This window comes from Kitasatospora sp. NPDC087314 (assembly GCF_044744365.1).
GTDB lineage: Bacteria > Actinomycetota > Actinomycetes > Streptomycetales > Streptomycetaceae > Kitasatospora.
Window position 1 is genome coordinate 1 of record NZ_JBIUYE010000003.1, and the last position, 226,710, is coordinate 226,710.

Annotated in this window: 193 protein-coding genes, 8 tRNA genes, 1 other RNA gene, 4 pseudogenes and 1 riboswitch (1 of these 207 only partly in view); of the genes and pseudogenes, 100 read left to right on the plus strand and 106 right to left on the minus strand. The window is 72.0% G+C overall.

The window, feature by feature from the left end; all coding sequences use genetic code 11:
- Positions 1 to 551: 551 nt before the first annotated feature.
- The 4 genes from nhaA to ACIO5E_RS06520 all read left to right on the plus strand — a co-directional run bounded on the left by nhaA (position 552) and on the right by ACIO5E_RS06520 (position 4,111).
- The gene (gene nhaA, locus ACIO5E_RS06505; protein WP_400664476.1) at positions 552 to 1,928 is read left to right on the plus strand and encodes a Na+/H+ antiporter NhaA; all 1,377 of its coding nucleotides are present in this window, start codon (positions 552 to 554) and stop codon (positions 1,926 to 1,928) included.
- A 187-nt stretch (positions 1,929 to 2,115) separates the two neighbouring features.
- Entirely contained in the window at positions 2,116 to 2,592 is a 477-nt protein-coding gene (locus tag ACIO5E_RS06510) for a phage holin family protein (RefSeq protein ID WP_400664478.1), read from the plus strand.
- 94 nt (positions 2,593 to 2,686) lie between these two features.
- Positions 2,687 to 3,730 (plus strand): alpha/beta fold hydrolase, encoded by a 1,044-nt coding sequence (locus tag ACIO5E_RS06515; protein ID WP_400664480.1) that lies wholly within the window; start codon positions 2,687 to 2,689, stop codon positions 3,728 to 3,730.
- Positions 3,731 to 3,901: 171 nt separating this feature from the next.
- Positions 3,902 to 4,111 carry a hypothetical protein gene (locus ACIO5E_RS06520; protein ID WP_280673402.1) on the plus strand — a complete coding sequence of 70 codons (210 nt, stop codon included), beginning with the start codon at positions 3,902 to 3,904 and terminating at the stop codon, positions 4,109 to 4,111.
- An 87-nt stretch (positions 4,112 to 4,198) separates the two neighbouring features.
- Here the strand turns inward: ACIO5E_RS06520 and ACIO5E_RS06525 are convergent, their stop codons facing one another.
- The 4 genes from ACIO5E_RS06525 to nth form a co-directional block, all read right to left on the minus strand.
- Positions 4,199 to 4,900 carry a metal-dependent hydrolase gene (locus tag ACIO5E_RS06525; protein ID WP_280673403.1) on the minus strand — a complete coding sequence of 234 codons (702 nt, stop codon included), beginning with the start codon at positions 4,898 to 4,900 and terminating at the stop codon, positions 4,199 to 4,201.
- 150 nt (positions 4,901 to 5,050) lie between these two features.
- Positions 5,051 to 6,235, minus strand: a complete 1,185-nt coding sequence (locus ACIO5E_RS06530) for a MarP family serine protease (protein WP_400664483.1) — start codon at positions 6,233 to 6,235, stop codon at positions 5,051 to 5,053.
- 46 nt (positions 6,236 to 6,281) lie between these two features.
- Positions 6,282 to 7,040, minus strand: coding sequence for an NUDIX hydrolase (locus ACIO5E_RS06535; RefSeq protein WP_400664485.1), 759 nt, complete (start codon positions 7,038 to 7,040; stop codon positions 6,282 to 6,284).
- Complete coding sequence (nth, locus tag ACIO5E_RS06540) at positions 7,037 to 7,915, minus strand: endonuclease III (RefSeq protein WP_400664487.1); 879 nt, start codon at positions 7,913 to 7,915, stop codon at positions 7,037 to 7,039. The genes ACIO5E_RS06535 and nth overlap by 4 nt, the downstream gene beginning before the upstream one ends.
- A gap of 243 nt (positions 7,916 to 8,158) precedes the next feature.
- On the opposite strand from nth, the gene ACIO5E_RS06545 reads away from it, so the two are divergent.
- The gene (locus tag ACIO5E_RS06545; RefSeq protein WP_400664489.1) at positions 8,159 to 8,947 is read left to right on the plus strand and encodes an alpha/beta fold hydrolase; all 789 of its coding nucleotides are present in this window, start codon (positions 8,159 to 8,161) and stop codon (positions 8,945 to 8,947) included.
- Between the two features lie 39 nt (positions 8,948 to 8,986).
- On the opposite strand, the gene ACIO5E_RS06550 is transcribed toward ACIO5E_RS06545, so the two are convergent.
- Positions 8,987 to 9,544 carry a TetR/AcrR family transcriptional regulator gene (locus ACIO5E_RS06550; protein ID WP_400664491.1) on the minus strand — a complete coding sequence of 186 codons (558 nt, stop codon included), beginning with the start codon at positions 9,542 to 9,544 and terminating at the stop codon, positions 8,987 to 8,989.
- 32 nt (positions 9,545 to 9,576) lie between these two features.
- Here ACIO5E_RS06550 and ACIO5E_RS06555 point away from each other — a divergent pair, with 32 nt between their 5' ends.
- A complete protein-coding gene (locus ACIO5E_RS06555) occupies positions 9,577 to 10,113 on the plus strand; it encodes a GNAT family N-acetyltransferase (protein ID WP_280673413.1) in 537 nt (178 codons plus the stop codon).
- A gap of 109 nt (positions 10,114 to 10,222) precedes the next feature.
- On the plus strand, positions 10,223 to 10,840 hold the full coding sequence (locus ACIO5E_RS06560; RefSeq protein ID WP_400664494.1) for an RraA family protein: 618 nt from the start codon (positions 10,223 to 10,225) through the stop codon (positions 10,838 to 10,840).
- Positions 10,841 to 10,883: 43 nt separating this feature from the next.
- On the opposite strand, the gene ACIO5E_RS06565 is transcribed toward ACIO5E_RS06560, so the two are convergent.
- The gene (locus ACIO5E_RS06565; RefSeq protein ID WP_400664496.1) at positions 10,884 to 11,720 is read right to left on the minus strand and encodes an isocitrate lyase/phosphoenolpyruvate mutase family protein; all 837 of its coding nucleotides are present in this window, start codon (positions 11,718 to 11,720) and stop codon (positions 10,884 to 10,886) included.
- A gap of 119 nt (positions 11,721 to 11,839) precedes the next feature.
- Between ACIO5E_RS06565 and ACIO5E_RS06570 the strand changes: the two genes are divergently transcribed.
- Positions 11,840 to 12,871: an ArsR/SmtB family transcription factor gene (locus ACIO5E_RS06570; protein ID WP_400664498.1), complete on the plus strand. Its 1,032-nt coding sequence runs from the start codon at positions 11,840 to 11,842 to the stop codon at positions 12,869 to 12,871.
- A gap of 152 nt (positions 12,872 to 13,023) precedes the next feature.
- The gene (locus ACIO5E_RS06575; RefSeq protein ID WP_030240972.1) at positions 13,024 to 13,698 is read left to right on the plus strand and encodes a Crp/Fnr family transcriptional regulator; all 675 of its coding nucleotides are present in this window, start codon (positions 13,024 to 13,026) and stop codon (positions 13,696 to 13,698) included.
- A gap of 85 nt (positions 13,699 to 13,783) precedes the next feature.
- Here the strand turns inward: ACIO5E_RS06575 and ACIO5E_RS06580 are convergent, their stop codons facing one another.
- From ACIO5E_RS06580 to ACIO5E_RS06600, 5 genes are all read right to left on the minus strand, one after another.
- Entirely contained in the window at positions 13,784 to 14,617 is an 834-nt protein-coding gene (locus ACIO5E_RS06580) for an MBL fold metallo-hydrolase (protein WP_280673422.1), read from the minus strand.
- Positions 14,614 to 14,787, minus strand: coding sequence for a hypothetical protein (locus ACIO5E_RS06585; protein ID WP_400664500.1), 174 nt, complete (start codon positions 14,785 to 14,787; stop codon positions 14,614 to 14,616). The genes ACIO5E_RS06580 and ACIO5E_RS06585 overlap by 4 nt, the downstream gene beginning before the upstream one ends.
- Before the next feature lie 34 nt (positions 14,788 to 14,821).
- Positions 14,822 to 15,688: an NUDIX hydrolase gene (locus ACIO5E_RS06590; protein WP_400664502.1), complete on the minus strand. Its 867-nt coding sequence runs from the start codon at positions 15,686 to 15,688 to the stop codon at positions 14,822 to 14,824.
- A 64-nt stretch (positions 15,689 to 15,752) separates the two neighbouring features.
- Positions 15,753 to 16,220 (minus strand): RidA family protein, encoded by a 468-nt coding sequence (locus ACIO5E_RS06595; protein WP_400470132.1) that lies wholly within the window; start codon positions 16,218 to 16,220, stop codon positions 15,753 to 15,755.
- Complete coding sequence (locus ACIO5E_RS06600) at positions 16,217 to 16,375, minus strand: DUF4177 domain-containing protein (protein ID WP_094743074.1); 159 nt, start codon at positions 16,373 to 16,375, stop codon at positions 16,217 to 16,219. Before ACIO5E_RS06600 ends, ACIO5E_RS06595 begins: the two co-directional genes overlap by 4 nt.
- Positions 16,376 to 16,583: 208 nt before the next feature.
- Here ACIO5E_RS06600 and ACIO5E_RS06605 point away from each other — a divergent pair, with 208 nt between their 5' ends.
- Complete coding sequence (locus ACIO5E_RS06605) at positions 16,584 to 17,666, plus strand: ArsA-related P-loop ATPase (RefSeq protein ID WP_400664505.1); 1,083 nt, start codon at positions 16,584 to 16,586, stop codon at positions 17,664 to 17,666.
- A complete protein-coding gene (locus tag ACIO5E_RS06610; protein ID WP_400664507.1) occupies positions 17,663 to 18,883 on the plus strand; it encodes an ArsA family ATPase in 1,221 nt (406 codons plus the stop codon). The genes ACIO5E_RS06605 and ACIO5E_RS06610 overlap by 4 nt, the downstream gene beginning before the upstream one ends.
- Before the next feature lie 149 nt (positions 18,884 to 19,032).
- Here ACIO5E_RS06610 and ACIO5E_RS06615 read toward each other — a convergent pair whose 3' ends face one another.
- Positions 19,033 to 19,356, minus strand: coding sequence for a WhiB family transcriptional regulator (locus tag ACIO5E_RS06615; RefSeq protein ID WP_033333275.1), 324 nt, complete (start codon positions 19,354 to 19,356; stop codon positions 19,033 to 19,035).
- A gap of 423 nt (positions 19,357 to 19,779) precedes the next feature.
- Between ACIO5E_RS06615 and ACIO5E_RS06620 the strand changes: the two genes are divergently transcribed.
- Positions 19,780 to 22,170 carry a transglycosylase domain-containing protein gene (locus tag ACIO5E_RS06620; protein ID WP_400664510.1) on the plus strand — a complete coding sequence of 797 codons (2,391 nt, stop codon included), beginning with the start codon at positions 19,780 to 19,782 and terminating at the stop codon, positions 22,168 to 22,170.
- Positions 22,171 to 22,210: 40 nt separating this feature from the next.
- Positions 22,211 to 22,399, plus strand: a pseudogene (locus tag ACIO5E_RS06625) (pentapeptide repeat-containing protein); the annotation flags it as partial.
- A gap of 42 nt (positions 22,400 to 22,441) precedes the next feature.
- On the opposite strand, the gene ACIO5E_RS06630 reads toward ACIO5E_RS06625, so the two are convergent.
- Entirely contained in the window at positions 22,442 to 22,897 is a 456-nt protein-coding gene (locus tag ACIO5E_RS06630; RefSeq protein ID WP_400664512.1) for a GatB/YqeY domain-containing protein, read from the minus strand.
- A gap of 146 nt (positions 22,898 to 23,043) precedes the next feature.
- Here ACIO5E_RS06630 and ACIO5E_RS06635 point away from each other — a divergent pair, with 146 nt between their 5' ends.
- The 3 genes from ACIO5E_RS06635 to ACIO5E_RS06645 all read left to right on the plus strand — a co-directional run bounded on the left by ACIO5E_RS06635 (position 23,044) and on the right by ACIO5E_RS06645 (position 24,855).
- Positions 23,044 to 23,670: a CGNR zinc finger domain-containing protein gene (locus tag ACIO5E_RS06635; RefSeq protein WP_400664514.1), complete on the plus strand. Its 627-nt coding sequence runs from the start codon at positions 23,044 to 23,046 to the stop codon at positions 23,668 to 23,670.
- A 66-nt stretch (positions 23,671 to 23,736) separates the two neighbouring features.
- On the plus strand, positions 23,737 to 24,681 hold the full coding sequence (locus ACIO5E_RS06640) for a metallophosphoesterase (RefSeq protein WP_400664516.1): 945 nt from the start codon (positions 23,737 to 23,739) through the stop codon (positions 24,679 to 24,681).
- A gap of 100 nt (positions 24,682 to 24,781) precedes the next feature.
- A tRNA-Pro gene (locus tag ACIO5E_RS06645) sits at positions 24,782 to 24,855 on the plus strand.
- A 157-nt stretch (positions 24,856 to 25,012) separates the two neighbouring features.
- On the opposite strand, the gene ACIO5E_RS06650 is transcribed toward ACIO5E_RS06645, so the two are convergent.
- The 5 genes from ACIO5E_RS06650 to ACIO5E_RS06670 all read right to left on the minus strand — a co-directional run bounded on the left by ACIO5E_RS06650 (position 25,013) and on the right by ACIO5E_RS06670 (position 29,307).
- Positions 25,013 to 25,513: a GNAT family N-acetyltransferase gene (locus tag ACIO5E_RS06650; protein WP_400664518.1), complete on the minus strand. Its 501-nt coding sequence runs from the start codon at positions 25,511 to 25,513 to the stop codon at positions 25,013 to 25,015.
- The gene (locus ACIO5E_RS06655) at positions 25,510 to 25,929 is read right to left on the minus strand and encodes an arsenate reductase ArsC (RefSeq protein ID WP_400664520.1); all 420 of its coding nucleotides are present in this window, start codon (positions 25,927 to 25,929) and stop codon (positions 25,510 to 25,512) included. The genes ACIO5E_RS06650 and ACIO5E_RS06655 overlap by 4 nt, the downstream gene beginning before the upstream one ends.
- 35 nt (positions 25,930 to 25,964) lie before the next feature.
- The gene (locus ACIO5E_RS06660; protein WP_400664522.1) at positions 25,965 to 26,711 is read right to left on the minus strand and encodes an aquaporin; all 747 of its coding nucleotides are present in this window, start codon (positions 26,709 to 26,711) and stop codon (positions 25,965 to 25,967) included.
- Positions 26,708 to 27,091 (minus strand): ArsR/SmtB family transcription factor, encoded by a 384-nt coding sequence (locus tag ACIO5E_RS06665; protein WP_400664524.1) that lies wholly within the window; start codon positions 27,089 to 27,091, stop codon positions 26,708 to 26,710. Before ACIO5E_RS06665 ends, ACIO5E_RS06660 begins: the two co-directional genes overlap by 4 nt.
- Before the next feature lie 251 nt (positions 27,092 to 27,342).
- A complete protein-coding gene (locus ACIO5E_RS06670; RefSeq protein WP_400664526.1) occupies positions 27,343 to 29,307 on the minus strand; it encodes a glycoside hydrolase family 9 protein in 1,965 nt (654 codons plus the stop codon).
- Between the two features lie 334 nt (positions 29,308 to 29,641).
- Between ACIO5E_RS06670 and ACIO5E_RS06675 the strand changes: the two genes are divergently transcribed.
- From ACIO5E_RS06675 to ACIO5E_RS06690, 4 genes are all read left to right on the plus strand, one after another.
- Positions 29,642 to 30,316 carry a winged helix-turn-helix domain-containing protein gene (locus ACIO5E_RS06675; protein WP_400664528.1) on the plus strand — a complete coding sequence of 225 codons (675 nt, stop codon included), beginning with the start codon at positions 29,642 to 29,644 and terminating at the stop codon, positions 30,314 to 30,316.
- A 47-nt stretch (positions 30,317 to 30,363) separates the two neighbouring features.
- The gene (locus tag ACIO5E_RS06680) at positions 30,364 to 31,572 is read left to right on the plus strand and encodes a sensor histidine kinase (RefSeq protein ID WP_400665335.1); all 1,209 of its coding nucleotides are present in this window, start codon (positions 30,364 to 30,366) and stop codon (positions 31,570 to 31,572) included.
- 77 nt (positions 31,573 to 31,649) lie between these two features.
- Positions 31,650 to 31,883, plus strand: a complete 234-nt coding sequence (locus ACIO5E_RS06685; protein ID WP_400664530.1) for a hypothetical protein — start codon at positions 31,650 to 31,652, stop codon at positions 31,881 to 31,883.
- Between the two features lie 296 nt (positions 31,884 to 32,179).
- Complete coding sequence (locus ACIO5E_RS06690; RefSeq protein ID WP_400664532.1) at positions 32,180 to 34,123, plus strand: glycoside hydrolase family 9 protein; 1,944 nt, start codon at positions 32,180 to 32,182, stop codon at positions 34,121 to 34,123.
- Between the two features lie 101 nt (positions 34,124 to 34,224).
- On the opposite strand, the gene ACIO5E_RS06695 is transcribed toward ACIO5E_RS06690, so the two are convergent.
- Complete coding sequence (locus tag ACIO5E_RS06695) at positions 34,225 to 36,957, minus strand: AAA family ATPase (protein ID WP_400664534.1); 2,733 nt, start codon at positions 36,955 to 36,957, stop codon at positions 34,225 to 34,227.
- A 186-nt stretch (positions 36,958 to 37,143) separates the two neighbouring features.
- Here ACIO5E_RS06695 and ACIO5E_RS06700 point away from each other — a divergent pair, with 186 nt between their 5' ends.
- The 4 genes from ACIO5E_RS06700 (at position 37,144) to ACIO5E_RS06715 (ending at position 41,647) form a co-directional block, all read left to right on the plus strand.
- Positions 37,144 to 37,521 carry a nuclear transport factor 2 family protein gene (locus tag ACIO5E_RS06700; protein WP_400664536.1) on the plus strand — a complete coding sequence of 126 codons (378 nt, stop codon included), beginning with the start codon at positions 37,144 to 37,146 and terminating at the stop codon, positions 37,519 to 37,521.
- A 76-nt stretch (positions 37,522 to 37,597) separates the two neighbouring features.
- On the plus strand, positions 37,598 to 39,058 hold the full coding sequence (locus tag ACIO5E_RS06705) for an MFS transporter (protein ID WP_400664538.1): 1,461 nt from the start codon (positions 37,598 to 37,600) through the stop codon (positions 39,056 to 39,058).
- A 115-nt stretch (positions 39,059 to 39,173) separates the two neighbouring features.
- The gene (locus tag ACIO5E_RS06710) at positions 39,174 to 41,069 is read left to right on the plus strand and encodes a S9 family peptidase (protein WP_400664540.1); all 1,896 of its coding nucleotides are present in this window, start codon (positions 39,174 to 39,176) and stop codon (positions 41,067 to 41,069) included.
- Positions 41,066 to 41,647: a hypothetical protein gene (locus ACIO5E_RS06715; protein ID WP_400664542.1), complete on the plus strand. Its 582-nt coding sequence runs from the start codon at positions 41,066 to 41,068 to the stop codon at positions 41,645 to 41,647. Before ACIO5E_RS06710 ends, ACIO5E_RS06715 begins: the two co-directional genes overlap by 4 nt.
- A gap of 59 nt (positions 41,648 to 41,706) precedes the next feature.
- On the opposite strand, the gene ACIO5E_RS06720 is transcribed toward ACIO5E_RS06715, so the two are convergent.
- The 10 genes from ACIO5E_RS06720 to ffs all read right to left on the minus strand — a co-directional run bounded on the left by ACIO5E_RS06720 (position 41,707) and on the right by ffs (position 51,728).
- The gene (locus ACIO5E_RS06720) at positions 41,707 to 42,498 is read right to left on the minus strand and encodes an SURF1 family protein (RefSeq protein ID WP_400664544.1); all 792 of its coding nucleotides are present in this window, start codon (positions 42,496 to 42,498) and stop codon (positions 41,707 to 41,709) included.
- Positions 42,499 to 42,614: 116 nt separating this feature from the next.
- Positions 42,615 to 43,802 (minus strand): hypothetical protein, encoded by a 1,188-nt coding sequence (locus tag ACIO5E_RS06725; RefSeq protein ID WP_400664546.1) that lies wholly within the window; start codon positions 43,800 to 43,802, stop codon positions 42,615 to 42,617.
- Entirely contained in the window at positions 43,795 to 44,340 is a 546-nt protein-coding gene (locus tag ACIO5E_RS06730; protein WP_280673478.1) for a SigE family RNA polymerase sigma factor, read from the minus strand. The genes ACIO5E_RS06725 and ACIO5E_RS06730 overlap by 8 nt, the downstream gene beginning before the upstream one ends.
- 260 nt (positions 44,341 to 44,600) lie before the next feature.
- Positions 44,601 to 45,674, minus strand: coding sequence for an aspartate-semialdehyde dehydrogenase (locus ACIO5E_RS06735; RefSeq protein WP_400664548.1), 1,074 nt, complete (start codon positions 45,672 to 45,674; stop codon positions 44,601 to 44,603).
- Positions 45,671 to 46,951, minus strand: coding sequence for an aspartate kinase (locus ACIO5E_RS06740; RefSeq protein WP_400664550.1), 1,281 nt, complete (start codon positions 46,949 to 46,951; stop codon positions 45,671 to 45,673). Before ACIO5E_RS06740 ends, ACIO5E_RS06735 begins: the two co-directional genes overlap by 4 nt.
- A 419-nt stretch (positions 46,952 to 47,370) precedes the next feature.
- On the minus strand, positions 47,371 to 48,120 hold the full coding sequence (locus tag ACIO5E_RS06745) for a DUF5063 domain-containing protein (protein WP_400664552.1): 750 nt from the start codon (positions 48,118 to 48,120) through the stop codon (positions 47,371 to 47,373).
- Positions 48,113 to 48,712 carry a recombination mediator RecR gene (gene recR, locus ACIO5E_RS06750; protein WP_350876365.1) on the minus strand — a complete coding sequence of 200 codons (600 nt, stop codon included), beginning with the start codon at positions 48,710 to 48,712 and terminating at the stop codon, positions 48,113 to 48,115. The genes ACIO5E_RS06745 and recR overlap by 8 nt, the downstream gene beginning before the upstream one ends.
- Positions 48,713 to 48,941: 229 nt before the next feature.
- Positions 48,942 to 49,280 carry a YbaB/EbfC family nucleoid-associated protein gene (locus tag ACIO5E_RS06755; RefSeq protein ID WP_063348649.1) on the minus strand — a complete coding sequence of 113 codons (339 nt, stop codon included), beginning with the start codon at positions 49,278 to 49,280 and terminating at the stop codon, positions 48,942 to 48,944.
- Between the two features lie 105 nt (positions 49,281 to 49,385).
- On the minus strand, positions 49,386 to 51,557 hold the full coding sequence (locus tag ACIO5E_RS06760; RefSeq protein WP_400664553.1) for a DNA polymerase III subunit gamma and tau: 2,172 nt from the start codon (positions 51,555 to 51,557) through the stop codon (positions 49,386 to 49,388).
- 80 nt (positions 51,558 to 51,637) lie between these two features.
- Positions 51,638 to 51,728: signal recognition particle sRNA small type (gene ffs / locus ACIO5E_RS06765), an RNA gene on the minus strand.
- A 111-nt stretch (positions 51,729 to 51,839) separates the two neighbouring features.
- Between ffs and ACIO5E_RS06770 the strand changes: the two genes are divergently transcribed.
- Positions 51,840 to 51,924: transfer RNA gene (locus ACIO5E_RS06770), tRNA-Ser, on the plus strand.
- Between the two features lie 99 nt (positions 51,925 to 52,023).
- Here the strand turns inward: ACIO5E_RS06770 and ACIO5E_RS06775 are convergent.
- Positions 52,024 to 52,341 (minus strand): hypothetical protein, encoded by a 318-nt coding sequence (locus ACIO5E_RS06775; protein WP_400664554.1) that lies wholly within the window; start codon positions 52,339 to 52,341, stop codon positions 52,024 to 52,026.
- A gap of 86 nt (positions 52,342 to 52,427) precedes the next feature.
- Between ACIO5E_RS06775 and ACIO5E_RS06780 the strand changes: the two are divergent.
- Positions 52,428 to 53,393: pseudogene (locus ACIO5E_RS06780) on the plus strand (AAA family ATPase); the annotation flags it as partial.
- Positions 53,394 to 54,023: 630 nt separating this feature from the next.
- Here ACIO5E_RS06780 and ltrA read toward each other — a convergent pair.
- The 3 genes from ltrA to ACIO5E_RS06795 all read right to left on the minus strand — a co-directional run bounded on the left by ltrA (position 54,024) and on the right by ACIO5E_RS06795 (position 58,564).
- Entirely contained in the window at positions 54,024 to 55,820 is a 1,797-nt protein-coding gene (gene ltrA / locus ACIO5E_RS06785) for a group II intron reverse transcriptase/maturase (RefSeq protein WP_400664556.1), read from the minus strand.
- Positions 55,821 to 56,676: 856 nt separating this feature from the next.
- On the minus strand, positions 56,677 to 57,168 hold the full coding sequence (locus tag ACIO5E_RS06790; RefSeq protein WP_400664558.1) for a TrmO family methyltransferase: 492 nt from the start codon (positions 57,166 to 57,168) through the stop codon (positions 56,677 to 56,679).
- Positions 57,169 to 57,181: 13 nt separating this feature from the next.
- A complete protein-coding gene (locus ACIO5E_RS06795) occupies positions 57,182 to 58,564 on the minus strand; it encodes a Tat pathway signal protein (protein WP_400664559.1) in 1,383 nt (460 codons plus the stop codon).
- 218 nt (positions 58,565 to 58,782) lie between these two features.
- On the opposite strand from ACIO5E_RS06795, the gene ACIO5E_RS06800 reads away from it, so the two are divergent.
- From ACIO5E_RS06800 to ACIO5E_RS06815, 4 genes are all read left to right on the plus strand, one after another.
- The gene (locus tag ACIO5E_RS06800; protein ID WP_400664560.1) at positions 58,783 to 59,019 is read left to right on the plus strand and encodes a hypothetical protein; all 237 of its coding nucleotides are present in this window, start codon (positions 58,783 to 58,785) and stop codon (positions 59,017 to 59,019) included.
- Positions 59,016 to 59,165 carry a hypothetical protein gene (locus ACIO5E_RS06805; RefSeq protein WP_400664562.1) on the plus strand — a complete coding sequence of 50 codons (150 nt, stop codon included), beginning with the start codon at positions 59,016 to 59,018 and terminating at the stop codon, positions 59,163 to 59,165. The genes ACIO5E_RS06800 and ACIO5E_RS06805 overlap by 4 nt, the downstream gene beginning before the upstream one ends.
- The gene (locus ACIO5E_RS06810) at positions 59,162 to 59,365 is read left to right on the plus strand and encodes a hypothetical protein (protein WP_400664564.1); all 204 of its coding nucleotides are present in this window, start codon (positions 59,162 to 59,164) and stop codon (positions 59,363 to 59,365) included. The genes ACIO5E_RS06805 and ACIO5E_RS06810 overlap by 4 nt, the downstream gene beginning before the upstream one ends.
- Positions 59,366 to 59,450: 85 nt before the next feature.
- Positions 59,451 to 60,428 carry an NAD-dependent epimerase/dehydratase family protein gene (locus ACIO5E_RS06815; RefSeq protein ID WP_400664566.1) on the plus strand — a complete coding sequence of 326 codons (978 nt, stop codon included), beginning with the start codon at positions 59,451 to 59,453 and terminating at the stop codon, positions 60,426 to 60,428.
- On the opposite strand, the gene ACIO5E_RS06820 is transcribed toward ACIO5E_RS06815, so the two are convergent.
- On the minus strand, positions 60,425 to 61,255 hold the full coding sequence (locus ACIO5E_RS06820; RefSeq protein WP_400665337.1) for a glycosyltransferase family 2 protein: 831 nt from the start codon (positions 61,253 to 61,255) through the stop codon (positions 60,425 to 60,427). The genes ACIO5E_RS06815 and ACIO5E_RS06820 overlap by 4 nt on opposite strands.
- 142 nt (positions 61,256 to 61,397) lie before the next feature.
- Between ACIO5E_RS06820 and ACIO5E_RS06825 the strand changes: the two genes are divergently transcribed.
- The 3 genes from ACIO5E_RS06825 (at position 61,398) to ACIO5E_RS06835 (ending at position 67,934) form a co-directional block, all read left to right on the plus strand.
- Positions 61,398 to 62,078 (plus strand): hypothetical protein, encoded by a 681-nt coding sequence (locus ACIO5E_RS06825; protein ID WP_400664568.1) that lies wholly within the window; start codon positions 61,398 to 61,400, stop codon positions 62,076 to 62,078.
- 10 nt (positions 62,079 to 62,088) lie between these two features.
- On the plus strand, positions 62,089 to 63,426 hold the full coding sequence (locus ACIO5E_RS06830) for a hypothetical protein (protein ID WP_400664570.1): 1,338 nt from the start codon (positions 62,089 to 62,091) through the stop codon (positions 63,424 to 63,426).
- A 149-nt stretch (positions 63,427 to 63,575) separates the two neighbouring features.
- On the plus strand, positions 63,576 to 67,934 hold the full coding sequence (locus tag ACIO5E_RS06835; protein ID WP_400664572.1) for a hypothetical protein: 4,359 nt from the start codon (positions 63,576 to 63,578) through the stop codon (positions 67,932 to 67,934).
- Positions 67,935 to 68,232: 298 nt separating this feature from the next.
- Here the strand turns inward: ACIO5E_RS06835 and ACIO5E_RS06840 are convergent, their stop codons facing one another.
- Entirely contained in the window at positions 68,233 to 70,689 is a 2,457-nt protein-coding gene (locus ACIO5E_RS06840) for a sodium-translocating pyrophosphatase (protein ID WP_400664574.1), read from the minus strand.
- 340 nt (positions 70,690 to 71,029) lie between these two features.
- Here ACIO5E_RS06840 and ACIO5E_RS06845 point away from each other — a divergent pair, with 340 nt between their 5' ends.
- On the plus strand, positions 71,030 to 71,512 hold the full coding sequence (locus tag ACIO5E_RS06845) for an inorganic diphosphatase (RefSeq protein WP_218205006.1): 483 nt from the start codon (positions 71,030 to 71,032) through the stop codon (positions 71,510 to 71,512).
- Positions 71,513 to 71,809: 297 nt separating this feature from the next.
- Here the strand turns inward: ACIO5E_RS06845 and ACIO5E_RS06850 are convergent, their stop codons facing one another.
- Positions 71,810 to 73,894, minus strand: coding sequence for a SpoIIE family protein phosphatase (locus ACIO5E_RS06850; RefSeq protein WP_400664576.1), 2,085 nt, complete (start codon positions 73,892 to 73,894; stop codon positions 71,810 to 71,812).
- A 665-nt stretch (positions 73,895 to 74,559) separates the two neighbouring features.
- Positions 74,560 to 75,084, minus strand: a complete 525-nt coding sequence (locus ACIO5E_RS06855; protein ID WP_400664578.1) for a MarR family winged helix-turn-helix transcriptional regulator — start codon at positions 75,082 to 75,084, stop codon at positions 74,560 to 74,562.
- Positions 75,085 to 75,188: 104 nt separating this feature from the next.
- Between ACIO5E_RS06855 and ACIO5E_RS06860 the strand changes: the two genes are divergently transcribed.
- The 5 genes from ACIO5E_RS06860 to ACIO5E_RS06880 all read left to right on the plus strand — a co-directional run bounded on the left by ACIO5E_RS06860 (position 75,189) and on the right by ACIO5E_RS06880 (position 78,848).
- On the plus strand, positions 75,189 to 76,031 hold the full coding sequence (locus ACIO5E_RS06860; protein WP_400664580.1) for an NAD(P)H-binding protein: 843 nt from the start codon (positions 75,189 to 75,191) through the stop codon (positions 76,029 to 76,031).
- A gap of 49 nt (positions 76,032 to 76,080) precedes the next feature.
- Positions 76,081 to 77,484, plus strand: coding sequence for a DHA2 family efflux MFS transporter permease subunit (locus ACIO5E_RS06865; protein WP_400664582.1), 1,404 nt, complete (start codon positions 76,081 to 76,083; stop codon positions 77,482 to 77,484).
- An 18-nt stretch (positions 77,485 to 77,502) separates the two neighbouring features.
- On the plus strand, positions 77,503 to 77,916 hold the full coding sequence (locus tag ACIO5E_RS06870; protein ID WP_400664584.1) for a MarR family winged helix-turn-helix transcriptional regulator: 414 nt from the start codon (positions 77,503 to 77,505) through the stop codon (positions 77,914 to 77,916).
- 297 nt (positions 77,917 to 78,213) lie between these two features.
- A complete protein-coding gene (locus tag ACIO5E_RS06875) occupies positions 78,214 to 78,429 on the plus strand; it encodes a type II toxin-antitoxin system VapB family antitoxin (RefSeq protein WP_400664586.1) in 216 nt (71 codons plus the stop codon).
- Positions 78,426 to 78,848 carry a PIN domain nuclease gene (locus ACIO5E_RS06880; protein WP_400664588.1) on the plus strand — a complete coding sequence of 141 codons (423 nt, stop codon included), beginning with the start codon at positions 78,426 to 78,428 and terminating at the stop codon, positions 78,846 to 78,848. Before ACIO5E_RS06875 ends, ACIO5E_RS06880 begins: the two co-directional genes overlap by 4 nt.
- A gap of 676 nt (positions 78,849 to 79,524) precedes the next feature.
- Here the strand turns inward: ACIO5E_RS06880 and ACIO5E_RS06885 are convergent.
- Positions 79,525 to 79,983, minus strand: coding sequence for a MarR family winged helix-turn-helix transcriptional regulator (locus ACIO5E_RS06885; protein WP_400664590.1), 459 nt, complete (start codon positions 79,981 to 79,983; stop codon positions 79,525 to 79,527).
- Between the two features lie 126 nt (positions 79,984 to 80,109).
- On the opposite strand from ACIO5E_RS06885, the gene ACIO5E_RS06890 reads away from it, so the two are divergent.
- Entirely contained in the window at positions 80,110 to 81,366 is a 1,257-nt protein-coding gene (locus ACIO5E_RS06890; protein WP_400664592.1) for an alpha/beta hydrolase, read from the plus strand.
- Between the two features lie 101 nt (positions 81,367 to 81,467).
- Positions 81,468 to 82,736: an ATP-binding protein gene (locus ACIO5E_RS06895; protein WP_400664594.1), complete on the plus strand. Its 1,269-nt coding sequence runs from the start codon at positions 81,468 to 81,470 to the stop codon at positions 82,734 to 82,736.
- A 213-nt stretch (positions 82,737 to 82,949) separates the two neighbouring features.
- Here ACIO5E_RS06895 and ACIO5E_RS06900 read toward each other — a convergent pair whose 3' ends face one another.
- The 3 genes from ACIO5E_RS06900 to ACIO5E_RS06910 form a co-directional block, all read right to left on the minus strand.
- A complete protein-coding gene (locus ACIO5E_RS06900) occupies positions 82,950 to 83,201 on the minus strand; it encodes a hypothetical protein (protein WP_400664595.1) in 252 nt (83 codons plus the stop codon).
- A gap of 147 nt (positions 83,202 to 83,348) precedes the next feature.
- The gene (locus ACIO5E_RS06905) at positions 83,349 to 83,594 is read right to left on the minus strand and encodes a hypothetical protein (RefSeq protein ID WP_400664596.1); all 246 of its coding nucleotides are present in this window, start codon (positions 83,592 to 83,594) and stop codon (positions 83,349 to 83,351) included.
- A gap of 270 nt (positions 83,595 to 83,864) precedes the next feature.
- Positions 83,865 to 85,070, minus strand: a complete 1,206-nt coding sequence (locus ACIO5E_RS06910; RefSeq protein WP_400664597.1) for a PP2C family protein-serine/threonine phosphatase — start codon at positions 85,068 to 85,070, stop codon at positions 83,865 to 83,867.
- A gap of 348 nt (positions 85,071 to 85,418) precedes the next feature.
- Between ACIO5E_RS06910 and ACIO5E_RS06915 the strand changes: the two genes are divergently transcribed.
- The gene (locus tag ACIO5E_RS06915; protein ID WP_400664599.1) at positions 85,419 to 86,915 is read left to right on the plus strand and encodes an MFS transporter; all 1,497 of its coding nucleotides are present in this window, start codon (positions 85,419 to 85,421) and stop codon (positions 86,913 to 86,915) included.
- The gene (locus ACIO5E_RS06920; RefSeq protein ID WP_400664601.1) at positions 86,912 to 87,529 is read left to right on the plus strand and encodes a helix-turn-helix domain-containing protein; all 618 of its coding nucleotides are present in this window, start codon (positions 86,912 to 86,914) and stop codon (positions 87,527 to 87,529) included. The genes ACIO5E_RS06915 and ACIO5E_RS06920 overlap by 4 nt, the downstream gene beginning before the upstream one ends.
- A gap of 128 nt (positions 87,530 to 87,657) precedes the next feature.
- Here ACIO5E_RS06920 and ACIO5E_RS06925 read toward each other — a convergent pair whose 3' ends face one another.
- The gene (locus tag ACIO5E_RS06925) at positions 87,658 to 88,593 is read right to left on the minus strand and encodes a LysR family transcriptional regulator (RefSeq protein ID WP_400664603.1); all 936 of its coding nucleotides are present in this window, start codon (positions 88,591 to 88,593) and stop codon (positions 87,658 to 87,660) included.
- 127 nt (positions 88,594 to 88,720) lie between these two features.
- Here ACIO5E_RS06925 and ACIO5E_RS06930 point away from each other — a divergent pair, with 127 nt between their 5' ends.
- Complete coding sequence (locus ACIO5E_RS06930; protein ID WP_400664605.1) at positions 88,721 to 89,965, plus strand: MFS transporter; 1,245 nt, start codon at positions 88,721 to 88,723, stop codon at positions 89,963 to 89,965.
- A gap of 24 nt (positions 89,966 to 89,989) precedes the next feature.
- On the opposite strand, the gene ACIO5E_RS06935 is transcribed toward ACIO5E_RS06930, so the two are convergent.
- On the minus strand, positions 89,990 to 90,958 hold the full coding sequence (locus ACIO5E_RS06935) for a helix-turn-helix transcriptional regulator (protein ID WP_400664607.1): 969 nt from the start codon (positions 90,956 to 90,958) through the stop codon (positions 89,990 to 89,992).
- A gap of 74 nt (positions 90,959 to 91,032) precedes the next feature.
- Here ACIO5E_RS06935 and ACIO5E_RS06940 point away from each other — a divergent pair, with 74 nt between their 5' ends.
- The 3 genes from ACIO5E_RS06940 to ACIO5E_RS06950 all read left to right on the plus strand — a co-directional run bounded on the left by ACIO5E_RS06940 (position 91,033) and on the right by ACIO5E_RS06950 (position 92,598).
- The gene (locus tag ACIO5E_RS06940) at positions 91,033 to 91,500 is read left to right on the plus strand and encodes a hypothetical protein (protein ID WP_400664609.1); all 468 of its coding nucleotides are present in this window, start codon (positions 91,033 to 91,035) and stop codon (positions 91,498 to 91,500) included.
- A complete protein-coding gene (locus tag ACIO5E_RS06945; RefSeq protein ID WP_400664611.1) occupies positions 91,497 to 92,111 on the plus strand; it encodes an NIPSNAP family protein in 615 nt (204 codons plus the stop codon). Before ACIO5E_RS06940 ends, ACIO5E_RS06945 begins: the two co-directional genes overlap by 4 nt.
- A 70-nt stretch (positions 92,112 to 92,181) precedes the next feature.
- On the plus strand, positions 92,182 to 92,598 hold the full coding sequence (locus ACIO5E_RS06950) for a VOC family protein (protein ID WP_400664612.1): 417 nt from the start codon (positions 92,182 to 92,184) through the stop codon (positions 92,596 to 92,598).
- Between the two features lies 1 nt (position 92,599).
- Here ACIO5E_RS06950 and ACIO5E_RS06955 read toward each other — a convergent pair whose 3' ends face one another.
- Together ACIO5E_RS06955 and ACIO5E_RS06960 are read right to left on the minus strand one after the other, a co-directional pair.
- Positions 92,600 to 93,325 carry a helix-turn-helix domain-containing protein gene (locus tag ACIO5E_RS06955; protein WP_400664614.1) on the minus strand — a complete coding sequence of 242 codons (726 nt, stop codon included), beginning with the start codon at positions 93,323 to 93,325 and terminating at the stop codon, positions 92,600 to 92,602.
- Between the two features lie 65 nt (positions 93,326 to 93,390).
- On the minus strand, positions 93,391 to 94,914 hold the full coding sequence (locus ACIO5E_RS06960; RefSeq protein ID WP_400664616.1) for an MFS transporter: 1,524 nt from the start codon (positions 94,912 to 94,914) through the stop codon (positions 93,391 to 93,393).
- Positions 94,915 to 95,130: 216 nt separating this feature from the next.
- Here ACIO5E_RS06960 and ACIO5E_RS06965 point away from each other — a divergent pair, with 216 nt between their 5' ends.
- Complete coding sequence (locus ACIO5E_RS06965; RefSeq protein ID WP_400664618.1) at positions 95,131 to 95,886, plus strand: TetR/AcrR family transcriptional regulator; 756 nt, start codon at positions 95,131 to 95,133, stop codon at positions 95,884 to 95,886.
- A 7-nt stretch (positions 95,887 to 95,893) separates the two neighbouring features.
- Here the strand turns inward: ACIO5E_RS06965 and ACIO5E_RS06970 are convergent, their stop codons facing one another.
- Complete coding sequence (locus ACIO5E_RS06970; RefSeq protein WP_400664620.1) at positions 95,894 to 96,667, minus strand: isocitrate lyase/phosphoenolpyruvate mutase family protein; 774 nt, start codon at positions 96,665 to 96,667, stop codon at positions 95,894 to 95,896.
- Positions 96,668 to 96,871: 204 nt separating this feature from the next.
- On the opposite strand from ACIO5E_RS06970, the gene ACIO5E_RS06975 reads away from it, so the two are divergent.
- Positions 96,872 to 97,558, plus strand: a complete 687-nt coding sequence (locus ACIO5E_RS06975; protein ID WP_400664622.1) for an ArsR/SmtB family transcription factor — start codon at positions 96,872 to 96,874, stop codon at positions 97,556 to 97,558.
- A 103-nt stretch (positions 97,559 to 97,661) separates the two neighbouring features.
- On the opposite strand, the gene ACIO5E_RS06980 is transcribed toward ACIO5E_RS06975, so the two are convergent.
- The 3 genes from ACIO5E_RS06980 to ACIO5E_RS06990 all read right to left on the minus strand — a co-directional run bounded on the left by ACIO5E_RS06980 (position 97,662) and on the right by ACIO5E_RS06990 (position 102,066).
- Positions 97,662 to 98,459, minus strand: coding sequence for a VOC family protein (locus ACIO5E_RS06980; protein WP_400664624.1), 798 nt, complete (start codon positions 98,457 to 98,459; stop codon positions 97,662 to 97,664).
- Positions 98,460 to 98,583: 124 nt separating this feature from the next.
- Complete coding sequence (locus ACIO5E_RS06985; protein WP_400664626.1) at positions 98,584 to 101,097, minus strand: germacradienol/geosmin synthase; 2,514 nt, start codon at positions 101,095 to 101,097, stop codon at positions 98,584 to 98,586.
- A gap of 177 nt (positions 101,098 to 101,274) precedes the next feature.
- The gene (locus ACIO5E_RS06990) at positions 101,275 to 102,066 is read right to left on the minus strand and encodes an SDR family NAD(P)-dependent oxidoreductase (protein ID WP_400664628.1); all 792 of its coding nucleotides are present in this window, start codon (positions 102,064 to 102,066) and stop codon (positions 101,275 to 101,277) included.
- Between the two features lie 148 nt (positions 102,067 to 102,214).
- Here ACIO5E_RS06990 and ACIO5E_RS06995 point away from each other — a divergent pair, with 148 nt between their 5' ends.
- Together ACIO5E_RS06995 and ACIO5E_RS07000 are read left to right on the plus strand one after the other, a co-directional pair.
- The gene (locus tag ACIO5E_RS06995; RefSeq protein WP_400664629.1) at positions 102,215 to 102,778 is read left to right on the plus strand and encodes a TetR/AcrR family transcriptional regulator; all 564 of its coding nucleotides are present in this window, start codon (positions 102,215 to 102,217) and stop codon (positions 102,776 to 102,778) included.
- Positions 102,779 to 103,052: 274 nt separating this feature from the next.
- A complete protein-coding gene (locus tag ACIO5E_RS07000) occupies positions 103,053 to 103,688 on the plus strand; it encodes an HhH-GPD-type base excision DNA repair protein (protein WP_400664631.1) in 636 nt (211 codons plus the stop codon).
- Between the two features lie 162 nt (positions 103,689 to 103,850).
- Here ACIO5E_RS07000 and ACIO5E_RS07005 read toward each other — a convergent pair whose 3' ends face one another.
- Complete coding sequence (locus ACIO5E_RS07005) at positions 103,851 to 105,335, minus strand: MFS transporter (protein WP_400664632.1); 1,485 nt, start codon at positions 105,333 to 105,335, stop codon at positions 103,851 to 103,853.
- A gap of 105 nt (positions 105,336 to 105,440) precedes the next feature.
- Here ACIO5E_RS07005 and ACIO5E_RS07010 point away from each other — a divergent pair, with 105 nt between their 5' ends.
- Positions 105,441 to 106,406: a helix-turn-helix transcriptional regulator gene (locus ACIO5E_RS07010; protein WP_400664634.1), complete on the plus strand. Its 966-nt coding sequence runs from the start codon at positions 105,441 to 105,443 to the stop codon at positions 106,404 to 106,406.
- Between the two features lie 12 nt (positions 106,407 to 106,418).
- On the opposite strand, the gene ACIO5E_RS07015 is transcribed toward ACIO5E_RS07010, so the two are convergent.
- Together ACIO5E_RS07015 and ACIO5E_RS07020 are read right to left on the minus strand one after the other, a co-directional pair.
- A complete protein-coding gene (locus ACIO5E_RS07015) occupies positions 106,419 to 107,300 on the minus strand; it encodes a hypothetical protein (protein WP_400664636.1) in 882 nt (293 codons plus the stop codon).
- A 5-nt stretch (positions 107,301 to 107,305) separates the two neighbouring features.
- On the minus strand, positions 107,306 to 107,824 hold the full coding sequence (locus tag ACIO5E_RS07020; RefSeq protein ID WP_400664638.1) for a YbhB/YbcL family Raf kinase inhibitor-like protein: 519 nt from the start codon (positions 107,822 to 107,824) through the stop codon (positions 107,306 to 107,308).
- 258 nt (positions 107,825 to 108,082) lie between these two features.
- Here ACIO5E_RS07020 and ACIO5E_RS07025 point away from each other — a divergent pair, with 258 nt between their 5' ends.
- On the plus strand, positions 108,083 to 109,249 hold the full coding sequence (locus tag ACIO5E_RS07025; RefSeq protein WP_400664640.1) for a hypothetical protein: 1,167 nt from the start codon (positions 108,083 to 108,085) through the stop codon (positions 109,247 to 109,249).
- Positions 109,250 to 109,270: 21 nt separating this feature from the next.
- Here ACIO5E_RS07025 and ACIO5E_RS07030 read toward each other — a convergent pair whose 3' ends face one another.
- The gene (locus ACIO5E_RS07030; RefSeq protein ID WP_400664642.1) at positions 109,271 to 110,818 is read right to left on the minus strand and encodes a helicase HerA-like domain-containing protein; all 1,548 of its coding nucleotides are present in this window, start codon (positions 110,816 to 110,818) and stop codon (positions 109,271 to 109,273) included.
- Between the two features lie 190 nt (positions 110,819 to 111,008).
- Between ACIO5E_RS07030 and ACIO5E_RS07035 the strand changes: the two genes are divergently transcribed.
- Both ACIO5E_RS07035 and ACIO5E_RS07040 read left to right on the plus strand, forming a co-directional pair.
- Positions 111,009 to 111,305, plus strand: a complete 297-nt coding sequence (locus tag ACIO5E_RS07035; RefSeq protein WP_063348635.1) for a type II toxin-antitoxin system VapB family antitoxin — start codon at positions 111,009 to 111,011, stop codon at positions 111,303 to 111,305.
- Positions 111,306 to 111,558: 253 nt separating this feature from the next.
- A complete protein-coding gene (locus tag ACIO5E_RS07040; protein ID WP_400665339.1) occupies positions 111,559 to 112,230 on the plus strand; it encodes a LytR C-terminal domain-containing protein in 672 nt (223 codons plus the stop codon).
- Positions 112,231 to 112,306: 76 nt separating this feature from the next.
- On the opposite strand, the gene upp is transcribed toward ACIO5E_RS07040, so the two are convergent.
- Positions 112,307 to 112,942 (minus strand): uracil phosphoribosyltransferase, encoded by a 636-nt coding sequence (upp, locus tag ACIO5E_RS07045; RefSeq protein WP_189913140.1) that lies wholly within the window; start codon positions 112,940 to 112,942, stop codon positions 112,307 to 112,309.
- A 188-nt stretch (positions 112,943 to 113,130) separates the two neighbouring features.
- Here upp and ACIO5E_RS07050 point away from each other — a divergent pair, with 188 nt between their 5' ends.
- The 8 genes from ACIO5E_RS07050 (at position 113,131) to ACIO5E_RS07085 (ending at position 118,127) form a co-directional block, all read left to right on the plus strand.
- A complete protein-coding gene (locus ACIO5E_RS07050; protein WP_400664644.1) occupies positions 113,131 to 113,367 on the plus strand; it encodes a hypothetical protein in 237 nt (78 codons plus the stop codon).
- 249 nt (positions 113,368 to 113,616) lie between these two features.
- The gene (locus ACIO5E_RS07055; RefSeq protein ID WP_400664646.1) at positions 113,617 to 114,180 is read left to right on the plus strand and encodes a tRNA adenosine deaminase-associated protein; all 564 of its coding nucleotides are present in this window, start codon (positions 113,617 to 113,619) and stop codon (positions 114,178 to 114,180) included.
- 51 nt (positions 114,181 to 114,231) lie between these two features.
- On the plus strand, positions 114,232 to 114,759 hold the full coding sequence (tadA, locus tag ACIO5E_RS07060) for a tRNA adenosine(34) deaminase TadA (RefSeq protein WP_400664647.1): 528 nt from the start codon (positions 114,232 to 114,234) through the stop codon (positions 114,757 to 114,759).
- A gap of 95 nt (positions 114,760 to 114,854) precedes the next feature.
- A tRNA-Ser gene (locus ACIO5E_RS07065) sits at positions 114,855 to 114,941 on the plus strand.
- A gap of 451 nt (positions 114,942 to 115,392) precedes the next feature.
- Complete coding sequence (locus ACIO5E_RS07070; RefSeq protein ID WP_280673602.1) at positions 115,393 to 115,557, plus strand: hypothetical protein; 165 nt, start codon at positions 115,393 to 115,395, stop codon at positions 115,555 to 115,557.
- A gap of 113 nt (positions 115,558 to 115,670) precedes the next feature.
- On the plus strand, positions 115,671 to 115,964 hold the full coding sequence (locus tag ACIO5E_RS07075) for a Dabb family protein (protein ID WP_280673604.1): 294 nt from the start codon (positions 115,671 to 115,673) through the stop codon (positions 115,962 to 115,964).
- A gap of 343 nt (positions 115,965 to 116,307) precedes the next feature.
- A complete protein-coding gene (locus tag ACIO5E_RS07080) occupies positions 116,308 to 117,090 on the plus strand; it encodes an RNA polymerase sigma factor SigF (RefSeq protein ID WP_280674093.1) in 783 nt (260 codons plus the stop codon).
- Positions 117,091 to 117,233: 143 nt separating this feature from the next.
- A complete protein-coding gene (locus ACIO5E_RS07085; RefSeq protein WP_400664649.1) occupies positions 117,234 to 118,127 on the plus strand; it encodes an RNA polymerase sigma factor SigF in 894 nt (297 codons plus the stop codon).
- Here ACIO5E_RS07085 and ACIO5E_RS07090 read toward each other — a convergent pair.
- On the minus strand, positions 118,114 to 119,112 hold the full coding sequence (locus tag ACIO5E_RS07090; RefSeq protein WP_400664651.1) for a tyrosine-protein phosphatase: 999 nt from the start codon (positions 119,110 to 119,112) through the stop codon (positions 118,114 to 118,116). The genes ACIO5E_RS07085 and ACIO5E_RS07090 overlap by 14 nt on opposite strands.
- A 414-nt stretch (positions 119,113 to 119,526) precedes the next feature.
- Between ACIO5E_RS07090 and ACIO5E_RS07095 the strand changes: the two genes are divergently transcribed.
- The 8 genes and pseudogenes from ACIO5E_RS07095 (at position 119,527) to ACIO5E_RS07130 (ending at position 129,748) form a co-directional block, all read left to right on the plus strand.
- Positions 119,527 to 121,878 carry a hypothetical protein gene (locus tag ACIO5E_RS07095; RefSeq protein WP_400664653.1) on the plus strand — a complete coding sequence of 784 codons (2,352 nt, stop codon included), beginning with the start codon at positions 119,527 to 119,529 and terminating at the stop codon, positions 121,876 to 121,878.
- A 120-nt stretch (positions 121,879 to 121,998) separates the two neighbouring features.
- Positions 121,999 to 123,513, plus strand: coding sequence for a GT4 family glycosyltransferase PelF (pelF, locus tag ACIO5E_RS07100; protein ID WP_400664655.1), 1,515 nt, complete (start codon positions 121,999 to 122,001; stop codon positions 123,511 to 123,513).
- Positions 123,510 to 125,027: a hypothetical protein gene (locus ACIO5E_RS07105; RefSeq protein ID WP_400664657.1), complete on the plus strand. Its 1,518-nt coding sequence runs from the start codon at positions 123,510 to 123,512 to the stop codon at positions 125,025 to 125,027. Before pelF ends, ACIO5E_RS07105 begins: the two co-directional genes overlap by 4 nt.
- Positions 125,028 to 125,200: 173 nt before the next feature.
- Complete coding sequence (locus ACIO5E_RS07110; RefSeq protein WP_400664658.1) at positions 125,201 to 126,193, plus strand: SDR family NAD(P)-dependent oxidoreductase; 993 nt, start codon at positions 125,201 to 125,203, stop codon at positions 126,191 to 126,193.
- 73 nt (positions 126,194 to 126,266) lie between these two features.
- A pseudogene (locus ACIO5E_RS07115) lies at positions 126,267 to 126,968 on the plus strand (NDP-sugar synthase); the annotation flags it as partial.
- Between the two features lie 125 nt (positions 126,969 to 127,093).
- Positions 127,094 to 128,011 carry an NAD-dependent epimerase/dehydratase family protein gene (locus ACIO5E_RS07120; protein WP_400664660.1) on the plus strand — a complete coding sequence of 306 codons (918 nt, stop codon included), beginning with the start codon at positions 127,094 to 127,096 and terminating at the stop codon, positions 128,009 to 128,011.
- Positions 128,008 to 128,703 carry a spherulation-specific family 4 protein gene (locus tag ACIO5E_RS07125; protein ID WP_400664662.1) on the plus strand — a complete coding sequence of 232 codons (696 nt, stop codon included), beginning with the start codon at positions 128,008 to 128,010 and terminating at the stop codon, positions 128,701 to 128,703. Before ACIO5E_RS07120 ends, ACIO5E_RS07125 begins: the two co-directional genes overlap by 4 nt.
- A gap of 22 nt (positions 128,704 to 128,725) precedes the next feature.
- Positions 128,726 to 129,748: an endo alpha-1,4 polygalactosaminidase gene (locus tag ACIO5E_RS07130; protein ID WP_400664664.1), complete on the plus strand. Its 1,023-nt coding sequence runs from the start codon at positions 128,726 to 128,728 to the stop codon at positions 129,746 to 129,748.
- A 60-nt stretch (positions 129,749 to 129,808) separates the two neighbouring features.
- On the opposite strand, the gene ACIO5E_RS07135 is transcribed toward ACIO5E_RS07130, so the two are convergent.
- The gene (locus tag ACIO5E_RS07135; protein WP_400664665.1) at positions 129,809 to 130,012 is read right to left on the minus strand and encodes a hypothetical protein; all 204 of its coding nucleotides are present in this window, start codon (positions 130,010 to 130,012) and stop codon (positions 129,809 to 129,811) included.
- Positions 130,013 to 130,166: 154 nt separating this feature from the next.
- Here ACIO5E_RS07135 and ACIO5E_RS07140 point away from each other — a divergent pair, with 154 nt between their 5' ends.
- Positions 130,167 to 131,132: an aldo/keto reductase gene (locus tag ACIO5E_RS07140; RefSeq protein WP_400664666.1), complete on the plus strand. Its 966-nt coding sequence runs from the start codon at positions 130,167 to 130,169 to the stop codon at positions 131,130 to 131,132.
- A gap of 238 nt (positions 131,133 to 131,370) precedes the next feature.
- Here the strand turns inward: ACIO5E_RS07140 and ACIO5E_RS07145 are convergent, their stop codons facing one another.
- The 6 genes from ACIO5E_RS07145 to ACIO5E_RS07170 form a co-directional block, all read right to left on the minus strand.
- Positions 131,371 to 132,405, minus strand: a complete 1,035-nt coding sequence (locus ACIO5E_RS07145; RefSeq protein WP_400664668.1) for a C40 family peptidase — start codon at positions 132,403 to 132,405, stop codon at positions 131,371 to 131,373.
- Positions 132,402 to 133,673, minus strand: coding sequence for an SPFH domain-containing protein (locus tag ACIO5E_RS07150; protein WP_400664669.1), 1,272 nt, complete (start codon positions 133,671 to 133,673; stop codon positions 132,402 to 132,404). Before ACIO5E_RS07150 ends, ACIO5E_RS07145 begins: the two co-directional genes overlap by 4 nt.
- Positions 133,674 to 133,866: 193 nt before the next feature.
- Positions 133,867 to 136,875: an Ig-like domain-containing protein gene (locus tag ACIO5E_RS07155; protein ID WP_400664671.1), complete on the minus strand. Its 3,009-nt coding sequence runs from the start codon at positions 136,873 to 136,875 to the stop codon at positions 133,867 to 133,869.
- 367 nt (positions 136,876 to 137,242) lie between these two features.
- Positions 137,243 to 137,318: transfer RNA gene (locus ACIO5E_RS07160), tRNA-Arg, on the minus strand.
- Positions 137,319 to 137,351: 33 nt separating this feature from the next.
- A tRNA-Arg gene (locus ACIO5E_RS07165) sits at positions 137,352 to 137,427 on the minus strand.
- Positions 137,428 to 137,636: 209 nt separating this feature from the next.
- A tRNA-Ser gene (locus ACIO5E_RS07170) sits at positions 137,637 to 137,730 on the minus strand.
- A 178-nt stretch (positions 137,731 to 137,908) separates the two neighbouring features.
- Here ACIO5E_RS07170 and ACIO5E_RS07175 point away from each other — a divergent pair.
- Positions 137,909 to 141,391, plus strand: coding sequence for a PAS domain-containing protein (locus ACIO5E_RS07175; RefSeq protein ID WP_400664673.1), 3,483 nt, complete (start codon positions 137,909 to 137,911; stop codon positions 141,389 to 141,391).
- Between the two features lie 65 nt (positions 141,392 to 141,456).
- On the opposite strand, the gene ACIO5E_RS07180 is transcribed toward ACIO5E_RS07175, so the two are convergent.
- Entirely contained in the window at positions 141,457 to 143,118 is a 1,662-nt protein-coding gene (locus ACIO5E_RS07180; protein ID WP_400664675.1) for a long-chain fatty acid--CoA ligase, read from the minus strand.
- Between the two features lie 166 nt (positions 143,119 to 143,284).
- Positions 143,285 to 144,154, minus strand: coding sequence for a glycoside hydrolase domain-containing protein (locus ACIO5E_RS07185; protein WP_400664676.1), 870 nt, complete (start codon positions 144,152 to 144,154; stop codon positions 143,285 to 143,287).
- A 152-nt stretch (positions 144,155 to 144,306) separates the two neighbouring features.
- Between ACIO5E_RS07185 and ACIO5E_RS07190 the strand changes: the two genes are divergently transcribed.
- On the plus strand, positions 144,307 to 145,398 hold the full coding sequence (locus ACIO5E_RS07190) for an EamA family transporter (RefSeq protein ID WP_400664678.1): 1,092 nt from the start codon (positions 144,307 to 144,309) through the stop codon (positions 145,396 to 145,398).
- Between the two features lie 82 nt (positions 145,399 to 145,480).
- Here ACIO5E_RS07190 and ACIO5E_RS07195 read toward each other — a convergent pair whose 3' ends face one another.
- From ACIO5E_RS07195 to ACIO5E_RS07220, 6 genes are all read right to left on the minus strand, one after another.
- Positions 145,481 to 146,263: a pyridoxal 5'-phosphate synthase gene (locus ACIO5E_RS07195; protein WP_400664680.1), complete on the minus strand. Its 783-nt coding sequence runs from the start codon at positions 146,261 to 146,263 to the stop codon at positions 145,481 to 145,483.
- 471 nt (positions 146,264 to 146,734) lie between these two features.
- Positions 146,735 to 147,064, minus strand: coding sequence for a hypothetical protein (locus tag ACIO5E_RS07200; protein ID WP_400664681.1), 330 nt, complete (start codon positions 147,062 to 147,064; stop codon positions 146,735 to 146,737).
- Positions 147,065 to 147,519: 455 nt separating this feature from the next.
- Positions 147,520 to 148,884, minus strand: a complete 1,365-nt coding sequence (locus ACIO5E_RS07205) for an FAD-binding oxidoreductase (protein WP_400664682.1) — start codon at positions 148,882 to 148,884, stop codon at positions 147,520 to 147,522.
- Between the two features lie 191 nt (positions 148,885 to 149,075).
- A complete protein-coding gene (locus ACIO5E_RS07210; RefSeq protein WP_400664684.1) occupies positions 149,076 to 149,903 on the minus strand; it encodes a MerR family transcriptional regulator in 828 nt (275 codons plus the stop codon).
- 117 nt (positions 149,904 to 150,020) lie between these two features.
- A tRNA-Ser gene (locus ACIO5E_RS07215) sits at positions 150,021 to 150,108 on the minus strand.
- Between the two features lie 63 nt (positions 150,109 to 150,171).
- Complete coding sequence (locus ACIO5E_RS07220; protein ID WP_400664686.1) at positions 150,172 to 152,064, minus strand: S1C family serine protease; 1,893 nt, start codon at positions 152,062 to 152,064, stop codon at positions 150,172 to 150,174.
- Between the two features lie 247 nt (positions 152,065 to 152,311).
- Positions 152,312 to 152,459, plus strand: a riboswitch (TPP riboswitch).
- Here ACIO5E_RS07220 and ACIO5E_RS07225 point away from each other — a divergent pair.
- The 4 genes from ACIO5E_RS07225 to ACIO5E_RS07240 all read left to right on the plus strand — a co-directional run bounded on the left by ACIO5E_RS07225 (position 152,452) and on the right by ACIO5E_RS07240 (position 156,713).
- Positions 152,452 to 153,882, plus strand: a complete 1,431-nt coding sequence (locus ACIO5E_RS07225; protein ID WP_400664688.1) for a purine-cytosine permease family protein — start codon at positions 152,452 to 152,454, stop codon at positions 153,880 to 153,882. (Overlaps the previous riboswitch by 8 nt.)
- Before the next feature lie 79 nt (positions 153,883 to 153,961).
- A complete protein-coding gene (locus ACIO5E_RS07230) occupies positions 153,962 to 154,786 on the plus strand; it encodes a glycerophosphodiester phosphodiesterase (protein WP_400664689.1) in 825 nt (274 codons plus the stop codon).
- A gap of 262 nt (positions 154,787 to 155,048) precedes the next feature.
- Complete coding sequence (locus ACIO5E_RS07235; RefSeq protein ID WP_400664691.1) at positions 155,049 to 155,624, plus strand: ATP-binding protein; 576 nt, start codon at positions 155,049 to 155,051, stop codon at positions 155,622 to 155,624.
- A gap of 105 nt (positions 155,625 to 155,729) precedes the next feature.
- Positions 155,730 to 156,713 (plus strand): DUF5926 family protein, encoded by a 984-nt coding sequence (locus ACIO5E_RS07240; protein WP_400664693.1) that lies wholly within the window; start codon positions 155,730 to 155,732, stop codon positions 156,711 to 156,713.
- A 265-nt stretch (positions 156,714 to 156,978) separates the two neighbouring features.
- Here the strand turns inward: ACIO5E_RS07240 and ACIO5E_RS07245 are convergent, their stop codons facing one another.
- Positions 156,979 to 157,656, minus strand: a complete 678-nt coding sequence (locus ACIO5E_RS07245; protein WP_400664695.1) for a bifunctional DNA primase/polymerase — start codon at positions 157,654 to 157,656, stop codon at positions 156,979 to 156,981.
- 616 nt (positions 157,657 to 158,272) lie between these two features.
- Here ACIO5E_RS07245 and ACIO5E_RS07250 point away from each other — a divergent pair.
- Together ACIO5E_RS07250 and ACIO5E_RS07255 are read left to right on the plus strand one after the other, a co-directional pair.
- Positions 158,273 to 159,706 carry a PP2C family protein-serine/threonine phosphatase gene (locus ACIO5E_RS07250; RefSeq protein WP_400664697.1) on the plus strand — a complete coding sequence of 478 codons (1,434 nt, stop codon included), beginning with the start codon at positions 158,273 to 158,275 and terminating at the stop codon, positions 159,704 to 159,706.
- 125 nt (positions 159,707 to 159,831) lie between these two features.
- A complete protein-coding gene (locus tag ACIO5E_RS07255) occupies positions 159,832 to 161,331 on the plus strand; it encodes an aminopeptidase P family protein (protein ID WP_400664699.1) in 1,500 nt (499 codons plus the stop codon).
- A gap of 67 nt (positions 161,332 to 161,398) precedes the next feature.
- Here ACIO5E_RS07255 and ACIO5E_RS07260 read toward each other — a convergent pair whose 3' ends face one another.
- From ACIO5E_RS07260 to ACIO5E_RS07270, 3 genes are all read right to left on the minus strand, one after another.
- Entirely contained in the window at positions 161,399 to 162,649 is a 1,251-nt protein-coding gene (locus tag ACIO5E_RS07260; RefSeq protein WP_400664701.1) for a hypothetical protein, read from the minus strand.
- Between the two features lie 254 nt (positions 162,650 to 162,903).
- Positions 162,904 to 164,370, minus strand: a complete 1,467-nt coding sequence (locus tag ACIO5E_RS07265; RefSeq protein ID WP_400664703.1) for a hypothetical protein — start codon at positions 164,368 to 164,370, stop codon at positions 162,904 to 162,906.
- Positions 164,367 to 165,044, minus strand: coding sequence for an RNA polymerase sigma factor (locus ACIO5E_RS07270; RefSeq protein ID WP_400664705.1), 678 nt, complete (start codon positions 165,042 to 165,044; stop codon positions 164,367 to 164,369). Before ACIO5E_RS07270 ends, ACIO5E_RS07265 begins: the two co-directional genes overlap by 4 nt.
- Positions 165,045 to 165,276: 232 nt before the next feature.
- Between ACIO5E_RS07270 and ACIO5E_RS07275 the strand changes: the two genes are divergently transcribed.
- Entirely contained in the window at positions 165,277 to 166,335 is a 1,059-nt protein-coding gene (locus ACIO5E_RS07275) for a helix-turn-helix domain-containing protein (RefSeq protein WP_400664706.1), read from the plus strand.
- 63 nt (positions 166,336 to 166,398) lie between these two features.
- Here ACIO5E_RS07275 and ACIO5E_RS07280 read toward each other — a convergent pair whose 3' ends face one another.
- From ACIO5E_RS07280 to ACIO5E_RS07315, 8 genes are all read right to left on the minus strand, one after another.
- Entirely contained in the window at positions 166,399 to 167,172 is a 774-nt protein-coding gene (locus tag ACIO5E_RS07280; protein WP_400664708.1) for a MerR family transcriptional regulator, read from the minus strand.
- 111 nt (positions 167,173 to 167,283) lie between these two features.
- The gene (locus ACIO5E_RS07285; RefSeq protein WP_400664709.1) at positions 167,284 to 168,510 is read right to left on the minus strand and encodes a hypothetical protein; all 1,227 of its coding nucleotides are present in this window, start codon (positions 168,508 to 168,510) and stop codon (positions 167,284 to 167,286) included.
- Between the two features lie 215 nt (positions 168,511 to 168,725).
- The gene (locus tag ACIO5E_RS07290) at positions 168,726 to 169,928 is read right to left on the minus strand and encodes an LPXTG cell wall anchor domain-containing protein (RefSeq protein ID WP_400664711.1); all 1,203 of its coding nucleotides are present in this window, start codon (positions 169,926 to 169,928) and stop codon (positions 168,726 to 168,728) included.
- Positions 169,929 to 170,314: 386 nt separating this feature from the next.
- On the minus strand, positions 170,315 to 170,893 hold the full coding sequence (locus ACIO5E_RS07295) for an NAD(P)H-dependent oxidoreductase (protein ID WP_400664713.1): 579 nt from the start codon (positions 170,891 to 170,893) through the stop codon (positions 170,315 to 170,317).
- 116 nt (positions 170,894 to 171,009) lie between these two features.
- Positions 171,010 to 171,894, minus strand: coding sequence for an NAD(P)-dependent oxidoreductase (locus ACIO5E_RS07300; RefSeq protein ID WP_400664714.1), 885 nt, complete (start codon positions 171,892 to 171,894; stop codon positions 171,010 to 171,012).
- Positions 171,895 to 171,959: 65 nt separating this feature from the next.
- Positions 171,960 to 172,373, minus strand: a complete 414-nt coding sequence (locus tag ACIO5E_RS07305; RefSeq protein WP_400664716.1) for a hypothetical protein — start codon at positions 172,371 to 172,373, stop codon at positions 171,960 to 171,962.
- A gap of 43 nt (positions 172,374 to 172,416) precedes the next feature.
- Positions 172,417 to 172,833, minus strand: coding sequence for a PPOX class F420-dependent oxidoreductase (locus tag ACIO5E_RS07310; protein ID WP_400665342.1), 417 nt, complete (start codon positions 172,831 to 172,833; stop codon positions 172,417 to 172,419).
- Positions 172,834 to 172,903: 70 nt separating this feature from the next.
- On the minus strand, positions 172,904 to 173,461 hold the full coding sequence (locus ACIO5E_RS07315) for a heme-binding protein (RefSeq protein ID WP_400664718.1): 558 nt from the start codon (positions 173,459 to 173,461) through the stop codon (positions 172,904 to 172,906).
- A gap of 132 nt (positions 173,462 to 173,593) precedes the next feature.
- On the opposite strand from ACIO5E_RS07315, the gene ACIO5E_RS07320 reads away from it, so the two are divergent.
- Together ACIO5E_RS07320 and ACIO5E_RS07325 are read left to right on the plus strand one after the other, a co-directional pair.
- The gene (locus ACIO5E_RS07320; protein WP_400664719.1) at positions 173,594 to 175,006 is read left to right on the plus strand and encodes a sensor histidine kinase; all 1,413 of its coding nucleotides are present in this window, start codon (positions 173,594 to 173,596) and stop codon (positions 175,004 to 175,006) included.
- A gap of 130 nt (positions 175,007 to 175,136) precedes the next feature.
- Positions 175,137 to 175,775: a response regulator gene (locus ACIO5E_RS07325; RefSeq protein WP_400664720.1), complete on the plus strand. Its 639-nt coding sequence runs from the start codon at positions 175,137 to 175,139 to the stop codon at positions 175,773 to 175,775.
- A gap of 604 nt (positions 175,776 to 176,379) precedes the next feature.
- Here ACIO5E_RS07325 and ACIO5E_RS07330 read toward each other — a convergent pair.
- Positions 176,380 to 176,898 carry a hypothetical protein gene (locus tag ACIO5E_RS07330; protein WP_400664722.1) on the minus strand — a complete coding sequence of 173 codons (519 nt, stop codon included), beginning with the start codon at positions 176,896 to 176,898 and terminating at the stop codon, positions 176,380 to 176,382.
- A gap of 311 nt (positions 176,899 to 177,209) precedes the next feature.
- Between ACIO5E_RS07330 and ACIO5E_RS07335 the strand changes: the two genes are divergently transcribed.
- Entirely contained in the window at positions 177,210 to 177,992 is a 783-nt protein-coding gene (locus ACIO5E_RS07335; RefSeq protein WP_400664724.1) for an alpha/beta fold hydrolase, read from the plus strand.
- 273 nt (positions 177,993 to 178,265) lie between these two features.
- The gene (locus tag ACIO5E_RS07340; protein ID WP_400664726.1) at positions 178,266 to 179,381 is read left to right on the plus strand and encodes a glycosyltransferase; all 1,116 of its coding nucleotides are present in this window, start codon (positions 178,266 to 178,268) and stop codon (positions 179,379 to 179,381) included.
- Between the two features lie 167 nt (positions 179,382 to 179,548).
- Here ACIO5E_RS07340 and ACIO5E_RS07345 read toward each other — a convergent pair whose 3' ends face one another.
- From ACIO5E_RS07345 to ACIO5E_RS07360, 4 genes are all read right to left on the minus strand, one after another.
- Complete coding sequence (locus tag ACIO5E_RS07345) at positions 179,549 to 179,686, minus strand: hypothetical protein (RefSeq protein ID WP_400664728.1); 138 nt, start codon at positions 179,684 to 179,686, stop codon at positions 179,549 to 179,551.
- Between the two features lie 76 nt (positions 179,687 to 179,762).
- Complete coding sequence (locus tag ACIO5E_RS07350; protein ID WP_400664729.1) at positions 179,763 to 180,368, minus strand: ester cyclase; 606 nt, start codon at positions 180,366 to 180,368, stop codon at positions 179,763 to 179,765.
- A 35-nt stretch (positions 180,369 to 180,403) separates the two neighbouring features.
- Entirely contained in the window at positions 180,404 to 180,544 is a 141-nt protein-coding gene (locus tag ACIO5E_RS07355; RefSeq protein ID WP_400664731.1) for a hypothetical protein, read from the minus strand.
- A 14-nt stretch (positions 180,545 to 180,558) separates the two neighbouring features.
- Positions 180,559 to 181,284, minus strand: a complete 726-nt coding sequence (locus ACIO5E_RS07360) for an SDR family oxidoreductase (protein WP_400664733.1) — start codon at positions 181,282 to 181,284, stop codon at positions 180,559 to 180,561.
- Between the two features lie 101 nt (positions 181,285 to 181,385).
- On the opposite strand from ACIO5E_RS07360, the gene ACIO5E_RS07365 reads away from it, so the two are divergent.
- Positions 181,386 to 182,312, plus strand: coding sequence for a LysR substrate-binding domain-containing protein (locus ACIO5E_RS07365; protein ID WP_400664734.1), 927 nt, complete (start codon positions 181,386 to 181,388; stop codon positions 182,310 to 182,312).
- 756 nt (positions 182,313 to 183,068) lie between these two features.
- Here the strand turns inward: ACIO5E_RS07365 and ACIO5E_RS07370 are convergent.
- Complete coding sequence (locus tag ACIO5E_RS07370) at positions 183,069 to 183,587, minus strand: very short patch repair endonuclease (protein ID WP_400664736.1); 519 nt, start codon at positions 183,585 to 183,587, stop codon at positions 183,069 to 183,071.
- A gap of 67 nt (positions 183,588 to 183,654) precedes the next feature.
- A complete protein-coding gene (locus tag ACIO5E_RS07375; protein ID WP_400664738.1) occupies positions 183,655 to 185,127 on the minus strand; it encodes a hypothetical protein in 1,473 nt (490 codons plus the stop codon).
- Between the two features lie 1,126 nt (positions 185,128 to 186,253).
- Between ACIO5E_RS07375 and ACIO5E_RS07380 the strand changes: the two genes are divergently transcribed.
- Both ACIO5E_RS07380 and ACIO5E_RS07385 read left to right on the plus strand, forming a co-directional pair.
- Entirely contained in the window at positions 186,254 to 190,858 is a 4,605-nt protein-coding gene (locus ACIO5E_RS07380; protein ID WP_400664739.1) for a tetratricopeptide repeat protein, read from the plus strand.
- 115 nt (positions 190,859 to 190,973) lie between these two features.
- Positions 190,974 to 192,035, plus strand: a complete 1,062-nt coding sequence (locus ACIO5E_RS07385) for a phosphotransferase (RefSeq protein WP_400664741.1) — start codon at positions 190,974 to 190,976, stop codon at positions 192,033 to 192,035.
- Here ACIO5E_RS07385 and ACIO5E_RS07390 read toward each other — a convergent pair.
- Genes ACIO5E_RS07390 through ACIO5E_RS07425 form a run of 8 tightly spaced genes read right to left on the minus strand, consistent with a single transcriptional unit; the run spans position 192,025 to position 199,469 of the window.
- A complete protein-coding gene (locus ACIO5E_RS07390; protein WP_400664743.1) occupies positions 192,025 to 193,233 on the minus strand; it encodes a DegT/DnrJ/EryC1/StrS family aminotransferase in 1,209 nt (402 codons plus the stop codon). The genes ACIO5E_RS07385 and ACIO5E_RS07390 overlap by 11 nt on opposite strands.
- A gap of 29 nt (positions 193,234 to 193,262) precedes the next feature.
- Complete coding sequence (locus ACIO5E_RS07395) at positions 193,263 to 194,231, minus strand: phosphotransferase family protein (RefSeq protein WP_400664745.1); 969 nt, start codon at positions 194,229 to 194,231, stop codon at positions 193,263 to 193,265.
- Positions 194,218 to 195,186, minus strand: coding sequence for a Gfo/Idh/MocA family protein (locus ACIO5E_RS07400; protein WP_400664747.1), 969 nt, complete (start codon positions 195,184 to 195,186; stop codon positions 194,218 to 194,220). The genes ACIO5E_RS07395 and ACIO5E_RS07400 overlap by 14 nt, the downstream gene beginning before the upstream one ends.
- Positions 195,183 to 195,800: a hypothetical protein gene (locus ACIO5E_RS07405; RefSeq protein WP_400664749.1), complete on the minus strand. Its 618-nt coding sequence runs from the start codon at positions 195,798 to 195,800 to the stop codon at positions 195,183 to 195,185. Before ACIO5E_RS07405 ends, ACIO5E_RS07400 begins: the two co-directional genes overlap by 4 nt.
- Positions 195,797 to 197,308, minus strand: a complete 1,512-nt coding sequence (locus ACIO5E_RS07410) for a glycosyltransferase family 2 protein (RefSeq protein WP_400664751.1) — start codon at positions 197,306 to 197,308, stop codon at positions 195,797 to 195,799. Before ACIO5E_RS07410 ends, ACIO5E_RS07405 begins: the two co-directional genes overlap by 4 nt.
- Positions 197,305 to 198,183, minus strand: coding sequence for a glycosyltransferase family 8 protein (locus ACIO5E_RS07415; RefSeq protein WP_400664753.1), 879 nt, complete (start codon positions 198,181 to 198,183; stop codon positions 197,305 to 197,307). Before ACIO5E_RS07415 ends, ACIO5E_RS07410 begins: the two co-directional genes overlap by 4 nt.
- Positions 198,180 to 199,205, minus strand: coding sequence for a UDP-glucuronic acid decarboxylase family protein (locus tag ACIO5E_RS07420; protein ID WP_400664755.1), 1,026 nt, complete (start codon positions 199,203 to 199,205; stop codon positions 198,180 to 198,182). Before ACIO5E_RS07420 ends, ACIO5E_RS07415 begins: the two co-directional genes overlap by 4 nt.
- A gap of 57 nt (positions 199,206 to 199,262) precedes the next feature.
- Positions 199,263 to 199,469 (minus strand): hypothetical protein, encoded by a 207-nt coding sequence (locus tag ACIO5E_RS07425; RefSeq protein ID WP_400664757.1) that lies wholly within the window; start codon positions 199,467 to 199,469, stop codon positions 199,263 to 199,265.
- A gap of 158 nt (positions 199,470 to 199,627) precedes the next feature.
- Here ACIO5E_RS07425 and ACIO5E_RS07430 point away from each other — a divergent pair, with 158 nt between their 5' ends.
- The gene (locus tag ACIO5E_RS07430; RefSeq protein ID WP_400664759.1) at positions 199,628 to 200,974 is read left to right on the plus strand and encodes a transcriptional regulator; all 1,347 of its coding nucleotides are present in this window, start codon (positions 199,628 to 199,630) and stop codon (positions 200,972 to 200,974) included.
- Between the two features lie 30 nt (positions 200,975 to 201,004).
- Here the strand turns inward: ACIO5E_RS07430 and ACIO5E_RS07435 are convergent, their stop codons facing one another.
- Complete coding sequence (locus ACIO5E_RS07435; RefSeq protein WP_400664761.1) at positions 201,005 to 201,958, minus strand: hypothetical protein; 954 nt, start codon at positions 201,956 to 201,958, stop codon at positions 201,005 to 201,007.
- Positions 201,959 to 202,307: 349 nt separating this feature from the next.
- Here ACIO5E_RS07435 and ACIO5E_RS07440 point away from each other — a divergent pair, with 349 nt between their 5' ends.
- Positions 202,308 to 203,381, plus strand: a complete 1,074-nt coding sequence (locus ACIO5E_RS07440; RefSeq protein WP_400664763.1) for a restriction endonuclease — start codon at positions 202,308 to 202,310, stop codon at positions 203,379 to 203,381.
- 194 nt (positions 203,382 to 203,575) lie between these two features.
- On the opposite strand, the gene ACIO5E_RS07445 is transcribed toward ACIO5E_RS07440, so the two are convergent.
- The 3 genes from ACIO5E_RS07445 to ACIO5E_RS07455 all read right to left on the minus strand — a co-directional run bounded on the left by ACIO5E_RS07445 (position 203,576) and on the right by ACIO5E_RS07455 (position 207,265).
- Positions 203,576 to 205,342 (minus strand): relaxase/mobilization nuclease domain-containing protein, encoded by a 1,767-nt coding sequence (locus ACIO5E_RS07445; protein ID WP_400664764.1) that lies wholly within the window; start codon positions 205,340 to 205,342, stop codon positions 203,576 to 203,578.
- The gene (locus ACIO5E_RS07450) at positions 205,339 to 205,899 is read right to left on the minus strand and encodes a plasmid mobilization protein (protein WP_400664765.1); all 561 of its coding nucleotides are present in this window, start codon (positions 205,897 to 205,899) and stop codon (positions 205,339 to 205,341) included. The genes ACIO5E_RS07445 and ACIO5E_RS07450 overlap by 4 nt, the downstream gene beginning before the upstream one ends.
- A gap of 430 nt (positions 205,900 to 206,329) precedes the next feature.
- Positions 206,330 to 207,265, minus strand: coding sequence for a DUF2637 domain-containing protein (locus ACIO5E_RS07455; RefSeq protein WP_400664766.1), 936 nt, complete (start codon positions 207,263 to 207,265; stop codon positions 206,330 to 206,332).
- A 241-nt stretch (positions 207,266 to 207,506) separates the two neighbouring features.
- Between ACIO5E_RS07455 and ACIO5E_RS07460 the strand changes: the two genes are divergently transcribed.
- The 5 genes from ACIO5E_RS07460 (at position 207,507) to ACIO5E_RS07480 (ending at position 215,298) form a co-directional block, all read left to right on the plus strand.
- A complete protein-coding gene (locus ACIO5E_RS07460) occupies positions 207,507 to 208,064 on the plus strand; it encodes a helix-turn-helix domain-containing protein (RefSeq protein ID WP_400664768.1) in 558 nt (185 codons plus the stop codon).
- A gap of 550 nt (positions 208,065 to 208,614) precedes the next feature.
- On the plus strand, positions 208,615 to 208,836 hold the full coding sequence (locus ACIO5E_RS07465; protein WP_400664770.1) for an excisionase family DNA-binding protein: 222 nt from the start codon (positions 208,615 to 208,617) through the stop codon (positions 208,834 to 208,836).
- Entirely contained in the window at positions 208,836 to 210,008 is a 1,173-nt protein-coding gene (locus tag ACIO5E_RS07470; protein WP_400664772.1) for a tyrosine-type recombinase/integrase, read from the plus strand. Before ACIO5E_RS07465 ends, ACIO5E_RS07470 begins: the two co-directional genes overlap by 1 nt.
- Before the next feature lie 176 nt (positions 210,009 to 210,184).
- Complete coding sequence (locus ACIO5E_RS07475) at positions 210,185 to 214,441, plus strand: hypothetical protein (protein ID WP_400664774.1); 4,257 nt, start codon at positions 210,185 to 210,187, stop codon at positions 214,439 to 214,441.
- The gene (locus ACIO5E_RS07480; protein ID WP_400664776.1) at positions 214,438 to 215,298 is read left to right on the plus strand and encodes a hypothetical protein; all 861 of its coding nucleotides are present in this window, start codon (positions 214,438 to 214,440) and stop codon (positions 215,296 to 215,298) included. Before ACIO5E_RS07475 ends, ACIO5E_RS07480 begins: the two co-directional genes overlap by 4 nt.
- A 210-nt stretch (positions 215,299 to 215,508) precedes the next feature.
- On the opposite strand, the gene ACIO5E_RS07485 is transcribed toward ACIO5E_RS07480, so the two are convergent.
- Positions 215,509 to 215,582: transfer RNA gene (locus tag ACIO5E_RS07485), tRNA-Gly, on the minus strand.
- Between the two features lie 263 nt (positions 215,583 to 215,845).
- Here ACIO5E_RS07485 and ACIO5E_RS07490 point away from each other — a divergent pair.
- A complete protein-coding gene (locus ACIO5E_RS07490; protein ID WP_400664778.1) occupies positions 215,846 to 216,082 on the plus strand; it encodes a hypothetical protein in 237 nt (78 codons plus the stop codon).
- A 72-nt stretch (positions 216,083 to 216,154) separates the two neighbouring features.
- Positions 216,155 to 216,730: a dCTP deaminase gene (gene dcd, locus ACIO5E_RS07495; RefSeq protein WP_280673742.1), complete on the plus strand. Its 576-nt coding sequence runs from the start codon at positions 216,155 to 216,157 to the stop codon at positions 216,728 to 216,730.
- A 73-nt stretch (positions 216,731 to 216,803) separates the two neighbouring features.
- Here the strand turns inward: dcd and ACIO5E_RS07500 are convergent, their stop codons facing one another.
- The 4 genes and pseudogenes from ACIO5E_RS07500 to ACIO5E_RS07515 all read right to left on the minus strand — a co-directional run bounded on the left by ACIO5E_RS07500 (position 216,804) and on the right by ACIO5E_RS07515 (position 222,845).
- Positions 216,804 to 217,694 (minus strand): metal-dependent hydrolase, encoded by an 891-nt coding sequence (locus ACIO5E_RS07500; RefSeq protein ID WP_280673744.1) that lies wholly within the window; start codon positions 217,692 to 217,694, stop codon positions 216,804 to 216,806.
- Between the two features lie 162 nt (positions 217,695 to 217,856).
- A complete protein-coding gene (locus tag ACIO5E_RS07505; protein WP_400664780.1) occupies positions 217,857 to 218,711 on the minus strand; it encodes a Yip1 family protein in 855 nt (284 codons plus the stop codon).
- A 461-nt stretch (positions 218,712 to 219,172) separates the two neighbouring features.
- Positions 219,173 to 220,246 (minus strand): annotated as a pseudogene (locus tag ACIO5E_RS07510) (sugar phosphate nucleotidyltransferase); the annotation flags it as partial.
- 376 nt (positions 220,247 to 220,622) lie between these two features.
- Entirely contained in the window at positions 220,623 to 222,845 is a 2,223-nt protein-coding gene (locus ACIO5E_RS07515; protein WP_400664782.1) for a (Fe-S)-binding protein, read from the minus strand.
- A gap of 368 nt (positions 222,846 to 223,213) precedes the next feature.
- Between ACIO5E_RS07515 and dnaK the strand changes: the two genes are divergently transcribed.
- The 3 genes from dnaK to dnaJ all read left to right on the plus strand — a co-directional run.
- Positions 223,214 to 225,052, plus strand: a complete 1,839-nt coding sequence (gene dnaK, locus ACIO5E_RS07520) for a molecular chaperone DnaK (RefSeq protein WP_280673750.1) — start codon at positions 223,214 to 223,216, stop codon at positions 225,050 to 225,052.
- Positions 225,049 to 225,678, plus strand: coding sequence for a nucleotide exchange factor GrpE (gene grpE / locus ACIO5E_RS07525; RefSeq protein ID WP_400664785.1), 630 nt, complete (start codon positions 225,049 to 225,051; stop codon positions 225,676 to 225,678). Before dnaK ends, grpE begins: the two co-directional genes overlap by 4 nt.
- Before the next feature lie 224 nt (positions 225,679 to 225,902).
- Positions 225,903 to 226,710 carry the 5' portion of a molecular chaperone DnaJ gene (gene dnaJ / locus ACIO5E_RS07530; RefSeq protein WP_400664787.1) on the plus strand. It continues 350 nt past the right edge of the window, so the window shows 808 of its 1,158 coding nt (coding positions 1-808); it begins with the start codon at positions 225,903 to 225,905; its stop codon lies beyond the right edge, outside the window.

A 226,710-nucleotide genomic window follows, 5' to 3' on the forward strand; every position in this document is an offset into this window, starting at 1 on the left:
GCCGCCTGCTGCGCGACATCGCCGAGGGCCGCGAGGTCGGTGACACCACCACCCTCGCCGACAGCACGGTGATGAGCCAGATCCAGGCCCAGCTGCCGCCGTCGGGCAGCAACGGCTGAGCCTGCCGAAGCGATGAACCCGTGCCCCGGGCGGTGACCACCGCCCGGGGCACGGCTGTCGGTCCTCCGCCCTCCCCCGGTCGGCCGCCGGGGTGCGCAGGGTGTCGTACGCGCTCCGGACGAAACCGCGGCTTCGCGGTGAGCGCGCGCCGGCCTGCGACCGACGACAGGGACGCGTTCACCCGTCCGCATGCGGCTGGGGCCGTTCGAGTGCCGTACCGCTGCTCCGCCGGGATGCAGAACCGGCTCGCAGGGCTTAAGTCCTTGAATAGGACAATCCGGATGTCACCCGAACGATCCCGTTAGACTGTTAATGACGCATCAAGATCCTTGAGCAGGAGTCCGGGCGTCACAGGGCGCGCCGGGAAGTCTGGTCGGCAACTGCACCACAGGTGTATCCGTTGCCGCTCCCAGCCCCTCAGGAGGTCCCGCGTGACCGACCAGCCGCCCGTCCACGAGCCGACGACCCGCCGTCGGCAGCTTCTCGGCCGGCTTTCCCTGCCCGAGCGGACCTTCGTCACCGACGCCCTGCGCACCGAGACGGTCGGCGGCGTGCTGCTGCTGATCGCCGCCGTGGTCGCGCTGATCTGGGCCAACGCCTGGCCGCACGCGTACGAGAGCGTCCTCGACTACACCATCGGGCCGTCCGCCCCGCTGCACCTGGACCTCACCCTGGGCACCTGGGCCAAGGACGGCCTGCTGACGATCTTCTTCTTCGTCGCCGGGATCGAGCTCAAGCGCGAGTTCGTCGCGGGCGAGCTGCGCTCCCCGAGCGCCGCGGTGCTGCCGGTGATAGCCGCCGTCTGCGGCGTCGCGCTGCCGGCGATCCTGTTCGCCCTCGTCAACTCGGGCAGCGGCGGCCACCCCGCCGGCTGGGCCATCCCGACCGCCACCGACATCGCCTTCGCACTCGGCGTGCTGGCCGTGGTCGGCAGCCACCTGCCGTCCGCCCTGCGCGCCTTCCTGCTCACTCTCGCCGTGGTGGACGACCTGATCGCGATCCTGATCATCGCGATCTTCTACAGCTCCGGCATCAAGTTCTGGGCGCTCGGCCTGGCCTTCGCCGGCCTGGTGCTGTTCTGGTTCCTGCACCGGCGCGGGGTGCACGGCTGGTACCTCTTCGTGCCGCTGGCCGTCGTGAACTGGGCGCTGATGCACGAGAGCGGCATCCACGCCACGGTCGCGGGCGTCGCGATGGGCCTGATGCTGCGCTGCCACAAGGAGGGCGACGAGCAGCACTCCCCCGGCGAGCACATCGAGCACCTGGTCCGCCCGCTCTCGGCCGGCCTGGCCGTCCCGGTGTTCGCGCTGTTCGCCGCCGGGGTGACGATCTCCGTCCCGGCGCTGCGCGAGGTGTTCACCCAGGCCACGCCGATGGGCATCGTCATCGGGCTGCTGGTCGGCAAGACCGTGGGCATATTCGGCGGCACCTGGCTGGCCGCCCGGTTCACCCGGGCCGAACTGAACCCGCAGCTCAAGTGGGCCGACATGTTCGCGGTCTCGGTGCTCGCGGGCATCGGCTTCACCGTCTCGCTGCTGATCAGCGAGCTGGCCTTCCCCGGCGACCTGGCCCTCGCCGACCGCTCCAAGACGGCCGTCCTGGTCGGCTCGCTGCTCTGCGCGGCGGTCGCCACCGTCCTGCTCAAGCTGCGCAACCGGCACTACCGCGCGCTGTGCGAGGAGGAGGACCGGGACCTGGACGACGACGGCGTTCCGGACGTCTACCAGCAGGACGACCCGGCCTGGCGGGCCCGGGTCGCCGAACCGACCCGGCACCCGACCGGCGAGGGGTCCGGAACGGACCGCTGAGGCCTGCCAGGAGCCGCCCGCAGTCGGGACACATCCCTCCGGCGGGGCCCCGGAGTGGTGTGCGACTGACCGGTAGGGGCATGATTCTGAGCTGTCGACAGTCCACTGACGCCTCCGGGCCCCACCGGCCCCCGGAACCGCACCACACGGCGGCGTCACGCCGCACAGCCGCAGAGGAGAACCGCTGATGCCCGCAGGAGCCGCAGACCCGTCCAGCAACGGCCGGGCGCCCTACGAGGGCGAGCGTTCGGTGGGGCAGCTGTTCGCGGCGGCCACCGCCGACCTGTCCGCGCTGGTCCACGACGAGATCGCGCTCGCCAAGGCCGAGATCCGGGCGGACGTCAAGCGCGGCGTCTCCGGGGGCGTCTCGCTGGCCGTCGCCGGCGTGGTGGCGCTGGCCGCCGTCCCGATGCTGAGCGCCGCGGCGGCGTTCGGCATCCACGCGCTGGGCCTGTCGCTCGGCTGGTCGTTCCTCATCGTGGCCGGCGCCTACCTGCTGCTCGCGGTGCTGCTCGGGCTGATGGCCTGGCGTTCGTTCAAGCGGATCGAGAAGCCGCACCGCACCATCGAGGGCGCCCAGAAGACCGCCGACGTGCTGAAGAACGCCCGGCCGCGCCCGGCCACCAAGGAGGAGATCGACCGGGCCCTGGGCCGCATCCCGTAACGGTCCCTCCGGGGGCGGCGCGCCGCCTGCCCGGACCCCGCCGGGAGTGAGTGCCGGACACCTGTCCGAGCCGCGGATGTGACACGCTCTCGGTATGCCGCTTGACCAGAAGCCCGAACCCGCGCAGCCGTCCGCCGACTCCGGCCCCGATCCGGCCCCCGGACGGGAGCCCGCCGAGGAGGGCCCCGGCACCGCCCCCGACGGCGGGGCCGGCGGCGGCTCCGACGGCGAGGCCGAGGCCTGGAGCGTCCGGCAGGCCGGCCCGTGGACGCACCGGGACCTCGCGGCCAACGGCGCCCGGTTCCACATCGCCGAGCTGGGCACGGGCCCGCTGGTGCTGCTGGTGCACGGCTGGCCCGAGTACTGGTGGGCCTGGCGCCACCAGCTGACCGCGCTCGCCGAGGCCGGCTACCGGGCGGTGGCCCTCGACCTGCGGGGCATCGGTGGCAGCGACCGCACCCCGCGCGGGTACGACCCGGGCAACCTCGCCCTGGACATCACCGGGGTGATCCGCTCGCTCGGCGAACGCCGGGCGCACCTGGTCGGGCACGCCTCCGGCGGCACGCTGGCCTGGGTGGCCGCCGTGATGCGCCCGTCGGTGATCCAGAGCCTCACCGTGGTCTCCGCCGCGCACCCCCGGGACCTGCGCCGGGCCCTGCTGACCGACCGCCGCCAGGCGGCCGCCTTCGAGCACGTGCTGGGCTTCCAGCCGCCGTGGATACCGGAACGCCGCCTGGTCGCCGACGACGCCGCGCAGATCGGCCGCTACCTGGAGGCCTGGACCGGCCCGAACCAGCTGGACGAGGCGACGGTGCACGCGTACCGGCAGGCGATCCGGATCCCCAGCACGGCGCACTGCTCGATCGAGCCGTACCGCTGGCTGCTGCGCTCGATGGCGCGCCCGGACGGCATCCAGTTCGCCCGACGGATGAAGAAGCCGATCACGGCGCCGACCCTGCACGTCCAGGGCGCGGCGGACCCGGTGCTGCTGTCGCACACCGCGCTCGGCGGCGGGGAGTACGTGGCGGCGCCGTACCGCTGGCGGCTGCTGCCGGGGGTCGGGCACTTCCCGCACGAGGAGGCCCCGGAGGAGTTCACCGCGGAGCTGCTGGACTGGGTCGGCCGCCACAAGGAGTGACGGCCGGGGAGCGGCGGGAGGGGCACGCGGGCGGGGTGCGCGGGAAGGGACGCGGGGGAAGGGCCCTTGGCCCCAACTCCCCTATCGTTAAGCTCATATGACAACCGCATAGGCCAACTTCGGCGTACGCCGGGCGGTTACCCCCACCGCCCCAAGGGCATCCATTCCGGTATGACCTGGATGCCCGATCGCGGCGGCGCCCCGCGCGCCCGACGCCACAACAGCTCCCAGCGCTCCGCCCATCGCCCCGACCGGGCGGACGACCTCGGCCACGACGGCCTCGACCGCCGTCAGCGCCCGGCGCAGCGCCAGCTCGGCATCCCCCGCATCCTCGGTCGGCGCGCCCGCTGGGTCGGCGCACGACTGCGGCGCGAGACCTGAGGCCTCGCGCCGCGTCACCCGGCCGGTTCCCGGCGGGTCAGTGCACGATCGTTCCCTACGGGTCAGCGCACGACCGTTCCCGACGGGTCAGTTCACGATCGTCGGCGACAGCGCGGTGAACCAGAGCAGGACGAAGGTCGCCACCGACATGATCGGCACCAGCACCTTCGTCTCGACGCTGTTCCCGCTGCGCTTGATCAGCACCACCTCGTAGCGCTCCTTGTGCGGCCAGAGCAGCGGCGCGCCCTTCTTGGTCAGGCAGTCGCCCAGCAGGTGCGCCAGGGTGCCCAGCGCCACCGCGTACGGCAGCCAGCCCGGCGAGCTCGGCATCCAGGTGTTCATCCCGAAGGTGCCGAGCGCGGACAGCCCGATGATGGTGATCCAGGCCTCCGGGCCGTCGCCCGGCGGGCAGAGCCGCAGTGCCCGGATCGCGAGCGCGAGCAGGAAGAAGGTCAGCGCGAGCGTGAAGTTGCGGCCCAGGAAGGTGACGCCCGCCCAGGTGCCGGCGCCCATCAGCGCGACGAACAGCAGCGAGTGGGTGGCGTGCCGGTGACCGCCGGAGGCCCAGGCCACGAAGCGACAGAGCGCCTTGGAGAGCGGCCCGAGGAAGTTGGCGATCGAGCCGTCGTGGTGGTCGAGGTCCGGCAGCAGGGCCGCACCCGCGCACAGCACCGTGCCCATCAGTATGTCCGCCGGCTGCAGCGTGGTGTGCAGCAGCAGCGGGGGCAGGAACGGCGCCGAGGCGGCGTACAGCATCGCCCCACTGACCGCGTGCGAGTGACCCATCATCGGACTACCACGACCTCCCGTAAGACTCACTCCGGGACGGCGCCCGGTTGAGCCGAACGGGTGAGCGCGGCAGAGGCTACCAGGGCGGACTGACGGTGCGACGGATATCGGATGGTAGGACCCGGCGCGTCGGACCGCCGCCGGGCCCGGTCAGAGCGCGCAGCCCTGGGTGTCCACCCGGGTGTTCGCGGTGCTGCCCTTCTCCGCGTCGTCCCGCACCTCGGCCGCGGTCAGCACGTACCCGGTGTCGGCGCTGTCCAGCGACTTGGCGAACACCACGCCGAAGACCTGGCCGTCCGGGGTGAGCAGCGGGCCGCCGCTGTTGCCCTGACGGACCAGCGAGCGGACCGAGTAGACGTCGCGGACCACCTGGCCGCGGTGGTAGATGTCCGGGCCATTGGCCTGGATCCGGCCGCGGATACGGGCCGGCTGGACGTTGAAGGCGCCGTTCTCCGGGAAGCCCGCCACGATCGCGCTGTCGTTGGTCTTCGCCTCGCCCGCGAAGGACAGCGCCGGCGCGTTCAGCTTGGGCACGTCCAGGACGGCGATGTCGCGCTGCCAGTCGTAGCGGACCACCGTCGCGTCGTACAGCTGCCCGGCCCCGCCGATCTGCACGGTGGGCTCGTCGACCCCGCCGACCACGTGGGCGTTGGTCATCACCCGGTGCGGGGCGAAGACGAAGCCGCTGCCCTCCAGGGTCTTTCCGCAGGAGGTGGCGGTGCCGACCACCTTGACCAGACTCTGTTTGGCCCGCGCCACCGCCGGGCTGCCGGCCAGCGCCGGGTCGGGGGTGTCGACCTGGGTGATCGGCTCGTGCTCGAAGGGGTTGAAGACCTGCGGGAAGCCGTTGCGGGCGAGCACCTTGGAGAAGTCCGAGAACCAGTTCGGCGCGTCGTCGGGCAGCGCGTTCTGCACGCCGCCGAGGATCGCCGAGGAGCGGACCTGCTTGGACACCGTCGGCAGCGACGCCCCGGCCAGCGCCGAGCCGATCAGCCAGGCCACCAGCAGCATCGAGACCACGTTCACGGCCGCCCCGCCGGTCGCGTCCAGCACCCGCGCCGGGCGGCGGTCGATGTGGCCGCGGAGCTTCCAGCCGAAGTGCGCGGTGATCGCCTGGCCGATCGCGGCACACACGATCACCACCACCACGGCCACCACCGAGGCGGTGGTGCCCGGGCTGAGGTGGTCGAGCAGCAACGGCAGCAGCTGGACGGCCAGCAGGCCGCCGCCCAGGAAGCCGACCAGGGACAGGACGCCCACCACAAAGCCCTGCCGGTAACCCGACACGGCGAATCCCACGGCAGCGGCGATCAGCAGCACATCCAGGACGTTCACCCCGATACCCTCCCACGGCCCGCGACCCGGCCGCGCGGACGGGCCCTCACGAGGTACCGGCGTCGCCGCCCAGCAGCGCCCGGGAGTGGTCGAGGTCGCCCTGCACCAGGGCCAGCGCCTCGTCCGAGAGGTCGACGATCCGGGACGGGTCCCAGGGCAGCTCCAGTCCGCTGTGGTGCAGCACCCGGTCGATCACCCCGGCCGTGAACCCCCAGACCAGCCGCCCGGCCACCGCGAAGGCCGGCCCCACGTGTCCGGACGGGTGCCGCAGCCGGACCCGGTTCGCCGGGTCGACCAGGTCCGCGATCGACACCCGGAACACCGCGCCGGTCTCGCCCTGGTCCACCGGCCGCACCGGCGACTCCTCGCGCCACCAGCCCAGCACCGGGGTCACCACGAACCGGCTGACCGGGATGTACAGCGCGGGCAGCGCCGCGAACACCTGCACCCCGGCCGGGTCCAGCCCGGTCTCCTCCCAGGCCTCGCGCAACGCCGCCGCGATCGGGCCCGGACCGTCCGGATCACCGTCCTCCGGATCCAGCGCGCCGCCCGGGAAGGACGGCTGCCCGGCGTGCGAGCGCAGCGAACGGGCCCGCTCGATCAGCAGCAGGTCCGGCCCGTCCGGGCCCTCGCCGAACAGCATCAGCACCGCCGCCGCCCGGCCGCCCTCCACCGGCGGCAGGAAGCGGCTCAGCTGCTCCGGCAGCACCCGCTCGGCGGCGTCCCGCACCGGGTCCAGCCAGACCGGCAGGCCGTCCCGCTCGATCACCGGGGCCGCCGACGGCTCCGGCGTCCGCCGCGTCACTCGCCCACCGCCAGGTCCGCGACCCGCCCCTGGTGCGCGGCGGCGTCGGCCCGGGCGGCGGCCTCCCCCGGGAAGTCCCCCGGCGGCCGCAGCCGCTGCCCGGGCTGCCCGCCCAGCTCGTACTTGAGCAGCTTGCGCGCCTTCTCCGGGTCGGTCTCGCCCTCCCCGTACGACGGGCAGAGCGGCGCGATCGGGCAGGCACCGCAGGCGGGGGTGCGGGAGTGGCAGATCCGGCGGCCGTGGAAGACCACCCGGTGCGACAGCATCGTCCACTCCGACTTCGGGAAGATCTCGGCGACGGCCGCCTCGACCTTCACCGGGTCCTCCTCGGCGGTCCAGCCGAACCGCCGGGCCAGCCGCCCGAAGTGCGTGTCCACGGTGATCCCGGGCACCCCGAAGGCGTTGCCGAGGACCACGTTGGCGGTCTTGCGGCCCACGCCCGGCAGCGTCACCAGGTCGTCGAGGCGGCCCGGGACCTCGCCGCCGAACTCGTCGCGCAGGGCGACCGAGAGGCCGATCAACGACTTCGCCTTGTTCCGGAAGAACCCGGTCGGGCGGATGACCTCCTCCAGTTCCTCCGGGTTCGCCGCCGCCATGTCCTCCGGCGTCGGGTACTTCGCGAACAGCGCCGGCGTCGTCTGGTTCACCCGCAGGTCCGTCGTCTGCGCCGACAGCACCGTCGCCACCAGCAGCTGGAACGGGTTCTCGAAGTCCAGCTCCGGATGCGCGTACGGGTACAACTCCGCCAACTCGCGGTTGATCCGCCGTGCCCGCCGCACCATCGCCAGATGCGACTCCGGCTTCCCCGGCTTCACCGCCGCCTTCTTCACGGTCGGCTTCGGCGCCGCCGCCTTCCGGGCCTTGCTCTCTGCCATGCACGAAGGCTACGCCGCCCGGCGGACCCCCCGGGGCCGATCAGCGCGACCGGCGCCTGCCGCTCGCCCCGGGGCCTCCTGCCCATCCCACCATGACCCGTTCCGGTGCCTCCGACAAAAGTGGCGGAGCGCCGGCATACGTCCCTGCCCGCGGTGGAGGAAATCCTCGGCCGGAGCGATGAGTTCTGCGGCGGCGGACGGTCTACCCCTGTGACCGATCCATACGAGCGAAGGACCCACCCCATGAACACCGTTGTCTCCGCCGACGGCACCGGCATCGCCTGCTCCGTGACCGGCTCCGGGCCGGCCGTCGTCCTCGTGGACGGCGCGCTCTGCCACCGGGGCTTCGGCCCGGCTCCCGCCCTGGCCGAGCAGCTCGCGGCGCACCACACCGTCTGGACCTACGACCGGCGCGGCCGCGGTGACAGCGGCGACACCGCGCCCTTCGCGGTGGAGCGCGAGATCGAGGACCTGGCGGCCGTCATCACGGCCGCCGGCGGCTCGGCCGCCGTCCTCGGGGTGTCCTCCGGTGCCGCGCTCGCCCTGCGGGCCGCCGCGCAGGGCGTCGGCATCAGCCGACTCGCCGTCTACGAGCCGCCGTTCAGCGCCGAGGACGGGCAGCGCGCCCGGTTCGCCCAGTACGTGGCCGAGCTGGACGCGGCGCTCGCGGACGGTCGGCGCGGTGACGCCGTCGCGGCCCTCATGATCTTCGCCGGCATGCCGGCGGAGCTGCTGGACGGGCTGCGCGCGGCCCCGATGTGGCCGGCCTTCGAGGCGGTGGCGCCGACCCTGCCCTACGACGCCGCGGCGCTCGGGGTGCACGGCGGCGCGGCCGTCCCGGGCGATGTCCTGGGCCGGGTCGCGGTGCCGACGCTCGTCGTCGACGGCGGCGCCAGCCCGGAGTCGCTGCGGGCGCCGGCGCGCGCGGTCGCGGCGGCCGTGCCGGGCGCCGAGTACCGGACACTGGCCGGCCAGACCCACGAGGTGGCGGCCGAGGTGCTGGCGCCGGAGCTGGTGACGTTCTTCGCCTGACCGGCGGGTCCGGACGAACGACGGAACGCGGCCGCGGGCTCAGACCCCGGCGAGGAAGGACCGCCAGGCGGCGGCCACCCGCGGCGCGTTCCGATCGTCGGCGAGCAGGTCGAGCAACAGCCCCCGGATCACCGCCAGGGCGAGCGCGGGGTCGACGGGCGAGTCGGCCATCAGGGTGCGCAGCGGGGGCAGCCACTCGTCGAGCGAGGCGGTGGCGAAGCCGCGCCAGGGGCCGTCCGGTCCGGGGCCGAGGGCGCGGACGTACCCCTCGAAGAACAGCCGCAGGACGCTTCGGCGTTCGGGGGCGGTGAGCCAGTCCCAGAGCCGGTCGAGGGTCTCGCGCGGAGTGCCGGGCTCCTGCTCGCAGCGGGCCAGCAGGGCCAGTTGCTCCTCGCGGCCGGCGGCGAGCACGGCGCGGATCAGGCCCTCCTTGGAGCCGAAGAGGTAGAGCAGCACCCGGGGGCTGCTGCCGATCGACTCGGCGAGCGGCCGCAGCGAGAGGTCGGAGAGGCTGTTCTCGGCCAGGTAGCGTCTGGTGGCCGCGAGCAGCTCGGTCCGGCGGGCGGAGGGCTGCGAGGTGTCGACAGCGTCAGGCATGCGCCCTAGTCTTCACTGAAACGACTGTTTCAGTGAAGACTGCTGCGGTGGAGGAGGCGGGTGCCGTGCCGGTGGAGATCCGGGAGGCCGACCGGCCGGGCGACCTGGGGGCGGTGGCCGCGCTGCACGGGGTGCTGTACGCCCGTGAGTTCGGGATGGACGCCACGATGGAGGCCCACGTCGCCCTCGGCATGGCCGAACTCGCGCTGGCCCGCGCCGCCGAGGGCGGTGCCGCGCCCGGCCGGCTCTGGGTGGCCGAGCTCGACGGACGGGTGGTCGGCGCGACCGGGCTGACCCGGGTCGCGGACCGGCCCGGCTGGTGGCAGCTGCGCTGGGTGATCGCCGACCCGGCCGTCCGGGGCCAGGGGCTGGGCCACCGGCTCCTGGACACCGCCCTCGCCGAGGCGCGGGAGCGAGCGGCGCACGGCGTGCTGCTGTGGACCATCGCCGGCCTGGGCGCCGCCCACCACCTCTACGAACAGGCCGGTTTCCGGCTCACGGTCTCCCGACCGGCCCGCAAGTGGGGCGTCGAGACCACCGAGCAGGCCATGGAACTGGCGCTGGCCTGACGCCGCACCGCCGCACCGCTGCACCGCCGCACCGCTGCACCGCCGCACCGCCGCACCGCCGCACCGCCGCACCGCCGCACGAAGCACCCGACCCGGATGACGAGGAAGCATGGACCAGCACTTCAAGGACATCCCCACCACCACGCTGGCCGACGTGCTCGGGCGCGCCCAGGTGATGGACATCGGCATTCGTCCACTCTGGCCCGGGGCGCTCCGGGTGGCCGGCCCGGCGTTCACCGTGCAGTGCCCGCCCGGCGACAACCTGATGCTGCACGCGGCGATCTACCGGGCCGAGCCGGGCGCCGTGATCGTCGTCGAGTCGGGCGACCTGGACTACGCGCTGGCCGGCGGCAACGTGTGCGCCGTCGCGCAGCGCCGGGGCGTCGCGGCCTTCGTGGCCGACGGCCTGATCCGGGATCTGGGCGAGGTCCGGGAGCTGGGCTTCCCGGTGTTCGCCCGTGGCGTGATCCCGATCCCGGGGGCCAAGCGGGCCCTCGGCACGCACGGCGCCCAGGTGCGCTGCGGCGGCGTGTCGGTGGCGGCCGGCGACATCGTGGTGGCCGACGCGGAAGGGGTCGTGGTGGTGCCCGCGGCCCGGCGCGCGGAGGCCCTGGCGGCGGCCCGCGCCAAGCTGGCCAAGGAGGCCGCCGAGACGCTGGACGACTGGGAGGCCGCGCACCACGCCCGGATCGAGAAGACCCTCGGCGAGCTGGGCTTCACCGACTGACCCGACTGACCCGGCTGACCCAGGCCAGCCCCCGGGAACGCGGTCAGCCCCCGTACAGCCCGTTGAGCTCGCCGAAGCCGAGCGCGCCGTCCAGCTCCGCCAGCGTCCCGGGCCCGAGCAGTTCGGCCGCGGCGCGGCGGGCCGCCGTGTACGCGAGCTGGGCGAGACCGGTGCCGACGCTGACTCGCCGCACCCCCGCGGCGGCGAGTTCGGCGACGGTCGGCCCGCCCGCGACGGCCATGGCGTTCACCGGCAGCGGGGAGCGCCGGCACAGCTCGGCGAGGGCGTCGAGGTCGAGCAGCCCGGGCACGAACAGGCCGTCGGCGCCCGCCCCGGCGTAGGCCTCGGCCCGGGCCAGGACGTCGTCGAGCCCGCCCAGCCCGAACAGGAACACGTCCGTACGGGCGTTGACCACCAGCTCGGGCAGGCCGGCCCCGGCCGCCGCCGCCCGGGCCGCCCGCAGCCGGTCGGCCTGCTCGGCCACCGGGAACAGCGGGCCGCCGACGGCCGCCGAGTCCTCCAGGTTGACGCCGACGGCGCCGGCCTCGACCAGCGCCGCCACGGTCGCGGCCACGTCGGCGGGCAGCGGCCCGTAGCCGCCCTCGGCGTCGACGGTGACCGGCACGTCCACGGCCGCGACGATCCGGCGGGCCGCCTCGACGGCCTGGGCCCGCTCCAGCCGGTGGCCGTCGCCGCGGCCGAGCGACCAGGAGACGCCGCCGCTGGTGGTGGCGATCGCCCGGGCTCCGGCCGAGGCGATGACGGCGGCGCTGCCCGCGTCCCAGGCGTTGGGCAGGACGAGCGGGCCGTCCGCGACGAGCTCCCGCAGCCGCAGCGCCCGCTCGCGCAGGGTGGGGGTGAAGGTGGGGGTGGGGGACATGCGGGGTCACCGTCTTCCGTGCCGTCGGGTGCTGCCTCGGTTCCCCCGCATCGTGCGGCCCGCCCCGCAGCGGCCACCACTGATTAAGCTGAGCCCGAATCTTCTGGGAGGGGCCCGGCATGCGGACGGCACTGCACTTCTCCGCGAACGACCTGGCGCTGACCCGCTTCGCCGTCTCCCCCATGCAGGAGGTGGTGACCAGCCTCCGCGCCCTCGCCCACTCCCCCGTCCCCGCGCTGCACCGCCGCTGGGCCGACCAGGTCCGCGCCCGGCCGACCGCCACCGGGCTGGACCGCAGCCGACTGGCCGTCATGGTCCCGCCCACCGGCCACCTGCCCGACTTCCTCAACCCCGCGCCGACGGGCTTCGCCCCCGCCCTCGCCGACGAGCTGGCCGCGATCACCGCCACCGGCGCCGGGCAGGTCCGGGCCGACCTCGACATCCTCGCCGCCGAGGCCGGCGGCCGCCTGCCGCCCGTCCTGGAGTCGCTGTACCGCGACCCGGCCGGGCAGCTGCCCCGGCTCGCCGCCGAGATCGGGGCGTACTGGCAACTCGCGCTCGCCCCGTACTGGGCCCGGATCCGCGCCCTGCTGGAGGCGGACGTGTTCCACCGCTCCCGGCAGGCCGCCGAGCACGGCACCGCGCGGATGCTGGACGAGCTGCACGAGACGGTCCGCTGGGACGGCACCGCGCTGCGCCTGGAGCGACGGCACTGCGCGGTCACCCGGCTGACCGCCGGGGCCGGGCTGCTCCTCCTGCCCTCCGCCTTCGCCTGGCCACGGGTGCTGACCCGGGTGCTGCCGCCGGACCCGCCGCAGCTGAGCTACCCGGCGCGCGGCGCGGCCACCCTCTGGGAGCCCCGCCCGGGCGGGACTCGGGACGCGCTGGCCACCGTCCTCGGCCGGTCCCGGGCCCGGCTGCTGGCCGAACTGGACTCCCCGGCCTCGACCACCGAGCTGGCCCGCCGCACCGGCCTGTCCGCCGCCGGCGTCTCGCAGCACCTGACCGCCCTGCGCGCGGCGGGTCTGACCAGTGCCCACCGCGCGGGCCACAGCGTCCTCTACGCCCGCACGGCGGTGGGCGATTCGCTGTTCGAGCCATCCGAGCAGGCGTTCGATCCAACACCTCCCCCGCGGCGCCCCGGCCGGTGATCCGCCGGTACGAATGGCCCCGCGCAGCACACCTCGGCGCACCCCCTCCTCATATGATCGGAGCGACATGCGCCATGCTTGGTGATGCAGAGCACGGTACGGAACTTGCGCCGGACGGCCCACCCGCCGGACGGCCGAGAAGGAGGAAGCACGTGGACGACGTTCTGCGGCGCGCCGCACTCTTCGCGGCACTCGACGACGAACAGGCCGGCGAGCTGCGCGCTTCCATGACCGAGGTGACCCTCGCACGTGGTGAGTCGCTGTTCCACGAGGGCGACCCGGGCGACCGGCTGTACGTCGTCGCCGAGGGCAAGGTCAAGCTGCACCGCGCCTCGCCGGACGGACGCGAGAACATGCTCGCCGTCCTCGGCCCCAGCGAGATGATCGGCGAACTGTCGCTGTTCGACCCGGGCCCGCGCACCGCGACCGCCAGCGCGCTGACCGAGGTCAAGCTGCTCGGTCTGGGCCACGGCGACCTGCAGCCCTGGCTGCACGCCCGCCCCGAGGTCTCCATCGCGCTGCTGCGGGCCATCGCCCGCCGTCTGCGCCGGACCAACGACGTGATGTCCGACCTGGTCTTCTCCGACGTGCCCGGTCGCGTCGCCAAGGCCCTGCTGGACCTCTCCCGCCGCTTCGGCGTGCAGTCCGAGGAGGGCATCCACGTCGCCCACGACCTCACCCAGGAGGAACTGGCCCAGCTGGTCGGCGCCTCCCGCGAGACGGTCAACAAGGCGCTCGCCGACTTCGCCGGCCGCGGCTGGCTGAAGCTGGAGGCGCGCGCGGTGGTGCTGATGGACGTCGAGCGGCTGTCGCGCCGCTCGCGCTGACACCGCCCCGTCCACGCCGAAGGGCCCGTCCGAGCGGACGGGCCCTTCGGCGTTCTCCCCGGGTTGCAGGGGGCCTGCACCCCGGTCAGTCGAGGCCCGGGATCAGCCCGTGCTCCTCCAGGTACTCCAGCTGCGCCCGGACCGAGAGCTCGGCGGCCGGCCAGAGCGTCCGGTCGACGTCGGCGTAGACCCGGGCCACCACCTCCTCCGCGGTCCGGCAGCCGGCCTCGACCGCGGTCTCCACCTGCGCGAGCCGGGTGGCCCGGTGGGCGAGGTAGTAGTCGACGGCGCCGAGCGCGTCCGCGAGCACCGGGCCGTGGCCGGGCAGCACCGTCCGCACGCCGTGCGCGGAGGCCATCGTGTGCAGGTGGCGCAGCGAGTCCAGGTAGTCGCCGAGCCGGCCGTCGGGGTGGGCGACCATCGTGGTGCCGCGGCCGAGGACGGTGTCGCCGGTGAGGATCGCACCGTCGGCGGGCAGGTGGAAGGTCAGCGAGTCCGAGGTGTGGCCGGGGGTGGCGACCACCCGCAGGTCGAGGCCGCCGACGTCCAGCCGCTGGCCGTTGACCAGGCCCTCGGAGCCCAGCCGGTGCGCCGGGTCCAGGGCGCGCACCTCGGTGCCGGTGAGCTCGGCGAAGCGGGCCGCGCCCTCGGAGTGGTCGGCGTGGCCGTGGGTGAGCAGGGTCAGCGCGACGCGCTTGCCCTGCTGTTCCGCGAGGTCGACCACCCGGCGCAGGTGGCCCTCGTGCAGCGGCCCCGGGTCGATCACCACGGCGAGGTCCGAGCCGGGCTCGGAGAGCAGCCAGGTGTTGGTGCCGTCCAGCGTCATCGGCGACGGGTTCGGCGCCAGCACGCACAGCGCCCGAGGGGTGGCCTCGCCGTCGATGGCGGCGGCGGGGTCGCCCGGCAGGAGTCCGCTCACCGGCCGCCCTCGCCGTCGCGGTACAGGGCCCTCGGCGGCAGCGGCCGGACGAGGGACCGCTGGGTCGCCTCGACGAACGGGACCGGGCCCTCGCAGGCCGGGGTACGGGGGATCAGGCGGCGGGCGGGCAGCGCGGGTGCCGTCCGGCGAGCCACGTCGTTGTGGGTCATCGGGCGTCGGTCCTTTCTGTTCGGCGTCTCCGGGTCAGGAGTCCTCGGGGAAGTCCCCGTCGATGGTCAGTTCGTCGTACCCGGGCCAGCGGACCGTCATCCGGTCCCCCCGGACCTCGGCCCGGCCCAGCACCGGCTCCAGCGACCGCCCGGCGGCCGCGGCCAGGGCCTCGGCGGCGGTGCGCACCGGCGACAGCTCGCGCAGCACCGTCACGGTCGGCGGCAGCATCCCGAACCGGCCCTCCTGGTAGCCCCGGACGGCCTCGGCGGGCGTCAGCCAGGCCACTCGGTCGGCCTCGCCGACCTCCAGGGCCGCGCGCTGCCCGGTCGGCAGCGCGGCGACGAAGAACCAGGTGTCGTAGCGGCGCTCCTCGAACTCCGGGGTGACCCAGCGGGCCCAGCCGCCCAGCAGGTCGCTGCGCAGCACCAGGCCGTGGTCGCGGAGGAACTCGGCGAAGGACAGCTCGTGCGCCTCCAGCGCGGCCCGCTCGGCGCTCCAGTCGCGCGGCGCGGCGACGCTGTCCGCGTCCGGCCCGGCCAGCAGGACCCCGGCCTCCTCGAAGGTCTCGCGGACGGCCGCGCAGACCACCGCCCGCGCCGTCCGGGCGTCCACCCCGAGCCGCCGCGCCCACTCCTCGGGCGTCGGCCCGGCCCAGCCCGTCTCCACCTCGGCGTCGCGCGGATCCACCCCGCCGCCCGGGTAGGCGTACATGCCGGCCGCGAAGGCCATCGAGGTGCGCCGGCGCAGCAGGTACGCCTGCGGCCCGTCGGCCGCGTCGCGCAGCAGCACGACCGTCGCGGCGGGCCTGGGCACCGCCGGGGTCAGCGCGCCGGAGTCGACCGCCCGGATCCGGGCGGGCCAACCGGGCGGCATCGGGAGCGTCGTCGCTCGATGGTCCATGCCCGGATGCTAAGCGTACGAAGGCGGGGTTGGACAGGCCCAACCCCGCCTTTCGCGATCACGGTCAGCTGGTCTTGACCCGCACCTGCAGCTCGACCTCGACCGGGGCGTCCAGCGGCAGCACCGCGACGCCGACCGCGCTACGGGCGTGCACGCCGGCCTCGCCCAGCACCTTGCCGAGCAGCTCGCTGGCGCCGTTGATCACGGCCGGCTGGCCGGTGAAGTCGGGGGCCGAGGCGACGAAGCCGACGACCTTCACGACCCGCTCGATCTGGTCCAGGTCGCCGATCACCGACTTGATCGCGGCCAGCGCGTTCAGCGCGCAGGTCTGCGCGAGTTCCTTGGCCTCCTCCGGGGACACCTCGGCACCGACCTTGCCGGTGCTCGGCAGCTTGCCGCCGACGACCGGCAGCTGGCCGGAGGTGAACACGAACTCGCCCGAGCGCAGGGCCGGCACGTACGCGGCGACCGGAGCGGCCACCGGCGGCAGGGTCAGACCCAGGTCCGCGAGCTTCGCCTCGACCTTGCTCATGCGTTCTTCTCCCGCTTGAAGTAGGCCACCAGCTGCTCCGGGTTCGGGCCCGGCACGACCTGGACGAGCTCCCAGCCGTCCTCGCCGAAGTTGTCCAGGATCTGCTTGGTGGCGTGCACGAGCAGAGGCGCCGTCATGTATTCCCACTTGGTCATGGCCAGACTCTAGACGAGCCGCCGCGGCGATCGGCGCCGCCCACGGACCGGCGTGTGAGGTGGCCCACAAAGGGGGCATGATTCAGGCCCGGCCCCCCTGGTGCTCCGGGCATCCGGCGCGCTCCCTGGTTACCCTCGCGAGAGGGCACCGGAGATCGGGCCGGCCGACGGAGCGGCCCCCGGCCCACGAGACGGACGGAGACGGAGCGTGGCACGCACCCCCGGCCAGGCGGCCCGGCGCGACCCCGACTGGGAGGGCGTCCGGCTGCACGTGGTCAGCGGCAAGGGCGGCACCGGGAAGACCACGCTGGCCGCCGCGCTGGCGCTGGCGCTCGCCGCCGACGGCGGGCGGGTCCTGCTCATCGAGGTCGAGGGGCGGCAGGGCATCGCCGAACTGTTCGGCATCGCCGCCCTCCCGTACGAGGAGCGCCGGATCGCCTCGGTCTCCCGCGCCCAGCTGGGCCTGCCGCCCGACGAGGGGGGCGGCGGTGGCGGCGGCGAGGTGTTCGCGCTGGCCATCGACACCGAGCTGGCGCTGCTCGAGTACCTGGAGATGTTCTACAAGCTCGGCCGGGCCGGCAAGGCGCTGCAGAAGGTCGGCTTCGTCGACTTCGCGACCACCATCGCGCCCGGCGTACGGGACGTCCTGCTCACCGGCAAGGCCTGCGAGGCGGCCCGGCGCAAGGGCCCGGACGGCCGCCGCCGCTACGACGCGGTCGTGATGGACGCGCCACCGACCGGACGGCTCACCCGGTTCCTGAACGTGAACGCCGAGGTCGCCGGGCTGGCCCGGATCGGGCCGATACACACGCAGGCGCAGGCCGTGATGCGGGTGCTGAAGTCGCCGGAGACCGCGGTGCACCTGGTCACCCTGCTGGAGGAGATGCCGGTTCAGGAGACGGTCGACGGCTTCGCCGAGCTGCGCGAGGCCAGGCTCCCGGTCGGCGGGGTGATGGTCAACATGGTCCGGCCGCCGGTGCTGGACGCCGCGGCGGTGGCCGCAGTGGACGGGGACCACCGCGAAGAGGTCGCCCTGGCCCTCGGCGAGGCCGGGCTCGGCGGGCGCTCGCGCAAGGCGGAGACCGTCCGGGCGGCGGTGGAGCCGCTGCTCGACCCGCTGCTGGAGCAGGCCCGGGAACACGCCGAGCGGGTCGAGCTGGAGCGTGAGCAGCGCGCCGATCTGCAGCAGCTGCGGCTCCCCACCTACGAACTTCCGCTGCTGGGCGAGGGCGTGGACCTCGGCGGGCTGTACCGGCTGGCGGGCCAACTGAAACGGCAGGGGGCGGCGTGACCAGCAGCGGAACCAGCGGCGGCAACGGCGGGGTCGGCCGGACCAGCGACCACGGCGGCGGCGTACGCGCCACCGGCAGCCGACTCGCCGTCGACGGGCTGATCGACGACCCGAAGACCAGGATCATCGTCTGCTGCGGCTCCGGCGGCGTCGGCAAGACCACCACCGCCGCGGCGATCGGCCTGCGGGCCGCCGAACGCGGCCGCAAGGTCGTGGTGCTGACCATCGACCCGGCCCGGCGGCTCGCCCAGTCGATGGGCCTGACCGAGCTGGACAACACCCCCCGGGTCGTCAAGGGGGTCACCGGCGACGGCGAGCTGCAGGCCATGATGCTCGACATGAAGCGGACCTTCGACGAGGTCGTGCTCGCCCACGCCGAACCCGAACGGGCCAAGGCGATCATGGAGAACCCGTTCTACCAGTCCCTGTCGGCCGGCTTCGCGGGCACGCAGGAGTACATGGCGATGGAGAAGCTCGGGCAGCTGCGCGCCGCCGAGGAGTGGGACCTGATCGTCGTCGACACCCCGCCGTCCCGCTCGGCGCTGGACTTCCTGGACGCGCCCAACCGGCTCGGATCCTTCCTCGACGGCCGGGTGATCCGGATCCTGACCGCCCCGGCCAAGGTCGGCGGCCGCAGCGCGATGAGGTTCCTCAACGCCGGGATGGGCCTGCTCACCGGCACCCTGGGCAAGATCTTCGGCGCCCAGCTGCTCACCGACGTGCAGACCTTCGTCAGCGCGATGGACTCGATGTTCGGCGGCTTCCGCGAGCGCGCCGACCGCACGTACCAGCTGCTCAAGGCGCCGGGCACGGCGTTCCTGGTGGTGGCCGCGCCGGAGCGGGACGCGCTGCGCGAGGCGGCGTACTTCGTCGACCGGCTCGCCGCGGACCGGATGCCGCTGGCCGGGCTGGTGCTCAACCGGGTGCACGGCTCGGGCGCGCCGCAGCTCACCGCGGAACGGGCGCTGGCGGCCGCCGAGACGTTGGAGGAGAACGGCTCTGAGCACGCCTCGCCCGAGGCCGAACTGCTCGCGGCCGGTTTGCTGCGGCTGCACGCCGAGCGGATGCAGATCATGGGGCGGGAGCGCCGCACCCGGGACCGCTTCGTGTCGGTGTACCCGGACGTGCCGATCGTGGAGGTCGCCGCGCTGCCTGGCGACGTGCACGACCTGGACGGGCTGCGGGCCATCGGGGACCGGCTCAGCGGCACCGCGTAGGCGCCGACCCGCGCCGGACGCCCGGCACCGACGTATCCGGCGCGGGTGCGCCTGTGCCCCCAGCACAGGTGTGCCCGTCGCCGGTTTGCTCGGCGCCGTCATGTTCCTCGCCGATGTGCCCAGCGCCGGTATGCCCGGCGCCGTCGTGCTCAGCCCGCCTGGGCGTAGTCCGTCAGTATCACACCGGTGGCGAGGGACTCCTCGTACTCGGTGCGGGCCGTCTCCAGCAGTCTTCGCCACGACATGACCGTCGGGCGGCGGCGCAGCAGCGCCCGGCGCTCGCGCTCCGTCATCCCGCCCCAGACCCCGAACTCGACCCGGTTGTCCAGTGCGTCTGCCAGACATTCCGTGCGGACGGGGCACCCGCTGCACACCGCCTTGGCGCGGTTCTGCGCCGCCCCCTGGACGAACAACTCGTCCGGATCACTCGTGCGGCAGGCGGCCTGCGCACTCCAGTCGTCAACCCAGCCCATCCCGGCGCCGTCCTCTCCCGTATCGAGGCTCCCCCACGGCGGCAACGGCATACTCACCGTTGCCAGTTGAGGACGTTACGGAAGAACGGCAGCTTGCAACAGCCCCTCCGGGCTCAATCTCGAATGACCCGATTGGACTATGGGTACCGGTCAGCTCACTCGTTGGAGTGATCGCAGGTCGCAAGCCTTGCCAAGTGTGCGATAGCAACTCTCGCCACGCGCGTCGTCACTGAGCGCTACGGTTCACACGGGCACAGCAGGCCACAGCTGCCTCAATAACCGCCCAAGGATGGGCAATTCGGGCAAGTCTCCGCACTCACAAGAGTGAATAATGCTGACGCACCGAAGCTGTCGCAAGCTTGTGACAAGCGTAGGCGAACACCTGCCCTTATGTGCGGGATTCGGCGACGTAGGGTTCTCCCCATGGCACCGAAGCGCCCCCAGGCACCCCAGCCCCCAGGCAACACCGGAGCTCCGCGCGGCAAACGCCGCGAGTCACCGCTGGACTTCGCGGGACACGGAGTGAAGTTCCTGGGCGTCAGCGTGCTCTCCGGAGTCCTGCTGGCAGGCCTCGCCCTGCCCGCCGTCGGGGCCATAGGGCTGACCGCCAAGGACACGGCGGAGAGCTTCTCCAACATCTCCGACGACTTCAAGACCCCGCCGCTCACCCAGGCGACGCAGATCTTCGACGCCAAGGGCGGCCTGATCGCCAAGGTCTACGAGCGCGACCGCACCGTCCTGACCGCCGACCAGATGTCCACGTACATGCGGCAGGCCCAGGTCGACATCGAGGACGCCCGCTTCTACGAGCACGGCGCCGTCGACCTCAAGGGCGTGCTCCGCGCGATCGGCAAGAACGCCGAGAGCGGCACCGCCTCGCAGGGCGCCTCGACGCTGACCCAGCAGTACGTGAAGAACGTCAACGTCGAGAAGGCCGGCGACGACCAGGCCGCGGTACTGGAGGCGCAGCGCAAGACCCTGGGCCGCAAGATCCAGGAGCTCAAGGTCGCGATCAAGCTGGAGGAGGACCTGTCGAAGGACCAGATCCTCACCAACTACCTGAACATCACCTTCTACGGCCACCAGGCCTACGGGGTCGAGGCCGCCTCCCAGCGCTACTTCAGCAAGAGCAACAAGGACCTGACCATCGCCGAGGCCGCCACCCTGGCCGGCATGGTGCAGAACCCGTCGTCCTTCGACCCGGTGCGCTACCCCGAGAACACGGTCAAGCGCCGCAACGTCGTGATCGACAAGATGCTCGAGAACAAGCACATCACCGCGGACCAGGCCAAGGAGGCGAAGGCCGCCCCGCTGGGCCTGAAGTACAAGGACCCGCAGAACGGCTGCATCACCGCCCAGGCCGGCATGGGCTTCTTCTGCGACTACGTGCGCCACGTGGTCAAGCAGGACCCGGTGTTCGGCAAGAGCGCCGCCGACCGCAAGAAGCTGTGGGACACCGGCGGCCTGAACATCTACACCACGCTGGACCCGGACAAGCAGGCCGCCGCCCAGAACGCCGTCACCAAGAAGGTCAACGTGACCGACTCGGTGTCGGCCGCCGCGACCATGATGGAGCCCGGCAGCGGCAAGATCCTGGCGATGGCCCAGACCCGCCCGTACGGCCTGGACCCGAACAAGAACCAGACCGTCGTCAACCTGAACGTCGACGCCGCGATGGGCGGCGGCAACGGCTTCCAGACCGGTTCGACCTTCAAGCCGATCCTGGCCGCGGCGGCCCTGGAGTCGGGCATGTCGGCCACCCAGGCGTTCCCCTCCCAGAACAAGATCGACTACCCGCAGATGTCCACCTGCTCGGGCACCTGGAAGAACACCGACAAGCCGAAGGCCACGGTCAAGAACGAGCAGGACAGCGAGGTCGGCCCGTACGAGCTCAAGGAGGCGATGGCCCGCTCGGTCAACACCTACTTCGTGCAGATGGAGCAGCAGGTCGGCCTCTGCTCGATGAAGCAGATGGCCAACAAGCTGGGCATCACCCAGTCCGCCAAGGGCGACGCCTTCCAGGAGGTCCCCTCGATGGTCCTGGGCACCATGGAGCTCAGCCCGCTGACCATGGCGAACGTCTACGCGACCTTCGCGGCCCGCGGCAAGTACTGCACCCCGATCGCGATCAACAAGATCAGCACGGTCGACGGCAAGGACGTCGCCGTCCCGCAGTCCACCTGCAGCCAGGCGTTCTCCGAGAACACCGCGGACAACCTCAACACCGTCCTCCTCAACGTGACCGAGAAGGGCACCGCCGCCTCCCTCACCCTGGACGACGGTCGGCAGATCGCCGGTAAGACCGGTACCACCGACGAGAAGAAGGCCGCCTGGTTCAGCGGCTACACCCCGTCCCTCGCCACCTCGGTCTGGCTCGGCGGCCCGGCCGGCGGCGTGAAGATGAAGAACATCACCATCGGCGGCCACTACTTCAGTGAGGTGTTCGGTGCCGACGGCCCCGGCCCGATCTGGCAGATGGCGATGAACCAGGCGCTCAAGGGCACGGCCAAGGAGCAGCTCCAGACCGTCAACATCCCGGACCCGGTCAAGACCGACCCCAACACCAACCCGAGCGGCGGGGCCACCCCGCCGGCCGACCCGAACGCCCAGCAGCCCGGCGGCAACCCGCCGCCGGCCCAGGGCGGGAACCCGCCGCCGGCCCAGGGCGGCAACCCCGGCGGCAACCCGGCCGGGGGCGCCAACAACGCCGGCGGGATGATCGGCGGCGGGTTCACCTTCCCGCCGGGAATCATCGGCGGCAACGGCAACGGCGGGAACGGCAACGGCGGCAAGCACGGCGGCAACAACGGCTGAGCGGCCTCCGGCGCGGCACGTTGAAGGGGCGCCCCCGAGAGTGATCTCGGGGGCGCCCCTTCGGGCTTTGCGGGTCGGGCTCCGTGACCCCGGCGGGCGAACCTTCGTCGGTGCCTTCGTCGATACCTTCGTCGGTGCCTTCGCGGGTGCGGTCCTAGTGGGTGCGGTCCTAGTGGGTGCGGTCCTAGTGGGTGCGGTCCTAGTGGGTGCGGTCCTAGTGGGTGCGGCCCTGGTGGGTGCGGCCCTGGCGGGTGCGGCCCTGGCGGGTGGCTCAGCCCGTCAGCGCCGCCTTCACCGCGGCGGCGACCCGGCCACCCTCCGCCAGGCCGTCCACCTTCGGCTTCACCAGCTTCATCACGGCGCCCATCGCCTGCGGGCCGGTCGCCCCGCTCTCGGCCACGGCGGCCGCCACGATCGCGGTCAGCTCCTCGTCGGAGAGCTGCTTGGGCAGGTACTCCGCCAGCACCTCGCCCTCCGCCCGCTCCCGGGCCGCCTGGTCGGTCCGGCCCGCGGTGTCGAACGCCTCGGCGGCCTCCCGGCGCTTCTTCGCCTCGCGGGCGATCACCTTCAGCACGTCGGCGTCGGACAGCTCGCGCTTCGCCTTGCCCGCCACCTCCTCGCTGGTGACGGCAGCCAGCGTGAGCCGGATGGTGGACGAGCGCAGCTCGTCCCGGTTCCTGATGGCAGCCGTGAGGTCCTCCTGCAGCTGCGCCTTGAGCGTCGTCATGGCCCCGAGTCTTTCACCTGCGGCGTTCGGTCGCTTGCCATTAAGACCGACCGGCACATGGTGGGCGGTCGGTCTAAGCGGTCTGCGGGGTCCTCCCGAGGGTCCGCCGGGTTCTCCCCGCCGCAGTAACCTCTTATCCTGGTTACATGATGGACGGAGACCGAGGCGCCGCCGCCGGGCTGACCCTGACCACCCCCCGAGGCGCCAGCTTCCACTTCGACCCCGGCGCCCTCTGCCTCGAACTGCTCACCACCGGCGGCCCCGGCCCCTACGCCCACTACGAGGTTCTGCACCAGCCGTCCGACCTCGCCCACTGGCTACCCCGCTCCCGGCTGCGGCTGCCCGCCGACGCCGTCCGCATCGACCCCGCCCAGCTCACCGCCACCCGCACCCTGCGCGACGCGCTCTGGCGGCTCGCCGCCGACCGTGCCCACGGCCGCCCCGGCACCGCCGCGGACTACGCCGTCCTCAACCAGGCCGCCGCACACCCGCCGATCGTCCCCCGGATCGCTCCCGACGGCACCGCCGCCGCCCCGCTGCCCGCCGACGGCCACCAGATCGCCTCCACCCTCGCCCGTGACGCCATCGCCCTGTTCACCGGCCCGTACGCGGACCGGGTGCGCGAGTGCGGCGCGCACAACTGCCGGCTGATCTTCGTCGACACCTCGCGGCCCGGGCGGCGGCGCTGGTGCTCCATGGAACGCTGCGGCAACCGGCACAAGGTCCAGGCCCTGCGGGCCCGGCGCGCCGACGACCACCCCGGAGCGGAGTAGTCCGCCGTATCCGCACCCGGACACCGGACGTTCACCAGCTGATCCCCCGTCTGAGAGCATGGACCGATGCGACCGCTGTACTCCGTTCCCCTCGGCTTCGCCGCCGCCGGCGCCGCCTGCCTCGCCTACTCCGTCGGGTACGAGGTCCGTTCCTTCCGGCTCCGCCGGGTCGAGGTCCCCGTCCTGCCCCACGGCGCCCGGCCCATCCGGGTACTGCAGGTCTCCGACATCCACATGGTGAGCGGGCAGGGCAAGAAGCAGCGCTGGTTGCAGAGCCTCGCCGGCCTGCGCCCCGACCTCGTCGTCAACACCGGCGACAACCTCTCCGACCCGCTCGGCGTCCCCGCCGCCCTCGACGCGCTCGGTCCGCTCATGGACTTCCCCGGCGTCTACGTCTTCGGGTCCAACGACTACTACGGCCCGGCCCGCAGGAATCCGGCCCGCTACCTCCAGGCGATGCGCAGCGGCTCCCACGGCCTGAACAACGCCGACGGGACCGGCCGCCGCGGCATCACCGGCGCCGTCCACAACCCGTGGGAGAAGCTCCGCGACGGCTTCGACGCGGCCGGCTGGCTCGACCTCACCAACACCCGCGGCCGGCTCACCATCGGCGGTCTCGACCTCGAATTCACCGGCCTCGACGACCCGCACATCCGCCGCGACCGCTACTCCGAGGTCGCCGGCGGCCCCTCCGCCGACGCCGACCTCTCCCTCGCCGTCGTCCACGCCCCCTACCTGCGTGTCCTCGACGCCTTCACCGCCGACCGCTACCCGCTGATCCTGGCCGGCCACACCCACGGTGGCCAGCTCTGCATCCCCTTCTACGGCGCCCTGGTCACCAACTGCGACCTCGACACCCGACGGGTCAAGGGCCTCTCCACCCACCAGGCCGGCGGCCGCCGCTCCTACCTCCACGTCTCCGCCGGCTGCGGCACCAACCGCTACACCCCCGTCCGCTTCGCCTGCCCCCCCGAGGCCACCCTCCTCACCCTCACCCCGGCCCCCCGCTGACCTGCACCGGACGCCCGCCGGGAACCGGATTTCGCGTCTCGGCGAGCGTCCGGTAGAGTTCTACTCGTTGCGACGGAGACAGAGCAACAAACCGCAGGACCGGGGTGTGGCGCAGCTTGGTAGCGCGCTTCGTTCGGGACGAAGAGGCCGTGGGTTCAAATCCCGCCACCCCGACCCAGGTCAGAGGCCCTATCGGAGAGATCCGATAGGGCCTCTGACGTTTCCGCAAGCACGAAAGTGCAGCAACCGCTCCGACCCTCCCCGACCGCCAGCAACGCCTGCTGAGGAAGCGTCGGCAGAGCGGGTGGCTCCGCCGACGCCGCCGAGTGGTTCAGGACACAGTGGGGCTGCGGCGTTCGACGAGGGTGACGTCGCGCCAGGTGCCGTGGTGTTTGCCGATCCGTTCGCGGGTGCCGATGACGCGGAAGCCAGCGCGAGCGTGGAGGGCGAGGCTCGCCGTGTTCTCAGGGAAGATGCCGGACTGGATGGTCCAGATGCCTGCCGTCTCGGTCGAGGCAATCAGGGTGTCCAGGAGGGCGGCGCCGACGCCTCGGCCCCGTGCCTCCGGGTGGACGTAGACGGAGTGCTCGACGACGCCCGCGTACGCGCACCGGTCGGAGACGGAGACGGCGGCGGCCCAGCCGAGGACCCGGCCGTCAGCGTCGAGGGCAACCAGGCGGTGGCCCGGGAGCTTGGCCGCGTCGAAGGCGGCCCAAGTCGGGGCGGTGGTCTCGAAGGTCGCGGTGCCCTCGTCGATGCCGAGCTGATAGATCGCCAAGACCTGATCAGCGTGCTCGGGCATCATGGTGCCGATGCGCACGGCGGGGCTCATGCGGCGGCCTCGACGCCAAGGTCGGCGAGCAGGCCGCGGATCTGCTCCTCGATCTCGTCGCGGATCGGGCGGACGGCGTCGACGCCCTGGCCAGCCGGGTCGTCCAGCTTCCAGTCCAGGTACCGCTTGCCGGGGAAGTAGGGGCAGGCGTCGCCGCAGCCCATGGTGATCACCACGTCGGACGCCTGCACCGCCTCGACGGTCAGCACCTTCGGGGTTTCGGCGGAGATGTCGATGCCGACCTCGACCATGGCCTCGACAACGGCCGGGTTCACGGTGTCGGCCGGGGCGGAGCCGGCCGAGCGGACCTCGACCCGGTCGGCGCCGAGGCGGGTGAGGAAGGCGGCGGCCATCTGGGAGCGGCCGGCGTTGTGCACGCAGACGAACAGCACGGACGGGACGGCGGGAGCAGTCACGGGTCTCTTCCTTCGGGCGGGTACGGGGCGGGGGTTCAGCGGCCGGAGGCGGCCGGGTGATGCTCGCCGTGCGGGAGGACGACGTCCTCGGCGGCGGGCGCGGCGCGGCCGAAGAGCACGACGACCAAGGCGAGGCCGACGGCCAGGCCGACGAGCTGGGCGGCGACGAAGGCCGGAGCGGAGGCTGGGGTGATGCCGGCGAAGGTGTCGGTGAACGCCCGGCCGACGGTCACCGCCGGGTTGGCGAAGCTGGTCGAGGACGTGAACCAGTAGGCGGCGCCGATGTAGGAGGCGACCGCGACCGGGGCGAAGTGCTCGCGGCCGGTCCGGGCCAGGCCGGAGATCAGCAGGATGAGCCCGGCGGTCGCCACCACCTCGCCCAGCCACAGGTGCGGGGCGGAGCGGTCGTGGGTCGACCAGGCGACGAGCGGCTCGGCGAACATCGCATCCGCCAGCACTGCCCCGCCGACCGCCCCGGCGATTTGCGCCGGGACGTAGGCGGCAGCCTCGCGCAGGTTCGGCCCTTCTCCGCTGCGGCGGCCGGTCCACCACGCGGCCAGGGTGACCACCGGGTTGAAGTGCGCGCCGGAGACCGGGCCGAGCAAGGCGATCAGCACCCCGAGGCCGAACACCGTGGCCAGGGAGTTGGCCAGCAGCTGCACACCGACGTCCTGGGACAACTTGGCGGCCTGGATGCCCGAGCCGACCACCACCGCGACCAGCGCACCGGTCCCAACGAACTCCACCGCCGCCCGGCGGCCGAGCGGAGCCATCTCCGTCATCCCGCACCCCCGGCAGCCGCGCCAGCCGGGGCCTGCAGCAGGGAGGAGAGCTTGGCCAGGGCAGCGGGCAGCACCCAGTAGTAAACCCAGGTGCCGCGCCGCTCGGAGCCGACCAGGCCGGCCTCGCGCAGCACCTTGAGGTGGTGGGAGATGGTCGGCCGGGAGACGTCGAACGGGCCCGTCAGGTCGCAGACGCATGCCTCGCCGCCCTCGTACGAGGCGATCAGGGACAGCAGCCGCAGACGGACGGGGTCGGAGAGCGCCTTGAACATCCGCGCCAGGTCGACGGCCGCCTCCTCGCCCAGCGGCTCGCGGACCATCGGCGAGCAGCACACCGCGGCATCGTCCCGCCCGAGGACGACCAGTTCTGAATTCGACATATGTCTATGTTGACAGTCATCTAATCAGTGAGCCAAGCTCGCCGCATCGACAGGTGTCGATACAGGACCTCGGACCGGGGAGGACCACCATGTCCCGTGTCTCCGGCAGCGGGAGCATGGACTCCGAGGCGTCGGTACTGACCTCGGACTGCAGCAGTCGGCGGCGCACGCGCTGGAGCTGCTGCTGGACGAGGAGCTCGGCCCGGTCCAGCATGACGTCCAGAGCGGTCAGGGCGTCCCTTGCGCTGTCGTCACCTGGCGTTGGCCTCGGCGTTCCGGGGGGTGGCGGCGGAGAGGGTGAAGGCGAGCAGGGCCGTGGCGGTGAAGTCGTCTGCGGATTCGACCGTCTGCCAGGCTCCTACGTGGTCCATGTAGCCGCCGCCGCGTCCGTCGAACGCCGCGAAGGGGTTGCCCTGGTTCGTCGGGCACTTGCGCATGGTGGGGAAGGAGTTGAGGTCCTTGAGCTTGTCAGCGGCGTTGGGGCCGTTGACGACACCGCCCAGCAGGATGTCACCTTCGCCGTCGAGGTCACCGGCGAGGTTGGCGGCCTGGTGCTCGGGGCAGTGCGGGAAGGTGGTGCCTGCCCCGATGACGAAGGAGGAACCCCAGGCGTTGGCGCCCAGCGTCCAGTTGCGCTGCTGGGTGGCGAAGGCGTCGTAGCGGGAGTCTCCGGTCACGCGGTGGTACAGCTGGGCGGTGGCGGCCAGACCGAAGGTGTGGGGCACGGAGTCGAAGTCGGTGTAGACGGCGCCGGCTCGGAACGGGTCGCGGGCCGCGCGGGAGCTGCCGTCGTCGAGCTGTCGCTTGAGGTCGGCGACAAGCTGGCTGCTGGTCACCTCTGTGCTCGGGGCACCGTAGTTGAGGAGCTTGGCGAGGTCGGCGTGTGCGAGTGCACTGACGTCGCCGAGCCCCAGGGTGCCCTTGGTGTCGGAGTCGATGTACTGCTTGGCCCAGTGGCCGGCTTGCTTGATCCAGCCGGCTGCCCGGTTGTCGCCGAGGGCCTGGCCGGCGAGGGCCAGCTCGCTGGCGCCGAATTCCATGTCGTCCTGCCAGGACGCCTCGGGATAGAACCCGTGGGGGAAAGCGGTGACCAGCTGGTCACCGGGTGCCGTATCGGCGAGTTCGTAGACGTGTGCGGCCTTCTCCAGCTCCGCGTGTGCCCGGTCCGGGTTGTCCGCCGCGTCCAGCTGGGCGGCCAGGGCGAAGGTCGCGGCGACGCGCCCGGCGAGGTTGGGGCTGATCGGCTTGCCGGGGGGTGCCGCGCGGAAGACCGGCCGGTGCTTGATCAGGTAGTTCGGGTCGCCGGGCTTGACCTGGAGGGCGTCGTCGGCCTCGGGCAGGCGCCAGATGTCGTGGTCGGAGCGGATCTTGCCGCTGCCGTCGTCCGTGTCGCCCTTGCCGAGACCGACCTGCACGTAGAGGGTGCGGGACTCGTCGTCCCACATCTTGTCGAGCCAGTCCAGCCCGTGGCGGCTCTCGGTAGCCAGCTCCTTCCCGCCGACGGGAGTGGTCCGCTGCGCGAGCAGCAGACTCGCGGTGGAGTAGGAGGCGGTGTGCGTGAACTTGAGGAAGTCACCGGCATCGTTCCAGCCGCCGGAGACGTCGACCGGGCCGTCGACCGGCTTGAGGGGCGCCAGCAGAACCTTCTCGTCCGCGTCGTAGGCGGGGGTGTCGTACACGGTGGCCTGGCGGTCCGCCAGGTGCGAGGGCTTGCGTCGCAGCTCGGTGGGAACGACGTCGGCTCCGTCGCGCTGGGCCTGGAAGAAGCGGACGTTGTCCTGGACGAGCTTGCCGAACAGTTCGTCCGCAGGCGCGATGTGGAACTGCGGGGAGGTCGCGCTCACGGGCCCGGACACCTCCACCCGGTAGTCACCGGGCTCGGTGAGGCGGGACAGGTCCAGGGTGTGAACGGCCTTGTAGGTGCTGTTCCACCCGCCGGTGGAGGCCCCGACCTTGCCACTCAGTACTTCCGTCCCGGAGGCGTCCCGCACCCGGAAGGACGCCGTGGACGCGGAGGCGGAGGTCATGAGGTAGGCCTGTTTGGCCTCACCGGGCGTGTAGCCGACCTGGTCGACGCGCACTACGGCGCGAGGCGCTGCGGACGCGGAGGCCGCTGCGGTCGCTCCCTGGGCGGACTGGATGCAGCAGACCGCGAGCACGGTGGTTGCCACGCCGACAGCGGTCATGCCGATGACGCCGGTACGTATCTTTGCCATGCCCGCAGGCTGCCAGCGGCTTCATGAGGCGATCATGAGGAAGGCGACGGCACCTGGAGCTCCCATGCCGAGTCGACGCTCGTGAAGCCGTCTTCGACGGCATCCTGGTGCTTCAATACCGGTCGAGCGAGGCCGTCCGTCGGCTCGCGTCCCCGCACCTCGCCCAGCTCCGGTGATCGGCGCCGCTCTGCGGGGCCTCGACGGCCTCCCGAGTGCGCACCGGCAACCACCGGTCCACCTCGGGGATACCCAGGTCCATCAAAGCCGCATAATCTACTCTCATCGCCATGACCCAGGCCTTCGCGATCTTTCCGACCACGTAGGCTCCCCGGTCATGCGCGTACTGGTCCTTGAGGACGACCCAGAGCTTGGCCCGGCGATCACCAGAGGCCTGCGCGAAGCCGGCTTCGCCGTCGACTTTGCCGGCGATCTCGCCGAGGCCGACTTCAAACTCGCCGTCAACGACTACGACTGCCTGATCGCCGACCGCACTCTGCCCGACGGGGACGCGCTCACCCTCCTCTCCGCTCAGCGCAAGGCGGGCTCCACCCTGCCGATCCTCCTGCTCACCGCACTGGACGCGGTCACCGACCGGGTGGCCGGCTTCGAGCACGGCGCCGACGACTACCTCGTCAAGCCGTTCGCGTTCGCCGAGCTCAACGCCCGGGTGCGCACCCTGTGCCGCCGCGGCCAGCCCGCACGGCTGCCCGAGCTGCGCGTCGGCGACCTGGAACTCGACCTTCCCCGCCGCCGGGTGCGGCGAGACGGCGTGCTGCTCACACTGACCGCGAAGGAGTTCGCGGTCCTGGAGGTCCTGATGCTGCGTGCCGGCGAGGTGGTCACCCGCAGTGAACTCATCGAACGTTGCTGGGACGAGCAGGCCGAACCGCTCTCGAATGTCGTCGACGTCCTCATAGGCCAGTTGCGCCGGCGGCTGGGACCACCTGAACTCATCCTGACGGTACGCGGCGCCGGGTACCGCCTCGCCGACCCGGCCACGGGCCTGTGATGTCACGTACTCCAGCCGCCGCGCGCCTGCATCGCGTCCGGTGGGTGATGACTCTGCTCTTCGCAGCGACGACCGCCGTCTGCCTGCTGGTGCTCGCCACCATCGCCGTCCGCACCGACAGCCACTCCCGCACGAACGATCTCGACAACGCCGTCAGCCACCGCGCCGACGGCCTCGCCCGCACCCTCTACTACGACGCGGGCGGCACCCTGCACCTCGACTCGCTGCAGGAGGACGAACTCGCCCGCAGCGCCGAGGCACTCGCGGTCGTCCAGGCGGCCCCGAACGCCGGACCACGGATCCGCTACGCGTACCCCTCCCAGGCCGCCCTGCCCGGACAAGCAGAACTCGACGAGATCTGGCAGGAAGTCCAACACGACCAGGAAACCACCCTGGTCACCACCACCGCCGCCAACGGGCGCCGGTACCACTGGGCCGCAGCCCCGGTCTGGGACGGTGACCGGATCGGCGCCACCGTGCTGGTCGGAGCCGACCCCGCACGCAGCCAGGCGGACCACAAGCGGCTGATCCAGTGGCTCGCCCTGGGCTGCGTCGCACTCGTGCTGGCGGCCGCCGCAGTGGGCCACCTGCTGACCGGACGCTCCATGCGCCCCGCCCTCCAAGGACTTGAGCAGCAGGAGCAGTTCCTCGCGGAAGCCGCCCACGAACTGCGCACACCACTGGCCACCCTGCGCCTGGTGGTGGAGAACGGCAGCGCCTCACCGCACCGGGCCCCCGCAGCCCTGGACGAGGCGGTGCGGCTGGTCGACCGGCTGGGCCGACTCGTCACCGGGCTGCTGGCCCGAGCCCGCGTGGAAGCCGGCACCCAGGAAGTCGAACTCACCCCGCTACGCCTCGACCAGCTGGTCGAACAGACCATCGAGGAACTGCCGGACCCCACCGGCGTCACCGTCACCACCGAGGCCGTCATCGTCGACGGGGATCCCGAGCTGCTGGCCCAAGCGGTCCGCAACCTCGTGGAGAACGCCCTACGACACGGCGGCGGCACTCCGGTCGACGTGACGGTCGCCGCCACCCGGGTCGCGGTCCGGGACCACGGCCCCGGCGTGCCGGCCGAGGACCGTACCCGGGTCTTCGAGCGACGCGTCACCGGGGCCGCCAGCACCGGCACCGGCACCGGCCTCGCCATCGTCCGCTGGGTGGCCGAGCTTCACGGCGGCACCGCCCAGCTCTCCCAGGCCCCCGGCGGCGGGACACTGGCAGAGCTGCTGCTGCCAGAGCGCAAGAGCGGCTGACGCGACCTGGCGACGCCCGGCCGTCATCGCCAGGCCACCTCATCCTCATCTCATGCAGCACCGGGCAGGGTGGAGCCGTGTCCACCTTCCCAGCCGGCCCCAAGTGGAGCCTGCGCTCCACCGCACTCCTCGCAACCACCGCGCTCGGTGTCGGCGCAGTCTTCTACGCCCTGCCCGCGGGCGGAACAACTCCCGCCGGGAACCCCGGCCCCGCGGCCCTCACCAGCATCACCCGCGCCATCGACAAGGCCCACCTCCACCATCTGACGCTCACTCAGGGCAGCCGACTGGTGCGAAAACTCCGCTCGTAAGGCAGTTCTCGCCGGCCGGGACCACGACCCTGACGTACCGCCCGAGGACCGGACCCGGGTCGTCGACCAGCGCGTCACCGTAGGCACCAGCGCCGGCACCGGCACCGCCATCGTCCGCTGGGTGGCCGAGCTCCGTGGCGGCACCGCCCGGCTCTCCCAGGCCACCGTCGGTGGGCACTGGCAGAGCTGCTGCTACCGGAGCGCAAGAGCAGCTGACGGCATCACCCCGGCGAGGCCAGGCCGTCCCCGCCAAGCCCCTCATCTTCGCCTCATGCACAACCGAGCAAAGTGAATCCATGCCCACCTTCCCAGCTGGCCTCAGATGGAGCCTGCGCTCCACCGCACTCCTCGCAACCACCGCGCTCGGCATCGGCGCAGTCTTCTACGCCCTGCCCGAGAGCGGGACAACCACCGACGGGGACCCGTCCCAGGCCGGCCCGGCCGCGATCCGGGTCGACCAGGTCGGCTACGCCGTCGGGGAAGCCAAGCAGGCCTTTGTGATGGGGACGGAAGCCGGACTGAGCCGGGCCGGCTACCGGCTGGTGGACGAACACGGCACCACCGTGGCCACCGGCCAGGTCGGCAGCCGCACCGGCACCTGGAACAGCAAGTACCCGGACGTCCACACCGTGGACCTGTCGGCCGTCGACGTCCCGGGCAGCTACCGCCTCGAGCTCACCGGCACGGCCTCCGGAAGCTCCCCGAAGTTCCGCATCGCGCCCGCCAAGGACCTGCTCACCCCGCTCATCGAGGACAACGTCCGCTTCTTCCAGGTCCAGCGCGACGGCGCGGACCTCCTGCCCGATGTCATGCGCCGCCGGCCCTCGCACCTCGCGGACCGCCAGGCAACGGTCTACGCCACCCCGCACTACAACGAGGACGGCACCCAGCTGCTCGACACGAAGCTGACCCCGGTGGGCGGCCCCATCGACGTCTCGGGCGGCTGGTCCGACGCAGGCGACTTCCTCAAGTTCACGCACACCACCGCCTACAGCACCGCCGATCTGCTGCTGGCCCTGCGCACCGCACCGCACGCCGCAGGCCTGACCGACGAGGCCAAGCAAGGCCTGGCCTGGCTGGACAGGATGTGGGACGGCAAGACCAGCACCCTCTACGCCCAGGTCGGCATCGGCGCGGGCAACGACGACATCCGGACCGACCACGACGTCTGGCGGCTGCCCGAGGCCGACGACAAACTGAACGTGGCACCAGGCGACCCGAACTACCTGATCAAGAACCGGCCGGTCTTCCGGGCCAACGAGCCCGGCGCACCGATCAGCCCCAACCTGGCCGGCCGCGTGGCCGCGGTCTTCGCGCTCGCCGCGCAGAACAGTGCCAAGAGCGATCCAGCCGCCGCCAAGTCCTGGTTGAACAAGGCCGCCGCCGTCTACGCCAAGGCGAACACCAAGCCCGGCGACGAACTGATCACCGCGTTCCCGCACAACTTCTACCCCGAAGACTCCTGGCAGGACGACATGGAGTTCGGCGCCACCGAAATGAGCCTGGCAGCCAAGACACTGGGCGACGGCCGGGCCGCCGGCTGGCAGCAGCAGGCGGGGCACTGGGCCAAGCAGTACATCGACTCCGACACCAAGGGCACCCTCGGCGTCGCCGACGTCAGCGCCCTCGCCCACGCCGACCTGCTCACCGCCCTGACGGCGGACAGCGGGAGCGGCACGGACAGCGTGACCCCTGCCGACCTGCAGGGCGACCTGCGCCGACAGTTGGACGACGGCGTGAACCGGGCCGCCAAGGACCCCTTCAGGGCAGGCGCGGTGTACACCGACTTCGACTCGGTGCCGCACACCTTCGGCCTGGTCGCCACCGCACAGCTGTACGGCAAGGCCACCGGCGACCACCGCTACGACGCCTTCGGCGCACAACAGCGCGGCTGGGCCCTGGGCGCCAACTCCTGGGGCAGCACCTTCATGATCGGCGCAGGCGAGGTGTACCCCCACTGCCCGGAACACCAACTGGCCAACCTCGGCGGCAGCCTCGACGGCACGGGCGAGATCCTGCGAGGCGCGGTGGTCAACGGGCCGAACGCCGCGGAGAAGCTCGCCGAACTCAACACCTTCCCCACCATGAAGCGCTGCTCCTCCAACCCCGGTACTGCCTGGACCGACTTCGACGGGGCCAAGGCCCGCTTCCTCGACGACGCGGGCGCCTGGCAGACCGTGGAACCCTCGGTCGACTTCACCTCCACCGCGATGCTGGCCTTCGCCCTGTCGCAGAACTGAACGGCTGACCAGCGCCCGACCGAAGCGGATGAGGGGTGACGGAGTGGGGCCCTGCCAGGGGATTCGGTGGGGCCCTTCGTGCTGGGTGGGGTGGGTGGGGGTCAGAGGGTGGTGGGGAGGTCGGTGCGGGAGGTGATGTCGAGCTTGGGGTAGGCCTTGTAGAGGTGGTGGGCGACGGTGCGGGGGCTGAGGAAGAGTTGGGCGGCGATCTCGCGGTTGGTGAGGCCCTGGGCGGCCAGGCGGGCGATCTGGAGTTCCTGAGGGGTGAGCGGGGAGTGCGGGGTGTCGGTGGGGGCCGGGGCGGGGGTGCCGGTGGCGGTGAGTTCGGCGCGGGCGCGGGCGGCCCAGGGGTGGGCGGCGAGGCGTTCGAAGGTTTCGAGGGCGGCGCGCAGGTGGGGGCGGGCGTCGGTTCGGCGGCGGGAGCGGCGTAGCCACTCGCCGTAGAGGAGGGCGGTACGGGCCTGCTCGAAGGGACGGTGGGCGTTCTCGTGCAGGTCGAGGGCGGCGCGGTAGGCGGATTCCGCGAGTTCGTCGGGGCCGAGCAGGGCCTGGCAGCGTAGCCGGAGGGCCTCGGTCCAGGGGCGGTCGGCGGCGGCGGTCCAGCGGGCGAAGCGTTCGTACGGTTCGGCGGCGCGTTCGGGGGTGCCGAGACGTACGGCGGCCTCGACCAGGTCGGGGACGGCCCGGGTGGCGCTCACGTGGTGCCGGTGGGGGCCGGTGGTGAGGGTGTGCAGGCGGTCGGCGGCGTCGCCGGCGCGGCCGTGGCCGAGGTCGAGCAGGGCGAGCGCCCAGTGCACCCAGGGGCGACCGGCGGCCGGGGCGGCGGTCTGCGGGCCGGTGGCGGCGAGGGCTTCGGCGGCGAGGCGGGTGCAGCGGTCGGTGGCGCCGTCGAGGGCGGCCAGGTAGGCGAGGAGCGCGGTGAGTTGGCTGACCCACTGGTGCTGGCCGGTGTCGCGGGCGAGGGCGAGGGCCTCGGTGGCGGTGACCTCGGCGTCGCGGTGGCGGCCGTGGAAGAGTTCGGCCTCGGCGAGGAAGAACTGCAGGGTGGGCATCACGCCGATGGTGCCCTTGGCCCGGGCCTCGGCGACGAGTTCGCCGCCGAGTTCGGCGGTCTCGTCGTCCCGGCCGAGGATGAGGGTGGCACCGCATAGTTGGACGAGGTCGACCGGGGTCTCGGCGCCGGCCTTGCGGGCGGCCGCGGCGGTGTCCCCGGCGGCCGGCGGTCGGGCCGCGAGCCGGCCGAGGGCCGGGAGGACGGCGGCGGGCAAGTGGCGGGCGAGCGGGGTGAGCGGGTCGTCGTCGGCGAGCGGTAGCGCGGCCAGCCGGTCGAGGACGGCGACCACCGGCTCCTCCCCCACGTACCAGGCGGTGTGGAAGGCCTGGAACAGCATCCGGGCGGCGTACGGCGCCTCGATGGCGGTGCCGGCGGCGTCGAGCAGCAGCCGGTACGCGGTCGGGTGGGAGCCGCGCCAGAAGTGCGCGGTGGCCCGGACCTGGTCGAGCAGGGCGTGCGCCAGGGCGTCGTCGGTCCGGGCCCCGGCCTCGTCGGCGAGCGCCTCGGCCTGTGCCAACCTGCCTTCCTCGGTGGCGGCTTCGGCGGCCAGGACGAGGCGGCGGGTGGCGGCGTCGCGGTCCGGGGTGAGCCGGGCGGCGCGCTCGTACGCGGCGGCGGCGCCACCGTGGGCTCCGCGGGCCTCGGCGCGGACGGCGGTGCGTTCCAGCGCTTCGGCGAGGGCGGCGTCGGGCGCGGTGGCGGCGAGGGCCTGGTGCCAGGTGCGGCGGTCGCCGTCCGGCAGTACACCGGCGATGGCCTGATGGATCGCCAGCCGCTGGTGGTGCGGGGCGCGTTGCAGGATGGCGGCGCGCAGGAGCGGATGGCGGAAGGCGATCCGGCGCTCGGGCGTGACGGCCGCCAGGCCCGACTCCTCGGCGGGGCCCAGGTGTTCGGCGGGAATGCCGAGGGCGGCCGCGGCAGGCAGTACGACGTCGAGTTCACCGCTCTCCTCGGCGGCGGCGACCAGCAGGAGGGTCTGGGTGGCCGGGGGCAGGCCGGTGACCTGGCCGTGGAAGGCGATCAGCAGCCGGCTGGTGAGCGGCAGACCGCCCGGGGCCGGCGCCGACGAGCCGGTGGCGGGCGGCTGCGCACCGGCGGTGACGGGGAGTTCGGTGAGGGCGAGCGGGTTGCCGGCCGCCTCGGCGAGCAGCCGGTCGCGGACGGCGGCGGGCAGGTCGGGGCCGGCCCGGTGCTCCAGCAGCCGGGCGGCGTCGGGCTCGGACAGGCCGGTCAGCCGGAGTTCGGGGAAGCCCGTGTTCGGGAGTTCCGGAGCGGCGCTGCCGGTGCGGGTGGCGAACAGCAGGGCCACTCCCTCGGCCTGGAGTCGGCGGGCGGCCAGCAGCAGCGCGTCCAGGGAGGCGTCGTCCAGCCACTGCGCGTCGTCGATGATGCACAACAGCGGTTGCTCGGTGGCGAGTTCGGCGAGCAGCCCGAGGGTCGCGAGCCCGACCAGTAACCGGTCGGCCGGGGTGCGGTCCTCGGCGAGCCCGAACGCCGCCTCCAGGGCGCGTCGCTGCGGCCCGGGCAGGACGTGCAGCCGGTCGAGGCCGGGCGCGAGCAGCAGACTCAGCCCGGCGAAGGGCAGTTCGGCCTCGTACTCGACGCCGGCGGCCCGGATCACCCGGAACGTCTCCCCCGCCAACGCGACCGCGTGGTCCAGCAGCGCGGTCTTGCCGATCCCGGGCTCGCCCCGGAGCAGCAGGACCCCGCTGCGGCCTTCGCGTGCCGCCTCCAACAGCGCCGCCACGACGGACTGTTCGTCTTCCCTCCCGTACAGCATGCCCCGACCCTACCGAGCGCGGGGACGGGCGGAGCCACCGAGGCCGAGCGCACCTGCGTACCCCGTCGCCGAACGCTACGTACCCCCGTACCGATACGTGACCGATTCGCCCGCGCCGCCCCGTCCCTACCTTGGTGAGCAGCGGGAACGAGCCGCCAACCACCCACCAGGACACGGGAGAAGACCATGACCGAGATCACCGCCACCACCCTCCAGCAGCTCGCCGAGCGCTACCTCGCGGTCTGGAACGAGACCGACCCGGCCGCCCGCCGCAAGCTGGTCGACGAGGTGTGGGTCGAGGACGGCAGCTACACCGACCCGCTGGCCGCCGTCACCGGCCGGGAGGCGATCGACGCGCTGATCGGCGCCGCCCAGGCCCAGTTCCCCGGACTGGAGTTCACCCTCGGCCCGGTGGACGCGCACCACGACATCGCCCGGTTCACCTGGAACCTCGGGCCGGCCGGCGCCGAGCCGATGGTGATCGGCTTCGACGTGCTGGTGGCCTCGCCGGACGGCCGGATCGGCTCGGTGTACGGCTTCCTGGACCGCGTCCCGGGCGCCTGACGACAGGCCGGACGGGTCAGGGGCTCCCCCCACGGCCCCTGACCGCTGCCCCCAACCCCCTTGAGGAGAAGCCGAGATGAGCACCGCCCTGACCAACCGCCCGGAGACCGCGAACGAGGCCGCGACCGCGACGACCACCGCGGCGACCACCGAGGCGCCGGCCGAAGCGACGCCCGAAGCCCCGCGCGGCCTGCTGGCGGTCGTCCTGACCGCCACCTTCATGACCGCCCTCGACTTCTTCGTCGTCAACGTCGCCGTCCCGTCCGTCCAGGCCGACCTGGGCGCCGGACCGGCCGCCGTCCAGTGGGTGATCGCCGGATTCAGCCTGGCCCTCGCGGCCGGCCTGGTCACCGCCGGCCGCCTCGGCGACCGGTACGGCCGCCGCCGGGTGTTCGGGCTCGGCCTGGCCCTGTTCACCCTCGCCTCTGCGGGCTGCGGCCTCGCCCCCACCGCCGCCGCGCTGGTCGGCGCCCGGGTGGTGCAGGGCCTGGCGGCGGCGCTGATGGGCCCGCAGGTGCTGGCGATCCTGCGGACGGCGTTCAGCGGCGCGGCGCAGGCGCGGGCCTTCGCCCGGTACGCGCTGACCATGGGCGTCGGCTCGGTGTTCGGCCAGTTGATCGGCGGGCTGCTGATCCGGGCGGACCTCTTCGGCCTCGGCTGGCGCAGCTGCTTCCTGATCAACCTGCCGATCGGCCTGGCCGCCCTGGCCCTGGTCCGCCGCTGCCTGCCGGAGTCGCGCGCCCCGCAGCGGCCGGGCCTGGACCCGGTGGGCGTGCTGCTGGTCACCGCCGCGCTGACCGGCCTGGTGCTGCCGCTGATCCAGGGCTCCCAGCAGGGCTGGCCGCTGTGGACCTGGCTCTGCCTGGGCGGCTCGGCCGCCCTGCTGGCCGGCTTCGCGGTGCACCAGCACCGCGCCCGGGACACCGGTTCCCCGCTGGTCGACACCCGGCTGTTCCGGACCAGGTCCTTCGGTGCCGGTCTGCTCGCCCAGCTCGCCTTCTGGCTCGGCCAGGCCTCCTTCTTCCTGGTCCTCGCCCTGTACCTGCAGCTGGGCCGCGGCCTGGACGCGCTCGGCGCCGGACTGGTGTTCACCGCGATCGGCCTCGGCTACCTGCTCACCTCCAACGCCGCCCACCGCGTCGCCGCCCGGCTCGGCGGACGGCGGACGATCACCGTCGGCGGGCTGCTGATGGCCGCCGGACTGGGCCTGCTCGCGCTCGCGGTGTACGGCGCGCCGGGCGGGAGCGTCTGGTGGCTGGCGCCGGGGCTGTTCGTGGACGGCCTCGGGATGGGCCTGGTGATCGCCCCGGTGACCTCCGTCGTGCTGGCCGGGGTCGAACCGCGGCTGGCCGGTTCGGCGGCCGGGGTGCTGGCCACCGTGCAGCAGGTCGGCGGGGCGCTCGGCATCGCGCTGATCGGCCTGCTGTACTACGGCGCCGGCGACCCGGTGGCCGCGTTCGGCCGCAGCGTGACGGCGCTGGCGGTGCTGGAGCTGGTGCTGGTGGGCCTGGTCCGGCTGCTGCCCCGCAGGGGTTAGCCCGCAGCGGACGGGGCACGGTCCGGCCGCCCCGCGGGGGGACAGAACGGAACGGGTGGTGGGCTACGGCCCCCGCCCGTTCCGTTCTGTCCCCCCGATCGGGTTGGATGGTCGGATGAGCGAGGAGAAGAGCGCCGTACCGGCATGGGAGCAGCGGTTCAGGGCGGCCCGGGTGTCACTGCCCGACTGGGCCGAGGACGCCCCCGACCGGGCGCTGTACGTGTCCAACGCGACCGGTACCTACGAGGTCTACGCCTGGGACCGCGCCACCGGCACCCACCGCCGGGTCACCGACCGACCGAACGGCACCACCGACGCCGAGCTGTCCCCCGACGGCGCCTGGGTCTGGTGGTTCGACGACCACGACGGCGACGAGTTCGGCATCTGGCGCCGCCAGCCCTTCGCCGGCGGGCCCGAGGGTCGCGAGGCCGACGCCCGCGACGAGGAGGCCGTGCCCGGCCTCGCCGCCTCCTACTCGGCCGGGCTGGCGCTCGGCCGCGACGGCACGGTGGTCGTCGGCCGGTCCACCGACGAGGACGGCACCACCCTGCACCTGCGCCGCCCCGGCGCGGCCGAGGCCGTCGAGATCTACCGGCACGAGGAGTACGGCGGCGTCGGCGACCTGAGCTACGACAGCACGCTGCTCGCCATCGACCACACCGAGCACGGCGACGCGATGCACTCCGCGATCCGCGTCGTCCACCTCTCCGACGGCTCGACCGTCGCCGAACTCGACGAGGTGACCGGCCGGGACGAACCGCGCGGCGTCGCCTGCCTCGGCTTCGCCCCGGTCGAGGGCGACACCCGGCTGCTGGTGGCCCATCAGCGCACCGGCCGCTGGGAGCCGATGATCTGGGACGTCGCCACCGGCGCCGAGACCGCGCTGCCGCTGCGCGACGAGCAGGGGCGCGAACTGCCCGGCGACGTCTCCGCCCAGTGGCGCCCCGGCGCCGAGGCGCTGCTCGTCGAGCACGAGTACGAGGCGCGCAGCGAGCTGTTCTCGTACACGCTCGCCGACGGCCGGCTGACCCGGCTGGACACCCCGCGCGGCACCGTCGGCGGCGCCACCGCCCGTCCGGACGGCACCGTCGAGTACCTGTGGTCCTCCGCCGCCGAGCCCTCCGCCGTCCGCTCCACCACCGGGACGGTCGTGCTGCGGGCGCCCGGCGCGGTGCCGCCCGGCTCCGTCCCGGTCGAGGACGCCTGGGTGGACGGGCCCGGCGGGCGGGTGCACGCCCTCGTGCAGCGGCCGGCCGGAGCGGGCGAAGGTCCCTTCCCGACCGTGTTCGAGATCCACGGCGGCCCCACCCACCACGACAGCGACTCCTTCACCGCCGGACCGGCCGCCTGGCTGGACCACGGCTTCGCGGTGGTCCGGGTCAACTACCGCGGCTCCACCGGCTACGGCCAGGCCTGGACGGACGCCCTGCACGGGCGGGTCGGCCTGATCGAGCTGGAGGACATCGCGGCCGTCCGGGAGTGGGCGGTCACCAGCGGCCTCGCCGACCCGCGCCGGCTGGTGCTCAGCGGCGGCAGCTGGGGCGGCTACCTGACCCTGCTCGGCCTCGGCGTCCAGCCGGACAGCTGGGCGCTGGGCATCGCCGCCGTGCCCGTCGCGGACTACCACGCCGCCTACGCCGACGAGATGGAGGCGCTCAAGTCGCTCGACCGCACCCTCTTCGGGGGCACCCCGGAGGAGGTCCCGGAGCGCTTCACCGCCTCCTCGCCGCTCAGCTACGTCGAGCAGGTGCGGGTGCCGGTCTACATCAGCGCCGGGGTCAACGACCCGCGCTGCCCGATCCGGCAGATCGAGAACTACGTCGAGCGGCTGGAGCAGCTGGGCAAGCCGCACGAGGTCTACCGGTACGACGCCGGGCACGGGTCGCTGGTGGTGGAGGAGCGGATCAAGCAGCTGCGGCTGGAGATCGACTTCGCCCGACGTCACCTCGACGCGGCGGCGGACGCCGGGAGCGGCAACAAGGCCGGGGCCGGCGACGGGGGGTCGGTGTGAGGCGTCGGCTGACGCTCGCGGGGGTGGCGGTGGCCGGGGCCCTGGTGCTCACCGGCTGCTCGGGCGGGCACGGCAACGAGGCCTCCTGCCCGCCCCCGGCGGGGCCCGCGGTGCCCACTCCGACGCCGACGGCGGCCGCACCGACCACACCGGCGGCTCCGGCCGCTCCGGCCGCGACCCCGGCCGCCACGGCGACGCGTGCAAGCGCGCCGGGGGCGGGACCGGGACCGGCCGTCGTACGGGCGGCCTACGCGCCGGCGGAGGGCGAGGACGTGGTCCAGCTCGCCAAGGGATCCGGCGGGTCGAAGGGGTCGAGCGGCTCCAAGGGCTCGTCCGGTTCGAAGGGCTCCGGGTCCAAGGGGTCGAAGACCGGGCGCACCGTGCACCACCACATCGACCACTACGACTCGGCCGACACCGTGAACGGCGGCCACGGCCGCTGCCACGACGAGCCGGTGTTCACCGGGTCGCCGACGCCGGTGCCGACCACCCCGACGGCGCCGGGTAAGCCGACGCCCGTACCGCCCGTACCGGCGGTCCCGACGGCTCCGACCTCACCGGGAAAACCGGCGCGCTGACGCGAGGCGCCGAGGCACCGAGGCACCGAGGCACCGAGGCGGCACCGACGGCCGGAGGGTCAGTCCAGGACCGGGTCCAGACCGAGGGCCCGGTCCTGCTCCGCCTCCCCCTCGCGGCGCACCAGGCGGAACCACATGAAGACGACGAAGCCCCCGAAGACGAACCACTCCAGGGTGTAGCCCAGGTTCTGGAAGGCCCGCAGGGTGAGCCCGTCCCCGCCCTGCGGCTGGACGGTCGGCACCGGGGTCAGCCCGGCCGGCACCGCGTCGGCGGCCACCCAGCCGTCGTACCAGCCGTCGTACGCCAGCACGTTGAGCAGCGCCGCCCGGTTGATCGTGCCGAGCTGGCCGGCCGGCAGACCGCCCGCCACCGCGCCGTTGCTGCCGCTGCTCTCCCCGGCCTGTAGCCGACCGGTGACGGTCACCTGCCCGGTCGGCGGCGGCACGGCCGCGGACGCGCCCTCGGCGGGCGCACCGGGCTCCCAGCCGCGGACCACGGCGGCGACGTGACCGTCCGCGGTGCGCAGCGGGGTCAGCACGTAGTAGCCCTGCTTGCCGTCCACCACCCGGTTCGGGACGAGGAGCTGGTGCTCCGCGTCGTAGCTGCCGGTGACCGTGACGGGCTTGCCGACGGTCTCGGTGTTCACCTGCGGGGCGGCCGGGTTGAGCAGGTCGTCGATCGGCCGGACATCACTCGAAGCGGTGATGGACTGCTTGGTCTCCCGATGCGACGAGAACCGGTCCTCGAACCGGCCGAGCTGCCAGGAGCCCAGCCAGACGCACACCGCCACGGCCGCCACGGCCAGCGCGGTGCCGCCGAGCCAGCGGGGGGTCAGGAGGAACCGGTACACACCCCCCACGGTAACCACTCCTCACACCCGTCCCGACCCCCGGGGTGCGCCGCCGGCCCGGCCGGCCGGGCCGGTCACCGTCACGGGCTGAAGCCCCGCCGGGGCCGGCGCCCCCGTCAGCCCGCCGAGGGCGAGCCCGACGGCTGCGGCGCCGCTGCCCCCACCGGCTGGACGCCGCCGCGGTACAGGGTGCCGGCGCAGGTGATGGGCAGCGTGGCGGTGGCGACGGCGGGACTGCCGGGGGCGGGGGTGTGGGCGATGGTGGCGGTGGCGGGCCGGGTGCTGGGGTTGGCGGTCGGGGTGGCGGTGGGGCTGGTGCCGGTGGTGGGCCCGGCGCTGGGGGACGAGCTGGACTGGGGGTTGGCGCTGGGGGCCGCCGAGGCGTCCGTCGCCGGGGCGGCGCCGCTGGCGGGGGGTGCCTGGGAGCCGGCGGCGGCCGACTTGGCGCCGCCCTGGCCGGTGGGCGCGGCGGTGGTGGCGGTGCCACCACCGCCGGAGGTGGGGCAGGTCCGGTCGGGGATCCAGGCGAACGGCACCCGGTAGCCGGCCTGTGGGGCGAGGACGGGGGGGTCCGCGTCCATCGCGGGCAGGGCGTCGGCCGGGTCGCCGGCGGTGTGGTCGGCGGTGCGGACGAGGCTGCGGTCGGTGCCGCTCACCGCCGTGACGGCGACGGCGCCGGGGCCGCCGAGCCGGCAGCCGTGTCCGGAGACGTTGACCACGGTGAACGAGCCGTAGATCCGGCCGTCGACGTCGGCCGGGCCGACCTGCGCGCCGCCCTGGCCGAGGTCGGCACGGGTGCAGAGCGGGACGATCACGCTGTCACCGGTGCTGGCGGCGGGGACGGGCGCGGCGGGGGTGCCGTCGGGGCGGGTGGTGCTGGCGCCGGGGCTGGGCGAGGCGGTGGCGGGGGCGGAGGGCGAGGCGCTGTCGCCGGTGCCGCTGGGGCCGGGGCGCGAGGGTGTGCCGGTGCCGGTGCTGCCGCCGGTCCTGGTGCCGGTCGGGGGGGCGACGGACGGGCTGGTGGCGTCGGCCGAGCCGGGGCCGCCGGACAGGCCGAGGTGCTCCCCGTCGTGCAGCGCGGGCAGGGCGACGGCGACCGCGAGGGCGAGGGCGGCGGCGCCGGTCCAGGCCCCGCGCCGGACGGCCCGGCGGCGGGGTACGGCGTGCCGGATCCGCGGCAGGCCGCCGGGGACGGGCTGGATGCCGGCGACGGCGTGCCGCATGAGCTCGCGGACGGCCCGTTCCTCGGCGGAGAACCCGTCGTTCTCGCCGCCCGAGGGCCGCTGCCCGGCGCCGTCAGCCATGTCCGGCCTCCATCTGGGTGCGCAGGGCGGCGAGTCCGCGCGAACCGTAGGCCTTCACCGATCCGAGCGAGATGCCGAGGGTCTCGGCGACCTGCGCCTCCGTCATGTCCACGAAGTAACGCAGCACCAGAACCTCCCGCTGACGGCGTTGCAGACCACGCAGCGCGGCCTTCAACTGGTCGCGCTCCAGCGCATCGTAGGCGCCTTCTTCTGCACTGGCCATGTCAGGCATGGGCTTGGGCAGCAGCCGCAGACCGAGGATCCGTCGGCGCAGCGTGGAGCGGGACAGGTTGACCACGGTCTGCCGCAGGTAGGCCAGGGTCTTCTCGGGCTCGCGGACCCGGCGCCGGGCGGCGTGCACCCGGATGAACGCCTCCTGGACGACGTCCTCGCAGGTCGAGAGGTCGTCCAGGAGCAGCGCGGCGAGCCGCAGCAGGGAGCGGTAGTGGGCCTGGTAGGTCTCGGTGAGCAGGTCCTCGCTGGTACCCGCGTCGGTACCGGCACCGGAGTCCGCCGCACCGGGTGCGACCGAGGTCATCTGGTCGTCTTCCGGCCTACTCGCCGGCCACGGGGCGCGCGAGAGGAAGGCCACCGCGGCTCTCGCCGGGATGCCCGCCCCTGCCCCCACCATCACGTTCGCCACGCCCGTTGGACACTCGATCCCCTGTCATGGTTGCCCAGCCCGGGGGCCATTCTTCCGCATCGGCGGAAGCGGCCTCCAGGGGATTCCATCGGGATTCCGGACAGATTGTGTCGAGGAGCGGACACTCCCTCCCCCGAGGTGTGCCCCTTCCTGCCCTAGGGCGCGTCCCCCTCCTGCTCCAGTGTCAGCTCGCCGGCCACCAGTTCCGCGATCTGCAGCAGGTTGAGCGCCGCGCCCTTGCGCAGGTTGTCGCCGCAGAGGAAGAGGTCGAGCGCGGCCGGCTCGTCCAGCGCCCGGCGCACCCTCCCGACCCAGACCGGATCCGTCCCGACCACGTCGTTCGGGGTGGGGAACTCGCCGGCCGCCGGGTCGTCGTAGAGCACGACGCCGGGGGCGTCGCGGAGGATCTGCTGCGCGTGCTCCTGGGTGACCTCGCGTTCGAACACCGCGTGCACGGCCAGCGCGTGGGTGCGGACGACCGGGATGCGGACGCAGGTCGCGGAGACCTTCAGGGCGGGCAGGCCGAGGACCTTGCGGGCCTCGTCGCGGATGCCGACCTCCTCGGAGGACCAGCCGCCGTCCATCAGTAAGCCCGTCCAGGGCACCGCGTTGAGGGCGAGCGGGGCGGCGAACGGCCCGTGCTCGGCGATCACCGCGCGCAGGTCGCCGGTCTGCCGGCCGACCTCGGTGCCGGCCACCAGGGCGGTCTGCTCGCGCAGCGCCGCCTCGCCGATCCGGCCCTCGCCGGAGGCGGCCTGGTAGGAGGCGACGACGAGTTGCGCGAGCCCGTACTCGGCGTGCAGGGCACCGACGGCCGCGATCATCGCGAGGGTGGTGCTGGCCGGGCTGGCGACGATGCCGCGGGCGCGCAGCCGCAGCGCGGCCGCGTTGACCTCGGGGACGACCAGCGGCACGTCCCCGGCGGTGCGGAAGGCGGCGGAGTCGTCGACCACCACGACGCCCTTGGCGGCCGCGATCGGCGCCCACTGGGCGGAGACCTCGTCGGGGACGGCGAACACGGCGACGTCGATCCCCTCGAAGGCCTCCTCCGCCAGCGGGACGACCTCGACCGACTCCCCCCGCACGACCGGCTTGCGGCCGGCCGAGCGCGGGGAGGCGATGAGTCGGACCTCGCCCCAGACGTCCTGGCGGAGGGAGAGCAGGCCGAGCAGCACCTCGCCGACCGCGCCGGTGGCGCCGACGACGGCGAGGTTCGCCCGCCGGGTCATCGCCCGGTGCCTCCGTAGACGACGGCTTCGTCCGTCTCGCTGTCCAGTCCGAAGGCGCTGTGCACGGCGCGGACGGCCTCCGGCACGTCCTCGGCGCGGGTGACGACCGAGATGCGGATCTCCGAGGTGGAGATCAGCTCGATGTTGACGCCCGCGGCGGACAGCGCCTCGAAGAAGGCCGCGGTGACGCCCGGGTTGGAACGCATGCCCGCGCCGACCAGGGAGATCTTGCCGATCGCGTCGTCGTAGCGCAGCGACTCGTAGCCGATGCCCTCCTTGACCCGACCGAGCGCGTCGATGGCCTTCTGGCCCTCGGCCTTGGGCAGGGTGAAGGAGATGTCCGTCAGCCCGGTCGACGCGGCGGAGACGTTCTGCACCACCATGTCGATGTTGACCTCGGCGTCCGCGATGGCGCGGAAGATCCGGGCCGCCTCGCCCGGCTTGTCGGGCACGCCGACGACCGTGACCTTGGCCTCGGAAGTGTCGTGGGCGACTCCGGAGATGATGGCCTGCTCCATCTCGCCCCCTTCGGGCTGGTTCGGGTTCTCGTTGCTGACGATCGTCCCGGGAAGACCCGAGAAGGACGAGCGTACGTGAATCGGGATGTTGTAGCGCCGGGCGTACTCCACGCAGCGGTCGAGCAGCACCTTGGAACCGGACGACGCCAGCTCCAGCATGTCCTCGTACGCGATCCAGTCGATCTTGCGGGCCTTCGACACCACGCGCGGGTCGGCGGTGAACACGCCGTCCACGTCGGTGTAGATCTCGCAGACCTCGGCCCTGAGCGCGGCGGCGAGGGCGACGGCGGTGGTGTCCGAGCCGCCCCGGCCCAGCGTGGTGATGTCCTTGCTGGTCTGCGACACGCCCTGGAAGCCGGCCACGATCGCGATGTTGCCCTCGTCCAGGGCGGTGCGGATGCGACCCGGCGTCACGTCGATGATGCGCGCCTTGTTGTGGACGGAGTCGGTGATGACACCGGCCTGGCTGCCCGTGAAGGACTGGGCCTCGTGACCCAGGGATTTGATCGCCATGGCCAGCAGCGCCATGGAGATGCGCTCTCCAGCGGTCAGCAGCATGTCGAACTCACGGCCGGCAGGGAGCGGTGACACCTGCTCCGCGAGTTCGATGAGCTCGTCCGTCGTGTCGCCCATCGCGGACACCACGACGACGACCTCATGGCCGGCCTTCTTGGCGTCAACGATTCGGCGGGCTACGCGCTTGATGCCTTCGGCATCCGCAACGGATGAGCCGCCGTACTTCTGCACGACAAGGCCCACGTGCGCTCCTCGACTTGTGTCGTCTTCCGGGGGCGCCAGGCCCCCGCACCCTCCGGGGTAAGGGGGGTGTGCGGTCGGCGCCAGTCTACCGAGCAGGGGTGCCGCAACCGGCGCTTTCCATATGATGAGACGCCCGTTTCAGCAGGTGGTCGGCAAAACGGGCGGCCCACCGGCAGGTCTGCGGGTAATTCGCCGCCGCTCCGAAGAATCGGCGGACGAACGGACGGCGATCCGGCGGGATTTCTTTTCCGCGCGGAATGCTGAGGTATTCGTCACAATCAGCCGCCGGGGGGCCGGACGCCAGAGCGCCGGAGCACTCAGCGAAAACCGGGGGCTCGCGGCGAAAGCCGAGGGGCACACCGAAACACGACGCGCCGCCCACGACACCCCGGAAACCACGGGTGCACCGGAAACCGGTGCTACCGCCCGAGGCCCAGCTCGGCCGCCATCAGGTCACCGGCCTGCTGCTCCAGCTGCTCGTCGGTGAGGCCGTCGTCGTCGGTGTCGGCGCCGTCCGGCACCGCGCCGATCGGACTGTCCAGCCTGACGTGCGCGATCAGCGACTGCAGCGCCCGCAGCACCGCCGTGCAGGTCGTGCCCCAGTTGGAGAGGTACGAGAACTGCCACCACCACAGCGCCTCGCTGACCCGGCCCTCGCGGTAGTGGGTCAGCCCGTGCTGCAGCTCGCCGACCACGCCGGCCAGGTCGTCCGAGATCCGGAAGGCGTTCGGCTTCTCCGGCGGGCCGTACGGGTCGAAGACCTCGTGGTAGACGTCGATCGGCGCGAGCAGCGCGGCCAGGCGCTCGCGCAGCTGCTCGCCGTCCGGCTCCGGTCCGGTGTCGGGCTCGAAGCGGTCCTCCGGGACGACGTCCTCGATGGCGCCCAGCCGGCCACCGGCCAGCAGCAGCTGCGAGACCTCCAGGAGCAACAGCGAGACCGCGCTGCCCGGCTCGTCGCCCTTGGCGACCTCGGTGACGGCGAGCACGAAGCTCTCCACCGAGTCGGCGATCTGCACGGCGAAGTCGTCCGGCTCCGAACCGTGCGCGTGGATGTGCGGGGTGTGGCTCTGCGGCTCCCCGTGCGGCTGCCCCGGCGGCGGCTGGTGGGCCTGCCCGTGGGACGGCTGGTGGGGCGTGTGGGGCTGCTGGTTGATCGTCCGGTCAGACATCGAGCAGTCGTCTCCCTTCGAAGGCGCGGCCGAGGGTGACCTCGTCCGCGTACTCCAGATCCCCGCCGACGGGCAGTCCGCTCGCCAGCCGGGTCACCTTCAGGCCCATCGGCTTGCAGAGCCGGGCCAGATAGGTGGCGGTCGCCTCCCCCTCCAGGTTGGGGTCGGTGGCCAGGATCAGCTCGGTGACCGTGCCGTCCGCGAGGCGCGCCAGCAGCTCGCGGATCCGCAGGTCGTCCGGGCCGACGCCCTCGATGGGGCTGATCGCGCCGCCCAGCACGTGGTAGCGGCCGCGGAACTCGCGGGTGCGCTCGATGGCGACGACGTCCTTGGACTCCTCGACCACGCAGATGACGCCGAGGTCGCGGCGCGGGTCCAGGCAGACCCGGCACTGCTCGGCCTCCGCGACGTTGCCGCAGACCGCGCAGAAGCGGACCTTGTCCTTGACCTCCAGCAGCGCGTGCGCGAGGCGGCGCACGTCGGTCGGGTCGGACTGCAGGATGTGGAAGGCGATCCGCTGGGCGCTCTTGGGCCCGACGCCGGGCAGCCTGCCCAGTTCGTCGATCAGGTCCTGAACCACGCCCTCGTACAACGTCGCGCCTTCCCTCGGATGGTCGGTGGTGCTCCGGTGCCATCATCCAACGAATCGGGCGCCGGACACACCGCCCGACGCCCGACTCCCACATAAATCACATGGGACCGTTGTCTGAACTTCAGAACTTCAGGCCCGCCTGGTCTGCCCCTTGGGCGGGTCGGGCACGGGCCCGTGGGCCGGTCCGGGTCGGACCGGCCTGCCGGCTCGCAGCTGAACCCCTACGAGGTCAGAACGGCAGGCCGGGGATGCCGCCGCCCAGGCCCTGGGTCAGCGGGCCCATGCGCTCGGCCTGCATCTTCTGCGCCGACTGGTTGGCGTCCCGCACGGCCGCCAGGACCAGATCGGCCAGGGTCTCGGTGTCCTCCGGGTCGACGGCGGCCGGGGCGATGGTCAGCGCCACCAGCTCACCGGCACCGGTCACCGTGGCCTCGACCAGGCCACCGCCCGCCGAACCGCTCACCTTCGTCTCCGCCAGCTCCTGCTGCGCCTGCGCGAGATCCTGCTGCATCTTCTGCGCCTGCTTCAGCAGCTGCTGCATGTTGGGCTGGCCACCACCGGGGAACACGGCTCACTCCTCGCTGTCGTGCTCGCGGTCCTGCATTGCTGTCCTGCGCGCAGTCCGCTCGCGTCGTCACGGCCGAGCCTACGTGCTGCCGGGGCGGGCCGTCGCTCAGTTGCCGCGGTGGTGGATCTCCTCCAGGACCGTCGCTCCCAGCTCGCGGATGATCAGCTCCTGACCGGAGAACGCCTCCTCGTTGAGGTCCGGGTCGTCCTCCTCCGGGATGTCGTCCTCCGGCGCCACCGCCTGCACCGGGCGGGCGGGCGGCGCGGCCACCGGCGACGGGGCCTGGACCGGCGCGGGCGCCACCGGGGCGGCCTGCACCTGCGGCGAGGGTTGCGGCTGGACCGGCGCGGGCACCGGGGCCGGCGGCGCGGCGGCCGCCGGACGGGCCGGGGCTCCCCAGCCGCCACCGGCCGGGGTGGCGGCAGGGGAGCCACCACCGGAAACGCCACCGGAGCTGCCACCCGACGGGTCGACGATGCACTCGATCCGCCAGTCCACACCCAGCGCGTCGGCCAGCGCCTGGCGCAACACGTCGTCGCTGTTGCTGCCGACGAAGCTGTCCCGGGCGCCCGCGTTGATGAAGGACACCTGGAGCACGCTGCCGTCGAACCCGGCCACCTGGCCGTTCTGGCTGAGCAGGATCCAGGTGAAGCGGCGGCGGTTCTTCACCGCCTCCAGGATCTGCGGCCACAGCTGCCGGACCTGCGCCGCGCCCTGCTGCGCGGCGCCCGACGGCTGCCCGGCAGGGGCGGCCACGGGCGCCGGGGCAGGTGCCGGCGCGGGCGCTACGGGGGCGGGAGCGGGCGCCGGGGCGGCCTCGGCCACCGGGGCCGGCGACTGCGGCGCGGGAGCGGCGGCCGGGGCCCCGCCCGCCGGCGGGAAGCTGCGCGGGATCGGCCAGGCGCCCGGCGCGGGCCCGGCGGGCGCCGCCGGGGCGGCCGGCGCGGGGGCTACCGGGGCCGACGGTGCGACCAGTGCCGTCGGTACGGGCTGGGCCTGCGCCGGGGCGGCCTCGGCCACCGGGGCCGGCGCCGGAACAGGCGCGGCGGCGGGCGGCGCCACCTGCGCACCCAGGCCCATCGGCGCGGACAGGCCCACCGGCGCGGCCAGTCCGCCAGCCGCCGCCCGGCGCTCCAGCTTGTCCAGCCGGGCCTGCAGCGACAGCTCGTCGCTGTACGCGCCCGGCAGCATCACCCGGGCGCAGATCAGCTCCAGCTGCAGCCGGGGCGCCGCGTTGCCGCGCATCTCGGTCAGCCCGGTGTTGACGATGTCCGCCGCCCGGCTGAGCTCCGCCGCACCGAACGCGTCCGCCTGCGCCTGCATGATCGCGACCCGGTCCGCCGGGGCGTCGATCAGCCCCTTCTCCCCCGCGTCCGGCACGGTGGCCAGGATCACCAGGTCGCGCAGCCGCTCCAGCAGATCGGTGACGAAGCGGCGCGGGTCGTGCCCGCCCTCGACCACCCGGTCGATCACCTGGAACACCGTCGCCCCGTCCTGCGCGGCGAAGGCGTCCACCACCTCGTCCAGCAGCGCCGAGTCGGTGTACCCGAGCAGCGCGGTCGCCATCTGGTACGTCACGCCGCCCTCGGCGGCACCGGCCAGCAGCTGGTCCATGACCGACATCGAGTCCCGCACCGACCCGGCCCCGGCCCGGACCACCAGCGGAAACACCGAGTCCTCGACCTGGATGCCCTCCCGGCCGCAGACCTCCGTCAGGTAGTCGCGCAGCGTGCCCGGCGGGACCAGCCGGAACGGGTAGTGGTGCGTCCGGGACCGGATCGTCCCGATCACCTTCTCCGGCTCGGTGGTCGCGAAGATGAACTTGAGGTGCTCCGGCGGCTCCTCGACCACCTTGAGCAGAGCGTTGAACCCGGCCGAGGTCACCATGTGCGCCTCGTCCAGGATGAAGATCTTGTAGCGGCTGTGCACCGGCGCGAAGAACGCCCGCTCCCGCAGCTCACGCGCGTCGTCCACACCACCGTGCGAGGCGGCGTCGATCTCGATCACGTCGATCGAACCGGGCCCGCCGGTCGCGAGGTCGCGACAGGACTGGCACTCCCCGCAGGGCGTCGGCGTCGGCCCCTGTTCGCAGTTCAGACAGCGGGCCAGGATGCGCGCACTCGTCGTCTTCCCGCAGCCGCGCGGCCCGCTGAACAGGTACGCGTGGTTGACCCTGTTGTTACGCAGGGCCTGCTGGAGCGGAGCGGTCACGTGCTCCTGCCCGATGACCTCCGCGAAGGTCTCGGGGCGGTAGCGGCGGTACAGGGCTAGGGACACACCCCCGACGATATCGGGACGCACCGACAAACGCGTCGCCCCTCGCCTCGCCACCGTCCCCGCCCCCGGTCCGGGAACGCAAAGACCCCCCGTGCACCCGCCAGAGCCCTCTTACCCTTGCTGCCTTCCGGCCCTGGGGGGGTTCAGAGAGATGACGCCACACGAGGGGCTGACCCCCACACTACCGGATCCGGGCCCCGACGATCCACAGGCCACCCCCACCCTCCCGCCTACGGGATAGCTGGTCGCGACCACCCCCGAACATGTACTAAGCTCTCCCACGGAGGATTCGCCTAGAGGCCTAGGGCGCACGCTTGGAAAGCGTGTTGGGGGCAACCCCTCACGAGTTCGAATCTCGTATCCTCCGCCTTTGAAGGCCCCGACCGGGTTCCGGTCGGGGCCTTCCTCGTTCCCTGGTTGCAGTTTTGGTTGCAGTTGCCCGATCGAGCGCTGTCATCGGCGTCGATCAGGAGCCCCGCACACCCATACGGCTCGCGAGAGCAGTCGCGGTCTCCTGCAACACCACCTCCGCCGTACGCCGAAGCGCGCCCTTGACCACGAAGAAGCGGGCACCATCGCGGTCGCCACTACGCACCCGCCACTCGTACAGGCCGTTGCCCGGGACTATCCACCCCCAGGGCGGGCCGGAGCGACGCAAGAAGTCACGGGCGAGCTCGTACCTCGGATGTGTGCCACGGATCCGGGCGAGCATGCCAACGCTGCTCTCGTCCGCGACGAACTTGGGTGTGACCATGACGCCGGGAGCAATCTCTATGGGGTCCACGGCAAGACCATAGATGGGAGAAAGGCCTCATCGTGTGCAGTTGCAGACTCGTATCCACGGGCCGGCACGTGTTTCGCCCCTGTGTCTTCGTCACCAAGACCGGCGCGGACAAGGAACCCCTGTGGGGCACCCGCGAACAGACCGCCTGGGCTTCCGGCGAAAGCCTGATGATCGTCGGCGCACCCGGCGTCGGCAAGACCACCATCGCCCACCAGGTCGTCCTCGCCCGCCTCGGCCTGCAAGCCTCCGTCCTCGACCTGCCTGTCGCCGAGGGAGAGCGGGTCCTCTACCTCGCCATGGACCGCCCCCAGCAGATCGCCCGAGCCATGGCCCGCCGTATCACCCCCGCCGACGAGGCCCACCTGCGCAATCGGCTCGCCGTGTGGCAGGGACCGCTCCCCGCCGCCCTCAACAAGGAACCCGACCTCCTCGCCGAACTCGCCGCCGCCCACCGCGCCGACACCATCGTCATCGACAGCCTCAAGGACGCGGCCAGCACCCTCGTGGACGACTCCCTCGCCGTCGCCTTCAACAACGCCCGCATGCGCGCCCTGCGCGCAGGTGTCCAGATCACGGAGCTCCACCACCAGCGCAAGGCCGCCGCTGACGCCCCACGCGGGATGCGACCGACCCTGGACCGGGTGTACGGGTCGACGTGGCTGACCGCCGGAGCGGGCAGCGGCCTGTTCATCGCCGGAGAGGCTGGCGACCCGGCGGTCACCATCCACCACCTCAAGACCGTGACCGGCGAGATCGGCCCCCTGCCGGTCGTCCACGACCACCAGCGCGGCACCACCTACGTCGAGCCCACCCTCGACCCGGTCACCCTCCTGCGCGCCGCCCCGGACGGCCTGACCACCCGTGACCTGGCGACCGCCCTGACCGGCGAGGCCAACCCCGACCGCGCCGACATCGAGAAGGCCCGCCGCCACCTCGACCGACTCGTCAAGACCGGACTCGCGGTCAAAACCGAAGGCACCGCCGGAGGCGCCGGAGGCGGCCAGCAGGCCCGTTACCGCCCCTCCGCCCGGCACATCACCGCCGTCTCATAACCGCCACCACGGTGACCGGACTGACCGGGGGCAACGCAGTGACCGCGCTCCCGGTCAGTCCGTCGTACTGACCGACCCCAGTGACCGAGGCTCCGGTCAGCCGGTCACTCCGACCGACCTGACCGGAGTGCCACGCAGGCCAGCAGCCCGCCGACCTTCTGACCGGCCCGTCGAACGACCAACGGACGGCACCCACCAAGACCACCGAGCGGCCGGTCAGTCAGTGGATCACCAGGCCAACCGGGCACCGACAACCAGGCGCGGATCGTTCACGGGACCGTACACGCACCCCTCCCGCGAAGGGGCCGGTGGAAGCCGTTCACATCATCCACGCCGAGCGTAGAAACCGCAGGTAGAGCGATCACGGAGGCGTACATGCCGTCCACGCGACCCAGCGTTCACGCGCGAGCCCCCCTTTAGAAGGGGGCTCGCGTGTACGCCCCACCGTGAACGACCCGCCTTCGAGGAGACTTCAAGCCGCCGCCCGCTGTAACCAGGCAGACCTAGCAACAAGAGATCACCGTGATCCGAATCCTGATCAGACCGCCGGAAGCCGGGTCGGGTAGGCGGAGCGCATTGCTGCGCCCCGCCCCCCTCAGAACCGGACTTGCGACTTTCATCGCATCCGGCTCAAGCAAGCCGCGAGGGCTTCGCTGGTGGATCTCCGTCGGTCCGGCTGCCGTCCCCAGCGTGATGCTGGCGGTGGCAGTCCGCGTGGACGAGCCGGAGGTTGCTTCGATCGTCCGATCCGCCGTGTCGCCGGTAGACGAAGTGATGCTTGTTCAGCATCTTCTTCGACGCCGCGAACCACTCGATCCACTCGCGTGGACTGTCGGGCTCGTACTCGGCTCCGGCGATGAGCGCCTGCTTGCACAGCGGGCACCGGCCCTTCTGGGCTGCGGCCAGGGCAAGACTCGTCTTGTCCATCGGCGGCGGCACCTTCCGGCGGCGGCGCTTGTGCCAATAGGCGGTCAGGGACGGATCGTCAGGCGACGCGGTCCCGAACACGATCTCGTGTCGAACGATCTTGGTCCAGGAGAACTTCGGGAGATAGGCCCCACTTTCGTGGTCACCCAGCACCCACATGTCCTGCCTGGACTTGTTGAAGCGGCCGAAGTACCGGTGCTTGATCCACAGCCCCGACTTGTTCGGGTGCTGGCGTCTCGCCCACCGGTAGGCCAGCGTGAACATGTAGCTGTCCAGCGCATGGAACGCGTCGCTGGACACCACGCTCCGGTAGTAGGCACTCCACCCACGGACGATGGGCACCATCTTCCTCAGCACTGCGCCGATATTGCTGCCCTGGAGGGCGCGCATCTCGTCGCGCATGCGTTTCCGGAGCCTCGCGCAGGCCGTCTTACTCGGCTTGATCAGCAGCTTGTCCCCGTGCCTGCGCACGGAGAACCCGAGGAAGTCGAGTCCTTCCGCGAGGTGGGCCACTCTGGTCTTCTCCTCGTTGAAGTGCAGACCCCTCGGTTCCAACCAGCTGATCAACTCATCCCTGACACGGTGAACTTGGGCTTCGTCGTGACCGAGCACGATGAAGTCGTCGGCGTACCGCACCAGAATGGGCGTGCCGGCCACCGCGCGCATCAGGTCGCCCTTTGCGCGCTGGTAGCGGCACCCCGCTGCCTCCTCCATCCCGTGCAAGGCGATGTTCAGCAACAACGGGCTGATCACCCCGCCTTGTGGGGTGCCCTCTGCCGTGGGCGCCCAGCGTCCGCGCTCCAGCACGCCCGCCTTCAGCCAGCCCCGGAGCAGATCCCTGGCAGGGAACTGTCCGATCGTGACCATCAGATGGTCGTGACTGATGCGATCGAACGCCGCCTTCAGGTCCGCGTCCAGCGCCCACAGGCGCCTGGCGCCCTTCCCCTTCGAGGTGAGGAAGACCGCCCGGATCGCGTCCTGGCAGCTGCGGCCGGGGCGGAACCCGTACGACCTGGGTTCGAACCTGGCCTCCCACTCGGGCTCCAGCGCGTTCTTCACGCGGCTTTGCATCACCCTGTCACGGATGACCGGGATGCCGAGCGGGCGTTGCTGTCCATTCGCCTTCGGGATGTACACGCGCTTGACCGGACGGGCCTGCCAAGGAGTCTGCGACCGGTGGAGCTCGGCCGCCAGTCGGCCCCTCGCCTGCGGTGTCAGGGCCACCTCCTTGTCCACACCCGCCGTCGCACGCCCGGTGCTCTGCTGGGTTACCCGCCGCACGCTGACCAGCGTGTTGCTGTAGCTCCGCAGCATGAGCTTCTGGAGATTGCGGACCCTCTTCAGGTCCCCTTCCTGCGAAGCCTTGAAGATCCTCTGCCTCAGCCGCCGTACGTGCGCCTCGTGCTCGGCCCAGTCGATGCCGTGCCAGTCGAGGCCCTCGCCCTCCGGTCCGTTCACCGGGGCGGCCGGAGCGGCAGGCTCGTTGGTCTGCTCGCTCATCACCACCCCCAGCGCCCAACTTGTCCTTCGGTTCCGGCGCCCTTGCGTTGGTGCCTCAAAGGCTCACCTGGCCCACGTCAGCTCCCTTTCGGGCCGGGCACGAGCCCGTATCCGGCGAGTTATGGCGGACGGCGGGTGAAGAGTCCGCTGCCCGGTTTCCCCTGGCCTTTCGGCCTACCGGCCTTCGCTTCTTGGGTCATCCTGTGCCTGCTGAGGGCTTCCGCTTCCCTTGCGGTCGGCCTACCAGGAGCGAACTCCTGGACCTCATCAGGGTTTTCGTGTTCCGCATGCCGAAGATACGGCTGGGGTGGGCGCCCTCTCTCCCCGGGACCAGCGGTGTCCGGCTCCCTGAACTTGCTCGATCCAGGGGCCGCTTGACGCCTCGCAGCGTCCGGGTCCTGCCCGCCGACTACCGACCATCAGCGCGGGTCCTACATCACGAGGATTCCTCAAGGGTTCACCTTCGTTCGCCCGTCCAGCCTTCCCCTCGCCTGTCGCTCCTCGATGGCCAAGGTGCGCTTGGGCTTGAACGCTCAGCTTCACACCCCGCCGTTGCCAGCGACGCATGTGAGCGCGGGGACGGATTCGGACACAAATCCGGAGACATCTCGCTATGACTACCTCTTCACACGATCAGCCTCACTTCGAACAAGCGACCTCACGCCGCGCAGCAAGTTGTGGGGTAAGGACTCCTTACCCGGCCCCGCTCCTGGCGGAGCAAGTTGTCGCATTGGACGGTCCTATGGTCCGCCGCCGCACTTGCCCTCGCCCAGGGGTGCGAGAGCAAGTCCAGAACCAGCGGCAGCGGGGGGCATGGAGCCACTGATGCTCGCGATCTGACAATTACGGTCTGCCGTCAGTCATTGGCTACGGGCGCGAAGTAGTCACGGAGCATGACGGTGGTCCACTCGGCCTGGTGCTGCTCTCCGCGAGGTCCCATCTCACCGAACCACGGCTTCACGTCCAGGACCGGCGTGCCGTCGACAGCGTCGAGGTCCTCGACGTGAAGGTCCAGACCGTCGACCTTGATCAGACGGCAGCGTGAGACCCCGAGCCAGTTCAGGCGCCGCATGTTGCGGTGGCCGAAGATCCCGACCTCAGGCCAGTCCGGGTTGTCCCGGGGCCGGCGGGCTCCGAGGTTCAGGTCGGTCGGGTCGGTGAGGTGGAACCGGAAGACGATCTCCAGGTGCGAGAAGTCCTCCAGGCCTTTGGTCGCGTCGGCGGTGAAGAGGGATCCGTTCAGCCGGATGATTGCCCGGGTGCCGCCCCAGAAGTCGTCTGTCGGTTCGATCCGTCCACCGACCACGTGGCCGAGGGCCTCGACCTCAAACGTCTCACGGTCTGCCATCAGTGACTCCTCATCAGGCTGTTTCGGACAAGTACGCGGCGGCGCGGGCGTCGATCTCGCTGATCGCCGCGGTACTGCGCCGCCGGTAGGGGGAGAGCAGGGTACGCATATCGGCGGCGGCCTGGCGGGTGCGGCCGGACCGTACGCCGTCCATGGCGTCGAGCGCCTGCGACCAAGTGCCGCAGGCCCGGTCGATGTTGTTCATCTGCGCGTACACGGAGCCGAGGTATCCCAGCGTCACCGCGTGGGTGCGGGTGAACTTCGTCGCCTTGCGGGTGCGGACGCTGTGGTGGAACTCGCGCACCGAGCCGTCGAGGTCTCCTATGTCGCGCAGGGCGCACGCGGTCTCGTGGGCCAGGCTCGCCTCACCGAAGAAGAACACCCGGTCCGGCTCAGCGATGTCGTCGCTCGCGGCGGACAGGTCGTCTTCGGCTCGCAGCAGCGCCTTGGCGGCGGCGTTCTTGCGGCCGGCGGAGGCCAGGCTCCGGGCGTGAACGACGCCGAGGAGAGCCCGCTCCCTTGGGGAGGCGAGCGCGTACCGGTCGCCGTCGACGGATGCGGCGGCGAGGTTGAGAGCCTGCTGGTGGTGTCCTAGGTCGATGGCCTGGTGCGCCATCGCCCGCAGTACGTGAGCGGCCATCGGCGGATCGCCGGCCTCGGCCGCGAGTTTCACCGCCTCGGCGAAGTACCGCTGCGCCGTCGCGTGTTGGCCATCATCGAATGCCATCCAACCTGCCAAGTAGGCGAGTTCACTGGCTGCGGAGAACAGATCACGGCGAACACGCTCGTCCGTGAACTTCCCCCGCAGGTAAGCGGTGACGTCGGTCGCCAGGTACTGCACCACGGACGTCCAGGCGTGACCACCGCCCCGCCGCTGATCTACCTGCGAGAACAGGGTGGTCATGTCGCGGACGGCTGCCAGGTCGCCAGGGCCAACCCGCCGCGTTGCGGCAGAGCTGCGCGCACTGCCCCGCTCGGCCATGTGCTGCCACCAGTCTTCGCCGGGCAGGGAGAGTGCGGCCACCGAGTAGACCGCCACCCCCAGGGCCCGCCTGCGTTCCACGTCCACGTCGGCTCTCCCGAGTTCGGCCAGCGCGCTCAGCGTATCGGCGTCCCAGTCGGGTTTTTGGGGTGCGGGCGCGATCAGGCCGATCTGCTCCAGCGTCACGACCCGTCCGCTGAGCGCGCGGCCCAACGCCTCGGCCAGGAAAGCACCGACGTTCCCAGCCGGCTGACCACCGTTCTTCCAGTGCGTGATGCTCGACTTGTTGGTCTCCAAGAGCTCGTCATGCTCGGCAGCCACCCGCCTGACCAGGCGCGCGATGGCATCGCCGGAGAGCTTCGTCTCGTCGATGACCTTCCGCAGCCGCTCGTTCGGTTCCCTCGTCGGCGCCAAAGCGCACCTCCCTGACGGGCCGTTAAACCGCTTAAACCGCATAGCGTGCCCAACACCGTACTCCCAGTAGCGATTAGGCGGTTCACTAACTGCATGCCGCTCCGCAGGGTGGAGCCGATTCGGGTCCTGGACCCCTGCGGAGCGGCGGCCTGCGGCGGCTCCAGCTATGCATCCGGCATCGAGAGTAGCCCCGCCAACTCGCAACCCCGGAGGGGCTGATGACGACTGCCGACCGCACACCGCACCCGTGGAGCCTCAACATCGCCTCCGCACTCGCGGCCCCCACCTGGCCGATCTCGCGCCGATCCACGAGTCCGACGCGGGAGGGCGCCGCTGCGACCAGCAATCGCATGCTGCTGGACGAGCACCGCAGCAAGGACGGGCTGTGCGTCCGGTGCGAGAGCCCCTGGCCCTGCGACGTGACCAGGAGCATCCGCTTCGGGAGCGCCGCGTGAACAGCGCCGAGATCCACATTCAGGCCGGCGACCGGATCGTCATCTTCGTCCCGAACCGGGAACGCGCCCGCCGACGCGCCCTGGTCCTGCGTCAGCTCGCTGCCGGCCGTCGCCGCCGCAAGCGGCACCGGGAGTCGGCGGCGTGAACACCGAGAACTCCGCGGACTTCAAACTCCCCGAGGAGCGCCACCAGGGCCTGTACATCCGCACGTTCAAGATCGCGAAAGACGGCACCCGGTACGACGACTCCGGCGTCATCACCGTGGAGTCGGAACCCGACGCCCACGCCTACCACCCCTCGGCGACCTGGCCCGCCTGCCGCTGCCCGCAGCACCGAGGCGGCTAACCCGCGCGTCCCTGCGGCACCACATCCATCCCACGTGTGAGAGGAAGAGCCTCCCTTGTCCCTCGAACAGCTCTCAGGAAAGACCGTGTTGGTCACTGGTGCTGGTGGCCTCATCGGCAGCCGCATCACGTCCCAGCTCCGGCGGCTCGGCGCCCGCCCTATCTCCGTGTGCAAGCTCGACGCCTACCCGCACGAGGTGTACCGCGAGCGGTTCGGCATCGACGCCTCCGACCCGGACTTTATCGTCGGCGACATCGCCGAGCCGGACCTGATGCGCAAGGTGATCTCCGGCTGCGACTACGTGATCCACGCCGCTGCCCTGGCCGACGTTGCGGCCTGCACGCGTCGGCCGCTGGACGCCATCGACACCAACATCACCGGCACCCAGCGCGTCCTGGACGCCGTCGCAGCCTCGGACCGGGTGCGCAGGATGGTGTTCGTCTCCTCCGCCAGCGTCTATGGCAACGGCAGCCCGCAGTTTGTAGAGGGTGCGGCGGTCCAGCCGGTGTCGGTGTACGGCAACAGCAAGGCATGGGGCGAGTACCAGACCGCCGCGGTGATCGGCGGCGCCGGCATCTCCTACGCCGTCGTGCGGTACTTCTCGGTCTATGGCGAACCACAGGTCGTCAAGGAGAGGAGCCACTCCTGGGTGGTCGCCTGGTTCGCCATGCGGGCCGCGCTCGGCCTGCCGCTGCACCTCAACGGCGGCGGCCACCAGATCCGCGACATGGTCCACGTGGACGACATCGCCACTGGCACGCTGCGCACGCTGGTCGCGCCTCGCGCCCACAACGAGACCATCAACATCGGTACCGGAAGCGGCACTTCGATCCGGCAGGTCGCCGAACTCGTCCGCAGCCACTACCCGGACATTCAGCTGATCGAGACGCCCATGCCTCCCGGCGATCCCGAGGGCGGTTACGCCTCCGTCCAGCGGATGGAGGAGCTGCTGGGCTGGAGGCCGAGCATCACGATGGCGGAAGGCGTCGCCCGCTACGTGACCTGGCTGAAGGCCACCCCTGCCGCCATCCCCGACTGGATGCGCCAGGCGACAGCGGCCTAGATGATCGGCGGCCGACCCAGCCGGGTCATGGTCCCCACCGTGCGCCAGCGCATCGGCTTGCGCCGGCCGCACGGTGTGCGCCAGCCCTCGGCGAAGCCCCCGAACCACGCCTTCAGCCCGGCCACATCCCGGGTCCGGGCGACGGTGAGCGCCATCCATACCCCGAGGTAGACCGGTACCAGCACCGCGGGGAGGTGGCGGCGCGCCAGGTAGACCCGGTTGCGGGCGTTCACCCGGTAGAAGAAGGAGTGCCGGGTCGGGCTGGTTCGCGGGTGCTGGAGCAGCAGCTCGGGGACGTACAGCACCCGCCACCCCGCATCCAGCGCCCGCCAGGCCATGTCGGTCTCCTCGTGCGCGAAGAAGAAGGCGTCCGGCCAGTCGCCGACCTGCTCCAGCATCTTCGAGGACAGCGCGTGACCACCGCCAAGGAAGCTGGTCACCTCACCGCCGCGCATCGGGTCGCCGACCCGCAGCCGGGGGACGTGGCGCCGCTGGGTGACGCCGGTCTCGTCTGCGATCCGGAAGCTCACGATGCCCAGCCCGGGGTCGCCTTCGTACAGGGCGGCGATCCGGGCGAGGACGTCGTCGGCGACCAGCAGGCCGTCGTCGTCGAGGTCGATCACCACGTCCACGTCCCGCAGGTGCTCCAGCGCGACGTTCCGGCCTCCGGTCACTCCGAGGTTGTCCGCCAGATCCACGCCCTCGACCCACGACGGCAGTTCCGGCAGCGCGCACCCGTTGCCGACCACCACGACCTTCGCGGCCTTGACCGTCTGCATCTCCACCGAGGCCAGCAGCTCGGCCAGCTCCTTCGGCCGCGTGCCCATGGTCAGGATCGCCACACCCAGCTTGACGCCCACCGAACCTCTTCCCTTCGAGGAACCAGAGATGACCTCACGAACGCCGGATCACAGCACCGCGTCGCTCAGAGAACTTGCCGAAAACCGGAGCCTTCCAGCCCATCAGGTCATGGACCAGGACACACTCGCCTGGATCGCCAGAAACCGGCCCGAAGCCTCAGCCGCGCCGCCCACCCTGCCACATCCGCCGCTCATGCTGGTACCGGACGCCACCTGGTTCGCGCAGCCCCAGCTCGTCGACTCCATCCACGGCATCCGCCACAACGCCCGCGTCTCCCTGCTCGCCGGTCTGCTCGCCCAGGAGTACGGGCTCGACCGCGATCACACCGCAGCCCTGTGTGCCGCCGCAGCGGTCCACGACTGCCGGCGGCGCGACGACAGCGACGATCCCGGACACGGCCAACGGGCAGCTCTCTGGTTCACCCGCAACCAGCACGCCGTGTCCACCATGCTCGGCCGAGAACTTCCGCCCGACCTCTCCCAGCAGGCAGCCAGCGCCATCGGCCTGCACGACGTCCCGTACGCGGACTTCACCCCAGAGCAGAACCTCGCGTACCAGCAAGCGCCCCACCTGATCGACCTGCTCAAGACGGCCGACTGCCTGGACCGCTACCGGCTGCCCCTCACCCGCTGGTGGCCCGACCCCTCACACCTGCGCATCGTCATCCCCGCCTGGCTCCACCCCGTCGCCTTCGACCTGGTCGTCCGAAGCGAACAGGCCCGGCTCGACGGCGCAACCAACCACGGAGCACTCATCCACGCCAGCCAGCTCCTCAACCCCCGGCAGTAGGAGGCCATCCATGCACCACGAGTGGGACGACGCCCACACCGACCACACCAGCAGCGCCACCCGACCCGGCCCGTCCGGACTCGCCGAGACCGAAGCCGACTGGCGCCGACACCTCGAGCACGAGACGCCCAACGGCTGGCTGCTGAGCGGCAACTCTATGACCCAGGCGCTGACCTCCGGGCGCCCCATCCACCTGATGCACATCACCGTCGCCCTGGACGCGATCCGCGCCAGCGGGCACCTCTACGCCTCCACCGGCTGCCTCGTCGCAGCTCTCTATTGCGCTCCCCTCACCCCCGAGCCCGCCGGCCTACGCCCGCACAACCTGGGCACCTACCTGCTCGAGACCAAGACGCACACCCGCACCCTGGTCTTCGAGATCACCCCCGACGCCCCCGTACCGCCCAAGGGCATCGACTACCTCCGGCTGGGAGCCATCCACCTGCGAACGTACCTCACCCACCGCAGCTTCCTCACCGAGCCAGAGGACGCCCAGCTCCGCCGGGCGGTGCTGGACCGGCTCCGCGCAGCGGCGCCCTTCCTCGACGCCCTCCTCGCCAACGCCACCGGGAAGCCGACACCGGAAGCCGAGTTCATCGACCAGCTCGCCGCCACCGTGCCGGCCTTCCCGTTCCTCGGCTACCTCTACTTCGAGGTGCTGTCCGAGTACCTGATGCTCAACTCCACGACCCTCGAGACCAAGGCGTACGCCCAGCTGGGAGAGATGAACAACCGCCTCTACAAGCGGCTGGCGTTCTCCGCGGTCCAGGGCATGGACCAGCTCTTCGACCTGTCCCGATTCAACCCGGGGCACGAGCACCTCCTCCAGCTCGTCGGACAGATCGAGGCCGGCCTGGCGTCCCAGGTGGCCCGCTTCACCAGGCGGCGCCTGTCGCACCTGTTCGCCAGCGTGGCGCTCGCGCCTGGCCAGGACGCTGCGTCCTTCACCTTCCGCGACGCGGACTTCGAAACCCTCGCCGTGACCGCACCGCACCTGCTCGGGCAACTCATCTTCCGCGAGATGCGGATGATCGACCGTTACCCGCAGCTCTACCTCGCCTTCGAGCAGACCAAGGCATTTGAGGCCTGGGACTACTGGAACACAGAGGGCATCCCGACGCCATTTAATGGAGCGATCCCGAAAGGAGAGATCGGGATCAACCCCGCCTTCCCACGGTCTACCTGCACGGTGTGGGAGGCGGAGACCTGCGAGCGGGGCCTGCTGCACCCAACCGAACAGCTCGACGTGGCCTTCGTCCCCCGCCTCACCGAGCTGTCCATGACCGCCATGCGAAGGGATGGGACAGGGAGGGCCGCAGGGCACCTTCAGCGGACCGCTTCGTACTGACGCCTGCGAGGGGTTGCTCCGCACGGCCGAGCTGGCGGCTGTCTCGATCATGGTCTGAATCTTCCTAGCGGCGTTAGTCGGTAGTGGCAGGTAGCGTTTAGCTCCCGGGTGGTTGGGCTCGGATGTCACGGTGCTGTGCGGGGTGCTGAATGGCGATGGCAGGCGGGGCCGCGGACAAGCTCCCTAACAGGTATGAGCACTGGTGGACAGCCCTCCAGATCGGCCAGCTGTTGCGGGGCGAGGCGTCGAGCATGCGATTGGAGCCGCCGGGCGATGCGGGGGAGGGCATCGAGTTCGAGATCCAGTTCCCGGATGGGCCGTGCTGTGACCAGGTCAAGGACAGCGGCACGCGCTGGACGCTGCTACGGCTGGCCCCGGTGCTGGAAAAGGTGGCGAGGCATCTTGCTGGGGGCAAGACCGTCCGCCTGATTCTGTCAACGGATGCTGGGGAACTGGAATCGCTCTGTGAACGAGCGGTCGCTGCCCAAACGTTCGCCGAGTTCGAAGAGATCCGAACGAAGGACCAGGCCACCGAGTTCGCAGCGGTGCGTTCGAACTGGCCAGAGGCGACGGAAGAGAACGCATGGCGGTACCTGCGGCAGATCAAGGTGTGGCACCAGCCAGGTGAGAGCCTGCGCCGCGAGGTGGCCTTGAGCTACTCGTTCCTTGTGCAGGACGACGCGGAGACCGTGGTCTCCCTCCTGCGGGCCTTCTGCGACGATCACCTCCACCAAGTGGTGACCGCACCTCAAATCTGGTCTTACCTAGCCGAGAAGAAGGTCAAGCGCCGCTACCTCATTGGCGACGAGACCACCGCGCTCGCGCTTTCCGACTCGGTCGGCCGCTTCACCCGGCATGCAGGCGAGAATCGTCCCGCGCTCGGGCTAGCGGTTCGGCCCTATACAGAGGAGCTGATGGAGCGGCTCCTGCAGCCGGACGGTCCTCAGATCGTGCTCTGCGAAGGCCGCGCCGGGATGGGAAAATCGACGGTTGTCAGCGATGTGGTGCAGCAGCTGCAAGAGCGCGGCTGGTACGCGGCTGCGGTCAGAATGAGCGCAGCCAGCCCTAACGTGCAGAGCGCTGCTGCCCTTGGCCGAGTAATGGAACTCTCCGACTCCCCGGCCGTCGTGCTGGCAAACGCCGCTGGTGGCCAGCCCTCGCTGCTGGTGATCGACCAGTTGGACGCAGTTAGCACCTACAGCGGTCGAATGTCCGAGGTGTACGGCGCCGTGGCCGACGTGATCGAGCAACTGCGATACGAGCCCTCAGTCAAAGTGGTGCTGGTTGCCCGCAAGGTCGATGTCGAGGAGGACTCCCGACTGCGGGCACTGGCCACCAGCGACCGTGTCGCGAGGCTGGTTTTGGACGATCTCACCGACGAATCGCTTCGGACAGCCTTGGCGGAGTACGGCACCGACCCCTCTGCCCTCAGCCCTGAGACGCTGCGCTTGCTGAAGGTCCCTCTACACCTGTCGGTTTTCAGCCGCCTCTCCGTCGACGCCCGCACAGGCACCTACCGCACCCTCCAGCAGCTGTACACGCAGTTCACGAAGGAACGCCGCAGTGCGGTGGAGCGCAAACTCACCCCCGAGGCATGGCACCGGATCACCACGGCCCTTGTTCAACATCTGAGCGACCACGAGACCCTGAGCGCACCCCGCCCGGTCCTCGACCGCTTCGACCAGGCCGATGTCCAGGTCCTCGAATCCGAGGGCATCCTCGCGATGGAGACCGGCGACCGCATCGGATTCTTCCACGAGTCGTATTTCGACTACCTCTTCGCCCGCGCTTTCACGGCCGGCACCACAACGCTCCACGACTTCCTCGCCGGTTCCGGACAGGCCCTATTCCGCCGCGCCCAGACCCGGCAGATCCTGGAATACACAGAGGCGATCGACCCCAGCCGTTTCCGCGCCGATGTCCGTGATCTACTCGAATCGCATGCTATCCGCCCGCACATCAACGACGTAGTCATCACCGTACTGCGCCAACTCAAGGCCACCTCCGCCGACTGGCAGCTGCTGGAGGATCTAGCCTGGAGCTCCTCGCCCCTGGCACCCAAGATCCGGTCCCTGCTGGGGCACCCCGTGTGGTTCGATGCCGCCGACCACGATGGTTTCTGGGAGCGCCTGCTGGCGGATCCTGCCACGGCGGCAGAGGCATTCAACTCTCTTGTCAGTGTTGTCAGCTATCGACCACAGCGGGTTTCCGCCTTAGTGCACCCCTATGCCGGTGTATCAGATGTCTGGCGTGAACGGCTGCAGCGCCTGGTCTTCTGGGCAATGAGCGCTGACATCGAGTCGCTCGTGACCGAACTCATCGACCGGGGGGAACTCGATGACCCCCACGGGCGTGAGGCGGGTGGCATCGCTCTTCTCAGCAACCTGCAATCCCTTACAAGCCGAGATCCGCAGAGCGCTACTCGCATTCTGGGCGCATACCTGCGCCGGACGGCAGTGCGCGCTGCTCAAGACGGGCACGAGGACCCGTTCAAGGCCGGCCTCCTCACCGACTACACGCCCTCTGCCCGCGATGCGATCACTCCATGCGCCGCCGGAGCACCCGCAGCGTTCGTCAGCGAGGTGCTCCCCTTCGTCCTCAAGATCGCCGCCGCTAAGGAAGCTCGCGGAAAAGACACTGGCCAGAGCCCCTGGGCTCACATGTATCTGGGCGCATACGACGTAGGATCCCTCCTCATCCGAGGCCTCGAACAGGCGCTCGGCGCACTTGCTGCAAGTCAACCCGGCATCGTTGATGACGCCCTGCGACAGCTCATGGCGATCAATGGGCCCGAGACCAACTACATCGTGGCCCGGGTGCACACAACCGTCGACCGGACGGATGAGGCCGTGAGATGGCTGCTTGCTGACGACGCCCTCCGGCAGGGAATCTGGGATGCCGTCCTGTGGGCCACCCGGGACATGATCAAATTCGTATCCCGCCGGTGCTCAAGCGCCACGTTCAATTGCCTTCTCACGGCGCTCCTGCAGCTCTACCCCTCCTGGGAACGCCGTCGCCCCGATCACCGAGGCTTTGGCTTGGGCTTGCTCGGGATTACCCAGTACCGGCTCCTGTCAGCGGTAGACCCGACCCGCCTCACGGATCTGGCGCGTCGGCGACTTGGAGAATGGGAGAGGAAGTTCGAGACCCCGGGTGTTCTGGCTCCCGCGCCAGCGTCGGAGGTGCGCGCTGTCGCACCGCCGATCAGCGATGAGGCTGGTGCGCGAATGAAGGACAGCCACTGGCTGAACGCCTTGGCCATCTACGCCAAGCCTGAGCACAACGAGCAATGGAGCACGCAAGGAGGGGCGTTCGAACTCTCGCAGACGCTGGGCCGCCGAGCAGAGCGCGAGCCTCAGCGCTTCGCTCGCATAGCCCTGACGCTCGACAGCGCCTCGCCCCTGATCTATTTCGCTGCCATCCTCCGCGCTGTCGCGCCGTCCCTGGACGCAGATCACTTCACCGACCTATGCGTGCACGTCTACCAATGCGTTGGTCCTTCCAGCATCCCGGACATCTGCCGCACCATTGACTCGAACCGCACCAACACCAACCAGGCCCTTGTTGAACTCCTCGACAGGTTCTCCCAAGACCAGACGGCCGCCCACGGCTACAGCGCGACTGACGACCTGGTCACTGCGGGAATCAACACCAGTCGAGGGCACGCCGTCTGGACGGCCGGAGCACTACTGTCACAGAGCGACCAGCACCTGTCAGCGCTCACCCAGATTGTGCAGCGCCTTTCCAGCGACCCGTCGCCTGCCGTACGGGCCTGCGCGGCATTGGCGGTGCACGTCCTCCACAAGCATGACCCCAACACGGCCCTGGACCTCGCTGACGAATTGCTGGCCGACCCCACTGCGAACCTCTACAGCGCTTACACTGTGCGCGACCTTCTGGTCTTGGCCCTGCAACAGGACGTGGCGCGCTTCAGCCACTACCTCTCCGAAGCCCTGCAGCTGCCAGCGGATGCCGGCAGCAACGCCGGCCAGATCTGGGCCATCCTTGCGATCTGGGAAGTCCTCACACCAGAACTCCCCCAGACTGTCCAAGAATTGAGCGAGCCCGCACGAAGCGGAGCCGCACAGATCTTTGCCCAGTACCCGGGGCGCTCTCTCCCATGGCTTCCCTGCCTCTTCGATGACGCCGACGCTACCGTCCGCGAAAGCGCGTCAAGAGCCACAGCCAACATCGACCAACTGAACGGAACCGCTCTAAACGACTTCGTCAAGGCATTCACCCACAGCACGGCCTTCCCGAAGAACAGCAAGAACCTCCTCATCACCCTCAACCGGCAGACCACTCGACTGCCCCAGAGCGCTCTCGAAGCATGTGAGCGAGCGGCGACACTAGACACTGACCGAGCGCTAGCCGGCCACTACGTCATCCCGCTCGTGCTGCGCCTGTACCGGCAAACCAGTCGAGGTGACCGCGAACGCTGCCTGGACATCATCGACCGCTTGGCACTCACCGCAGACCTCTCGACTGTGGACGCGGCTGGCCGGTAGGCCTCCGACCCGATCGAGCATGGTCTCAGTTTTGGTCTCATTCATTGCCGTCCGCGCGGGTTCAACCTCCGTTCCAACAAGCAGAGACCAGCAGGTCAGAACCTGTGCGGACCCCATCGAACACCCCCGCGCAGAATTGGAAAGCGTGTTGGGGGCAACCCCTCACGAGTTCGAATCTCGTATCCTCCGCCACGGCTGACCAGCCGAAACGAAGACCCCGATCGCGATGCGGTCGGGGTCTTCGCCGTTTCCTGGTCTCAGTAGTCCGCAGGCTTGCTCCCCGCACTCAGGATGCGGACTACGGGACGGGGGCGGGCTCCTCCGGCGCTCGGGTGTCGGTGGGTGTTTCGTCGGGGCCGACGGTGATGCTGCGGCGTTTGGAGATCCACACTGCGGTGATGACGACGGCCAGGGCCACCAGGGCGATAGTCAGCCGGAGGCCGAGGTTGGCGTGCGAGCCGAAGCCGAGTTCGACGATGGCTGGGGCGACCAGAAGGGAGACCAGGTTCATCACCTTCAGCAGCGGGTTGATGGCGGGTCCTGCGGTGTCTTTGAAGGGATCCCCTACGGTGTCACCGATGACGGTGGCGGCGTGGGCGGGGCTGCCCTTGCCTCCGTGGTGGCCGTCCTCGACCAGTTTCTTGGCGTTGTCCCAGGCGCCACCGGAGGTGGCCAGGAAGACGGCCATCAGGGTGCCGGTGCCGATGGCGCCGGCCAGGTAGGAGCCAAGCGAGCCGACGCCGAGGAGGAAGCCCACGGCGATCGGGGCCAGCACGGCGAGCAGACCCGGGGTGGCCAGTTCGCGCAGTGCATCGCGGGTGCAGATGTCCACCACCCGGCCGTACTCGGGCCGCTCGGTGCCGTCCATGATGCCGGGGCGGGTGCGGAACTGTCGACGGACCTCATAGACCACTGCACCGGCGGAGCGTGAGACGGCGTTGATGGCCAGGCCGGAGAAGAGGAAGACGACGGCAGCGCCGAGCAGCAGGCCGACCAGGTCGTTGGGCTGGTCGATGGCCAGGCTCAGGCTCGAGCCGTGGGCGGCCGGGCCGATCTGCGCCTCGGTGGTGTTGATGGCGTCGGTGTAGGAGCCGAACAGCGCGGTGGCGGCAAGCACTGCCGTGGCAATGGCGATGCCCTTGGTGATCGCCTTGGTGGTGTTGCCGACCGCGTCCAGCTCGGTAAGCACCTGCGCGCCGGCGCCGGTGACGTCGCCGGACATCTCGGCGATGCCCTGGGCGTTGTCGGAGACGGGGCCGAACGTGTCCATGGCCACAATCACGCCCACGGTGGTCAGCAGCCCGGTGCCGGCCAGCGCGACCGCGAACAGGGACAGGATCAGGGAGCCGCCGCCGAGGAGGTAGGCGCCGTAGACCGCGGCGCCGATGGCCACGGCGGAGTACACGGCCGCTTCCAGGCCGAGCGCGATACCGGAGAGCACCACGGTGGCCGGCCCGGTGAGTGAGGTCTTGGCCACGTCCCGCACCGGCCGGCGGGTGGTCTCGGTGAAGTAGCCGGTCAGTTGCTGGATGGCGGAGGCCAGCACGATCCCGATGGCCACCGCGGCCAGGGCGAAAAGTCGTGGGCTGCCCGCGTGCCGGGTGATCTCGGCCGGTACCCCGTGCAGACCGGAGAAGTGGGCCGGTAGGAACGCGAAAACCGCGCCGGCCACCAAGGCGAGCGAGACCAGCGCGGAGGCGAAGAACCCACGGTTGATGGCGGTCATACCGCTGCGGTCCCCGGGCCGTGGGGAGACCGCCACGATGCCCAGCACTGCGGTGAGCACCCCGATCCCGGGTACTACCAGCGGGAAGGCCAGCCCGAGGTCACCGAAGGCGGCCCTGCCCAGGATCAGCGCGGCGACCAGGGTCACCGCGTAGGACTCGAACAGGTCGGCCGCCATCCCCGCGCAGTCCCCCACGTTGTCGCCCACGTTGTCGGCGATCGTCGCCGCGTTGCGCGGATCGTCCTCCGGGATTCCCTGCTCCACCTTGCCCACCAGGTCCGCGCCGACGTCTGCGGCCTTGGTGAAGATCCCTCCGCCCACCCGCATGAACATCGCCAGCAACGCCGCACCGAAACCGAACCCCTCCAGCACCTTCGGCGCGTTCGTCTGGTAAATCAGCACCACCGCGGCCGCCCCCAGCAATCCCAGCCCCACGGTGAACATGCCCACCACCCCGCCGGTGCGGAAGCCGATCCGCATCGCGCGCTGCGAGACCGTACGCACCAGCGGTGCTGCCGTCGGCCCCTCCCGATCGCCTGCCGCAGGAACCGGCGGTGTTGCCGCCCGCGCCGCTGCCGCTACCCGCACATTGCTGCGTACGGCCAACTGCATCCCCACGTACCCGGTCGTCGCCGAGAACGCCGCCCCGACCAGGAAGAACACCGAACGCCCCACCCGCTGCCCCCAGTTGTCCGCCGGGAGCAGCAGCAGCACGAAAGGCACCACCCCGGCGAACACCCCCAGGGTGCGGAACTGGCGCGCCAGATACGCGTTCGCGCCCTCCTGGATCGCTGCGGCGATCCGCCGCATCGCCGGCGTGCCCTCGTCCGCGGCCAGCACCTGCCTCACAAACACCCAGGCCACCACCAGTGCACCGGCCGCGATCAGCGCGACCACCACCACCAGGGTTCGGCCCGACCCGGTCAGCACAGGTGCCACTGCGGCTGGAGCACCGAGCCGGCTCCGCCCAGGGACAAGCGCGGCGGTGTACTGCACAGCGGATGCGCCGGCGAGAACGAACCCAGCCATTCCGTCCTCCTCGACGTCGTGCTGGTGCGCCGGGCGCACTGAACCGCTCGGCTGCGCGGGCGAGTCGCGCGATCTGCGAATAGCCTGGCTTACTTCGACCGGATCGCTGCCGGAGAATCCCTCTTTGTCGACTCCTGCGGAGTGGCTCTGTCGAACGCGCCGCCCGGGGACAAAGCGGACGAAGCCCTGTTCAGACAGAGGCTAACCCGGGGCGTTGAAGGTCCGCAGAGCTAGAGAGTGCAACCGGGTGGCCGCGATGCGGCCTCGGCTGATCCGCCGGAGAATGAAGACCTGGAGTCGTCGCGGCACCGGACGCCCGGGATCGCGGAAGGAGGCCGACATGGACTTCGAGGTGATCGTCGAGATCCCCCAGGGCTCGCGCAACAAGTACGAGATGGACCATGCAGCCGGGCGGATCCGCCTGGACCGGATGCTGTTCACGGCCACCCGCTACCCAGCGGACTACGGGTTCATCGAAGACACCCTCGGTGGGGATGGCGACCCTCTCGACGCCCTCGTCCTCGTCGGCGAGCCCACCTTTCCGGGATGCGGCATCACATGTCGCGCCATCGGCATGTTCGTCATGACCGACGAGAAAGGGCCGGACGAGAAAGTGCTCTGCGTGCCCGCTCACGACCCGCGCTTCGCACGGCTGCAGGACATCGACGACATGCCTCCGTTCGACCTGCAGGAGATCACCCACTTCTTCGAGGTCTACAAGGACCTCGAACCCGGAAAGTCCGTCGAGGGCTCCCACTGGGAGAACAAGGCCGGCGCCTACGCCGAGATCGAAGCCTCTCGTTCCCGAGCCGCCGCCGCGTAGCGGGTGATCTCCGCCGGTGTCACGGGGAAGCTCTCTGGGTCCTCGGTTCAGCAACCCGGCGGGCTTGTGCACGGCCGGCCCCGAGCGGCGATCGCGCTCGGGCAGCAAGAGCGCCCAATCGCAGGTCGGGACGCCCGCACCCGCCCCTGAACAGCCGGACGAACAGTTGGAAAGCGCGTTGGGGGGCAACCCCTCACGAGTTCGAATCTCGTATCCTCCGCAGTGCCTGAGCAGGCAAGACGAAGGCCCGGACCGCTCACAGCGCTTCTTTCACGGCCTCTGCGGCGCCGGCCACTGTCAAGTGGCGGTGAGAACCAGTACGGCCTGGTCGTCGATGGTGGAATCAGCTGCGAAGGCGGCGACTGCGGCGGTGACGGTCTCGATGAGGGCGGTGGCGGTGGGGGACATGGTCCCAAGCGTGACGAGGGCCTCAGCCAAGCGGTCCTCACCGAAGAACTCGCCGTCCGCTGAGCGTGCCTCGGTGATGCCGTCGGTGACCAGGATCAGAGCGTCGCCCGGATACAGGTCGATACTGCAAGCAGAACCGTCGGGGTGGGGGCCGATACCCAGGAGTATGCCCGGTTGGGCGAGTTCTTCGACCGTGCCGTCGGCGCGGCGTACGAGTGGGGGTACGTGGCCGGCGCGAATCAGGTTCAGTGCGAGGTGGGATACGTTCTGCCGCAGTTCGGCGTAGACGAGTGAAACGAAGCGGTCCTCGTCGGCGGTGCTCTCCGCCAGAGCGTCGTTGATGGCGGCGACCACCGCCGCCGGGTCGTTCAGGAGACGGGCGGCGGCGCGTGCGGTGTGGCGGACCATGCCGGTGGTGGCGGCGGCCAGCGCACCGCGCCCGCACACGTCACCTATCATGAGCGCCCAGCAGTCGTCGGACAGCGGGAAGACATCGTAGAAGTCTCCACCGACGTCGAGTCCTTCGCCGGCGGGATGGTACGAGGCCGCCAGAGTGGTGCCGGGAATCCTGGGCAACTCGGGAGGCAGCAGGCCTGCCTGCAGGTCGCGGGCCAGTTGGACGCGGTCGGAAAACTGGTGGGCGTTGTCAGCACTGGATGCGGCCCGGCGGGCGAGCTCCTCGGCTAGGGCGACGATGTGGCTGTCCATCGGCCGGTCAGTAGCCAGCAGGGTCAGTACGCCGAAGGTGCCGCCGCGAGTGGCCAGCGGCGCGCACACGTAACCGGTGACGCCGAGCTGCGCAAAGGGACCGCCCGTACGGGCGCCGAAGTGGTCGGTCTCGGTGGTGCCGGAGGCCAGTACACGAGCAACCGCGTTGTCGACCTCGTCGCTCAGTTCGGGGGAGGCGAGGAGGCCTTCCTCGGCGCGGGTGGAGGCGGCCACGGCGATCCGCCGGGTCTGGCCACCCTCGACCACGTGGACGGCACACAGTGGCGCCAAGGTCGGCACGGTCAGCCGGGCCAGGCACTGCAGGCAGTCGAAATAGTGCAGCTCGCGCGTGATGGCGGTGCTGGCGTCCAACACGAAAGCCAAGTCCTCACGGGCCGCTTTCTCACGCTGCTGGGCGGCATGGCCTGCCTCCACCGCGCGGTGGCGTTCGATGGCCAGGGCGGCAATGCGGGTGAACGCGGCGCTGAGCGCCACGTCCTTGTCCTCGGGGGCCTTGGGAATGCGGTGGTATATCGCGAAGGTGCCCAGCAGCCGACCGTCCAGTCCTTCGATCGGGGTGGACCAGCATGCCGCGACCTCAGCCCGCTTTGCCAGGTCGCGATAGCCCTCCCACCGGGGATCGGTGGCGATGTCGGTGACGATCACTGGCGCGCGCAGGAAGGCGGCCGTGCCGCACGAGCCGACGCCGTCGCCGATGGCGATCCCGTCGATCGCCTCGTTGTAGAAGGCGGGCAGGGTCGGGCCGGTGCCGTGCCGCAGGTGTCGGCCGTCGGCATCGACAAGCAACACCGAGACGATCATTTCCGGGGACAGGTCCTCGATGGCCCTGGCCATGCCGCTCAGGATCTCGTCCAACGGGGCGTCGCGCGCGATCTGCTCCAGCAGGATGCGCTGCTCGGCGGCCAGGAGCTGGGCATGGTGGTACGCGGTGGTCTCCACCGCGATCACCACCACTCCGTCGACCTGGCCGACCAGGTCTCGGCGGGGCTCGTAGGTGAAGTCGAAGAACCCCTCCCGCTCCGCCCCCGGCTCACCGAGCACGAGCCGCCTGCCTTGGGCCCGGTACGCGGTGCCGGTGTGGTACACCGCATCGAGCCGGTCGAGGACGCCCTGCGAAGCCAGTTCCGGGATCAGTTCTCCGATCGGCACGCCGGTGCGCCTGCGGTCGCCTCCACAGGCCTCGAAGAACGCCGAATTCGCTGCCTCCAGCACATGCCTCGGGCCGCTCAGCGCAGCGAAAATCACCGGAGCCTGCCCGAACAGGTCCGCGTACTCCCTGCTCCGCCACTGCGGGGACCTGAGATGTGTCGCGGCAGGGCCAAGGTGATCAGGCTGTAGGGACATGACAGCTGCCCTCTCCTGCATTAGCCGACCGCGCCGTCGCGCCCTACCCCCACGATGACACACCGCTACGCGGATTCCAGGCCCCGGATTCGACCCGCCCTGAAGATGGGGATCCCTGCGGCTCCGACGGCGAGAAGATCCCGTCGGCTCCGCGAGTCCAGCCGGCCGGCCCGTTGGCGCAACCGTCCCCACACTGCCCCTGCCGACCCGCCTCGCCAAGGCACTGGACGCATCACTGAACATCGGCCTGGACGGCGACACCTCCACCGTCGCCTTCGGACCACACGTGGCCTGACCCCATCCCGGCCTCGGTTTCGGTCTCGGTTTTGGGCTCATTCATCAACGTTCAGCGGCGTCCACAGGCCCCTCCACCGACCTCTCCGCCGCAGGTCAGGACAGTTCCGGACCCACCCGTACACCCGCGTGCAGAATTGGAAAGCGTGTTGGGGGCAACCCCTCACGAGTTCGAATCTCGTATCCTCCGCCTTGATCGAAGGCCCCGACCGCTCAGCGGTCGGGGCCTTCGTCATTCCCGCGATTTCACCGGCACGAGCCGCCGGGGCGGCTCAGCGCGGAGTGTCCTCACCAGGGAGTCGGTGGCGGAGGGCGTCCTGGGAGTCGACGTACTTGAGCATGAGGCGGGCGAACTCCAGGCGCTCCCGCTCGGTCCAGTCGGCGGTGATGTACTCGAAGGCCGAGCGCTGGTGGCGGCCGAAGCGGGCCATCAGCTCACGGCCGTCGGGGCTCAGTCGGAGGACGGTGCGGCGGCCGTCCTGCTGGGAGGCCGCACGGATCAGATAGCCGGCCGAGATGCAGTCGGAGACCATGCGGCTGGCCACCGACGGGTCCACGCCCAGGTGCCGCGCGACCGCGCCGACGGTGATCTCGCCGGCACCGGGCTGCCCGGCCAGCCCGTTCTCCGGGACGTTCTGCTCGGCCTCCAGGACGATCCTGAGCACCAGCGTGCGACTGAGGTCCTTCTGGGAGATCGGGTCCTCGACCTCCAGGAGCGAGGAGCGTCGCAGCTTCCCGAAGGCCGGGCCCACGGCGTCCAGCAGCTCGTCCGCCGTCTTCGGCTCGCGCTTCGTCATGACCCCATCGTACAGACATGGATGACTCCACGAAGGCATGTGTTGACTCACAAACGTGTGCATGAAAGCATGCATATGTCGTTAAGCAGCGAATGGAGCCTCCCATGACCACCCTCATCACCGGCGCCCGCGGCAAGGTCGGCCAGGCCGTCATCGGCCGCCTGCACTCCGCCGGTCTCACCGTCCGCGCCGCCAGCGCCAACCCCGCCGAACTGACCGTCCCGACGGGCGTCGAGACCGTCGAGCTCGCCCTCGACCGGCCCGAGACCTTCGATGCCGCGCTCCGCGGCGTCCGCCAGGTCTTCCTCTACCCCCAGCCCGCCGGCGTCCACGAGCTGGCCAAGGCCGCCGAGGCCGCCGGCGTCGAGCACGTCGTCCTACTGTCCTCGTCCTCCGTCCTCGGCCCGGACGCCGAGAACGACCCGCTCGCCAGCCACAGCCTCCAGGTCGAGCGCGCCCTCGCCGCCTCCAAGCTCACCTGCACGTTCCTGCGCCCGGACGCCTTCGCCAGCAACTCCCTCGGCTGGGCCTACTTCATCGGCCGGTCGATGCCGATCCAGCTCGCCTACCCGGACGCGCACATCGCGCCCATCCACCCCGAGGACATCGCCGACATCGCCGTTGAGGCCCTGACCGGCACCTCCCTCACCGGCCACTCGGTCACCCTGACCGGCCCCGAGTCGCTCACCTTCCGCGAGCAGCTCGCCGTCCTCGCCGACACCCTCGGCCGTGAGATCCCGGTCGAGCGGATCACCCGCGCCGAGGCCGAGCAGCAGATGGGCGACTACATGCCCGCGCCGATGGTCTCCTCGCTGCTCGACCTGTGGGAGGCCGCCGACCACGGTCCGGCGGCCATCGCCGACACCACCGAAACCCTCCTCGGCCGCCCCGCCCGCACGTACCGGCAGTGGGCCCACGAGAACGCCCCCGCCTTCACCCAGCACTGATCCGGACGGGCCCACACCACAAGGCCCGTCCCTCCACCCGAGGGATTCCATGTCCACGGCCTTGACCCAGGCCCCCGCCACCCCGCAGACCACGACCGACCGCCGCCGCTGGGCCGTCCTCGCCGTCGTCCTCCTCGCCGCCGTCCTCGACCTCCTCGACGCGACGATCACCAACGTCGCCGCCCCGACCATCGCCACCGATCTGAACGGCGGCGACGCCCTCGTCCAGTGGCTCGGCGCCGGTTACGCCCTGGCCATGGGCGTCCTGCTGGTGGTCGGCGGCAGGCTCGGTGACAAGTTCGGACGCCGCCGCCTGTTCCTGATCGGCCTCACCGGCTTCACGCTCGCGTCCGTCGCCTGCGGCCTGGCCTTCGACCCCGCCTCCGTCATCGGCTTCCGCCTGCTCCAGGGAGCCTTCGGCGCCCTCGTGATCCCCCAGGGCTTCGGCATCCTCGGCGCGGTCTTCCCCCCGCACGAACTCGGCAAGGCGTTCGGAGTCTTTGCCCCCTGCCTCGGCCTGTCGGCGATCAGCGGTCCGGTCCTCGCCGGGTTCCTCATCGACGGCTTCGGCTGGCGCTCCATGTTCCTGATCAACATCGCGCTCGGCGGCCTCGCGATCGTACTGGCCACGCGGCTGCTGCCCCGCGACAGCGGCGACCGGACGGTCACCGTCGACGGTCCGGGCTCCGGACTGCTCGCCACCACGATGCTCGGCCTGCTCTACGGCCTGATCGACGGCTCCAGCCGCGGCTGGACGCCCCTCCCGATCCTCTCCCTCACCACCGGAGCCCTGCTCCTCGCCCTGTTCTGCCTGCGCCAGCGAAGCGCCGCCAGCCCGCTCATCGAACCCTCGCTGCTGAAGAACCGCGGCTTCACCTCCGGACTGATCCTTGGCCTCGTCTTCTACGCGGCGGTCGCCGGCCTGCTCCTCGTCCTGTCCCTCTTCCTCCAGGACGGGCTGCACCGCACCCCGACCCAGGCCTCGTTCGGCCTCGCCCCGATCGCCGCCGGCATCATCCTCGCCTCGATCGCCGCGCACCGTCTGATGGCCCGCCTCGGCCGAACGCTCATCCTCGTCGGGTTGCTGCTCACGCTGGCCGGGACGCTGTCGCTGCTTGTCCTGATCCAGGCCACCACCCCGACAGCAGGGATGCTCGTCGCCCCGGTCCTCGTCACCGGCCTCGGCCTCGGCACCTGCTTCGGCACCGTCTACGAGGTCACCCTCGGCGGCGTCGGCCCGAAGGAGTCGGGCAGCGCCAGCGGTTCCCTCTCCGCCGTCGCGCAACTCGCCAACAGCATCGGCGCCGCAGCCATCACCACCGTCTACTTCCACACCCCCGGCGGCTCCACGAACGCAGCCGTCCACAGCCTCGCCGTGGTCGCCGTCGCCACTCTTGCCTGCTGTGCCCTCGTCTGGCTGCTGCCCCGCAACGCCCGACCCCGGCACCACTGACCCGCCCGGGAGCACCGCATGAAGCCCATCGGTTACTGGCTCAACCGCACCGACAAGGCCCTCACCACCTCCATGAACTCCATGCTGGCCGAGTTCGGCCTCACCCGACTCGCCTGGCAGATCCTCAACGTCGTCGGGGACGACCCGCAGGCCACCGACACCGACGTGCTGACCGTCCTGGCCGCCAACGCCGATGCCACCGCCCTGACGGACGCCATCGGGACGGCCGTCGCCGACGGCTGGGCCGCCCGCCCGGAGCCGGGCCGCCTCACCCTGACCGACGACGGCCGCGCCCACCTCGCCAAGGTCGCCGAACGCGTCGACGCCTTCCGCGAGCTGTCGACGGCCGGCATCACGCGCGAGGAGTACCGGATCGCCGTCACCGTCCTGGAACGGATGACCCACAACCTGGAGGGCGGAGCGGAACGATGACTCCACCCAAGCCGCAGCTTCGTCATCGGTAGCCGCATTGCCAGGGCGCCCGATCCGACCCCGGTTGCGGTTCTGGTTGCATTCACCCCCCGTCCGGCCCCGTACGAGCCTCATCAGACGCGCCGCTCCGCCACAGGTCAGGACGTATGCGGACGCTCCCAAAGGGCCATCCCTTCGCTCACTCCGACGACAGGGCGGACCAGCGGCAGCACCAGGCACCGCCGGGAACGCGCCCCCCCCCGTCGATACATAGAGCGATATACTTGATGTACGAGTTGATATCAGGAGGTGCATCGCATGAGTCGGACCGTGATCGATCTTGATGACGAGCTGCTCGCCGACGTGGCACAGGCTCTCGGCACCAGCACCAAGAAGGAGACGGTCAACACCGCTCTTCGCGAGGTGCTGGAGAACAGGCGGCGAGCGCTCGCGCTTGCAAGGCTTCGCGCCGCGGCGGATACGGGGGGCTTCGACCTTGAGATCTTCGATGACAAGAGGAACTACCGCCGGTGAACGCGGCGCAATTCCTGATCGACACCAGCGCGCTCGCGCGTTTCATGCGCGGCGACGCCGAGCAGTACGGCTGGGACCAGGCCGCAGCGGCGGGCCTGATCGCAACCTGCCCCATCACAGAACTTGAGTTCTTCTACAGCGCACGGACAGCAGCCGACCGCGCTCGGGGGATCGAGGACATGCGGTTGCTGTTCGGCTGGGTGCCGGTCGATGACCGTGCCTACGACCGCGCCTGGCAAGTCCAGGAGCTGCTGACCAGGCGAGATCAGCACCGCAGCGCCGGAGCCGTCGACTTGATCGTCGCCGCCACGGCCGAACTACAGGGCCTGACACTCCTCCACCGAGACCGCGACTTCGACTGCATCGCGAACGTCACCGGCCAGGCCCTCCAGTGGTATGGGCCAGAGAGCGGCAAGTGAATCATGCTCGGGCCCGTCCGTGATCGGGAGAGTGGAGGAGAGCCCGGGTCCCGTGATGACGCGCCGTGAGATGGTGAGACAGGGCGGCACTCTGGTTGCAGTTCTGGTTGCGTTCACCCCCGTCCAGCGCAGTCCGAAGCCCGGCGGGCAAGCGACTCCACCGCAGGTCAGAACACCTATGGATCCAGCCGGACATCCAGACGTACAGTTGGAAAGCGTGTTGGGGGCAACCCCTCACGAGTTCGAATCTCGCATCCTCCGCCGACAGAAGGCCCGGACCCGCTCAGCGGTCCGGGTCTTCGTCGTTCCCCGGCTCTGACCGGCCGGCAACGGCCTGCTGCACATGGCGGCGCCGCTGCGGAACGCGTGGACGGGAAGGCGCTGCCCGTCCTCGCCGGGGCACCGCCCTGCGGAGGCTGCGTCCAGGCCCGGCACGGGCTGCTCACCGCCGCGCCACAGCTCCCGGCCGGCGAAGGCGCGACGACCCCGGCCGAGCTGGGGGCGCTGCTCGCGTGGCTCCGCCCGCTCGCCGACGAACTCCCCCAGGACACCGGACCGTTCGCCACCCTGATCCGGGAGGCGGAACTGCTCGGCGCACTCGCCCTCGGAGCCGTGTCCCCGATCGGGGCCGCCGTGCGCGCGAACAATCGCCGGGCCCGGCCCGGCGGCACCGTGGTCACAGCCGGTCATAGACGGCGGCCAGCTGCCGCAGCACATCGGTCGCGATGCCCAGGTCAACGGCATCGTGATGCGCGAGTGCAGTGTCGAGCGCCCGGGCCAGGACGGCCTGACGTTCGTGGTGGCGGCGCCGGCCCGCGTCGGTGAGGGTGACCAGGACCGATCGCTTGTCACCCGCAGGGCGTTCACGGGTGACGTAGCCGGCCGCGGCGAGGCCGTTGACCAGCTGAGTGGTGGCGGCGCCGGTGGTCTCGGTGGCGGCGGCCAGCTGGCCGATCGGCAGCGGGCCCATCTCGACCAGGACGCGCAGTGCCCGTGCGTGGGTGAGGGAAAGCGCGCCGGGGGTGCGGGTTGCGCGTCCGCGTAGGCGGGAGTCGGCGGCACTGAGGCGGTAGGCGGCGCGAGCGAGCTGGTCGAGAGCCTCATCGCGCGTGGGGGATGGCTGTGACTCGGACATGAGGCGGCCTCCGTGGCGCGGGTCGATGGATGAGTTGACAGCACTTTAACCTAAGTACTTAATAGATAAGTACTTAGGCAATGCGGAAGCAGCTGCCGAGCACCCCATCGAGAGAGGACATCCGTGATGACTGTTCGTTCGACCGGCCAGAGCTGGGCCCTGGACATCGCCCTCGCCCAGGGCGGTTTCGACGCCCTGCACCCCCAGGCCAAGGGCACCCTGGAGCAGCTCGGCCACGACCACACCGACTTCGACAAGGTCTTCGAGCTGGTGAAGAGCGGCGCGATGCTCCCCAAGGCCTGGGCCACCGTGGCCGGCCAGGCCGAGGAGCGCGCCGCCCACCACGAGCGGGGCGGCTTCGCCCAGACCGCCGCCGACCTGTACGTGCGCGCCGCGGTGATGTGGGGCCGCGCCCAGTACTCCGTCTTCGACGCCACCGACCCGCGCAAGCTCGCCTTTCGCGAGCACGCCAACCACTGCGTGGAGCGCTTGGGCGCACTGCGCGACAACCGGGTCCGCCGGGTGGCCCTGGACTTCGAGGGCAGCCAGATCTTCGGGCTGCTGCACCTGCCGGCCGGCGAGGTGCAGAACGCCCCTGCGGTGATCCTCGGGCCGGGGATGGACATGATCAAGGAGGACTACATCTATGCGGCCGAGCGGTACTACACCTCGCGCGGGATCGTCGCCCTCTCCATCGAGGGCCCGGGCCAGGGCGAGAGCCGGGCCAACGGGCTCACCGTCGACCTCACCAACTACGAGCGGGCGATCAGCCGCTACCTCGACCACCTGGCCTCGCTCCCGGAGGTCGACCCGGCCCGGATCGGCATGTTCGGCATCTCGATGAGCGGCTACTGGGGTTCGCGCGCCGCGGCCACCGACCGCCGGCTCGCCGCGCTGGCCGCCTTCGAGGCAGTCACCGGCGACTTCCGGACGATCTTCGAGCGGGCCCAGCCGACCTTCAAGAACAACTACATGTTCATGGCCGGCTACACCGACGAGGACGCCTTCGACCGCGAGCTGGTCGACCGCATGCCGCTCGGCGACCTCGTCCAGGAGATCACCTGCCCGGTCCTGTACGGCATCGGCGAGTTCGACGAGCTCACCCAGCTGGAGCAGGCCCTGGCCAACTACGAGCGGATCCGCGCACCCAAGGAGATCCGCGTCTACGAGAACGAGTTCCACCCACTGGGCGGGGCCGCCGCCGAGGTGTTCCGCTTCGGCGCCGAGTGGATCGAGCGCGCCCTGAACGGCGCGTTCCACGAGCCCGGCCGCGACGTGCGCCACTACGTGCACAGCGACGGCCGCACCACCGACGGCACCGCCAACCCCACTTGGTGGCTCGGCGCCATCCCTGCCCAGATCACCGACGCCCGCCAGGCGTGACGCCGACGCGGACCGGCCGTGGCCGCTCGTCCGGGCGGGCGGCCACACCGGGGTCGGCCGATGATGGAAGTCCGGGAGCGCGCGACGTTCGAGAGTGACGCATGGCTGTATGGCATGTCCGGGACTTCACCCCGGACGACCTCGAAGCGGTGGTCCGGCTCGACGCGGACAGCACCACCACGGATCGCGCCGCCGTCTTCCGCCTCTCCGACGTGGTCGCCGCGTTGCAGGCACGTGATCCGAGCGTGGTCGTGATGGCCGACGGACGTCTCGTGGGCGCGGCGGTGGGCCGAGTGGACGGGGATCGGGCATGGGTGCTGCGCATCGCCCTGCACCCCGGCTGGCGGAACCTGGGCATCGGCACCGCCCTGCTGTCCGCACTGGAGCACCGTCTGCGGGACGCCGGCGCCAGGACCGTCGCAGCGGTGCTGCCCGAGGAGGAGACCGGCGCCACCGCGCTGGTCAACTCCGGATTCCACCCCCACCGGGGGCTGACGTACTTCGAGAAGTCGGAGGTCGTCAGCGCCCAGGGCCCGACGGTCCTGGCGATGCTGGGCGCGGTCATGCCCGACGCCCGCCTCTGGGAGCGGCTCACGGGCATGGCCGACGAGAAGCGGCTCATCGAACGGCGGCTGGTGCTGCCCCTGGCGAACCCCGAGCTGGCGGACGCCCACGGAGTGGAACCGCCCCGCGCGGTCGTGCTGTTCGGTCCGCCGGGCACGGGCAAGAGCACGTTCGCCAAGGCCGTGGCCGGTCGGCTCGGCTGGCCGTTCATCGAACTCTTCCCCTCCCGGCTCGCGTCCGAGGACGGGCTGGCCACCGGACTCGGCCGCCGCTTCGAGGAGGTGGCACAGCTCGACCACGTGCTGCTGTTCATCGACGAGGTCGAGGAGGTCGCCGGTACGCGGAGCCTCGCCGCCCCCGCGTCGGTCGGCGTGGTCAACGAACTCCTCAAGTCCATCGTGCGGTTCCGTGACCGCGACGGCCGGCTCCTCGTCTGCGCCACCAACTCGGTGGCCGCCCTGGACCCGGCGTTCCTGCGCCACGGCCGGTTCGACTACGTCCTGCCGGTCGGGCCGCCCGACTCCGCGGCCCGCGAGGCGCTGTGGGCCGGCTACACGGCGAAAACGGGTACCGCCGCCGACACGGCGGCCCTCGCCGAGGCCAGCGAGGGCTTCACTCCCGCCGACATCAGGCAGGTCGCCATGGCGGTCGCCCAGAACGCCTTCGAACGCACCCTCGACACGGGGGAGCGGACCCAACCCGGCACCCAGGACTACCTGGACGCCATCCACCGCACCCGTCCGACCGTTTCCGAGGAGATGGCCCGGGAGTTCGCCGACCAGGCGGAACGCTACGGGCGTGTCTGAGCTGCCGCCCTCGTCCCTCCGCCGTGGACGGGCGGCGGCGCGGCAGACCCGGAGTCTCGTTCGGACTTCCTGCCGTCGGCCGCCTCTCCCTCCGGCGGCGCCGGTGAGGCCGGCAGGCGGGCGGACGTCGCCCGCAGCCGGGCCGCCTCCTGGCCGGTACCCGCGGAGTCGGCGGGACGGGCGACGCCCGCCACGGCCGCGGAGCCGGGTGTGTCACTCGCGTGACCACTCGGCCTCGGCCTGGGGCCGGCCAGCGGCATCGGCCCCGTCCCAGAGGCGGATCCTGATCGCCCGGGGACCGGGCGCGGGCCGGGAGAGCGTGCGCACGAACACGTCCCGCAGGTGGTTGGCCGCCCGCTGGGGCGGCCCGTCGTACTCCAGCGGATCCTGCATGGGAGCGCCGTCCTGCCGGGACCAGCGGCCCTCGTCGTCCTGCGTCTCCAGAACCCATCGGTAGTGCCGCATCCTGGCCTCCCGTGCCGACGTTCCCGCCCCGGACACGACGGTATGGGCGGGGCGGATCGACCGCGACCGGTGGACTCCGCCCGGCCGCCGCCGAGCAGCCGGGCAGCGGCCGCCGAGGGCCCTCGGTTCGTCCGGACCGGATCGCCGTCAGTACTCGGCGCCGCTTCGCAGGTAGCTGCCCACGACCTGGAGCCACGCCCCGGGGCCGAAGCAGACCTCGATCCGGTACGGCGTGTCCTCGAAGACCCGCAGGACGCGCAGCGCACCGCTCGGATGCAGGTCGTACTCGAAGGTGACGCCGTCCGCACCATCCTCGTACTGCATGTCCAGCGGCCCCTTCGAGGGCTCCTCCGGCGCCCGGGCGTCGGCCGAGAGCTTCACGTAGACGGACATCTCGCTGCCCCGCCTTCCTGTCCACCCGAGGAGCCCGGCCCGGAAGAGAGGGCCCAGGCCCGGCCCTCAGAAGGCCCGGGAGCTCAGCACCGGTTTCGTCCGACACGGCTCGCCACCTGTCCGTGGACGCCAGCCCCACCGAGCGGGGGCCGACCGCTGGGGAACGGCGGCCGGGCCGCCCCGGTACCCCCACGGTACTCCGGCCACACCGCGCCGACCCGGCCGGTCAGGAGAGCCTGCGCGGGGTGCCGGCGCGGGGTGCCGGCCCGCTCAGCGCCACTCGATCAGGAACAGGGTGGCGTCGTCGCTCGTGCGCCCGCCCCGCTTCTCCTTCAGGACGTGGGAGAGCGCGCGCACCACGGCCCGCACCCCGGCCTGCGAGCGCTCGACACGGTTGACCCAGTCGATGAGCTGCTCCTCCCCGAACTGCTCCCCGCCGGGCTCGCGCTCCTCGACCAGGCCGTCGGTGAAGCACAGGACCCGGTCACCGTGCCGCAGTGCCCGCTCGCTGATCACCGGCTCTTCGCCGCCGAAACCGACCGGCAGGGTGGTCTCGCTCTCCAGCCGCTCGACGACGACGTGGTCGCGGATCAGCAGCGGCTGGGGATGGCCGGCGTTGACCCACTGCAGGTGGCCGGTCAGGGTGTCCAGGCGCATCATCTGCGCGGTGACGAAGTGGTCCGGCCCGAACTGCTCGGCGATGGCCCGGTCCATGAACGCGTAGATCTCGGCCAGTCCGATGTCGGCGCGCCGGGCGTGCCGGTACGCGCCGATGGCGACGGTCGCCATGGTCGCGGCGTCGAGCCCGTGGCCCATGGCGTCGATCGTGGCCACGTGCAGGAGGTCGTCGTTGAGCGCGTAGTCGAAGCTGTCGCCGGCCACCTGGTAGGCGGGTTCGAGGACGCCGGCCACGGCGACCCGGTGGACGGTCATCGACAGCGGCGGCAGCAGCGACCACTGGATCTCGGCGGCCACGCTCATCCGTTCGAGGCGCCGGGCCTGGAAGATCCGGTCGGTGTAGCCGCTCTTGGTGACCAGCAAGTCGGCGGCCAGGGTGGCGAGGCGCCGCAACAGCCGCCGGTCCTCGTCATCGACGGCATCCAGCGTGAGGGCCAGTATCCCCACCTCGTCGCCGCCGTCCAGCAACGGCAGGTACACCCGCACCCCGTCGGCCTGCGGTTCCTCGACGGGGGCACCGCGCAGGAAGGCCGCACCCGCGGGGGAGCCGTCGATCGGCACCGGCTTCCCGGCTGCCAACCCCCGCCCCGACAGCGGCGCCAGCACCAGCTGGCCGTAGTCCTGCAGCAGGAGCGCCGGGTCACGGCCGCCGAGCCCGCGCACCACGTCGGCGACCAGCGGGGCGATCAGCTGGGGCGGCAGCTCATGGGCCCGATCAAGCAGCGCGCCCAGCAGACGTTCGCCGCGACCCTCCGACCGGTCCGGCCCCGCTGCGCCGGACGACCGCTCACCGCTCATCCTCGCTCACCGCCGTCCTCCTCCGGTCGCGGCACTCGGCACCGGCTCGATCGGCCCCGACACTCCGGCGCAGTTCGCCGGGGCGGGTCCTTCCATTACGCCCGACGGCAGTGCATTGCGCCCCCGGTCGCCCGCCGGGCCTTCGTCGTTCCCCGAGCTGCAGATCACGCTCTTCCTTCCGTCCTCCTGTCGATGCGGCCTTCTGTCCGGCGGCCGGCGTATGTCATCATCTGAAGACATCAACTGATGACATCGTGTGCTGCGCGCATGCCCCGGGATGCCCGGACGGCGGGTGCGGCGTGCGGTCTCCGTTCAGGCAATCGATCTCCGGCAAGGGAAGGCGCGTCCATGGAGAGCCCCAGCCGACGTGAGCGGGCTCTGGTGCCCGTCCTGGTGTTCCTCAGCGCCGTGGTGGCGGTGATCAGCAGCCTCGGTGCGCCGATGATCCCGACCATCGCGGCCGTCGACCACGTGTCGCTCTCCGAGGCGCAGTGGTCGCTGACCATCACCATGCTGGTCGGGGCCCTCACCACTCCGGTGCTGGGTCGTCTGGGCGACGGCCCGGACCGGCGTACCGTCACGCTCACCGCGGCCGCGGTAGTGGTCCTCGGGAGCGTGCTGGCCGCACTGCCGCTCGGCTTCGGCTGGCTGCTCGCGGGACGCGCGCTGCAGGGTGTCGGGCTCGGACTGACCCCGCTGGCCATCGCCACCGCGCGGGACGGCCTGCCCGCCGCGGCCTCCCGCTCGGCGGTCGCGCTGCTCTCCATCACCACCGTCGCCGGGGTCGGCCTCGGCTACCCGATCACCGGCCTGATCGCCGAATCCTTCGGCATCCACGCGGGCTTCTGGTTCGGCGCCGTGATCAGCGCCCTGGCCCTGGTGCTGGCCGCCTTGGTCCTGCCGCCGACCACGGACCGTGAACGGCGCCCGCTGGACGCGCTCGGCGCGGTGCTGCTCGGCCTGGCGCTGGTCGGACTGCTGCTGGTGCTCAGCGAGGGCGAGACCTGGGGCTGGGCCGGCGCCCGCCTGTGGACGGTGGCCGCCGGCTCCCTCCTGCTGCTGATCACCTGGATATGGCACGAACTGCGCACCGCCCACCCGCTGGTCGACCTGCGCAGCCTGACCAACCCCGTCGTGCTGACCGCGGACGTGGCCGGCCTGGTCGCGGGCGTCGGGATGTACCTGCTGATGTCGCTGGTGATCCGCTACGTCCAGACCCCGGCCGGCACCGGCTACGGCCTGGGCGCCTCGGTCGTGGTCGCCGGCCTCGTGCTGCTGCCGTTCTCGGCGCTCAGCCTGCTGTCCAGCAAGGTGGTCCCGGTCCTCGCCCGGCGCACCTCGTCCGCCCTGGTGCTGCCGCTGGGTTGTGCGATCTCGCTGGTCTCGATGCTGTTCTTCCTGTTCGCCCGCGACCACTTGTGGGAGCTCCTGGTCGTGATGGGGATCGCCGGACTCGGGGTCGGCTGCACCTTCGCCGTGATGCCGGGGTTGATCGTCAACGCGGTGCCCGCCCGCGAGGTCGGCAGCGCGGTCAGCTTCAACCAGGTGCTGCGCTACGTCGGCTACTCCACCGGCAGCGCGCTGTGCGGCGCCGTGCTCCAGGCGCACACCGAGCCCGGACGGCAACTGCCCACTGACGGTGGTTACCGGGACGCGGCGCTGATCGGCTGCGCGGTGTGGGTGGTGATCGGGCTGGTTACGATCGTCCTGCCGCGGCTCAGTGCCGTGACCGCCTCCCGCAGGGATGCGTGCGTGGACGAGGAGCTGATGGTGGACGAGAGCATCGCCGACGGCGTGGCCGGCGAGGGCGAGGTGCCCGTCCTGCGGGCCGGGGCCGAGCGGTGACCGAGGCCGCCCCCGGGACCGACCCCACCACCCCTGGCGGCGATCGGCCGGAGCCGGGGGCACCCCGGCGCCGGGACGCCGCCCGCAGCCGGGAGCTCCTGATCCGGGCGGCGATGGAACTCTTCGCGGATCGCGGTTTCGAGCGCACCACCACCCGGGAGATCGGTGAACGGGCCGGTGTGGACCCGGCGTTGATCGCCCGGTACTTCGGCGGCAAGACCCAGCTCTACCTGGCCACCGTCCGCGTCGAGCTGGGCGACTCCGTACCTGCCGACCTCCTGGAGGAGGACCGCTTGCGCGGTCTGCTGGAGCGTTTCTCCCAACGCGGCCCCGGCCCCTCCTTCCAGGCCGCGGTACTGCCCGGCGACAGGACCGAGGTGCAGCAGGCCGCCCGCACCTACCTCCACGAACGGTTGGTGGAGCCGCTGCGCGACCGCTTCGCCGCCGAGCAGGTGGACCGTCCACAGTTGCGGGCCGAACTCGCGGCGGCAGCCTTCGCAGGGATCATCCTGGCTCGATCCAGCGGGGCCTTCGGCGAACTCGCCGAGGCCGAACCCGGGGAACTGCTGCCGCTTCTGCACGACCTGCTGGCCGCGAGCCGCCCGACCCGGTAACGGAGTCCGGCCCCGGATCCGGCAGGGGCACCACCACCAGCCGAAGGGCGCGGCGAGCGGCGGGAGGGCGCCCGTCGGGAGGGAACCCGGACGTCGAAGCCGTCGGCGCGCAGCCGGGTGTGGCGGCTTCAGCGCGGGATCACCCAGTCCGGTGTCCAGGTTCCGGCGGCGTCGTGGCCGGCCGCTGTGGCGGCGAGGTGGGCGCGGAGGGTGGTCAGCGCCGGGTGGGGGTTGTCGCGGTGCCAGAGGAGCGAGTGCGGGTAGACGGGCGTCGGGTCGGTCACCGGGATGCGGCGCAGGCCGTGGTCGGCGGGCCAGATGAGGCGGGTGTGCTCGCCCATGAGGGTGGCCAGGGCCGGGGTGTCGGCGATGGTGTCGAGGAGCGCGTCGGAGCCGAAGTCGGGCCCGGTCGCCTCGATGGTGAGGCCGAACTCGGCGACGAGGTCGTCGTAGTAGGCGCCCCACTCGGTGCCGGGGACGATGCCGGGCATCCAGATCCGGTGCCCGACCAGTTCGGCGACGGTCACCGACCGGGCGCCCGCCAGCGCGTGGGCGGGGCCGGTGAGGAGCTGGAGCGGTTCGTCGAGCACCCGGACGGACTCGATCTCCTCGGGCAGGGGCCGGCCGGGCGCGGCGACGGCGCGGAAGGACGCGTCGATCGCAGCGGAGCGGACGGCGGTGACGGCCGTCTCGATGTCGAACAGCATCACCACGTCGAGGTCGATCTCGGGGTGCGCGCGGTGGAAGCCGCGCATCAGGCCCGACTGCGCGCCGCGCGAGGCGATCACGTCGACGCGCAGCGGACGGCGGCCGGGGCGCACGGACGTGACCGCGCGCTCGGCGACCCGCAGCAGCTCGCAGGCGTGGGGCAGGAACGCCTGCCCGTCGATGGTGAGCTCGGCACCTCGGGGGGCGCGGGTGAACAGCCGCACGCCGAGGTCGCGTTCCAGCGTGGCCATGCGTTTGGAGACGGCCTGCTGGGTGATCGACAGGTCGGTGGCGGCCTTCTGGAACTGGCCCGCTTCCACGACGGCGACGAAGGTGCGCACTGCTTCGAGGTCCACGCCGATCCACCTTAGTGAACAACGGATGGTTGTGCCTGTTCGGCAGTGTGGTTGTTTGACCCGCTGTTGCGCTGCTCGATTAGCTCTCACCGGTCAACGTCGGTTTGTACGGGTGGGAGCGCTGAGCATGGTGGGCAGAAGGCCGTTGGGCCGGCAGTTCGGCTGGCTGTGGGCGGCGTACGCGGTGAGCGCGTACGGGTCCGGGCTGGGGTTCGGGGCATTGCCGCTGATCGCCGTGCTGGTGTTGCACGCCGGCCCCGCCGAGGTGTCCGCGCTGTCCGCCGTGGGGCCCGCGGTGGGCGCGCTGATCGCGGTGCCGCTCGCGCCGTGGGTGGACTTCCGGCGCAAGCGCCCGGTCATGATCGTGATGGACCTGACCCGGTTCGCCGCCACGGCGACGATCCCGGTCGCCTATGCCCTCGGTCGGCTAGGTTTCGTCCAACTGCTCGTGATCTCGGCCGTGGTCGCCGCGGCCAAGATCGCGTTCAACGCGGCCAGCGGCGCATATCTCAAGGACCTCGTCCGGCCGGACGACCTGCTCGTCGCCAACGCGCGGTTCGAGTCCACGAACTGGAGCTCCACCGCGGTCGGGCCACCGCTGGGCGGGGCGGCGATCGGACTGTTCGGGCCGGTCACCACCGTGGTGGCCGACGGGCTCAGCTACCTGCTCTCCGCGCTGGGCATCACCGCGATCCGCGGCCGGGAGGAAGCGCCGCAACCGACCGGCAAGGGCCCGGTACGGGCAGACGCGTTGCTCGACGGCTGGCGGCACATCCTGGGCGATCCCGGCCTGCGGGCGCTCTACCTCAACAACATGGTCGTCTCCGGTCTGATCATGGCCACCGAGCCGCTGCTGGCCGTGCTCCTGCTCCGCCAGCTCGGCTTCCCGGCGTGGCAGTACGGCCTCGCGTTCGCCGCCCCCTGTCTCGGCGGACTCATCGGCTCCCGGCTGGCCCCCCGGGTCGTGGACCGCTACGGCCGGCACCGGGTCTTCCGGACCGTCGGCACCCTGCGCGCCGTCTGGCTGATCGGCCTGGCCCTCGTCCGTCCCGGCGTGGTCGGCCTCGTCACCGTGATGGCCGTCGAGCTGGCGATCATCGTCAACATGAGCCTGTACACCCCGGTGCTCGCCTCCTACCGGCTCGAACGCACGCCCACGCACCTCGTCGCCCGCACCCTCTCTGCCTGGTCGATCGGCCAGCAGGCGTCCATCGCCGTCTTCACCGCGCTCGGCGGGCTGCTCGCCGACGTCACCGGCCCACGCACCGCCCTCACGGTCGCGGGACTGCTCATCCTGGCCACCCCGCTCCTGCTTCCCCGCCGGGACCAGACGTCGCAGCACGCGCCGGAACCGGCCCGTAGCCACTCGTGACACCCCGCCACCCGCCGGTGGGCCTCAGGCATAGCGAGCCGCGAGGGTGCGGACGGTGGTGGCGATCCGGGCTCGCAGGGACTGGGGTTGGCGGACTTCCAGGTCGGTGCCCAGCTTGAGGAACTCGCCGTGGGCGTGGTCGATCGACTCGATGGGGACGGTCGCCACCGTCCAGCCGTCGGCGTCCAGGGCGCCGGTGGTGGCGACCGCATCGGCAACCGCGTGCCCGAGCTGCTCCCGCACCCGACCGACCCCGCGCGGCGACAAGCGCACCACCGCCTCTCCGGTGTGCAGTCGCGCGTGGAAGTCGGACAGCTGCGCCTGCCAGTGCGCGACCAGATCGAAGCCCGGCGGCGCCGAGAACTCCTCGTCCAGCAGCCGCAGTTCGAGGATCTTGTCGACCCGGTAGGTGCGCGGGTCGCCCCCGCTCGCCGCCACCAGGTACCACCTCCCGGCCTTGAGCACCAGCCCGTACGGCTCCAGCCGCCGCTCGACCTCCTCCGGCGCCGTCCACCGGCGGTAGCGAACCGAGATCACCCGTCGCCCCCACACCGCCGCCGCCACCGCCGGCAGGTGCGGCGTCTCGTCGCCGTTCCCGTACCAGCCGGGCGCGTCCAGGAGGAAGCGTTCCTGGATCCGCCCCGCGCGTTCGCGCAGTTCGGCCGGCAACGCGGCCCGCAGCTTCAGCTGAGCGGCCGCCAACACCTCGCCGAGACCCAACTCGGCCGCCGGCCCGGGCAGCGCGGCCAGGAACGCCGCCTGTGCCTCGTCCGCCGTCAGCCCGGTCAGCCGGGTCCGGTACCCGTCGAGCAGCCGGTACCCACCCGCGTGCCCCGCCTCCCCGAACAGCGGGATGCCGGCCGTACCGAGCGCCTCCACGTCCCGGTAGACCGTCCGCACGGAAACCTCCAGCTCCTCGGCGAGCTGTTGCGCGGTCATCCGTCCACGGGTCTGCAACAGCAGCAACAGGGAGATCAACCGGTCGGCACGCATGACGGCAAGTATCCGCCGGGGCTTCTCACTCACCTGACAGGAGATGTCAGTGAAGTACTCCTACTCTCCACCGCATGGACGACTTCGACTTCCTTCACGGCGTCTGGGACGTGGCCAACCGCCGCCTCGCCGAGCCGCTGTCCGACCGGAGCGACGACTGGCAGGAGTTCCCCGGTCGGGCGTCCGTGCGCCCGCTGTTCGGTGGCGCCGGAAACATCGACGAGATCACCTTCCCGACGCTCGGCTACCAGGGCGTGACGCTGCGTCTGTACGACCCGGAGCGGAAGCAGTGGGCCATTCACTGGTCGGACAGCCGCAGCGGCCGGCTCGACCCGCCGGTGACGGGCTCGTTCACGGGAGACCGCGGTGATTTCCACGGGGATGACGCGTACGGGGGTCGCGCCATCCGGGTCCACTTCACCTGGCTCCGGCTCGGCCACGACACGGCCCGTTGGGAGCAGGAGTTCTCGGCGGACGGCGGTCGCAGCTGGGAGCGCAACTGGGTGATGGACCTCAGCCGTGTCCGGGGAGCGGAAGCATGAGCATCGTCGAACTGCGTCAGTACACCCTCCACCCCGGAGCGCGGGACACCCTGGTCTCCCTGTTCGAGCGGGAGCTCGTCGCCGGACAGGAGTCCGTCGGCATCACGCTCGGCGGCCGTTTCCTCGACGTGGACGACCCGGATCGCTTCGTCTGGCTGCGGGCCTTCCCCGACATGGCGGCCCGCGCCCGCGCGCTGAGCGCGTTCTACTACGGTCCGGTCTGGAAGGCCCACCGGGACGAGGCCAACGCCACCATGCTCGACTCGGACGACGTCCTGCTGCTCGACGGCCCCGGCTTCACCCCGCCACCGGACGCCGAGGCGGTCACCCTCACCATCTGTCACCCGAGGCAGCCGGATTTCGCCGAGTACTTCGCGCGGCACGTACGCCCCGCGCTGGCCGCCGCCGACCTGCCGCCACTCGGCGTCCACCGCACCGAGCATGCCGAGAACAACTTCCCGGCCCTGCCGGTCCGCACCGGCGAGGACGTCCTCCTCTGGTTCACCGCCGGCGCCGCGGCACCCGCCCTGCCCTGGGCCGATGAGCTGCCGCCCCGGCTGCACACCGCTCCGCAGCAACTGCGCCTGGAACCGGTCAGATCGAAGTGGTGACCGTGGTGACCGGCCGGGGTGTCCGATTCGTTCAAGACGAGGCGTTCGGGCGCCGCCTACCGTGGCGGGCATGAACAGCACACCAGCACCGCAGTTCGCCGTCGTGGGCCTCGCCGTCTCCGACCTGGCCGCCTCGATCGCCTTCTACCGGCGGCTCGGGCTCGCGTTTCCCGACGGGGCCGAGCGGGAGCCGCACGTCGAGGCCGAGCTGCCGGGCGGGCTGCGCCTGGCCCTCGACCCCGAGTCCACCATCCGCTCGTTCCACCCGGCCTGGCGGCCGCCGACGGGTGGCGGGCGGGTGTCCCTGGCCTTCCGGTGCGAGGACCCCGCGCAGGTGGACGCGGTGTACGAGGACCTGGTCGGCGCCGGGCACCACGGGGAGTTGAAGCCCTGGGACGCCTTCTGGGGCCAGCGGTACGCCGTGGTGCACGATCCGGACGGCAACGGCGTCGACCTGTTCGCGCCGCTGCCGGGCACCGCCGGCTGAGTCAGCGGGGCAGCAGCGAGGTCAGCGGGATTCCCGCCAACTCCCTTACATCACGCGCCAGATGAGCCTGGTCGGCGTAGCCCGTCCGGGCCGCCGTCTCGGCCAGGGGGACGCCGGAGCGGGCCAGCGCGAGGGCGCGCTGCAGCCGGAGGATCCGGGCGAGGGTCTTGGGCCCGTAGCCGAAGGCGGTCAGCGAGCGGCGGTGCAGCTGCCGGGCGCCGAGGCCGACCGACTCGGCGGTCGCCGCGACGGAACGGCCGGCCGCCAGGGCGTCGGCAACCGCCCGGACGAGCGGGTCCACGGGCCGCGCGTCGGCCGCCAGGCGCAGCGCGAGGTCCTCCAGGGCGACGGCCGAATCGGGTGCCGCGTCGATCCGCCCGGTGCGGCGGCGCACCTCGGCGCCGGGCCACAGGTCCGCCAACTCGACCCGCTGGTCGCGCAGTTCGTGCGCCGGCACGCCGAGCAGGGCGGGAGCGGCACCGGGCGGCAGGCGGACGCCCGCCCAGGGTCCGAGCAGTCCCGGCCCGGGGCGGAAGGCGTGGGTGTCCGGCCCGGCGACGAGCAGCCGGCCCTCGGTCCAGAGCAGGTCCATGCAGCCGTCGGGCAGCACGAGGCCGGCCTCGCCGCCACCCGTACGCCCGATGGCCCGACGCGTCCACACGACCGCTCCCGGCAGCCGGGACGCCCGCTCCGCGTACGCGGGGAGCACGGCGCGTTCAGGGGCCATGGGACAAAGGCTACGGGCCCGGGCGCCGGCGTCGCCGCCGGTACCCGGGCCCGCTCCCGACAGGCTCAGCCCGCCACCTGCCCGGCCGGCTCCGCCGCCCCGGCCGCACTCCCGGTCCCGGTCGGGCCGGGCTTGCGGCCGTCCCGCATCAGCACCAGGGTCAGCGCCGCGGCCGCCAGGACGGAGATCCCGCCCGCCGTGAAGGTGACGGAGGTCGCGGTGCTGAAGGCGTCGCGGGCGGCGGCGGCCAGGCCACCGTCCCCGGTGCTCGTGGAGAGGGCCAGCGCGTCCGTGATCGCGTGCCTCCCGGCGGCGGGCGCGTCGGCGGGCATCGCGCCGGTGTAGGTGCTGGACAGGACGGTGCCGAGGATGGCCACGCCCAGCGCGGAACCGGACTGCTGGATGGTGTCGTTGAGCGCGGAGCCGACGCCGGCGTGCTCGGCCGGGATCGCGCCCATCAGCGCGTTGGCCGCGGCCGGCATCCCGACGCCGGAGCCGACGCCCAGCACCAGCATGGCCAGGGCGACCTTGGTGAATCCGTCGCCGACCGAGAGCGTGGCCAGCAGCCCGAACCCGGCCGCCATGACCAGCATGCCGGCCGAGACCATCACCCGCGGGGCGACCTTCTTGCCGAGGGCGGCGCCGAGCGCGTTGAACACCAGCGAGGCGACGGCCAGCGGGATGAACGCCAGGCCGGTGTCGGTGGGCGAGAACTCCAGCACGAACTGCAGGTACTGGGTGAGGACCAGCATCAGGCCGCCGGTCGCGAAGGCCAGCAGGACGAGCGAGAAGCTGGCTCCGGTGAACACCCGGTTGCGGAACAGCTTGAGCGGGACCATCGGCGACTCGGCCCGGACCTGGCGCACCCCGAACCCGGCCAGCGAGACCACCGCGACGGCGAGCGCGCCGAGCGTGCCGGGGCTGGTGATGCCGTCCCGGGGCAGCACGATGATCGACCAGACCAGCGCGGTCATCCCGACCATCGAGAGCAGCATGCCGGGCAGGTCCGGCCGGCGCCACGGCCCCTTGGACTCCGGCATCAGCACGGCCGCCGCGAGGATGGCGACCACCGCGACCGGCACGTTGATCAGGAAGACCGCGCCCCACCAGAAGTGCGCGATCAGCGCACCGCCGAGCACCGGCCCGCCGACCAGGCCGAGCATGGCCACCGCGCTCCACGCGGCGATCGCCTTGGGCCGTTCCTCGTCGTCGAAGACGGTGATCAGGATGGAGAGCGTGCTCGGCATGACCAGCGCCCCGCCGACGCCCATCAGGACACGCCCGGCGATGAGCTGCCCCGGGCTGTCGGCGACGGACGCGACCAGGGAGGCCGCACCGAACAGCACCAGTCCGATGATCATCACCTTCCGCCGGCCGAACCGGTCGGAGAGGCTGCCCGAGGTGAGCAGCAGGCCCGCGAAGACCAGGATGTAGGAGTCGATGATCCACTGGATGTCCTGCGCCCCGGCCTTGAGGTCCTCCGCGATCTGCGGGATGGACACCGTGAGCACCATGTTGTCGACCACCAGCACCAGGCTGCTGAGACAGAGCACGATCAGGATGAGCCAGCGCCGCGGATGACGGTCCACCGCGATCCCCCTTCGAAGTGAGCGCGCCGGCCCCGGGTCGGGCGGACGTCTGCGCGGGCACGCCGCGCCCCGTCCCCACGGGTGCGGCGCGCTCCGCTCCGCACACTGTACGGACGCCGCACACCGTTCGCAACGCCGCACACCGTTCGGCGCGGCTTATGCTGAACGGAGAGAAGCCGAGCCGAGCAGGCGGGCGAAGACCGAGAGGAGGGCCGGATGACGGCCAGGCCGAAGGATGCGCCGGGCGCCCTGTGGAGCCGCCCCCAGCCCGCGCGGCGCGAGCAGCCGCCGCTCAGCCGCCGGCAGATCGTCGCGGAGGCCCTCGCGATCCTGGACGGCAACGGCATCGAGGCCCTCAGCATGCGCAAGCTCGGCGCCCGCCTCAACGCCGGCGCCACCTCGATGTACACCCACGTCGCCAACAAGGAGGAGCTGCTCGCGCTGGTCGTCGACGAGGTGTTCGGCGAGATCCCGCTGCTCGACGCGGACGGCAGTCGGCGCCCGGACGCCTGGCGCGAGGCCGTCGCCGAGTACGCCGCAGGCATGCGCGCGGCCATCCTGCGCCACCCGTGGATGGTCTCGGTGATCGGCGACGTCGGGATGGTCTACTTCGGCCCCAGCTGGATGCGGCTGTCCGAGGCGGTGCTGACCCTCCTGGAGGAGTCCGGCTTCGGCCTCGCCGAGGCCAACGACGCGATGGGCGCCGTCGTCGGCTACACCATCGGGGCGGCCGGCGTGGAGGCCGCCTGGCTGAGCGAGCTGGCGCGGCACGGCCGGGACGAGCAGGAGTGGATGGACCAGCTGCTGCCCGCCGTCGTCGACGCCACCAGGGACTACCCGCGCCTGCACCGGGTGTACACCACCCAGGTGCCGCAGGAGATGTCCGACGGCCGGGAGAGCGGATTCGCCAACGGCATCCGGTTGATCCTGGACGGCATCGAGGTCGGCCGGCGGACCCGCCAGGTGACCTGACGGATCGTCACTCTCCGCTCAGTGCCTGGATCTCGGCATACCCCGGCACCGGACCGACCGCACCGCCCGCGGCGACGGCCGCCGCCGTGGCCACCGCCGCCGCCAGCGCGGAGCGGTACAGCAGCGAACCGAGGCTGACCCTGGCCACCCCCAGCGCGGCGAGTTCGACGAAGCTGGGGCCGGTCGGCGTCCAGAGGATGTTGAGCGGGACGGCGAGCCGGCCGACCAGGCCCGCGATGGCCACCGGATCGGCCAGCCCCGGGACGAACACGCCGTCCGCGCCCGCCCGCTGGTAGGCCTCCAGGCGGCGGACCGTCTCCGGCCCGGGGTCGCGGCTCCCGGCCCAGTAGGTGTCGGTGCGGGCGTTCACGAAGAGCCCCGGCGCGGCCGCCTTCACCGCCGCGATCTTCGCCGCGTGGACGGCCGACGGCGCCAGGGTGCCGTCCGCCCGGCCGTCCTCCAGGTTGACGCCGACCGCCCCGGCCTGCGCCAACTCGACGGCCAGGGCCGCGACTTCTTCGGGGTCGTCGCTGAATCCGGACTCGGCGTCGACGCTCAGCAGGAACCCGTCGCGGCCGAGCCGGCGGGCCAGCCGTACGGTCTCCGCACGGGTGGCGGCCGCGCCGTCGGGCAGGCCGGCGGCGGCCGCCACCCCCAGGCTGGTGGTACCGATCGCGGTGTACCCCGCGGCGGAGAGGGCGGCCGCCGATGCGTGGTCCCAGGCGTTCGGGAGCAGCAGCGGGCGGCCGGGGCGGTGGTGCAGGGCGGCGAAGGCGGTCATCGGGTCTCCTCCGGGCGTCATCGGGTCAGGGCCATGGGATCGCTCATACCGGTCATCCTGGATCCGGCTCGTTTCGGCCCGCGCCGAAGTGTGCTGCCCCGGTTCGCTTCGGCCCGCGCCCGCAACGCGTCGGCCCGCGCCGCCCGGACCCGCCCCGACGACGCTTCGGCCCGCGCCGAACCGTGCCGGGGCGACCATGGAGGCATGTCGCTAGCCGCCTTCGCCGCCCTGCTCGCCGACCCCACCCGCGCCGCGTTCTGCACCGCGCTGCTCGACGGCCGCGCCTGGACCGCCGGCGAGCTGGCCCGGCACGCGGGCGTCGCGCCGTCCACGGCCAGCGAGCACCTGTCGCGGCTGATCGCGGGCGGGCTGCTGGCCGAGGAGCGGCAGGGGCGGCACCGGTACGTCCGGCTGGCCACCCCGGCGGTCGCCACCCTGATCGAGGACCTCGTCGTCTTCGCCGACCGGGGCGACGCCCCCACCCCGCGCAGCCTGGGCGAGGCCACCCGGCAGAGTGCCGAGGCCCGCGCCCGCACCTGCTACGACCACCTGGCCGGCCGCCTCGGCGTGGCCGTCGCGGACGCGCTGCTCGCCCGCGGCCTGCTCACCGACGACGCCGGCCTCGCCGTCACCGGGCGCGGCCGGGCCTGGCTGACCGCGCAGGCGATCGAACTGCCCGAGCAGGCCGGCTGCCGGGGCGGGCGGCCGGTGGTGCGCAGCTGCCTGGACTGGACGGAGCGCCGCAGCCATCTCGGCGGTGCGCTGGGCGCGGCACTCTGCCGGACGGCGCTGGACCGGGCCTGGGTGGAGCGGGTCGGCTCCGGCCGGGCCCTGCGGGTCACCCCGGCCGGCGACCGCGCACTGCGCGAGCTCCTCGGCGTCGAGCTCTGAAGCGTCGAGCTCCGAGGAGCCCGGCTCCGAGACGCCCGGCTCCGAGACCGCCGACGGCCGCGGCGCTTGTCCGGCGTCCCGACGAGTTCCTCGCGTTCCCCCGTCAGGCGTCCACCGTCTTCGGCGGCTCGCCCTCGGTCCGGCCGAGGTCGATGAGCCCGAAGGCCGCGCCCTGCTGGTCGCCGACGGCCGCGAACCTGCCGAACGGGCTGTCCAGCGGCCCGAAGTAGACCGTGCCGCCGCGCGCCCGCAGCCGCTCGATCGCGGCGTCGGTGTCGTCCACCGCGAAGTAGACGCTCATGTACGAGGGCGCCTCGGGCGGCAGGACGTCGCCCTCCGCCGCCATCCGGCCCAGCACGGGACGGCCGCCGACCAGGAACATCCGGTAGTCGAACTCCTCGGAGTCCAACCCCTTCATGCCGTACGGGAAGACCGCCGGGAAGAACGCGTCCGCCTTCGCCGGCTCACGGGTCACCAGTTCGGCCCAGCTGTACGCACCGGGCTCGCCCTGCTTCTCGAAGCCCGGGTGGCCGCCGGCCTGCCAGACGCCGAACACGACCCCGCCCGGGTCCTTGGCGATCACCATGGTGCCGAACTCGCCGACCCGCAGCGGCCCCATCACCACCTCCCCGCCGTTGGCGCTGATCCGCCGGGCGGTGGCGGCGGCGTCCGGCGAGGCGAGGTACAGGCACCAGGCGGACTGCGCCTGCGCGCCGGGCATCGGCGGCACGATCGCGGCGACCGCCTTGCCGTCCGAGTACGCCTGCGTGTAGTTGCCGAACTCGGACGAGCTCTCGCCGAAGGTCCAGCCCAGGACGTCGCCGTAGAAGTCCTTCGCGCCCTCCAGGTCGGTGAACATCGCGTCGGCCCAACAGGGCGTGCCCTCGGGTAGCGCAGCCATCTCTCTGCCCTCTCGCATGGCGATGTGCGCCCGCGACCCGGGGCGCACCGGCCCCCACCCCGACACCCTAGCCAGTACCGGGCGCCCCCGCGCGGGGGCCGCCGGGTACCGGGCCCGCCGCCGATCAGCCCAGGGCCGCCGCCCCGCCGGCCGGGGCCGCACCGGCCGGCGGCGGGCGCAGCGAGGCCGTCCCCAGACCGGTCGGCCCGACCGGCACACCGCCGGCGGGCACCGCACCACTCGGGGCCTTCGGCACGGACACGACCTGGGCGGACACGACCGGCGCGGGCACCGCCGGCACCGGAGCGGCCGGCGCCCGGAAGGCGGGTACGGCCGTCGCCTCGGCCGCCCGGCCCGCCCCCGCCCTCAGCTCCCGCTGCTCGCCGAAGTGCCGGAGCAGGTCCTCCTCGCGGTACCGACGGCAGTCCCGGTGCCAGACCAGGATGCCCGCGAGCCAGTTCTCCAGCTCCCTCACGTACCCGTCCAGCATCTCCCTGGCATCCGGCTTCAGCGCGAAGTCGTCGTACAGGACCGGAAGTTCCTTCGCCGCGACGTGCTGGAACTGGTTCAGCCGGGAGTGCATCAGGTCGTCGACGATCCGGACGGCGGACGGGTAGTCGCAGTTGAAGAAGTTCTGCACCACCAGGACGGCGTTGTGCACCTCGCCCTCGTACTCGACCTCCTTCTGGTACGAGAACAGGTCGTTCATCATGCACGCGTAGTCCGCGGCCGAGTTCTCCAGCGAGCGCATCGAGCCGTGCTCGTAGACGTCCGGCGGGACGACCTGCCCGTGGGCGAGCCGGCACAGGCTCATGGTGAGGTCGGAGCCGAAGGTGGCGCGGCGCATCTCCAGGTAGTCCACCGGGTCCGGGATCCGGTTCTGCACCTGGTTGTTGAGCTCCCAGATCCAGCTCGCGGTCATGTCCTCGATCGCCTTGCGGAACCGGCGCCGGGCGTCGGCCGTCATCGGGCCGGCGGTGCGCTCCCAGATGTCGGCGAGGCCGCGCTCCAGGGCGTTGGCCGGCTCGGGCGCGGGGCTGCCGTCGACCGGCATGAACAGCGGGAGCCGCTCGTTGGCGAGCTTGGCGCCGGCCAGGTCGCGGGTGCGCCCGAAGACCACCGGGTAGTAGTCGTCGGCCCAGGTGCCCCAGGCCAACCAGGCGGAGGAGACGTCGAGTTGGTCGGCGGTGGCGTCCGGGTGGATGCCGGCCGCGCAGAGCGGGAGGTCGTAGTCCCGCATGGACCCGGCGTCCCAGATGCCGGATCCGGGGATGCCGGGCTGCTCCTCCAGCATGCCCATCCGCTCGGCCCACTCGATCACCCGCTCCCGCGCGCCGTCCAGGTGCGGGCTCAGCGTGGCGGTGAACGGCAGCTTGAACTCGGGCAGTCGGGACGGACCGACGGGCCGGAACGGCACGTGGCCGTGCGACCGGGCCCGCCGCACCGCGGGCCCGACCCCGCCCGCACCGGCCGTGGGAGCGCCACCGGAACCGACCGCGGGAGCGCCGCCCATCGCCCCGCTGCGCAGGATGTCCAGCGCCGAGGTGCCCACCCCGCCGATCGCGAACGGGTCCCACCGGTTGCCGGTGCCGGGCAGTGCGCCGCCCGTCCCCGCCGCGACGCCGCCGTCCGAACCGGCCGCCGCACCACCGCCGTTCATGTACCGGCTGGAGCGCATGTGCCACTCGTGGCCGCCGGACTGCCAGTCCTGCAGGCCCTTGACGTACGCCATCACCCGGGCGCGGTCCTCGGGGCCGAGCCCGGTCTCGGCGAACAGCACGGGCAGTTCGGTGAACACCGTGTTCTCGAACTGCTGGAGCCGCGAGGTGAGCAGGTCGTTGACCGCCTCGGCGGCCTCCTGGGTGGAGCACTCCAGGAACTTCTCCAGCACCAGGATGCCGTTGCTCAGCTCGCCCTCGTCCTCCACCTCCCGCTGGTACGAGAAGATGTCGTTGCGCAGGTGCACGCCGTCGGCGAAGGCGTCCATCAGCACCCGCAGCGCGCGCGAGCCGGAGACCTCCTTCGGGACCTCGGCGCCGGCCGCGTACTCGACCAGCTGGGCGGACCAGGGCGCCCCGCCGACCTTGCGGCGCATCTCGATGTACTCGACCGGGTTGGCGACCCGGCCCGCGTCGATGTTGGCGAGCTCCCACAGCGACTCGTTGAGCAGGTTGCGGGTGCTCTCGGCGAAGCGGATCCGCCAGTCCCCGCCCATCGCCGGCACGGTGCGCCGCCACAGGTCGGCCAGGCCCGCCTCGACCGGGTTCTCCGGTTCCGGCATCGGGGTGGTCGGGTCGGCCGGCATGAACAGCGGCAGCCGGTCGAGGTGCGCCTTGCCGGCCTCGCGGTCGTTGGTGCGCTTGTACATGTCGAGGAAGTGGTCGTCGAAGAAGAAGACCCACACGTACCAGTCGGTGACCAGGGAGAGCGCCTCGGCGGAGGCGTCGGGGTGGGTGTAGGCGCAGAGCAGGCCGTAGTCGTGGGCGTCCAGGTCGGCCTGGTCCCAGATGCCGGATCCCTCCAACATGCCCATCTCCCGGGCCCAGACGGTGGAATGGGCCCGGGCCTCGTCCAGATGGGGGTTGAGGCGTGCCGGGTGCGGCACGTAGAAGGACGGCAGTTCGAACGGCTGGGTCACGGCGGGCGAGCCTTTCTGGACGCGTCGATTGGACCAAGAATGGCGCGCACACGGGGTGCCGCACCGACGCAACGGAAACAGTCATATGAAATGACCCACCTGCTCGAACCCGCGCCCGAACTTCCGCCCGAGTGAACGGTCCGGGCTGGATCGTACGTACGGAGCCCGGCCCTCCGGTCACACCGTCTTGACCGCGCCGCCGTCGATCAGGTGGTCCGCCCCGGCGACGCTCCCCGCCAGCGGCGAGGCCAGGTACGCCACCAGCGCCGCCACCTCCGCCGGCTCGACCAGCCGGCCGGTGGTCATCCCGGCCGTCCCCGGCAGCGCCGCCAGCAGCTGCTCCTGCGGCAGGCCCAACGCCCCGGCCAGCGCGGCCCCGTAGCCGTCCGGCGCCTCCCACAGCGCGGTTCGCACCGGACCCGGCGAGACGGTGTTCACCCGCACCCCGCCCGGCCCGAACTCCTCGGCCAGCGCCTTGCCGAAGGCCGTCAACGCCGCCTTCACCGTGGCGTACGGGACGGGCCCGGCGTGCGGCAGCCGGGCGCTGTTCGACGAGACGTTGACGATCGCGCCCCGCCGCCGGACCAACCCGGGCAGCGCGGCCCGGGTGGTGCGGACGGCGGCCATCAGGTTGAGGTCGAAGGACTGCTGCCACTGCTGGTCGGTGAACGACAGGAAGCCGCCCACCTGCCGCTCGCCGCCGTCCCCGCCGCCGACGTTGTTCACCAACAGGTCGAGATCGCCGCCGAGTTCGGCCACCGCCGTCTCCACCAGCCGCCCCGGCCCGTCCGGCGTCGCCAGATCCACCGACACCGCGACCGCCCCGGTCCGCGCCAGCTCCGGTGTCACCGTCCGGGCGCCCGCCACCACGCGCACCCCCTCCGCCACCAGCGCCTCCACCACGGCCAGCCCGATCCCCCGGCTGGCCCCGGTCACCACGGCGGTCTTGCCGTTCAGCTGCAGGTCCATGGACGTCCCCTCCACATAGGCCACGAAATTGCGTCACTCATGACGCAGAAAACGTAGAACATGCATCACCTATGATGCAACTAACCGTCGATCGGCAACACCGCTGTAGCCTGTCCCCCGACCAGAGCCGCCACCCGGGAGAACCGCCATGCCGACGCCGTCACGCCCCCTCCGCGCCGACGCCGAGCGCACCGTCCGGGCCATCCTGGAAGCCGCCGAGCGCGTTCTGAGCGCCAATCCGGCCGCCACCATGGAGCAGATCGCCGAGGCCGCCGGCGTCGCCCGCACCACCGTCCACCGCCGCTTCGCCACCCGCGAGGCCCTGCTCGCCGCCCTCTGCGCCTGGGCCGCCCGCCAGTTCCACGCCGCCGTCGAGTCCGTCAGCGACAGCACCCCGCCCCTGGTCGCCCTCCACCAGATCACCGCCAACGTCCTCCAGGTGAAGATCAGTTGGGGCTTCGCAATGAACGCCGCCGGCGACGACGACCCGGAGACCGCCCGAATCCACGCCGACGTCCTGGCCCGCTGCGACGCCCTCTTCCAACGCGCCCGCGCCGCCGGAGTACTGCGCCCCGACGCCGACCTCGACTGGGCCCGCCGCGTCTACTACGCCCTCATCCACGAGGCCGCCACCGCCGACCACCCCGCCACCCCCGAAGCCCGCGCCACCCTCGTCCTCACCACCCTCCTCAACGGCCTCGGCACCCCCTGACACGCCCTCGACGGGGTTCACCGCCCGGCCCCACGACCCCAGGAGAGGCCGGCCGGGCGGCGGGCTGGGCAGTGGGGGCGAAAAATATTCCGTGGATTCCCTCCACCGATGGAGTGAATGTCTCCGGAACCGCTCCGCCAACGAACAAGCCAGGCATGACAAGGCCCTGGAACTCCAAGAGTTCCCCTGCTACGGGCGTGTTGACGGCCTCCGCCCCGGCCCCGTCCACCAGACTGGGCGCCGACCCGACGTCAACTCCGAGGAGGGCAAGCCCATGAACGTCACCGTCCGGCTCGCACAGCAGCCCGAGGCCGACGAACTGCTCGGACGGAGTGCGCTGGCCGCGCTCGTCGGCATGCTGCTCGACCAACAGGTGCCGATGGAATGGGCGTTCACCGGCCCGTTGACCATCGCCCAGCGGCTCGGACGGAACGACCTGGACGCCCGGGAGATCGCCGTGTACAACCCGGAGGAGTTCGTCGCCCTCCTCTCCGCGAAACCCGCCGTGCACCGCTACCCGGCGGCGATGGCCAAACGGGTGCAGCAGCTCTGCCAGTTCCTCGTGGCGCAGTACGACGGCGACGCCTCCGCGCTGTGGAAGGACACCCGCACCGGCAAGGAGCTGCTCAGCCGTCTCAACGCCCTGCCCGGCTTCGGCAAGCAGAAGTCGCAGATCTTCCTGGCCCTGCTCGGCAAGCAGTACGGCGTGCGGCCGGAGGGTTGGCGGGAGGCGGCCGGCGCGTACGGCGAGGAGGGCTCGCACCGCTCGGTCGCGGACATCACCGGCCCCGAATCCCTGGACCTGGTACGGGAGTTCAAGCAGGAGATGAAGCGTGCCGCGAAGGAGGCGAAGTCCGCGGCGAAGACCACGACCCGGACGGCGGCGGCGAGCGCGGCCGGGGTGCGCTGACCACCGCCCGCCCCGCCCTGCGCCGCTCCTGATCCAGGCCGATCGCGCGCAGCACCGAGGAGTCCACCGCCGTACGGTTCACGGCCCTCCCGGTGTGCGCCGAGGGCCCCGGTCGCGCGGCGCGACCGGGGCCCTCGACAGCAGAACGTCACCAGCAGACCGTCAGGCCAGGGCGGGCTCCCGCTCCTCCGCGGCATCCGCCGCCGCCACGACGACCGGACCGGCCGCCTTGCGCCGCGGCAGCGCGAACATCAGCAGGAACACCACCAGCAGCGCCCCCGCGACCCACCACATCGCGTTGGTGAACGCCCCGCCGAACGCGGTGCCCACCGCCTCCGGCGCGACGACGTCGTCCATCGCCCCGAAGAACGCCACCGACACCAGCCCGAGCCCGAGCGCGTTCCCCATCTGCTGGACGGTGTTGATCAGCCCCGACGCCGAGCCGGCGTGCTCGCGCGGCACCTCCGCCAGGATCGCGTCCGTGATCGGCGCGACGATCAGACCCATCCCCAGGCCCATCACCACCAGCGGAAGCACCATCTGCCAGGGCGCGATCGCCGTGCCGTACCGGTCCGCCTCCCAGATGTACGTCAGCACGCCCGCCGCCATCACCAGCGCGCCCGTCTGGAGCACCCGGCGCCCGAACCGCGGCACCAGCTTCTGCACGGACAGCCCGGCCGCCGTGGAGACGGCGAGCGAGAACGGGATGCCGGTGGAGCCGGCCTTGAGCGGGCTCCAGCCGAGCCCCACCTGCATGTACAGCGTCCAGACCAGGAAGAAGATCCCGCAGACCACGCCGAAGGCCAGCTGCACGCCGATGCCGGCCGCGAAGCTCTTCACCCGGAACAGCGACAGCTCGACCAGCGGCGAGCCGTCCCGCCGCGTCTTGGCCTTCTCGTACGCCACGAACAGCGCGAACACCGGCAGGCTGCCGGCCATCGACAGGTACCCCCAGAGCGGCCAGCCGGCCTCCCGCCCGTGCGTCAGCGGGTAGATCAGCATCAGCAGGCCGACGCTCGCCAGCGCCACCCCGACCAGGTCCAGCTTCAGCGCCTGCTCGGCCTTCGACTCGTCGATGAAGCGGCGGCCGAGCAGCAGCCCGGCGATGCCGACCGGCAGGTTGATCAGGAAGATCGGACGCCAGGCCAGGCCGAACAGGTCCCACTCGGTGAGCAGCGCGCCGATCAGCGGCCCGGAGACGGCTCCCAGCCCGACCACCGCGCCGAACATGCCGAACACCTTGCCGCGCTCCTCCGCCGGGAAGGTCGCGTGGATGATCGACAGCACCTGCGGCACCATCATGGCCGCCGTACCGCCCTGCAGCAGCCGCATCGCGACCAGCATCTCCGGGCCGGAGGCCAGACCGCACAGCGCGGACGCCACGGTGAACCCGCCGATGCCGATCAGGAACAGCCGCTTGCGGCCGTAGATGTCGCCCAACCGGCCGCCGGTGATCAGCCCGATGGCGAAGGCCAGCGCGTAACCGCCGGTGACCCACTGGATGGCACTGAAGGAGGCGCCGGTGTCCTCCTGGATGCTCGGGATGGCGATGTTGACGATGGTGACGTCCACCAGGTCCATGAAGGAGGCGACCATCACGATCGCCAGCGCGATCCACCTCCGCCGGTCCGTGTCCGCGGTCTTCATTCGGTACTCCTCATTCGTCCTGCTCGTCCTGCTCGTCGGCACGTCCGTGACCCTACGGGGGATATAGGTCAGATCCTGTCCCAGTTGTCCGGCATGCTGGACGGCATGACCGATACGCCGGCCCGCCTGCTGAACCTGCTCTCCCTGCTGCAGACCCCGCGCGAGTGGCCCGGCAGCGAACTCGCCGAGCGGCTCGGCGTCAGCCCCCGGACGATCCGGCGCGACGTCGACCGGCTGCGCGACCTCGGCTACCCGGTGCAGGCCACCATGGGCGCGGTCGGCGGCTACCGGCTGGTCGCGGGGACGGCGATGCCACCGCTGCTGCTGGACGACGAGGAGGCCGTGGCCATCGCGGTCGGACTGCGGGCGGCGGCCGGGCACGCGGTGGTCGGCATAGAGGAGGCCTCGGTCCGCGCCCTCGGCAAGCTGCTCCAGGTCCTGCCGGGCCGCCTGCGGCACCGGGTGGGCGCGCTCAACGCCGCCACCGTACCGCTGCTCACCGGCGACGGCCCGACCGTCGACCCGGACGACCTCACCCTGCTCGCCGGCGCCGTCACCAACCGGGAGCGGGTGCGCTTCGCCTACCGGGCCGGCGACGGCGCCGAGAGCAGGCGCAGCGTCGAGCCCGAGCGGCTGGTCTCGGTCGGCAGCCGCTGGTACCTGGTCGGCTTCGACCTGGACCGGGACGACTGGCGGCTGTTCCGCGTCGACCGGCTCAGCGAGCCCCTCGCCACCGGCGCCCGCTTCACCCCGCGCCCGCTCCCGGCCGAGGACGCCGCCGCGTACGTGGCGGGCAAGCTGCACCGCCCGTCACCGGCCCGCGCCCTGCTCGCCACCGTGCACACCCCGGCCGCGCACGTCCGGCGGCGGTTCAACCAGGGCGACGCCGAGATCGAGCCGATCGACGAGCACAGCTGCCGGCTGCGCTCCCGCACGGACTCCGTGGAGTGGACGGCGATGCGGTTGCTGATGCTGGACTGCGAGTTCGAGGTGCACGAGCCACCGGAGCTGACCGCCCACCTGCGCGACCTCGCCGCCCGCGCCAACCGGGCGACGGGCACGGCGGCTTAGGGCCTGCCGGCCCTAAGCCTCGACCCGGTACCAGGCGTCCCCGGCGCGGAACCACAGCGCGCCGTCCCGGCCGTGCGCCCGCACCCGGTCGAGCGCGCCGGGCACGCTCAGCTGCCGGCGCCGGGTCTGCTTCCACTCCTTGCCGATCAGCTGGTACCAGGTCAACTCGCCGTCACTGGACAGGAAGACACCCTGCCCGCCGTGGACCGCGAAGCCGACCGGCAGCCGGACCGGGCACGGCAGGGTGGTCGACCGCCGGTCGACCGCGTCGATCCGGGTGAGGTGGCTGACCGACGGGCTCGGGTACCAGGCCAGCCAGGCGCTCCGGCCGTCGGTCGCGCCGGCCAGGCCCTCCAGCGGGAAGGACGGCAGCTTGTCCGGGCTCCACACCACCCGGCCGTGGGTGTCGGCGGCCCGCAGCCCGGCGGCCGCCATCGGGTGGTCGCCGTAGATGCCCTCGTCCCCGTAGGCCATCCAGATCCGGCCGTCCCGGTCGGTCACCAGCACCCCGACGTCGTCACCGAGGGCGAGCTCCCGTTCGAGCGCCCCGTCCGCGCCGTACACGGCGGCGTTGGGCCGCCAGTCCGACCCGACCTGCTCGGCCCGGTAGCCGGCCAGCAGCATCCGGTTGCCCGGCAGCAGCGCCAGGTGGTCCGGTGGTACCCCGGCGCCGGACAGCGGCACCCGCCACGCCCCGCGCGGGTCGGCCACGACCACCTCGCCGTCGAACGGCAGCCGGACCGGCGGCCAGGATCCGGCCGGCTCCAGCTGCTGCTCCGGCACCAGCAGGACGGCCAGCTCCCCGCCCGGCCCGACCGTCCAGGCCACGGCCCGGCGACCGGCCCGCCGGTCCTCCTCGGACAGCCGCCAGACCTCGACCGGATGGGCGATCAACGCGCTCAGACCCCGTACTCGGCGGTCAGCAACGCCCGCCCCAGCGTGTGGAAGGTCAGGTGGAAGCCGATCTGGGCCGCCGGGGTGTCGGCGGAGACGTCCAGCTTCTCGACGTCCAGGGCGTGCACCGCGAAGACGTACCGGTGCGGGGCGCCGGGCGGCGGGGCGGCGCCGTCGTACCGGTTGCCCGGGAAGTCGTTGCGGCCGTGGAAGGAGGCCGTGCCCGGCAGGGTGTCGTCCGAGGAGCCCGCGCCGCGCGGCAGCCCGGTGGTCCCGGCGGGCAGGTCGAGGGCGAGCCAGTGCCACCAGCCGGAGCCGGTGGGCGCGTCCGGGTCGTAGCAGGTCACGGCGATGCCGCGGGTGCCCTCGGGCAGGCCCGACCAGGCCAGCTGCGGCGAGAGGTTGCCTGCGGCGTGGACGAACTCCTGGGCCAGCGTGCCGCCTTCGGTGACGTCCTGGCTGGTCAGCGGGAAGGACGGCACCTGCGGCAGGAAGTCGTACGGCAGCGGCGGGCGGACGCTCATGGGGTGGTCACCTCTCAACGGGCCGGGGGCGGCCTCGGGCCGGAACGGCGCTGCAGGCCGCCGGAATGACACGGCTCACTGTAGTGGGGTGCCCCGCCGATCCGGCCGCCCCCGCAGTCGGGCCATGGCCTCCGCACTCCCGGGCCGACGGCCCGGGCGACCTCGGCCGCTGGGCCGTCCGAACCACCAGGTATAGACCAGTCCGGCCCCTGCGGCTAGCGTGGGCAGCGCACCCGCCCCCTGCTCCGGAGCCGCACCGTGGAGTCGTCCGTCCTCGCCTTCGCCACCGACCTGCTCGACGAGGGCGCCGACACGTTCTTCGGCAACCTCACCGACCGCGCCGGGGTCGGGGGCGTCACCCTCGCCTCGGTCTACCACGAGGCCCGGGACGTCTTCCCGCACAACCCCCGCCGGGTGATCCGCTACCTGGAGCCCGGCGCGGCGTACTTCCGCCCCGATCCGGCCCGCTGGCAGGGCCGCCGCCTCGCCCCCGTCCCGTCCACCGCGATCGGCGACCGCGACCCCTTCGCCGAGGCCGCCGCCGAGGCCCGCCGCCGGGGGATGAAGCTGCACGCCTGGACGGTGTTCTGCCACAACGACCGGCTCGGCTTCGCCCACCCGGACTGCGCCCCGGCCAACGCCTTCGGCGACCGCCACCTCACCGAACTCTGCCCCGCGAACCCGGAGGTCCGGGCGTACGCGCTGGCCCTGGTCACCGAGCTGGCCCGGTACGGCGTGGACGCGATCCGGGCCGAGTCGCTGCACTTCCACGGGCTGCGCCACGGCTACCACCACGAGCGCTACTTCGAGGAGCTGGGCCCGGCCGCCGAGGCGCTGCTCGGGGTCTGCTTCTGCGCGCACTGCCGCGCCGCCGCCACCCGCGCGGGCGTCCCGGCCGAGGAGGTCGCGGAGGCCGTCCGCACCGAGCTGCGCCGCCGGCTGGCCGACGAGGCGGCCGCCGCCGGGCCCGCCGCCCTGGACACCCTCGCGGACGGCGCCTTCGCCGCCTACGTGGACGTCTCCGCCACCACCGTCACCACGCTCGCCGCCGAGCTCTCCGAGGAGGCCCGGCGCCACGGCATGCGGCTGAGCTTCATGGACGGCGGCGGCCCGGGCAAGGGCTGGCTGTCCGGCATCGACCTGCCCGCGCTCGCCAAGGCGGCCGACCAGATCGAGACGCTCGGCTACGCGAAGACCCCGGAAGCCGTCCGGGAGAAGATCGCCGCGTTCGCCCTGCACGGTGTCCGCCCGCAGGACATGGCGGTGATCCTGCGCCCGATGGCCTCGGACTGCGACGGCCCGGCGAACCTCGCCGCCAAGATCACCGCCCTGCGCGAACTGGGCGTCCCCGAGGTCGAGTTCTACAACTACGGCCTGATGCGGCTGTCCTCCCTGGACCGGATCGGCGCCGCGCTGGCCGGGTAGCGGCCACCGGGCCCCGCAGCGCTACCGCCGCCGCTTGGACGTCCCGAACAGGCTGCGCGAGATCTCCTGCCCCAGCTGCTTCCCGGCCGAGCGGGCGAAGTTCTTCACCGTCGGGTTGCTGAGCAGCGACCCGAGCAACCCGCCCGCCCCCGTCGGCTCCTTCGGTTCCGCGCGCCGCCGCGGGGCCTCGTCCACCGGGGCGCTCTGCGGCCGCGCCGCCCGCGCCGCCAGCTTCTCGTACGCCGACTCCCGGTCGATCGCGTCCCGGTAACGGGCCGTCAGCGGCGAGGCGTCGACGACGGCCCGCAGCGCGCCCGCCTCGATCGGCCCCATCAGCGACTGCGGCGCCCGCAGCCGGGTCGCCGCGACCGGCGTCGGCGCGCCCTTCTCGGAGAGGACGGTCACCACGGCCTCGCCGGTGCCCAGCGAGGTGAGCACCGCGCCGAGGTCGTACGAGGAGCGCGGGAAGGTCGAGACGGTGGCCTTGAGCGCCTTGGCGTCGTCCGGGGTGAAGGCCCGCAGCGCGTGCTGCACCCGGTTGCCCAACTGCGCGAGCACGTCGGCCGGGACGTCGCGCGGGGTCTGGGTCACGAAGAAGATGCCCACGGCCTTCGAGCGGATCAGCCGCACGGTCTGGGTGATGGCCTCCAGGAAGGCCTTGGAGGCGCCCCTGAACAGCAGGTGCGCCTCGTCGAAGAAGAACACCAGCTTGGGCTGGTCCAGGTCGCCGACCTCGGGCAGCTCCTGGTAGAGGTCGGCGAGCAGCCACATCAGGAAGGTGGAGAACAGCCGCGGCCGGTCCTGCACGGCGGGCAGTTCCAGCACCGAGACCACGCCCTTCCCCTCCGGTGTGGTCCGCAGCAGTTCGGCGGTGTCGAACTCGGGCTCGCCGAAGAACGCCCCGGCGCCCTCGTTCTCCAGGACGGTGAGCGCGCGCAGGATCACCCCGGCGGTGGCCGCCGAGAGGCCGCCGATGGTCCTCAGCTCCTCCTTGCCCTCGGGCGAGGCGAGGAAGGCGATGACGGCGGTGAGGTCCTTGAGGTCATACAGCTCCAGGCCCTTGGTGTCGGCGTAGTGGAACACCAGGCTGAGCGAGGACTCCTGGGTCTCGTTCAGGTCCAGCACCTTGGCGAGCAGCAGCGGCCCGAAGCTGGTGACGGTGGCCCGGATCGGGATCCCGGCGCCCTGGCCGCCGAGCGCGTAGAACTCGACCGGGCAGCCCTGCGGCGTCCACTCCTGCCCGACCTCGGCCGCGCGGGCGGTGGTGCGCCCGCTCGGCGCGCCGGGCGCGGCGATGCCGGAGACGTCCCCCTTGATGTCGGCGAGGAACACCGGCACGCCCTGTGCGGAGAGCTGCTCGGCGATCAGCTGAAGGGTCTTGGTCTTGCCGGTGCCGGTCGCACCGGCGACCAGCCCGTGCCGGTTGAGCACACCGAGCGGGACGCGCACCTGGGCGTCCGGGTGGGCGACGCCGTCCAGCAGCACCGCGCCGAGGTCGAGGGCGGGCCCGGTGAAGGCGTACCCGTCGGCGATCTCCCGGACGGTCGGCGGGGTGGGAGCGGAGGACATCGGGGCACACTCCTGGGCGGGGCGGGATCGGAACCCGGTCCTGAGCGGGCCGGAGCCCGATCGGAACCGGGGCGATGTTCGCGACATTTCCCATCAAACAGCCGCAATCGCCCGCCCGCAGCTCACACCCGAGTGCGTGGCGACGCCGCGGCTGCTGCGCCATCCGCCGCCCAAACGGTAGGCTTTCCGTGTGATCTTCAAGCGCATCGGCAATGGGCGGCCGTACCCGGATCACGGCCGGACGAGCACCCGCCAGTGGGCTGACGTCGCCCCACGTCCGGTGCGGCTCGACCAGCTGGTGACCACCAAGGGGCAACTGGACCTCGAAACCCTGCTCGCCGAGGACTCGACCTTCTACGGAGACCTCTTCGCCCACGTGGTGAAGTGGCGCGGCGACCTCTACCTGGAGGACGGGCTGCACCGGGCCGTACGGGCCGCGCTGCAGCAGCGCCAGGTCCTGCACGCCCGGGTCCTCGAAATGGAATGACGAACCCTCGCCGCGGGTTTTCGGACCGCCCCCTCGCCACCCGGCGGAGGGCGGTCCGCGCGTACCCGGGTACCTCCTTTCGGGTACCGAGGTACTCCAGACGATGATCGTTTAGTACCTTCGCAGCCGGACGGCACTACGCTGCTGACTACGGCCGCGACCAGGGGATCCGCCCGCACCAGGGGATCCACCCGCCGCGTCCGATCCGTCATCCCGACCCCGCCCTGGCACGAGGGGGAGACAAACCGTGAGCATGTTGACTCCCCAAGGCCTCAAGGGGAAGCAGTACCGCATCACCGGCAACGCCTATCCACGGCTCGGCCGTCCTCCGAAGAAGAGCCGCAAGGTGATCGCCGCGCTCGCGGCCCTGCTCGCCCTGGCGCTGATCGGCCTCGGCGGCGTGCAGCTCTACGACATCTTCGGCGGCAAGAACAAGAACGCCTCGGCCCAGGCCTGCGCGACGCCGTCCGGCAAGCCGCTGGCCGCCCCCGGTCCGGGTGATCCGGCGGCCTCCGGCGCCCCGGCCGCCGCCCAGGGCGACCCGCACGCCATCCCGCAGCCGGCCGCCGTCACGGTGAACGTCTACAACGCCACCGCCAAGAGCGGTCTGGCCGGGCGGACCGCCGAGGAGCTCAAGAAGCGCGGCTTCACCATCGGCAAGGTCGGCAACGCCCCGGCCGAACTGGACAAGAAGGTGCCCGGCACCGCCCAGGTGATCGCCGGCCCGGCCGGCGCCGGCGCCGCCACCCTGCTCGGCTCGCAGATCGCCGGTGCCACCGCCACCGCCGACGCCCGCACCGACGGCACCGTGGACTTCGTGATCGGCGACAGCTACAACGCCCTGCTGGACGAGACCCAGGCGGCCGCCGCCCTCGCCCTCGCCACCAAGCCCTCCCCCGCCCCGACCGCCACCGGCAGCTGCTGAGGACCGGTCGGCACGCAGACGCAGGAGAGCCCCCCGGCACCGCGCCGGGGGGCTCTCGTCCGTTCGGGGGGTTCGCTCAGCCGGCGGTGCCGTACAGGCGGTCGCCCGCGTCGCCGAGGCCGGGCACGATGTAGCCGTTCTCGTTGAGCCGCTCGTCCAGGGCGGCGGTGACCACGGTGACCGGCAGGTCCGCCAGCTCGCGCTTCATCACCTCGACGCCCTCGGGCGCGGCCAGCAGCACCACGGCGGTGACGTCGGTGGCGCCGCGCTCGATCAGCATCTTGATCGCCGCGACCAGGGTGCCGCCGGTGGCCAGCATCGGGTCGAGCACGTAGACCTGGCGGCCGGAGAGGTCGTCCGGCATCCGGGTGGCGTAGGTGGAGGCCTCCAGGGTCTCCTCGTTGCGCACCATGCCGAGGAAGCCCACCTCGGCGGTCGGCAGCAGCCGGGTCATCCCGTCCAGCATGCCGAGACCCGCCCGGAGGATCGGTACGACCAGCGGGCGCGGATAGCTCAGCCGGGTGCCGAGCGTGACCGCCACGGGCGTGGTGATCTCCACCTCGTCGGTGCGGACGTCCCGGGTGGCCTCGTAGGCGAGGAGGGTCACCAGCTCGTCGGTCAGGCGACGGAAGGTCGGCGAGTCGGTGCGCTCGTCGCGCAGGGTGGAGAGCTTGTGGGCCACCAGGGGGTGGTCGACGACGTGGAGACGCATGTATCGAGGTTAGCCCGGGTCTGCACGCCTGTACGACTCGCCGCGTGCCGCCGGCCCCTCCACCCCACCTCGTCGACCCGCCCCGGCGGGGTTCACGCTGCCGTGACGCGCCGTGACGCACCGCGAATGTCCGGGCGCTAGCGCCCTCCTGTGGTATCAATCCGGCCGATCTGGGAATGTCACCTCTTATGACGAGCAACCCGAACGCCGGGGACGGCTCGGCGGACGAGCCCGCAGGCCGGTCGGGCGGCCGCCCCGGCCCGCCGCAGGACCCCCCGGAGACCGAGGCGGAGCGGCGCCGGCGGCGGGCCGTCTTCCTGCGCGAACTCACCGAGGCCCGCGAACTCCGGGAGCGGGTCCAGCCCCGGCGGACCAAGGAACGGCGGATGCGCGAGGCCATGCGAATGCGAACCTTCCGGATCTGACGCGGATTCGACGCGGTTGCGGCGCGACGCGCCCAGCGGTTCCGGCGAGCCCCGGGCGGCGCGGCCGGTGCTTCACCGGCCACCGGCCAGCCCTTCCGACACGACCTGCAAAGACGCGCTGCCGAACACCCCCCGCAAGGGCAGGCTTTCTGTCACGATTCCGATGGGACGGTCCGAACGAGCGGACCGCCTCTGGCGCGGGGGCGGCCAGTTTTCCGCGTTGCCCGAACGCGCCGACAGCCGAGACCGATGATCTTGGGAGTGTCCCTGGTGGCGTACTTCGCTGCAGTGCTTGCTCGCACCGAGGACGGGTGGGATGTGAGCGAGACGGAGCTCGACGACGTCGAAACCCTCGCCGACCTGACCGACCTGGCCCGCGACTCCACGCAGGACGACGACAGCGTCCTGATCTTCATCGAACAGGAGGACGTCTGGTTCGCCATCGTCCGGGTGGACGGCGAGGAGGACCCGCGGATCTTCGTGTCCGACGGCGCCGCCGCCGCCCGGAGCTCCTACGGCTCCGTCCTCACCGACGAACTGGTCGACCAGGCCGGCGAGAGCGAGTTCGGCGACCTGGACCACCTGGTCGTCGAGCTGGAGGACAGCGAGGAGGCGGAGTCGGAGGAGCAGGACGAGGACGCCCGCGGCGGCGTCCCGGTCGGCCCGCTGGGCGACGCCCACCTGCTGACCGAGTTCGGCCTGGCCGCCGACGAACTCCTCGCCCTCAGCGGCGAGGGCGCCGTCCCCGGCGACGCCCTGGAGGAGATCGCCGAGGCCCTCGGCTGCGGCGAGGTCCTGGAGGCGGTCCGGTAGCGGTCGGTGGCCAGGCCGGTGCCCGTCGCCGGATACCCGACACTGGATTCCATGCAGCCCGCATCCGTTCCGCAGACCGTCCCCCGGATCGCCCCCCTGCCCGCCCCCGTCCGCCCCGACCCGGTCCGCGACCGCTGGGCGGCGCCGATGCGCCTCGCCATCGCCGAGGCCGCGCTGGCGCCGGCCACCGGGGACGTCCCGGTCGGGGCGCTCGTCCTGGGCCCGGACGGCGAGGTGATCGGACGCGGCCACAACGAGCGCGAGGCGGTCGGCGACCCGACCGCGCACGCCGAGGTGGTCGCGATCCGGCAGGCGGCCGAGCGGATCGGGGCATGGCGGCTCGGCGGCTGCACCCTGGTCGTCACCCTGGAGCCCTGCACGATGTGCGCCGGCGCCATCGTGCTGTCCCGGATCGACCGGGTGGTCTACGGCGCCCTCGACGAGAAGGCCGGCGCGGCCGGCTCGCTCTTCGACGTGATGCGCGACCGCCGGCTCAACCACCGCCCCGAGGTGATCTGGGGCGTCCTCGCCGACGAGTGCGGCGAGCAGCTGCGCGAGTTCTTCGACACCCACCGCTGACGCCCACCGCTGACGCCCGCTGCCGACACCCGCGGCCGGCCGCCCCGGCGATACGGATTTCGTGACCGCGCCACCCGTCCGGTAGAGTTCCCCTCGGTAGCGTGTCCGAGCGGCCAAAGGAGCACGCCTCGAAAGCGTGTGTGGGGGCAACTCCACCGTGGGTTCGAATCCCACCGCTACCGCTTGGAAAGCCCGAGGGCCCGTCCGATCCGGACGGGCCCTCGGCGTTTCCGCGCACCCTCGAACGCGGAAAGGCTCCGTACTCGGGGCCGATGACCACCAACGCCCGGAGAGTACGGAGCCTGGAGGGGGGAGCGGCTCGGGGGGACTGACCGCTCCCCCGGCGGAGTCCCACAACCGGTGCCGCGTCGGGGGGAAGCCGCGGCGCCCGGTCCCACAGCGGGGAACTCCGGATCCACGCACCGGGGATTCCTGCCAGATCCTCGGTACGTCTTCCATCCTGCCGCCCGGGCCGTGGACGGGCACCCGGAGAAAGGCCCCACTCACGGGGACCTTCGTCCCGCCAGGCGAACACGTCGCACACTTGATAGCCCGTCCGGTGGATAAGCTGCTTCCGCAGGGCCGCTCGGGGATCCGGATGGCGGCGGCCCACAGCAGGGAGGAAGGCACCCGATGGCGCAGGCGAAGAAGATCGGCATGGTCCTCCTCCTCATCTTCGTCCTCTACTCGATCATCAGCTCACCGGCCCGCTCCGCCCAGCTCGTCCAGCTGGGGTTCGAGGGCATCTCGAACGCGGCCAAGGCGGTCGGCACCTTCATGACCGGACTGATCAAGTGACCGGGCTCGTCACGTGACCGGTCCGGCCGTCTAGCGGGCGGCGGTCGTCCGGTCCCGGCACACCGGCTACGGTGAGCGGGACCCTCTGCCCCCGTCCGCGAGGAGCGGCAATCGTGATCCGCCATCTGGTCCTGTTCAAGCTCAACGAAGGCGTCGCCAAGGACGACGAACGCGCGCTCGCCGGCGCCAAGGCGTTCTCCGAGCTCGGTTCGCTGATCCCCGAACTGCGCGCGTGGGAGTGCGGCTGGAACACCACCGAGCGGGACATCGCCTACGACTACGCGATCAACAGCCTGGTCGAGGACCGCGACGCCCTGCAGGCCTACCTGACCCACCCGGCCCACCAGGCCGCGGCCGGCCAGTGGCGCGAATTCGCCACCTGGGTGATCGCCGACATCGAGGTCTGACCCCTCCCAGGCACCCCGGCCCGTCCCCCGGACGGCCCGCTGCGCCCCGTCCGGCCGCCGGGCGGGGCGCCTTGCTCTGCCCCGGAACGATCCTTGCGGCGCCTGGTCGGGAGGCCGGGTGAAGCCCCGACGCACTACCAACACACCTCCATCGGGTGCTTGCCCGACCTGCGCCCACCTTGTGATGCTATGACCGGTTTTGCCGGACATGGCGAGGTGGTGAACCAGCCGCGACACCCGATCCGCAGGGCCCGTCGTTGTCGACTGAGGGAGGGGTGACGTGTCCGTGGACGAAGTACTGGCGGCGATCATCAGTCCGGCCGGCGAACTCCGTCCGGACGGTCTGCGCGGCCCCGGCGGCCGCCCCGTCCTGGACGTCCGGACGCTGACCCGGGTGTTGTTCGAACGGCTCGCGGAACTGCCTCCGGACGCCCCCGAGCGGGAGCGGGTCCGGGCCGCCCTGATCGAGGTGAACATCCCGCTGGTGCGCTACGCGGCCACCCGCTTCCGCAGCCGCAGCGAGCCGATGGAGGACGTCGTCCAGGTCGGCACCATCGGCCTGATCAACGCGATCGACCGGTTCGACCCGAGCCGCGGGGTCCAGTTCCCCACCTACGCGCTGCCCACCATCCTCGGCGAGATCAAGCGCTACTTCCGGGACAACGTCCGCACCATGCACGTCCCGCGCCGGCTCCAGGAGCTGTGGGTCCAGGTCAGCGGCGCGATGGAGGAGCTGACGGTGCTGCACGGCCGGGCCCCCAAGGTGCCGGAGATCGCCGCCAGCCTGCGGATCCCCGAGGAGGACGTCCGGGCCTGCCTGGACGCCGGGCGGGCCTACAACGCGGCCTCGCTGGAGGCGGCACAGGAGCACGAGGGCGGGCTCGCCCTGCTGGACCGGCTCGGCTACGAGGACGCCGCGCTGGCCGAGGTCGAGCACCGGGACATGGTCCGCCACCTGCTGGTCCAACTGCCCGAACGGGAGCGACGGATCGTGATGCTGCGGTTCTTCGCCAACCTGACCCAGTCGCAGATCAGCACCGAACTCGGGATGTCCCAGATGCACGTCTCGCGGCTGCTCTCGCGCATCCTGACGAGGCTTCGGACCGGCAACTCCTGGGAAGACTGAGATTGCAGCGCGTTACCCCCGCGTGACATCTTGCGACGTTCGGGTTTGCCGTGGACCGTGTTCCGGTATGGAGGGGGAGGGCCCCGCCGGGAACCACCGTGCGACGGCCCCCGTTCAAGTGTCAGTCACAAGGGGGTGGGTGCATGTCCGGAGAGCTGGGCACTGCGGGGATCCACGCTGGTCAGGCCATTGGTACGGCGGTCGCCGAGGACCGGATCCCGCTCCAGCGGGTCCCGGCCGCCGCGCCGCCCGGCCCCGAGACGCCGCCCGGCTCCGGGTTGGACACCCGGACGCTGTCCCGCTCGCTGTTCCTGCGGCTGGCCGCCCTGGAGCCCGGCAGCGAGGAGCACACGTACGTCCGCGACACCCTGATCGAGCTCAACCTGCCGCTGGTCCGGTACGCCTCCGCGCGCTTCCGCAGCCGCAACGAGCCGATGGAGGACATCGTCCAGGTCGGCACCATCGGCCTGATCAAGGCGATCGACCGGTTCGACCCCGAGCGCGGGGTGGAGTTCCCCACCTTCGCGATGCCCACCGTGGTGGGCGAGATCAAGCGCTTCTTCCGGGACACCAGCTGGTCGGTCCGGGTGCCCAGGCGGCTCCAGGAGCTGCGGCTGGCGCTCACCAAGGCCGGTGACGACCTGTCCCAGCGGCTGGATCGCTCCCCCACCGTCGCCGAGCTGGCCGCCTGCCTGGGGGTCAGCGAGGAGGACGTGGTCGAGGGCCTCGCGGTGGGCAACGCGTACACCGCCAGTTCGCTCGACTCCAGCCCCAGCGAGGAGGACGGCGACGGGCCGCTGGCCGAGCGGCTGGGCTACGAGGACCTCGCGCTGGAGGGCGTCGAGTACCGGGAGTCGCTGAAGCCGCTGCTGGCCAAGCTGCCGCCGCGCGAGCGCCGGATCATCATGCTGCGCTTCTTCGGCAACCTCACCCAGTCCCAGATCGGCGAGGAGATCGGCATCTCCCAGATGCACGTCTCCCGGCTGCTCACCAGGACGCTGACCCAGCTCCGCGAGGGCCTGATCAGCGAGGGCTGACCGGGTCGGCCGAGGCCGGACTCCCGCCGCCGTCCAGCAGGTTGGCCCGCAGGCCGGCCAGGACGGCGGCGTCCAGGCCGAGGCCGTCCCGCCAGAACGCGTCGAAGTCGGACCAGCCGGCCCCGACCTCGTCGAAGGCCGCCGCCAGGTAGCCGGGGTCGGCCCGGAACACCGGCTGGAGCAGCCACGGCTCGCGCATCAGGCCGCGGGCCTCCAGATCGTCCATCACCCGGCGGACGACCGGGGCCGAACGCTCGTTGGTGAGCAGGTAGTCGGCGAGGACGGTCTCGCGGTCGACACCGAGGGCGGTCAGCACGAGGGCGGCGGCCCAGCCGGTGCGGTCCTTTCCGGCCGAGCAGTGGAACAGCAGCGGCGGCCCGTCCGGGGCCGCCAGCAGCCGCAGCAGGGTGGCGAAGCGCTGTCGGGCCACCGGGTCGGTGACGAACCAGCGGTAGAGGCCGGTCATCATGGCGGCCGCCCGGCCTTCGCCGAGCAGGGCGCGCTGCTTCTGCGGGCTGCGGTCGGCGAGGGCGCTCCGGATTGTCGCGTGGATGTCGAAATCCGTTGCGAGCAAAGGGAGATGGTGCAGGGTGACACCGTCCGACGCGGCCGCCTCGACGGTCACCGCGGTGCCCGCGGTGACCGCGGGGGCGGCCGCGGCGAGGTCGGCGACGGGAAGTCCGGGCAGCCGGTCCGGTCCGGTCTCGCGGACCTCGTCGAGGCTCCGGAGGTCGATCACCCGACGCAGGCCGAGCGCGCGCAGCGGCGCGAGATCCTCGGCGGTGACATGGTTCAGGCCATCGCTTCGCAGGGCCACACCGCGCCGCAGCACCCGTCCGTCGGCCGTCCGGTAGCCGCCCAGATCGCGGGCGTTGACCGCACCGCGCAACCCGAGACTGCGCCCGACCAGCGCCGTTCCGGCCGGCTCCGGTACCGCATTCCGTCCGCCCCCGATTGCACCGGACTCGGTCCGCCGATCGGCCACGCAAGCGCCTCCATTGCATATTCGGACTGTCACATGGCACAGCGGTGTCAGATATTGCATGAACCTGCCCGACGGACCGGCAAGATGTGCAAGAGTGTCATGCGCGACGACGACAGTGTAGGTGTCCGCGTGACCCGCCCAAGCCGCACGGGCGGTAACCAGGTGTAGCCCTCAGCTTCCGCTTTTTCATTCTCAATTCATTATTTGCATGGCCGGTCCGGTTCCGGTCACAATCAGCGCCTTCATGGCTTCGCCATGAACGTTGGTAACAGGTTCGCTGCACTCTCGCCCAATTGGTCCCGCGCGGAGCCACCCCTCGACCAGGATGGGCGCCGGGCAGCCTGCTGCCCGCGAACAGCTACAGGGCAGGCGAGCGCTGAGCAGCGAGGCGCCTACCCCAAGGGGAGGATCACCATGGGTCGAGCGACCCGAAGAGTTGCCGCATGCGCGGCGGCAGTTCTGCTGGCCAGCGGCCTGCAGACCACCCTGGCCCACGGCGCCACGCCGCCCAGGATCGACCTCACCATCCTGGTCATCGACGACGGAGGCCCGTCGGTCGCGGCGATCACCGCCGAACTCAAGAACCAGGGCACCCCGTACAAGGTCGTCAACCTCAATGACACCAACCGTCCCGTCATCACCTCCGCTTTCCTGAGTGACACGGTGAACGGCCAGCCCCGCGGGAAGTACCAGGGCATCGTCCTGCCCAACGAAAACCCCTTCCCCAACAGTGCGGCCGAGATGACGGCGATCGCCGGCTACGAAGCCGCATTCGGAATCCGGCAGATCGACGCGTACACGTTCGCAAGTCCTGCGGTGGGTCTGAACTACGCTCAGAATCCCGGTTACTACGGCACGTTGGACGGTTTCCAGGGCACGACCACGGCGGCCGGCACTTCGGGCCCATTCGGCTACCTGAAGGGCAGCGTCCCGTTCGAGGACAACGACCCGACCGTCAGCGAGAGTTACGGATACCTGGCCACGCCGCTGGCCAACCTGCCGACCGGCGCCTCGTTCGTTCCGCTGGTCGACGCCGCGATCCCGAGCACCACCTCGCGCGGTTCGCTGGTCGGTGAGTACACCCACGACGGCCGCAAGGAGCTGGTCGTCACCTTCGTCTACAACCAGTACCAGCAGCAGTACCGCCTGCTGGCCCGCGGCATGGTCGACTGGATCACCCAGGGCGTCCACCTCGGCTACGACCGCAACTACTTCGCGGCCCACGTGGACGACGTCTTCCTGGCCGACGACCGCTGGGACACCGTGCTCAAGTGCACCCCCGGCGACGTCACCTGCCCGCCCGGCACCCCGGACACGGCCAACCCGATCCGGATGACGCCGGACGACGCCCAGCACCTCAAGCAGTGGCAGACGGCCAACAACTTCACCCTGGACATGGTGTTCAACGGTGGCGGCAGCGAGGACTGGAAGGCCGACCACCAGACCACGGTGGACCCCACGGCCAACCAGATGATCACCGACCAGAACAGCTACCGCTGGGTCAACCACACCTACAGCCACCCGTACCTGGGCTGCGTCCAGGACGTCACCGTGGTGCCGTGGCGCTGCACCAAGGACGCCTCGGGCAACACCGTCTGGACCGACCAGGCCACCATCTCGGGCCAGATCAAGGACAACTTCGACTGGGCCGCCAAGAACGGCCTGAAGGTCGACCCGCAGGCCCTGGTCACCGGCGAGCACTCCGGGCTGCTGACCGCTCCGCAGGAGAACAGCGACAACCCGAACCTGGCGCCGGCGCTGGCCGCCAACGGCATCAAGTTCACCGGCAGCGACGCCTCCCGCGAGTCCGGCCAGCGCGCCGTCGGCTCGTCCACGCTGACCGTGCCGCGCTACCCGATGAACGTCTTCTACAACGCCGGCACGGCGAAGGAGGAGGCCGACGAGTACAACTGGATCTACACCAGCAAGGCCAACGGCGGCAGCGGGATCTGCGAGAACAACCCGAACTCCACCTGCCTGCCCCAGCCGCTGGACGCCAACACCGGCTACCAGTCGTACATCGTGCCGCTGGAGGCCCGGATCGACCTCGGGCACGTGCTGAGCAACGACCCGCGGCCGCACTTCATCCACCAGTCGAACCTGTCCGAGGACCGGATCCTGTACCCGGTGCTGGAGAAGATCCTCGGCACCTACCGGTCGCTGCACGCCGACAACGCCCCGATCGTGAACCTCGGCGAGCGGGAGATCGGCCAGGAGTTCCAGCGCCGCGGGGCCTGGAACGCGGCCGTCGCGGCCGGTCAGGTCACCGCCTACCGGGTCGGCAACACCGTCACCGTCAACGCTCCGGCCGGTGTTCAGGTCCAGGCCACCATGCCGACCGGAACTTCTCAGAAGCTGGTCATCGGATCGACCGCCTTCGGTTCGTCCTACGCCGGTACGCTCTCCGGTTGGGTGTCTCCGGGCACCCTGCAGAGCAGCGTCGCCCTGCAGCTCCCGTCGAGCGCCACCCCGGCCGCCCCGACCGCCGTCGCGCCCGGCGCCGCGGCCAAGTCCGTCCCGGCTCCGGCCCCGGCGGACAAGAAGGTCGTCCCGCAGGGTGTCGCCACTCCCGTCCCGGTGGGCCCGGGCGACACCGGCCGCACCAGTGCACCGTCCCTGGTCCCCGGGAGCGGAACCCCGGTGCCCGGCAAGGACGTCGCCACCAACGGCAACGGCGCGACCGCCGCGGCCACCAAGAGCGGTAAGGCCACCGGGGGGGCGGCCTCGCTCGGCACCAGTACCACCGGACGCTCCGGCAACCGGTAGCCCGCAGCACCCGATGGCGGGGCCGGGCCGGTCGCCCGGCCCGGCCCTGCCTCGGGTACCGTTCCCGCCACCCAGGCCGGACACCGACGCAAGGAAAAGGAACAGGAGGGGGGACAGGAGATGCGCGTCACCCTGCTCACCGAGGGGACGTATCCGCACCAGCACGGCGGCGTGAGCGTCTGGTGCGACCAGCTCGTTCAAGGCATGCCGGACGTCGACTTCGACGTCATCGCCGTCACCGGTACCGGCCACGAACCACTGGCCTGGGAGCTGCCCGCCAACGTACGGTCGGTCACGACCGCACCGCTGTGGGGCCCCGCCTCCGAGGCCGGGCCGCCCCGCGGCAAGGAGATGCGGCGCTTCCTCAACGCGTACGAGCGCTTCCTGCACTCCGTCCTCGATCCGGTCTACACCACTCACTTCGGCACCGAGCTGTACGGCTTCGCCGACCTCGCCCGGCGCGGGCTGCTCAGCCCGGCGCTGCGCAGCGAGCGGGCCCTGCGCACCCTCCAGCACGTCTGGACCCGCGACTACCTGCCCACGGCCGTCTCCCGGCCGACCATGCACGACGCCCTGAACGCCACCGACCTGCTGGAGCACGCCCTTCGGCCGCTCTCGGTCGAACCGCCCAAGGACGGCGTCGCGCACGCCGCCAGCGGCGGCCTGGCCACCCTGCCGGGGCTGATCGCCGCACAGCAGTACGGCGTACCGTTCCTGCTGACCGAGCACGGCATCTACCTGCGCGAGCGCTACCTCGGCTACCGCACCGGCCCGTACCGCTGGCCGGTCAAGGCGCTGCTGCTCGGCTTCTACCGGATGCTCGCCGAGGAGAGCTACCGGCAGGCCGCGCTGGTCACCCCCGGCAACCGGTACAACCGGCGCTGGGAGGAGCGCGGCGGCACGCCGTCCGCGCACATCCGCACCGTCTACAACGGCGTGGACCCGGCGGCCTTCCCGCCCGCCGGGCCCGAGCCCGAGACGCCGACCCTCAGCTGGGCCGGCCGGGTCGACCCGATCAAGGACCTGGAGACGCTGATCCGGGCCTTCGCCATCGTCCACCGTGAGATCCCCGAGGCGCGGCTGCGGCTCTTCGGTGGAACTCCCAAGGGCGGCGAGGCCTACCGGGACGGCTGCATAGCCCTGGCCGCCGAGCTCGGCATCGCCGACTCGGTGGCCTTCGAGGGCCGCGTCGCCGACATCACCGACGCGTACGCGGCGGGCAACGTGGTCATGCTCTCCAGCATCAGCGAGGGCTTCCCGTTCACCCTGATCGAGGCGATGTCCTGCGGCCGCTCGACCGTCTCGACCGACGTCGGCGGCGTCCGCGAGGCCGTCGGCGACACCGGGCTCGTCGTCCCGCCCCGCGAACCCGAGCCGATGGCGGCCGCCGCGATCGAGCTGCTGCGCGACGCCGAGCGGCGCGCCCGGCTCGGTGAGCAGGCCCGGCTGCGGGTCATCGAGCAGTTCACGCTCCGCCAGAACATCGACGGCTTCCGGGGCATCTACACCGAACTCCTCGGCACCGCCCGCTGGATGCCGGACGGCGTGGTGGCCGTCACCGACCAGTCCCCCGCCCCCGACTGGGACCAGCAGCTCGCCGCCGCCAGCCCGCAGCCGAGCGAGGTGGGAGCGTGAGCGGGCCCCTGCGCCTCGTGCAGGACGAGGGCGGATCCGAGCGGACGATGCAGCTGCACACCCTGCCGCTCAAGCGCCGCCGCCCCGCCGGGCCGGCCCAGCCCGAGCCCGAGGAGCAGCTCGACCTCTCCGCGGACCCGCTGGACGAGCTCGCCGAGCGGCTGCACGACATCTGCGCCGACGCCGTCCACCCGTACGAGATCGCCGCGTTCCTGGAGTCCGACGGCCTCTCCGACGAGCAGGCCGCCCTGCTCTACGGCCGGCCCGACTCGTTCACCCTCGCCGAGGAACTGTTCGAGAAGGTCGAGCGCCGCTACCCCGGTCCGAGCTCCGAGTTCGCCAACCCGTGGCGGGCCGACCCCTGGCGCTGCGTGGTGCGCGGCCTGGTGTTCGCCCTGCCCGGGCTCGGCTACCTGCTCGGCGCCAACCTGTTCGCGGCCACCCGGATGCGCTTCGGCCTGCCCTCCGGCATGCTCGCGCTGTCCGTCGCGACGCTGGTCAGCTGGGGCTTCAACCAGGCGCTGGCGCACCGCTCGTACCGCTGGCTCGGCCGGCTGCGGCGCCGGGAGGCCGCGATCTGCCTGGCCGTCGGGGCGCCGCTCGGCGCGCTGGTCGCGTCCGCTGCTGCCTACGTGGTCGGCGGGCCGCTGGGCGCGCTCTGGTTCGCCGCCGGCCAGTCCCTCTACCTGGGCGCGGCCACCGTCCTGCTGGTGCTCGGGCGGGAGAAGTTCCTGCTGCTGGCCCTGGCCCCGGCCTCGGTGGGCGCGGGCGTGGTGCTGGCCACGGACGTCCCCTCGGTCGTACGGACGGTCGTGCTGCTCGTCTCGCTGGTGCTGGCGGTCGGCCTGGCCGCGCGGGAGCTGCTGTTCTGCATCCGCGGCGGCGAGAAGGAGTCCGTCGCGATGAGGCTGCCGATCCGCCAGGAGATCCCGCACCTGCTGTTCGGCCTGGCCTGCGGCGCCCTCACGCTGATCGCCGGCCTCGGCGAGACCATCCACCAGGCGGTGCAGACCGGAGCCGCGCACGACGCGAAGGCCACCCCGACCGGGCCGGCCATGATCGCGCTGACGCTCAGTCTCGGCCTCGCCGAGTGGCTGCTCTTCCGCTACCGGGCGATGGCCGTGGCCGCGCTGCGCACCAGTCACACCAGCGGCCAGTTCACCCGCCGCACCGGCGGGATCCTGCTCGGCTGCCTGTTCATCTACCTCACCACCGTGGCCGCGCTGGACGCCGCCGCGACCGTGCTGTGGCCCGGCGCCCCCGCGCTCGGCGTGCCGCAGCTCGGCGCGATGCTGCTCCTCGGCGGCTCGCTCTGGCTGGCGCTGCTGCTGAACGCCTTCGGGTTCAGCTGGAGCACCGCCCTCATCTGTCTGGCCGCCGCGGGTGCCGAGAGCACCGGGCTGCTGACCGGTGTGGATCCGATCGTCCTGCAGCTGACCGGCTGCGGGGCGGCCGCGCTTCTCCTCACCGCCATCGCCGGGCCCGCGCTCGGCCGCACCACCCAGCACCGCTGAACACCGAAATCACGCACGCCCACATCGCGTGCACCGCAGGACCCGCTCCACCTGAACAGCACTTCACCCGAACAGCGCGCCACCTGAACGTGCTTCACGGCACGGCTGAACCACCACCGGCCGGTCACCACCGAGAGTCCGGCTGTTCCCGAAATCGAGAGAGCGAATCACGCATGAGCAGCGTCGCGGTCACCGGAGCCGAGGGCTTCATCGGCTCCCACCTCGTCGAAACCCTGGTCGCCGACGGGCACCACGTCCGGGCGATGGTCCAGTACAACTCCTTCTCCTCCTTCGGCTGGCTGGAGACCCTGTCCGAGGAGGTGCTGGAGTCGGTCGAGATCATCCTCGGCGACGTCCGGGACCCGGGCTCGGTCAACGGCCTGGTCAAGGGCACCGAGGCGGTCTACCACCTGGCCGCCCTGATCGCCATCCCGTACTCGTACCGGGCCCCGCACTCCTACGTCGACACCAACGTCACCGGCACCCTGAACGTGCTGGAGGCGGTCCGCCACCAGGAGATCCCGCGCCTGGTGCACACCTCCACCAGCGAGACGTACGGCACCGCGCAGACCGTGCCGATCACCGAGGACCACCCGATCAACACCCAGTCCCCGTACGCCGCCTCCAAGGCCGGCGGGGACCGGCTGGCCGACAGCTACCACGCCAGTTTCGAGACCCCGGTCGTCACCCTGCGCCCGTTCAACACCTTCGGCCCGCGCCAGTCGATGCGCGCCGTCATCCCGACCGTGATCGCCCAGCTCGCGGCCGGCGAGACCGAGATCACCCTCGGCGACCTGCGCCCGACCCGCGACTTCATGTTCGTCAAGGACACCGCCCACGCCTTCCGCACGGTCGGCACCGCGCCCGCCGAGACCGTGGTCGGCCGGACCTTCAACGCCGGCACCGGCGGCGAGATCTCGGTCGGCGACCTGGTCACCCTGGTCGGCAAGCTGATGGACGTGGACGTCGCGGTGAAGGAGGACGAGCAGCGCATCCGTCCGACCAACTCCGAGGTCATGCGCCTGGTCGCGGACGCCACCCGGCTGCGCGAGGCCACCGGCTGGGCCCCGCAGTTCACCCTGGAGCAGGGTCTGGAGCAGACCATCGAGTTCTTCCGCGACCCGGCCAACCTGGCCCGCTACAAGACGGACATCTACAACGTCTGACCGCCGTACCGATCATGCCCGTCCTGGTAACCAAGGTTCGTGTCCTGCACATCCTTTCCGTGGGGGAAACACCATGCATGCAGTGATCCTGGCCGGCGGTAAGGGCGTCCGTCTCCGCCCGTACACCACCGCGCTCCCCAAGCCGCTCGTCCCGATCGGCGACCAGCACGCGATCCTGGAGATCGTGATGCGCCAGCTCGCCGCCGCGGGCTTCAAGACCGTCACCCTGGCCATCGGCCACCTCGGCCACATCATCCGCGCGTACGTCGGCAACGGCTCCCAGTGGGGGCTGCGGGTCGGCTACGCCGTCGAGGACAGCCCACTCGGCACCATGGGCCCGCTGCTCACCATGCAGGACCGCCTGCCGGAGCACTTCCTGGTGATGAACGGCGACATCCTGACCGACCTGGACTTCGCCGGGGTGCTCAAGCACCACGAGGCGTCCGGGGCGCCGCTCACCATCGCCACCTACGCCCGCCAGGTGAAGATCGACTTCGGCGTGCTGACCACCGAGTCCGGCACCATCACCGGCTTCCAGGAGAAGCCGAGCATCGACTACCGCGTCTCGATGGGCGTGTACGGCGTCTCGCGCTCGGCGCTCGCCAAGTACACCCCCGGCCTGCCGCTCGGCTTCGACGAGCTGGTGCTGGACCTGCTCGCCGCCAAGACCCCGCCCGCCGCCTACGACTTCGGCGGCTACTGGCTGGACATCGGCCGCCCGGACGACTACGACCGGGCGAACGCCGAGTTCTCCTCCATCCGCCCGGTGCTGATGCCCTTCGAGTCGGCCGACGCCGTCCCGGGCGTGGCGGAGCTGCCGATCCCGGCCGCCCGCACCGCCCCGGACGACACGGCCGAGGTGCCCGCCGCCGCCGGTGCCCAGAGCGACGGACGGGCCGCGTGAGAATCCTGCTCCTCGGCGGCGACGGCTTCCTCGGCCGCCACGCCACCGCCGTCCTGCGGTCACTGCCCGGTGCCACCGTGCTGACCGCGGGCCGGCGGCCCGCCCACGACCTGCGGCTGGACCTGGCCACCGCCCAGGCCGGCCCGCTCGGCGAGGAACTGGCCGCGCTGGCCCCCGACGTGGTGGTCAACTTCGCCGGCGCGGTGGCCGGCAGCGCGGTCAAGCTCGCCGAGGTGAACGCGCGCGGTCCGGCCGTGCTCTGCGAGGCGCTGCAGCTCGGCGCCCCGAAGTCCCGGCTGGTGCACATCGGTTCGGCCGGCGAGTACGGCGTCTGTCCGGCGGGCAGCTCGCTGTCCGAGGACTCCGACGCCCGCCCGGTCGGCGTGTACGGCGCGACCAAGCTGGCCGGCTCCCTCGCGGTGGCCGGCTCGGCGCTGGACGCGGTGGTCCTGCGGGTGTTCAACCCGGTCGGCCCGGGGGCCCCGGTGGGCTCGCTGCCCGGCCGGCTGGCCGCCGAGCTGCGCCGGGTGGCGCCCGAGGGCGCCGACGGCGTGATCACGGTCGGCGACCTCTCCGCCTACCGCGACTTCGTCGACGCCCGGGACATCGCCCGCGCGGTCGGCCTGGCCGCCGCCGCGGACCGTCCGCTCCCCCGGGTGCTCAACCTCGCCTCCGGGCGGGCCCGGCAGGTCCGGGCGATCGCGGACGGGCTGGTCGCCGCGGCCGGCTTCACCGGCCGGATCGACGAGAGCGGGGCGGGCTCCGAGCGCTCGGCCGCGGTCTCCTGGCAGCAGGCCGACGTGTCGGCCGCCGCCCGGGAGCTCGGTTGGCACCCGGAGACGGACCTCGCCGACACCCTGCGCGACCTGTGGCTCGACACCGCCGAGCCCGCTGCCCGCCCGGTCGTCGCATGACCGGCGGGATCATCCCCGACGGCCGCCTGCTGGTGCCGCTGTACGTCCACCCCGCGGTGGACCCGGCGGCCTGGCAGGCGGTCGCCGCCGCCGACCCCGGACGGATCGCCGCCGTCGTGCTCAACCTCGCCGACGGGCCGGGCGAGAACCCGGACAACGTCTTCGCCGAGGCCGCCGACCGACTCCGCGCGGCCGGCCTGCCGTTGGTCGGATACGCCGACACCGACTACGGCCGCCGACCGCACGCGGCCGTGGTCGCCGACATCCTGACGTACCGTCAACGCCACGACATCACCGGCGTCTACCTCGACCAGGTGACCACCCACGCGGGTGCGCTGGCGCACTACCGGCGGCTGGCCACGGCCGCCCGCGCGGCCGGCTGCGGCACCGTGATCTTCGGACACGGCGAGCATCCGGACCCGGGGTACGCCGAAGTCGGCCTGGCCGACCTGCTGGTCACCTTCGAGGGCGACTGGGACACGTACCGCGCGATGACGCTCCCGATGTGGACCGGCCGCCACGCGGCCTCCCGCTTCTGCCACCTGGTGTACGACGTCCCGGCCGAGCACGCCGAGGACGCCACCGCGCTGATCGCCGCCCGCCGGGCCGGCGTCGGCTGCGCCGTACCGGGCGCCGGGGAGAACCCCTGGCGCACCCTGCCCTACGGCCTGACCGCCGCTGAACTGACCTGACCCGATCCGGAGTTCGACTACCGTGAACCGCCGTACCCGGCTCCTGCCGGCCGCCATCGCCCTCGCCGCCGCCATGCTGGCGACCTCGTGCAGCAGCTCGGGCTCAGACGACGACAACGGCTCCTCGGCCGACGGCTCGCCGAGCAGCCCGCCCGCGGCCACCGCCCCGACCACCCCGGACGGCGGCACCACCCCAGCCACCCCGCCGGACACCGGCACCGCGACCGCCACCCCCGGCACACCCAGTGCCCCCGGCCCGCCCACCGCGCCCGGCACCTCCACGCCCCCGGGCGCCACCCCCGCCCCGGGCACCCCGGGCAGCACCACCGCCCCGCCGCCGGCCGGCGCCCGCTGGCAACCCACCCCGGGCCTCGCCTGGCAGTGGCAGCTCGGCGGCACCGTCGACCAGTCGGTGGACGTCCCGGTCTACGACATCGACGGCTTCGAGAACGACGCCTCGGTGGTGGCCGCGCTGCACGCCAAGGGACGCAAGGTGATCTGCTACATCAACGCCGGGTCCTGGGAGGACTTCCGCCCCGACTCCGCCGCCTTCGCCAAGTCCCTGCAGGGCTCCGACACCGGCTGGAAGGGCGAGAAGTGGTTCGACATCCGCAAGCTCGACCAGCTCAGGCCACTGATGGCAGCCCGCTTCGACATGTGCAGGAGCAAGGGCTTCGACGCCATCGAGCCGGACACCATCGAGGCCTACAACCAGAACAGCGGCTTCCCGCTGACCCCTGACGACCAGCTCAAGTACAACCGCATGCTGGCTCAGCTCGCGCACGAGCGCGGCCTGGCCATCGGCCTGAAGAACGACCTCGACCAGATCCCGGCGCTGCTCCCGGACTTCGACTTCGCGGTCAACGAGGAGTGCTCGCAGTTCGACGAGTGCGACCGGGTCGCGCCGTTCGTCAAGGCGGGCAAGGCGGTGTTCCACGTCGAGTACAAGCTCGGCACGGACCAGTTCTGCGCCAAGGCCAAGTCGCTCGGCTTCAGTTCGATGCAGAAGAAACTCGACCTGAACGCCTGGCGCAAGCCCTGCTGAGCGCCCACGCGCCGGTTTCCGTCGCGCGGGTGACCCTCGTCCGGGTCACCCGCGCGAGGATCACTTGACCGCCAGCCAGATGACGCCGCCCAACACGGCCAGCACGATGACGGCGACCAGCGCGATCACGCCGGTGCGGTTACCGCCACCGCTGCTGCGGCCGTAGGTGGAGACGGAGCCCGGAGCCTGCGGAGCCGGAGTCTCGTCGACGAACGCCCGGAACATCTGGGTGCTGCCGGCGGGGTCGTAGTCGTTGTCAGCCATGGCACGGACTCTAACGAATCCGCCCACCTCAGGGACACCCCGGACCCCTCCCCCGCAGGCCCCACCACCCGGCCGTGCAACGGCACTACGACAAGCGTGTGAAGTCCGCCCGACGCGCGGAATGCCGCACGGCGCGATCCGGTTTACTCCGACCATGACCGGAAACCACAGCGACGCCCCGGACCGGGTCCGCCTCGGCGCCTCCGACCTGTCCGTCTTCCCGCTCTCCCTCGGCGGCAACGTCTTCGGCTGGACGGCCGACGAGCAGCAGTCCTTCGCCGTCCTGGACGCCTACGCGGCGGCCGGCGGCAACTTCGTCGACACCGCCGACGTCTACTCCGCCTGGGTGCCCGGCAACACCGGCGGCGAGTCCGAGACCGTCATCGGCAACTGGCTGCGCAGCCGCGGCAACCGCGACGACGTCGTGGTCGCCACCAAGGTCGGCCTGCACCCGGAGGCCCGCGGCCTGAGCGCGGCCAACATCAAGGCCTCGGCCGAGGGTTCGCTGCGCCGCCTGGGCGTCGAGCGGATCGACCTGTACTACACCCACCAGGACGACGACACCCCGGTCGAGGAGTTCGTCACCGCGCTGGACGAGCTGGTCCGCGAGGGCAAGGTCGGTGCCGTCGCCGCCTCCAACATCGGCGCCGAGCGGCTGGCCGAGGCGCTCGCCTTCGCCGAGCGCGAGGGCCTGGCCAAGTACGTCGCCGTCCAGCCGCACTACAACCTGGTCTCGCGCGGCACCTTCGAGGGCCCGCTGGCCGACGTGGTCGCCGAGCACGGCCTCGCCACCGTCCCGTACTACGCGCTCGCCTCCGGCTTCCTCACCGGCAAGTACCGCCCCGGCGGCCCCGGCGTCGACAGCGCACGCTCCGAGGGCGCCGCCCGCTACCTGGACGACCCGCGCGGCCCCAAGGTGCTGGAGGCCCTGGACACCGTCGCCGAGCAGCACGGCGTCGCCCCCGCCACGGTCGCCCTCGCCTGGCTGGCCACCCGCCCGACGGTCGTCGCCCCCATCGCCAGCGCCCGCACCGTCGACCAGCTCCCGCCCCTGCTGGCCGCCTCCGCCCTCCGCCTCACCCCCGAGCAGACCACCCTGCTCGACACCGCCTCCGCCTGACCCCACCACCCCCCGCAGGCTGCGAACCCGCCCCCACCCGGCCCCGTTCGCAGCCTGCACCCGTTTCCCGCCGAACGTGAGGCGGCGAACCCCGTGGTGGAGCAGGACACACTCCGGGTCTTCGCCACCCGCTCGGCCGAGCTCCACGGCCGCACCGACCTGAGACTCCCCTGACCGACACGCGGGCCCCCGGCGGATCACACCCGCCGGGGGCCCGAGCCATGAACCGTGATCCGCGCTACGGCCGCCCGAAGTGGGTCGGGTAGTAGCCCGAGTTGAGCGTGGAGACCCGGACCGTCTTGCCCGGCCGCGGCGCCTCCACGAACTTGCCGCCGCCCAGGTAGATCCCCACGTGATGGATCCCCGAGGCCCGGCCGCTGTCCGACCAGAACACCAGGTCACCGCGGCGCAGCTGCCCCGCACTGATCGGCGTGGTGGCCGCGTACTGGTCGTCGGCCACCCGCGGCAGGCTGATCCCGCTGCGCCGGTAGGCCTGCTGGACCAGCCCCGAGCAGTCGTAGCCGGACGGACCGTTGCCGCCCCAGACGTACGGCTTGCCCAGCTGGGCGAGCGCGTAGCCGATGGCCGACTCCACACTGCCGGAGGCCGACGCCTCGTCCGCGGACGGCTTGGCCGCGAGCCGAGTGGAAGCCTGGTCCGCCTCGCCGCCGGACTGGCCGGTACGGCTGGCGTAGACGTCGTAGTGGCTGGTCCACCGCCACTCGCCGCTGCCGTTCTTGAACCAGTACTTCGACCCGTCCCAGCCCTGGCGCAGCCCGGAGGACGAGGCCGAGCCGTTGGACACGGCGGCCGCCTTGGCACTGGAACCGCTGGAGCCGCCCGAACCGCCGGACTGGCCGATGCGGTTCGCGTAGACGTCGTAGTGGCTGGTCCACCGCCACTCGCCGGCGCCGTTCTTGAACCAGTACTTCGCCCCGTCCCAGCCCTGCTTCCCGGCCGCGGCGTGCGCGGATCCGGCACCGGCCGTCAGGCCGACCACGCCGGCGCCCGCCAGCACGGTGGTGGCCAGGCAGGTACTTCGCACGGCGCGGTGTATTCGGCTGCCGCCGGTCGCGGGGCGGGCGGCGCGCGGCCGGACCGCGCAGTTCGGGCAGCCGCAGCCCGCGATCGCGGGGATGCTGCCGGTACTCTCCTCGAACCCGATCAGGCCCCGGCCAAGGGTGTCGAAACCGGCGTCGGAACCGGCGTCGAGGTCTGCGTCGACATCGAGGTCGAGACCGGGCTCGGCGTACGCGCCGGTGGCTATCCTCATGCGGGTCGTCCTTCCTTCCGCCCGGCCCGGGTGGCCGGGGGCGGTACCGAAGCGGCCACTCCGGCCGGGGCGACGAAGGCGACCAGCAACTGCTCCATCAGCGCGCTGCGGGCGGCCTCGTCCAGTTCGTGGGCGGTGGCGCGCTCCAGGCGTCGGACGGCGAGCGCCGCCGCCTCGACCGCGTCGTCCACCAGCACCGTCCGCAGACCGGCGTCCAGGTCGGCCAGCCGGCGGCGGCGCATCGACTCGGCGACCTCGGGCGCGTAGTCCAGCGCCAGCGGCTGCGCCGAGTACACCTCCAGGCCCGCCGGGGCGACCTCGGCGGCCAGCGCCCTGGTCAGCTCGTTGGCGAACCACTGCCCGTCGCGCAGCGCGGGCCCGGGCGCCGCGTTGCTGTCGCACGGCAGGGTCGACGCGGTGCGGGTGAGCACGGCCTGGACCTGCTCGCGCAGGTAGCTCTCGTGGTCCTCGATCGCCATCAGCGCCCGCGCGGTGTCCTTGACCCGCCAGACGATCAGCAGCCGGACCACGATCGGCGTGCCGGTCCGGTCGACCACCTTGACCGGTTCGCTGCGCCAGTGCCGCAGCCGCACGTCCACCCGGCGCCGGCGCAGCAGCGGGTTGACCCACACCAGGCCGGTGCGGCGGACGGTGCCCCGGTAGCGGCCCCAACGGGTCAGCACCCGGGTCTCACCGCCGGCGTTGGCCAGCAGCCCGGCGAGCGCGAACACCGCGAGCAGGCCGGTCCCGCTGACCACGGCGATCGACGTGGCGTCCGCCTCGGCCCGGCCGCTCGCCTGGGCGGCGGCGCTGCGCAGGTCGGGCAGGACGTCCCAGTACGGGATGACGCCGTCGCGCAGCATCATCAGCAGCACGCCGGCCACACCGATCAGCAGCACCAGCAGGGCGATCCAGCCCGGCAGGGCGCTGGCGGCGTACTCGCGCAGCGCCTGGTCGGCGCGCGGGGGGCGGCGGGAGGTGGCGGCGGCAGGGGCGCCGACCGGGGTGGCCTCGGGGATCTCGGCGGGCTGCGGCGCGGCCGTCTCCAGCGGGTCGCGCAGGTCGGCGGCGCCGCAGGCCGGGCCGGGGACGATGGCCAGCGAGGTGGTCACCGGGCCGCCGTCGTCCGGGCCGATCGACGTGGCCGTCTTGACGGCCGCGGCCTTGGCCAGCTGGCTGGCGCCGGAGGCGGAACGTTCCGGCAGAGCCGGAGAGAGCGCCTTGGGCAGGTTGTCGGGTCGCTGCGAAGAATCGCGGGTGACGTCCATGCACGGATCCTCGGGGTCGGTGTGTCGCGCAACGGGCGGCCCGGATCTGACGGGCAGTGCCAGAGTCAGGCTAAGTTCATACGTCATCAAATGCGACATTTAGATGATGTGTGTCGACATTTGCTGACGTATCGTCCGAAGCCGACCTGACGCGCAGACACATGAGCGGATGGTCGGGATGGTTCGGCGCGGGTCAGCGCCGCCGAGCACCGGGCCGCCGGGTGAACACCCGACGGGTGATCAGTCCGATCCCGGTGAGCACCAGCAGGCCCCCGGCGAGCCCGTCGCGCCAGCCACTCGCGGCGGCCCGTTCGGACGCCGCGTGCGGGGCCTCCACAGGATCACCCGCGGGCGACGCACTCGGCGGCGGCAACGGCAACGGCCGGGCGTTGTCCGCGGCGGACGCGGCCGGTTCAGCCGTCGGCGCCGACGCCGGGGTGGAGGTCGGTGTCGAGGTCGGGGTCGGGGTCGGTGTTGTCGAGGGCGGGGTCGGTGTTGGAGTCGACGCGGCGACACCGACGGCCGCCCGGGACGGACTGGCGCCCGGGGACGGAACGGCACCGGGAGTCGTCGGGACGGAGAGCGCGGAAACCGTCGGGGCGGCTGGAGTCACAGGAGTAGCGGGTACCGACGCGGAGGGCACGGCCACCGCCACCTGCGGCGGAGCCGCCGCCGGGACGGCGATCGGCAGCAGCCCCGCCGGCACTGCCGTGAGCACCGGCGCATCGACCGTCGCCGAACGCACGGGCGTGGACGACGCCACCGGACCGGACGGGGAGGCGGCCACCGGAGCGGACGCACTGGCCGAGGGCACCACCGGCACCGCCACGCTCGGGCTCGGCACCGCGGGGACCGACACCGCCGGTGCCGACACCGTAGGGCTGGGCAGCCCAGGACTCGACACCGTAGGGCTGGGCACCACCGGAGTCTGCACCGCACCGCTTGGCGCCACCACGCTTGGCACCGCCACGCTTGGCACCGGGCTCGGCGCCACCGGAGCCGACACCGTCGGGCTCGGCACCGCCACGCTTGGCGCCGCCGGGCTCGGCGCCGACGCCGCGACGTGGACCGGCACCGCGTCCGCCGCCGCCTCGTTCCCCGCCCGGTCGGTCGCCGTGACGACGAGCCACTGCTCCCCGTCCGTCAGATCCCGGTTGGCGGTGCAGGTCCAGCTTCCGTCGAGGGCCGCCGTCGCCCCGCACAACACCGTCCGCCCGCCCGAGGCCGACGCCGAGGCCGCCCCCGTCGAACCACCCGCCCGCGCCGTGACCAGCACCTTCGAGCCCGGCTCGGCCCGCCCGGTGAACTTCGGCCGGCTGACCCGCAGGGTCTCCCCGGCAACCGGCGAGCCGAGCACCGGCCGGTCCGGCGGAACGGTGTCGACGACCAGCGCGATCGCCTGCCCGGCCGTCCGGTTCCCGGCCCCGTCGATCGCGACGGGGGTGAGCAGGTGGCGCCCGTCCACCAGGTTCTCCACCGGCAGGCAGGACCACTGGCCGTCCGCCCGGACGGCGCTGCTGCACAGGTCGGCGGACTGGTCGGTGACCGAGACGACGCTGCCCGCCTCGCCGGTGCCGGTGAGCTGGAGCCCCGGGTCGTTGGTGTACTCCGGGAGGATGAGGACGGGCGGGGCGGGCGGCGCCGTCTTCACGGCGACCCGGACGGGCTCGCCGCGCAGCACCACGCCACCGCTGGTGATCTCGACCGGGGTGAGGGCGTGCGGGCCTGCGGTGAGCGCGCCATCCGGCCGGCAGGACCAGTCGCCGCCGCGCTCGACCCGGGCCCGGCAGACGGTGGCGTCGCCGTCCCTGATCTCCACCGAGGCGCCGGCGACCGCGCCGTCGCCGTGGATCCGCGGGCGGGCGTCGGCGAGGGCAGTACCGTCGACGGGTTCGGCGATCTCGGGCCGGGCGGCGCCGACGGTCATCTTGATCCGCTGGTCGGCGACCTGCCCGGAGTCGGCGAAGCCGCCGGAGGAGACGAGTTGGCTGGCGTCCCGGGCGATCCGCAACCGGGCCCAGGTGTCGCCCGAGGCGGCACCGGCCGGGACGGTCCATTCCAGGGTCGCGGTGTCGGCGCCGGCCGGGACCTCGGTCTGCACCCGCTCGGCGGAGTCGAAGCTCCCGCTGTGGTCGAAGTCGACCCAGCCGGCCAGGGTCGCGGGCCGGTCGTCCACCGCCACCGGGACGGTGAGCCGGTAGTAGCGGCCGATCGCGGCCTCGGTCGGGAAGCTGATCGACGGGTCGGCGCCCTGGTACTCGCCGCGGCCGGGCTGGAGCTTGGGCGGCAGCGGGCTGGCGAAGACGCTGCGCCGGCCGTCCCCGTGGTCGAGTTGGACCAGCGGATCGCCGTCCTGGCCGGCGGAGCCCGCGGCGGCGGGCCTGGACCGGGCCCGCCGGGTCGCATTGCCGGCATCGGCGCCGAGGAACAGGTCGGAGACCACGTGCGAGGCGTTGCCGTAGCCCTGCGGGGCGGTGCCGAGGTCCTCGTCGACGGTGACGGTGTAGGCCTGGCGCAGGACGGGCGGCGCGGTGGTGCTGCCGATCCGGGCGGTGGCGCGTTGCTCGACCCGGAAGACCGCGGTGCGCAGGGTCCCGGCGAGTTCCAGGGTGCCCTCGGCGGCGGAGCCGGCCGCGCCGTCGGAGCCGCCGTCGGCGCCGGCGGGCGCGAGGGTGTTGGCGTCGACCGTCCAGCCGGGCCAGTCGGTGCGATTGACCAGGGTGGGGGCGACGGGTGAGCCGCCGGTGAGGGTGAGCCGGGTGGCGGTGCTGGTGGTGCCGGATTTCCCGGTCGCGGTCGCCGCCAGTCCGCTGAGGTGCAGCCGGGGATTCCGGACCGGTCGGGAGAATGTCAGCCGGAGTGTTCCGACGGTGCGCCAGGATCCGTCCGTCTGCGGACGTTTCTCGGTGACGCTGAAGGTCTGCGCAGGGTCTCCGGGGTGCATTCCGTCCGCGTACAGGCCTGCTGCGCGCCCCCCTCCGGCGCGGTCGGCCAGTTCGCCGGCCTCGGCCGTCACCCCGGCGCCCGGGGAGGCGGTGAATTCGAGCTGGACGGAGAGGCCGGAGGGCAGGACCGCCCGGTGCTCCCCCGACCAGGCGTCAGGGGACTGCTGGGCCACCGAGAGTGGGGCGTTCCCGCCGGTCAGCAGCCCGGCCGCGAGGACGGCCAGGGCGGCGGCCGTGCGGGGAAACTGTCGGCTCATCCGGCTCTCCTTCGCAGTCGGCTGCCGGGGTGCCGGGCAGTCTTGGTACAAGATCCGACAAAAAGGAATCACGATCCTGAACCGGTCATACTGCGACACTTGCGCTTCTGGCCGTGTCCCACCCGATTGGCGGTCATCCGAGCGACAGGACGGGATGTACCCGAAACAGATGCATTTCATCCATTAGGCCCGCAAACCCAGCACGACCCGGACGAGGTGCCCTAGAACGGTTACCCGGGGTACGAGCGGCCCGCGGAGTGCGCGGCGAGCCGAGCCCGGCCGCCGCCCGGCCGGAGGCCCGACCACCCGGACGGCCTAGGGGCCGGAAACGGGAGAAGCCCCCGGCCGGTGGCCGGGGGCTTCTCGCTGGTGCGCTCAGCAGGATTCGAACCTGCAACCTCTTGATCCGTAGTCAAGTGCTCTATCCGTTGAGCTATGAGCGCAAGGAACGGGCGAACCCGATCTTGCGGAGGTTTTGGTGCGCTCAGCAGGATTCGAACCTGCAACCTCTTGATCCGTAGTCAAGTGCTCTATCCGTTGAGCTATGAGCGCTCGCCCTGGTGAACAGTGCCAGCGGGGCGGTGCGGGGACAACATTACATGACCTGCGACGCGGGGCGAAATCGATTGCCCCGGGGCCCCCGGCCGACCCCCTGGAGCCGCCCTGGCGCCCGCGGTCGGCCACCACCGGCCATCGGCCCGGGGCCGGCCCCGAGATGCGGAAAAGCCCCGCCGACGGGACCGTCGACGGGGCTTTCCGGCTGGCGGAGGCTGAGGGATTTGAACCCTCGATGGGCTTTAAGACCCAAACCGCATTAGCAGTGCGGCGCCATAGACCGGACTAGGCGAAGCCTCCTCCACATGGACCACGCCCGCGTGAGCGGACCCGTTCCGTGTGCCTGTGATGATGCCACAACCGTGGGGCTCGGCACCAACCGCCGCCCACGTTACTAGGCGGGTCGTCCCCGCCGCAAAGAAGAATGAGATACTGCCGTCTCCGGAGGAGCTGCCCTGAGCCGAGGAGACCTGTCGACGTGAGCAGCAGGCCGATCCGAGGCGCTGCTCGCCTCGCCGCCATACTCGACGCCCTGCCCGACGCGTTGTTGCTGGTGAACAGCAACGGCACCGTCGTGGACGCCAACAGCGCGGCCGTCCAGGCGCTCCAGGCGCCCGGCACCTCGCTGGTCGGCATGGGCGTACTCGACCTCCTGCCCGAGTTCGACCCCAGCCGGATCCCCGGCTCGATGCGCCCGGCAGCCCGCGACGGCGACGAGCCCGACCGCCCGGTCCGGATGACCGCCCGGCGCACCGACGGCACCAGCTTCCCGGTCGAGGTCTCCGGCAACGACTTCCCCGACGACGGTGTCGGCGAGGGCCGCGGCTACGGGCTCGCCCCGTACGACCCGTACCGCGAGCGCTCCCGCCCGTCCTCGGCGAGCGACCTGCTCCTGCTGCTGGTCCGCGACCTCTCCAGCCGGCTCGGCGTCGAGGCCGAGCTGCGCCGCCAGCACAAGCAGACCGAGATGATCCTGCGCGCCGCCGCCGAGGGCGTGCTCGGCGTCGACCTCGAAGGCCGCTGCGTGCTGGTCAACCCGGCCGCCGCGCACATCCTGGAGTACCGGGCGAGCGAGCTGGGCGGGCGCGAGCTGCACCCGCTGATCCAGCACTCCCGGGCCGACGGCACCCCGCTGGCGCTGGAGGAGTCCGCGCTGCTGGACACCCTGACCTCCGGGCGCAAGCACCGGGTGCGCGGCACCGTGCTGTGGCGCAAGGACGGCCGCCCGGTCACCGTCGACCTCACCACCGCCCCGGTCCGGGACGGCGACCAGCTGGTCGGCGCGGTGATGACCTTCACCGACCGCAGCCGCGAACTCGCCCTGATCGCCCGCAACGAGCACCTCACCGCCGTACTGGAGAGCGAGCTCGGGGGCGCGCTGACCGCGCTGAACCAGCGGCTGGACGCGCTCGCCGCCGACCCGGCCGGGCAGCTGTGGCCCGAGGCCAACTGGACGCTGCGCCGGCTCGCCGACGAGTGCCGCCGGTACGGCCGGCTGATCGACGGCGTGCTCGCGCACCAGCGCTCCGAGGCCGGCGAGGCCGCCCCGGCGGACGGTAAGGACGACAAGGACGGCACGGACACCAAGGACGGCAAGGACGGCAAGGCCGGTCGCAGGCCGACCGAGCGGCGGGTGCCGGTCGGCCTGGACAAGGTGGTCCGCCGGGCCGTCGAGGAGGCCGGCGAACTGGTCGGCCCGGGCCGGGTGCGGTTCTCGGTGCACGCCGCCGCCGTCGAGGTGATCGCCGACGAACGCCGGCTCGCCCAGGCGCTGGCCCATCTCGTCGCCGACGTCAGCGGCATCGGCCTCGCGCTGGACGCCCCCAAGGCCCCCTCCCCCGGCCTCAGCGCCCCCGGCGCGCCGGCCGCGCTGCCGTCCACCGGCGAACCACCCACCGTCGTCCTGGCCGCCGCCCAGCGCGGCGAGGTCGCCCGGGTCGAGATCCGCGGCCCCGGCCTCGGCGGCAGCCCCGTCCATCTGCCGATAGCCCGCGCGGTGGTCGAGCGCCACGGTGGCGTGCTCCAGCCGCACGAGCTGCCCGGCAAGGCCGGCACCACGTACGTCGTCGAGCTGCCGCTGGACCCGGCCGCCGCGAAGGCCGCCGCCGAGCGCACGGCCGCCGAGGGCCGCTCCGACCGGCCCAAGGAGGGCGACAGCGCCGTCCTGCCCGACCTGCCGGGCATCCCGCAGCTGCCCAGCAGCGACGAGACCGCCGAGTCGGACGCCGGCGGCGGCGAGCAGCCGGGCCGTGAAGCCCCGGCCCCGGAGGCGGAGCGCGCCCCCGCCGCGGAGCCCGTCGCCGAACGCCGCGGCCGCCGCGGCCGCCCCGCCGCCGAGACCCCGGCCCCCGCCTCCCCCGCCGTCCCCGCCGACCAGTGGCCGAACGCCCCGGCCCGGATCGAGCGGGCCGTCCCCGAACAGTGGAACGGCACCGGCAACGACCCCGCGTACGGGCGCCAGGGCCTGGCCGGCCCGGACGGCGTGCAGCGCGACCCCTGGGGCAAGGACGACGGCCGCTCCGGCCCGGCCTACGCCGTACCCGTCGAGGGCGAGCGCCCGCAGCCGAACCGGACCGGCGGGCGCGAACCGCTCGCGCTCGGCCCCGGCACCGGCGGCGCACCGGCGGGCGGCACGCCGGCCGGCGGCACGCCGACCGCGGAAGGCGCCCCGGCCGTCGACGGCGAGACCAAGCCCCGCAGACGCCGCGCCCTGCCCGCCACCGAGGACTCCTCCGGCGGCTTCGCCCTGCCCGGCGTCACCGACACCCCGGTGTACCCCGGTCTGGAGCACGCCCTGCCGGCCTCTCCGGCACCCGCACCCCCCGAGCCCGCCGCCGCGCCGACCGGCCGCCGCCGCCGTCTGGCCGTGCCGCCCGGCCCCGGCCCGGAGGCCCCGGCCGGGCCGTCCGCTCCGGACGCCCAGCCGGCCCAGCCCGTCCGGAGCGGCCAGGACGCCCCCGGCGGCCCCGCCGCGCTGGAGTCGGCCCGCCCCGCGCTGCCCGCCGCCGAGGACCCGTCCGGCCCGCGCCCGGTCGGCACCGGCCTCGCCGAACTCGCCCCGCCGCGCCCGCTCGGCGGCTCGCCGGTGCCCGCCGTCCCACCGCAGCCGCCCGTCCCGGCCGAGGCCAGGACCGCCCCGCGCCCGATGGCCGAGTTGCCCCCCGCCACCGGCGACCGGGCCGGCGCCGAGCAGCCGCCGGTCGCGATCGGCCCGACCGGCGAGGACGGCGGCGCCCGCCGGCTGCTGGTCTGGCCCGAGCCCGACCCGGCCACCCGGCAGGCCCTCCAGGAACGCGGCTACCGTCCGGTGATCGTCCGCTCCCGCGAGGAGGTGGACGCCCAGGCCGGCGGCTTCCCCGCGGCGCTCTTCGTCGACCCGCTGACCAGCCCGATCACCCGCACCGCACTGCAGTCGCTGCGCACCGCCGCGCTCAACAGCCGCATCCCGGTGCTGGTCACCGCCGGCCTCGGCCAGGCCACCCGGGACGCCGCGTACGGCGCCGACCCGGCCGTGCTGCTGCGTGCCCTCGCGCCGCGCGACGGCGAGCACCACGCCCCGCGCGTCCTGCTGGTCGAAGGCGACCCGGACATCGCCGCCGCCATGATCAGCAGCCTGGAGCGGCGCGGCATGCACGTCGAGCACGCGGTGGACGAGAACGACGCCGTCGCCCGGGCCAGCAGCGTGCAGCCCAACCTGGTGGTGATGGACCTGCTCCAGATCCGCCGCCGCCGGGTCGGTCTGCTGGACTGGCTGCGCGCCAACGACCGGCTGCACCGCACCCCGCTGGTGGTCTACACCTCGGTGGACCTCGACCCGCGCGAACTGCCCCGGCTGCGCACCGGCGAGACGGTGCTGTTCCTCGCCGAGCGCTCCACCAGCGCGGACGTCCAGTCCCGGATCGTCGACCTGCTCGGGCGGGTCGGCGCGATGGGCGAGGCGGGCGTCGCCGCGGCGGGCTGAGCACGTCCGAGGGCCGGTCACCCCGTTCCAGCGGGGTGACCGGCCCTCCGTGTTCCACCGGGCGGCTACTCCTTGCCGAGCACCGTCACGTCCAGCTCGTCCGCCGCGTAGCCGGCCCGGATCACCTTCTTGTCGAACTTGCCGACCGAGGTCTTCGGCACCGACTCGACGATCGACCAGCGCTCCGGCAACTGCCAGGAGGCGACCCGCTCGGCCAGGAACGCCCGCAGCTCCCTCAGCCCGACCGTGGCGCCCGGGCGCAGCACGACCGTGGCCAGCGGGCGCTCGCCCCACTTCTCGTCCGGGACGGCGACCACGGCGGCCTCGGCCACCTCGGGGTGGGCCATCAGCTGGTTCTCCAGCTCGACCGAGGAGATCCACTCGCCGCCGGACTTGATCACGTCCTTGGCCCGGTCGGTGAGGGTCAGGTAGCCGTCGGCGGTGATGGTGCCGACATCGCCGGTGCGCAGCCAGCCGTCCTCGGAGAACTTGTCGTCCGGACGGACCGGATCCTGCCCGGCACCGCCGTAGTAGGCGCCGGCGATCCACGGGCCGCGCACCTCCAACTCGCCCGCCGCGACGCCGTCGTGCGGCATCCGCTCGCCGGCCGGGCCGATCAGCCGGGCCTCGACGGAGGCCGGGAAGATGCCCTGGGTGACCCGGTACGGCCACTCCTCCTCCGGGGTGAGGCCGCCGGGCGGCTGGGCGAAGGAGCCGAGCGGCGAGGTCTCGGTCATGCCCCAGGCGTGCAGCACGCGGATGCCGTGGCGCTCCTGGAAGCCCCGCATCAGCGAGGGCGGGCAGGCGCTGCCGCCTATGACCACCATGCGCAGGCTGGAGGTGTCGTAGTCGCCCGCGTCGAGTTCGTCCAGCAGGCCGCTCCAGATGGTCGGGACGGCGGCGCTGACGGTGGGCCGGACGGCGGCGATCATCTCGGCCATCGGCTTCGGCTGGAGGAAACGATCCGGCATGAGCAGGTTCGCACCGGACATGAAGGCGGCGTGCGGGATGCCCCAGGCGTTCACGTGGAACATCGGGACCACCGGCAGCGCGGTGTCGCGCGGGGTGAAGGCGAAGTTGTCGCCGGTGTTGACCTGCAGGCAGTGCAGGTACACCGAACGGTGGCTGTAGAGCACGCCCTTCGGGTCCCCGGTGGTGCCGGAGGTGTAGCAGAGCACGGCCGCCTGGCGCTCGTCGATGTCGGTCCGCCACGGGTAGGCGGTGGGCCGGCCGGCGAGCAGCTCCTCGTAGTCGTGCACGGTGCCCGCGAAGCCGGCCAGCAGCGAGCGGTCGCCGGGGCCGCTCACCACGATGTGCTTGAGCGTCGGGGCCAGGTCCGGCAGGACGGCGGCGAGCAGCGGGAGCACGCTGCCGTTCACGATGACGACGCGGTCGGCGGCGTGGTTGACGATGAACGACAGCTGGTGGGCGGGCAGTCGCAGGTTGAGCGTGTGCAGCACGGACCCCATCGCGGGGACGGCGAGGTAGGCCTCCAAGTGGACCGAGTTGTTCCACATCAAGGTCCCGACCCGGTCGTCCCCGGTCACCCCCAGCTCGTCACGCAGCGCGTGGGCGAGCTGCGCGGCCCGCGCGCCCACCTCGGCGTACGTCTGCACGACCGGACCGGTGCCGTCCCAGGTGGTGACGGTGGACCGGCCGTGGATGGTGGACCCGTGCTCCAGAATCCGGGCGACGGTGAGCGGAACGTCCTGCATCGTGCTGAACACGGGTCCTCCTTGACCTGGCGGCACTGGCGGCTGCGCCTGCGGCACCTACCGGGCGGTAATGCGCGCGGACGTGCCCGATTGTGCCGCGCCGCCCGTCCGCTGTCAGCATCCCGACCCCGTTGAACGGATCACGACCCCGCCCCGGACCCTCCTCCCACGTGGTGCGTCAGTCGGCCGTCGGGCCGTCGACGTGGTTGCGGTCGATGGTGAGGGTGGCGCCGCCGTAGGTCTCCTCCACGTTGCCGTGGTACTGGTGGACGCGCTGGTGGTAGCTCCAGAGGTCGGGGGTGAGCGCGCCGGAGCCGGCGGTGTCGGCGTGGTCGTCCCAGCGGGCGTACCAGAGGGCGTCGGGCAGCGGGGAGCTGCCGGCCCGGGCGGCGGCGGCCAGGTCGGCGATGCCGGAGTCGAGGCTGGAGTAGAAGCCGGAGCCGTAACCGGCGGTGTGCAGGGTCTGGGTCCAGCTGACGGCGAAGTCGACCACGGCCTGGCCGCAGGCCGGGTCGCGCATCGGGTAGGCCTCGATGTCGAGGTAGACCGGGCTGCCCTGATCGAGTCCGAGCGAGCGCAGCGCGTGGACGGCTTCGGTGGCCTCGTCCCGGCCCTGCTGCACGGCGTGGGCGGGATCGATCCGGCGTGGTTTGCGGCTGAGTTCGCTGCACGGGGCCTGGAGCCCGACGTGCACCGGCAGGAACCGCCAGCCCAGGGCGCGGGCCTGATGCACCCACTCGGCGGTGAGCCGGGACTGTTCGCAGGCACGCTGGGCGCCGCTGACGTAGACGCCGAGCGCGCCGTACGGGGAGGCGCCGTGCCAGGCCCGCAGGGTGTCGAGGGGCGGCGCGGAGCAGGCGTCGAAGGCGGGGCCGGTGAAGCCGTCGCGGATCTTGGGCGGGCCGGCCCGGTCGGGCAGGGCGAGGGCCCGGATGCGGGGGAGGGCGGCGGCGGCCGGGTCGGCCTCGACGCTCACGCCCGTCCCGTCGGTGGCCAGCAGGAGCACGAGGGAGGCGGCGAGCAGGGCCGCGGGGCGGAGATAGCGCACCCGCCCTTGATACTGACGGACCATCGGATGAACCCGGCAACCACGCCGCACGCTCCGGGCGAGCCCACCCTTTCGGGCGCACCCGTCCGCATCCGTCCCGCTAGTTGTAACGAGCTTGCCCGTTTGTCACTCCTTACGGCAAACTCGCCCATATGCCCACCTCCCATCCCAGCGAAACCGCCGCCCCGACGCCGGCCGCCGCCGTCGCCGAGGCACTTGCCATGCCGCCCGCCCCCAAGGGCGAGCCCGCCGGCGAGCGGGGCAGCTGGCGACGAGGCGGGGCACCCGGCTCCACGGCACCGCCCGACGCGCACCCCGGCCGACCCACCGGCCGGTTCCCGAAGGTCCTGCGGCGCCCGATGGGGGACCCCCCGGCCGAAGGCCGGGGGAGGATCCCGGCGCCGCTTCTCTGTCTGACCGCGATGTTCCTGGTGCAGACCGGGATCGCCCTGTCCAAGCCGCTCTTCGGCCCGCTCGGGGTCAGCGGCACCACCTTCCTGCGGCTGGGCTTCGCGGCGGTCATCCTGCTCGCCGTCACCCGGCCCCGGCTGCGCGACAAGCGCCCGCGCGACCTCGCCGCGGCCGCTCTGCTCGGCATGGCCTCGGCCGGGATGACCTTCCTGTTCGCCGGGGCGATCGACCGGCTGCCGATGGGCACCGCCGCGACCATCGAGTTCCTCGGCCCGCTCGCGGTCGCCCTGGTCTTCGCCCGGCGCGCCAGCCACCTGCTCTGGGCGCTGCTCGCCGCCGCCGGCGTCGTCCTGCTGACCCTGCTCGGCGAGGGCGGCGACGGGGGCGGGCTCGACCCGGTCGGCCTGCTGTACGCCTTCGGGGCGGCCGCCTGCTACGCCGCGTACATCCTGTTCACCGACAAGGTCGGCGCTGCCTTCCAGGGCTTCCAGGGGCTGGCGGTGTCGATGACGGTCGGCGCGCTGACCCTGGCGCCGTTCGGGCTCGGCCAGGCCTGGGACGGGCTGACCGCGCCCGGCGCCTCGCCGGTGGCGCTGCTGGCCGCGGTCGCCGGGGTGTCGCTGCTGCTGCCGGTGATCCCGTACGCGCTGGAGATGACCGCGCTGCGGCGGATGCCGCAGCGGGTCTTCAGCGTGCTGGTCAGCCTGGAACCGGCGGTCAGTGCGCTGGTCGGCCTGGTGGTGCTCGGCCAGCTGCTGGGCGTGCCGCAGCTGGCCGGGATCGGCTGCGTGGTGGCGGCCAGTGTGGGCGCCACGCTGACCGGGCGGCGGTAGCGGTAGGGGCCCGCGCGGTCGGAGGGGCCCCGGCGCGGTCGGGTGGCGCCCCGGTGCGCTCGGGTGGTGCCCCGGGCGGTCGTTACGGCCAGAGCAGGGTGCGCGACCATTCCGGGGTGCGTACCGGGCCGGTGCGGGTGTAGCGCAGCCGGACGTGCCGGCGTTGCGCGTCGCCCTGCCAGTACTCCACCTCGTGCGCCCACAGGGTGTAGACCGCGTGCCCGGCCGCGACCGCGTCCGGGGTGGCCTCCAGCCGGCGGCGGGCGACGGCGACGGCCTCGTCGTACTCGGCGAGCGAGGCCATCGGCTCGCTCTGCCGCCCGACCAGCGCGCCGACCCGGGCGGCCGGCGAGCGGGTGGCGAACTCGGCGGCGGCGACCAGGTCGGCGGCCCGCTCGACGGTGCCGCGGACCCGCACCTGACGGCCCAGCTGCGGCCAGTAGACGCTCAGCGCGGCGGCCGGGTGGTCGGCGAGCTGGCGGCCCTTGGGGCTGTCGGCGGCGGCGGAGAAGTTCCAGCCGGTGCCGGCCGCGTCGACGTCGCGCAGCACCAGCACCCGGGCGTCCGGCATGCCGTCCGCGTCGACGGTGGAGAGGGTGAACGCCTGCGGGTCCAGCACCCCGGCGGCCAGCGCGGTGGCGAGCCAGTCCACGAACAGCGGGCCGGGCTCGGCGGGGGCGGCCTCGGCGTCGAAGGACGGCAGCGGGCGGGCCATCGGCGGGCGGCCGAGCAGCAGTTCGGGCACGGACCTCGGCTCGGGCCGGTGCTCGGGCCCCGGGCGTACGTCCGACCCCGATCGCGGATCCGGCTCCGGTGCAGGCCAGGCCTCGTCCGGGCCGGTCAGGCCCTCCTCCTCCGCCGCCATCGCGCGCCCTCTCCTCCGGTTGCCGCGGTCGCCGCCCCGGCCGGGCCGTTCTTCCCGGGCCCGGGCACGCGGTGCGCTGTCGGAGCGCAACCGTACCGCCGAGGGCCGACGGCTCCGGGCGCGGGCCCTCGATGGACGCGTTCGGCCCGCCCGGGCGGGCCTCGGAGGGCGGGTGCGGACGGCCGCGACGGGCGGGTGCGGACGGCCGCGACGGGCGGGGCGCCGCCCGAGGGCCGGTGCGGGCGGACCCTCGCGTCCGGCTCCGGACGCACTCGTGGGCGGTGCCGATGGCGGCACCGCCCACGAGGCCGGTTTCGCGGCGACCCTTTCCGCTGGCCGGTCATGCGCTGTTCTGATCCGCACCCGGACGGGAATCCCGCCCGGAGACTGGTTCGAGCCCCTCCGCGAGCGCTCAGCTCGCCCGCGGTCACCCACCTCCGGCGCCCCCGCCGTCGGTGGTGCCCGATCGGATCAGCGGAAGATCGGAGCGAACACGACGTTGATGTTCTTGTTGGACTGCCCGGCCAGGATGGTGCCCGAGTTGTCCTTCACCGCGAGGGTGTTGTTCTGGTTGGAGGCGCCGGCGCCGGTGGCGGTCTGCTGGGTGGAGATGTAGTTCCCGTCGACCGAGCCGAAGACGTTGCCCGTGCCGACGTTGGACACCACGCCGGCGTTGGAGCCGGCCCCGGCGCCCGCGCCGTTGTCGGCGGCCGCCGCGCCGGCACCGGCCAGCAGCAGGCCGGCCGCGAGCGGGGCGGCGAGCAGGAATCCGGCCACCCGACGGGTGTGGATGCGAGCCATGAGAGCCTCCAAGAAGCTGTAAATCGTGCAATTGTCGAACATTGAATGCGGGAGTTCGCCGGCCAGACGAACACCTGCGGGCTGCGACGCCGAGGGACAGACTTCCGCAACAAATCGACAAAGCACTAGCTAGCGGAACAGTTTTCGCCCGTTCGCGTGATATCCACCAGGGCAGCGCATATCGGACCAAAAAACGGACAGCGCGCCGAGCCACCACCGATGAGCTGGGGCTTTACCCGAACGGCGACCGTCTGGACACTCCTCGGAATGCGGCGCTTCGGCGCTGAACAAACCACCAGGCGCACCACCCGGCGCGGAGTGCGGACGAATGCGCTCCCCCAGAAAGTTCAATCACCCTTCCATGTCGACATTTACAGCCGTGCGTAGACCATCGGAAAGTCATACCTAAAACGTCGACACAAGGTCCCGAAAAGCTCCGTATGGTCGGATGAAAATCAGACCATCTTGCCCGGGTTTAGAATTCCCAGCGGATCGAAGACCGCCTTCAGCTGCCGCTGCAGGTCCAACGCCACCGGCCCCAGCTCGCGCGCCAGCCAGTCCCGCTTGAGCAGCCCCACCCCGTGCTCCCCGGTGATCGTGCCGCCCAGCTCCAGCCCCAACGCCATGATCTCGTCGAAGGAGCGCTGCGCCCGCGCCGCCTGCTCCTCGTCCGATCCGTCGAAGATCACGATCGGATGGGTGTTGCCGTCCCCTGCGTGGCTGACCACCCCGATGGTCAGCGCGTGCCGCTCGGCGATCACGGCCACGCCGTTCAGCATCTCGGCCAGCCGGGAGCGCGGCACCGCCACGTCGTCGATCATCGTGGTGCCCAGCCGGTCCAGCGCGGGCAGCGCCAGCCGCCGGGCCTCCAGCAGCAGTGCCGATTCGGCCTCGTCCTCGGCGGGCACCACCTCGGTCGCCCCGGCGGCCCGGCAGAGCTCCGCCACCCGCGCCAGTTCGGCCTCCCGGTCCGGCCCGTCGAAGGCCACCAGCAGCAGCGCCTGGGTCGACTCGGGCAGCCCCATCCGCCCCAGCTCGTTGACCGCCCGCACGCTGACCGCGTCCATCAGCTCCATCAGCGACGGGGTCAGGCCGTGCGCCATCACCTCGCAGACGGCCGCACCGGCCGCGTCCGCGCTCGGGAACTCCGCCGCCAGCGCCAGCTGCGGCGCCGGCGCGGGCCGCAGCGCGAGCACCGCCCGGACCACCACGCCGAGCGTGCCCTCCGAGCCGACCAGCAGCCGGGTCAGGTCGTACCCGGCCACGCCCTTGGCCGTCCGGCGGCCGGTGGACAGCAGCCGTCCGTCCGCCAGCACCACGTCCAGGCCGAGCACGTACTCGCTGGTGACGCCGTACTTCACGCAGCACAGCCCGCCCGCGCCGGTGCCGATGTTGCCGCCGATCGTGCAGGACTCCCAGCTGGACGGGTCCGGCGGGTAGGACAGACCCAATTCCTCGGCAGCGCGGGAGAGTTCGGCGTTCACCACACCCGGCTCGACCACCGCGATCCGGTTCACCGGATCGAGCTCCAGGATCCGGTTCAGCTTCGCCGTCGACAGCACGATGCAGCCGTCCACGGCGTTCGCCGCCCCCGACAGCCCGGTCCGCGCACCCTGCGGCACCACCGGCACCCGCAGCCCGGTGGCGGTGCGCAGCACGTGCTGCACCTGCTCGACCGTCTCCGGGAACACCACCACCGCGGGCGTACCGGCCGCGCAGAACCCGGCCATGTCATGACGGTAGGCCTCGGTCACGTCCGGATCCACCACCACCGACCCGGCCGGAAGACCCTGCGCCAGTCGGTCCGTCAGGTCACTCATCGCCGCCTCCACTCGCCGCCCCGCCGCCTCCACCGCACTCTGCCCGCCCGCCGGGGGCCGGGCAAGTGGGCCCCGGCGGCGGGGCGGCGGTGGCCCCGCCGCCCCCGGTCAGGCCCGCCGCGGCGCGGGGGCGACCGGGGCCACCAGGCCGGCGAGGCCGGTGGCGAGCGCACGGAGCAGCGTCGGCAGCACTACCGGCGGACCACCGGCTCCTGGAACTCGGTGACCCACCCCGCCGGGTCGTCCGGGCACTCCAGGTAGAGCTCCCGGGCGTAGCCGGCCGAGCGGTAGCCGTTCGCGTCGATGAAGCGGGCCAGCTCCTGGAAGCTCCCCACGGCCTCGTCCATCGAGCCGCGGTGCACGATCGTCGCCGCCTGCTCGATCGGCGGCAGGTCGAGCACCTCGAAGTCGTGCCGACCCGGCTCCACCGACGGCCCGACCGGGACGGCCACCCGGATCAGCACCGTGCCGTCACCCTCCGGCACCTCCTCGTACCGGGCGACGGACGGGCCGGTCTCGGCGATCCCGGCCTCGGCCAGCCGCCCGCACAGCTGCGCGAACAGCGGGCCGATCACCGGCCCGATGTCCTCGGGCTGGTAACTCGCGGCCACACCGGTCAGTTCGGCCACCCGGACGGACGGCACCCGCTTCACCACGACGTCGTGTGCGGACATGGTCCCCTCGCTCTCGATCGTCCGGAGCCTCGCCTCCACCCGGGCCAGCCGCTGCGCGTCCGCCGCGATCGCCTCGGCGAGTTGGGCCCGCCGCAGCCGCAGCATCCCGCGCAGTTCGGCCGCGTCCACCTGCTCGTCCAGCACGGCCCGCACCTGGTGCAGCGTGAAGCCGAGCTCCTTGAGCGCGATCACCCGGTTGAGCCGGGCGAGTTGGGCCGCCTCGTAGGAGCGGTACCCGCTGACCGGGTCCACCCGGGCGGGCCGCAGCAGCCCGATCGCGTCGTAGTGGCGCAGCATCCGCACCGACACCCGGCCGTGGCTGGCGAAGTCTCCGATGTTCAACATGGTGCCCCCACTCCACCCCCTACCACCGTGTCAGGGTCAACCCCGCCCGCCGCAAACACCGAGGGCGGGTGCCGATCGATCTCGGCACCCGCCCTGAGCAGGTGGTTCCCCTACCAGCGGAGAGCGTGGGATTCGAACCCACGGTGACGGGTCACGCCACGACAGTTTTCAAGACTGTTCCCTTAGGCCGCTCGGGCAGCTCTCCAGGCGGGGGCCAGCCTAACGGGTTCGGCGGGGTTCGGCGCACACCGTTTCGCGCGGGTGGGGATCAGCCGTTGTCGCCGTCCCGCTGGCCGAGGGTGACCTTGGTGGTGAACTGCTGACCGTTGCGGGTGTACTCGACGTCGACGGTCTCGCCGGGCTTGTGCGTCCAGATCCGGCTGACCAGGGCGGGGCCGTTGTCGATCGGCACACCGCCGAGCTTGGTGATGACGTCGCCCGGCTTGAGGCCGGCCTTGTCGGCGGCTCCGCCGGGGGTGACGGCCGGCTGGCCCTGGATGTCGCGGGTCTGGATCTGCGCGCCGTCGCCCTTGTAGTCGTCGTTGCGCAGCACGTCGAGCTTGGCGTAGACCGGCTTGCCGGTCTTGATCAGGGTGTCGGCGACCCACTTGGCCTGGTTGATCGGGATGGCGAAGCCGAGGCCGATGCTGCCGGCCCGGCCGTTGGCGGAGGCGTTGGACTGGATCGCCGAGTTGATGCCGATCACCGCGCCGCTGGAGTCGAGCAGCGGGCCGCCGGAGTTGCCGGGGTTGATCGAGGCGTCGGTCTGCAGGGCGTTCATGTACGAGGACTGGCCGCCGGTGTCGTCGCCGGAGGCGACCGGACGGTCCTTGGCGCTGACGATGCCGCTGGTGACGGTGGACTCCAGGCCGTACGGCGCGCCGATCGCGACGGTGGCGTCGCCGACGTTGACCTTGTCGGAGTCGGCCAGCGGAAGCGGGGCCAGCTTGCTCTTCGGCGGGTTGTCGATCTTGACCACGGCGACGTCGTAGCCCTCGGCGTGGCCCAGCACCGAGGCGTTGTAGGACGTCCCGTCGGCGAACTTGACGGTCAGTTTGCCGCCGTTGAGGGTCGGCGCGACCACGTGGTTGTTGGTGAGGATGTGGCCCTCGGTGTCGAAGACGAAGCCGGTACCGGTACCCGACTCGCCGTTGCCCTGCGCCTTGATGGTGACGACGCTGGGCAGCGCCTTCTGCGCGATGCCGGCGATCGAGCCGGGGGCGGGCTCGTTCTTCTGGGTGTTGCTGGCCTGGATGGTGGTGCTGCGGTGGTCGTCGGCGCTGGTGCTGCTGTCGTTGCGGTCCGCGACGGCCACGCCGAGCGCACCGCCGGCCACACCGGCGACCAGCGCGACGGCGGCGATCAGGGCGACCAGGCCGCCGCGCTTCTTGCGCGGGCCGCCGGGGCCGCCGGGGTAGTCGGCCGGGTAGCCGAGCGGACCGGCCGGGCCGCCGGGGTAGCCCGGGCCGCCGCCGGTGGCGTCGTGGGCGGCGCCCCAGCCGCCGAGCGGCTGGCCGGCGCCGAACGGGTGGTGCGCGGGAGCGGGGTGCGCGGCGGGGGTGCCGTACGGGTCGTGCGGTGCGGGGGCGGCCGGGGTGCCGTACGGGTCCTGCGCGCCGGCGGCGGGGACGCCGTGGGCCGGGGTGGCGTACGGGTTGGCGACCGGCGGCAGGGCCGGGCTCTCGGCGGCGGGCGCGGCCGGCGGGGCGGGCGGCAGGACCGGCGGCGGCGCGTCGATGTAGCCGGTGGCGGGGTCGACGGGGACGGCGGGTGCCTCGGCGGCGGGGGCGGCCTGCGGGGCCGCCTCCGGCGCGGGGACCTTGCCGAAGGCCACGGTGGGCCGGTGCCCGCCCTGGGCCGGCACACCCTCGGCCGGCACAGCCTCAACCGGTACGTCGCCGGCCGGCGCGGCCTCGGGCTCGGGCACCCGGCTGAACGCCATGGTCGACTGGTGCCCGCCGTCCGCCGGCGCCGCCTCGGCCTCGGCCGGGGCGGGCGCCTGCGACGGGGCCGCTCCCGGCTCGGGGACCCTGCCGAAGGCCATCGTCGGCTGGTGCCCGCCCGCGGCGGAGCCGTCGGAAGCGGGAACAGCCGCCGCCTGGCCGCCCGAGGGCTGCTCCCCCTGCGGCCCGGTGGGCCCAACCTCGCGCTCGGTGCTCACGGACGACCTCCATAGCTGGCAGAACCAAGGACCATAGTTTTTCGCACTGTCGATTCGATTGCCGTAAGGACCCCTCTGAAGAACTCATAAGAATCCTTAGCCGGCACCGACAGTCAACGCCGCCGACCAGCGCCGACGGCCGACACCGACGGTCGGAGGCTCCCCCACCTCCGTCGGACGTCCCGCGATGCGGACCGCACACCCCGTGGCCTTGGCGTTCACCCCGCTGCCGGTTAGCCTGGCGCTCTAACTGACACGCGGGAGCTTGGACCTTCCAGGCTGAGAGTGCGCTGGTCGACCGTACGCCACGGGATCGTGGGCGGACCGTCGAGGGGGCGCAGACCGCCGGAACCTGTCCGGGTAATGCCGGCGTAGGGAGTATCGGCCATGCCGCCTGCTTCGCCATCCTCTTCTTCGGACGCGTCCGCGTCCAAGGGTTTCCCCGATCCGTCCACGGGCGCCCCCGCCGGAGCGGCGACCGCCGTCCTGGACCGCCCGGAGCGTACCGAGGCACCGCTCGTGCTGGACACCGAGCCGCCGCGCACGCTGCGCTTCCGGGACCACTTCGCGCTCTGGATGAACCTGGGCGTCAGCCTGATCGGCTTCTCCACCGCCGCCACCGTGCTCGGCGCCAAGGGCAGCGAGCTGTCGCTGGCCGCCGCGGTGACCGCGATCGTGGCCGGCACCGTGGTCGGCACCGCGATGCTCGGTGTGGCCGCGCTGATCGGGGCCCGCACCGGCGCGCCCGCGATGGCGAACCTGCGCGGGCTGTTCGGTACCCGGCTGTCGTACGTCCCGACGGTGCTGAACATCGTCCAGTGCGTCGGCTGGGGCGTGTTCGAGCTGCTGACGATCGCGGCGGGCGCGCAGACCGTCGCCCACACGGACGGCTACCGCTGGCTGTTCGTGGTCCTGGCGGGCGCGCTGACCACCGCGCTGACCATCTGGCCGCTGGGCTCGATCGCGGTGCTGCGCCGCTTCGTGGCCGGTGCCGTCGCCGTCGCGATGGTGTACTTCACCGTCCAGCTGGGTCGCCAGGGGGTGCCCGACCCGGGCGCCGGCAACTGGCACGGCTTCCTGGGCGCCACCGACGCGATGATCGCGGTGTCGATCTCCTTCGTCCCGCTCGCCGCCGACTACACCCGGCACTCGCGCACCCCGCGCTCGGCGTTCTGGGGCAGCTTCTCCGGCTACACGATCGCCCAGGTCTGGTGCTACGTGCTCGGCCTGATGGCCCTGCTGCAGTCCGACGGCGACCCGAACCGGATCTTCGACTCCTTCCTCGGCGTCTGGGCCGGCTGGCTGTTCCTGCTGGTGCTGGTGCTGCGCGAGACCGACCAGTCCTTCGCCAACGTGTACTCGACGGCGATGTCGGTGCAGAACCTGCTGCCGAAGGTGGACCGCCGGGTGCTGACCGGCGGGATCGGGCTGCTGATCACCGTGCTGGCGCTGCAGATCGACGAGTTCACCGACACCTACACCAACTTCCTCGGCCTGATCGGCTCGGTCTTCGTGCCGCTGCTGGCGGTGCTGGCGGTGGACTACTTCTTCGGCGCCGGCCGGCACGGCTGGAACCTCTCCGCCGACGCGCCGTCGCGCCCGCTGATGGTGCTGCCGTGGGTGCTGGGCTTCGCGGTCTACCAGTTCATCGCGCCGACCCCGGTGGCCGGCTGGTGGACGGACTTCTGGACCTCCGTCCAGCACGCCCTGCACTTCACCCCGCAGGAGTGGACGTCCGCCTCGCTGTTCGCCTTCCTGGTGCCGGCCCTGGCCACCTGGGCGCTCACCGCGCTGGCCCGCCGGACGGCGCGGAGCTGAGCGAACGGCACCGAAGACGGCCCCGCAGGTTGGGGCCGTCTTCGCCTCCGTGTCACTTCGGCCGCCTATCGTGAGCCCTGTGACCAGCCCAGACCCGTCCTCGGCGGCGGCGCGCACCGCGCCGGCCGTCCAGGTGATCGCCCACCGCGGTTCCTCGCACGCCCTGCCCGAACACACCCTGGCGGCGTACCGACGCGCGCTCGACGAGGGCGCGGACGCGGTCGAGTGCGACGTCCGGCTGACCCTCGACGGCGAACTGGTCTGCGTACACGACCGCCGGATCGGCCGGGTCTCCAACGGGCAGGGCACCGTCTCGGCGATGACGCTCGCCGAGCTGGAGGCGTACGACTTTGGCGCCTGGAAGACCGGCCGCCCCAGCACCGACCCCGAACTGCGCGGCGTGCTGCGGCTGGAGCGACTGCTGGAGCTGGTGGTGGACTGCGGCCGCCCGGTGGACCTGGCGATCGAGACCAAGCACCCGGTGCGCTACCGCGGCCGGGTGGAGGCCGAACTGCTGCGGACGCTCGAACGGTTCAAGATCGGCGCGACCCGGGAGGCCGAGCGCCCCGCGGCCCGGATCATGAGCTTCTCCTCGGTGGCGCTGAACCGGGTGGCCGCCGGGGCGCCGGACTACCGGCGGGTGTTCCTGTTCGAACGGACCCTGCCGCTGCTCGGCCGGCTGCGCCCGGGCTCCCCGCTGCCGGGCGGGGCGCGGATCGCCGGTCCGGGCATCGAGCTGGTACGGGCCCGCCCGCAGCTGGTGACGCGACTGCGCGAGCTGGGCCACGAGGTGCACGTGTGGACCGTGGACGAACCGGCCGACGTGGAGCTCTGCCTGGAGCTCGGGGTGTCCGCGATCATCACCAACCGACCCGCCGAGGTGCTGGCGCAGCTCGGGCGGTGATCCACCGCCGGACCGGCAATGTCACCCGCAAAGCCCGGGACTCCGTCCGCTCCTTCTGGTCGGCAGTCAAACCTTCCGGGCACGTTATTGCCGGAATTCATGCGTCGGCGCGACGGAGGGTGAGCGGGGAATGACCTGAGGTCCACCCTCGGTGGCCTCGCTTGAAATGTCCTCGCGGGATCGTCCGGTGGTCGTTTCCGACGCATTACCAAGGGGCATCCATCCCTCGGCATACGCTGAAGGAGGTCCGGGGGTGGCGTTGATGGTGGCGCGTGAAGTGCCGACTTCATCGACCATGGCAGTGCCGCACGGCCCAGCGAGTGTCGGGGTCGCACGGCGCCGACTGCGTCGAGATCTTGGCGACCGGGAGATACCCGAACCGGTCATTGATGATGCCGTATTGATCCTTTCCGAACTGTTGAGCAACGCCTGTCGGTACGCCCGTCCGCTCGGCCCGCTGCGGGCCCTGGGCCGCAGCGCCCGGGCCGAGGTGGTGGACCAGCTGCTGGTCGGTGTCCCCACCGGGACGCACCCCGCGCCGGGCGGCCGGGAGCGCGACGAATCCGGCGGCGGAACGGACGACGGCGTACTGGTCCGCTGGCAGATGCACGCCGACGGCGTGCTCACCCTGGAGGTCACCGACGGCGGCGCGACCACCCGGCCGCTGCCCGCCAGCCCCTCGCTGACCTCGCGCGGCGGCCGCGGCCTGAGCATCGTCGACCAGTTGGCCAGTGACTGGGGCGTGCGCGACGCGCCCGGCGAGGTGACGGTCTGGGCGGCGCTGCCCGCCCGCGCCCGGCACGCCCGGCGCACCGGTGGTGACGCCCGCAGCGCCTGAACCGACGCGCGCCCCGCCCGTCCGCCCGGCGCGTGCCCGCGCGCAGGGGGGAACGTCAGTAGGCTGCCCGGAGCAAAGGACCACCGTTCCCGGGAGAGCCGCACCATGGGCAAGAAGGCCGCCAAGAAGGCGCCGCAGCGTCAGTCCACCACCGCCGTCACGGGTGAGATCCCCGTGGTCGGGGCCCGCGAGAACTGCCCCTGCGGCTCGGGCCGCCGGTACAAGGCCTGCCACGGCCGGGAGGCCTCGCACGCGGTGCAGGAGCTGGTGCACCGCCCGTTCGAGGGCCTGTCGGGCGAGGCCGACTGGGTGGCGCTGCGCGAGCTGGTGCCCGCCGCCACGGTGCCGCTGACGCTGGCCGCCGGGGTGGCCGAGGGCGCCAACGGTGAGGTTCCGTCGGTGACCCTGGCCACCGTGCTGCCGCTGGCCTGGCCGGCCCTGCGCCGCCAGGACGGCTCGATCCTGCTCGGCCTGCAGACCCAGTCCGCCTCCGGCGACCTCAGCCGCGACCTCGCGGACGCCCTGGAGCTGGCGCTGGCCACCGAGCCGGGCACCCCGGTGCCGTCCCGCCGGACCGAGGCGGGCGGACGCCGGCTGCAGGACCTGCTGGACGTCACCGCCGAGTTCACGCCCGCCGTGCACGCCGGCTTCGAGTTCTGGCTGGAGGACGCCGAGACCGCCACCGGCGAGGTCGCCGCCTCCCTGGAGCGCGCCAACGCCTCGGCCATCCCGACCGAGAAGCTGGACAGCGTCGACGCCGCCTACTGGTGCGGCACCCCCGACAAGAACCACCTGCGCTGGGTGATGACCGTGCCCGAGGAGCGGCTGCTGGACGCGCTGGCCCGACTGACCGCCGCCGACCGGTCCTCGCTCGGCCCGGACACCCGTCTGGTCGGCTCGTTCCGCGCGCACGGCCTGACCGTCCCGGTCTGGGACCTCCCGCTCGCCATGACCGCCGCCGACTGCGAGAAGCCGGCCGCCGAGTTCGCCGAGCGGCTGGCCGCCGTGCTCGCCGACGAGACCCCGCTGACCGCCGAGGAGCGGCGCGCCCGCGCGAACCTGGTGAACCGTCAGGTCACCTTGAACTAAAGCGCGCGGGATCCGGGTGATACGCGTCACATTGTCGCCGTGGAGCCGCAATTTCCGGGCGTGCAGGGGGTCTTGGAAATTGGCGCGGGCGCGGATCCTTGTTACTGTCTAAAGAGTCCGGCCGCTGGTGCATCCCCCGTCGCCAGCGGCCGGATCTTTTGTTTTTCCGGCCGGCCCGGGAGCGTCACCAGGGGTGACCCCGAAGCGGACTCCGGCGGATCCCGGCAGCTCCCGGCGGATCAGTACGCCGGACAGGTACGCCGCGTCAGTACGCCGAGCGACCGCTGTCCAGTCGGACCGTCGCCTCCACCAACTCGCCCAGCAGTGGCCCGACCTGCGGCAGCCACACCCCGCCGTCGGCGGCCGGTCGAGGGGGCAGCACCCAGCGCACCCGCCCGGCCGCGCCCCCGGGCGGCAGCGGCAGGAAGCCGCCCGGGCCGTGATAGCGCAACGAGCCCGGTACCCAAGGGAGTTGGGAGAGCATCTCGCCGAGCGCGTCCAGCGAGTACGGGGCCACCAGCAGCGCGTACCGGCCCGCCATCGCCACCACCGGACCGAGCGGCAGGCGCAGTGCGCCCAGGTAGACCAGCGCGCGGGCGCCGGCCGCCGCGGGCAGGCTGACCGCCGAGAGCACGGAACCGGTGGCGGCCAGCACCGGCGCGTCCGGGCTCTGCCGCTCCCACCACCAGCGCACCATCCGGGCGTCCGTGGTGGCGGCCAGCAGCGACGGGTCGTGCGGGTGCCCGCCCGGCACCGTACAGTCCCGGTCCCCGCAGGAGCAGTGGCCGCCGTGCAGCACGGCCCCCGGCACCACGGGCCAGCGATGCTCGACGGCGGCCGTCAGCGCCGCGGCGAGGCGGTCCGGGCGGTGCCGGGCGGCGTCGTCCTGGGCGGGGCCGTGGCGGGTGACGGGCGGACACGGATCTTTCGGGTTCTCACGCATGGCGCTCGTTCCTTTCCCTGACCGCTCGGTTCGCTCCGCCCCGCCGGCACCGTCGGTTCCCGCCACGCGGACCCGCGGCGGCACGGCCCCGGCGGCGCGAAGGAGGGCGGGCGGCATGGCGGGCGGCGCGGCAACGGCGTGGAGCACGGTGTGGAGCACGACATGAGAAGGGCCGCGCACTGGAACAGCCCCTGGAACGAGAATCCCGTATGCGACCGGATGGACGCCGCCCGGGCGCGCTTGGTTCCACCGTACGAGTGAGAGACTTCCGGCCGACCCGGGCCCCGGGCGGCGCGGGCATACGATCCGGACGGCCGCCGGGTCCGTCCCCTCCGTTCTGCCCGCTCCAGGTCCGCTCCATACCTCCCGGCCGGACCGGCGCGCGCACGAACCGTACGCGCCCCCAGACCGGGTCGTGGAGCTGTGGAACCGGCCACCGCGTCGTCCTGGATCTGGACATGCCCCAAATGGCCTGTGTAGAAGTGGTGGCATTGCTGTCGATCAATGACGAGTAGTAGCGAATCGAGGCGAAACGCGCCCTTTGGCCGTACTCGCTCCACCTCGGCCGTACCTGGGGGTTCCGCATGGCACGAAGCACCGCGTCAGGAGTGGCGGCATGACCGAGTCCCACCCGTCGTCGACACCCTCCGAGCCGGGCGAGCCCGGCAGCGCCGGCGGGCTCACCGTCCTCGACCCGCCGGGCTTCCCCGGCCCCACCGACGCGCAGGACGGCGCGGCGGACCTCCGCACGGCACCCTCCGCCGGGATGCAGGACCGTTTGGCCGGACGGCTGTCCGATTTCGCCAAACTGCACCGGCACACCGAGCAGCTCGCCCGTGCCCGCAGCCTCGCCGCCACCGTGGACACCGTCCTCGCCTCCGGCGCCGCCCTGCTCGGCGCCCGCCGCGGCGTCCTGGTCACGCGGATGCCGGGCGGAAGGCCCGGCCAGCCGGTCGGCCTCGGCCTCGACCGCGCCAGCCTCGGCGCGCTGGAGACCGTCCCGCCCGACCAGAGCCTGCTCGCCCGGCTGCTGCGCGAGCAGGACCGGCCCGAGCGGCTGCACTCCCCCGACCTCGCCGGGGACCCGGCCACCGGCGACCGGCTGCGCGAACTCGCCGCCCACCTCGGCCTCGGCGGCTGCTACGGCCTGCCGCTCGCCACCGAGGAGGACGGCCCGCTCGCCGCCGCCCTCTGGTTCTACGACGAGCCCGCCGAACCCACCGAGCGCCAACGCGAACTCGCCCACCGCTACTGCGAGATCGCCGCCCCGATGCTCGCCAGACAACTGGAGGCGGACCGGATCCAGCGCACCACCGAGGCGCTGCGCCGCGGCCTGCTGCCCGACCGGCTCCCCCAGCCCGCCGGCCTGCGGCTGGCCGCCCGGCTCGTCCCGGCCGGCCTGGACCGCTCCTGCGGCAGCGACTGGTACGACGCCATCCCGCTGCCCGACGGCACCGTCGGCCTCACCGTCGGCTCCGTCTCCGGCGACGGCCCCGGTGCGGGCCCCGGCTCCGCCCCCGGCGCGGCCGCCGCGATGGGACGGGTCCGGGCCGCGCTGCGGGCGTACGCCGTCCTGGAGGGCGAGGACCCGGTCTCCGTCCTCGGCGACCTGGAGCTGCTGCTCAAGACCACCGAGCCGGCCCGCACCGCCACCGCCGTCTACGCCTGGGTGGAACCCGGGGAGCGCCGGATCACCCTGGCCGGCGCCGGGCACTGCCCGCCCGTCCTGGTCAGCCGGCACGGCGCCGAGTTCGTGGAGACCTCGCTCTCCGCCCCGCTCGGCATGCTGACCTGCTGGGAGGCCCCCGGCGTCGAGCTCACCGCCGAGCGCGGGGACACCCTGCTGCTCTACACCGAGGGCCTGGCCCGCCGCTGTGGCCCGACCCTGCACGCCGGCCAGGCCAACCTGCGCCGGGCCGCCGCCGACGCCCCGCGCGACGTGCGGATCGACCCGGACCGGCTCTGCGCCCACCTGCTGGCCGTCTGCCCCGTCCCGGAGGCCGGACCGGCCACCGACGACCTGATGCTGCTGGCGGCCCGGTTCGAATAGCCGTCCCGACCCCGAAAGGGCGAGCGGCCGGGCGTCCGTACCATGGACGCACGGCCGCCCGCGCGTGTCGCGATCCGACACTCCCCCGAGGGGCGGCCGGTACCACCCCCAAGGAGGCGTTACCCGTGACCGAGGACCGCACGCCCGCAGTGGCCGAGAACCCCGAGTCCGCCGGCGGCGAGGAGCCGCAGCAGTTCAAGGGCCGCAAGAACGGCCTGTACGCCGAGATCTCCGACGAGCTGGCCGCTTCGATGAAGACCGGCTGGGCGGACACCGAACTGCACGGCCTCGCCCCGGTCGCCCAGGCCCCGTACGCGGCCGAGCGCCGCGCCCGGCTGTCCGCCGCCTACCCCGGCGAGCGGCTGGTCGTCCCGGCCGGCAACCTGCGGGTGCGCTCCAACGACACCGACTACAGCTTCCGCGCCGCCAGCGAGTACGTGCACCTCACCGGTGACCAGACCGAGGACGCCGTGCTGGTCGCCGAGCCCACCGGCGACACCGGCCACGCGTTCGCCCTCTACCTGCTGCCGCGCTCCGACCGCGAGAACGGCGAGTTCTGGCTGGACGGCTACGGCGAGCTGTGGGTCGGCCGCCGGCACAGCCTGACCGAGCAGGAGCAGCTGCTCGGCCTGCCGGTGCGTGACGTCCGCAAGGCCGCCGAGGAGCTGGCCGAGCGCGCCAGGGACTCCGCCGCGCCCACCCGGATCGTCCGCGGCTACGACGCCGGCCTGGAGAAGGCGCTGGCCGACGCGCTGGACGCCGACCGGGACGCCGAGTTCACGGAGTTCCTGAGCGGCCTGCGGCTGGTCAAGGACGAGTGGGAGATCGGCGAGCTGCGCGCCGCCTGTGACGCCACCGTCAAGGGCTTCACCGACGTGGTCCGCGAGCTCGGCCAGGCCGTCGCCACCTCGGAGCGCTGGATCGAGGGCACCTTCTGGCGCCGTGCCCGGGTCGAGGGCAACGACGTCGGCTACGGCACCATCGCCGCCGCCGGCCCGCACGCCACCACCCTGCACTGGGTCCGCAACGACGGCGACGTGCGCCCCGGCGAGCTGCTGCTGCTGGACGCCGGCGTGGAGACCAACACCCTCTACACCGCCGACGTCACCCGCACCCTGCCGATCAGCGGCCGCTTCGACGACCTGCAGCGCAGGATCTACGACGCCGTGTACGAGGCCCAGGAGGCGGGCATCGCCGCGGTGAAGCCCGGCGCCCGGTTCCGCGACTTCCACGACGCCTCGCAGCGCGTGCTCGCCGAGCACCTGCTCGCCTGGGGCCTGCTGGACGGCTCGCTGTACGACGTCGAGAAGGTCCTGGAGCTGGGCCTGCAGCGCCGCTGGACCCTGCACGGCACCGGCCACATGCTCGGCCTGGACGTCCACGACTGCGCCCACTCGCGCCGCGAGGAGCACGTCGACGCCCTGCTGGTGCCCGGCATGGTCCTCACCGTCGAGCCCGGCCTGTACTTCCAGCAGGACGACCTGACGGTGCCCGCCGAGTACCGGGGCGTGGGCGTCCGGATCGAGGACGACATCCTGGTCACCGCCGACGGCAACGAGAACCTCTCGGCCGGCCTGCCGCGCCGCTCCGCGGACGTCGAGGCGTGGATGGCCTCGCTCGCCTGAGCCGTCGCCCTGCCCGCGAGGGCCCGGCCCCCCGTGGTGGGGGCCGGGCCCTCGGGCGTCCGCGGGATCAACGGACCTCGGGCCGGACCGGCACGGTGTCGCCGTAGTGGCCGTTCGACCCGGCGCCGACCCGCAGCTCCGGCGGGCCGCCCTGCCAGGGCTTCGCCATCCCGACCCGGAAGGTGTAGGAGACCGGCTCGCCCGTCATCACGCCGGTCAGCTGGGACGGGGCCACCATGTACCGGCCCTCGCAGTCCTGGTCCAGCTCGAAGGACTTCCACTCGTCCCCGACCTCGGCCTCGATCGTCACGTCCGCCGGGTTCACCCGGTCGCTGCCGGGCGAGGCCAGCACGACCACCGGGCGCAGGCCGGCGGCGCCGTCCGGCGAGGAGACCTTGAAGGTGAACTCGGTCGGGGTCCGGCCGACGACCATCGCGGTCGGCGTGGACACCGAGGTCACCACCGGGCGGTGGTGGTCGACGACCGCCACGTTCAGCACACCCTTGGCCATGTCCTGAAAGGACGTGGTGAACGGCACCGGGGCGTCCGCCTCGATCGCCAGTCGGCCCGGTCGGTTGGCCGCGTCCAGCCGCATCCGGTACTCGACCGTCCGGCTCTCGCCCGCGCCCAGCGTGAAGGCGGCGTCGTTGCCGGTGCTCGCGTAGTCCATGCCGCCGCCCTGGCTCAGCGAGGGCAGGCTCTTCCAGCCCGAGGCGTCCTTGCGCTCCAGCGTGCCCCGAGCCATCGCGAGCGCCACCTGGCACGGCGCGCCCTCGAACTGCCGGGTCGCCACCACCGGCGCCACCGCGCGGCTGCCCGAAGCGTCGTTGTTCTTCCAGGTCACCGAGAACGACACCAGGTCGCCCACCTCGATGCTCTGGCCCTCGCCGAGGCCGTTGAAGGTGATCCCGACACCGCCGACCGCGACGGGGGCGGGCTTGGCGGCCGGCTTGACGGTCTGCTCGGGCTCCGGCTTCGCCGCGGGCTTGGCAGCGGGCCTGGCCCCGGTCTTCGACGCCGCCCCGGCGACCGTGACGGCGGGGTTCCCGACGACGGCTCCGGCCGGCGCCTCGGTGGTGGGCGCGGTGGGCACGGTGGGCACGGGCGCGGCGGCGGTCGGGTCGGCCGACGGGGTGGCGACCGGGGCAGGAGCCGCGGAGACCGCGGGGGCCGGGGTCTCCGCGCCGACTACGGAGTGGACGCCGGTCGGGGCGGCCAGCGAGCCGGCCTCCGGCGCTCCGCAGGCGGCGACACCGACGGCGGCGACGACGGCCAGCGGAACAATATTCGCAATACGGGCGATAACGGACGCGTTCATGTGACAGTCCCCCCAGAGGACGGAGTGGTGGTGGCGATCGAGGCTGCGGCGCGTTCCCAGCGCCTGAGGAGTCGGCCCGGGTTCCGGCTCCTGCCGGCTCGCGCTCCCCGCCTCTCACCCTGATAGACGTGCATCCCCCCGGGAGGTTGCGGCCGGATCCGAAACTTCATCCACACCGTCGGCCCGGAACGCCGAAAGGCGCCGCGACCAGGGCATACCCTGCTCACGGCGCCTCAACGACGGCACACCGCACGCTACTTCACGACACGCACCGGCACGCTCTTCTGCCCGATCGAGGTCAGGCTCGCGGTGCCGTCGTACGGCAGCGTCGCCTGGGCCGTCACCGGCATCACCCCGGCACCGTCGGCGGCGTCGAGCGTCATCCGGTACTTCACCGTCCGGCTCGCGCCCGGCGCCAGCGGGAAGGAGGCCGGCTTGCCCAGCATCGCGTAGTCCATGCCGCCGCCGGGCGAGAGCGGCACCGAGACCCAGGCGTCACCATCCAGGCGCTCCAACTTGCCGGCGTTCACCGGTTCGGTCTCGCTCGCCGGCGAGCCCGCATAGGGCTCGGTGAAGAGCACCGGATCGACCGAGGCGTAGGTGGTCTGGCTGGTGTTCTTGTACGTCACCGAGAAGGTCACCGGCGTGCCCTTCGCCGGCACCTGCTGGCCCGTGCCGAGTCCGTCGAAGGTGATACCGATGTCGTTCCCGTTCGGTGTGAGGAGCGGAGTCTGGTAGCCGCTGAGGTCCAGGGTGTCCAGGATCGACACCACGCCGGCCTGGTGCTCCGGCTTGAGGCCGGCCGTCGACAGGTACACCTGTTCCTGGGTGAACCGCCACATCTGGGCGGTGAAGGACTCCTTGCTGTTGCAGGAGACCTGCCACTGGGACTTGTAGGCGGGGCGGCCGGCCACGATGTCCCGAGTCTGAGCAGGGACCGCCGTGTTCAGCGCGTCGTTCGGACCGAGGTTATGCGGGTTGTCCCACGCCGGGCAGGAGGGCTGCTTGGCCCAACCGTCCGCCGTGAGACTCGCGTTGCCGTTCGGCCAGGCGCCGCTCCGGTTGGCCTCGTCGTAGCTGGTGTACACGGTCAGCAGCACACCGTACGGCTGGCAGGTGCCGGCCTGGGCGGACTGCGGCGCGCCCGGGGCGAGGACGCAGAGCGACGACGTGTCCACGGGCACGGCCCGCCACCCCGCCGGGACCTTGAACTTGACGCCGCGGAAGGCGTACGGCGTCGCCACCGACGAGGTAGGGGGCGAGCTCGGCGTCCCGCTCGGGGGCGGGGTGCCGTCAGCGAGCGGCGCCCCGGTCTGGGACGCGGGCGGGGGCGTGCCGGTGTCCGTCGGCGTCGGGGGCGGCGTCGGCGTCGGCGTCGGCGTCGGCGTCGGGGTGTCGGTCGGCTCGGCGGTCGGGCTCGGCGACGTCGACAGGGTGGCGGCCGGCGGGGGGACGTCCCGTTTGGCCACCGGATCACCGTGGAAGGCGAGCACGCCGATCGCCAGCGAGGCCGCCAGGGCGAGGATCGGCACGGCGGTCAGGTACACCGGGCGCAGCCGGCGGACCCGGCGGCTCGGCGGATCCGCCGGGCGCAGGTCGTGCGCGGTGATCAGCGAGGCGCGGGCGTTCATCGCCTCGCGCAGCAGCCGTTCGGTCGGTGTCTCGGCCGGCCCGTCACCGTCTCGGCCTCCGCTCTTGCGGCCGGGAAGCTTGTCGGTCATCGAACCTTCTCCAGATGCTTTTCCAAGGCGTCCAGGGCCCGGCTGGCGGTGGACTTCACGGCGCCCCGGGACAGCCCCAGGGTCTCGGCTATCTGCGCCTCCGAGAGATCGGACCAGTAGCGCAGCACCAGCACCTCGCGCTGGCGGGGGGTCAACTCCTGCATGGCCACGAGCACCCGCCGGTGCTCGTCGTTGAGCACCGCGTGGTCCTCCGCGGAGGCGGCGTCGGGCTCGTGCGGCGGCACGTACTCGCGGGCGGTCCTGCGGCGGCGCAGCATCGAGCGGGCGCCGTTGACCACCGAGGTGCGCAGGTATCCGAGCGCGTTGTCCAGGTCGTCCAGCTCCTCGCCGTGCCGCTGGTAGAGCTGGGTGAAGGCCTCCTGCACGACGTCCTCGGCCAGGTCCTGGTGGTCGACCAGGAGCACCGCCATCCGGACCAGGCCCAGCCGGTGGGCGTGGTAGAGGTCGGTCAGGGTGGGCCGGTCCTCGGCGGGCTTGCGTCCGCCGCGCAGCAGCCGGAAGCCGGAGCGCCGCTGCGCCGCCGTCCGCTCACCGCCCGGACCGGCGGGTGCCTCACCGGCCTCCTGCGCGCCGAACAGCAATCCGGCCAGTCCGCGGACGGAGAAGCCGCGCCCCCTCGTTGGAACGGCGATCGGCCCGATGGCCATGGACATGTACGTTCTGCTTTCCCCCAGGACGGTGCGCGCGGCTCCGCGAGCGCCCGTCAGGACACCTGTCAGTTCGTGATCGGGGGAATCCTGCCAGCGCCCCCTGCCCCGGCAACCGTCACCCCTATCGATGGACGTCCGGGCCGGGCTGAGGTTGCAGGCGACTTCGCAGGGATTTCCGACTGGCCGGAACGGCTACACTCACCGCCATCCCGCCACTTGTCAGCAGGGGGTCCGTATGGCCGAGCAGCACGTCGAGGGCCCGGTCGCCACCGGGTCGGGCCCGGTGGCCGTCACCATCGGCCGGCGCCCGGAACCGGTGCACGACGTCGCGGTGTACGCCTTCGAGGGCATGGCGCCCTTCGAACTCGGCGTGGTGGTGGAGGTGTTCGGGCTGGCCCGGCCCGAGCTGGGAGGGCTGCTGGCCGCACCCTGGTACGGCCTGAAGGTGTGCGCCGACCGGCCCGGGACGGCGCTGGACGCGGTGGGCGGGTTCGCGCTGACCGCCCGGCACGGGCTGGACGACCTGGCCGCGGCCGACACCGTGGTGGTCCCCGGGGTGGCGAACGCGTTCAGCGGCGAGGTCTCCGCCGGGCTGGTCACGGCGCTGCGGACGGCGCACGAGCGCGGCGCCCGGATCGTCTCGATCTGCTCGGGCGCCTTCGCCCTGGCCGCCGCCGGGCTGCTCGACGGACGCGAGGCGACCACCCACTGGCGGTACGCCGAACTGCTCCAGCAGCGCCACCCGGACGTGCGGGTCACCCCGGACGTGCTGTACGTGGACAACGGCGACGTGCTCACCAGCGCGGGCAGCGCCGCCGGGATCGACCTCTGCCTGCACCTGGTCCGTCGGGACCACGGCGCCAAGGTCGCCAACAGCGTGGCCCGCCGCTTCGTGGTGCCGCCGCACCGGGACGGCGGGCAGGCCCAGTTCATCGAGGCGGCGATCCGCCCGGTCGAGGAGGAGGACGACGGGGTCGCCCGCAGCATGCAGTGGGCGATGGACCATCTGGCCTCCCCGCTGACCATCTCGCTGCTGGCCCGCGCCGCCCGGATGTCGGACCGCTCGTACCTGCGGCACTTCACCGCCCGCAACGGCACCAGCCCGATGCGCTGGGTCGTCACCCAGCGCATCGCGGCCAGCCTGCCGCTGCTGGAGTCCCCGGAGGGGACGGTGGAGGAGATCGCCGCGGCGGTCGGCTTCGAGAGCGCCGCGACCTTCCGCCACCACTTCGGCCGGGTGATGCGCACCTCCCCGACCTCCTACCGGCGCTCCTTCGGACGCGGGGTCGCGTAGCCCCCCGACCACGCGGCCCCGTGCCCGGCCTGCGCGACCCGGCTCGCTCGGCCCCGTACCCGGCTACGCGTTCTCGTGCCGGTCCGCGTTGGCGAGGATGGCGTCGTGCAGCCACTGCGCGAGGCCCGGGGCGAGGTTCTCGTAGGTGGTGGTCCACCGCGGGTCGGAGACGTACAGTCCGGCCAGGCCGCGGTGGATGGTGAACGTGCAGTCGTAGAAGTTCTGGCAGATGTGCTGCCGGTGCGCCTCGGCGAGGTCCATGGCGGCGGCACCGTCGGCGGGCTCGCCGGCGGTGAGCGCCTCCACCAGGCGGGTGTTGAGGTCGGTCGTCTCGGCCTGGATCCGCTGCCAGTCGGCCTTGCCGTAGCCGCCGGTGCGGCGCTGCGACTGGGCCCAGGCCTCGGTGTTGCCCCAGCGCTGCTCGGCCTCCTGCTCCCATTCCTCCTGGTAGCCCTCGCCGAAGATCTCGAACTTCTCTTCCGGGGTCAGCTGAACGCCCATCCTGCGTGCCTCCATGGCGTGTTCGACGGCCGTGGCGAGGTCCTGGAGGTGCCTGATCCGGTCGGTCAGCAGCTCGTGCTGCCGCCGGAGGTGCTCGCTCGGGCTGACCGAGTCGTCGTCCAGGATCGCCGCGATCCCTTCCAGGGGGAACCCGAGTTCGCGGTAGAACAGGATCTGCTGCAGCCGGTCGAGGTCGGCGTCCACGTACCGGCGGTAGCCGGCCCGGGTGCGGCCCGCGGGGGACAGCAGGCCGATCTCGTCGTAGTGGTGCAGGGTGCGGACGGTCACCTTGGCGATCTTGGCCACGGCACCGACCGAGTAGCCCTCGCTGCTCATCCGGTGTTCCTCCTTCGTGCTGACCACCACCCTCCGCTCTCACGTCGCGTGAGGGTCAAGCCGTCGTCGCACGGTCGGCCGGGGCCGCCTTGGAGGCCGGGCCCGGACGGGTCAGGCCCCGGTGTCGGCCAGGACGCGCTCGCGCCGCCGCGAGGGGCGGCGCCGCCCCTCGCCGTCCGCCGGGGGCCGCGGGCGGCGGGTCCGCTGGGTGGGCCAGAACAGCACGTACGCGGCGGAGACCACGACGAAGGCCAGCCGAACGAGGCCGCGGGCCGAATCGGACGGGATGAGCAGCGTCCCGCCGTACAGCGCGGCCAGCGCTATCCAGCTCCACCACGGGACCAGCCGCTTCTGCCCGACCGCGTCCCAGAGCAGGGTGCCGAGCAGGATCGAGGCGGTGTAGTAGGTGTAGACGCTCGGGTCGAGCAGGATCCGGGCGTCCGCGCCGAGCAGCACCACGGCCGGCCAGCGGCCGCGCCAGACGGCGATGGCGCCGAGGCCGATGCCGAGGGCGAACTGGGTCGGGCGGTCCCACCAGGGGGTGGCCGGGTCGGTGACCCCGAACCAGCGCAGTGCGGAGGCCGGCTGGTTCGGGATGGTGAACTTGGCCGCGGCCAGGGTGTCCAGGTTGCCCAGGTAGAACGGCAGCCAGGCGATCGCCACCAGCCCGACGAACCAGATCGCGGTGCGCAGCCAGGCGGGCCTGGGCAGCGCCAGGATCAGCGGCGCGAAGGCGATCGCCCAGGGCTTGGAATCGACCGCCAGTGCCAGGTAGACGCCGACCATGGTGGGCTTGCCGCGGGCGAGGGCGTGCGCGGCGAGGGTGGTGAAGAACAGCGCCAGGACGTCGTCCAGGTGCGCGAAGCGGACCGAGACCTCGACCCACATCGGGATGAACGCCAGCCCGGCGATCAGCAGGCGCTGCTGGAGCCGGCGGTGATTGGTGCCGGTGCCCAGGTAGTACAGGGCGGCGGTGCGACCGATCAGGACCAGCATCACCAGGCCGAGCCCGGACATCGCCGCCTCGGCGATCAGCTGGCCGACGTGCGGCGAGAACGGGGCGGTGAGCCGGGCCGCGGCCAGGCTGACCGGACCGATCTGCAGCTCCGGGTGGTGGGCGTAGATCGCCAGCCCGCCGTCCGGCTGGCCGCTGAAGAGCAGCTGCTCACCCTGGCGCAGGTAGTGCCAGGAGAAGCCGCCGCTGGGCTCGACCAGGAAGAACCAGAGCACCGTCCAGGCGACCAGCAGAACGTGGTGTCTGCGCAGCGGCAGTCCCGCGATCCGCCCGGTCGCCGCCTCGTAGTCGGTGGCAGCCCGTGCCGTGCGTGATCCCCGCACCTGTCCCTCTCCCCGCCGGTTCCGCCCCCCTCCGGCCGGACATCCTATGTGACGGAGGTGTACCGTCCGCGCCGCCCGGAAGTCCGTGGGACGGACGGCCGGGCGACGCGGACGGTATTCAGGCGGTACCGCCCCGGTGTGGCAGTGGGGCTTGTCTCACAATTCGCGTCACATCAGCGCGCGGCGGGAACTGTGAGACAGGCCCTGGACCGCGATCAGCCCTGCTGGGCCGACTTGCGGCGGCGCAGCACCACGAGGGTGCCGACACCGGCCAGCAGCACGGCGCCGCCGGCGGCGGCGATGGCGGTCGTGTCGTCACCGCCACCGGTCTGGGCCAGGGCCTTGTCGCCGCTGTCGGCGGCGGCCTTGGCCTTGGCCACCACGGCCGGGGTGAGCGGCGGGGTGGGGAGGGTCGGGACGGTCACCGGGAAGTCGATCGGGCCGGCCGTGTCGCCGTTGCCGTCGCCCGGGGCCGGAGCGGTGGTCGAGGCGGAGGCGGAGGCGGACGGCGCGCCGGTGGCCGGGGTGGTCGCCGGGGCCGAGGTCGACGGCGTGGTCGGCTCGGTGCTCGGGGTGGTGGTGGCCGTCGCGGTGGCGGTGGCGGTGGCCGTCGGCGAGGTGCTCGCGCTGGGCGAGGTGCTCGCGGTCGGCGAGTGGGTGGCCGTGGGCGAGGTGGAGGCCGTCGGCGAGTGGCTGGCCGTGGGCGAGGTGCTCGCGGTCGGGCTGGGCTTGCCGGTGTGGGTCGGGCTGACGGTCGGGCTCGGCTTGCCGCCACCGCCGGCCTTGATCACGAAGCCCGCGCCGCGGACGCCGTCGCAGCTGAGGCGGCCCTGGTCGACCGGCTCATGGGTGTCGTCGTCGAGCTCGGCGGAGAACACCACCGGGACGACGCCCGCCCGGCCGAGCGGTGCCTCCGAGGTGAAGGAGACCCGGACCTTGATCGAGAAGCTCTTGCCGCGGTTCACGACGAGCAGGTCGTCGCCGGTGGGGTTGCCGTCCGGACCGAGGGCGCCGAGCAGGGTGAGGACGGACTTGTCCTTGTCCTCGCTGCCGTCGGGGGCGACCGAGCCGGCCTGCCACTGGCCGCCCGGCAGCTGGTACTGGACCTTGAGGTCCTTCGCCCTGAGCGAGTCGGCCTTGTTCTTGAACTTCAGCAGCGGCAGGAAGATGAAGTCGTGCTTCGTCGAGTTGTCGATCTCGAAGGTGAAGTCGCGGGCGTCGCCGCCGGCGATGAAGGTGCCGGGCACCCCGTTCACCGAGAGGTCGAGGCTCTGGTGGGAGCCCTTCCCGGCCTGCTGGGCGGCGGCGGACGGAGCGCCGGTGGTGCCGACGGCCATGGCGCCCTGGGCGCCGGACAGCACGAGCGAGGACGTGAGCGCGGCGGCGCCGGCAAGGGCAAGACTGCGACGTATGGACAAGGGAGACCTCACGGAAGAGTCCGGGCGAGGCCCGGGGCGCGGTGGGGCGGCCGTGGACGCCGTGAACCCCCGCGAAGCTTGAAAGTCCGACGGAGATTACCGAAAGATCCGGCCACTCCGGAAGGCGGGTGTCACACGACGGTCCGCTCATGGGACATGGGTGCCCGAATCGCCCAACTCCGTCCGTCGATAAGGCTTTTGCTCTTTACCGAAAGATGACCGGAGGGTGACGGGTACACGCCCGGACGGCCGTATCGCACGGCCCGGTGTGGCTGGAAGCGATCGGTCGTGTGAACGTCCGGCGAACGCCCTGCGGTCGACCGCCTGAACGTCCCGCGCACGCCGGTCGGAGTGTTCTCGTGCGCAGACCGCGAAGAAGCGCGCGCTCAGTCCGTGAAGAAGGACTTGGCGGCGATCAGCGCCCGCTCGTCGCGCAGCACGTCGCCCGGGCGGGTGCCGTTGCCGAGCAGCGCGCCGCCCCACCGCATCCCCAGGTACTCGGCCGTCAGCCGGAGCGTACCGATCAGCGGCTCGGCCTTGTCGTCCTCGGTGGCGAGGGCGGTGACACCCCAGATCGTGCCGCCGCGCATCCGGGCGCGGAAGTCCGCCCCGGGCAGCCGGAGCCAGGCCGACCAGTGGTCGAGGTAGAGCTTCGCGCTGGTCGGCAGCGAGTACCAGTACAGCGGTGCGACGAAGACCAGGTCGGTGGCCGCCAACGTGGCGTCCAGCAGCGTCCGTTCGTGACCGACCGGCTCGGGGTAGCGGCCGTCCCCGGTGTGTCGCAGATCCTCGAAGGGCGGCAGCGGGTGCTCGCTCAGCCGCAGCCAGCGCTGCTGTGCCCCGGCCGGCAGGCTCGCCGCGGCGGCCAGCCGGGCGAGCTGCTCGGAGTTGCCGTCGGCACGCGAACTGGCGTTGAGGAACAGGAAGCTGCGCGGCGCGTCGGCGCCGGCATGCTGGTCGGCCATCCGTACTCCCCCGGTCTGGTGGTGCGATCGGAGGTGCGAGCACGCCTTGCGCCCCGGTTATTCCGGGCCGGGGCCCCGGAGTCCGCTGGGGCCGGACAGGCCTAGTCGGACAGGCCCTAGTCGGGCAGGCCGGCCCGGCGGCGGGCGACGGCCGCGACGGCCGCCCAGTCCTTGTCGGCGTCGCCGTGGGCCAGCGCGTCCAGGAAGGCGTCCCGCAGGATGCCGCCGAACGGCAGCGGGACGTTCCGCGCGGCCCCGGCCTCCAGGGCCAGGCCGACGTCCTTGAGGCCCAGCGGCAGCCTGAACCCGGCCGGCTCGTAGCGGCGTTCGGCGACCATCGCGCCGTACCCGGAGTAGACCGGCCCGGGGAACAGCGTGCCGGCGAGCATCTCGACCAGGTCGGTCGGCCGGACACCGTGGGCCTCGGCCAGGCTGCACGCCTCCGCCATCGACTCGATCGCGCAGGCCAGCAGGAAGTTGGTGCTGATCTTGGCGGTGTTGGCCTGCCGCGGGCTCGCACCGAAGTGCCAGGTGCGCTCCCCCATCGCGGCGAACAGCGGCTCCGCCCGGGCCAGCAGCTCCGGCGCGCCCGCGGCCAGGATGTTCAACCGGCCGGCCGCCGCGACCGGGGGCCGGCCGAGCACGGGTGCGGCCAGGTAGCCGATGCCGTGCTCGGCGTACACCGCCTCGGCGCGCTCGGCGAGCCCGACCGAGACGCTGGCCATGTTGACGTGCAGGGTCGCGGCGGCGCCGGAGAGCAGGGCGGGGTCGAGCAGCAGCCGCTCGACCGCCTCGTCGTTGGCGAGCATGGAGACCACCGTGTCGGCGGCGAACACCTCGGCGAGCGTGCCGGCCGCCTCGGCGCCCTGGGCCGCCATGACGGCCACCGGCTCGGGCGAGCGGTTCCAGACCCGGACGGTGTGGCCGGCCCGCAGCAGGCTGCCGGCCATGCCCTGCCCCATCGCACCCAGCCCCACGAAGCCGACCGTCGTCCCGGTCATCCCACACTCCCGTCGCCGTCACCGCATCCGCGGCCGACTGTACGTCAGGTGCGGGCGGGCCGCCTTCACGCGCAGGCGCGCTCCGGCAGGCGGACGCGGCCGCGCTCCAGTTCGATGACCACCCGGTGGCGCAGCAGCTCGTACTGGGCCTGGAGCCGGCCGGGGCGGGCCGGGCGGGCCACCGGACGACCGGGGCTGACCAGTTCGTCCGGCCCGAACTGCTCGCGGGTGAGGTCGATCTCGAAGCCGGTGGCGAAGCGGTTCCACCAGTGCAGGTCCGTCCGGATCCCGCCGACGTGCACCTCGCCCATCATCAGCTCGCCGCCGAGCAGGTCGTGCACCACCATCGCCGTCACCCCGCACTGGCCGCGGGCGGGATTGTCGGGACGCCAGTGGGCCAGATCCTCGGGCGCACAGGTGTCGACACCCCAGGAGGAGCGGATCGCACGTTCGATGTCGTTGAGGGTCCACGCCGTCATAGCGGGAAGCCTGCCATGCACCACTGACAGCAGCACCGGCTTTTCAGAGGGCCACTCCGTGTTCTGCGGAGACCTTCTCGATCTTCACCCGAACGAGCAGTTCCCCCGGCACGCCGTTCCGGGCCCCGTACTGCCCCGCGAGGTCCTCGCCCATGTACCGGGCGGCGATCCGGGTGGCCCAGGCGCGCACCTCGGCCAGGTCCTCGCTCAGGCGGGCGGTGCCCTGCAGGAGGACGTACGAGAAGGGCGGCCGGTCGTCGTCCACGCAGAACATCACCCGGCCGTCGCGGGCCAGGTTGCGGCCCTTGACGGTGGCGGCGCCCGTGTTGAAGACGAGCTCGTCGCCGTCCAGCAGGAACCAGATCGGCGCGACGTGCGGGCGGCCGTCGGCTCGGGTGGTGGCGAGCTTGGCGGTGCGGGTGCCCTCGGTGAGGAACGCCCGCCACTGGTCATCGGTCATCGTCGGCATGACGCCCATCCTGGCCCGCCGGTCCGCCCCGCGCATCGGGGACGGACCGACCGGCCGGGGGTCACTTCGCCAGCGCGGCGACGCCCGCCTGCGCGAACTGCTCGTCCAGGTCGCCGCTGGGCGCGCCCGCGACACCGATCGCCGCGACCGGGGCGCCCTTGGACTGCACCGGGGCGCCGCCGGCCAGGAACAGCGTGCCCGGGATGTCCTTGAGGGTCGGGGCCTGGGCCAGCCGCTTGGTCAGCTCCGAGGTCGGCGCGTTCCAGGAGACCGCCGTGAACGCCTTGCGCTGGGCCGACTCCGGGGACTGCGGGCCCGCGCCGTCGCCCTTGAGCAGCACCCGGGTGACGCCGTCCCGGTCGACGACCGCGACCGAGACGTGCTGGCCCGCCTTGGCCGCCGCGTCCAGGGTGGCCTGGGCCGCGCGGGTGGCGGCGTCAATGGTCAGGCCGGTGCTCTGGGCGAGGTTCTTGTTCTGGGTGTCGACCTTCACCGCGGCGGGCGCGGCCGGGGTCTCGGAGGTCTCGGCGCTGGCCGAGACGGCGCCCACGGTGGCGGCGAGCGCGGCGGCGGCGAGGGTGCCCGTCAGCACCCGGGTGCGCACGGAGATCTTCTTCATGGTCCAGCTCCTCAGCGGGTCGGCGAACGGGATCGGGGACGCCGGGCGGCAGGGGGGTCCGTCCGGCTCTGCCTCGATCCTCCGGCCGCGACCGGCCCGGCCACATCGACGCTCCGGCGCGACCGCGCGGGCATGATGGAGGACACCGGCGTCAACCGATCGGCTGATGCGGGACCGGGCCGGACGGGTCACCATCGAGGGATCGGTGCAGGTCAGTGCGCCGAGCGTCCGTCCCGGCACCGACCGTCCGTCCAGGCACCGGGCGCCCGCCCGGAGCCCGAGCGCCCGTCCAGCCAGGAGCCACCCGTGCAGCAGTCCCGCCCCGCCGCCGGCCGCGACAGCGAGCCTGGTGGTGACGGCCCGGACGCGGGCCGGCTGGCGCTGCTGCTCGACTCCGCCTTCCTGCTGCTGCTCGCCGCCGCGCTCAGCCGCTACCTCTCCCACCACGCCGGCAACCCCTGGACCCCCTGGGTGATCGGGCTGAGCGCCGCGCTGGCCGTCGCCCAGCCGGCCGGCTCCTGGCTCGCGCACCGCCACCCGCCCGGGCCCGGGCGCGATGGTCGGGCCCCGCGTCGGCGCCGGTGGCCGCTGGCGGTGGTGGTCGCGCTCTGGGTGGTGCTGGTGCTGCTCGCGCCGAGCTTCGCCTGGTGCGCCGTCCCGCTGGTCTACACGGCGCTGCGCACGCTCCCCGCCCGGGCCGCGATCCCGCTGGTGGCGGCCCTGACGCTGCTGGTGGTGGTCGCCGAGATCCGGCTCCCCGGCGGGGCGGACGCCACCCTCGTCCTGCTGCCGCCCGCGGTGGCCGCGCTCGCCACCGGCGTGTTCCTGTTCATGGCGCGGCAGGACGCCCGGCAGCGCGCCCTGATCACCGACCTGGTCCGCACCCGGCGCGAACTCGCCGCCACCGAGCGGCGGGAGGGCACCCTCGCGGAGCGCGAGCGGCTGGCCATGGAGATCCACGACACCCTGGCACAGGGACTGTCCAGCCAGCAGATGCTGTTGCAGGCCGCCGAACGCACTTGGGACACCGAACCGGCGACCGCGCGCACCCACGTCCGGACCGCCGCTGACGTGGCGGCCCGCAACCTGGCCGAGGCCCGCCGCTTCGTCCACGACCTCGCGCCGGCCGAACTGGCCGACGGCCGTCCGCTCGACCGGGCGCTGGCCGCGCTCGCCGAGCGGGAGGCCGCCGAGAGCGGACTGCCCGTCCGCTTCCACCTGGACGGCACGCCCGTCCCGCTGCCCGCCGCCGCGCAGTCCGCGCTGCTGCGGATCGCCCAGGGCGCGCTGGCCAACGTCCGGGAGCACGCCGGGGCGTCGGCCGCGGCGATCACGCTGTCCTTCCTCGGCGACCAGGCCGTCCTGGACGTCGCCGACGACGGACGGGGTTTCGACCCGCGGGCGGTCGGGGCGGCCGGCGGCCGCGGGTACGGGCTGCCGGCGATGCGCGCCCGGCTGCGGCAGTTCGGTGGCACGCTGACCGTGGAGAGCACCCCCGGCGAAGGCACCGTCGTCTCCGCCGCGATCCCCCTGGAGCACCAGTGAGCGAACGAAGCCAACTCGTCCTCGGCAGGCGGGCGGTGGACCCTTCCCGCCGCCCGGTGGCGGCGCTGTCGGCCGACGGCCGCCGTGGCGGCGGGCGCGGCGAAGCGAGCGGGCGCGGCGGGGTGGGCGCATGAGCACCGCCGGCTCCCCCGTCCGGCTGCTGGTCTGCGACGACCACGCGGTGGTCCGCGCCGGGCTGCTGGCGCTGCTCGCCAGCGCGGGCGACATCGTGGTGGTCGGCGAGGCGAGCACCGGCGAGGAGGCGGTCGCGCTGGCCGCCCGGCTGGCCCCGCAGGTGGTGCTGATGGACCTCCAACTCGGCGACGGCATCGACGGCGTGGAGGCCACCCGCCGGATCACCGCCACCGCGGACGGCCCGCACGTGCTGGTGCTCACCACCTACGACACTGACGCCGACATCACCCGGGCGATCGCCGCGGGCGCCACCGGCTACCTGCTGAAGGCCGAGCAGCCGGAGGAGTTGTTCGCCGCCGTGCACGCCGCCGCGCGGGGCCGCACGGTGCTCTCGCCGCCGGTCGCCTCCCGGGTGATGGCGCAGATGCGGGCGCCCGCGCCGCAGCTCACCGAGCGCGAGCAGGACATCCTCGCGCAGCTGGCGCAGGGGCTGGGCAACCGGGAGATCGCCCGGGCACTGTTCATCAGCGAGGCCACCGTGAAGACCCATCTGGGCCGGATCTACGACAAGTTGGGGGTGGACACCCGGGCCGGCGCGGTGGCGGTGGCCAAGGAACGCCGGCTGCTGCGCTGACGGCACCTCACCTTCGGCCGCGTCACCGGCCGCCCCGTGCCCCGCGACCCGCGACCCGCCCGAGCCGGCCCGACCACCCGCCGACGAGCCGCTCGACCGCCGACCGGCCCGCCGGCTGCGCTCAGCGCTCGCGCGGTGTCACTGCGTGCTGCCATGATGATCGGAGTGTCGGATTCCACCGCCGCCCATGTCGAGCGCGCGGCCCGTACGGTCGCCCGGTGTGCGGGTCGCCGTACGGTCGGCGAGTGCCCAGCGGTGCTCAATCCGCTGGTCCGACGCCTTCTGGGACCTTCCGGACCGACCGTCACGTTTGTGGATTTTTCGTGGATCCCGCTATTGACAAACCAACCACGCGGTTTGTTAGCGTGATACCAACGACGTCCCCGGGGGTGGGGGCTCGCCGGGGCCTGTGCGGACCGCTCTCGCCGGAGGGTGCTGCCAGGGGGGAACGGCGAGGCTGCCGGGGAGTCGGGGGGAGCGGCAACGCCGAAGCCGCGCGACGAGGCGGTGCGGAGCGAGTCCGGGGGGACTCGCTCCGCGCCTCCCCTTCCCCCTCCCCTTTCCAACCTTCACCCCGGGTCGGCCCTGGCCCGGCCCGGACCGGCTAGACCATCGCGCTCCAGTACGGGCAGCACACGTGCGGCAGCGGCGCGGGGCCGCGACCGCCGGCGCCCTGCAGCGGCGGCAGCCGCTCCGAACGGGCCACTCCGGGCGAGTCGGCGGTCAGCCCGGCCTCGCCCAACTCGCCGAAGCGCAGCGCCAGTCGATAGCCGTCCAGGGTGACGGCGGCGACTCCGGGGCGGTCCTGGCAGGCGTTCAGCGAGGTGATCGTCCAGCCGCGCTGCCGCCAGTGCCGCTCCACCGCGTCCACCAGCGCCCTCCGGCGGACCGCCGAGACGATGGTGAGGATGTCCCGCCCCCGGGTGACGTACCAGAGCACGTCCGAATCCGGCCCCGGCAACGGCAGCCGCGCACCCGCCCCGGGTGCCGCCCCCTGCCAGACCGGCGCCGGCCGGACGGCGTCCAGGGTGTCCTGGAGAAGCGTCTCGCAGCGCTCGGCGGCGTCGAGTTGATCGACCGCCACCGCGGGGCCGGGCCACCGGGCGGGCGGCACGACCGGCACACCGCCTCGGCCTCCGTTCGGGAGTCCGACGTTGAGTTCGGCACCACCTGGCTGCACTGGGCCCCTCCGCGCTTCTCCCGGCGTTCAGGCCGGGCAGGGATTCCGTCACTGCTTGGACGGCGGACACGGATGGACAGTTCCGCCCCTCACCGTTCCCACACCCTCCCCCGCGCCCCTCTGGTGCGCCCCTCGCGCCCCCCTTAATTGCACTACACGGTGCAGTTGAATCACCGATCTGCACCGTGTAGTTTACTTCTCGTCGACGGGAACCGCCCGCCGACCACCCGACCAGCCGGAAAGGCCCCACACGCATGCCCACCATCACCGTCGGCACCGCCCGCATCCCCTACCGCGTCGTCGGCGACGGCCCCGACACCCTCGTCCTGGTCCACGGCACCGGCCCCGGCTCCGCCATGTGGGACGGCCTGCTGGACGCCTTCACCGACCGCTACACGGTGCTGCTGCCCGACCTGTCCGGCAGCGAGGCCGCCGAGGACGACGGCGCCGTGCTCACCCTGGAAACCCTCGCCGCCCAGGTCAACGCCGTCATCGACGCCGCCGGCCGCGGCCCCGCCGACATCCTCGGCTTCTCGCTCGGCGCCGTCGTCGCCACCGCGGCCGCCGCCCTGCGCCCCGACCAGGTCCGCCGCCTGATCGCCGCCGCCGGCTGGATCGGCGCCGAACAGGACGAGTACCTGCGCCTCTCCATGGCCACCTGGCTGTCGCTCGCCGACCACCCCGCCGCCTTCGGCGGCTACGCCACCCTCACCGCGTTCAGCCGCGGCTTCCTCAACCGGATCGGCCGCGAGGCCGTCGAGGCCAACGCCGCCTACATGCAGCCGACCCCCGGCACCCTGCGGCACATCGCCCTCGACCTCAGCCTGGACCTCGCCCCGCTGCTCCCCCGCGTCCAGGCCCCCACCCTGGTGATCGGCTGCACCCAGGACGCCACCATCCCGGTGGAGAACACCCGCCGCCTGCACGCCGCCCTGCCCGGCAGCGAGTACGCCGAGTTCGACACCGGCCACATCGTGATCGCCGAGGAGACCGCGAATTTCACCAGGACCGTCCGGGACTTCCTCGCCGCCGCCTGAACGCCGGCCCGCGACCACCGCCTGGCGAGCACTGTCGCATGCGCACCGCCGCATGAGCACTGCCATGAGCACTTCCGGCGAGCACCGCCACCCGGGCCGCGTGGAGCACACGGCGACCCCGGCGGCAAGTCCCGGCCCAGAAAGGCCGATTACCGCGCATTGTGATCGATATCCATTTGACTGGACGTCAGTTTCAGGGGTGAGACTGCCATGTTCGCTTCACCGCCGTTCCGGCAAGGCAGCCGCGATCCGTCGCGGCAAGGAGACACGACCATGCGCATACTCTTCACCGGCCCGGCCGCGGCCGGCCACCTGTTCCCGATGGTGCCCACCGCCCAGGCCCTGCACGCCGCGGGCCACGAGGTCCTGTTCGCCGGCTCGCGACCGCTGGACTCGCTGCTGCCCGCCGGGTTCCCGGTCGTCGAGATCGGCGACGGCCGCGAACTGCGCGACCTCTTCGCCGAGTCCAGCGACCGGCCGATGAGCTACGGCGGCAACGGCATGTCCCAGGACGAACTCCTCGGCATGGCCGGCCGCGCCTTCTCCTACGCCGCCCGGCCGACCGTGGACGGCCTGCTGGACGTCGCCGCCGACTGGGGCGCCGACCTCCTCGTGCACGCCGCGTTCCAGGCCGCGGCCCCGCTGGTGGCGGCCAAGCTCAAGATCCCCCTGGTGCTCCAGAACTACGGCATCCCGACCGGGCGCGACATGGTCGAGCTTCTCGCCACCAACTTCGCCGACGTCTACGAGAAGTACGGCGTGGCCGGCCCGGCCCCGTCCACCGCGCTCAACGTCGGCCCGATCGGCGGCGACCCGGACGGCCTGCGTGCCCGCTACATCCCGTACAACGGCGGTGGCCTCGTCCCCGCCGAGATCCTGCGCCCGACCGACCGCCCCCGGGTCCTGATCACCCTGGGCACCGTGGTCTCCGTCCTCGACGGTGTCAGCGCCGTGGCCCGCCTCGTCGAATCCGCCGCCGAGGTCGACGCCGAGTTCCTGCTCGCCGTCGGCGACGCGGACCTCGCCCCGCTCGGCACCCTCCCGGCCAACGTGCGCCCCCTGCCCTGGGTCCCGCTCGCCGAACTCGTGCTGCGCACGAACGCCGTCATCCACCACGGCGGCGCGGGCACCACCCTCACCGCCCTCCAGGCCGGCCTGCCCCAACTGCTGCTTCCCCAGGGCGCCGACAACTACATCGTCGCCGACGCACTCACCGCCGCCGGCACCGCCCTGCGCTCCACCTCCGACACCGTCGACACCGCCACCCTGAACCGTCTCCTCACCGACCCCGACCTGCACGCCGCCGCCCGCTCCGTCCAGGCCGCCAACACCGCCCTCCCGACCCCGGCCGCCCTCGTCCCCGCCCTCGAAGCCCTCGCCACCTCCTGACTCCCGCCCCACCCCGAGGAAGCCGCAGGCCGCCAACCTGCGGCTTTCCGCACACCCTCTGACCTCGCGTGGATTCTGCTCAACTCCCCCGCAGCGCCTCGGCCCTCGGCCCGACTCACAGCTCCGTGGGCCTTCGTCCGGACGAGGTACAGCCGAGGTTCCTCGCCTCACCGCGATACGTTGACACTTCCGGCTTCAAGATCGGACACGGCGGCCAGGAACGGTGCGCGCCAGCTGAGGTGCTGGCCGAGCAGGGTGCCGCCCGGCACCCCGAGCACGGTGGCGGTGCTGAGGCCGGTGAACATCAGCGCGATCGCGCCACGAACTCCGTGGTGCCGATGGCGAAGGCCGCCAGCGCGAGCGCGTACAGCACGGCAGGCATCAACCGGTGACGCCGAGCTGGCTCATCAGGGTCTGGTTGTCCTCGATGTGCCAGTCCTCGATGATCTTGTCAGTGCCGACGTGCTGGATGTCGATGGCGTTGAAGTCGACCGTCTGGCCCTTGCCCTGGATGCCGTCGAAGGTGCCGGTGAAGTGGCCGCGGAAGACCAGCCGGGCGGTGATCTTGTCGCCGGTGACCAGTACGTCGGACAGCTCGCAGGTCAGGTCCGGCACGGCGGCGCGGAAGTTCTTCGAGGCGAAGACCGGGCCGGCGGGACCCTGCGGGCGGCCGGTGGGCAGCGTGTTGTCCTTGAACTGCGGGCTGACGGCGGCGTCCAGGTACTTCTGCTGCCCGGTGTTCCAGAAGGTGTAGAGCTGCTGGGCCAGGTGGACCTCCTGGACTGCTCGGCGCTCGCCGATGGAGTGGTCGACGGTCAGCGCCTTGGGCTGGACCAGGTCGGGCGAGCGGTCGATCAGGCGCTGCGGCCAGGCATGCGACGAGCGGGTGCCGTCGTCGTGGGCGGAGGCGATCGCGACGGTGCCGCCGGCCAGGCCGGCGGCCGAGGCAACGACCGCGACGGCGCGGATCAGGGTACGGGAACGCATGAAAGTACTCCTAGAAGGAATGAGGTGATGACGCGTCAGAGCTGCTGCAGGGCGCCGCCGCCGACGGCCCACTCCGCGCCGGTAATCTGGCGGGCGAGCAGCCGTACCGTGGCCACGCCGATCCCCGCGGAGGCTCCGGTGACGAGGAAGACCTTGCCGCGCAGGTGAGGATCCATCAGTTCGCCTCCCGTCAGGCGAGCCGGCCGCCGCCGTCGACGTGCAGCACGGTGCCGGTGACGTAGGGGTTGTCGATGGCGTAAAGGACGGCCTTGATCAGGTCGTCCGGGGTGCCCACCCGACGTGCCGGGTTGCGCTCGGCGATGGTGCGCAGGAAGGCCTCCTTGTCGGCGCCGAGCCCGTCCCACGAGCCGGTGTCGACGATGCCCGGGGAGACGGCGTTGACCCGCACCGGGGCGATCTCCACCGCGAGCGCCTGGACCAGGAAGGCCAACGCGCCGTTGGTGGTGGCCATCACCGTGCGCGCGGGGGCCGGGCGCCAGGCGGCCACGCCGGAGAAGAAGGTGAACGAGCCGCCCTCGCGCACCTGGCCGGCCAGGTGCTTGGCGAGAAGCAGCGGGCCGACCACCTTGGCCGCGAAAGCCCGCTGGATGTCGGCGAGTTCGAGGTCGGCCAGCGGACCGTTGGCGGGCATCGCGGCGGTCGACACCAGGTGGCCGAAGCGGCCGACCCGCTTGGCGAGGGAGGCGATCGAAGCCTCGTCGGCCAGGTCGACCGGGACCACCTCGGCCGGGCCGGCCAGCTCGCCGGCGGTCCATTCGAGCTTGCGCGGGTCAGGGCCGGCGAGTACCAGGTCGGCGCCGGCCGCCGAGGCGGCCTGGGCCAGCAGGCGACCGGTGCGCGAACCGGCACCGACGACGACCAGGCGTTGCCCGGTGAGATCAGCAGAGGTTGTCATGGCGAACTCCCAGGGAGAGGTGGTGGGCTTGTCCAGACCCTCTCCCGGCACTGACTGATGAGTCCAAGGCTTGTTTTCTCTCGTTACGATAAAATCTGTTCATGGCAACGCTGAGGCAGCTCGAATACCTGGTCACGGTGGTCGACACCGGCTCCTTCACACAGGCGGCCGAGCTGCTGCACGTGACGCAGCCGGCCCTGTCCCACCAGATCCGGGCATTGGAGAGCTCACTAGGCGGTCCGCTGCTGGAGCGTCTGCCGCGCGCAATCAGGCCCACCCCGATGGGCCGCGCGGTCCTGCCGCACGCCCGAGCCGCGCTCGCCGAGAGCGAGCGCCTGCACGCCGCGGCGCGGCGGGCGGCCGGGCTGGAGGGCGGCGAACTGGAGGTCGCCACTGTCTACTCGGTCAGCCTGGGCATCCTGCCGCCCGTCCTGCGAGCCTGGCGCCGACAGCACCCGGGCGTGCGGATCCGGCTACGCGAATTCGCGCACGCCGACCACCTGCAGGCCGAGATGGCAGCAGGCCAGGCCGACCTCGCCATCGGCCCGTCCCCGGCAGGCTGGGAGGGGCCGATCCGCGACCTGGGCATCGAGGAGTTCGTCATCGTGCTGCCGAGCGACGACCTGCTCGCGGGCGAACCGCCGGGGCCGCTGGCGCTGGCCGCGTTGGCCGATCACGCCTGGGTACGCTACGCCCCCGGCAACGGGCTCGCCGACCTGCTCGACCAGGCCTGCCGCCAGGCAGGCTTCACCCCCATAACCGCCGTCCACGCCGAGCAGACCTCGGCCGCGCCGCTGCTCGCCGCCGCCGGACTCGGACCGGCCCTGGTCCCGGCCAACATCGTCCCGTTGGACTTCGACGGCCTGCTGCGACTGCCGGACCCGCCGGTCCGCCGCACCCTCACCGCCTACACCCGCACCCGGCCGGACCCGCTGACCACCACGTTCGCGGACCTGCTCGCCCGTCAGGCCTGCGTCGTCCCCGCCCACATCCAGGCGCTCGCCGCAGCCCAGAACTCCGCTCCGTAACGCCGGCGCAGCGCCGTGGAGGTTGCGGGGCCCCCACCCCCTTGGGCTCGGGGGCGTGCGACGGCAGGCAACGATGTGCTCGGCCAGTAGGACCTGTTCTTCGGTGTCATTGTCGGCCGGTGGCAGCCCTCGTACAGCTGCACCGGGTCAGTCCGGCCGAACGGGCGCCCTGGCGCGGCGCCAGCTCGCCGACCACACCCTCGCTGCGCGCCCGATGGCCCACCAGCACTGCACCGCCAGCGCCAGCTCGCCGCCAAGCTCGACGGCAGCGTTGGCACCGAAGTCGCCCACATCATGGCGGCAACCCCACAGCAGGACAAACTCGGCGAACTACGCGGCCGTGAACACTGATACGACCCGGTCCCCTTCGGTGACTGCGGGGCTCAAGATCGGTCTGGGCAAATGTAAAGCCGCAGGCCTCTGGCCTGCGGCTTTACCGTGGAGCGGGCGACGAGAATCGAACTCGCGCTCTAAGCTTGGGAATCTTTGGGCCTTCGGGCCCAAAAGCGCTCCTGACCTGCACCGATACCGGCATAACCAGCTCTTCGGACAGCCAACGCAGACCGCCGCTGTCCGCCGTTCTCCACCCGTTCTGGCACAGATCTGGCACGCACCGGAGATCGTCCGGGCGAAGGTCGGCACCCGGCTCTCCCCGCCGCACTTCGATGGTGCCACGACCTGCGAGAGCATCTGCCAGTTGGACGGCCCCGGCTGGGCAAGGACGACAAGGAGGCCGAAGGCTCCAGGACACGGCACCTACCTCAGGTATCCCGTGAACACTTGCTCGTCTTTCCTGATCACCTGGCCGCCCCGGGCTCGGATGCCCATGGCGCGAGGGTGCCCCTGGTGTGCGAGCACCTCGACCACCTTGGCCACCGCAGTCTCCACGGTCTCGTGCTCCCAGACCCGCACGGGGAACCACCCCAACCGGATGAGGTGCGCGTCGGTGTCCTCGTCTCGACGGACGTTGTGCTGGAGCTTGTTCCACCACCACTCCGCGTTGTGCTTCGGCATGTGCACGTGCTCGGGGCACGCGTGCCAGAAGCACCCCTGTACGAACACCGCAGTCCGCCAGCGCACGAACGTGATGTCCGCACGACGCCGCCGTTTGTTCGGAATGGGAAGGTTCACCCGGTACCGGAATCCCAACGAGTGCAGCGCGCCTCGCAGCGCGAGTTCGGGCCGGGTGTTCACGCTTCGCTGCGCCATCATCACGCGACGGGCATTTGCGTCCCGCGGCGGTGGTACGCCCGCCCGGCTGCCTGTGTCTCCCATGAGCTGACCAACCGCGATCCAGAGTCATGGTCACTCCGGATTCGTCGCCCGCGAGCCCCACGTCTCATCATGGCGTTCCGGTCGACCGGTCTTCGACAGCGGTCTTCGGGAACGGCCAGGGGTAGTTGTGGGTGTTCTGCGAGCCGAGGTACGGCGCAAGGTCCTGTCGGCTGGGTGGTGGGTCGGGAGGCAGGGCCACGCCAGCGATCACCGGGTCGATGGAGTCGGCATGCGCTTCCGCCCAGCGGAGCCACTCGATGGCCGCGTCGGTTGGCGTACCGGTGGCGCTCTCGCGTACCGCGGCACAGAGGCTGCGGATCTCGCTGGCCGTGCGTCGGGCCTCCAGTTGCTGCTCCAGCGCCTTGAGCCTGCGGTCGCGGATCAGCCTCTGGTGAGCCTCGTCAACGGCTTCGAGCCAGCGCTGGTGGCGTAGCCGCTCTGCCTGCTCGGCCCGGATGCGTTCTGCTTCGGCCCGTTCTGCCCGCTCCTCGATGGCTGCGAGGAGATGGCCCAGGCGGGATTCGAGGGTCCAGCGCGTCCCGTCCGAGCAGTCGTACCAGCGGTGTCCGTAGGTCTGGTCATGACCAGGAGCGTCGATCATGAGCCGTCCGTCTGGCACGTGGTCGTACTTCGGAATGCGCTTGCGCATCCACGCCGGCTCGCGCTCGGCGTCGCGCAGTTCCCTGGCCGTCGGCTCATGAGGTTGCTTGGTAGTGCGTTCGCAGATCTCCAGGGGGAATGCATGCCCCTTCACGATGATCACGACCGCGGTCGTTGGCTCGGCCCGCCTCCGGGATGCCTCTGTCAGCCGCGCTTCCACGGCGTAGCCCCGCTGCTCGGCCTCGGTGAAGAGGCCCTGCATGATCCGCAAGGCCCGGTCCACGAGCGGCATGGAGACACGGATCGGCACGACTCCCTGCTGTCCACGAGTGTCAGCCGTCCCCGTCTGGCGTCGCCCCAGGGCCTTGCGCGTAGCCGTGATCAGGTGGTGCGCACGCGCGAGATCGACCGGCACCTCGATAACTGGCACCGGCGGGGGCGGTGGAGGCTCCTTCGCGGGGTCGACGAGCCGCAGCTTGAGGTCGCCCTTCTCACGGCCGGTGAGCCTCAACTTGTGCCCTGGTGACAGGAGGTCGTTGTTGACCGCATGGTAGAACGCCCTGCTCCATCGACCCCGCGTCATGACGCCCGGGTCCGGAACGACGATGGTCCCGCCGGCAGCTTCGAGCCGGCGAATCAGGTCGACTCCGTCGCTCGGGGCGTCCTTGGCCGTTTCCGGATCACGAGCATTGCGCTGGGCCTCACGCTCGACCTCCTCCGGGTGCCGTCCGTGCTTCAGGTAGTACTTCCCCTGCTCGGTGATGGCTGCGGTCTGCTCCTGGCGGCCCTCCCTCGTGGAGAACCTCTGCACGACCAGCTTCCGCTGTTCGAGGGCCCACAAGGTGTTCGTCTTGCTCGACTCGACCGCGGCACCAGGATTGGCGGCGATCCATCGCAACAGCTCGGCTTGGATCGCGGTAGGAGCCAGTGAGAACTTCACGTGTCGCACCGTACGGAGACCCCAGCGGGTGCGGACGACTTCTGAGGAAGTCGAGCGAGGCCAGGTGGGAGGTGTTATTGGCCGCTACCGGGTCTGCTAGCTGGCTTCTGCGGCACTGGTCCACGCCGCTGAAGGGGCCCGTACACGCGTGCCGTGCCTACTATGGGGACCGCGTCCGGCGATCCGGCGGTGCGAAGGATCCACTTCAACGGTTCCCAACCCCGGTTGCCACACAGGCGCTGGAGCCGCGGACCAATCGGGCGGCTCAGGGCGTGGGGAACGGAGCGTTCCCCTGCCGATGCCGTGGTTCTCACCTCCGCACACACAATCACACGGGGTCCCCGGGGCTGCATCCGCACAGCTTGTTGAGCCGCAGAACGGGGCGCCATCTCCGTCTGGGTGGTACAAGCAGAGTCTTGGGGCGCACGGGGTCTGGAGGTACCAGTCGAGGCACGCGATGGCTCCGGTCAACTCGCGGTCGAGGAAGGCGAGTAGGACGGGTACGACGTCCTCCGTAGTCGTGATGACGCTCCAGTAGGTCACCGGTGGTGCGTTACCGGGGACCAGACCCTGATATCCGGAGGCAAACGTCCGTGCTGCCGCGTGGTTGCTGACCGCGCACATGTCCGTGCTTACGCCGAGCGGGCGGGAATCGCCGATCACCCATGAGTCATCAGACACATGGGCCCATCGACTACCGGTGGTCGCGCACCAGACCTTGCCACCACGTATCTCAGCCCACTCGTTCACCATGCCGACGAGCACGGCTTCCGTGTCCCGGCCGTCCGAAAGCGTCCGCTGCTCAACGGGTGTCTTCGCTAGAACACGGCGGAGTGCATCCTCGTCTTGCCGGGCGCCCGGCTTGTTGGGACGCGACCTGCCACGTGACGCCTTCAAGCAGCACCTCTCGCCGGGTCGGGCAATGTGGGAACGGAGCGATCCTGCTCGCCATGCAAGGTTCGCAAACCGGAGCTCTGCCAACTTCGGCCATCTGATGATGAGTTGCCAGCTCACTTCGGCTCGCTCCTTCCTGTGGTCCCGATGACCGTGTCATCGACGCAGAGTCATGCCCTGAGGCGGCGCTGCCTCGCCCTCAATGTCAGTGGCATGTCTCAGCATGGTCAGCATGACGTCCTATGCGCTGACTGGCCTTGGCGCCCAGCGATTCGAGCAACTGTCCCAGGCGCTCGCCCTGAAGACTCTCGGGGCCTCCGTGGAGATCTTCGGCGACGGGCCGGACGGCGGACGAGAAGCGAGTTTCCAGGGGCTGACGCACTTCCCGAACGCCGACGCACCGTGGACCGGTTACGGCGTTCTGCAGGCCAAGTTTCGCAGCCGCCCCGAAGGGACGGGTAAGGACGCCGATTGGCTGATCGGGCACATCAGAGCGGAGCTGGACGCGTGGGGCGATCCTGCTTCCAACCGGGTCCGTAAGGGACGCCTACCGGACTACCTCCTGATCACCACCAACGTCGTCCTGTCCCCCGTTCCGGGCAGCGGGGGCATCGACCGCGTCCATGCGGCGGTGCGCGACCGCGTGGATCAGCTGGGCCTCCCGGTCAAGGGGTGGGAAGTCTGGCACCACGACAAGATCTGCCGACTGCTCGACAACAACGAGGACGTGCGCCACGCCAATGCCGACGCGGTCCTGCCCGGAGACGTCCTAGCCCGTCTGCACACGCTTCTCGAAGAGTTTGAGGCGTCCCGAGCACCGTCCGGACCGCCTGGGGGCTACGGACTGCCGCGAGAGCTGCGGCCGCTGGTCGGACGCGAAGAAGTGCTCGCGGATGCGCTGGCGGCCCTCGACGCGCCCGGTCCCGAGAGCAGCTGCTCCGTGTTGTTCACCGGTGGGCCGGGCATCGGGAAGAGTTCTCTGGCTCTCAGGTTGGCGCACGTGCTGGAGGAGCGCTATCCCGACGGGCAGTACCACCTCGATCTGGCCCTGGCCGCCGGCGAGGGATCCGAGGTCGACCTGGTGTCAATGCTCCTCCAGACCCTGCGGCCCGTTGGTGTTCCGATCCCCGAGGGTCGCAGCCAACGTCGTGCGCTGCTGCGCGCGACGTTGGCCGACCTCAGGGCCCTCCTGTTGGTGGACGACATCGTCTCGGAGGAGGCGTTGTTGGAGGTACTGCAGATGGACGGCCCATTCGCGCTTGTCTGCACGAGCAGGGCGAAACTCAGCGGCCTTGCCGGGCTGGTCCACTGCGTCGAAATCGGTCCCTTGCTGACCGAGCACAGCGAGACACTCGTGAAGACCGTGACCGGGCCGTCGCGGCTGACCAACGAGCAAGCGTCGGACCTCGCCCGTGCCTGTGGTGGACACCCCCTCGCGCTGCACATCGCGGCCGCTCACCTCGCGAGGCGCCCTAAAGTGGACGCAGACCGGTTCATCCAGGACATCGCGAGCCCTGACCACGGGCTGCGGGCCTTGCGGGCCGGCCAGACCGCGATCGAGCCCGTCATCGAGCGAAGCTTCGCTGCTCTTGACCCAGATCAAGCACACCTGTTCACGGTGCTCGGGATCCTGCCGCACATGTCCGTCACGGTCGATGTCGCCGCCGCTGCACGTGCCTCGGAAGAGGATCTCGCTGACATTCGCATCGACGCGGTTGCAGGGCTCCTCGACGAGCTCTTCGAGCTGAGCCTCATCGAGCAGGTTGACGAAGAACGCTACGTCTTTCACGAAATCCTGCATCGGTTCGCCCGTCTCAAGTCGCGCTCCGCCACAGTGGAATGCCGTGAAAGTGCCATCCGACATGCTTGTCTGATGACCGCTGCCCGAGCCGAGTCGGCCACGGGGTCGATCGGTTTCACCGACAAGGAAGCCACTGTCCCAGCGCCGAGCAACCTGGAAGCCTTGCAGCGGCTGAACGCGGACCGGCCGGGTGCGGTCGCTCTTGTCGAACTTGCCCGGGACCACCAACTCTGGGGCCCACTCGTCACACTAGCGGCCAACTACACAGCCGCTCTGTGGCACGGCAGCCGCTGGGGTGACATCGAACGTGTCTACCGTTGTGTCCTGGAAGCTGGCACCGGGTCCGACAACCATGAGTGGGCGGCAACTTCCTTGCACAACCTCGCCATGGCCTCCGCCCATCTCGGTGACAGCCAGCATGCCGCCGAGTTGTACCAGCAGGCGGCCCAAACCGCCCACGACGCCGGCGACCCCTACCTGATGCACCTTGCAGAGCTGGCCACGGCCTCCCTGCTCATCAACCTCGGCCGTGCCCGTGACGCAATCCCCTACTTGCGCCACGGACTGCCGTTCTGGCGCATCACTGAGTCCTGGGACGTACTGGCCCAGGCTCTCGGTAACCTCGGCCAGGCCTACCTCGCTGTCGGTCAAGTGCGCAGGGCCGAGCAGTACCTGCGCAACAGCCGCAACCTCTTGAAGCTCGGCACCGCTGCGGATCTGTGGAACCGCAGCGCCCTCGGCGCACTGCTACGTGCTGGCGGTCGTACGACTGAGGCCGCGCAGCAGGCCGCTCAGGACATCGAACGAGCCCGCGCGGTGGGAAGCCGGGCTTGGGAAGCAACGGCCCTGATGGCACTCGCCGAGACGCCCCCGCAGGATCGACCGGGCTCCGCTCCCGCGGACCCTCTCGGTGCGGCGTTGGCGATCTACCGGGACACCGGAGACGTCCAAGGTCAAGTGCGGGCGCTCTACCGCTTGGGAAGTCAAGCCGCCGAGCGGGCCGAGGTGGAAACGGCGGCCGCGCACCTGGGCGAGTGTGCACGTTTGGCGACCAGCATCGGCGATTACGAACACGCGTCCCAGTCGCTGGCTTACCTGGCGTCCTATCGAGGGCGCATCGGGCATCTGGACGAAGCAGAGGATCTCTTCGCGCAAGCCCAGGACATGGCTCGACACACCGGAAACCCTGTTGTGCTGGCGCAGACTCTGCACAAGCACGCCGAACTTCTTTGGTGTGCAGGCCGAATCGGCCAGGTCGTGGCGCTACTGTCCGAAGCCATGGGCCTGCTGGAGGAAACCGAGCACAAACAGGCCAAAGCTCAAGCGAAGGCCGCTTTGGGGGAAGCACTCCTGGTCTCAGGCCAGTGGCAGGAAGGCGCCCGCATCCTGGAGCAGGTCACCTCCGTCACCTCCGATGAAGCCACGCCCTCAACCAAGGCCCAGGCGGCCCGTGCGCTCGCGATCCTCTATTCGCGCCGGGGCCTCCATGCCGAGGCCATGACCATGACCACAAGGGCGCTCGATGCGTGCGCCCGCGCTGGCGACGCCGCGGCCGTCCTGCGCACCAGAATGGCGCTCGCCAACATGCACGCCCGCAACCGGGAGTGGCAAGCGGCACTCAGTGAATACCGCAAGGCCGAGAGTCTCGCTGAGGCGCAGAACGACATTCACGTCCTGCTCACTGCGAAGACGCACTCCGCCATGTGCCTCTTGTTCGGAGAAGACCCGGATCAAGCCGTTACCGAGCTCAACCGTCTATTGCCGTTGGCACAGCAGTTGGGAATGCGCTCCCTAGAGGTGGCCATCCATGTCAATTCGGGTGTGCATTGCGCCAATTCCGGCGAGCATCCATCGGCCCTCGAAAGGTTCACCCAAGCCAGAACGTTGATCGAGGAACTCGACGACGACACTCTACTGGCTCCCTGTCTGATGAACCTGGCTCGCTCCTGCAAGGCCCTCGGCCAGATCGACTCCGCCCGGAGCCATGCGCGCGAGGCATTCGGCGTCCACCAACGCATCGGAAGCTGGTCGGGGGCTGGAGAAGCACTGCTGGAGCTCGCCCGTCTTCACACCACCGACGACCCAGACACCGAGGAACCCACCCTCGCCGACCTGCTCGGCGCCGAGAAGCTGCAAGACCGTCGAGTTCTGGAATTCATCCGGACGCGCCTCCAGCCAGCTGGCCAGAATCTCATGTTCCCAGCCGATCACAACCTGGGGCACCCAGCGACTACTCCGGACGGGAGGCGCATCAACATCGCCTCGTCAGTACGGCGTGAACTGGCTGGCCGCGACATCACGCGAATGCTTGCTCGGCTTGCCAACTCTCGACAGACCTGCGACGCGTGCAATCTGGCGATCGACGAGACTGGCGACGCCGAACTGCTGTTGCTACGTCACCCGGCCACGGACCACGTGGTGGTGTGCCTTGCCCACCCCCAATGCGTCGCTTCCCAGGTGATCCGGCTCAGCGGAAGAGCCCCCAAAGCACCCAAGGTGACCTCCGAGGTCGAGTGCATCCTGTTCGGCGGTGACAGGGCTGGAATCATCGTTGACTGCTACGGCGGATGGGGCTCGGTGAACGATGGCCCCGTCCAAGACCTGGTCCTGGACACCCATCTTGCCGCCGGGTTCACCGATCTCCGAGGTTTTCTCGATGGCCTGGACGATGGCGATGTCCTGGACCTCAGAACCATCCCCCCAGTACACGACCGTGATGTACAGGCGCGGTTGGAGGGCAACCGGCTCTCCGTCTCCGGCCCTTCCGGGGACTTGTTGAGCGGCATGCCACTCAACTTCTTCCCCCACTGGTACCGGGCCGCCCGCAGAGGAAAGCTAATCATCGTGGTCGGCCGAAACCTCCAGGGAATGGCCGCAGATGACGTGTCCTACTTACTGGAGGCGATGCATTCCGGCCAGACAGTCGGCGGCACTGTGCCGTTGTCCGTGGCACGCCCGCGAAGGAATGCGCCCTGTCCGTGCATGATGCGCACCGGGCGCAAGTTCAAGCACTGCTGCGGCAGGAGCAGCGCTTGACACCGTCCTGGACCGCCCACAAGCACGGATGGTCACCTTATAGGCGTCGCTGCATGGACTGGGGTACCTCTCGAAGCGACCGCATCGGTGCCTCTGCTCCGCTAGCCTGTTTGGGGTGACGGACGTGACCTTCGACGCCCCAAGTGGTGGTCGATACAGCGAGGTCGCGGAGGATCTAGCGGTTCTCTGCGAGGCTTTCGGACTGGGTGCGGTTCGAGGGTGCCACTTCCTGTCGGACGGCTTGATGAACGGGAACTGGCGGCTGGATACGGCCGAGGGCTCGTTCGCGTTGAAGCGGATCATGGATGTGCCACTGTCGCTGGCTCGTCGGAACCTGGCTGTGTTGTCGGAGCTGGCCGACGACGGTCTGCCGGTGGGCAGGGCGAGGGTCTCCTCGACCGGGGATGTGGTAGTCGAGGTCGCCGACCGCGGGTACTGCCTGATCCCGTGGATGGAGGGGAGCCACCAGGTGGGTACGGCGCTCTCGGTTGGGCAGGCTGCTGATCTCGGCGTTCTCCTCGGTCGGATCCACCAGAGCTTGAACGGTGAGCGGATGGCCGGCCTGCTACCGCCGGGGCCAGAGCAGGTGACCGTCTCGGTGACCACGCCCGCCGAGGCTCACCAGGAGGCGGATCGCTTCCTCGCCCTGATCGCGGGACTGGAGAGCCGGACAGCGTTCGACGTCGAGGCCGCCACGGCGCTGGCTGAGCGCAAGGTGCTGCTGAAGAAGTACGGGCACGAGCACCCGGCCGGCGAGGTAGCGGTCGGCCCGGTGGGGTGGACGCACGGTGACGTCCAGCACCGGAACGTGCTGTGGCGGAACGGCGAGATCGTCGGGGTGATCGACTGGGACCGGATCAGGGTCCGGCCGTTCGGCGAGGAGGTCGCCCGCACCGCCACGGTGCAGTTCGGCGGTGAGGACGGCTTCCTCGATCTGGAGCGGACATCCGCGTTCATGGCCGGCTACCGGTCGGTGGTACAGCTCCCGGTGCCGGCCCTGGCGGACGCGGTGGAGCGGCTGTGGTGGAAGCGCATGTCGGACTACTGGCAGCTGGTCTTCCACTACGACCGCGACGACCACTCCTGCGACCACCTGTTCCTGCCCGCCGAGCGCTTCCTGGCCTGGTGGACGGAGCGGCGCGAGGACGTGCAGGAGGCGTTCGCGGCTATGCCGTGAGCAGCGTGCGGGACAGGACGGTGGCGAGGGCCTCGGCCACCTGCTCCATGTAGTCCGGAGCCGGGATCTGCGGCACCTTCATCACGATCATCTGGCGCAGGGCCTTGTAGTAGTTCGGCAGCGCGTCCCGGGTCGGCGGCTGGTAGGGGCTGTCGGCGAGGTAGGGCCAGTAGCGGGCAGCCAGGTCGAGGCGTTGCAGCAGCGGGGTCTGTGTCCAGTCCTCGTACTGGGAGCGGACGGGGATGCCGGCGGCCCGGCACTTCTCGTGGAGCGCCTTCGGGTCGGGGACGCGGACGCTGATCGTCAGCGGGGTTCCGTACCAGCCGCGGACGGAGAGCTCGCCGATCTCCGGCCAGGCGACGGGCGCGTCGTACTCCTGCAGGGCTTCGCGGAGGGTGGCCAGGTTCTGTTCGGCAGCCAGCATTCGGTCGGGCAGCGAGCGCAGTTGCTGGCGGGCGATGACGGCGGAAAGGGCGGGCATCCGGTACTTGTAGGCGGCCCCGGTGGCGGCGAGCGGCCTCAGTTCGGGGAGGGTGAGTTCGTCGGCCAGGCGGGCGGGGTGGTGGCCGAGGGTGAGGGCGCACTCGTACACCTCCCGGTCGGAGGTGGTGAGAACGCCTCCTTCGCCGCCGGAGACGGACTTGGACTCCTGGAGGCTGAGGCACCCGGCGGCACCCCAGGAGCCGACGGCCCGGCCTTGGTAGAGGGCTCCGTGGGCGTGCGAGCAGTCCTCGACGATCGGCAGGTCGGTGGCCTTGGCGAGCTGGTCCATGCGGGCGGGGATGCCCCAGGTATGGGTGGCGAGGACGGCGGAGCATTCGTCGGCGACCTGGGCGACCGCAGTGGCGGCGATGTTGGGGCTGTCCGGCTCGATGTCGCAGAAGACGGGGTAGCTGCCGGCCTGGAAAACGGCGGTGATGGCGGAAATCCAGGTCATCGGGGAGATGGCGACGCCGGCTTCGGGGTTGGCGCCGACCGCGTGAAGTGCGGCGTGCAGGGAGGCCGTGCCGGAGTTGAACGAGAGCGCGTGGCGGGTGCCGGTGAGGCGGGAGAAGGCCGCTTCGAGGGCGTTGGTGGCCGGTCCACGGTTGATCTCGGAGAGGTGGCCGTCGTCGAGGAGCTTGAGGACGGCGTCCTTCTCGGCCTGCCCGTACTTGGGCTCGCAGGGGAACGGGAGGGTGACCTTGGGGTCGTTCATGGCGTCCTTCCAGTCAGGGGCGGGGCTGCCTACGGGCGGCACCGTCCGGAGAAGTGTGGGTCGGGGGCGATGCGGGGGACGGCGGTGAGGTGGCCGTGGTCCAGATCGTCGAGGTCGGCCTGGATCTGGGCGGCCCGTAGCCGGACCATGTCCTGGTCGTCGCAGGAGACGTGGAAGTGCAGGAGCGAAACCGCGATGCGCAGGCGGAACAGGACGAGCGGCAGCAGGCTCTCGGTGGGCAACGGGCCGTCGAAGTAGCCGACGAGGAGGGCCTCGCTCATCGGGGCGGGCTCGCGCAGAGACCAGCCGGCGAGTTCGGCCAGCGGGTCGCCACCGCGGACGCTCTCCAGGTCGACGACTCCGGTGATGCGGCGGCCATCGGTGAAGAGGTGGCGTCCGACCCAGTCCCCGTGCAGGAGCTTGGGCGCCGTCGCCGGGAGGCGGTCGGCTTCGGCTTCGAGGATGAGGCGGGTGTAGTTCAGCAGGCCGGGCAGGTCGAGGCCGTCGAGGCTGGGGGTGCGGCGGGCGGGTAGGGCGAGGAACCAGCCCTGGATGGTGGAGTGTTGGCCGATGCCGTGTCCGTCGAGCTGGCCGAAGCTGCTGACCTCGATGGTGTGCAGACGGCGGAGGACCTCCCCGGCTCGGACGGCGGCTTCCAGGTCCTGTGGCTGTGGCGGTTCCGCTTCGATCGGTCGACCCGGGCAGCAGGTCTCGACGCACGCCTCTCGGCTGTGCCAGAGGACGCGGGCGGCGGGGATTCCCGCTTCCCGCATCCGGGCCGAGGCCCAGGCCGCGGTCGGGTAGCGCGAGCGGCTGCCCACGCGGCGGACCTTGACGACCAGTTCGTCGCCGTCGCAAGTGGTGGCGGCGAAGGGGAGGCTGTCCGTTCCGGACCGCAGGGGCGTGAAGCGCACGTCGGTGGCGTCGAAGCCGGCTGCGGTGAGCGCGTCGAGCAGCAGCGGATGCGGGCGGTCGATCACGGCGTCACGGGCGGACATCGGGCACCTCCGGCACCGGGACGGAGCGGCGGCTGGCGGCGGACTGGAGGGCAGCGTCCAGGAGGGCGATGGAGCCGAGGTTGCTGGCGGCGGGGACGGGCATGGTGCCGGGCTGGTGGAGGGCGTCCACCATGGCGGTGATGCACCGCTGGTAGGCAGGCGGCCCGGCCTCGGCCGTCTTGTGCCTGTCGGCGGGGTCCGGAGCCCAGCGCGCGGCGAAGGCTCGGGCCTCCACGCGCCAGTCGCCGTTGGCGCCGGTTCGCAGGAATGGGTCGACGATGTAGCCGCCCCGGTAGTTGAACAGGGAGCTGTCGGCGAACCGCACGGTGATCGTGGCGATCGAGCTGTGTGGGGCAAGGAAGTCGGTCGGCGTCTCGGTGCAGGTGACCTCGGTCGGCGGCGCGGTGATCAGGGCGCGGACCTGGTCGAAGGCGTGCACCGCGAGGTCGGTGGTGACGGGCAGGTGCTGGCTGCTGCGGAAGCCCGGGCCGGGAAGGGCGACGAGGGTGTCGGCGGCGACGGCGAAGGGCGGCCGGCCGCCGAGGCGGACCGTCTCGCGGAAGGCGAGGAAGCCGGGGTCGGCGCCGCGGTTCTGCATGACGGCCAGCAGCAGGCCGCGCTCGCGGGCGAGGTGGACGAGGTCGAGGGCGTCGGGCAGGTTCAGGGTCAGGGGCTTCTCGGTCAGGACGTGGAGGCCGCGGGCGAGGGCAGAGCGGCTGACACGGTAGTGGTGGTCGGGCGGGGTGAGGTTGACGACGACGTCGACCGGGGCCAGTGCGAGCGCTTCGTCGAGCGTCGTGGCGAACGCCGGGGTCAGCTCGTACCGGTCCGCGAGAGCCCGCGCCGCCTGCTGGTCGGGATCGGCGAGGGCGGTGATCTCGATGCGGCCGTCCGCGAGCAGGGATCGGACCCAGCGGCTGGCGATGGCACCGCAGCCGATCAGTGCGGCCTTCATGATGCCTCCCGCTGTGGGTGTTCGCCGGCCTGGTGGCGGCAGATGTGGTCGAGGGCGCGTGCGGCGAGTTCCTCGGGCGGGCCGGTGGTGGTGTCGAGCCGGGCGACGGCCGGGGCGAGCGGGTGGTCGAAATAGGCGTTGAAGTGTTCGCTGAAGTGGCGGTCGTAGAAGATCGTCGGCATGCCCTTGCGCAGGCGGGCCCGGCGGACGAGCACGTCCGGGTCGGCGGTGAGGACGATCGTCAGGTCGGGCATCGCCACGGCCCTGCTGGTGACGGTGCGTTGGGCCTGGTCGTCGCAGTCGAAGCCGTTCATCCGGCCGACGGCGTGCGCGTGGGCGAGGAGGGTGTCCACGGTGCGGTCGAGGATCACGTCCCGGCCGTCGGCGAGGACCTGCCTGGCCTGGGTGAGCCGGAGGTCCTCGACTTCCAGGAACTGGGCGATGTTGGCCAGTTGGTGGTCCGCGGTGAAGGGCTCCGGGGTCGGCAGCCGGGTGGGGTCGGGGCTGGCGTGGAAGTAACAGGGGATGACGGTGGGCTGGTCGAGGTGAGGGGCGAGCATGGCGGCCAGCGTGGTCTTGCCGACGCAGCTGACGCCCTCGATGCCGAGGATCACGGTGTCTCCCTGCCCTTGGTACGACGGTTGCTCTTGGGGGCGAGTACCGAGTGCCTGGTGCCTGTCACGGCCCAGCGGCCGAGGGCGGTCATCGGGCCGATGCTCTTGAGCAGCAGCCCGGCCAGGGTTTCCACGCTCTGCGTGGCGGTCTCCCGTACGGTCAGCGGACGGCCTTCGGCCTCGGCGAGCAGGCGGACCGGTGCGACGGTGGCGGCCCAGAGCGCGGCCACGGCCGTCGCCCGGACCGGGAGGCGCGTGCGCGGCCCGAGCGCCAGGGCCAGGCACGCGGCCGTCGCGGGCGAGACCAGCAGCCAGGCCACGCCCCGGTAGGCGCCGATGGCGAGCGCCGCTGTGTGGTCGAGGCGACTGCCGTGGCCCTGGGCGTGCCAGCGGCCGGCGCACTGCGGGTAGTCGAGGTAGCTCTGGAACCAGCGCTCGCTCTGGGACAGCAGCTCCGGCAGGTACTCAGCCGCCGGCACGGTGGTGGTGAAGGGGAGACTGTCGACCGGCATGCCGCCCAGGGTGAGCCGGTAGCCGAAGGCGACGTCGTCGAGGACAGTGAAGGTGGGCAGCCCGCCGACCTGCCGGAAGACATCGGTGCGGACGAGCAGGCCGTGGCCGACGGTCTGGGCGAGGCCCCGAAGGCCGGGCCGCGTGTGGCGGACGGACTCGGTGTACCGGCGGAGGTTGGGGATCTCGCGGCGGAGAGTCCACAGAGTCTGCGCTCGGGCGGCGCTTCGGCACAGCGCCCGCTCCCACCGGTTGTCGGCGGCGTCCTGGGTGGCAAAGCGGGCGGACTGCTGGACGACGCAGGGCAGTTCGCCGTCCTCCGCTCGTCGGCGGGCCAGGAACTCGGCGGTGCGTCGCAGCAACTCACGGCTCGGACGGGAATCCACGTCGTAGACGGCGACGTACTCCTCGGCCGAGTCGGCCGCGAGCTGTTCGACGACGGCGTTCACCTGCGCGGCCTTCCGCCCGTCGCCCTCGTAGTGGACGTGCCGGACCACCGGCTCCCGGAGGCGCGCGATCTCGCTCGCGATGACGTCCGCCGTCGTGGGGAAGGCCGACAGGACCTCAGCGGCCGTCGCCGGGGTGAGCGTGCGTTCGCCGGTCTTGGCTAGGGCTTCGGCAAGGGCAGTCAGCTCGTCGTCGGTCAGCTGTGGGAAGCGCTGCACCGTGAGGTCGGTAGCCGTCGCCCCGGCGAGCCGGCCGACGAGGTGAGTGCGTTCGCGCTCCTCGCGCGCCGTGGACACCAGGGTCAGCGTCGAACCCGGGATGTCGCGCAGGAGCGGCACGAACCACGCCAGCGCACCGGCGATGTGCAACTGCTCGCGCAGCACCGGGATGACGACGTGCAGTGCCACCGGCTCCACCACCGAGAGCGGGACCGGCCGGTCCACCCGGGCCAGCGTCTGGCGGACCTGCCGCAGCCCGTTCACGTTGCGCGCGGCCACGGCGGCGGCGACCCACCAGGACGGCCGCCGCCAGAACGGCTTCCGGCCGTTCACTCGGCGCCTCCCGAACCGACGTAGTCGTGGAACAGCCGGTAGGTGTCCCGGAGCTGGCCTTCCGGGTAGCCGTCCTGCCACGGCTTGTCAGGGCCGGCGAAGTGCACCAGGGCGGCGGTTGCCTCGTCGTCCAGGAGCTGGGCGAGCGGGCTGTCCGCCTCGGCGTAGTGGATGAACCCGGGCTGGGCGGCCTGAGGGGACATGGCGAAGGTGTTCCAACGCCTGTCCAGCCGGTGCCAGTTGTCGTCGATGGCCCAGTTCAGCGCGTCCTGGTCCCAGAACCTGACCTTGTCCGGGTGCTCGGAGAGGAACTGCCTGGACCGCTCGAAGACGCCGAGCCGCTGGCAGCGGTCGAGGTCGATGAGCATGACGCCGCTGTTGAAGTAGTCCCTGCCGTACGGGACGCCGAGCTTCTCCCAGCCGGGCAGCTGGATGCCGCGGCCGATGACCGGGTTCTGCGGGTCTCGCACCGCGCCGATCGGGCGCCCGTCGAGGGGCTGCCGCAGCAGCGGACGCAGGTCTCCGAGCACCAGGGTGTCGGCGTCCAGGTAGAGCACCCGGCGTTCGTCGGGGATGACTTCCGGGATGGCCAGGCGCACGTACACCGCGCCGCTGACCCAGTCGGAAACGGGGTAGCGCGGGTCGGTCATGGGCGCCGGCCGCAGCTCGGTGCGCAGGCCAGTGCGGTCAGCGTCCCTCAGGATCGCCTTCCGGTTGGCGTCGCTGATCTGCTGGTCGAGGACGATCAGTCGGAGCTCACCGACAGTGCCCGGGTGGGCGGCGGCGATCGAGTGCATCAGCGTCCGCAGCGGGCGGGCGTACCCATTGTCGACCCCGCAGACGAGCGCGGGCAGCGGGTGGGAAGCGGTGGTCACGAGGCGCTCCTTCCGGTGGTGGCGGTGGCCTGGTGGGGGAATCGCTTCTCGGCCCAGTCGAGGGTCCGGCGCAGGCCGTCGCGCAGGTGGGTGATGGGCTCCCAGCCAAGGTGAGCGCGGGCCGAGGCGATGTCGGGGCAGCGGCGCTTCGGGTCGTCGGCGGGCAGCGGGACGAACGTGATCGCGGACGAGGAACCGGCCAGCGCCCGGATCTCCTCGGCGAGCTGGAGCATGGTGATCTCGTGCGGGTTGCCCAGGTTCACCGGGTCGGTGTGGTCCGCCGTGGCGGCGGCGAGGAGTCCCTCGACGGTGTCGGCCACGAAGCACAGGGCGCGGGTCTGGCTGCCGTCGCCGGCCACGGTGATCGGCTCGCCCGCCAGCGCCTGCTGGATGAAGGCGGGCACCGCGCGGCCGTCGTCGGCGCGCATCCTCGGCCCGTAGGTGTTGAAGATCCGCACGATGCGGGTGCGGGTGTTGCCGGAGCGCTGGAAGCACGAGGTCAGAGCCTCGGCGTACCGTTTGGCCTCGTCGTACACGCTCCGAGGGCCCACCGGGTTCACGTTGCCCCAGTACCGCTCCGGCTGCGGGTGCACAAGCGGGTCGCCGTACACCTCGGACGTCGATGCGAGCAGGAACCGGGCCCGCTTGGCCTCGGCCAGCTCCAGGGCGTTGAGCGTGCCCATCGCGCCGACCTTCAGGGTGGCCAGCGGGTGGCGGGCGTAGTCGTGCGGCGACGCGGGCGAGGCCAGGTGGAAGACAAAGTCCACCGGCCCGGCCACGTTGAACGGCCGGGTCACGTCGTCGGTCTGGAAACGGAAGCCGCTGGCCGAGCGCAGGCCCGACAGGTTGTCGAGCTGGCCGGTCAGCAGGTTGTCGACGCCGACCACCTCCGCGCCCAGGTCGAGCAGGCGCTCGCACAGGTGCGAGCCGATGAACCCGGCAGCCCCGGTGACGACGGCGGTGCGGCGGGCGAAGGCGCTGGTCACTGCCGTGGGCGGCGGTGGTTCTTGCGGGTGGGACATGGTGCTTCTCCTCCAACTCGCTGGCGGGTGGCGGGCTGAGCACGGAGCCGTGGCTCCTCAGGCGGTCGGCTCCCGATCCGGGACGGCGTGTGCCGGCGGCGCCGCGAACTGCTCCTCGGCGCCGAGCTGGTGCTGGGCGACGGTCCCGAGCAGCACCAGCGCCGCGATGTGACCGAGTCCCCACAGCACGGTGAACCTGACTCCCAGCGGGTCGCGGTGCGCGCCTCGATGGCGGCCTCGCTGTGCGCTCGTGGCTCTGTCCACGGGCCCTTTCCTCCGCTCTCCTCGGACGACGGCAGGTCCAGCGTCACGGCGAGGCGGAGCGTCGCGGAACGTTTCCAGGGGGTTTCTCTCCGAGAACGCCCCGGCTGCGGCGGGTAGCAGTACGCTCACCAACAGGGCCTGAAAAGCCGGGGGTTGAGATGATCGAAGGCACGCTGGCGGTCCACCCGCTCACCTACCTGCTGCAGTCGCGCGGGTGGGGAAAGAACCAGTTCGCGGGCATGATGCGCGACCGCGGTGCCGCGCTGAAGATCCACCTGGCGACCAACCGAACCCTGGTCTGGAAGTGGGAACAGGGTCAGGAGCCCGAGCCGGACGCCCAGTACGTTCTGGCCGATCTCCTGGGCGTCAATCCCCGTACTCTGGTTGCCAATCCGTGGCCGGGATGGCTTCCTGTCTGGGAAGTGACCGGCGTCACGGCGCCGTGGACGAAGGCCGGTACCGTGGACGTACTGGTGGAACTGGTCAGGAGTGGTCGTATGGATCGGCGGGGCTTTCTCACCATCACCGGGGCCGCCATGGCCACCGTCGCCGCGAGCTGGGCCTCGGCCTCGCCCGCCTTCGCCTCCGCCCTGGACGGCGACCAGGTGACCGACTCCATGGTCGACACCCTCGAAGCCCGCGTCGCCACCCTCCAGACCCTGGACGCCCAGATGGGCGGCGCACGCCTCATCGAACAAGCCCGCGGCGACCTCGCGATCATCACCACCCTGCTCAAGCAGGGCCGCCACACCGAAGCCGTCGAGGCCCGCCTGTACGGGCTGGCCGCCCAGGTCAACTACATCGCCGGTTGGATGGCCTACGACAGCGGTCTGCGTTCAGCCGGCCAGCAGTACTACCTCGGCGCCCTCCGCGCCGCGAAGACCGTCGGCGACGACGCCCTTGGCGCCTTCCTGCTCGCCGAGATGGGCGTCCACCTCTCCGACGCCGGCAACCCGGCCGAGCGCGTCGCCCAGGTCGAGACCGCGCTCGCCAACACACCCTCGACGATGCAGCCCGGCGTCCGCAGCTACCTCGAACTCCACCACGCCGAGAGCCTCTCCCGTGACGGCCAGCACCAGAAGGCCGGCTCCGCCCTCAATCGGGCCCACGACCTCTGGTCCAGGAACGGCGGCGACCAACTCCCGAACTGGCTCTCCTGGTACGGCGACGCCCAGCTCAGCTCCACCGAGGGCAAGATCATGCTCCGCGCCGGCCAGGTCGAGCGCGCCACCAACGCCCTCGCCTCCTCCATCGATCACGCCGTCCCCCGCGACCAGGCCGTTCGCTCCGGCCGCCTCGCCACCGCCCGCCTCGCCGGCAAGGACCTCGACGGCGCCCTCGACGCCGCCAACCGCGGCCTCGGCCTCCTCGAAACCAAGGTCCACTCCGTCCGCGCCGTCAGCCGCCTCACCAAGTTCGACGGCTACCTCAAGCCGTACGGCGCGGAACCCGCCGTCGCCGAGTTCCGCGAGCGCCTGCGCGCGCTGCCGGCCATGGCGGCCTGACGGTCGCCGACTCAGTGGCGCTGGTGCCGCCTACTGGGCTGCCGCCAGGCTGCCCAGGTGCAGGCCAGCGGTCCTGGCAGCGCGCAGGGCGTCCCTGGCACGGGCCGCGCCGCTGCGGGTGACAGCCTCGCCCCCGCCGATGTCGACTGTTCGCACACCGAGGCCTGCGCACACTCGGCAGATGCCCGGCTGGGGCACGGGGTCGTGGCACTTGGCGCACTCGGCGTACCGGGTCGCTGCGGGCCGCACGACGGGCTGGACAGGCGGCATCTTGCGCTCCAGGCGGTAGCGCAGCACCGCGACCGCCGAGTGCACTGGGGCGGGCAGGCCCGGCAGCAGGGCCTGGGCGAGGTCGGCTTGGGTCGCGCCGCGTTCCAGCCACCGGGCGACCAGCGGGGCAAGCTTCCGGGCCTCGGCCTCCCCGAGGCGCAGGCGCGGTTCGGGACGGATCGCCCGGAAGAGCGTGGCGACCGCCGCACAGACCTGCTCGTCGGGCAGCAGGTCAGCGTCACCGGCTTCCTGCTGATCTTCCTCCCTCCCGCCCGGCTCCTCCACCTCGTCGTTGGCCGCCTGGCCGTCGACGTGGTCAGCGGGGAGGGAGGGTGGTTCTTTCACCAGGTCTTTTACAAGGGCGTCAGGACCGCCGGTGGTCGCTTCACCGGAGACCGGACGGGTGACACCCGGCAGCGCCAGCTGCGGGGTGTCGTAGACGTGGGTCTCGGTGATGATCGTGCCGTCGGACATGCGGATCTTCTCGACCCGGTAGAAGCCGGCCTCGGCCAGCTCCTTCAGGGCCTTGCGGATCGCGCCTCGGCCCTGGGGGCTGGTGTCGGCCATGTGCCGGCCGTCCTCGCGCCAGCCGTCGGGACGGGAGAGAAGGTCCGCGAGCAGACCGCGGGCGGTGTAGGAGAGCCGTCGGTACTGAAGGACGGCGTTGGGCAGCACGGTGAAGTTGCGCACGTGGGCGCTACGATGGACGCGCATCGGGAGTTGCATCTCCTGGTGCCGGACCCCGGAGCGTTGGCGCGCTGCCGGGGTCGCCTGTTTTCGATTGGACCACGGAACGTAGCACACGCACCGGCCGAAGATCGACATGATCGGCGAGCGATCACCATCACGCCCCTCCGATCTCACCCGATCTCCAAACGGCAGAAGTCCAGTTGACGCTCCCGCCGTCCACAATCGCACGGTTCGAGTGATTTGCAACGCAAAGGGCCTCTCAGTTCCCCGAAGGAAGTCTCATGGTCTTACTCACCACTCCAGGCCCCTTTGATTCAATCTATAATTAGAATTTCTGTTCTAAATTCGAACGGAATAACCCTTTAATCGATGGATGAGGAGCCAGTCCACCGAGCAAACAGCTGTCGCGGACATTGCGGTTGATGATGTGTCAGACCATCCCGCTAGCTTCTACCCCGTGAAAGATGTGACAACTAAACTTCTCGACGAGCTGATGATCCTCAGTGGCTGCGGTGTTCGCGACCTCTACCAACGCGAAACCGAGCTCCCTGACCATGATCACGAACTATTCCCCCTAGTGATCGCATGTCTCCGCCGCATCACCAAGGGGGGCGCGTGGAAGCGCTCACCCATGCAATACCAGGACAAGCTTCTCGATACGGCAGCCCTGGCCGAGACGCTTCTGAAGATCTCGAAAGACGTCCAGGACCGCATGGACTCAGTCGAGAGGAAAGCCACGCCCGTAATGGCCGCCTGCAAGGTCTATCTGGGAGAACAGCGAGGCGTAGTCTCCTTCTGGTTCCACGAGGAGGAGAAGAAGATCCGTAGGGCACGGACTTCGCTGGCCGAGCTCACCCATCTGTGCTGGAAGTCATTGGAAGACTGGCACCAGGAGGCCTCCCCGAAGGCACAGCGCTCAAGGAGCACGTCCCCGATCGAGCATCCAGACAAACTGGTTGAGCTCGACTCCGTGGTCACTCAGTCCGCGACACAGATGATCACGTTGCTCGAGAAACAACCCGCCGTCTTATTCGAGCCTGGCGGGAGGGTCCCGGTCGCCGCGATCAAGAGCCTCACCCCCGCCGCTTTCGAACAACTAGTGTCCGCCCTGCTGGAGCGCGACGGCTTCACCGTGCACCAGGCTGTCGGCCGCTCCGGCGACAACGCCGCAGACTCCGTCGCTACCGGCCCCATGGGACTGCGCTACGCAGTGCAGGTGAAGCACACCAAGGGCAACCGCAACATCGGCCCAACCCCCGTGCGCGAGTTGGCCGGAACCCTTCGCAAGGTCCACGGATCCGACATCGCCGTGATCGTCACAAATGGCGGCTTCACTCGACACGCGATGACCAACGCCGAACAGACCCGCGTGCTCCTCGTCGACCTGTTCCGGCTCGAACGCTGGGCGGAGCACGGCGAATCATTGGTCGCCGTCCTGAGTAGTTGAGACGCCGCTTCGGAAGCTCGTTGCGAACCTTCTGGAGCAGATCCGTCTCGAGAGTTGCTCGTGGCATCGGTCCTGGTCTGTTCCCTTGGTGTCGATGTCGAGGGCGATCAACCGGTATGCGAGGGTACGTGTTTCGGGTTTGAGGCGGCCACGGAAGCGGGGACGGGAGGGTTTCCCGCCCCCGCTGGGCTGGGCTACCGCTTGGGGCGGTACAGCCCGGACACTGGCGGCGCCAGTGGCGTGGGCGGTTGGTCTGTTGTGCCCACCGCAGGGTCGGTGGTAGGGCAGGTGGTGGTCCTGGACAGGGCTGCGCGGGTGCGCAGTTCGTCCTGGGTGGCGGCCGGTGCCGGGGCGGGTAGGCCCGCGTCGCGGCGGATGCGCCAGGTGAGGACGGCGGCGGGAGAGTCCGCGGTGGCCAGCTCGCGTCGTCCGGCCGCGTGGGTGAGCAGGGCGGTCGGGTCGTGGCCGGCTGCTTCGGCCTGGGCGAGGGTGGCGGCGAGGGCTGCCCAGTTGTCCTCGGCGAGCAGGCGGGCGGCCTGGTCGGCGGGCAGGGCGCGGCGGATGGCTTCGGCCTGCCGGTCTTGGGCGGCCTTCGGGAGGAGCCGGCCTTCGAGGGTCAGGTGGGCGATCGGTTTGGCCGCGTGCCGGGAGTAGGCGGCGCGCAGGTGTCCCGCTGCGGCGTGGGCGGCTTCGGCCTGGTGTCGGTGGCCTTGGGCGGCATGCCACTTGGCGATCACGATCGCGAGCAGCACGAGGCTGGACAGGATCGTGGCGGCGGCCGTGCCGTCCTCGCCGCGGCCGGTGCTGGGCCCGGCGTAGAGGATTTCGCGGGCGGCGGAGCGCATCGCGCGCAGGTTGGCGTCGGCGGCGCGGGTGTGGGCGATGCGGGTGTACTCCAGGGCCCGTGCGGCCTGGTTGATCTCCTTCCTGCTGAGGGTCGGGCTGGTGGCGGCGAGCGTGTCGAGGACTTCGAGGCCGCCTCGGATCACCGCCTCCGCGCGGGCGGCGTCGTGCTCGTCGTCGAAGGCCGGGTAGGCGAGTTCGACGGTGGTGCTGGCCCGGTGGCGGCCGGTGGCGGTCCGGGTGCTGCTGTCGGGCGTGGGGTGGGTGGGCTGGTCGATGCCGGCGGTGAAGCGGGCGCGGATCTTGGGTTGGGTGAGGTCGGAGGCGAGCTTGCTCCCCGAGAACCAGACCGGCTCGGTCTCGTCGTCGGTGAGCGCGAACTTGTAGCCGGTCACGTCGCCGGACGGCGCCCGGCGCACGCCGAGGAGCACGCCCTTCGCGGCGAGCCGGGCGGTGAACTCCTCCTCGTCGGCGGCCCCGGCGAGCGCCTGGCGTACGGCGGTGCGCAGGCGGTCGCGGTCGGTGTCTTCCCGGCCGAGGCGCTGGGCCTTGCGCAGTTCGGCGCCCTTGGCGCGCTTGGGGATCGCGTTCCGGTACTCGCGGGTGCGGGTGTCGGAGAGGTCCGTGAGCCCGTACTGGCGCTCGATCTTGGTGAGTTCGTCCTCGACGCGGTACTGGTCTCCCCAGATGTCGGCCTGGATGAGGTCGGCGCGGATCATCGTGGCCAGGATGTGGATGTGGTCGTCGGCATGGCGAACGGCCACCCAGCGGCAACCGTCTTCGTCGCCATCGGGGGCGATGCCGGCGGCGGCCACGACCCGGCGGGCGATGTCGCCCCACTCCTCGTCGGTCAGGATCTGGTCGGTGGGGGCAGCGCGGACCGGCCGGTGGTAGACGTGCTTCTCGAACTTCCTCTTCGCCTGGTAGCGGACGACGTGGAGGTCGAGGGCATCCCTCAGCTGTTCCAGGGTCGCCGCCGGTTCGCGCCCCGGGTCCGGCGCGAAGCCGTCCCAGGACGCCACGATGTGCGGGTCGGTGTGCTCGTTGGTCTTGCCCGGCCCGTACAAGTACTGCAGCGCGCCAAGGGTGTTGCTGCCACGAACCGGCTTGCTGATCAACTGCGACCGGCCTTCGCCTTCGCCAGCCGCATCCCCGTACGGTCGATGTCCGCCACCGCTTCGCGCACCGCGACGGACAGCACCGTCCCGGCGATGAAGACGTCGCGGACCGGACCGGGTTCCGGGGCGACACCCATGTGGCCCTGGTGCGCGATCTGGTTGATGTTCCGGGCCATGCCCGCGAGCTGCTTACGGGTCTCGGCCAGCTCGTCGATCGCCGCGTCCAGCTGCTCGTCTTGGGAGTCGGCGAGGCTGCCGTCTTCGGCCAGGGCCTTGCGGGCGATGTAGGCGGAGACCGAGATGCCCCGCTCGCCGGCATGCCGGCGGAGGACCGCGGCTTCGTCGGGGTTGAAGTGGACGGTGATCTTGTCGTTCTTCAGGTTCGCGGCATCGCGGGTACGGCGCTTGGGCTTTCGGCGCTTCGCGGCGATCTCGGTGGCGCGCAGCGGGCGCGGGGCAGCGGGTGGTACTGCGAGGGTGTCTGGCTTCTCCTCCCCCGGTGCCGCGCCCTCGCGGTACTGGGCCGGTGATGCCGCGTGCGCCCTCGCGCGCGGCATCACCGGCCGGCCCTCGCCCCCTTGGGCGGGGGCCTCCGGCTGCGACCGTCCGTAGGACGGGCGCAGCCACTTGCTTGCTCCGCTGTTGGTCTGGGGGTGGTCGCCCCCGTTGCGGTCGACGGGGTCCGTGTCGTCTGCCGGGTGCGGGCAGACTGCGGGTCGGATGTCGGTCAGAGGATGCTCCTCGGGTGGGGGATGTGCAGGGCGGAGACAGTGTCCGGGTGAGGTCCGGTTTGGCGGTGCCGGACACCGCTGGTACCAGAGGGCGGCCCCTCGGTATCGGGGACCGCTCGGTCGGCGGGACGAGAGAGGCCAGTCCCGCCCGGGTCGGACATCGACCGTGGGCGGGACCGGCGAACGGAGGACTTCTGCGCATCGGCAGAAGTCGGGGTGACCGACCGGACCGGTCCGGTCGGTCACCGCGGTCGGGTCAGTCGACCGGCGGGTGCTGGCGGACCGGGTCGTCGGGGAACTCCTTGCGGAGCTCGTCCATCAGGACCGTGAAGCGCGTACTGCCGAGCGGCAGGTTGGCCTCGCGGACCGCGCGCTCGACGACCGGACGGCTGGGGCGGCCGTGCGCCCGGACCGCCGGACGGCTGACCTCCAGCAGCTGGTCCATCGACGCGCCCGGAGGCCGCCCGGTCCGCCGCGTCCGGACCTCCTCGCCCTCGTCAGCGGGGTGGTCGTCCGCCGGCTCCTCTGCGTCCGGCAGTTCTGCCGACCCGGTCCCCTGACCGTCACCGCCCCCGGCGGACGGGTGATCGTCGGCATCGCAGGGCACCGGAACCGGACCGGCCGTTGCCGTCCCGTCCGGTTCGTCGGCGGCCGACGGCACGGGGTCGGCAGAAGTCCCCTGGGACGGTCCGCCAGCAGTGACCGGCTGCTCGGGGATGTGCCGGGCGATGAGGATGTAGAGGTGTACCGCCCCACCGAGGGCGATCGGCGAGAGCGTGGCCAGCACGCCGACCGCCGCGTCCCCGAGCCGGAGCTGACCGGCTCCGTCGAGCACGTGGTTGAGGCGCACGGCGTGCAGGGCGTTGGCCCACACGCTCGCGCCCGTAGCCCCGGCGAACAGCGACCAGGCGTAGGCGCGGGCGGTCCAGGGGGCGGCGCGCAGGACGAGCAGGGCGCGCACGCCGTAGGCGATGAACCCGTCGAGGGTGAACGGGAAGACGTACGTCAGCGGGCCGCGCACGTGGATGGCGACGGCCATCTGCTGGAGGGCGTCGAAGGATAGGGCGAAGCCGGCCAGGCCGATCAGGGCGACGGCGAGGCGGTCCCAGACGGTGGCGCGGGGCCGGGAGACAACAAGGGGGCTGAGCCGGACGGCTGCGTCGGCGGTGGGCAACACCGTACGCTGGAGCACGCAGGTTCCTTCCTCGGTGCGCTCGGGCTGCAACCCTGCACCGGGGTCGATCGTCGTGGATGGGCGGTTTTGGGGACCTTTCAGGCCCTCGGCGTTGGTAGCGCCGGGGGCCTTCGCCGTCTCCGCGAGCGGCGACGGCAGGCGATGCGCATTGCATCGACTTGCGATCCTCTACGGATCACCCTATAGTCGACCAGGCTCCCATGCAAATACCATCACCACTCGATGCGAGGTGAATCGAATGTCCGAACAGCCGGCCCCGCCGGAAAGCCCACTGCCGACCCCCGCCCTGAGCGAGGAACACGCCGCCGAACGGGTCCGCCTGGAGCGCGAGTACCTGGGGTGGAGCACCGGCGAACTCGCGAAGCGGATGACCGCGGCCGGCTACCCGATGAACCAGTCCTCCGTCTGGCGGATCGAGAGCGGCGAGCCCCGCCGCCGGATCAACCTCGACGAGGCGATCGGCTTCGCCAAGGTCTTCGGCCTCCCCCTGGAAGAGTTCCTCGGCCCGCCCGAGTCCTCCTCCACCAAGCACATCACCGATGTCACCGACGTCGTGCTCGACATGTACCGCAGGCTGCTCGACCTGATGAAGAGCACCGGCGAGGCCTTCAAGCTCGTCGACCAGTACAACGCGATGTTCCCCCAGCACGCCGGGGAGCTGAACGACCGCATCGCCCGCGCCATCGCCGAGGAGAACCGCCGCCGCGGCCCCGTCCGCGAGAGCCCCATGGTCTTCCTGCGCTACCCGACCTTCCAGCAGGCCGAGAAGCCGTCGGACGCCGCCGCGCAGGAGTAGTCACCGGCCGATCCACAGCACGACCATGATCGTTCTTCGGAGCGAGCCGGACCCCGTCTACAGTCCCCACTGCACCACGGAAGCGCCACTTGGCGCGGCCGGGAAGCAGAGCTAACGTCACACCCCACGCGGCCACCAACCGCACGAACCGCCCATCCACGACGATCGACCCCGGTGCAGGGTTGCAGCCCACCAGCCACCGAGGAAGGAACCGCGTGCCGCCCACCAAGCGCCGCACCACCACCGCTCCCCGCACGGCGACCAGGCCCTCACCACGGCCGACCCATTCGGCGTTCGCCCTCGGAGCGCCCAGACCGATCTGACGATCCTCCCCAGCCGCCGCCCCCTCGCCGGGCACCCGGCGGCTTCCCCACCAGCGCCCCGCGCTGTTCCACGCCACTCCCCCGCAGCCGCCGCGCACCTCCGCGCACCTCCGCGCGCCCACGCTTGCCCGGACGGCGCCCACACCCCCTTTCCATAACCGCCCATCCACGACACCGCTATGCGGTGGCCCAGGTTGCAGCCCATCGGCCACCGCACGAGGAGCCGCATGCCCGAGCAGTACCTCACCGTCGCCCAGGTCGCCGAGCGTCTGGGCACCAGCGAGCGCTTCCCCCGCCGCCTGATCGCCGAGCGCCGCATCGCCTTCGTGAAGATCGGCACCCACGTCCGCATCGCCGAGAGCGTGCTCACCGCCTACATCGAGGCCAGCACCGTCCCCGCCATCCGGCCGGTCCGCGCCGGCGGCCGTCGCTTCGGGAGGGCTGCCTGATGGCGAACAACTCCGGCCGCCGGCGTCGCTGGGGCTCCGTCCGCAAGCTCCCCTCCGGCCGCTTCCAGGCCCGCTACCCCGGCCCCGACGGCGCCCTGCGCAACGCGCCCGAGACCTTCGAGACCAAGGGCGACGCCGAGGCCTGGCTCGTCGAGACCGAAGCGGACATGCGCCGCGGCGAGTGGCGCGACCCCAACGCCGGGGCCGTCAACTTCCACGCCTACGCGACCGCCTGGATCGACGAGCGCGACCTCGCTCGCACCACCGAGGAGCTGTACCGCCGGCTGCTTCGTCTCCACATAGCCCCGGCCTTCGGCGAGTCCGAGGTGAAGGACATCACCGCTCCCCAGGTCCGAGCCTGGCGCGCCGAACTCCGCAAGCGCGGCATCAAGACCACCGCCGCCAAGTCCTACCGCCTGATCAAGTCGATCACGGAGACCGCGGTCGACGACGAGCTCATCCGCCGCAACCCCTGCCGCATCAAGGGCGGCGGCAAGGAGGTGGCCGCCGAGCGTCCTCACGCGACCATCGAGCAGGTGCTCCAGCTCGCCGAGCTGATGGGACCCCGTTGGCAGCTGATGGTGTTCATCGCCGCCTTCATGGCCCTACGCCCGGAGGAGCAGGCCGAACTCCGGCGCCGCGACGTCGACCTGGAGAAGGGAGTCGTGTGGATCCGCCGCGCTGCACCCGAACTCTGCACCGGCGAACGCGCCGTGGGCGACCCCAAGTCCGAGGCCGGCAAGCGGGCCCTCCGGATCCCGCCCGAGCTCCTCCCCGAGTTCGAGCGGCACCTGTGCTGGTACGCCCAGGACGGCGACGACGGCCTGCTCTTCGTCGGCGAGCGCGGAGCCCCGTTCCGCCGCTCGACCTTCGGCCGCAAGTGGCGCAAGGCCCGCAAGAAGCTGGGGCTCGACCACCTCCGCTTCTACGACCTCCGCCACACCGGCAACGTCCTCGCCGCCAGCACCGGCGCCAGCCTCCGGGACCTCATGGCCTTCATGGGCCACAACTCCCCCCGCGCCGCACTGATCTACCAGCACTCCACCGAGGAGCAACAGACCAAGATCTCCGACGGCATCAGCGCCGCCGTCGTCGACATCCGCAGCGCCCGCCGCAAGCGAGCGGCGGGCGCTAATGAAGCCAGCGAAACGCTCCAGAAGGAAACCGGCTAGCAACAGGCGTGTCCGGGCCAACGGTCTGCTGGCCCGCACACGCCCCATCGCGCACTTCAGCCACAATGACAGCTGCTCTGGGACAACAAGGGTGGCCGCACCTTCCACCGACGAAGCGGCCCACCACTGACGCCGGAGGGCCTGTGGCATGCTGACGGGCCTGGGGGTGAGTGAGCGTGAGTCGTGCCCTGCTCGTGGCCGTGGGACGTTTCCGGTCCCCGGTCGTCGAGGACGAGGAGCCTGCGGTTAGAGCGGAGCTGTGGGGCCCGCTGGACTTCGTCTATCGGGCGTACCCCCGGGTGCAGCGAGCCCTGGAGCGGATCGGGTATCCGGTCGACGCGGTGGTCGACCCCGGTCTGCCGGAGCTACGGGCAGCTGTCGGCCGGGCGATGGACGAGGGCCACCGGATAGTCCACGTGATGTCGCATGGGCGGACCGGTAGTCGACAGGACCCGTACCGTCTGGATGTGGTCACGTCCGATGCGCTCACCGGCATGGGATCGAACGTGAGTGAGTGGGTGTCAGCTGTCCAGGCGTCCGGTCGGCCGACGCTCTTCCTGCTCGACCTGTGTCGGGCCGGCTTGACCGCTCGGCTGCCATTCATGCTGCAACTCGCCGACGAGGACACCAACGCGTGGGTGATCGCGGCAACCGGTGGCGGGGAGGACGCCTTCGACGGCCGGTTCAGCGTCGCCGTCGCCGAGGTTTTGGAGGAGTGCACCCAAACCGGGCTCGACACCGACCCCTCCCAGCGCTACGTGTCCTTCTCACTGCTGGCTCGCCGCATCGGGGACCGCGTCAGCCAGAAGTCCGGCGTGCCCCAAACTGTCCACGCGACCCCGCTGGACCCGAGCCGACCCGAACCGTGCCTGCCTTTCGTCCCCAACCCGTGCTTCGTCGACGACCCGCTCCTGACTGCCCGTCGGGAGCTTTCCCCGCCGCTACAGGCCTTCCTCGATAGCGCCGGAAGCCCGGACGTACGGGACGCCGACCACTTCACCGACCGAGCGGGCCGCCACTTCACCGGCCGCCGCAGCCAACTCGTACAGGTGGCACCCTGGTTGGACGGGCAAGGGCAAGGTGGGCTGGGCCTGGTGATCGGGCGGCCGGGGAGCGGCAAATCGGCGCTGCTGGGAGCCGCGGTGTGCGCGGCCCACCCAGCCCTGGTGCGGGCGGCACCGCACATCCGGGCCCGACTAGCGGTCGATCCCGCATCCTGCCCCTCGCTGAACCCGCTACTAGCCGCCGTTCACGCCCGCCAGCGCACCTCTGGTGACCTGCTGCCGGACCTGGCCCGGCAGCTGCGGCTCGAGGAACCTGACCCCGGGTGGACCCCAGAAGCCTTCGTAGCGGCTGTCACCGGCCTGCCAGAGCAGCCAGTGATCGTGCTGGATGCTCTGGACGAGGCCGTCGCCCCTCGTCCATTGATGGCGGACCTGCTCCTTCCTCTGGCCACTGCGCGCCGGCCCGACTCACAGCCATCCTGCCGTCTCCTGGTCGGTGTCCGGCCGTGGGACGACTTCGCACCTCTGCGCGAGCTCGCGAGCGCCGACGGTCTCCTGATTGACCTCGACGCGGTCGACCCTGACGAACTGCGCCGGGACCTGGCCGACTACCTCCGGGCTGGGCTGACCGACCTCGACGGCTACCGCAGCGGCAGTCGGCGGGCCGTTCGCAACCGGCTCGCGGAGGCCGCCGCGGACCGCCTGACCGTGGCGGCCGACCGGCACTGGGGAGCCTTTCTGGTCGCCAGTGTCTTCACCCGCTACCTGGCTGCCGCAGCGCCACCAGAGAACTTGTCGGAGGCCCGACGGCTCGGCCACTCGGTCCCCACCACGCTGCACAGCGTGTTGGAACTGGACCTGCAGGCACGGTCCCATGCACCAGCGGTGCGTGCGCTGCTCTCCGCCCTGGCGCACGGCAAGGGCGAGGGGATGCCCATGGAGCTCGCCCTCCCGCTCGCCACCGCGCTCTGCGGGGAGACCAACGGCCTGCCCGACGCCCTGCGAGCGTCGCTCTTCTACCTACGGACCTCGGTAGACCGCGACGGAACGACGCTCTACCGGCTCTTCCATCAAGGGCTCGCCGACTACTTCCGCAGCCGGTCCGCCCACCCGTCGGTCGCCCGTCTGCCTGGCACCCGGACCGCCGACCTGGTGCTGGACACATTGCTCACCCGGCCTGGTGGAGCGGTCGGTAGGCCAGCCACCCCGGTCCGCTGGGCCACGGCGTCTCCCTACCTGCTCCGCCACGCCGTCCAGCACGCCCACGATGCAAGTCGTGCTGACGAGTTGCTGAAGGATGCGGAGTTCCTCGTCCACGCCGACCCGGACACCCTCGCCCCAGCACTCGCCGCAGCCGAGACGGGACCTGCCGAACTCGAGGTCGCCGTCTACCGCGCCTCCAATGGCCTGCACCGGCGGGCCGACCATGCGACCCGGCGCGGCCTGCTGGCCGTCGACGCGGCACGGTATCGGGCCCGGGATCTGCTGATGAACCTCAACGCACCTCTACCCGAGACCAGTTGGCGCCCCCGCTGGGCCACCGGCTCCCAGGTTAGCGCGGCCCTGCGCGACATCCTCGGCGGCCACACCGCCGAAGTCGACGCAGTGGCCTGCACGGTGCTGGACGACCAGCCGGTCGCCGTCACCGGCGGGATGGACGGGACGATCCGGGTATGGGACCTGCGCAGCGGCAAGCAGTTCGGTGAGCCACTCGACGGTCACACTGACTGGGTGGAGACGGTGGTGTGCACCTCACTGGACGGCGAACCCATCGTCGTCAGCGCCTCTGCCGACCGAACGCTGCGCCGGTGGTCACTGACCGAGCGGCGGCAGATCGGCGCTCCCTTGGTAGGCCACACCGATCGAGTCTGCTCTGTGGCGCTCACTGCATTCGACGACCGGCCAGCTGTGGTAAGTGGATCGGCGGACGGGACAGTCCGGATCTGGGACCTGCGCAGTGGACAGCAGCTCGGCGCGCCGTTCGAGGGCCACGGGTACGTGGCGGGGGTTTCCTGCACCGTCATCGACGGCGTGCCGGTCGCCGTGTCGGCTGGCGGTGACGGGACGGTCCGAGTGTGGGACCTGGGCCGCCGGTGTCAGGTCGGAGAGCCGTTCAAGGGGCACGCCAAGCCGGTGGCGGCGGTTACCTGCACGGTGCTCGACGGCGTGCCGGTCGCCGTGTCGGCCGGCGGTGACGGGACGGTCCACCTCTGGGACCTGAGTGGGCGCGACGAGCACAGCGGGCGCCTAGCCGGACCGACCGTGCAGGCGGAAGCGATCACCTGCACGGTGCTCGACGGCAGGCAGGTCGCCGTCACCACCGCCGTGGACGGCACGGTGCGCCTATGGGACCTGGCCGCTCGGCGAGCATTCGGCAGCCCGCTGACCGGGCACACCGGCCCCGTGCTCGCCGTAGCGTGCGCCACGGTGGACGGCCGGCCCACCGCGGTCACCGGCGGCGTCGACGAAACCGTCCGGGTCTGGGACCTCGGACACCAGCGTCGTCCGGGCGACCCGCTTCCAGGCCACACCGACGAACTCGAGACGGTGGCCTGCACAATGGTCGAGGGCAGGCCGGTCGCGGTGACTGGCGGGATGGACGACACCATCCGGTTCTGGGACCTGACGAGTGGCCAGCCCCTCGGGAACCCGTTGGACGACCACGGCGCGTGGGTGCAGGCGGTGGCGTGCACCGTGGTCGACGGCAGACCGGTCGCGGTGAGCGGCGGCTCCGACGGGACGGTGCGGCTGTGGGATCCCGGCACCCGGACGCAGCTCGGCGCCCCACTCACCGCCTACGTCAAGGCCGTAACAGCGCTCGCGTGCACGACACTTGCTGGTCGCTCCGTCGCGGTCGCGGGGGCGGACGATGGCACCGTCCGCCTCTGGGACCTGAACAGACGACACCTGTTCGGAAGCCCGCTGGTCGGTCACCGAGGCGGTGTACTGGCGGTCGCCTGCACCGAGATCGGCAATCGACCGATGGCAGTGACGGCTGGGGAAGACGGCACAGTGCGCCTATGGGACCTGCGGAGCCGACGGCCGATCGGCGGCCCGCTAATCGGGCACACCGAACCGGTCCTGGCGGTCGCGTGCACGGTGTTGCAAGGCCGTCCGGTGGCTGTCACTGGCTCCGACGACTGCACGGTACGCCTCTGGGACCTGCGGAGCCGACGGCCGATCGGCGTCCACCGAGCGGATCACCACGGTTCGGCGATCGCGGTCAGCTGCGCGGAGTTGGACGGACGCCCGACCGCAATCATCGGCTGGGGCGACGGGACCGTGCTGCTGCAGGATCTGACCACGCGGACGAGCACAGTGGTCCCGACCCCCGCCGGGGTCTTCGCCCTCGCGCTGGCCGAGGATGGGAGTCTGGTCGTTGCAGGGGGATCCGAGGTCATCGTGATGGAGCGGGGGGTAGCGCGGTGAAGCGGGTACTTGGGGTGCACGGAGTAGGTAACTTCCGACCGGGCGAATCTGCACAGACGGCGGCAAATGCCCTCGCCGCCGTCTGGCATGCGGCGCTGACCACCGGATCCCGCGGACCCGGGCCCGGGTCCGCGGGCGTCGACGTTGCGGTCGCCTACTACGCCGATCTGTTGCGGGAGCCGGGGCGCCAAGCGGGCGCGCCAGCCCTTGAGGATCTGGACACGTTCGAGCAGGAACTGCTCCAGGCCTGGGCGGGCCACCTTGGCGTGCCCACGGGAGTGGCGGCTGGCCGGGCGACCGCCCCGGTGCGCCAGGCGCTGGCGTGGCTCTCCGAACGGCGCGGCCTGGGGCGCGTGGCCACAGAGTGGTTCGTCGCCACCTTCTTCCGGGAGGTTGCGGCCTACCTACAGGCGGGCAACGGCGCAGTCCGGTACCGGGTCCGCGAACGGATCACGGCGGCGATCGACGCCCACCGCCCTCAAGTGATCATCGCCCACTCCCTCGGTTCTGTCGCCGCCTACGAGGCGCTCTGGGCCCACCACGGCCATGAGGTCGACCTGCTCGTGACCGTCGGCTCGCCGCTCGCCCTGCCTCATGCTGTCTTCCCCCGCCTTCAGCCGCCGCCTCTGGGGGACCGGGGCCAGCGCCCACCGAGCGTGCGGCGGTGGGTCAATCTGTCGGATCCCGGCGACCTCGTCGCGCTGCCACCGGGAGGCGTCGAGGCGCGGTTCGATGGGGTGGAGCCCAGCTCTGGCGACCGGGCCATCCACGCCTTCGACTTCCACCTGGTGAAGAACTACCTGACCTCTCCGCGCCTGGCTACGATCCTCAAGGAGTCCGGCGGTAGTGGTGAGTGACCGATGCTGGCCATGATGCGGAGCCCCTCGCGATAACGGCCGCCAGACGCTAATGCCGAAGACGTGGTGGAACGTCTCGAAGACGATGACGATGTCGATCGCCTGGCTCCAAATCCGCCCTGCCGCCTTCTGGCACGGATCTGGCACGGCGGGGTCGAATTGGTCCAGACAATGCGAAAGGCCCAGGTCGTTGACCTGGGCCTTTACTGCTGGAGCGGGCGACGAGAATCGAACTCGCGCTCTAAGCTTGGGAAGCTCATGTTCTACCATTAAACTACGCCCGCCTGACGAGCTGTCAGAGACCGCTCGATCCAGTGCCACTGTACCCCATCCGTGACTGTGGTTGCACGGCCCGCCCGGGGACGTGGCGGAGCGGGATGGGGGCGGGCGAGGGGCGTACTGTGTGGGCCGCGTACGAGTGCTCCGGCGGGGTGGGGTCGGGGCGGCGAGCCATGGTGTGGAATGTCCGGAACATCCCCTAATGTGACGCTGTCCCGGGGCTCGGTCCGCCGGGGCGCGATGAGTACGGGTGAGTACTGGGTTAGGGATGGGAAGGGGATCGATGGAGCAGCGCGCCGTCGTTCGTTGTGCCGAGGGGCACCTGTTCAGCACCACCACGTTCCCGATGCAGAACCTCGGTCCGGGCCGGCTCGGACCCGGGCGGCTGATCCGCTGTCCGCAGTGCGGACGGCTCAGGAGTTCGGTGCTGGCCGACGCGCAGGAGCTGTCGGCTCCGCAACTGGCCCGGGCGATGCGGCTGGAGGCCGCGGAGTTCCTGGCCTGACGGTCGACGCGAGGACGGAACGGGCCCCGGGCGGATTCGTCCGGGGCCCTGTCGTGCACGTAACCTCGAAGCGTGCTGCTCTCTGACAAGGACATCCGGACCGAAATCGACCTGGGTCGGGTCGTCATCGACCCGTTCGACCCGGCGATGATCCAGCCGTCGAGTATCGACGTGCGCCTCGACCGCTTCTTCCGCGTGTTCGAGAACCACCGCTACCCGCACATCGACCCCTCCGAGGAGCAGCCGGACCTGACCCGGCTGGTGGAGCCCGAGGGCGACGACGCGTTCATCCTGCACCCGGGCGAGTTCGTGCTGGCCTCGACGTACGAGGTCATCTCGCTGCCCGATGACGTGGCGTCCCGGTTGGAGGGCAAGTCGAGCCTGGGCCGGCTGGGCCTGCTGACGCACTCGACGGCCGGCTTCATCGACCCCGGTTTCAGCGGCCACGTGACGCTGGAACTGTCGAACGTCGCGACGCTGCCGATCAAGCTGTACCCGGGGATGAAGATCGGGCAGCTCTGCCTGTTCCGGCTCTCCTCGCCGTCGGAGCACCCGTACGGCTCGGAGCGGTACGGCTCGCGCTACCAGGGCCAGCGCGGCCCGACGCCGTCCCGCTCGTACCTGAACTTCCACCGCACCGAGGTCTGACCCGCAGCAGAGCGCACCGGACGGGCGGCCATCCCTCGACGAGGGGTGGCCGCCCGCGGCGTTGGTGGGCGGCTCAGGCCCGCTTGGGGCGGGTGACGGCGACCAGTTCGGTGCCGTCCTCGGAGAGCCGCAGTTCGGTGCGGAGTTCGGCGAGTTCGCCGAGGTGGTGGAGGTGGGTGCCGCCGCAGAAGATCTGCGCGCCGCCCTCGGGCAGCTCGCAGTGCCACTGGCGGCGGGCGGTGAGCTCGGGGCCGGGGACCTCGATGCGGACCGGGGCGTCGGAGGCGACCCAGGCGGCGAGCCGGGTGTTGACGGCCTCGGTGAGGGCGGGCAGGGCGTCGGCGAGCGAGGGGAGCTCGTCGGTGGCGTCCGCCGTGAAGCCCTTCTTCTTCAGCGACTTGCCCAGCCGGTAGGTGTCGGTGCTGGCCTCGGTGTCCATCACCGAGGTGGCCATCGCGAGGCTGTCGAAGTCGGGGTTCCCGAAGGCGTCGGAACGGCCCGGGTCCTTGCGCCAGCGCGGGGCGAGGGCTTCGTTGAGGGCGAGGGCGAGCAGGTGGCAGCCGCTGTGCGAGGCGCTGAGGGCGCCCCGGCGGTGGGCGTCGACGGTGAGGACGGCGGTCTTGCCGGCCAGGTCGCCCGGGTCGCCGTCGACCACGTGCAGGACCAGCCAGGACCACTCCTCGTCGCCGCGGCGGACCGGGATGTCGGCGCCGACCAGGGGGGCGCCGCCGTCCGGGCCGACCGCGCCGGTCAGGCAGTCGACGACGGCCAGCTCGGCGCCGTCCACGGTGAGGGTGCCGAGGTCGGCGGGCTGGTCGGGCCAGGTGTGGTCGAGCGGGTGGAACGGGGTGGCGGCGGTCACGACGGCGTACCGGCCGTCGGCCAGCGAATGCACCGCGAGCACCGGGGACTCCCCGGTCACCGCCCCGGACGGGAAGCTGACGTGGGTGCTGGGGAGGGTCATTCCTGGCTCCGGTGACGTGAAACGACGAGGGTGGACGGGCCCGGTACGACCGGGCCCGTCCACCATTCTGCCGTCCGCGGTGCGGCGCCTTGATCAGTACAGGGTCGGCGGCTCGATCAGCCCAGGGCCAGCGGCTCGATCAGCCCAGGGTCAGCAGCTTGATCAGCCCAGGGTCGGCAGCTTGATCAGCACCAGCAGCGCGAGCAGTTGCAGCGCCGAGGCGGCGGCCGCCTTGCCCCAGGGCAGGTCGTGCACCCGCCGGACCATGCTGGTCAGCAGGAACGCGCAGAGGGCCCAGGTGGCCCAGCCGGCGACCTGGACGACCGCGCTGCCCGAGGGCAGCACCAGGTCGAGCAGCAGCCGGGGCGCGTCGGTCAGCCAGCCGATCAGCGCGGCCAGGCCGACCGTCGACTTCCACGGGCCGTCCCCGCCGAGCTGGCGGGCCAGCGCGTAGGTGACCCCGCCGAAGATCGCTCCGGCCACGGCGAAGCCGATCGCGGCGGCGACGATGCCGGTCAGCGCGACGGTGAAGGTCGAATTGACGATGTCGTCGTGGGTCAGGCCGATGCCGAGCACCGCGAGGGCGCCGTACAGCATCGAGACGGTGAGCGCCGGCAGCCAGACCTGGTGGTCGCGGGTGCGGTCGAAGGTCGCGGTCGGGGCGCGGAAGATGCCGAGGAGCAGCTCGCGCCAGTGCGGGCGGGGCCCGGCGACGTGCGGGGCGGACTGGCCGCCGGCCCGGTAGACGGTGACGTTGTCCTGGCCGTACGGCTGCTGCTGCGAGCCGTAGCCGCCCTGGTCGTGGCCGTCGCCCGGCGGGTACCCGCCCTGGTCGTGGCCCTCCGGGCCGTACCCCTCCTGCGGGTACCCCGGGTACCCGACGTACTGGCCCTGGTCGTAGTACCCCTGGTGGGGCGGCTCCTGGGCGTACGGGTCGCCGCCGGTCGGGAAGGCCCGGGTGCTGCCGGGCCGGTCGGCGGCGTACGGGTCGTAGCCGCCGCCCTGCGGTCCGGGCACGCCGCCCGGCCCCCCGGGTATGCCGTCGGGGCCGCCGGGCGCAGCCCGGTGCGGGGCCGTGAAGTACTCCGGCCCGTCCGTCTGCCCGTGCCCCCCGGGCGTCCCCGCCGGCGGCGGAGGGGGCGCCCACCCGCCGTGGGGGTCGGCGCCCTGACCGCTGTCGTATCGATTACCAGCCACGCTCCGACGGTACCCGTCCGGCCCAATCCGCGTACGGCCTGGACGGAGCCGGGGCCGGTTTGCAGCGAGCCTGAGACGAACGCGGCCGAAACCCGGCTTCCCCGGCGGAGCCACGGCCGTTCGGCGGCCCCGCCCCGGACATGCGCGCAGCCGGCCCGCAGCCGAACCGCAGCCCTACCGCTGCGCGGCCCTACCGGCCCGCAGCCCTACCGCTGCGCGGTGACCGAGGGCCCGTGCACCGCGGCCGCCGCGGCGGTGCCGGCCGGGCAGCCGCCCGGGCCGGCCGAGGTGCGGACCGCGCCGACCGGCAGCAGGGTGCCGCAGGCGATCCGGATGCCGTTCGGCAGCTCGTTGTCGGACTCGACGATCGCGCCGTCGCCGATCACCGCGCCGTCCAGCGCGGAGCGGGCGCCGACGGCGGCGAAGGCGCCCACGATGGAGTCCTTGACCAGGGTGTCCGGGCCGATCACCGCGCCCGGCAGGATCACGCTGCCCTCGACGATCGCGCCGGCCTCGACGACCGCGTCCGCGGAGACCACGGTGCCGCCGCTGAGCACCGCGCCGCGGTGGACGGTGGCGCCGGGCAGCAGCAGGGCGTCGCCGGTCGGCCCGGGGACGGCCGGGGAGTCGACCTTGCCGAGCACCAGGTCGGCCGAGCCGCGGACGAACGCGGCCGGGGTGCCGAGGTCCAGCCAGTACGAGGTGTCGACGACGCCGCGCAGCAGCGCGCCGGTGGCCAGCAGCTCGGGGAAGGTCTCGCGTTCGACGGACACCTCCCGGCCGGCCGGGATGCGGTCGATGACGGACCGGGTGAAGACGTAGCAGCCGGCGTTGATCTGGTCGGTGACGATCTGCTCCGGCGTCTCCGGCTTCTCCAGGAACTCCAGCACCCGCCCGTTCTCGTCGGTCGGGACGAGACCGAAGGCGCGCGGGTCCTCGACCCGGGTGAGGTGCAGGGTGACGTCGGCCCCGGCGGCCACGTGGCCGTCGCGCAGGGCGGCGATGTCGACACCGGAGAGGATGTCGCCGTTGAAGACCAGGACGGGCTCGTCGGGGCCGCAGGTCAGCCCGGTCGCGGCGTTGCGGATGGCGCCGCCGGTGCCCAGCGGCTCGCGTTCGGTCAGGTAGACCAGCTCTATGCCGTACGGGGTGCCGTCCTGGAAGTGGTCCTCGAAGACCTCGGCCAGGTACGAGGTGGCCAGCACGACGCGGGTGACGCCGGCGGCGGCCGCGCGGGCCAGCTGGTGTGCGATGAACGGGACGCCTGCCACCGGCAGCATCGGCTTGGGGGTGTGGGTGGTCAGCGGACGCAGTCGCGTGCCCTTACCACCGACCAGCATGATCGCCTCGGTCATGGTTTGCGCTGTTCCCCTTGTGGTCTCTGCGGCCCGGCCCGGCGGGCCGATACCTCCGTCGGTGGTCTGGACCCGTCCGGACGTCCGGAACGGGTCGACCGGCACGAGGCCGGTCTGGCGCCTACTGTATTTCCTTCCAACCGGGGCGCACTCAGGCGGCCGTGCGATTGGCCCCACTCCCCCAACGGGTCCGGCCGCGCCTCCGGCCCGCCGCCCGCTCCGCGCCGGACCCCGAACAGGCCCCCAACAAGCGCCGAACGGGCCCCGAACAGGCCCGCAACAGGCCCGCCGCAGGCCCCAAAAGCCCGGCCCGGCGGGCGCTCTCGCGGCGCCCACCGGGCCGGGCAGTTGTAGCAGAACTGTCGAACAGGGGTCGCTACGCGTCCACCGTCGCGGGCTCCTCGGCCTCGGCCGGCGGGGTCGCCTTCACCGAGTCGAGCAGCAGCTGGGCGACGTCGACCACCTTCAGGTGCTCCTTGGCGGCGCCCTCGTTCTTCTTGCCGTTGACCGAGTCGGAGAGCATCACCAGGCAGAACGGGCAGGCGGTGGAGACGATGTCCGGGTTGAGCGACAGCGCCTCGTCCACGCGCTCGGTGTTGATCCGCTTGCCGATCCGCTCCTCCATCCACATCCGGGCACCGCCGGCGCCGCAGCAGAAGCCGCGCTCCTTGTGCCGGTGCATCTCCTGCTGGCGCAGACCCGGGACCTTGTCCATGATCTCGCGCGGCGGGCTGTAGACCTTGTTGTGGCGGCCCAGGTAGCAGGGGTCGTGGTAGGTGATCAGGCCCTCGACCGGGTTGACCGGGACGAGCTTGCCCTCGTCGATCAGGTGCTGCAGCAGCTGGGTGTGGTGGATGACCTCGAAGTGGCCGCCCAGCTGCGGGTACTCGTTGGCGATGGTGTTGAAGCAGTGCGGGCAGGTGGCGACGATCCGCTTGACCGGGGCGTCCTCCAGGGCCGCGTTCAGCGTCTCGACGTTCTGCGCGCCGAGCATCTGGAAGAGGAACTCGTTGCCCAGGCGGCGGGCGGAGTCACCGGTGCAGGACTCCTCCTTGCCGAGGATGGCGAACTTCACTCCCGCGGTGTGCAGCAGTTCGGCGAAGGCCTTGGTGGTCTTCTTGGCGCGGTCCTCCAGGGCGCCGGCGCAGCCGACCCAGTAGAGGTACTCGACCTCGGCGGGGTCGATGTCCTCGCCGATCACCGGCACCTCGATGCCGGTCTCCTTCTTGAGCTCCTTGACCCAGTCCAGGCGGGCCTTGGTGGCCATGCCCCACGGGTTGCCCTTGTTCTCCAGGTTCTTGAGCATCGTCCCGGCCTCGGTCGGGAACGAGGACTCGATCATCACCTGGTAGCGGCGCATGTCGACGATGTGGTCGATGTGCTCGATGTCCACCGGGCACTGCTCGACGCAGGCGCCGCAGGTGGTGCAGGACCACAGGACGTCCGGGTCGATGACGCCGTTCTCCTCGGCGGTGCCGATCAACGGGCGCTCCGCCTCGGCCAGAGCGGCCGCCGGGACGTCCTTGAGCTGCTCGGCCGTCGCGCGCTCCTCGCCCTCCATGTCCTTGCCGCCACCGGCCAGCAGGTACGGCGCCTTGCCGAAGGCGTGCTCGCGCAGGCTCATGATCAGCAGCTTCGGCGAGAGCGGCTTGCCGGTGTTCCAGGCCGGGCACTGCGACTGGCAGCGGCCGCACTCGGTACAGGTGGAGAAGTCGAGGATGCCCTTCCAGGAGAAGTGCTCGACCTGGGAGACGCCGAAGACGGCGTCCTCGGCCGGGTCCTCGAAGTCGATCGGCTGGCCGCCGCTGGTCATCGGGCGCAGGGCGCCGAGCGCGGTGCCGCCGTCCTCCTCGCGCTTGAAGTAGATGTTGAAGAAGCCGAGGAAGCGGTGCCAGGCCACACCCATCGAGGGGTTGAGGCCGATGGTGGCCGCCCACGCGAACGAGATGCAGATCTTCAGCATCGCGAACAGGTAGATCAGGTTCTCCAGCGTGCCGTGCGACAGCCCGCTGAACGCGGAGACCAGCGGGTACGAGACCAGGTGCTCCGGCCCGTAGGAGTCGACGCCGTTGAGGGCGCCCTCCAGCGCGCGCAGCATCAGGATGCACAGGCCGATGCCGAGGATCGTGTACTCGACGTAGAAGGCCTGCCAGGCGATCGAGCCGGCGAAGCGGGACTTGCGGCCGGACCTCGACGGCAGGCTCATCAGCCGGATCACCATCAGCGTCGCGATGCCCAGCGTGGTGAGGGTGCCGACCAGTTCGACGAAGAGCTGCCACAGCATCCAGTGGCCGATGATCGGCAGCGCGAACTCGGCGTCGAAGAGCTGGCCGAAGGCGTTGACGATGGTCAGCACCAGGCTGAAGAAGCCGACCGCGACGAACCAGTGGGCGATGCCCACGATCCCCCAGCGGTTCATCCGGGTGTGGCCGACGAACTCGACCGCGACGGTCTTCACCCGCTGGGCGGGCTGTCCGAAGCGGCTGGAGTCCGGCTGGCCGGTCCGCACCACCTTGTAGATGTACAGCGCCGCACGGGCGGCGAGCGCGGTGCCGATCACGAACGTGACCAGCGAGATGACGATCGCTGCTAGCTGCATCGGCTCTCCGTCTCCTGCGGCTTGCTGTTGAGCAGTCTCTTGGTTCTGAAGGTGGTTCTGAAGGTGTTCTGGACGTGCTTCTGAAGATGCTTCCAAAAGAAGTGTACTCGTCGGTAACTTTCCGGGCCGACGGCCCGGACAATACCGCCCACCGACAGTTCTCCAGAAGGTTCCCAAGCTATGGCGACAGTCACGTGGCGCCACACGTGACGCCACCCGCACCGCGATCCCGGGGGCCGCCCGTCCACACCCGGGCCCGCGACCGCTCAGCAAAGTTGAGCGACTCCGACTCATACCTGTTGACGGCGCCCGCCCGGTCGTGCATCCTTGAGCCTGTAAAGCTCAACTCTTCCGTGGAGGTACCTACGATGGCACGCGCGGTCGGCATCGACCTCGGCACGACGAACTCGGTCGTCAGCGTTCTGGAGGGTGGCGAGCCCACCGTCATCACGAACGCCGAGGGCGCTCGGACCACGCCGTCCGTCGTCGCCTTCGCCAAGAACGGCGAGGTCCTGGTCGGCGAGGTGGCCAAGCGCCAGGCGGTCACCAACGTCGACCGGACCATCCGCTCGGTCAAGCGCCACATGGGCACCGGGTGGAAGATCAACCTGGACGGCAAGGACTTCAACCCCCAGCAGATCAGCGCCTTCGTGCTGCAGAAGCTGAAGCGGGACGCCGAGGCGTACCTGGGCGAGACGGTCACCGACGCCGTCATCACCGTCCCGGCGTACTTCTCCGACTCCGAGCGCCAGGCCACCAAGGAGGCCGGTGAGATCGCGGGCCTCAACGTCCTGCGCATCGTCAACGAGCCGACCGCGGCCGCCCTGGCCTACGGCCTGGACAAGGACGACCAGACCATTCTGGTCTTCGACCTCGGCGGCGGCACCTTCGACGTCTCCCTGCTGGAGATCGGCGACGGGGTCGTCGAGGTGAAGGCCACCAACGGTGACAACCACCTCGGTGGTGACGACTGGGACCAGAAGGTCGTCGACCACCTGGTCAAGGTCTTCCAGGCCGGCCACGGCGTCGACCTGTCCAAGGACAAGATGGCCCTGCAGCGTCTGCGCGAGGCCGCCGAGAAGGCCAAGATCGAGCTGTCCTCGTCCTCCGAGACCTCGATCAACCTGCCGTACATCACGGCCTCCGCCGAGGGCCCGCTGCACCTGGACGAGAAGCTCACCCGGGCCCAGTTCCAGCAGCTGACCTCGGACCTGCTGGAGCGCTGCAAGGTCCCGTTCCACAACGTGATCAAGGACGCCGGCATCTCGCTCTCCGAGATCGACCACGTCGTCCTCGTCGGCGGCTCGACCCGCATGCCGGCCGTCGCCGAGCTCGTCCGCGAGCTGACCGGCGGCAAGGACGCCAACAAGGGCGTCAACCCGGACGAGGTCGTCGCCATCGGCGCCGCGCTCCAGGCCGGTGTCCTCAAGGGCGAGGTCAAGGACGTCCTGCTGCTCGACGTCACCCCGCTGTCCCTCGGCATCGAGACCAAGGGCGGCATCATGACCAAGCTGATCGAGCGCAACACCACGATCCCGACCAAGCGCTCGGAGATCTTCACCACGGCCGAGGACAACCAGCCGTCCGTGCAGATCCAGGTCTACCAGGGCGAGCGCGAGATCGCCGCGTACAACAAGAAGCTCGGCATGTTCGAGCTGACCGGCCTGCCGCCGGCCCCCCGCGGTCTGCCGCAGATCGAGGTCACCTTCGACATCGACGCCAACGGCATCATGCACGTCGGTGCCAAGGACCTCGGCACCGGCAAGGAGCAGAAGATGACCGTCACCGGCGGCTCCGCGCTGCCGAAGGACGACATCGAGCGCATGATGCGCGAGGCCGAGCAGTACGCGGAGGAGGACCACAAGCGCCGCGAGTCGGTCGAGACCCGCAACTCCGCCGAGCAGCTCGTCTACTCGACCGAGAAGTTCATCGCCGACAACGCCGACAAGCTCCCCGCCGACGTCAAGACCGAGGTCGAGACCGCCATCGGCGAGCTCAAGGAGGCCCTGAAGGGCGAGGACATCGCGAAGATCCGCGAGGCGTCCGAGAAGGTCTCCACCACCGCGCAGAAGCTCGGCCAGGCGCTGTACGCCAACGCCGACGCCGCCGGTGCCGCCCCGGCCGGCGAGTCCGCCCAGGCCAAGGACGACGACGTCGTCGACGCCGAGATCGTGGACGACGAGAAGCCCAAGGGTGGTGCGGCATGACGGAGAAGCCGCAGGGCGGCAAGCCCGGCGACGACTCCGCCGCCGACGAGGCCGTGATCAAGGCTGCCGAGGAGGCCGCCGCGGCCGGTGCCGCCGAATCCGGTTCCGGTTCGGACGAACTCTCCACCGCCAAGCGGGAGTTGGCCGAGCGCACCGGCGACCTGCAGCGCCTGCAGGCCGAGTACCAGAACTACCGCAAGCGGGTCGAGCGCGACCGGCTGACGGTCCGCGAGATCGCGGTCTCCAACATCCTGGAGTCCCTGATCCCGGTACTGGACGACATCGGCCGCGCCCGCGAGCACGGCGAGGTCACCGGCGGCTTCAAGTCCGTCGCCGAGTCCCTGGAGACGGTCGTCGCCAAGCTGGGCCTGCAGCAGTTCGGCAAGGAGGGCGAGCCCTTCGACCCGACCATGCACGAGGCGCTGATGCACAGCTACTCCTCGGACGTCACCGAGGACACCTGTGTGCAGATCCTCCAGCCCGGCTACCGGATCGGCGAGCGGATCATCCGCCCCGCCATGGTCGCCGTCGCGGAGCCCCAGCCGGGCACCCAGACCACGGCCGCGCCGGACGGCGAGGCGAAGTCCGGGGACACGGACAAGTCCGACGGTGGCTCGGACAGCTGACAACCCGTGACAACTGAAAACCAGTGCGCTGCGGAGTCGTACGCCGGCCAGTACGGCGGCCGGCTCCGCAGCGCGTTGTCAGCAGCGGCCGGCGGGCGGGCTGTTGACAGCGCAGCGACGATGGACATCGGGAGGTGGCGGCAGCTCATGAGCAGGCGCAGCGAGCGAATCGTTGGCAGGTGCGTGTTGCGCGAAGCGGCTGCCGAGCGGAGCGAGGTGGACGCATGAGTGGCAAGGACTACGTGGAGAAGGACTACTACAAGGTCCTCGGCGTGCCCAAGGACGCCACCGCCGCCGAGATCAAGAAGACCTACCGCAAGCTCGCACGCGAGTTCCACCCGGACGCCAACAAGGGCGACACCAAGGCCGAAGAGCGGTTCAAGGACATCTCCGAGGCCTACGACGTCCTGTCCGACGAGAAGCGCCGCAAGGAGTACGACGAGGCCCGCAGCCTCTTCGCCAACGGCGGCTTCCGGGCCGGCGGCCCCGGCCAGGGCACCGGCAGCTACAGCTTCGACTTCGGCGACCTCTTCAGCGGCAGCCAGACCACCGGCAGCGGCGGACTCGGCGACGTCTTCGGCGGACTCTTCAACCGGAGCGGCGGCCGGCAGGCCCAGCCCCGGCGCGGCGCCGACGTCGAGACCGAGGTCACCCTCGCCTTCGACGAGGCCGTCGACGGCGCGACCGTCCCCCTCCGGATGACCAGCCAGTCCCCCTGCCGCAGCTGCAACGGCACCGGCGCCAAGTCCGGCACCACCCCGCGGGTCTGCCCGACCTGCGTCGGCGCCGGCACCGTCAGCCGCGGCCAGGGTGCGTTCGCGCTCTCCGAGCCGTGCAAGGACTGCCGCGGCCGCGGCATGATCGTCGACGACCCGTGCGCCGACTGCCACGGCAGCGGCCGGGCCAGCTCCGCCCACACCATGCAGGTGCGCATCCCGGCCGGCGTCCAGGACGCCCAGCGCATCCGGCTCAAGGGCAAGGGCGCCCAGGGCGAACGCGGCGGCCAGCCCGGCGACCTGTACGTCACCGTGC

Excerpts from the sequence above, each read along its gene's own strand:
- ACIO5E_RS07370 (WP_400664736.1), bottom strand. The coding sequence starts at position 183,587 with ATGGGAGACACAGGCAGCCGGGCGGGCGTACCACCGCCGCGGGACGCA.
- ACIO5E_RS06865 (WP_400664582.1), top strand. The coding sequence starts at position 76,081 with ATGTCCACGGCCTTGACCCAGGCCCCCGCCACCCCGCAGACCACGACC.
- ACIO5E_RS07140 (WP_400664666.1), top strand. The coding sequence starts at position 130,167 with ATGACCGGAAACCACAGCGACGCCCCGGACCGGGTCCGCCTCGGCGCC.
- ACIO5E_RS06800 (WP_400664560.1), top strand. The coding sequence starts at position 58,783 with ATGACGACTGCCGACCGCACACCGCACCCGTGGAGCCTCAACATCGCC.
- ACIO5E_RS06615 (WP_033333275.1), bottom strand. The coding sequence starts at position 19,356 with ATGGGCTGGGTTGACGACTGGAGTGCGCAGGCCGCCTGCCGCACGAGT.
- ACIO5E_RS07500 (WP_280673744.1), bottom strand. The coding sequence starts at position 217,694 with ATGACCCTCCCCAGCACCCACGTCAGCTTCCCGTCCGGGGCGGTGACC.
- ACIO5E_RS06980 (WP_400664624.1), bottom strand. The coding sequence starts at position 98,459 with ATGGCTGCGCTACCCGAGGGCACGCCCTGTTGGGCCGACGCGATGTTC.
- ACIO5E_RS07270 (WP_400664705.1), bottom strand. The coding sequence starts at position 165,044 with ATGTCCATGGCCATCGGGCCGATCGCCGTTCCAACGAGGGGGCGCGGC.
- ACIO5E_RS06990 (WP_400664628.1), bottom strand. The coding sequence starts at position 102,066 with ATGGACCTGCAGCTGAACGGCAAGACCGCCGTGGTGACCGGGGCCAGC.
- ACIO5E_RS07355 (WP_400664731.1), bottom strand. The coding sequence starts at position 180,544 with ATGGATCCTCACCTGCGCGGCAAGGTCTTCCTCGTCACCGGAGCCTCC.
- ACIO5E_RS06840 (WP_400664574.1), bottom strand. The coding sequence starts at position 70,689 with ATGGCTGGGTTCGTTCTCGCCGGCGCATCCGCTGTGCAGTACACCGCC.
- ACIO5E_RS07360 (WP_400664733.1), bottom strand. The coding sequence starts at position 181,284 with ATGACAACCTCTGCTGATCTCACCGGGCAACGCCTGGTCGTCGTCGGT.
- ACIO5E_RS06955 (WP_400664614.1), bottom strand. The coding sequence starts at position 93,325 with ATGGCCCCTGAACGCGCCGTGCTCCCCGCGTACGCGGAGCGGGCGTCC.
- dnaK (WP_280673750.1), top strand. The coding sequence starts at position 223,214 with ATGGCACGCGCGGTCGGCATCGACCTCGGCACGACGAACTCGGTCGTC.
- ACIO5E_RS06845 (WP_218205006.1), top strand. The coding sequence starts at position 71,030 with ATGGACTTCGAGGTGATCGTCGAGATCCCCCAGGGCTCGCGCAACAAG.
- ACIO5E_RS07395 (WP_400664745.1), bottom strand. The coding sequence starts at position 194,231 with ATGTCCGCCCGTGACGCCGTGATCGACCGCCCGCATCCGCTGCTGCTC.
- ACIO5E_RS07260 (WP_400664701.1), bottom strand. The coding sequence starts at position 162,649 with ATGAACGCGTCCGTTATCGCCCGTATTGCGAATATTGTTCCGCTGGCC.
- ACIO5E_RS07470 (WP_400664772.1), top strand. The coding sequence starts at position 208,836 with ATGGCGAACAACTCCGGCCGCCGGCGTCGCTGGGGCTCCGTCCGCAAG.
- ACIO5E_RS06820 (WP_400665337.1), bottom strand. The coding sequence starts at position 61,255 with ATGGGCACGCGGCCGAAGGAGCTGGCCGAGCTGCTGGCCTCGGTGGAG.
- ACIO5E_RS06680 (WP_400665335.1), top strand. The coding sequence starts at position 30,364 with ATGACTCTGCTCTTCGCAGCGACGACCGCCGTCTGCCTGCTGGTGCTC.
- ACIO5E_RS07345 (WP_400664728.1), bottom strand. The coding sequence starts at position 179,686 with ATGTTCACCGGCCTCAGCACCGCCACCGTGCTCGGGGTGCCGGGCGGC.
- ACIO5E_RS06970 (WP_400664620.1), bottom strand. The coding sequence starts at position 96,667 with ATGACCGCCTTCGCCGCCCTGCACCACCGCCCCGGCCGCCCGCTGCTG.
- ACIO5E_RS07225 (WP_400664688.1), top strand. The coding sequence starts at position 152,452 with ATGCCGCCTGCTTCGCCATCCTCTTCTTCGGACGCGTCCGCGTCCAAG.
- ACIO5E_RS07240 (WP_400664693.1), top strand. The coding sequence starts at position 155,730 with ATGGGCAAGAAGGCCGCCAAGAAGGCGCCGCAGCGTCAGTCCACCACC.
- ACIO5E_RS07275 (WP_400664706.1), top strand. The coding sequence starts at position 165,277 with ATGGCCGAGCAGCACGTCGAGGGCCCGGTCGCCACCGGGTCGGGCCCG.
- ACIO5E_RS07085 (WP_400664649.1), top strand. The coding sequence starts at position 117,234 with ATGTCCGGAGAGCTGGGCACTGCGGGGATCCACGCTGGTCAGGCCATT.
- ACIO5E_RS07070 (WP_280673602.1), top strand. The coding sequence starts at position 115,393 with ATGGCGCAGGCGAAGAAGATCGGCATGGTCCTCCTCCTCATCTTCGTC.
- ACIO5E_RS06620 (WP_400664510.1), top strand. The coding sequence starts at position 19,780 with ATGGCACCGAAGCGCCCCCAGGCACCCCAGCCCCCAGGCAACACCGGA.
- ACIO5E_RS06520 (WP_280673402.1), top strand. The coding sequence starts at position 3,902 with ATGACCTGGATGCCCGATCGCGGCGGCGCCCCGCGCGCCCGACGCCAC.
- ACIO5E_RS06875 (WP_400664586.1), top strand. The coding sequence starts at position 78,214 with ATGAGTCGGACCGTGATCGATCTTGATGACGAGCTGCTCGCCGACGTG.
- ACIO5E_RS06635 (WP_400664514.1), top strand. The coding sequence starts at position 23,044 with ATGATGGACGGAGACCGAGGCGCCGCCGCCGGGCTGACCCTGACCACC.
- ACIO5E_RS06790 (WP_400664558.1), bottom strand. The coding sequence starts at position 57,168 with ATGGCAGACCGTGAGACGTTTGAGGTCGAGGCCCTCGGCCACGTGGTC.
- ACIO5E_RS07110 (WP_400664658.1), top strand. The coding sequence starts at position 125,201 with ATGAGCAGCGTCGCGGTCACCGGAGCCGAGGGCTTCATCGGCTCCCAC.
- ltrA (WP_400664556.1), bottom strand. The coding sequence starts at position 55,820 with ATGAGCGAGCAGACCAACGAGCCTGCCGCTCCGGCCGCCCCGGTGAAC.
- ACIO5E_RS07310 (WP_400665342.1), bottom strand. The coding sequence starts at position 172,833 with ATGACCGATGACCAGTGGCGGGCGTTCCTCACCGAGGGCACCCGCACC.
- ACIO5E_RS06975 (WP_400664622.1), top strand. The coding sequence starts at position 96,872 with ATGTCGCTAGCCGCCTTCGCCGCCCTGCTCGCCGACCCCACCCGCGCC.
- ACIO5E_RS06900 (WP_400664595.1), bottom strand. The coding sequence starts at position 83,201 with ATGCGGCACTACCGATGGGTTCTGGAGACGCAGGACGACGAGGGCCGC.
- ACIO5E_RS07340 (WP_400664726.1), top strand. The coding sequence starts at position 178,266 with ATGCGCATACTCTTCACCGGCCCGGCCGCGGCCGGCCACCTGTTCCCG.
- ACIO5E_RS06630 (WP_400664512.1), bottom strand. The coding sequence starts at position 22,897 with ATGACGACGCTCAAGGCGCAGCTGCAGGAGGACCTCACGGCTGCCATC.
- ACIO5E_RS07440 (WP_400664763.1), top strand. The coding sequence starts at position 202,308 with ATGAGGAGCCAGTCCACCGAGCAAACAGCTGTCGCGGACATTGCGGTT.
- ACIO5E_RS06510 (WP_400664478.1), top strand. The coding sequence starts at position 2,116 with ATGCCCGCAGGAGCCGCAGACCCGTCCAGCAACGGCCGGGCGCCCTAC.
- ACIO5E_RS07050 (WP_400664644.1), top strand. The coding sequence starts at position 113,131 with ATGACGAGCAACCCGAACGCCGGGGACGGCTCGGCGGACGAGCCCGCA.
- ACIO5E_RS07490 (WP_400664778.1), top strand. The coding sequence starts at position 215,846 with ATGGGAAGGGGATCGATGGAGCAGCGCGCCGTCGTTCGTTGTGCCGAG.
- ACIO5E_RS06835 (WP_400664572.1), top strand. The coding sequence starts at position 63,576 with ATGGCGATGGCAGGCGGGGCCGCGGACAAGCTCCCTAACAGGTATGAG.
- ACIO5E_RS06590 (WP_400664502.1), bottom strand. The coding sequence starts at position 15,688 with ATGGACCATCGAGCGACGACGCTCCCGATGCCGCCCGGTTGGCCCGCC.
- ACIO5E_RS06890 (WP_400664592.1), top strand. The coding sequence starts at position 80,110 with ATGACTGTTCGTTCGACCGGCCAGAGCTGGGCCCTGGACATCGCCCTC.
- ACIO5E_RS06670 (WP_400664526.1), bottom strand. The coding sequence starts at position 29,307 with ATGGCAAAGATACGTACCGGCGTCATCGGCATGACCGCTGTCGGCGTG.
- ACIO5E_RS06940 (WP_400664609.1), top strand. The coding sequence starts at position 91,033 with ATGGACGACTTCGACTTCCTTCACGGCGTCTGGGACGTGGCCAACCGC.
- ACIO5E_RS06665 (WP_400664524.1), bottom strand. The coding sequence starts at position 27,091 with ATGTCGAATTCAGAACTGGTCGTCCTCGGGCGGGACGATGCCGCGGTG.
- pelF (WP_400664655.1), top strand. The coding sequence starts at position 121,999 with ATGCGCGTCACCCTGCTCACCGAGGGGACGTATCCGCACCAGCACGGC.
- ACIO5E_RS07195 (WP_400664680.1), bottom strand. The coding sequence starts at position 146,263 with ATGGCGGCGGAGGAGGAGGGCCTGACCGGCCCGGACGAGGCCTGGCCT.
- ACIO5E_RS07300 (WP_400664714.1), bottom strand. The coding sequence starts at position 171,894 with ATGACCGGGACGACGGTCGGCTTCGTGGGGCTGGGTGCGATGGGGCAG.
- ACIO5E_RS06705 (WP_400664538.1), top strand. The coding sequence starts at position 37,598 with ATGAGCACCGCCCTGACCAACCGCCCGGAGACCGCGAACGAGGCCGCG.
- ACIO5E_RS06915 (WP_400664599.1), top strand. The coding sequence starts at position 85,419 with ATGGAGAGCCCCAGCCGACGTGAGCGGGCTCTGGTGCCCGTCCTGGTG.
- ACIO5E_RS07020 (WP_400664638.1), bottom strand. The coding sequence starts at position 107,824 with ATGAGCGTCCGCCCGCCGCTGCCGTACGACTTCCTGCCGCAGGTGCCG.
- ACIO5E_RS06895 (WP_400664594.1), top strand. The coding sequence starts at position 81,468 with ATGGCTGTATGGCATGTCCGGGACTTCACCCCGGACGACCTCGAAGCG.
- tadA (WP_400664647.1), top strand. The coding sequence starts at position 114,232 with ATGCAGCCCGCATCCGTTCCGCAGACCGTCCCCCGGATCGCCCCCCTG.
- ACIO5E_RS07040 (WP_400665339.1), top strand. The coding sequence starts at position 111,559 with ATGTTGACTCCCCAAGGCCTCAAGGGGAAGCAGTACCGCATCACCGGC.
- ACIO5E_RS07315 (WP_400664718.1), bottom strand. The coding sequence starts at position 173,461 with ATGAAGAAGATCTCCGTGCGCACCCGGGTGCTGACGGGCACCCTCGCC.
- ACIO5E_RS06550 (WP_400664491.1), bottom strand. The coding sequence starts at position 9,544 with ATGCCTGACGCTGTCGACACCTCGCAGCCCTCCGCCCGCCGGACCGAG.
- ACIO5E_RS07145 (WP_400664668.1), bottom strand. The coding sequence starts at position 132,405 with ATGAGGATAGCCACCGGCGCGTACGCCGAGCCCGGTCTCGACCTCGAT.
- ACIO5E_RS06695 (WP_400664534.1), bottom strand. The coding sequence starts at position 36,957 with ATGCTGTACGGGAGGGAAGACGAACAGTCCGTCGTGGCGGCGCTGTTG.
- ACIO5E_RS06570 (WP_400664498.1), top strand. The coding sequence starts at position 11,840 with ATGCGGACGGCACTGCACTTCTCCGCGAACGACCTGGCGCTGACCCGC.
- ACIO5E_RS06825 (WP_400664568.1), top strand. The coding sequence starts at position 61,398 with ATGGACCAGGACACACTCGCCTGGATCGCCAGAAACCGGCCCGAAGCC.
- ACIO5E_RS06870 (WP_400664584.1), top strand. The coding sequence starts at position 77,503 with ATGAAGCCCATCGGTTACTGGCTCAACCGCACCGACAAGGCCCTCACC.
- ACIO5E_RS07190 (WP_400664678.1), top strand. The coding sequence starts at position 144,307 with ATGCCCACCTCCCATCCCAGCGAAACCGCCGCCCCGACGCCGGCCGCC.
- ACIO5E_RS07200 (WP_400664681.1), bottom strand. The coding sequence starts at position 147,064 with ATGGCTCGCATCCACACCCGTCGGGTGGCCGGATTCCTGCTCGCCGCC.
- ACIO5E_RS07055 (WP_400664646.1), top strand. The coding sequence starts at position 113,617 with ATGATCTTGGGAGTGTCCCTGGTGGCGTACTTCGCTGCAGTGCTTGCT.
- ACIO5E_RS06515 (WP_400664480.1), top strand. The coding sequence starts at position 2,687 with ATGCCGCTTGACCAGAAGCCCGAACCCGCGCAGCCGTCCGCCGACTCC.
- ACIO5E_RS07450 (WP_400664765.1), bottom strand. The coding sequence starts at position 205,899 with ATGCCGCGCGCGAGGGCGCACGCGGCATCACCGGCCCAGTACCGCGAG.
- ACIO5E_RS06700 (WP_400664536.1), top strand. The coding sequence starts at position 37,144 with ATGACCGAGATCACCGCCACCACCCTCCAGCAGCTCGCCGAGCGCTAC.
- ACIO5E_RS07250 (WP_400664697.1), top strand. The coding sequence starts at position 158,273 with ATGACCGAGTCCCACCCGTCGTCGACACCCTCCGAGCCGGGCGAGCCC.
- ACIO5E_RS06565 (WP_400664496.1), bottom strand. The coding sequence starts at position 11,720 with ATGTCCCCCACCCCCACCTTCACCCCCACCCTGCGCGAGCGGGCGCTG.
- ACIO5E_RS07005 (WP_400664632.1), bottom strand. The coding sequence starts at position 105,335 with ATGAAGACCGCGGACACGGACCGGCGGAGGTGGATCGCGCTGGCGATC.
- ACIO5E_RS07030 (WP_400664642.1), bottom strand. The coding sequence starts at position 110,818 with ATGTCCTCCGCTCCCACCCCGCCGACCGTCCGGGAGATCGCCGACGGG.
- ACIO5E_RS07150 (WP_400664669.1), bottom strand. The coding sequence starts at position 133,673 with ATGGACGTCACCCGCGATTCTTCGCAGCGACCCGACAACCTGCCCAAG.
- ACIO5E_RS06905 (WP_400664596.1), bottom strand. The coding sequence starts at position 83,594 with ATGTCCGTCTACGTGAAGCTCTCGGCCGACGCCCGGGCGCCGGAGGAG.
- nth (WP_400664487.1), bottom strand. The coding sequence starts at position 7,915 with ATGGCAGAGAGCAAGGCCCGGAAGGCGGCGGCGCCGAAGCCGACCGTG.
- ACIO5E_RS07320 (WP_400664719.1), top strand. The coding sequence starts at position 173,594 with ATGATGGAGGACACCGGCGTCAACCGATCGGCTGATGCGGGACCGGGC.
- ACIO5E_RS06525 (WP_280673403.1), bottom strand. The coding sequence starts at position 4,900 with ATGATGGGTCACTCGCACGCGGTCAGTGGGGCGATGCTGTACGCCGCC.
- ACIO5E_RS07280 (WP_400664708.1), bottom strand. The coding sequence starts at position 167,172 with ATGAGCAGCGAGGGCTACTCGGTCGGTGCCGTGGCCAAGATCGCCAAG.
- ACIO5E_RS06650 (WP_400664518.1), bottom strand. The coding sequence starts at position 25,513 with ATGAGCCCCGCCGTGCGCATCGGCACCATGATGCCCGAGCACGCTGAT.
- ACIO5E_RS06930 (WP_400664605.1), top strand. The coding sequence starts at position 88,721 with ATGGTGGGCAGAAGGCCGTTGGGCCGGCAGTTCGGCTGGCTGTGGGCG.
- ACIO5E_RS07400 (WP_400664747.1), bottom strand. The coding sequence starts at position 195,186 with ATGAAGGCCGCACTGATCGGCTGCGGTGCCATCGCCAGCCGCTGGGTC.
- ACIO5E_RS07000 (WP_400664631.1), top strand. The coding sequence starts at position 103,053 with ATGAACGTCACCGTCCGGCTCGCACAGCAGCCCGAGGCCGACGAACTG.
- ACIO5E_RS06560 (WP_400664494.1), top strand. The coding sequence starts at position 10,223 with ATGGACCAGCACTTCAAGGACATCCCCACCACCACGCTGGCCGACGTG.
- ACIO5E_RS06730 (WP_280673478.1), bottom strand. The coding sequence starts at position 44,340 with ATGACCTCGGTCGCACCCGGTGCGGCGGACTCCGGTGCCGGTACCGAC.
- ACIO5E_RS06945 (WP_400664611.1), top strand. The coding sequence starts at position 91,497 with ATGAGCATCGTCGAACTGCGTCAGTACACCCTCCACCCCGGAGCGCGG.
- ACIO5E_RS06600 (WP_094743074.1), bottom strand. The coding sequence starts at position 16,375 with ATGACCAAGTGGGAATACATGACGGCGCCTCTGCTCGTGCACGCCACC.
- ACIO5E_RS07265 (WP_400664703.1), bottom strand. The coding sequence starts at position 164,370 with ATGACCGACAAGCTTCCCGGCCGCAAGAGCGGAGGCCGAGACGGTGAC.
- ACIO5E_RS06860 (WP_400664580.1), top strand. The coding sequence starts at position 75,189 with ATGACCACCCTCATCACCGGCGCCCGCGGCAAGGTCGGCCAGGCCGTC.
- ACIO5E_RS06830 (WP_400664570.1), top strand. The coding sequence starts at position 62,089 with ATGCACCACGAGTGGGACGACGCCCACACCGACCACACCAGCAGCGCC.
- ACIO5E_RS06545 (WP_400664489.1), top strand. The coding sequence starts at position 8,159 with ATGAACACCGTTGTCTCCGCCGACGGCACCGGCATCGCCTGCTCCGTG.
- ACIO5E_RS07305 (WP_400664716.1), bottom strand. The coding sequence starts at position 172,373 with ATGACGGCGTGGACCCTCAACGACATCGAACGTGCGATCCGCTCCTCC.
- ACIO5E_RS06855 (WP_400664578.1), bottom strand. The coding sequence starts at position 75,084 with ATGACGAAGCGCGAGCCGAAGACGGCGGACGAGCTGCTGGACGCCGTG.
- ACIO5E_RS07155 (WP_400664671.1), bottom strand. The coding sequence starts at position 136,875 with ATGAGCCGACAGTTTCCCCGCACGGCCGCCGCCCTGGCCGTCCTCGCG.
- ACIO5E_RS07390 (WP_400664743.1), bottom strand. The coding sequence starts at position 193,233 with ATGAACGACCCCAAGGTCACCCTCCCGTTCCCCTGCGAGCCCAAGTAC.
- ACIO5E_RS06660 (WP_400664522.1), bottom strand. The coding sequence starts at position 26,711 with ATGACGGAGATGGCTCCGCTCGGCCGCCGGGCGGCGGTGGAGTTCGTT.
- ACIO5E_RS07135 (WP_400664665.1), bottom strand. The coding sequence starts at position 130,012 with ATGGCTGACAACGACTACGACCCCGCCGGCAGCACCCAGATGTTCCGG.
- ACIO5E_RS07435 (WP_400664761.1), bottom strand. The coding sequence starts at position 201,958 with ATGCGCGTCCATCGTAGCGCCCACGTGCGCAACTTCACCGTGCTGCCC.
- ACIO5E_RS06735 (WP_400664548.1), bottom strand. The coding sequence starts at position 45,674 with ATGACCCGGCGGGCGAACCTCGCCGTCGTCGGCGCCACCGGCGCGGTC.
- ACIO5E_RS07245 (WP_400664695.1), bottom strand. The coding sequence starts at position 157,656 with ATGCGTGAGAACCCGAAAGATCCGTGTCCGCCCGTCACCCGCCACGGC.
- ACIO5E_RS07325 (WP_400664720.1), top strand. The coding sequence starts at position 175,137 with ATGAGCACCGCCGGCTCCCCCGTCCGGCTGCTGGTCTGCGACGACCAC.
- ACIO5E_RS06640 (WP_400664516.1), top strand. The coding sequence starts at position 23,737 with ATGCGACCGCTGTACTCCGTTCCCCTCGGCTTCGCCGCCGCCGGCGCC.
- ACIO5E_RS06710 (WP_400664540.1), top strand. The coding sequence starts at position 39,174 with ATGAGCGAGGAGAAGAGCGCCGTACCGGCATGGGAGCAGCGGTTCAGG.
- ACIO5E_RS06935 (WP_400664607.1), bottom strand. The coding sequence starts at position 90,958 with ATGCGTGCCGACCGGTTGATCTCCCTGTTGCTGCTGTTGCAGACCCGT.
- ACIO5E_RS06965 (WP_400664618.1), top strand. The coding sequence starts at position 95,131 with ATGACGGCCAGGCCGAAGGATGCGCCGGGCGCCCTGTGGAGCCGCCCC.
- ACIO5E_RS07430 (WP_400664759.1), top strand. The coding sequence starts at position 199,628 with ATGATCGAAGGCACGCTGGCGGTCCACCCGCTCACCTACCTGCTGCAG.
- ACIO5E_RS06675 (WP_400664528.1), top strand. The coding sequence starts at position 29,642 with ATGCGCGTACTGGTCCTTGAGGACGACCCAGAGCTTGGCCCGGCGATC.
- ACIO5E_RS07335 (WP_400664724.1), top strand. The coding sequence starts at position 177,210 with ATGCCCACCATCACCGTCGGCACCGCCCGCATCCCCTACCGCGTCGTC.
- ACIO5E_RS07420 (WP_400664755.1), bottom strand. The coding sequence starts at position 199,205 with ATGTCCCACCCGCAAGAACCACCGCCGCCCACGGCAGTGACCAGCGCC.
- ACIO5E_RS06595 (WP_400470132.1), bottom strand. The coding sequence starts at position 16,220 with ATGAGCAAGGTCGAGGCGAAGCTCGCGGACCTGGGTCTGACCCTGCCG.
- ACIO5E_RS06585 (WP_400664500.1), bottom strand. The coding sequence starts at position 14,787 with ATGACCCACAACGACGTGGCTCGCCGGACGGCACCCGCGCTGCCCGCC.
- ACIO5E_RS07235 (WP_400664691.1), top strand. The coding sequence starts at position 155,049 with ATGGTGGCGCGTGAAGTGCCGACTTCATCGACCATGGCAGTGCCGCAC.
- ACIO5E_RS07515 (WP_400664782.1), bottom strand. The coding sequence starts at position 222,845 with ATGCAGCTAGCAGCGATCGTCATCTCGCTGGTCACGTTCGTGATCGGC.
- ACIO5E_RS06725 (WP_400664546.1), bottom strand. The coding sequence starts at position 43,802 with ATGGCTGACGGCGCCGGGCAGCGGCCCTCGGGCGGCGAGAACGACGGG.
- ACIO5E_RS07380 (WP_400664739.1), top strand. The coding sequence starts at position 186,254 with ATGACGTCCTATGCGCTGACTGGCCTTGGCGCCCAGCGATTCGAGCAA.
- upp (WP_189913140.1), bottom strand. The coding sequence starts at position 112,942 with ATGCGTCTCCACGTCGTCGACCACCCCCTGGTGGCCCACAAGCTCTCC.
- ACIO5E_RS07465 (WP_400664770.1), top strand. The coding sequence starts at position 208,615 with ATGCCCGAGCAGTACCTCACCGTCGCCCAGGTCGCCGAGCGTCTGGGC.
- ACIO5E_RS07460 (WP_400664768.1), top strand. The coding sequence starts at position 207,507 with ATGTCCGAACAGCCGGCCCCGCCGGAAAGCCCACTGCCGACCCCCGCC.
- ACIO5E_RS06995 (WP_400664629.1), top strand. The coding sequence starts at position 102,215 with ATGCCGACGCCGTCACGCCCCCTCCGCGCCGACGCCGAGCGCACCGTC.
- ACIO5E_RS07350 (WP_400664729.1), bottom strand. The coding sequence starts at position 180,368 with ATGCGTTCCCGTACCCTGATCCGCGCCGTCGCGGTCGTTGCCTCGGCC.
- ACIO5E_RS06690 (WP_400664532.1), top strand. The coding sequence starts at position 32,180 with ATGCCCACCTTCCCAGCTGGCCTCAGATGGAGCCTGCGCTCCACCGCA.
- ACIO5E_RS07095 (WP_400664653.1), top strand. The coding sequence starts at position 119,527 with ATGGGTCGAGCGACCCGAAGAGTTGCCGCATGCGCGGCGGCAGTTCTG.
- ACIO5E_RS07125 (WP_400664662.1), top strand. The coding sequence starts at position 128,008 with ATGACCGGCGGGATCATCCCCGACGGCCGCCTGCTGGTGCCGCTGTAC.
- ACIO5E_RS06745 (WP_400664552.1), bottom strand. The coding sequence starts at position 48,120 with ATGTCTGACCGGACGATCAACCAGCAGCCCCACACGCCCCACCAGCCG.
- ACIO5E_RS07205 (WP_400664682.1), bottom strand. The coding sequence starts at position 148,884 with ATGAGTGACCTGACGGACCGACTGGCGCAGGGTCTTCCGGCCGGGTCG.
- ACIO5E_RS07210 (WP_400664684.1), bottom strand. The coding sequence starts at position 149,903 with ATGTTGAACATCGGAGACTTCGCCAGCCACGGCCGGGTGTCGGTGCGG.
- ACIO5E_RS07010 (WP_400664634.1), top strand. The coding sequence starts at position 105,441 with ATGACCGATACGCCGGCCCGCCTGCTGAACCTGCTCTCCCTGCTGCAG.
- ACIO5E_RS06910 (WP_400664597.1), bottom strand. The coding sequence starts at position 85,070 with ATGAGCGGTGAGCGGTCGTCCGGCGCAGCGGGGCCGGACCGGTCGGAG.
- grpE (WP_400664785.1), top strand. The coding sequence starts at position 225,049 with ATGACGGAGAAGCCGCAGGGCGGCAAGCCCGGCGACGACTCCGCCGCC.
- ACIO5E_RS06885 (WP_400664590.1), bottom strand. The coding sequence starts at position 79,983 with ATGTCCGAGTCACAGCCATCCCCCACGCGCGATGAGGCTCTCGACCAG.
- ACIO5E_RS07295 (WP_400664713.1), bottom strand. The coding sequence starts at position 170,893 with ATGGCCGACCAGCATGCCGGCGCCGACGCGCCGCGCAGCTTCCTGTTC.
- ACIO5E_RS07365 (WP_400664734.1), top strand. The coding sequence starts at position 181,386 with ATGGCAACGCTGAGGCAGCTCGAATACCTGGTCACGGTGGTCGACACC.
- ACIO5E_RS06950 (WP_400664612.1), top strand. The coding sequence starts at position 92,182 with ATGAACAGCACACCAGCACCGCAGTTCGCCGTCGTGGGCCTCGCCGTC.